This is a genomic window from Actinomyces culturomici, from assembly GCF_900499005.1.
In the GTDB taxonomy this organism is placed as follows: domain Bacteria; phylum Actinomycetota; class Actinomycetes; order Actinomycetales; family Actinomycetaceae; genus Pauljensenia; species Pauljensenia culturomici.
In genome coordinates this window covers 322,493-549,011 of sequence record NZ_LS991317.1, presented here as the reverse complement: position 1 = coordinate 549,011, position 226,519 = coordinate 322,493, and the positions used below count along the sequence as shown (strand labels likewise).

General features: G+C 68.8%; 204 protein-coding genes, 3 tRNA genes, 12 pseudogenes and 1 other annotated feature (2 of these 220 cut by a window edge). Of the genes and pseudogenes, 153 read left to right on the top strand and 66 right to left on the bottom strand.

What is annotated here, in order from left to right; genetic code table 11:
* The 5 genes and pseudogenes from DY157_RS09540 to DY157_RS09520 all read left to right on the top strand — a co-directional run.
* Nucleotides 1–294, top strand: partial view of an ABC transporter ATP-binding protein gene (locus DY157_RS09540; protein WP_115728385.1) — the end only. Its footprint begins 726 nt before the window's first position; only the last 294 of its 1,020 coding nucleotides appear in the window; the start codon falls outside the window, past its left edge; it ends in the stop codon at nucleotides 292–294.
* 61 nt (nucleotides 295–355) lie between these two features.
* Complete coding sequence (locus DY157_RS09535; RefSeq protein WP_115728384.1) at nucleotides 356–1,159, top strand: ABC transporter permease; 804 nt, start codon at nucleotides 356–358, stop codon at nucleotides 1,157–1,159.
* Nucleotides 1,160–1,201: 42 nt separating this feature from the next.
* Nucleotides 1,202–2,404, top strand: a complete 1,203-nt coding sequence (locus DY157_RS09530; protein WP_115728383.1) for a sensor histidine kinase — start codon at nucleotides 1,202–1,204, stop codon at nucleotides 2,402–2,404.
* Complete coding sequence (locus DY157_RS09525; RefSeq protein WP_115728382.1) at nucleotides 2,401–3,141, top strand: response regulator transcription factor; 741 nt, start codon at nucleotides 2,401–2,403, stop codon at nucleotides 3,139–3,141. The genes DY157_RS09530 and DY157_RS09525 overlap by 4 nt, the downstream gene beginning before the upstream one ends.
* 362 nt (nucleotides 3,142–3,503) lie before the next feature.
* Nucleotides 3,504–4,421 (top strand): annotated as a pseudogene (locus DY157_RS09520) (transposase); the annotation flags it as partial.
* A 29-nt stretch (nucleotides 4,422–4,450) separates the two neighbouring features.
* Here the strand turns inward: DY157_RS09520 and DY157_RS09515 are convergent.
* A pseudogene (locus tag DY157_RS09515) lies at nucleotides 4,451–5,739 on the bottom strand (IS3 family transposase).
* Nucleotides 5,335–5,463: a sequence feature (AL1L pseudoknot), on the bottom strand. (Overlaps the previous pseudogene by 129 nt.)
* 63 nt (nucleotides 5,740–5,802) lie before the next feature.
* Here DY157_RS09515 and DY157_RS11425 point away from each other — a divergent pair.
* Nucleotides 5,803–5,973: a hypothetical protein gene (locus tag DY157_RS11425; RefSeq protein ID WP_160159522.1), complete on the top strand. Its 171-nt coding sequence runs from the start codon at nucleotides 5,803–5,805 to the stop codon at nucleotides 5,971–5,973.
* Nucleotides 5,974–6,102: 129 nt separating this feature from the next.
* On the opposite strand, the gene DY157_RS09510 is transcribed toward DY157_RS11425, so the two are convergent.
* A complete protein-coding gene (locus DY157_RS09510) occupies nucleotides 6,103–7,290 on the bottom strand; it encodes a thiolase family protein (protein ID WP_115728381.1) in 1,188 nt (395 codons plus the stop codon).
* A 178-nt stretch (nucleotides 7,291–7,468) separates the two neighbouring features.
* A complete protein-coding gene (locus DY157_RS09505) occupies nucleotides 7,469–8,812 on the bottom strand; it encodes an MFS transporter (RefSeq protein ID WP_115728380.1) in 1,344 nt (447 codons plus the stop codon).
* A gap of 438 nt (nucleotides 8,813–9,250) precedes the next feature.
* Between DY157_RS09505 and DY157_RS09500 the strand changes: the two genes are divergently transcribed.
* From DY157_RS09500 to DY157_RS09485, 4 genes are read left to right on the top strand one after another with little or no spacing between them, the layout of a single operon-like run.
* Nucleotides 9,251–10,306: a LacI family DNA-binding transcriptional regulator gene (locus tag DY157_RS09500; RefSeq protein WP_160159521.1), complete on the top strand. Its 1,056-nt coding sequence runs from the start codon at nucleotides 9,251–9,253 to the stop codon at nucleotides 10,304–10,306.
* Nucleotides 10,299–11,039 carry a 3-oxoacyl-ACP reductase FabG gene (gene fabG, locus DY157_RS09495; RefSeq protein ID WP_115728378.1) on the top strand — a complete coding sequence of 247 codons (741 nt, stop codon included), beginning with the start codon at nucleotides 10,299–10,301 and terminating at the stop codon, nucleotides 11,037–11,039. Before DY157_RS09500 ends, fabG begins: the two co-directional genes overlap by 8 nt.
* The gene (locus DY157_RS09490) at nucleotides 11,036–12,526 is read left to right on the top strand and encodes a CoA-transferase (protein WP_115728377.1); all 1,491 of its coding nucleotides are present in this window, start codon (nucleotides 11,036–11,038) and stop codon (nucleotides 12,524–12,526) included. Before fabG ends, DY157_RS09490 begins: the two co-directional genes overlap by 4 nt.
* 51 nt (nucleotides 12,527–12,577) lie before the next feature.
* Nucleotides 12,578–14,197, top strand: coding sequence for a class I adenylate-forming enzyme family protein (locus tag DY157_RS09485; RefSeq protein WP_115728376.1), 1,620 nt, complete (start codon nucleotides 12,578–12,580; stop codon nucleotides 14,195–14,197).
* A 62-nt stretch (nucleotides 14,198–14,259) separates the two neighbouring features.
* Here the strand turns inward: DY157_RS09485 and DY157_RS09480 are convergent, their stop codons facing one another.
* Together DY157_RS09480 and DY157_RS11420 are read right to left on the bottom strand one after the other, a co-directional pair.
* Nucleotides 14,260–15,396 carry a glycerate kinase gene (locus tag DY157_RS09480; RefSeq protein ID WP_115728375.1) on the bottom strand — a complete coding sequence of 379 codons (1,137 nt, stop codon included), beginning with the start codon at nucleotides 15,394–15,396 and terminating at the stop codon, nucleotides 14,260–14,262.
* A gap of 407 nt (nucleotides 15,397–15,803) precedes the next feature.
* Nucleotides 15,804–15,953 carry a hypothetical protein gene (locus DY157_RS11420; protein ID WP_160159520.1) on the bottom strand — a complete coding sequence of 50 codons (150 nt, stop codon included), beginning with the start codon at nucleotides 15,951–15,953 and terminating at the stop codon, nucleotides 15,804–15,806.
* A 59-nt stretch (nucleotides 15,954–16,012) separates the two neighbouring features.
* On the opposite strand from DY157_RS11420, the gene DY157_RS09475 reads away from it, so the two are divergent.
* Both DY157_RS09475 and DY157_RS09470 read left to right on the top strand, forming a co-directional pair.
* Nucleotides 16,013–17,302 (top strand): ISL3 family transposase, encoded by a 1,290-nt coding sequence (locus DY157_RS09475; RefSeq protein WP_115728374.1) that lies wholly within the window; start codon nucleotides 16,013–16,015, stop codon nucleotides 17,300–17,302.
* 221 nt (nucleotides 17,303–17,523) lie between these two features.
* Nucleotides 17,524–18,459, top strand: a pseudogene (locus DY157_RS09470) (Abi family protein).
* Between the two features lie 382 nt (nucleotides 18,460–18,841).
* Here DY157_RS09470 and DY157_RS09465 read toward each other — a convergent pair.
* The 4 genes and pseudogenes from DY157_RS09465 to DY157_RS09445 form a co-directional block, all read right to left on the bottom strand.
* Entirely contained in the window at nucleotides 18,842–19,585 is a 744-nt protein-coding gene (locus tag DY157_RS09465) for an HNH endonuclease family protein (RefSeq protein WP_115728373.1), read from the bottom strand.
* Between the two features lie 248 nt (nucleotides 19,586–19,833).
* A pseudogene (locus DY157_RS09455) lies at nucleotides 19,834–21,351 on the bottom strand (amino acid permease); the annotation flags it as partial.
* Nucleotides 21,352–22,086 carry an SOS response-associated peptidase gene (locus DY157_RS09450; RefSeq protein ID WP_115728370.1) on the bottom strand — a complete coding sequence of 245 codons (735 nt, stop codon included), beginning with the start codon at nucleotides 22,084–22,086 and terminating at the stop codon, nucleotides 21,352–21,354.
* 3 nt (nucleotides 22,087–22,089) lie between these two features.
* Nucleotides 22,090–22,812 carry a trimeric intracellular cation channel family protein gene (locus DY157_RS09445; protein ID WP_115728369.1) on the bottom strand — a complete coding sequence of 241 codons (723 nt, stop codon included), beginning with the start codon at nucleotides 22,810–22,812 and terminating at the stop codon, nucleotides 22,090–22,092.
* Nucleotides 22,813–23,160: 348 nt separating this feature from the next.
* Here DY157_RS09445 and DY157_RS09440 point away from each other — a divergent pair.
* From DY157_RS09440 to DY157_RS11800, 4 genes and pseudogenes are all read left to right on the top strand, one after another.
* Nucleotides 23,161–24,171: pseudogene (locus DY157_RS09440) on the top strand (ISL3 family transposase); the annotation flags it as partial.
* Between the two features lie 52 nt (nucleotides 24,172–24,223).
* Nucleotides 24,224–25,502 (top strand): annotated as a pseudogene (locus DY157_RS09435) (IS3 family transposase).
* Between the two features lie 30 nt (nucleotides 25,503–25,532).
* Nucleotides 25,533–25,835 (top strand): annotated as a pseudogene (locus tag DY157_RS09430) (ISL3 family transposase); the annotation flags it as partial.
* 147 nt (nucleotides 25,836–25,982) lie between these two features.
* Entirely contained in the window at nucleotides 25,983–26,201 is a 219-nt protein-coding gene (locus DY157_RS11800; protein WP_081083664.1) for a ParB family protein, read from the top strand.
* A gap of 226 nt (nucleotides 26,202–26,427) precedes the next feature.
* Here DY157_RS11800 and DY157_RS11795 read toward each other — a convergent pair.
* The 3 genes and pseudogenes from DY157_RS11795 to melA form a co-directional block, all read right to left on the bottom strand.
* Nucleotides 26,428–26,697, bottom strand: a pseudogene (locus DY157_RS11795) (AzlC family ABC transporter permease); the annotation flags it as partial.
* 426 nt (nucleotides 26,698–27,123) lie between these two features.
* The gene (locus DY157_RS09415) at nucleotides 27,124–28,011 is read right to left on the bottom strand and encodes an endo alpha-1,4 polygalactosaminidase (protein ID WP_115728366.1); all 888 of its coding nucleotides are present in this window, start codon (nucleotides 28,009–28,011) and stop codon (nucleotides 27,124–27,126) included.
* 23 nt (nucleotides 28,012–28,034) lie between these two features.
* Nucleotides 28,035–29,351 (bottom strand): alpha-glucosidase/alpha-galactosidase, encoded by a 1,317-nt coding sequence (gene melA, locus DY157_RS09410; RefSeq protein WP_115728365.1) that lies wholly within the window; start codon nucleotides 29,349–29,351, stop codon nucleotides 28,035–28,037.
* Nucleotides 29,352–29,486: 135 nt separating this feature from the next.
* Between melA and DY157_RS09405 the strand changes: the two genes are divergently transcribed.
* Nucleotides 29,487–30,299 (top strand): DeoR/GlpR family DNA-binding transcription regulator, encoded by an 813-nt coding sequence (locus tag DY157_RS09405; protein ID WP_115728364.1) that lies wholly within the window; start codon nucleotides 29,487–29,489, stop codon nucleotides 30,297–30,299.
* 219 nt (nucleotides 30,300–30,518) lie between these two features.
* Here DY157_RS09405 and DY157_RS09400 read toward each other — a convergent pair whose 3' ends face one another.
* The 4 genes from DY157_RS09400 to DY157_RS09385 are packed head-to-tail and all read right to left on the bottom strand — an operon-like array spanning nucleotide 30,519 to nucleotide 34,685.
* Nucleotides 30,519–31,478: a carbohydrate kinase family protein gene (locus DY157_RS09400; RefSeq protein WP_115728478.1), complete on the bottom strand. Its 960-nt coding sequence runs from the start codon at nucleotides 31,476–31,478 to the stop codon at nucleotides 30,519–30,521.
* A gap of 17 nt (nucleotides 31,479–31,495) precedes the next feature.
* The gene (locus DY157_RS09395; protein ID WP_218938083.1) at nucleotides 31,496–32,443 is read right to left on the bottom strand and encodes a carbohydrate ABC transporter permease; all 948 of its coding nucleotides are present in this window, start codon (nucleotides 32,441–32,443) and stop codon (nucleotides 31,496–31,498) included.
* A complete protein-coding gene (locus DY157_RS09390) occupies nucleotides 32,440–33,360 on the bottom strand; it encodes a carbohydrate ABC transporter permease (protein WP_218938082.1) in 921 nt (306 codons plus the stop codon). The genes DY157_RS09395 and DY157_RS09390 overlap by 4 nt, the downstream gene beginning before the upstream one ends.
* A complete protein-coding gene (locus DY157_RS09385) occupies nucleotides 33,357–34,685 on the bottom strand; it encodes an ABC transporter substrate-binding protein (protein ID WP_115728362.1) in 1,329 nt (442 codons plus the stop codon). Before DY157_RS09385 ends, DY157_RS09390 begins: the two co-directional genes overlap by 4 nt.
* Nucleotides 34,686–34,980: 295 nt before the next feature.
* Between DY157_RS09385 and DY157_RS09380 the strand changes: the two genes are divergently transcribed.
* The 8 genes and pseudogenes from DY157_RS09380 (at nucleotide 34,981) to DY157_RS09345 (ending at nucleotide 41,368) form a co-directional block, all read left to right on the top strand.
* Complete coding sequence (locus tag DY157_RS09380; protein ID WP_218938081.1) at nucleotides 34,981–36,096, top strand: amidohydrolase family protein; 1,116 nt, start codon at nucleotides 34,981–34,983, stop codon at nucleotides 36,094–36,096.
* 48 nt (nucleotides 36,097–36,144) lie between these two features.
* Nucleotides 36,145–37,017, top strand: coding sequence for an SIS domain-containing protein (locus tag DY157_RS09375; protein ID WP_115728360.1), 873 nt, complete (start codon nucleotides 36,145–36,147; stop codon nucleotides 37,015–37,017).
* 97 nt (nucleotides 37,018–37,114) lie between these two features.
* A complete protein-coding gene (locus tag DY157_RS09370; protein WP_115728359.1) occupies nucleotides 37,115–38,128 on the top strand; it encodes a 1-phosphofructokinase family hexose kinase in 1,014 nt (337 codons plus the stop codon).
* Nucleotides 38,118–38,954 carry a class II fructose-bisphosphate aldolase gene (locus DY157_RS09365; protein ID WP_115728358.1) on the top strand — a complete coding sequence of 279 codons (837 nt, stop codon included), beginning with the start codon at nucleotides 38,118–38,120 and terminating at the stop codon, nucleotides 38,952–38,954. The genes DY157_RS09370 and DY157_RS09365 overlap by 11 nt, the downstream gene beginning before the upstream one ends.
* A gap of 64 nt (nucleotides 38,955–39,018) precedes the next feature.
* Nucleotides 39,019–39,819, top strand: a complete 801-nt coding sequence (locus DY157_RS11895) for a chloride channel protein (RefSeq protein ID WP_115728357.1) — start codon at nucleotides 39,019–39,021, stop codon at nucleotides 39,817–39,819.
* Nucleotides 39,771–40,379 (top strand): chloride channel protein, encoded by a 609-nt coding sequence (locus tag DY157_RS11890; protein ID WP_268876499.1) that lies wholly within the window; start codon nucleotides 39,771–39,773, stop codon nucleotides 40,377–40,379. Before DY157_RS11895 ends, DY157_RS11890 begins: the two co-directional genes overlap by 49 nt.
* 16 nt (nucleotides 40,380–40,395) lie before the next feature.
* Nucleotides 40,396–40,837 (top strand): annotated as a pseudogene (locus DY157_RS09350) (ISL3 family transposase); the annotation flags it as partial.
* 39 nt (nucleotides 40,838–40,876) lie between these two features.
* A complete protein-coding gene (locus DY157_RS09345; protein ID WP_115728355.1) occupies nucleotides 40,877–41,368 on the top strand; it encodes a hypothetical protein in 492 nt (163 codons plus the stop codon).
* A 194-nt stretch (nucleotides 41,369–41,562) separates the two neighbouring features.
* On the opposite strand, the gene DY157_RS09340 is transcribed toward DY157_RS09345, so the two are convergent.
* Nucleotides 41,563–42,708 carry a VIT1/CCC1 transporter family protein gene (locus DY157_RS09340; RefSeq protein WP_115728354.1) on the bottom strand — a complete coding sequence of 382 codons (1,146 nt, stop codon included), beginning with the start codon at nucleotides 42,706–42,708 and terminating at the stop codon, nucleotides 41,563–41,565.
* Nucleotides 42,709–42,715: 7 nt separating this feature from the next.
* Nucleotides 42,716–43,012, bottom strand: coding sequence for a YtxH domain-containing protein (locus tag DY157_RS09335; RefSeq protein ID WP_115728353.1), 297 nt, complete (start codon nucleotides 43,010–43,012; stop codon nucleotides 42,716–42,718).
* A 154-nt stretch (nucleotides 43,013–43,166) separates the two neighbouring features.
* Between DY157_RS09335 and DY157_RS09330 the strand changes: the two genes are divergently transcribed.
* The 6 genes from DY157_RS09330 to DY157_RS09305 all read left to right on the top strand — a co-directional run bounded on the left by DY157_RS09330 (nucleotide 43,167) and on the right by DY157_RS09305 (nucleotide 50,784).
* Nucleotides 43,167–43,946: an alpha/beta hydrolase gene (locus DY157_RS09330; protein WP_115728352.1), complete on the top strand. Its 780-nt coding sequence runs from the start codon at nucleotides 43,167–43,169 to the stop codon at nucleotides 43,944–43,946.
* Between the two features lie 225 nt (nucleotides 43,947–44,171).
* Nucleotides 44,172–44,759, top strand: a complete 588-nt coding sequence (locus DY157_RS09325; RefSeq protein WP_115728351.1) for an ECF transporter S component — start codon at nucleotides 44,172–44,174, stop codon at nucleotides 44,757–44,759.
* A complete protein-coding gene (locus DY157_RS09320) occupies nucleotides 44,756–46,492 on the top strand; it encodes an ABC transporter ATP-binding protein (protein WP_160159519.1) in 1,737 nt (578 codons plus the stop codon). The genes DY157_RS09325 and DY157_RS09320 overlap by 4 nt, the downstream gene beginning before the upstream one ends.
* Entirely contained in the window at nucleotides 46,489–47,301 is an 813-nt protein-coding gene (locus DY157_RS09315; protein ID WP_115728349.1) for an energy-coupling factor transporter transmembrane component T, read from the top strand. The genes DY157_RS09320 and DY157_RS09315 overlap by 4 nt, the downstream gene beginning before the upstream one ends.
* 16 nt (nucleotides 47,302–47,317) lie before the next feature.
* Nucleotides 47,318–49,036, top strand: a complete 1,719-nt coding sequence (locus tag DY157_RS09310; RefSeq protein ID WP_160159518.1) for an ABC transporter ATP-binding protein — start codon at nucleotides 47,318–47,320, stop codon at nucleotides 49,034–49,036.
* The gene (locus tag DY157_RS09305; RefSeq protein WP_115728347.1) at nucleotides 49,033–50,784 is read left to right on the top strand and encodes an ABC transporter ATP-binding protein; all 1,752 of its coding nucleotides are present in this window, start codon (nucleotides 49,033–49,035) and stop codon (nucleotides 50,782–50,784) included. The genes DY157_RS09310 and DY157_RS09305 overlap by 4 nt, the downstream gene beginning before the upstream one ends.
* Here the strand turns inward: DY157_RS09305 and DY157_RS09300 are convergent.
* The 4 genes from DY157_RS09300 to DY157_RS09285 all read right to left on the bottom strand — a co-directional run bounded on the left by DY157_RS09300 (nucleotide 50,724) and on the right by DY157_RS09285 (nucleotide 57,695).
* Nucleotides 50,724–51,800 carry a PfkB family carbohydrate kinase gene (locus DY157_RS09300; protein ID WP_115728476.1) on the bottom strand — a complete coding sequence of 359 codons (1,077 nt, stop codon included), beginning with the start codon at nucleotides 51,798–51,800 and terminating at the stop codon, nucleotides 50,724–50,726. The genes DY157_RS09305 and DY157_RS09300 overlap by 61 nt on opposite strands.
* Nucleotides 51,801–52,003: 203 nt before the next feature.
* Nucleotides 52,004–54,211: a BREX system Lon protease-like protein BrxL gene (brxL, locus tag DY157_RS09295; protein ID WP_115728346.1), complete on the bottom strand. Its 2,208-nt coding sequence runs from the start codon at nucleotides 54,209–54,211 to the stop codon at nucleotides 52,004–52,006.
* 8 nt (nucleotides 54,212–54,219) lie between these two features.
* Nucleotides 54,220–56,706: a BREX-1 system phosphatase PglZ type A gene (pglZ, locus tag DY157_RS09290; protein ID WP_115728345.1), complete on the bottom strand. Its 2,487-nt coding sequence runs from the start codon at nucleotides 56,704–56,706 to the stop codon at nucleotides 54,220–54,222.
* Nucleotides 56,703–57,695: a virulence RhuM family protein gene (locus DY157_RS09285; protein WP_218938080.1), complete on the bottom strand. Its 993-nt coding sequence runs from the start codon at nucleotides 57,693–57,695 to the stop codon at nucleotides 56,703–56,705. The genes pglZ and DY157_RS09285 overlap by 4 nt, the downstream gene beginning before the upstream one ends.
* Before the next feature lie 64 nt (nucleotides 57,696–57,759).
* Here DY157_RS09285 and DY157_RS09280 point away from each other — a divergent pair, with 64 nt between their 5' ends.
* Nucleotides 57,760–58,008 carry a helix-turn-helix transcriptional regulator gene (locus DY157_RS09280; protein ID WP_115728344.1) on the top strand — a complete coding sequence of 83 codons (249 nt, stop codon included), beginning with the start codon at nucleotides 57,760–57,762 and terminating at the stop codon, nucleotides 58,006–58,008.
* Nucleotides 57,980–63,136 (top strand): DUF3418 domain-containing protein, encoded by a 5,157-nt coding sequence (locus DY157_RS09270; RefSeq protein WP_407923474.1) that lies wholly within the window; start codon nucleotides 57,980–57,982, stop codon nucleotides 63,134–63,136. The genes DY157_RS09280 and DY157_RS09270 overlap by 29 nt, the downstream gene beginning before the upstream one ends.
* Nucleotides 63,137–63,161: 25 nt before the next feature.
* Here DY157_RS09270 and DY157_RS09265 read toward each other — a convergent pair whose 3' ends face one another.
* Complete coding sequence (locus DY157_RS09265; RefSeq protein ID WP_115728343.1) at nucleotides 63,162–65,081, bottom strand: alpha-galactosidase; 1,920 nt, start codon at nucleotides 65,079–65,081, stop codon at nucleotides 63,162–63,164.
* A gap of 410 nt (nucleotides 65,082–65,491) precedes the next feature.
* Between DY157_RS09265 and DY157_RS09260 the strand changes: the two are divergent.
* The 6 genes and pseudogenes from DY157_RS09260 to DY157_RS09235 all read left to right on the top strand — a co-directional run.
* Nucleotides 65,492–66,382, top strand: a pseudogene (locus tag DY157_RS09260) (IS110 family RNA-guided transposase); the annotation flags it as partial.
* A gap of 55 nt (nucleotides 66,383–66,437) precedes the next feature.
* Nucleotides 66,438–67,767, top strand: a pseudogene (locus DY157_RS09255) (IS256 family transposase).
* Between the two features lie 36 nt (nucleotides 67,768–67,803).
* Nucleotides 67,804–68,118 (top strand): annotated as a pseudogene (locus tag DY157_RS09250) (transposase); the annotation flags it as partial.
* On the top strand, nucleotides 68,115–68,954 hold the full coding sequence (locus tag DY157_RS09245) for a carbohydrate ABC transporter permease (protein WP_115728342.1): 840 nt from the start codon (nucleotides 68,115–68,117) through the stop codon (nucleotides 68,952–68,954). The pseudogene DY157_RS09250 and the gene DY157_RS09245, both read left to right, overlap by 4 nt.
* A gap of 81 nt (nucleotides 68,955–69,035) precedes the next feature.
* On the top strand, nucleotides 69,036–70,067 hold the full coding sequence (locus DY157_RS09240) for a LacI family DNA-binding transcriptional regulator (RefSeq protein WP_268876502.1): 1,032 nt from the start codon (nucleotides 69,036–69,038) through the stop codon (nucleotides 70,065–70,067).
* Nucleotides 70,064–70,573, top strand: a complete 510-nt coding sequence (locus DY157_RS09235; protein ID WP_115728340.1) for a SprT-like domain-containing protein — start codon at nucleotides 70,064–70,066, stop codon at nucleotides 70,571–70,573. The genes DY157_RS09240 and DY157_RS09235 overlap by 4 nt, the downstream gene beginning before the upstream one ends.
* Nucleotides 70,574–70,701: 128 nt before the next feature.
* Here the strand turns inward: DY157_RS09235 and DY157_RS09230 are convergent, their stop codons facing one another.
* Nucleotides 70,702–72,903, bottom strand: coding sequence for an RICIN domain-containing protein (locus DY157_RS09230; protein WP_115728339.1), 2,202 nt, complete (start codon nucleotides 72,901–72,903; stop codon nucleotides 70,702–70,704).
* 137 nt (nucleotides 72,904–73,040) lie between these two features.
* Between DY157_RS09230 and DY157_RS09225 the strand changes: the two genes are divergently transcribed.
* Entirely contained in the window at nucleotides 73,041–74,048 is a 1,008-nt protein-coding gene (locus tag DY157_RS09225) for a LacI family DNA-binding transcriptional regulator (protein WP_115728338.1), read from the top strand.
* Nucleotides 74,049–74,088: 40 nt separating this feature from the next.
* Here DY157_RS09225 and DY157_RS09220 read toward each other — a convergent pair whose 3' ends face one another.
* Both DY157_RS09220 and DY157_RS09215 read right to left on the bottom strand, forming a co-directional pair.
* Nucleotides 74,089–75,327, bottom strand: coding sequence for a family 1 glycosylhydrolase (locus DY157_RS09220; RefSeq protein WP_160159517.1), 1,239 nt, complete (start codon nucleotides 75,325–75,327; stop codon nucleotides 74,089–74,091).
* 66 nt (nucleotides 75,328–75,393) lie between these two features.
* Entirely contained in the window at nucleotides 75,394–76,680 is a 1,287-nt protein-coding gene (locus DY157_RS09215) for an ABC transporter substrate-binding protein (RefSeq protein ID WP_115728336.1), read from the bottom strand.
* A gap of 333 nt (nucleotides 76,681–77,013) precedes the next feature.
* On the opposite strand from DY157_RS09215, the gene DY157_RS09210 reads away from it, so the two are divergent.
* The 12 genes from DY157_RS09210 to DY157_RS09155 all read left to right on the top strand — a co-directional run bounded on the left by DY157_RS09210 (nucleotide 77,014) and on the right by DY157_RS09155 (nucleotide 87,660).
* Nucleotides 77,014–77,808: a carbohydrate ABC transporter permease gene (locus DY157_RS09210; RefSeq protein WP_218938079.1), complete on the top strand. Its 795-nt coding sequence runs from the start codon at nucleotides 77,014–77,016 to the stop codon at nucleotides 77,806–77,808.
* A complete protein-coding gene (locus DY157_RS09205) occupies nucleotides 77,805–78,668 on the top strand; it encodes a carbohydrate ABC transporter permease (RefSeq protein ID WP_115728334.1) in 864 nt (287 codons plus the stop codon). Before DY157_RS09210 ends, DY157_RS09205 begins: the two co-directional genes overlap by 4 nt.
* Nucleotides 78,669–78,691: 23 nt before the next feature.
* Complete coding sequence (gene arfA, locus DY157_RS09200; protein WP_115728333.1) at nucleotides 78,692–80,218, top strand: arabinosylfuranosidase ArfA; 1,527 nt, start codon at nucleotides 78,692–78,694, stop codon at nucleotides 80,216–80,218.
* Nucleotides 80,219–80,358: 140 nt separating this feature from the next.
* Nucleotides 80,359–80,910, top strand: a complete 552-nt coding sequence (locus tag DY157_RS09195) for a phosphoribosyltransferase (protein WP_115728332.1) — start codon at nucleotides 80,359–80,361, stop codon at nucleotides 80,908–80,910.
* A 13-nt stretch (nucleotides 80,911–80,923) separates the two neighbouring features.
* Complete coding sequence (locus DY157_RS09190) at nucleotides 80,924–81,649, top strand: nucleoside/nucleotide kinase family protein (protein WP_115728331.1); 726 nt, start codon at nucleotides 80,924–80,926, stop codon at nucleotides 81,647–81,649.
* 65 nt (nucleotides 81,650–81,714) lie between these two features.
* Nucleotides 81,715–81,888, top strand: coding sequence for a hypothetical protein (locus tag DY157_RS09185; RefSeq protein WP_160159516.1), 174 nt, complete (start codon nucleotides 81,715–81,717; stop codon nucleotides 81,886–81,888).
* Nucleotides 81,889–81,900: 12 nt separating this feature from the next.
* Entirely contained in the window at nucleotides 81,901–82,695 is a 795-nt protein-coding gene (locus DY157_RS09180) for a hypothetical protein (RefSeq protein WP_115728329.1), read from the top strand.
* A gap of 39 nt (nucleotides 82,696–82,734) precedes the next feature.
* Complete coding sequence (locus DY157_RS09175; protein ID WP_115728328.1) at nucleotides 82,735–83,034, top strand: hypothetical protein; 300 nt, start codon at nucleotides 82,735–82,737, stop codon at nucleotides 83,032–83,034.
* Nucleotides 83,035–83,551: 517 nt separating this feature from the next.
* Nucleotides 83,552–84,103: a hypothetical protein gene (locus tag DY157_RS09170; protein WP_115728327.1), complete on the top strand. Its 552-nt coding sequence runs from the start codon at nucleotides 83,552–83,554 to the stop codon at nucleotides 84,101–84,103.
* Nucleotides 84,103–84,861 (top strand): hypothetical protein, encoded by a 759-nt coding sequence (locus tag DY157_RS09165; protein WP_115728326.1) that lies wholly within the window; start codon nucleotides 84,103–84,105, stop codon nucleotides 84,859–84,861. Before DY157_RS09170 ends, DY157_RS09165 begins: the two co-directional genes overlap by 1 nt.
* Nucleotides 84,862–84,912: 51 nt before the next feature.
* A complete protein-coding gene (locus DY157_RS09160) occupies nucleotides 84,913–86,292 on the top strand; it encodes an MFS transporter (protein WP_115728325.1) in 1,380 nt (459 codons plus the stop codon).
* A gap of 9 nt (nucleotides 86,293–86,301) precedes the next feature.
* Nucleotides 86,302–87,660: an MFS transporter gene (locus tag DY157_RS09155; protein WP_115728324.1), complete on the top strand. Its 1,359-nt coding sequence runs from the start codon at nucleotides 86,302–86,304 to the stop codon at nucleotides 87,658–87,660.
* 181 nt (nucleotides 87,661–87,841) lie between these two features.
* Here DY157_RS09155 and DY157_RS09150 read toward each other — a convergent pair whose 3' ends face one another.
* Both DY157_RS09150 and mtnN read right to left on the bottom strand, forming a co-directional pair.
* Nucleotides 87,842–88,315, bottom strand: coding sequence for a low molecular weight protein-tyrosine-phosphatase (locus DY157_RS09150; RefSeq protein ID WP_115728474.1), 474 nt, complete (start codon nucleotides 88,313–88,315; stop codon nucleotides 87,842–87,844).
* A gap of 26 nt (nucleotides 88,316–88,341) precedes the next feature.
* The gene (mtnN, locus tag DY157_RS09145) at nucleotides 88,342–89,076 is read right to left on the bottom strand and encodes a 5'-methylthioadenosine/S-adenosylhomocysteine nucleosidase (protein WP_115728323.1); all 735 of its coding nucleotides are present in this window, start codon (nucleotides 89,074–89,076) and stop codon (nucleotides 88,342–88,344) included.
* A 329-nt stretch (nucleotides 89,077–89,405) separates the two neighbouring features.
* Between mtnN and DY157_RS09140 the strand changes: the two genes are divergently transcribed.
* The 9 genes from DY157_RS09140 to DY157_RS09100 all read left to right on the top strand — a co-directional run bounded on the left by DY157_RS09140 (nucleotide 89,406) and on the right by DY157_RS09100 (nucleotide 101,987).
* Nucleotides 89,406–91,145: an L-serine ammonia-lyase, iron-sulfur-dependent, subunit alpha gene (locus DY157_RS09140; protein ID WP_407923471.1), complete on the top strand. Its 1,740-nt coding sequence runs from the start codon at nucleotides 89,406–89,408 to the stop codon at nucleotides 91,143–91,145.
* Between the two features lie 83 nt (nucleotides 91,146–91,228).
* On the top strand, nucleotides 91,229–92,011 hold the full coding sequence (locus DY157_RS09135) for a uracil-DNA glycosylase (protein ID WP_115728322.1): 783 nt from the start codon (nucleotides 91,229–91,231) through the stop codon (nucleotides 92,009–92,011).
* A gap of 602 nt (nucleotides 92,012–92,613) precedes the next feature.
* Entirely contained in the window at nucleotides 92,614–92,874 is a 261-nt protein-coding gene (gene nrdH, locus DY157_RS09130) for a glutaredoxin-like protein NrdH (RefSeq protein ID WP_115728321.1), read from the top strand.
* 96 nt (nucleotides 92,875–92,970) lie between these two features.
* Nucleotides 92,971–93,387, top strand: a complete 417-nt coding sequence (gene nrdI / locus DY157_RS09125) for a class Ib ribonucleoside-diphosphate reductase assembly flavoprotein NrdI (RefSeq protein ID WP_115728320.1) — start codon at nucleotides 92,971–92,973, stop codon at nucleotides 93,385–93,387.
* Nucleotides 93,357–95,513: a class 1b ribonucleoside-diphosphate reductase subunit alpha gene (gene nrdE, locus DY157_RS09120; protein WP_115728319.1), complete on the top strand. Its 2,157-nt coding sequence runs from the start codon at nucleotides 93,357–93,359 to the stop codon at nucleotides 95,511–95,513. The genes nrdI and nrdE overlap by 31 nt, the downstream gene beginning before the upstream one ends.
* A 292-nt stretch (nucleotides 95,514–95,805) precedes the next feature.
* The gene (locus tag DY157_RS09115) at nucleotides 95,806–96,597 is read left to right on the top strand and encodes a DUF4190 domain-containing protein (protein WP_115728318.1); all 792 of its coding nucleotides are present in this window, start codon (nucleotides 95,806–95,808) and stop codon (nucleotides 96,595–96,597) included.
* Between the two features lie 121 nt (nucleotides 96,598–96,718).
* On the top strand, nucleotides 96,719–98,452 hold the full coding sequence (locus tag DY157_RS09110) for an ABC-ATPase domain-containing protein (protein WP_115728317.1): 1,734 nt from the start codon (nucleotides 96,719–96,721) through the stop codon (nucleotides 98,450–98,452).
* A 224-nt stretch (nucleotides 98,453–98,676) separates the two neighbouring features.
* Nucleotides 98,677–99,420 carry an ABC transporter ATP-binding protein gene (locus tag DY157_RS09105; RefSeq protein ID WP_115728316.1) on the top strand — a complete coding sequence of 248 codons (744 nt, stop codon included), beginning with the start codon at nucleotides 98,677–98,679 and terminating at the stop codon, nucleotides 99,418–99,420.
* Nucleotides 99,417–101,987: an FtsX-like permease family protein gene (locus DY157_RS09100; RefSeq protein ID WP_115728315.1), complete on the top strand. Its 2,571-nt coding sequence runs from the start codon at nucleotides 99,417–99,419 to the stop codon at nucleotides 101,985–101,987. The genes DY157_RS09105 and DY157_RS09100 overlap by 4 nt, the downstream gene beginning before the upstream one ends.
* 89 nt (nucleotides 101,988–102,076) lie before the next feature.
* Here DY157_RS09100 and DY157_RS09095 read toward each other — a convergent pair whose 3' ends face one another.
* Nucleotides 102,077–103,000, bottom strand: a complete 924-nt coding sequence (locus tag DY157_RS09095; RefSeq protein ID WP_235827155.1) for a patatin-like phospholipase family protein — start codon at nucleotides 102,998–103,000, stop codon at nucleotides 102,077–102,079.
* A gap of 87 nt (nucleotides 103,001–103,087) precedes the next feature.
* On the opposite strand from DY157_RS09095, the gene DY157_RS09090 reads away from it, so the two are divergent.
* Nucleotides 103,088–105,547: a S9 family peptidase gene (locus tag DY157_RS09090; protein ID WP_115728314.1), complete on the top strand. Its 2,460-nt coding sequence runs from the start codon at nucleotides 103,088–103,090 to the stop codon at nucleotides 105,545–105,547.
* A gap of 54 nt (nucleotides 105,548–105,601) precedes the next feature.
* On the opposite strand, the gene DY157_RS09085 is transcribed toward DY157_RS09090, so the two are convergent.
* Nucleotides 105,602–106,882, bottom strand: a complete 1,281-nt coding sequence (locus DY157_RS09085) for a Fic family protein (protein WP_235827153.1) — start codon at nucleotides 106,880–106,882, stop codon at nucleotides 105,602–105,604.
* A 72-nt stretch (nucleotides 106,883–106,954) separates the two neighbouring features.
* Here DY157_RS09085 and DY157_RS09080 point away from each other — a divergent pair, with 72 nt between their 5' ends.
* A complete protein-coding gene (locus tag DY157_RS09080) occupies nucleotides 106,955–107,971 on the top strand; it encodes a VOC family protein (RefSeq protein ID WP_115728313.1) in 1,017 nt (338 codons plus the stop codon).
* Between the two features lie 96 nt (nucleotides 107,972–108,067).
* Here DY157_RS09080 and DY157_RS09075 read toward each other — a convergent pair whose 3' ends face one another.
* Nucleotides 108,068–108,385 (bottom strand): acylphosphatase, encoded by a 318-nt coding sequence (locus DY157_RS09075; RefSeq protein WP_115728312.1) that lies wholly within the window; start codon nucleotides 108,383–108,385, stop codon nucleotides 108,068–108,070.
* 83 nt (nucleotides 108,386–108,468) lie between these two features.
* On the opposite strand from DY157_RS09075, the gene DY157_RS11485 reads away from it, so the two are divergent.
* The 16 genes from DY157_RS11485 to pknB all read left to right on the top strand — a co-directional run bounded on the left by DY157_RS11485 (nucleotide 108,469) and on the right by pknB (nucleotide 125,548).
* The gene (locus DY157_RS11485; protein WP_174232150.1) at nucleotides 108,469–108,612 is read left to right on the top strand and encodes a hypothetical protein; all 144 of its coding nucleotides are present in this window, start codon (nucleotides 108,469–108,471) and stop codon (nucleotides 108,610–108,612) included.
* Between the two features lie 11 nt (nucleotides 108,613–108,623).
* Nucleotides 108,624–109,040: an amidohydrolase family protein gene (locus DY157_RS11415; protein ID WP_160159515.1), complete on the top strand. Its 417-nt coding sequence runs from the start codon at nucleotides 108,624–108,626 to the stop codon at nucleotides 109,038–109,040.
* A gap of 196 nt (nucleotides 109,041–109,236) precedes the next feature.
* Entirely contained in the window at nucleotides 109,237–110,229 is a 993-nt protein-coding gene (locus DY157_RS09065; protein WP_115728470.1) for a ribonuclease H family protein, read from the top strand.
* Nucleotides 110,230–110,341: 112 nt separating this feature from the next.
* Nucleotides 110,342–111,169, top strand: a complete 828-nt coding sequence (locus DY157_RS09060) for an AzlC family ABC transporter permease (protein WP_235827152.1) — start codon at nucleotides 110,342–110,344, stop codon at nucleotides 111,167–111,169.
* Nucleotides 111,166–111,495, top strand: coding sequence for a branched-chain amino acid transporter permease (locus DY157_RS09055; RefSeq protein ID WP_174232149.1), 330 nt, complete (start codon nucleotides 111,166–111,168; stop codon nucleotides 111,493–111,495). The genes DY157_RS09060 and DY157_RS09055 overlap by 4 nt, the downstream gene beginning before the upstream one ends.
* A gap of 167 nt (nucleotides 111,496–111,662) precedes the next feature.
* Entirely contained in the window at nucleotides 111,663–112,973 is a 1,311-nt protein-coding gene (locus tag DY157_RS09050; RefSeq protein ID WP_115728310.1) for an alpha/beta fold hydrolase, read from the top strand.
* A 289-nt stretch (nucleotides 112,974–113,262) separates the two neighbouring features.
* Complete coding sequence (gene nrdF / locus DY157_RS09045; RefSeq protein ID WP_115728309.1) at nucleotides 113,263–114,225, top strand: class 1b ribonucleoside-diphosphate reductase subunit beta; 963 nt, start codon at nucleotides 113,263–113,265, stop codon at nucleotides 114,223–114,225.
* On the top strand, nucleotides 114,225–114,542 hold the full coding sequence (locus tag DY157_RS09040) for a YbjQ family protein (RefSeq protein WP_115728308.1): 318 nt from the start codon (nucleotides 114,225–114,227) through the stop codon (nucleotides 114,540–114,542). The genes nrdF and DY157_RS09040 overlap by 1 nt, the downstream gene beginning before the upstream one ends.
* Before the next feature lie 142 nt (nucleotides 114,543–114,684).
* Complete coding sequence (locus tag DY157_RS09035; RefSeq protein WP_115728307.1) at nucleotides 114,685–115,905, top strand: ATP-binding protein; 1,221 nt, start codon at nucleotides 114,685–114,687, stop codon at nucleotides 115,903–115,905.
* A gap of 530 nt (nucleotides 115,906–116,435) precedes the next feature.
* Complete coding sequence (locus DY157_RS09030) at nucleotides 116,436–117,140, top strand: FhaA domain-containing protein (protein ID WP_115728306.1); 705 nt, start codon at nucleotides 116,436–116,438, stop codon at nucleotides 117,138–117,140.
* Nucleotides 117,137–117,634: an FHA domain-containing protein FhaB/FipA gene (locus DY157_RS09025; protein WP_115728305.1), complete on the top strand. Its 498-nt coding sequence runs from the start codon at nucleotides 117,137–117,139 to the stop codon at nucleotides 117,632–117,634. Before DY157_RS09030 ends, DY157_RS09025 begins: the two co-directional genes overlap by 4 nt.
* Nucleotide 117,635: 1 nt before the next feature.
* On the top strand, nucleotides 117,636–118,937 hold the full coding sequence (locus DY157_RS09020; protein WP_115728304.1) for a PP2C family protein-serine/threonine phosphatase: 1,302 nt from the start codon (nucleotides 117,636–117,638) through the stop codon (nucleotides 118,935–118,937).
* Nucleotides 118,937–120,331, top strand: a complete 1,395-nt coding sequence (locus tag DY157_RS09015; RefSeq protein ID WP_115728303.1) for an FtsW/RodA/SpoVE family cell cycle protein — start codon at nucleotides 118,937–118,939, stop codon at nucleotides 120,329–120,331. The genes DY157_RS09020 and DY157_RS09015 overlap by 1 nt, the downstream gene beginning before the upstream one ends.
* Nucleotides 120,328–121,782, top strand: a complete 1,455-nt coding sequence (locus DY157_RS09010; RefSeq protein ID WP_115728302.1) for a peptidoglycan D,D-transpeptidase FtsI family protein — start codon at nucleotides 120,328–120,330, stop codon at nucleotides 121,780–121,782. The genes DY157_RS09015 and DY157_RS09010 overlap by 4 nt, the downstream gene beginning before the upstream one ends.
* Nucleotides 121,779–123,560, top strand: coding sequence for a serine/threonine-protein kinase (locus tag DY157_RS09005; protein ID WP_115728301.1), 1,782 nt, complete (start codon nucleotides 121,779–121,781; stop codon nucleotides 123,558–123,560). Before DY157_RS09010 ends, DY157_RS09005 begins: the two co-directional genes overlap by 4 nt.
* Nucleotides 123,533–125,548: a Stk1 family PASTA domain-containing Ser/Thr kinase gene (gene pknB, locus DY157_RS09000; RefSeq protein ID WP_115728300.1), complete on the top strand. Its 2,016-nt coding sequence runs from the start codon at nucleotides 123,533–123,535 to the stop codon at nucleotides 125,546–125,548. The genes DY157_RS09005 and pknB overlap by 28 nt, the downstream gene beginning before the upstream one ends.
* A 134-nt stretch (nucleotides 125,549–125,682) precedes the next feature.
* Here pknB and DY157_RS08995 read toward each other — a convergent pair whose 3' ends face one another.
* From DY157_RS08995 to DY157_RS08985, 4 genes are read right to left on the bottom strand one after another with little or no spacing between them, the layout of a single operon-like run.
* Entirely contained in the window at nucleotides 125,683–126,321 is a 639-nt protein-coding gene (locus DY157_RS08995; protein WP_115728299.1) for an anthranilate synthase component II, read from the bottom strand.
* 39 nt (nucleotides 126,322–126,360) lie between these two features.
* Nucleotides 126,361–126,513: a hypothetical protein gene (locus DY157_RS11480; protein WP_174232148.1), complete on the bottom strand. Its 153-nt coding sequence runs from the start codon at nucleotides 126,511–126,513 to the stop codon at nucleotides 126,361–126,363.
* Nucleotides 126,514–126,550: 37 nt separating this feature from the next.
* Entirely contained in the window at nucleotides 126,551–127,303 is a 753-nt protein-coding gene (locus tag DY157_RS08990) for a class E sortase (protein ID WP_407923473.1), read from the bottom strand.
* A gap of 13 nt (nucleotides 127,304–127,316) precedes the next feature.
* Complete coding sequence (locus tag DY157_RS08985) at nucleotides 127,317–128,243, bottom strand: DUF881 domain-containing protein (protein WP_407923470.1); 927 nt, start codon at nucleotides 128,241–128,243, stop codon at nucleotides 127,317–127,319.
* Between the two features lie 102 nt (nucleotides 128,244–128,345).
* Here DY157_RS08985 and DY157_RS08980 point away from each other — a divergent pair, with 102 nt between their 5' ends.
* Nucleotides 128,346–128,609 carry a cell division protein CrgA gene (locus DY157_RS08980; RefSeq protein ID WP_115728297.1) on the top strand — a complete coding sequence of 88 codons (264 nt, stop codon included), beginning with the start codon at nucleotides 128,346–128,348 and terminating at the stop codon, nucleotides 128,607–128,609.
* A 315-nt stretch (nucleotides 128,610–128,924) separates the two neighbouring features.
* Here DY157_RS08980 and DY157_RS08975 read toward each other — a convergent pair whose 3' ends face one another.
* Both DY157_RS08975 and DY157_RS08970 read right to left on the bottom strand, forming a co-directional pair.
* Nucleotides 128,925–129,779: a rhomboid family intramembrane serine protease gene (locus DY157_RS08975; protein ID WP_235827149.1), complete on the bottom strand. Its 855-nt coding sequence runs from the start codon at nucleotides 129,777–129,779 to the stop codon at nucleotides 128,925–128,927.
* A gap of 83 nt (nucleotides 129,780–129,862) precedes the next feature.
* The gene (locus DY157_RS08970) at nucleotides 129,863–130,384 is read right to left on the bottom strand and encodes a peptidylprolyl isomerase (RefSeq protein ID WP_115728296.1); all 522 of its coding nucleotides are present in this window, start codon (nucleotides 130,382–130,384) and stop codon (nucleotides 129,863–129,865) included.
* Nucleotides 130,385–130,533: 149 nt separating this feature from the next.
* On the opposite strand from DY157_RS08970, the gene DY157_RS08965 reads away from it, so the two are divergent.
* On the top strand, nucleotides 130,534–131,226 hold the full coding sequence (locus tag DY157_RS08965; RefSeq protein WP_235827148.1) for a hypothetical protein: 693 nt from the start codon (nucleotides 130,534–130,536) through the stop codon (nucleotides 131,224–131,226).
* A gap of 126 nt (nucleotides 131,227–131,352) precedes the next feature.
* Here the strand turns inward: DY157_RS08965 and DY157_RS08960 are convergent, their stop codons facing one another.
* Complete coding sequence (locus DY157_RS08960) at nucleotides 131,353–132,225, bottom strand: Cof-type HAD-IIB family hydrolase (protein WP_115728295.1); 873 nt, start codon at nucleotides 132,223–132,225, stop codon at nucleotides 131,353–131,355.
* 403 nt (nucleotides 132,226–132,628) lie between these two features.
* Here DY157_RS08960 and DY157_RS08955 point away from each other — a divergent pair, with 403 nt between their 5' ends.
* The 6 genes from DY157_RS08955 to DY157_RS08930 all read left to right on the top strand — a co-directional run bounded on the left by DY157_RS08955 (nucleotide 132,629) and on the right by DY157_RS08930 (nucleotide 138,693).
* Complete coding sequence (locus DY157_RS08955) at nucleotides 132,629–134,152, top strand: adenosylhomocysteinase (RefSeq protein ID WP_235827146.1); 1,524 nt, start codon at nucleotides 132,629–132,631, stop codon at nucleotides 134,150–134,152.
* A gap of 28 nt (nucleotides 134,153–134,180) precedes the next feature.
* Nucleotides 134,181–135,482 carry an amidohydrolase family protein gene (locus tag DY157_RS08950; RefSeq protein WP_115728293.1) on the top strand — a complete coding sequence of 434 codons (1,302 nt, stop codon included), beginning with the start codon at nucleotides 134,181–134,183 and terminating at the stop codon, nucleotides 135,480–135,482.
* Nucleotides 135,479–135,991: a cupin domain-containing protein gene (locus DY157_RS08945; protein ID WP_115728292.1), complete on the top strand. Its 513-nt coding sequence runs from the start codon at nucleotides 135,479–135,481 to the stop codon at nucleotides 135,989–135,991. The genes DY157_RS08950 and DY157_RS08945 overlap by 4 nt, the downstream gene beginning before the upstream one ends.
* A 116-nt stretch (nucleotides 135,992–136,107) precedes the next feature.
* Nucleotides 136,108–136,977, top strand: a complete 870-nt coding sequence (locus DY157_RS08940) for an ABC transporter substrate-binding protein (protein ID WP_115728291.1) — start codon at nucleotides 136,108–136,110, stop codon at nucleotides 136,975–136,977.
* A 61-nt stretch (nucleotides 136,978–137,038) separates the two neighbouring features.
* On the top strand, nucleotides 137,039–137,908 hold the full coding sequence (locus DY157_RS08935) for an amino acid ABC transporter permease (RefSeq protein ID WP_115728290.1): 870 nt from the start codon (nucleotides 137,039–137,041) through the stop codon (nucleotides 137,906–137,908).
* Nucleotides 137,908–138,693 carry an amino acid ABC transporter ATP-binding protein gene (locus DY157_RS08930; RefSeq protein WP_115728289.1) on the top strand — a complete coding sequence of 262 codons (786 nt, stop codon included), beginning with the start codon at nucleotides 137,908–137,910 and terminating at the stop codon, nucleotides 138,691–138,693. Before DY157_RS08935 ends, DY157_RS08930 begins: the two co-directional genes overlap by 1 nt.
* Before the next feature lie 141 nt (nucleotides 138,694–138,834).
* Here DY157_RS08930 and DY157_RS08925 read toward each other — a convergent pair whose 3' ends face one another.
* From DY157_RS08925 to DY157_RS11410, 3 genes are all read right to left on the bottom strand, one after another.
* Nucleotides 138,835–140,187 (bottom strand): ABC transporter permease family protein, encoded by a 1,353-nt coding sequence (locus DY157_RS08925; protein ID WP_115728288.1) that lies wholly within the window; start codon nucleotides 140,185–140,187, stop codon nucleotides 138,835–138,837.
* Complete coding sequence (locus DY157_RS08920) at nucleotides 140,184–140,969, bottom strand: ABC transporter ATP-binding protein (protein WP_115728287.1); 786 nt, start codon at nucleotides 140,967–140,969, stop codon at nucleotides 140,184–140,186. Before DY157_RS08920 ends, DY157_RS08925 begins: the two co-directional genes overlap by 4 nt.
* A 332-nt stretch (nucleotides 140,970–141,301) precedes the next feature.
* Complete coding sequence (locus DY157_RS11410) at nucleotides 141,302–141,727, bottom strand: hypothetical protein (RefSeq protein ID WP_160159514.1); 426 nt, start codon at nucleotides 141,725–141,727, stop codon at nucleotides 141,302–141,304.
* A gap of 193 nt (nucleotides 141,728–141,920) precedes the next feature.
* Here DY157_RS11410 and DY157_RS08910 point away from each other — a divergent pair, with 193 nt between their 5' ends.
* Nucleotides 141,921–142,706 carry an NADPH-dependent oxidoreductase gene (locus DY157_RS08910; protein ID WP_235827142.1) on the top strand — a complete coding sequence of 262 codons (786 nt, stop codon included), beginning with the start codon at nucleotides 141,921–141,923 and terminating at the stop codon, nucleotides 142,704–142,706.
* A gap of 34 nt (nucleotides 142,707–142,740) precedes the next feature.
* Nucleotides 142,741–143,382: a hypothetical protein gene (locus DY157_RS08905; RefSeq protein ID WP_115728285.1), complete on the top strand. Its 642-nt coding sequence runs from the start codon at nucleotides 142,741–142,743 to the stop codon at nucleotides 143,380–143,382.
* Nucleotides 143,383–143,433: 51 nt separating this feature from the next.
* On the opposite strand, the gene DY157_RS08900 is transcribed toward DY157_RS08905, so the two are convergent.
* The 3 genes from DY157_RS08900 to DY157_RS08890 are packed head-to-tail and all read right to left on the bottom strand — an operon-like array spanning nucleotide 143,434 to nucleotide 147,381.
* On the bottom strand, nucleotides 143,434–143,904 hold the full coding sequence (locus tag DY157_RS08900; protein WP_115728284.1) for a response regulator: 471 nt from the start codon (nucleotides 143,902–143,904) through the stop codon (nucleotides 143,434–143,436).
* A complete protein-coding gene (locus DY157_RS08895; protein ID WP_115728283.1) occupies nucleotides 143,901–145,976 on the bottom strand; it encodes a sensor histidine kinase in 2,076 nt (691 codons plus the stop codon). Before DY157_RS08895 ends, DY157_RS08900 begins: the two co-directional genes overlap by 4 nt.
* Nucleotide 145,977: 1 nt before the next feature.
* Nucleotides 145,978–147,381, bottom strand: coding sequence for an SLC13 family permease (locus DY157_RS08890; RefSeq protein ID WP_115728464.1), 1,404 nt, complete (start codon nucleotides 147,379–147,381; stop codon nucleotides 145,978–145,980).
* 222 nt (nucleotides 147,382–147,603) lie between these two features.
* Here DY157_RS08890 and DY157_RS08885 point away from each other — a divergent pair, with 222 nt between their 5' ends.
* From DY157_RS08885 to DY157_RS08870, 4 genes are all read left to right on the top strand, one after another.
* The gene (locus DY157_RS08885; RefSeq protein ID WP_115728282.1) at nucleotides 147,604–149,184 is read left to right on the top strand and encodes a DUF2232 domain-containing protein; all 1,581 of its coding nucleotides are present in this window, start codon (nucleotides 147,604–147,606) and stop codon (nucleotides 149,182–149,184) included.
* Nucleotides 149,181–149,954 (top strand): energy-coupling factor transporter transmembrane component T, encoded by a 774-nt coding sequence (locus DY157_RS08880; protein ID WP_115728281.1) that lies wholly within the window; start codon nucleotides 149,181–149,183, stop codon nucleotides 149,952–149,954. The genes DY157_RS08885 and DY157_RS08880 overlap by 4 nt, the downstream gene beginning before the upstream one ends.
* A 180-nt stretch (nucleotides 149,955–150,134) precedes the next feature.
* A tRNA-Leu gene (locus tag DY157_RS08875) sits at nucleotides 150,135–150,221 on the top strand.
* 138 nt (nucleotides 150,222–150,359) lie between these two features.
* Nucleotides 150,360–151,556 carry a tyrosine-type recombinase/integrase gene (locus DY157_RS08870; protein ID WP_160159513.1) on the top strand — a complete coding sequence of 399 codons (1,197 nt, stop codon included), beginning with the start codon at nucleotides 150,360–150,362 and terminating at the stop codon, nucleotides 151,554–151,556.
* Here DY157_RS08870 and DY157_RS08865 read toward each other — a convergent pair.
* Nucleotides 151,553–151,969, bottom strand: coding sequence for an ImmA/IrrE family metallo-endopeptidase (locus DY157_RS08865; RefSeq protein WP_160159512.1), 417 nt, complete (start codon nucleotides 151,967–151,969; stop codon nucleotides 151,553–151,555). The genes DY157_RS08870 and DY157_RS08865 overlap by 4 nt on opposite strands.
* Before the next feature lie 189 nt (nucleotides 151,970–152,158).
* On the opposite strand from DY157_RS08865, the gene DY157_RS08860 reads away from it, so the two are divergent.
* Nucleotides 152,159–153,043 carry a DUF3800 domain-containing protein gene (locus DY157_RS08860; RefSeq protein ID WP_160159511.1) on the top strand — a complete coding sequence of 295 codons (885 nt, stop codon included), beginning with the start codon at nucleotides 152,159–152,161 and terminating at the stop codon, nucleotides 153,041–153,043.
* A gap of 19 nt (nucleotides 153,044–153,062) precedes the next feature.
* On the opposite strand, the gene DY157_RS08855 is transcribed toward DY157_RS08860, so the two are convergent.
* From DY157_RS08855 to DY157_RS08845, 4 genes are read right to left on the bottom strand one after another with little or no spacing between them, the layout of a single operon-like run.
* Nucleotides 153,063–153,932 carry a DNA adenine methylase gene (locus tag DY157_RS08855; protein WP_115728277.1) on the bottom strand — a complete coding sequence of 290 codons (870 nt, stop codon included), beginning with the start codon at nucleotides 153,930–153,932 and terminating at the stop codon, nucleotides 153,063–153,065.
* Nucleotides 153,929–155,368: a hypothetical protein gene (locus DY157_RS11405; RefSeq protein ID WP_160159510.1), complete on the bottom strand. Its 1,440-nt coding sequence runs from the start codon at nucleotides 155,366–155,368 to the stop codon at nucleotides 153,929–153,931. Before DY157_RS11405 ends, DY157_RS08855 begins: the two co-directional genes overlap by 4 nt.
* Before the next feature lie 18 nt (nucleotides 155,369–155,386).
* Complete coding sequence (locus tag DY157_RS08850) at nucleotides 155,387–156,112, bottom strand: hypothetical protein (RefSeq protein WP_115728276.1); 726 nt, start codon at nucleotides 156,110–156,112, stop codon at nucleotides 155,387–155,389.
* A 41-nt stretch (nucleotides 156,113–156,153) separates the two neighbouring features.
* A complete protein-coding gene (locus DY157_RS08845; RefSeq protein ID WP_160159509.1) occupies nucleotides 156,154–156,711 on the bottom strand; it encodes a hypothetical protein in 558 nt (185 codons plus the stop codon).
* Between the two features lie 192 nt (nucleotides 156,712–156,903).
* Between DY157_RS08845 and DY157_RS08840 the strand changes: the two genes are divergently transcribed.
* Complete coding sequence (locus tag DY157_RS08840; protein ID WP_115728274.1) at nucleotides 156,904–157,281, top strand: helix-turn-helix domain-containing protein; 378 nt, start codon at nucleotides 156,904–156,906, stop codon at nucleotides 157,279–157,281.
* Complete coding sequence (locus tag DY157_RS11400; RefSeq protein WP_160159508.1) at nucleotides 157,281–158,264, top strand: hypothetical protein; 984 nt, start codon at nucleotides 157,281–157,283, stop codon at nucleotides 158,262–158,264. Before DY157_RS08840 ends, DY157_RS11400 begins: the two co-directional genes overlap by 1 nt.
* 13 nt (nucleotides 158,265–158,277) lie before the next feature.
* On the opposite strand, the gene DY157_RS08825 is transcribed toward DY157_RS11400, so the two are convergent.
* Entirely contained in the window at nucleotides 158,278–158,796 is a 519-nt protein-coding gene (locus DY157_RS08825) for a hypothetical protein (RefSeq protein ID WP_115728271.1), read from the bottom strand.
* An 84-nt stretch (nucleotides 158,797–158,880) separates the two neighbouring features.
* Here DY157_RS08825 and DY157_RS11520 point away from each other — a divergent pair, with 84 nt between their 5' ends.
* From DY157_RS11520 to rarD, 40 genes are all read left to right on the top strand, one after another.
* The gene (locus tag DY157_RS11520; RefSeq protein WP_175578454.1) at nucleotides 158,881–159,192 is read left to right on the top strand and encodes a helix-turn-helix domain-containing protein; all 312 of its coding nucleotides are present in this window, start codon (nucleotides 158,881–158,883) and stop codon (nucleotides 159,190–159,192) included.
* A gap of 278 nt (nucleotides 159,193–159,470) precedes the next feature.
* Entirely contained in the window at nucleotides 159,471–159,656 is a 186-nt protein-coding gene (locus DY157_RS11395; RefSeq protein WP_160159507.1) for a hypothetical protein, read from the top strand.
* Nucleotides 159,657–159,756: 100 nt separating this feature from the next.
* The gene (locus tag DY157_RS08815; RefSeq protein ID WP_115728270.1) at nucleotides 159,757–160,239 is read left to right on the top strand and encodes a WhiB family transcriptional regulator; all 483 of its coding nucleotides are present in this window, start codon (nucleotides 159,757–159,759) and stop codon (nucleotides 160,237–160,239) included.
* A gap of 223 nt (nucleotides 160,240–160,462) precedes the next feature.
* The gene (locus DY157_RS08810; protein ID WP_115728269.1) at nucleotides 160,463–160,690 is read left to right on the top strand and encodes a hypothetical protein; all 228 of its coding nucleotides are present in this window, start codon (nucleotides 160,463–160,465) and stop codon (nucleotides 160,688–160,690) included.
* The gene (locus DY157_RS08805; RefSeq protein ID WP_235827141.1) at nucleotides 160,687–160,971 is read left to right on the top strand and encodes a glutaredoxin domain-containing protein; all 285 of its coding nucleotides are present in this window, start codon (nucleotides 160,687–160,689) and stop codon (nucleotides 160,969–160,971) included. Before DY157_RS08810 ends, DY157_RS08805 begins: the two co-directional genes overlap by 4 nt.
* Nucleotides 160,968–161,300, top strand: coding sequence for a hypothetical protein (locus DY157_RS08800; protein WP_115728268.1), 333 nt, complete (start codon nucleotides 160,968–160,970; stop codon nucleotides 161,298–161,300). The genes DY157_RS08805 and DY157_RS08800 overlap by 4 nt, the downstream gene beginning before the upstream one ends.
* Nucleotides 161,297–161,692 carry a RusA family crossover junction endodeoxyribonuclease gene (locus DY157_RS08795; protein ID WP_160159506.1) on the top strand — a complete coding sequence of 132 codons (396 nt, stop codon included), beginning with the start codon at nucleotides 161,297–161,299 and terminating at the stop codon, nucleotides 161,690–161,692. Before DY157_RS08800 ends, DY157_RS08795 begins: the two co-directional genes overlap by 4 nt.
* Nucleotides 161,689–162,303: a hypothetical protein gene (locus DY157_RS08790; RefSeq protein WP_115728266.1), complete on the top strand. Its 615-nt coding sequence runs from the start codon at nucleotides 161,689–161,691 to the stop codon at nucleotides 162,301–162,303. Before DY157_RS08795 ends, DY157_RS08790 begins: the two co-directional genes overlap by 4 nt.
* Nucleotides 162,300–162,686, top strand: coding sequence for a hypothetical protein (locus tag DY157_RS08785; RefSeq protein WP_115728265.1), 387 nt, complete (start codon nucleotides 162,300–162,302; stop codon nucleotides 162,684–162,686). Before DY157_RS08790 ends, DY157_RS08785 begins: the two co-directional genes overlap by 4 nt.
* A gap of 298 nt (nucleotides 162,687–162,984) precedes the next feature.
* Nucleotides 162,985–163,224 carry a hypothetical protein gene (locus tag DY157_RS08780; RefSeq protein WP_115728264.1) on the top strand — a complete coding sequence of 80 codons (240 nt, stop codon included), beginning with the start codon at nucleotides 162,985–162,987 and terminating at the stop codon, nucleotides 163,222–163,224.
* Complete coding sequence (locus DY157_RS11595; RefSeq protein WP_235827178.1) at nucleotides 163,224–164,237, top strand: BRO-N domain-containing protein; 1,014 nt, start codon at nucleotides 163,224–163,226, stop codon at nucleotides 164,235–164,237. The genes DY157_RS08780 and DY157_RS11595 overlap by 1 nt, the downstream gene beginning before the upstream one ends.
* Before the next feature lie 72 nt (nucleotides 164,238–164,309).
* Nucleotides 164,310–164,732: a DUF6248 family natural product biosynthesis protein gene (locus DY157_RS08770; protein ID WP_115728263.1), complete on the top strand. Its 423-nt coding sequence runs from the start codon at nucleotides 164,310–164,312 to the stop codon at nucleotides 164,730–164,732.
* Nucleotides 164,733–165,869: 1,137 nt separating this feature from the next.
* The gene (locus tag DY157_RS08760; protein WP_115728261.1) at nucleotides 165,870–166,652 is read left to right on the top strand and encodes a MerR family transcriptional regulator; all 783 of its coding nucleotides are present in this window, start codon (nucleotides 165,870–165,872) and stop codon (nucleotides 166,650–166,652) included.
* A gap of 93 nt (nucleotides 166,653–166,745) precedes the next feature.
* Nucleotides 166,746–167,066, top strand: a complete 321-nt coding sequence (locus DY157_RS11995; protein WP_218938077.1) for an HNH endonuclease — start codon at nucleotides 166,746–166,748, stop codon at nucleotides 167,064–167,066.
* 209 nt (nucleotides 167,067–167,275) lie between these two features.
* On the top strand, nucleotides 167,276–167,599 hold the full coding sequence (locus DY157_RS08750; protein WP_218938076.1) for a hypothetical protein: 324 nt from the start codon (nucleotides 167,276–167,278) through the stop codon (nucleotides 167,597–167,599).
* The gene (locus DY157_RS08745; protein ID WP_115728258.1) at nucleotides 167,553–169,049 is read left to right on the top strand and encodes a terminase; all 1,497 of its coding nucleotides are present in this window, start codon (nucleotides 167,553–167,555) and stop codon (nucleotides 169,047–169,049) included. The genes DY157_RS08750 and DY157_RS08745 overlap by 47 nt, the downstream gene beginning before the upstream one ends.
* The gene (locus DY157_RS08740; protein ID WP_115728257.1) at nucleotides 169,046–170,497 is read left to right on the top strand and encodes a phage portal protein; all 1,452 of its coding nucleotides are present in this window, start codon (nucleotides 169,046–169,048) and stop codon (nucleotides 170,495–170,497) included. The genes DY157_RS08745 and DY157_RS08740 overlap by 4 nt, the downstream gene beginning before the upstream one ends.
* A complete protein-coding gene (locus DY157_RS08735) occupies nucleotides 170,484–171,686 on the top strand; it encodes a VG15 protein (RefSeq protein ID WP_115728256.1) in 1,203 nt (400 codons plus the stop codon). The genes DY157_RS08740 and DY157_RS08735 overlap by 14 nt, the downstream gene beginning before the upstream one ends.
* Nucleotides 171,687–171,696: 10 nt before the next feature.
* A complete protein-coding gene (locus tag DY157_RS08730; protein WP_115728255.1) occupies nucleotides 171,697–171,996 on the top strand; it encodes a hypothetical protein in 300 nt (99 codons plus the stop codon).
* Between the two features lie 158 nt (nucleotides 171,997–172,154).
* Nucleotides 172,155–172,616: a hypothetical protein gene (locus DY157_RS08725; RefSeq protein WP_115728254.1), complete on the top strand. Its 462-nt coding sequence runs from the start codon at nucleotides 172,155–172,157 to the stop codon at nucleotides 172,614–172,616.
* 38 nt (nucleotides 172,617–172,654) lie between these two features.
* A complete protein-coding gene (locus DY157_RS08720) occupies nucleotides 172,655–173,581 on the top strand; it encodes a phage major capsid family protein (protein WP_115728253.1) in 927 nt (308 codons plus the stop codon).
* A complete protein-coding gene (locus DY157_RS08715; protein ID WP_115728252.1) occupies nucleotides 173,581–173,844 on the top strand; it encodes a hypothetical protein in 264 nt (87 codons plus the stop codon). Before DY157_RS08720 ends, DY157_RS08715 begins: the two co-directional genes overlap by 1 nt.
* Nucleotides 173,845–173,865: 21 nt before the next feature.
* On the top strand, nucleotides 173,866–174,276 hold the full coding sequence (locus DY157_RS08710; RefSeq protein ID WP_115728251.1) for a Gp19/Gp15/Gp42 family protein: 411 nt from the start codon (nucleotides 173,866–173,868) through the stop codon (nucleotides 174,274–174,276).
* Nucleotides 174,276–174,599, top strand: coding sequence for a hypothetical protein (locus tag DY157_RS08705; protein ID WP_160159503.1), 324 nt, complete (start codon nucleotides 174,276–174,278; stop codon nucleotides 174,597–174,599). Before DY157_RS08710 ends, DY157_RS08705 begins: the two co-directional genes overlap by 1 nt.
* Complete coding sequence (locus DY157_RS08700) at nucleotides 174,596–174,838, top strand: hypothetical protein (RefSeq protein WP_115728249.1); 243 nt, start codon at nucleotides 174,596–174,598, stop codon at nucleotides 174,836–174,838. Before DY157_RS08705 ends, DY157_RS08700 begins: the two co-directional genes overlap by 4 nt.
* Nucleotides 174,839–174,841: 3 nt before the next feature.
* Entirely contained in the window at nucleotides 174,842–175,216 is a 375-nt protein-coding gene (locus DY157_RS08695; protein WP_115728248.1) for a hypothetical protein, read from the top strand.
* A 14-nt stretch (nucleotides 175,217–175,230) separates the two neighbouring features.
* Complete coding sequence (locus DY157_RS08690) at nucleotides 175,231–175,797, top strand: hypothetical protein (protein ID WP_160159502.1); 567 nt, start codon at nucleotides 175,231–175,233, stop codon at nucleotides 175,795–175,797.
* Nucleotides 175,798–175,912: 115 nt separating this feature from the next.
* The gene (locus tag DY157_RS08685; RefSeq protein ID WP_115728246.1) at nucleotides 175,913–176,290 is read left to right on the top strand and encodes a hypothetical protein; all 378 of its coding nucleotides are present in this window, start codon (nucleotides 175,913–175,915) and stop codon (nucleotides 176,288–176,290) included.
* Nucleotides 176,291–176,346: 56 nt separating this feature from the next.
* A complete protein-coding gene (locus DY157_RS08680; RefSeq protein WP_115728245.1) occupies nucleotides 176,347–176,667 on the top strand; it encodes a hypothetical protein in 321 nt (106 codons plus the stop codon).
* Between the two features lie 27 nt (nucleotides 176,668–176,694).
* A complete protein-coding gene (locus tag DY157_RS08675) occupies nucleotides 176,695–180,006 on the top strand; it encodes a tape measure protein (RefSeq protein ID WP_115728244.1) in 3,312 nt (1,103 codons plus the stop codon).
* Nucleotides 180,007–180,066: 60 nt separating this feature from the next.
* Nucleotides 180,067–182,202: a fibronectin type III domain-containing protein gene (locus tag DY157_RS08670; protein ID WP_160159501.1), complete on the top strand. Its 2,136-nt coding sequence runs from the start codon at nucleotides 180,067–180,069 to the stop codon at nucleotides 182,200–182,202.
* Nucleotides 182,199–183,236: a hypothetical protein gene (locus DY157_RS08665; protein ID WP_115728242.1), complete on the top strand. Its 1,038-nt coding sequence runs from the start codon at nucleotides 182,199–182,201 to the stop codon at nucleotides 183,234–183,236. The genes DY157_RS08670 and DY157_RS08665 overlap by 4 nt, the downstream gene beginning before the upstream one ends.
* Complete coding sequence (locus tag DY157_RS08660; protein WP_115728241.1) at nucleotides 183,233–183,994, top strand: phage tail protein; 762 nt, start codon at nucleotides 183,233–183,235, stop codon at nucleotides 183,992–183,994. The genes DY157_RS08665 and DY157_RS08660 overlap by 4 nt, the downstream gene beginning before the upstream one ends.
* A gap of 14 nt (nucleotides 183,995–184,008) precedes the next feature.
* Nucleotides 184,009–184,317 carry a hypothetical protein gene (locus DY157_RS08655; RefSeq protein WP_115728240.1) on the top strand — a complete coding sequence of 103 codons (309 nt, stop codon included), beginning with the start codon at nucleotides 184,009–184,011 and terminating at the stop codon, nucleotides 184,315–184,317.
* An 81-nt stretch (nucleotides 184,318–184,398) separates the two neighbouring features.
* Nucleotides 184,399–185,307, top strand: a complete 909-nt coding sequence (locus DY157_RS08650) for a peptidoglycan recognition protein family protein (protein ID WP_115728239.1) — start codon at nucleotides 184,399–184,401, stop codon at nucleotides 185,305–185,307.
* On the top strand, nucleotides 185,307–185,534 hold the full coding sequence (locus tag DY157_RS08645) for a holin (protein ID WP_115728238.1): 228 nt from the start codon (nucleotides 185,307–185,309) through the stop codon (nucleotides 185,532–185,534). The genes DY157_RS08650 and DY157_RS08645 overlap by 1 nt, the downstream gene beginning before the upstream one ends.
* Nucleotides 185,534–185,935: a hypothetical protein gene (locus DY157_RS08640; RefSeq protein WP_160159500.1), complete on the top strand. Its 402-nt coding sequence runs from the start codon at nucleotides 185,534–185,536 to the stop codon at nucleotides 185,933–185,935. Before DY157_RS08645 ends, DY157_RS08640 begins: the two co-directional genes overlap by 1 nt.
* A gap of 547 nt (nucleotides 185,936–186,482) precedes the next feature.
* A complete protein-coding gene (locus DY157_RS08635) occupies nucleotides 186,483–186,692 on the top strand; it encodes a cold-shock protein (protein ID WP_115728236.1) in 210 nt (69 codons plus the stop codon).
* A gap of 367 nt (nucleotides 186,693–187,059) precedes the next feature.
* The gene (locus DY157_RS08630) at nucleotides 187,060–187,281 is read left to right on the top strand and encodes a hypothetical protein (RefSeq protein ID WP_115728235.1); all 222 of its coding nucleotides are present in this window, start codon (nucleotides 187,060–187,062) and stop codon (nucleotides 187,279–187,281) included.
* 329 nt (nucleotides 187,282–187,610) lie between these two features.
* Entirely contained in the window at nucleotides 187,611–188,642 is a 1,032-nt protein-coding gene (gene rarD, locus DY157_RS08625) for an EamA family transporter RarD (protein ID WP_115728462.1), read from the top strand.
* Between the two features lie 275 nt (nucleotides 188,643–188,917).
* Here rarD and DY157_RS08620 read toward each other — a convergent pair whose 3' ends face one another.
* Together DY157_RS08620 and DY157_RS08615 are read right to left on the bottom strand one after the other, a co-directional pair.
* Nucleotides 188,918–190,996: a heavy metal translocating P-type ATPase gene (locus DY157_RS08620; protein ID WP_115728234.1), complete on the bottom strand. Its 2,079-nt coding sequence runs from the start codon at nucleotides 190,994–190,996 to the stop codon at nucleotides 188,918–188,920.
* Nucleotides 190,997–191,034: 38 nt separating this feature from the next.
* Nucleotides 191,035–191,313: a heavy-metal-associated domain-containing protein gene (locus tag DY157_RS08615; protein ID WP_115728233.1), complete on the bottom strand. Its 279-nt coding sequence runs from the start codon at nucleotides 191,311–191,313 to the stop codon at nucleotides 191,035–191,037.
* Nucleotides 191,314–191,472: 159 nt separating this feature from the next.
* On the opposite strand from DY157_RS08615, the gene DY157_RS08610 reads away from it, so the two are divergent.
* Nucleotides 191,473–192,234 carry a Crp/Fnr family transcriptional regulator gene (locus DY157_RS08610; protein WP_160159499.1) on the top strand — a complete coding sequence of 254 codons (762 nt, stop codon included), beginning with the start codon at nucleotides 191,473–191,475 and terminating at the stop codon, nucleotides 192,232–192,234.
* A gap of 222 nt (nucleotides 192,235–192,456) precedes the next feature.
* Here the strand turns inward: DY157_RS08610 and dnaB are convergent, their stop codons facing one another.
* A complete protein-coding gene (gene dnaB, locus DY157_RS08605; protein WP_115728231.1) occupies nucleotides 192,457–193,800 on the bottom strand; it encodes a replicative DNA helicase in 1,344 nt (447 codons plus the stop codon).
* A gap of 343 nt (nucleotides 193,801–194,143) precedes the next feature.
* On the opposite strand from dnaB, the gene DY157_RS08600 reads away from it, so the two are divergent.
* The 5 genes from DY157_RS08600 to rplI all read left to right on the top strand — a co-directional run bounded on the left by DY157_RS08600 (nucleotide 194,144) and on the right by rplI (nucleotide 197,553).
* Entirely contained in the window at nucleotides 194,144–195,568 is a 1,425-nt protein-coding gene (locus tag DY157_RS08600) for an MATE family efflux transporter (RefSeq protein WP_115728230.1), read from the top strand.
* A 271-nt stretch (nucleotides 195,569–195,839) separates the two neighbouring features.
* Nucleotides 195,840–196,130 carry a 30S ribosomal protein S6 gene (gene rpsF, locus DY157_RS08595; protein ID WP_115728229.1) on the top strand — a complete coding sequence of 97 codons (291 nt, stop codon included), beginning with the start codon at nucleotides 195,840–195,842 and terminating at the stop codon, nucleotides 196,128–196,130.
* A gap of 46 nt (nucleotides 196,131–196,176) precedes the next feature.
* Nucleotides 196,177–196,749, top strand: coding sequence for a single-stranded DNA-binding protein (locus DY157_RS08590; RefSeq protein ID WP_115728228.1), 573 nt, complete (start codon nucleotides 196,177–196,179; stop codon nucleotides 196,747–196,749).
* Nucleotides 196,750–196,833: 84 nt separating this feature from the next.
* Nucleotides 196,834–197,076, top strand: a complete 243-nt coding sequence (gene rpsR / locus DY157_RS08585) for a 30S ribosomal protein S18 (protein ID WP_006680614.1) — start codon at nucleotides 196,834–196,836, stop codon at nucleotides 197,074–197,076.
* 18 nt (nucleotides 197,077–197,094) lie between these two features.
* Complete coding sequence (rplI, locus tag DY157_RS08580; RefSeq protein ID WP_115728227.1) at nucleotides 197,095–197,553, top strand: 50S ribosomal protein L9; 459 nt, start codon at nucleotides 197,095–197,097, stop codon at nucleotides 197,551–197,553.
* Nucleotides 197,554–198,270: 717 nt separating this feature from the next.
* On the opposite strand, the gene DY157_RS08575 is transcribed toward rplI, so the two are convergent.
* The 3 genes from DY157_RS08575 to DY157_RS08565 all read right to left on the bottom strand — a co-directional run bounded on the left by DY157_RS08575 (nucleotide 198,271) and on the right by DY157_RS08565 (nucleotide 204,082).
* Entirely contained in the window at nucleotides 198,271–200,754 is a 2,484-nt protein-coding gene (locus DY157_RS08575) for a transglycosylase domain-containing protein (protein WP_115728226.1), read from the bottom strand.
* Nucleotides 200,755–200,895: 141 nt separating this feature from the next.
* The gene (gene gndA, locus DY157_RS08570) at nucleotides 200,896–202,353 is read right to left on the bottom strand and encodes an NADP-dependent phosphogluconate dehydrogenase (RefSeq protein WP_115728225.1); all 1,458 of its coding nucleotides are present in this window, start codon (nucleotides 202,351–202,353) and stop codon (nucleotides 200,896–200,898) included.
* A gap of 100 nt (nucleotides 202,354–202,453) precedes the next feature.
* Nucleotides 202,454–204,082, bottom strand: a complete 1,629-nt coding sequence (locus tag DY157_RS08565; protein WP_115728224.1) for a CCA tRNA nucleotidyltransferase — start codon at nucleotides 204,080–204,082, stop codon at nucleotides 202,454–202,456.
* A 219-nt stretch (nucleotides 204,083–204,301) separates the two neighbouring features.
* Here DY157_RS08565 and DY157_RS08560 point away from each other — a divergent pair, with 219 nt between their 5' ends.
* From DY157_RS08560 to trxB, 5 genes are read left to right on the top strand one after another with little or no spacing between them, the layout of a single operon-like run.
* A complete protein-coding gene (locus tag DY157_RS08560) occupies nucleotides 204,302–204,745 on the top strand; it encodes an NUDIX hydrolase (RefSeq protein WP_115728223.1) in 444 nt (147 codons plus the stop codon).
* Nucleotides 204,745–206,949, top strand: coding sequence for a DUF6049 family protein (locus DY157_RS08555; RefSeq protein ID WP_115728222.1), 2,205 nt, complete (start codon nucleotides 204,745–204,747; stop codon nucleotides 206,947–206,949). The genes DY157_RS08560 and DY157_RS08555 overlap by 1 nt, the downstream gene beginning before the upstream one ends.
* Nucleotides 206,950–208,728 carry a murein biosynthesis integral membrane protein MurJ gene (gene murJ / locus DY157_RS08550; protein WP_407923469.1) on the top strand — a complete coding sequence of 593 codons (1,779 nt, stop codon included), beginning with the start codon at nucleotides 206,950–206,952 and terminating at the stop codon, nucleotides 208,726–208,728.
* A complete protein-coding gene (locus DY157_RS11885) occupies nucleotides 208,721–210,145 on the top strand; it encodes a hypothetical protein (protein ID WP_160159498.1) in 1,425 nt (474 codons plus the stop codon). The genes murJ and DY157_RS11885 overlap by 8 nt, the downstream gene beginning before the upstream one ends.
* Nucleotides 210,146–210,188: 43 nt before the next feature.
* A complete protein-coding gene (gene trxB / locus DY157_RS08540) occupies nucleotides 210,189–211,244 on the top strand; it encodes a thioredoxin-disulfide reductase (protein ID WP_115728220.1) in 1,056 nt (351 codons plus the stop codon).
* A 143-nt stretch (nucleotides 211,245–211,387) separates the two neighbouring features.
* On the opposite strand, the gene DY157_RS08535 is transcribed toward trxB, so the two are convergent.
* Nucleotides 211,388–212,569: an IS30 family transposase gene (locus tag DY157_RS08535; RefSeq protein WP_160159497.1), complete on the bottom strand. Its 1,182-nt coding sequence runs from the start codon at nucleotides 212,567–212,569 to the stop codon at nucleotides 211,388–211,390.
* A gap of 196 nt (nucleotides 212,570–212,765) precedes the next feature.
* Here DY157_RS08535 and DY157_RS08530 point away from each other — a divergent pair, with 196 nt between their 5' ends.
* On the top strand, nucleotides 212,766–213,827 hold the full coding sequence (locus DY157_RS08530; protein ID WP_115728218.1) for a YeiH family protein: 1,062 nt from the start codon (nucleotides 212,766–212,768) through the stop codon (nucleotides 213,825–213,827).
* A gap of 192 nt (nucleotides 213,828–214,019) precedes the next feature.
* Entirely contained in the window at nucleotides 214,020–215,087 is a 1,068-nt protein-coding gene (locus DY157_RS08525; RefSeq protein ID WP_115728217.1) for an LLM class flavin-dependent oxidoreductase, read from the top strand.
* Nucleotides 215,088–215,180: 93 nt separating this feature from the next.
* On the opposite strand, the gene DY157_RS08520 is transcribed toward DY157_RS08525, so the two are convergent.
* Entirely contained in the window at nucleotides 215,181–216,059 is an 879-nt protein-coding gene (locus DY157_RS08520; RefSeq protein ID WP_115728216.1) for an SDR family oxidoreductase, read from the bottom strand.
* A gap of 129 nt (nucleotides 216,060–216,188) precedes the next feature.
* Here DY157_RS08520 and DY157_RS08515 point away from each other — a divergent pair, with 129 nt between their 5' ends.
* The 3 genes from DY157_RS08515 to DY157_RS08505 are packed head-to-tail and all read left to right on the top strand — an operon-like array spanning nucleotide 216,189 to nucleotide 217,941.
* Nucleotides 216,189–216,788 (top strand): VanZ family protein, encoded by a 600-nt coding sequence (locus DY157_RS08515; RefSeq protein WP_160159496.1) that lies wholly within the window; start codon nucleotides 216,189–216,191, stop codon nucleotides 216,786–216,788.
* Nucleotides 216,785–217,189 (top strand): YchJ family protein, encoded by a 405-nt coding sequence (locus DY157_RS08510; RefSeq protein WP_115728214.1) that lies wholly within the window; start codon nucleotides 216,785–216,787, stop codon nucleotides 217,187–217,189. The genes DY157_RS08515 and DY157_RS08510 overlap by 4 nt, the downstream gene beginning before the upstream one ends.
* Nucleotides 217,186–217,941, top strand: coding sequence for a phosphatase PAP2 family protein (locus tag DY157_RS08505; protein ID WP_115728213.1), 756 nt, complete (start codon nucleotides 217,186–217,188; stop codon nucleotides 217,939–217,941). The genes DY157_RS08510 and DY157_RS08505 overlap by 4 nt, the downstream gene beginning before the upstream one ends.
* Before the next feature lie 162 nt (nucleotides 217,942–218,103).
* Here DY157_RS08505 and DY157_RS08500 read toward each other — a convergent pair whose 3' ends face one another.
* Complete coding sequence (locus tag DY157_RS08500; RefSeq protein WP_115728212.1) at nucleotides 218,104–218,364, bottom strand: GlsB/YeaQ/YmgE family stress response membrane protein; 261 nt, start codon at nucleotides 218,362–218,364, stop codon at nucleotides 218,104–218,106.
* A 250-nt stretch (nucleotides 218,365–218,614) separates the two neighbouring features.
* Between DY157_RS08500 and DY157_RS08495 the strand changes: the two genes are divergently transcribed.
* Nucleotides 218,615–219,706, top strand: coding sequence for an Mbeg1-like protein (locus tag DY157_RS08495; RefSeq protein ID WP_115728211.1), 1,092 nt, complete (start codon nucleotides 218,615–218,617; stop codon nucleotides 219,704–219,706).
* Nucleotides 219,707–219,905: 199 nt separating this feature from the next.
* On the opposite strand, the gene DY157_RS08490 is transcribed toward DY157_RS08495, so the two are convergent.
* From DY157_RS08490 to gyrB, 7 genes are all read right to left on the bottom strand, one after another.
* On the bottom strand, nucleotides 219,906–221,561 hold the full coding sequence (locus DY157_RS08490) for an ATP-binding cassette domain-containing protein (RefSeq protein ID WP_115728210.1): 1,656 nt from the start codon (nucleotides 221,559–221,561) through the stop codon (nucleotides 219,906–219,908).
* 181 nt (nucleotides 221,562–221,742) lie between these two features.
* Nucleotides 221,743–221,818, bottom strand: a tRNA-Ala gene (locus DY157_RS08485).
* Nucleotides 221,819–221,832: 14 nt separating this feature from the next.
* The gene (locus tag DY157_RS11475) at nucleotides 221,833–221,970 is read right to left on the bottom strand and encodes a DLW-39 family protein (RefSeq protein ID WP_174232145.1); all 138 of its coding nucleotides are present in this window, start codon (nucleotides 221,968–221,970) and stop codon (nucleotides 221,833–221,835) included.
* Between the two features lie 32 nt (nucleotides 221,971–222,002).
* A tRNA-Ile gene (locus DY157_RS08480) sits at nucleotides 222,003–222,079 on the bottom strand.
* Nucleotides 222,080–222,163: 84 nt separating this feature from the next.
* The gene (locus tag DY157_RS08475; RefSeq protein ID WP_115728209.1) at nucleotides 222,164–222,559 is read right to left on the bottom strand and encodes a DUF3566 domain-containing protein; all 396 of its coding nucleotides are present in this window, start codon (nucleotides 222,557–222,559) and stop codon (nucleotides 222,164–222,166) included.
* Nucleotides 222,556–225,180 (bottom strand): DNA gyrase subunit A, encoded by a 2,625-nt coding sequence (gyrA, locus tag DY157_RS08470; protein ID WP_115728208.1) that lies wholly within the window; start codon nucleotides 225,178–225,180, stop codon nucleotides 222,556–222,558. The genes DY157_RS08475 and gyrA overlap by 4 nt, the downstream gene beginning before the upstream one ends.
* A gap of 61 nt (nucleotides 225,181–225,241) precedes the next feature.
* Nucleotides 225,242–226,519, bottom strand: the 3' portion of a protein-coding gene (gyrB, locus tag DY157_RS08465) for a DNA topoisomerase (ATP-hydrolyzing) subunit B (protein ID WP_115728207.1). 750 nt of this gene lie beyond the right edge of the window; the window shows 1,278 of its 2,028 coding nt (coding positions 751–2,028); its start codon lies off the right edge, out of view — the gene reads right to left on this strand; the stop codon is at nucleotides 225,242–225,244.

Sequence of the window (226,519 nt, the reverse complement as noted above, 5' to 3'; positions counted from 1 at the left end):
GCCGACGCGCCGACCGACGAGTTGCGCCGGACCAGCACGACGCGCACACTCCGGATCCTCCTGCCCGACTCGTCGCGCGACCTCGCGCGCCGCGCCCTCGCCGCCCTCCCCGGCGCCGAGGACTTCCGCATCTCCTGGAGCCCCGTCGACGCGGACCCCGGCGTCGCCGCCCTCGAGCTCGTCGGCTCCGACACGGACGCCGCCGCCCGCGCGCTCCTCGCCCTGCGGGGCGCGCACGGCCTCGAGATCGCCTCGGCCTCCCTCGAGGAGACCTTCGCGCGCCTCACCGCGTGACCCTGCGCCTTCCCGAACCCCTCCCCTCGACGGGCCCCGACTTCCCCGAAAGGACACGACGATGACCATCACGACCTCCGCTCCCCGCGCCGACGCGCTCGACGAGCGGCGCCCCTCCAGCGGCTGGAAGGGCTTCGGGCTGCGCGCCTGGTACGCGTTCATCAAGCTCCTCACGAACCCCTACTCCCTCGGATTCGCCCTCGGCCTGCCGATCTTCATGTACCTGATCTTCGGCGCGGGCCAGGAGTACGGGAAGGAATGGGCGGGCCATTCGAACGTCGCCGCCGTCGTCCTCGTCAACATGGCCGTCTACGGGACGATCATGTCCGCCTCGTCGATGGGGTCCGTCGTCGCGCTCGAGCGGACGAGCGGGATCTCCCGCCTCCACGCGCTCACTCCGATGTCCCCGCTCGCGGGCATCCTCGCGCGAATCGCCGCCTCCCTCCTCATCACGATCGTCGTCACCGGGATCGTCTACGCGGCGGGCGCCTTGACGGGCGCCCGCATGGAGGCCTCCGCCTGGATCGAGTCCTACCTCCTCATGGTCGTCGTCTCGATCCTCCCCATCGCCCTCGGGCTCGCGTGCGCCTTCGCCGTCCGCAGCGACGGCGCCTTCGCACTCACGAGCGCGATCACGGTCCTCGGCTCCTTCGCCGCGGGTATGTTCATCCCGCTCGAGCAGATGGGGGACTTCTGGGCGCGGATCGCCCCGTGGACGCCGTTCTACGGATCATCGCGGATCGTCCTCGCTCCGCTCTACGGCTGGGAGGGCTTCTCGGCGTCGTGGGTCGTCGGGCTCCTCGCCTGGACGCTTCTCTTCGGCGCGGTCGCCGTGCGCGCGCAGCGTCGGGACACCGGCCGCTGAGCGGCCTCTCGGGTAGGGTCTCATTCGGACGGAGGAGGGCGAATGCGCGTCGGCGAAGGGATGGGCGACGGCGCCCCGGCGCGCGTCGGAGGGCGCGCGCTCGCGCCTCGCGACCGACTGATCTCGCTCCTATGGGCGCTCCCCTTCCTCATCTTCCTCGCCTACCCGATCCTCGCCGTGGTGAAGGCCGGCATCTCCGACCCGGTCGCCGCCCTCTCGCTCGCCGAATCGCTCGCCCTCGGCGCCGTCTACATCGCGACGTGGCTGATCCTCGATCCCGCGCCCACTGACGCGACGAGGGGACGGCGTTTCCTCATCATGATCGGGCTCCTCGCGGCCCTCCAGATCGCAATGGCCGCGACCGTCATGCCGACCGGTTCCACGGGCATGGTCTTCATGCTCTGCTACGTCGTCTCGCCCATCGCGATCCTCAGTCCTCCGCGCTGGATGCTCCCCGGGCTCGGCCTCGTCTTCACGCTCGCCGCCGTCGAGACCCTCCTCCATCCCGCCGAGGGTCTCTTCCCTCTCCTCATCATCGGCGTCACGACGACGGTCTGCGTCCTCGCGCGACTCTCGATGGACCACGGCCGGCGCAAGGACATCGAGGCCGAGCAGAACCTCGCCCTCTCCGCCGAGCGCGAGCGCACCCGGATCAGCGCCGACCTCCACGACATCCTCGGCCAGACGCTCACCGGCATCACAGTGAAGGCCGACCTCGCCGGGCGACTCCTCGACGCCGGGCGCCTCGAGGACGCCCGCGCCCAGATCGACGACCTCCAGGAGATGTCCCGCTCCGCCCTCGCCGATGTGCGCGGGGTGGTGAGCGCGAACCGCACGCTCCTCCCCGCCACCGAGATCGACGCCGCCCGCGCGATCCTCACGGCCGCGGGCATCCGCCTCGACGTCGTTCGCGAGGGAGAGCCCGCGCCAGGGACCCCCTCGACCCTCGTCGCGCACGCGATCCGCGAGGGCTGCACGAACGCGTACCGACACGCCTCCCCCTCCGTCGTCACGGTGACGCTGCGCGGCGACGGCGTCTCCGTCGTCAACGACGGCGCGAAGCCGCGTCCGCTCTCGCGCCTGCGCCACTACGGCCCGGCTGGAGCCCCCGGCGGGGGCAACGGTCTGGAGGGCCTGCGCGAACGGGTCGGGGATCGCGGGCGTCTCTCCTGGTGCCTCGAGGGCGACGTGTGGACACTCGACCTGCGCCTCGACCAGGTCGGTCGGAACGGAGGCGCGCGATGAGCCCGATCCGCGTCCTCGTCGTCGACGACCAGACGATGGTCCGCGGCGCCCTCGCGACCCTCCTCTCGCTCGAGCCCGACATCGAGGTCGTCGGCCAGGCGGGCGACGGCGCGGAGGCCCTCGCGGCACTCGACGCGCTGGCGGGCGGCACTCCTTCTCCGATCGACGAGGCCGGGGCGGGGCGCCCCAACGGGGGGAACGCGGGGGACGCCGAGTCGACTCGGGCATCCTCCGCCGCCCGGGTCGGCGCACCGGCGCCCGCCGCACGCACCGTCGACGTCGTCCTCCTCGACGTCGAGATGCCCCGCATGGACGGGCTCACGACCTGCGCGGCGATCCACTCCCGCCATCCGGGCGTTCGCGTTCTCATGCTCACGACCTTCGGGCGGCCCGGTTACGTCCAGCGCTCGCTCGACGCGGGCGCGTCCGGGTTCCTCGTCAAGGACGCGCCCTCCGAACAGCTCGCCGACGCGGTCCGGCGGATCGCCCGGGGTCTGCGGGTCATCGATCCGACGCTCGCGGTCGAAACGCTCGAGCGCGGGACGTCGCCGCTCACCGACCGGGAGGTCGACGTCCTGCGCGCCGTCGCCGACGGCGGGACGATCGCGGACATCGCGGCCGCGCTCGACCTCTCGCAGGGGACGGTGCGCAATCACGTGTCCTCGGCGATGCTCAAGACCTCCGCGCGCACCCGGGCCGAGGCCGTGCGCGTCGCGACCGAGAACGGGTGGTTGTAGACGAGCGCGGTTCCTTGGACCGCGGAGTGCGACGATCGCGTCACTCGTCCGAGCGACGATCCGGAAACATCGAAAGTACAGCCGGGAAATCCACCTCCACAACTCCAAACTTTGGCTCTTGTGACTGATCTGTGGGTGGTTGGGCGGGTCTGGACGGGTGCACGCCGTTCTCTCGTCTATGTTCCTGGCTTGTCGAGAGTCAGTAACGAAACAGGGAGAACGGCGTGCAGGAAACCACCCTATGGCGACNTGGCTCTTGTGACTGATCTGTGGGTGGTTGGGCGGGTCTGGACGGGTGCACGCCGTTCTCTCGTCTATGTTCCTGGCTTGTCGAGAGTCAGTAACGAAACAGGGAGAACGGCGTGCAGGAAACCACCCTATGGCGACAGCTGCTGGGAGTCGAGAAGACCACGGTCGTCGAGCAGGTCGAGTATGACGCGGACGAGGGCATCGTGGTCGCGTCGGTGCGTGCGTCGGGGAAGCTGAGGCCTCGGTGCGGGAGGTGCGGCAGACGTGCTGCCCGTTACGACCTCGGTGAGGGGCTGCGGCGGTGGAGTGCGCTGGACCTGGGCCCTGTCCCGGTGTGGCTGGAAGCGGAGGCGCCGCGTGTGAAGTGTACTGAGCATGGGGTGATCGTCGCGCAGGTGCCGTGGGCGCGTCATGGTGCCGGGCACACCAAATTCTTCGATCAGCAGGTCGCGTGGTTGGCGACGGTCACCTCCAAGTCCGCCGTGAGGGAGTTGATGCGCATCGCGTGGCGCACGGTCGGAGCGATCGTTGCCCGCGTGTGGGACGACACCGCCGCCGAGACCGACCTGTTCGCCGGGCTCACCCGCATCGGGATCGATGAGATCAGTTACAAGAAGGGCCACAAGTACCTCACCGTCGTCGTCTGTCACGACACCGGCCGACTCGTGTGGGCCAAGCCCGGGCGGGACAAGAGGACGCTGCGAGCCTTCTTTGCCGAGCTGGAGGCGTCCGGGGCGGGCAGGTGCGCTCGGATCACGCATGTCAGTGCGGACGGGGCAGACTGGATCGGCGACGTCGTCGCCGAGAAGTGCCCGGACGCAGTGCGCTGCGCCGATCCGTTTCACGTTGTCAAATGGGCCACCGACGCCCTCGACGAGGTGCGCCGGCAGGCATGGAACGATGCCCGCAGAGCCGCCAGGAGCGAACCGCGCCGCAACGTCGGCAGACCTCGCAAAGACGCACCCACCAGACCCGCCAGTGACACGGCCCGCAGGTTGAAGAACTCACGCTACGCGCTGTGGAAGAACCCTGTCAAGCCCTGGGTTTTGTGGAGGCTCGTTTATCTGGTTGTGGTGGTCTCGGTAAGGGGCCGGTCAGCGGTATCGAGGTCTTCGATCTCGGCCCCGGTTCGGGCGTGGTAGGCGAGCTCATGTTCGACGGGGGTGAGCATCCCGATCGCGGAGTGAGGTCGCACGGTGTTGTACCAGTGGACCCACTCGGCAGTGGCGACCTCGACGTCGTCGATGGACGTCCAGGGGCCCTTGTTGCGGATGAGCTCGGCCTTGTACAACGAGTTCAGCGCCTCGGCGAGAGCGTTGTCGTAGGAGTCGCCCTTGGACCCCACCGAGGCCACCGCCTGGCAGTCCTCAAGGGCCTGCCCGTAGCGGACGGAGCGGTACTGCACCCCACGATCCGAGTGGTGGACGAGGCCGGCCAGGTCGGCACCGTCCCTGCGGCGCTGCCACACGCCCATGTTCAGGGCGTCCAGCGACAGGTCGGTGTAAAGGCTGGTGGAGGTCTGCCAGCCCACGACCCGACGCGAGTTTACGTCGGTGACGAATGCGACACACCCACCCCGAGAACGTTCGGACGTAGGTGATGTCGGCGACCCACAGCTCATTGGGGCGCAAGGCCGAGAAGTGGCGGTCCACGAGGTCCGCGGGGCACTGCTCACGCGGCGCAGAGCGCGTCGTGTGGGGCGTCCTTGGCCCGCCGGATACCCCGCAGCCCCAGGCAGCGCATGAGGCGCTCGATCGTGCAGCGGGCCACGTGCCCCTGCCCGTGGCGCTCAGCGACCACGGGCCGGTTCAGCATGACGTGCATCTTGCGGGCCCCGAACGCCGAGTAGTTCTCAACATGCACGGCACGGATCTCGTCCTTGAGGACCTCGTCGCGCCTGGCGCGTGGTGAGGGCGGGCGGGTCCTGGCCGCGTAGACGGTGGATGGGGCGATCGTGATGCCGGCGCTAGTCAGCGTCTTGCAGATCGGCTCGACCCCGAACTCGTCCTTCTTGGACTCCACGTAGCGGCAGATCATCGGGATGGGCGGTCGAGCTCCGCCGCGAAAAGAGCTGAGGCGCTCTTCAGGATCGCGTTGGCCCGCCGAAGCTCGCGGACCTCCTTCTCCAGCTCCTTGATCCTCTCGGCCTCCCCCGTGGTGGTGCCGGGGCGGGTGCCCTGGTCCACCTCGGCCTGCCGCACCCACGTACGCAAAGCCTCCGGATGGACCCCCAGCTCGTCGGCGATCCTCTTGACCGCCCCCCTTAGCCCTGGCCGGGTCGGCCAGCGCCTCCAGCGTCATCCTCGTCGCCCGCTCACGAAGCTCCAGCGGGTACTTCCTCTGTCCCATGCGCAGTGATCCTTCCTGTCATCACTGCCTCCATCAAACCCGGGGCGCAACAGGGTGAACTTCATGACTGCGCCCGTCAACGGGACCGGCACCAGTGACGACGGGCAGTCCATCGTGCTGCTCAACGACGACCTGCTGGACGGGCTGATGAAGGCCTGGCGGGAGGACGACGTCGCTGCGTTCCTGGAGGAGCACCCGGAGGTGCAGACCTTGGGGAGCGAAGCGGTGAACTGAGGGCGCAGCCCCTTGTGGTGGCAGGAGGAGTTGTGGGGGTGCCCAGCCTGGCGGCTGGACACCCCCACTGGCTTCGCCGACCCTGATCAGGCCGGACCATCCATTGCAGGCCCGCTACGGTCCGTTGGGTCAGCCGACCGCAGGGTTCGTGAAGTACATGGAAATGCCCTGCCCACCCCCGATGCACATGCTGACCATCGAATCACGCTTTCCGGACCTCGCCAGCTCGTACAGCACCTTGACGGTGAGAACGACACCTGTTGCTCCGATGGGGTGACCGATGGAGATACCGCCCCCGTAGATGTTCACCCGCTTGGGGTCAAGGCCGAGGTCTCGTCGGACAGCGACAGCCTGACTGGCGAATGCCTCATTGATCTCGAACATGTCGATGTCCGTGAGGTTGACGCCCAGTTTCTTGGCCAAGGCCTCTGAGGAGAGCTTCGGGGCGTATCCCATGTACTCCGGTTCGAACCCTTCCACCGAGAAACCTTCCACCCGCAGCTTCGGGATCACCCCCAGTTCCTCGGCCTTCGCGCGGGACATCACGACGACGGCAGCGGCGCCATCGTTGAGGCTGGAGGAGTTGCCGGCCGTGACAGTCCCTCCCTGGACGAAGGCAGGTCGCAGACGCGCAAGGGCTTCCAGCGTTTGTCCCGGACGGGGTCCCTCGTCCGTGTCGAAGACGGTCACATTGCCTTTTCGGTCCTTCAGCTCGACAGGGAGGATCTCATCGACGAACTTCCCTTCCGCGATCGCGGCCGATGCCCTGAGGTGGCTCTCGAGTGCGAACTGGTCCTGTTCCTCGCGGGAGACGCCGTAGCGAGAGGCGACATTCTCTGCGCTTACTCCGTTGTGCTCATTGGTGAGTGGCCATGTCAGGATGTCGATGACCCCGTCCTCGAGAACCCGGTGGCCCATCTTGGTCCCCCAACGTGCGTCCTTGACGTAGTAGGGGAGCCCGGAGAGACTCTCCACCCCCGCTGCGACCACCACATCGGCGGTGCCGGTCCAGATCTCCAGCATCGCGTCGGCAATGGCCTGGAGGCCGGATCCGCACTGGCGGTTCACCGAGTATGCGGTGGTGCCGAGTGGCAGTCCCGCCGAGATGCCAATCGCCCGTGCGATGAATCCGTCCTGGGCAATCTGGCCGACCTGACCGACGATCAGTTCGTCGACATCCTCACCCGGGATCCCGGCCCGTGCCACCGCCTCGCGCACCACCATCGCACCCATGTCGATGGCCGAGAGACCCTTCAACGAGCCGCCGAACGAGGCGACCGGAAGGCGCACCCCGCTGACGATCACGACTTCATCCATGCTGTCCTCACATCCGTTGATTCCGTTACCAGTGCATTCCCGACACAGTGCCCTGTGCGGCTCACAGTGGACCGGGTGACGGCACAGGCCACACGGCGGGAGAGAAGAAGCTGCTCTCCAGGGGTGCCCACGCAGGGCACCCGGTCCACGTCTCGCCCGACAGGGCATGCTCTGAGTGTCACCGAGTGGTGTCCTCGACCACCTCCGGTTGAGTACGTCCCTTGACGCCCCAGGCCAGGAGTCCACCGACGACGGCAAGTGCGACGATGAACCAGAGACCGGCCAGGGAGTTCCCTGTCGATGTCTCCAGACGTCCCATCACCGTGGGGCCGGTGAACCCGCCCAGGAGGCCGACAGTGTTCGTCAGCGCGATCGCGGCTGCGGCTGCCGCACCCGTGAACCGAGCTGCAGGGAAGGTGAACAGGACCGACTGGATGATGAAGAACCAGAAGGCCGCGAGCGCGAAGCCGATCAGGGCGCTGGTCAGTGATGATGAGATCGCAGCGATCGTGAGTCCGGCGGCCACTGCGACGAGGCCCCCGCTGACCATTGCCCTCTGCTTGAACAGTGTCGTCGCATGCCGGGGGAGCAGGACGGATCCGATGGCGGCAGCGATCCAGGGGATGGCGGTGATGAGGCCCACCTGGATGGATCCCATTCCAGGGCTGAAGGAACGGATCATCGACGGCAGGAAGTAGCTCAACGAGTACACGGCGATCTGGTGCGTGAAGTAGACCGCGATGATGAGCCACAGGACCGGATCCTTGACCACGAGCATCAGCGCATGGAGGCTGGACTTCTCCGAGTCGGTTCCGTCGTCCTCGAGTTCGAGCTGCGTACGCAGTGCCTGCTTCTCGTCCGCCGAGAGCCATTTCGCTTCTTCGGGGCGGTCAGGGAGGTAGTTCCACACCACGAATGCGAGGAGAACGGCGGGGGCGCCCTCGAGGAGGAACATCCACTGCCAGCCGGTCAGACCGAGCAAACCGTGCATTTGCAGAAGGAGGCCTCCGAGTGGGGCCCCGATGATGTTCGCCAGCGACACCCCCAGGAGGAAGATGCCGATGGCCTTCGCCCGCGTCTTCCTGGGGAACCAGAACGAGATGAAGTAGATGATCCCCGGGTACAGACCGGCTTCCGATGCGCCCAGGAGTACTCGGATGAGGTAGAAGCTCCACTCGTTTTGGACGAGTGCCATGGCCATGGAGATGACACCCCAGGTGATCATGATCCGGGCGATCCAGAAGCGTGCCCCGAAGCGGTGCATCAACAGGTTGGACGGAATCTCGAGGATGGCGTAGAAGGCGAAGAACAGGCCCGCACCCAGGCCATAGGCCGCTGCGGACAGACCAATGTCGGCTTCGAGTGCTTCCTTCGCCATTCCGATGTTGGTCCGGTCGATGAAGGCGATGACGTAGACCCCAACCAGGAGCGGCATGAGCTTCCGGAAGTTCCGGCTGTTGACCCTGTCGAGCACCTGGTCCGCCTCAGGGCTCGATCTCAGGTCGTTCGTGACGGTGGACATTGATGTTTCCTCCCATGATGAACTAGGTGGTCGACGGCCTCACACCAACGGTCCTTGTTGTCGAGTGGTCGTCTTCAGTCTGGTTCCAGTCCCGCTCAGCCCTGCGTGTCGATGACCCTGCCGAGAGGCAGAGGCACTGGTCGCTCGTCCTTGAGTCGTGAGCCTCTCCGGAACCGTCCGATTGTCAGTCCACCGGCCAGTCCTTAAGCAACGCTAAGTTCGAAGCTCCTCGGCGCGACCCGGGGGACCATTCCGCGAGCACGCGGCGGTGCTTGCCGTGGGGGAGCGCCGACCCGAGGCTGGCGTCTCGAGATCCGTGAGCAGAGTGGTTCCGCCCTGTGCCCGTCGCACTTAACGTTGCTTAAGTACACACCCAGCAGTCCAGAATCCTTCCAGTCAGCGATGGATTCGTGACTCGACGACGAGTGGAGCGTGCTGATGGACCAGATCGTGTTGTCCCGACCGGAGGAGAGAGCCCCGGTCTCTGCTGCCTCCCTGGCGCGCAGGCTGGGCGTGAGCTCGGCTGCGGTGTCATATGCACTCAACGGACGGCCCGGGGTGTCGGAGAACCTGCGTCGCAGGATCCTCGACGAGGCACGGGCTGCGGGCGTCCCCGTCGCGGTGGACGCGCAGGAGAGACAGGGGACTCTCGTGTTCGGCCTGATCCTGGCCGACATCTCGAACCCGTTCTACGCGGAGCTCGCCACGTCGGTCACGGATGTCGGTCGGGCGAGGGGCATCGAGGTCTTCCTCACCAGCGTGCGGGACCATCCTGAGTCCGCCGAGGGCGCGGTGAAGGCGCTCATCCACCACAATGTCGACGGGGTCATCATCACCTCGCTCGATGCGGACAATGCTGCAGTCTGCCGCCCCCTCCGGGCAGCGGGGATCCCGTTCGTGCTCGTGTCCCGGAGGCTCGCGAACATGGAGGCAGACTTCGTCGGCATCAACGACTATGCCGCCGGGAGGGACATCATGGCCCACGTCCTGGCGGACGGACACGACCGCATAGCCATCATTGCCGGGCGGAGGTCCTCCACGGCTTCCCGTCAGCGCCTCGCAGGGTTCCTCGCACAGATGCGGTCCGGTGGTGTCCAACCCCGACACGAGTGGATCATCTCCGGCGGGCTCAACGAGGACAACGGTGCGCGTGCCACGGAGTACCTCCTGGACCTCGGTGACCTGCCCGATGCCATCGTGTGCGGCACCGATGCGATTGCCTTCGGAGTGATCTCGACACTCGCCTCCCGCGGTGTGCGTGTGCCCGAGGACGTCGCAGTCACCGGTTTTGACGGCCTCAGTGCCGCACGCAGCCCGATGCTGGACCTCACCACGATCGTCCAGCCCCGCCAGGAGATGGCGGTCAATGCACTGCGTCTCCTCTCACTTCGACAAGGGGGTGGTGGCGGTGCGCCCCAGGCGATCACCTGCACACACCAGCTCCACGTCGGGACAAGTTGTGGACGTCACCAGAAAGGAAGAACCAATGAATGACACCCGAGGTCTGACCGGCAGGACGGCGATCGTCACCGGAGCGGGGCGAGGCATCGGCCGGGCCATCGCGCTCGAGCTGGCGGCACGCGGCGCCCGCGTCGCAGTCGCGGACGTCAACGGCGACCAGGCGCGCGGGGTTGCCGAGGAGGCCGGCAACGACAGCATCGGCATCCAGTTGGATGTCTCCGACAGAGAGGCGGTCGACGCCGCGGTGGAGCAGGTCGCCACCGAGTTCGGAGGCATCGACATCCTCGTGAACAACGCCGGCATCAACCGGGACGCCATGCTGCACAAGATGGCCGACGACCAATGGGACGCCGTCATCGCAGTGGACCTGAGCGCCGTGTTCTACACGTGCCGCGCCGTCGCGATCCGGATGCGGCAGGCGCGCACCGGCCACATCGTCAACGTCTCCTCGGCCTCGTGGGAGGGCAACATCGGCCAGACCAACTACGCGGCCGCCAAGGCCGGCGTCGTGGGCTTGACACGGTCGATCGCGAAGGAACTGGCCCGCTACCAGATCAACGCCAATGCCGTGTGCCCGGGGTTCATCGAGACCGACATGACGCGAGGCATGCCCGAGAATCTCTTCGATGCGCAACTCGCCAAGATCCCGATGCAACGTGTCGGGCAACCGGATGACGTCGCCAAGGTCATCGCGTTCCTCGCGAGTGACGACGCGTCGTACGTCACCGGTCAGGTCATCGCGATCGGCGGGGGCTACCAGCTGTGAGGGTCGTCGAGATTGCGGACATTCCCGGCCTGGTGCCGGATGGGGCCACAGTCGTCTCCGACGGGATGACGATGATGGGCGTGGCCGACGAGGTCTTCAGCGCCATTGAGTCCTCCTTCCTTGCGGCCGGCCGGCCCCGGGACCTGACCTGGGTGCACGCGGCGGGCCAGTCCGACCGGGTCGCGGGCCTGGCGCGCATGGCCCACCAGGGCCTCGTGAGGCGTGTCATCGGTTCCCACTGGGGGCTCAACCCTCCCATGGCGCGACTCCTGGGTGACGACCTCGCCCAGTGTGTGTGCCTCCCGCAGGGACAGATCTCCACCCTGTACCGGACTGTGGCCGCAGGGCGTCCGGGCCAACTCTCGACCGTGGGGCTCGGTACGTTCGTCGACCCACGCCAGGACGGCGGTCGGATGAACGCCTCCGCGCGCGCGGCGATCCCTCCCGACGAGTACGTGGAGGTCATGACGATCGCCGGACGAGAGTACCTCAGGTACAAACCGATCCACTTCGACGTCGGCATCATCCGCGGTGCCGCCGTCGACACCCTGGGGAACCTGACACATCGGGAGGAGGTCTCCGGTCTCGACGCGCTCGCCATTGCCCAAGCCGTGCACAACTGCGGTGGGCGCGTCATCGCCCAGGTCAAGGAGATCGTGGAGCCGGGTCAGATCCGCGCGCGCGACGTGACCGTCCCTGCTGTCCTCATCGACGACGTCGTCGTCTGCTCGGACCCGGAGACCTATCACCGGCAGTCCCATTCCTTCCCGACCTACGATGACGACCTGGTCTCCGGCTACGTCGCGCCCGAGTCGGTCGGCCGCGCCTTCGAGGCCCAGGCCATGGCCGAGCAGCGGGTGGTGATCGGACAGCGCGGGGTGCAGTTGGTGTCGCCCGGCGACGTCATCAATGTCGGGACCGGCATCCCCGCCGACACGATCGGACGCGCGCTCACGCGTGCCGGTCTCCTGGAAAAGGTTCACCTGACCGTGGAGTCCGGCACCTATGGCGGCATCCCCCTGGGGATCGTCGACTTCGGATGCTGCATCCATCCCCAGGCGATCATCGGACACCCCCAGCAGATGGACTTCTACAACGGAGGCGGGGTCGACATCACCTTCATGGGGGCGGGGCAGTGCGACCCGGTGGGCGACGTCAATGTGTCGTTGCTGGGAGGAAAGGCCATCGGCTGTGGCGGCTTCATGGACATCGTCGACGGGGCCCGCAAGATTTGCTTCCTGATCTCGACAGCGGGGAAGTTCCCCAAGTTCGTCGACACCGTCGACCAGGTGAGCTTCTCCTCCCAGCAGGCCTTCGACAAGGGCCAGGAGGTCTATGTCGCCAGTGAGCACTACCTGTTGCAGTTCACGGAACAGGGATGGCAGCTGCTCGATGTCGATGAGACCCGGGAAGGCCAGGAGGCGCTCGGGGCGATCCGGTTCGCCCTCACTTCCGGGCATCCACGGACCGGGACCGACCACCGGTGAGAGTCGCTGTGGCCCTGTCGATCGGGGACACCCCAATGGAGGGAGATCGCCATGCTCAACGGCACCAGCCTCTGGTCCCGTGAGACCACCGGAGAAATGGTCCATCAGGGGACCCCTTCCGGCATTGTCGAGACCTACGCCAGCACCCCGCGAAGCCTCCATGAGTCGTTGGTGGCATCGGCGGCGCGGAACCCGGGCGCGGTGTGCATCGTGGACGACTCGGGTCGCACCTGGTCCTACCGCGAGGTGCTGGACCGTGTGGACGACCTGGCTGACGCCCTGGTCGCCAGTGCCGGAGTGGTCGTGGGCGACAGGATCGCCCTCCTGCTCGAGAGCAGTGTCGAGTTCTGCACAGCCGTCTACGCGGCCAATGCGCTCGGTGCCGTCGTCGTCCCCGTCCCGACGAAGTTCCACGACCAGGAGATCACCTCCCTGCTGAGGCGCTCGCACGCCACGACGGCAATCGTCGAGGCACGGTTCGAGGACATCGCGCGACACAGTGGGATACGCCAGGTCGTGTGCGTCGATGACAAGTCCTCCTACAGGCTCGAGCGATTCGCGCCCTGGGGTTCTGGGCACCCGCATACACCTGTGCGGGACCTCGGTCGGGACTCGGTGCTCATATACACGTCGGGGACGACCTCACAGAGCAAGGGCGTCCTCCTCACCAACCTCAACGTCGGGCACGCAGTGGAGACCTACCGTCGGGTCCTCGGGATCGTCGCATCCGACAGGTGCCTCCTGCCCGTGCCCATCTACCACGTGACGGGACTGATCGCGGTGATGGGGTTGATGGTCCACGTGGGAGGGACCCTGGTTCTTCATCGGCGCTTCGACGCCCACCGGGTCCTGGAGACCATCCGGGACGGGGCGATCACCTTCCTCCACGCCTCGCCGACGGTCTTCACCCTGCTCCTGCGCGAACGGGAGCAGTTCCCGTTGCTGCCGGCGTGGAGGCTTGCCGCGTGCGGCTCGGCGCACATGCCCGTCGCCCGGATCGAGGAGCTCAGGCACTGGTTGCCGGAACTCTCGTTCCGTCCGATCTACGGCCTGACGGAGTCCAGCTCACCTGCGTTCGTCACGCCCGCCGATCCCGGTGACCACGTGATCACGGGATACTCCGGCCTCGCCATCCCGGGGATGGAGGTCCGCATCCTCGACGAACTCGACCACGAAGTCCCCCTCGGAGAGGTCGGGCGGATCATGCTGCGTGGCGCGAACATCCTCGACCGTTACGACGAGTTGCCCGGGCTGATCCGGGACGGTTGGTTCGAGACGGGCGATCTGGGTCGGCTCGACGAGGACGGGTACCTCTACGTCGCCGACCGAGTGAAGGACATGATCAACAGGGGAGGGGAGAAGGTCTGGTGCATCGACGTGGAGGAGGAACTGCGTCGCCTCCCCGGAGTCGCGGACGCGGCCGTGGTCGGAGTCTGTGACGACCTCTACGGAGAGGTTCCCGCCGCGTTGCTCGTGCCCGATTCCAGCGAGCACCCGTCTGACGTCGACGTCCGCTCCGCGCTCGCGGAACGGCTTCCGCGCTACCAGATCCCCACCCGGGTGTGCTGGAGCGATCATCTCCCTCTGACGTCGAACCTGAAGGTCGACAAGCGTGCGATCAGCGAGCTTCTCCGGGAGGGAGCGGTGGGTACTCCGGCTGCCCACAGCTGAGAGGTTGTCAGCGCGGGGAGGTTCCGACAGGTCTGTCTGACGGGACCTCCCCCGAGGGGACCTCAGGCGTTGGGCTCCAGGAGGCTGCGGAAGAGGCGTTCCGTGGTGGCCGCCATGTTCTGGGGTCCCTCCTTGAGTGCTCGCTCGAGCGGGACCGCAGGATCGCAGATCTCAATGACGCGGTCGAACCCGTCCGGCCCCACGAGCTTCTCCGCACCCCTTCCCCGGTACCCACACAGCGCAATCGTGCGCACGCCGGCTGCAGCCGCAGCGAGGCGCACTCCCCACGGTGCCTTCCCGGAGGCTGTCTGGGAGTCCATCCGACCTTCACCGGTCAAGACCAGGTCAGCAGACACGACGGCATCGTGGAAACCCGTGCAGTCGAGGACCACATCGATTCCTGACCGGCTCTCCGCCCCGACCACCGCGATCAGGGCCGCTCCCATTCCACCGGCAGCGCCGGCACCGGGCAGATCACGCACGGGCGTGTTCGACGCGTGCTCGAGCAGGTCGGCCCAGTGCGTCAGGATGGCGTCCAGCTGGGTGACCTGTTCCCTGGAGGCTCCCTTCTGAGGAGCGAACACCTCTGAGGCGCCGGTCGGGCCCAGCAGGGGATTCGTCACGTCCCGCGCGAGGATGACGTCGACGTCCGACCAGTCCGCCACACCTGCCAGGTCAAGTGCGGACGCCTCCATGACGTGCACAGGTCCGTCGGGGACCGTCGCTCCGTCTTCATCGAGGAGCCGTCCACCGAGGGCTTGGACGAGGCCTGTTCCTCCGTCATTGGTCACCGACCCCCCGAGCCCGACGATGATCGTGCGGGCGCCCCTCAGACGGGCGTCCTCCAGGATCTCGCCGACACCCCGCGAAGTGGCGTGCATGATGTCCCGCTCGTCGCGGGGGACCAGGTGCACACCGCAGGCCTCAGCCACTTCGACGATGGCGACCCGGGAGTCCTGGCTCCATCCGTAGCTCGCAGTCACCTGTGTCCCCAGGGGCCCGGTCACGGACAGGCTGACCTGCGACGCCCCGAGCGGACGCGAGAGCACGTCGACCAGCCCTTCGCCACCGTCGGAGACCGGGATCGTCACACACTCGATGTCCGGGTCGACGCGGTGGATGCCGGCGGCGGCAGCTGCGGAGGCCACGGACGCATCCATGTTCTCCTTGAACGAGTCCGGGGCGATGATGACGCGCATGTGTTTCCCTCCCAGGAGACCGCGGCACCACGACGTGCCTGCGGTTGCTTGTCCAGACCGGTGAAGGTGGCCCCGGGGCCGGATTGTTCCGGGACCGACTTGTCACGCATCGTAGGCATGCAAGGGTCGCGAGTTCGATCCGTTAAGTGTCGCGACGACGTTGTCCGAGAGACTGGGGAGCACCAGCGGGATCACACGTTTTCGCACTTCAGACACTGGTTCGGCTTGACCGACACCCGTCGGTCCCCCGTGTCCCGGGGGCTTAAGTGCGACTGACCCGCAGTTGCGCACCTGGTTGGTCCTGGGACGGCGGACAGATCTGAAGGGGAGGCACCGTGGGGGTGCACGGCCGCGAGGCCGTGCACCCCCACAACCCTTGACAGGAGTGTCTGGTCCATCTGCAAGGCCTACAGCGAACCGCCTCCCCGCGTCCGCAGCAGGCAGCTGAGTGTGGCGACCTGCGCCGTCTCCTCGACCAGTTCCGCCGCCTCCACGGCAGTTTTCAGGCTCTCCTGACGTTTCTGTGGATGGTGAAGCACGCCGTAGCGTGAAGACACGCCGCTTCCTGTCTAGGTTCTGGTCTTGCGAAGGATCGGAACTGAGAGCAGGAGACGGCGTGCAATCAAGGACTCTATGGCGGGGGCTCCTCGGAGTCGAGAAGACGGTGGTCGAGGATGTCGGAGTCGACGAGCTCGGCGATGTGGTGCGACTGGTCGCTCACGTGCGCCCGACCTCCCGGGCAAGGTCTCGATGCGGTGTGTGTGGCCGCCGGTCAGGACTCTATGACCGGGGCGAGGGACGCCGAAGGTGGCGGGGCCTGGACTTCGGTGAGGTTCAGGTGTTCCTCGAATCCGACGCCCCTCGGGTCCGCTGCCGGGATCACGGCATCGTCGTCGCCCGGGTGCCGTGGGCGCGCCACCGGGCCGGGCATACGTTCGCGTTCGATCAGCAGGTTGCGTGGCTGGCGACGCAGACCTCGAAGACCGCGGCGTGTGAGCTGATGCGGATCGCGTGGCGCACCGTCGGAGCGATCATCACCCGCTACTGGGCCGACACCGCCGCCGCGGTCGATCAGTTCGCCGGGCTGCGGAAGATCGGCATCGACGAGATCTCCTACAAGAAGGGCCACAAGTACCTCACCGTCGTCGTCGACCACGACACCGGGCGCCTGGTGTGCGCCGCGCCCGGTCGCGACAAGGCCACCCTGAACGGCTTCTTCGACGCGCTGGCAGCATCCGGTGAACACGCCGGCGAGGATCGGTGCGGGATGATCACCCATGTCAGCGCCGACGGCGCCGAATGGATCGCTGCGGTCGTTACGAGACGCTGCCCGAACGCGGTGCGGTGCGCCGACCCGTTCCACGTCGTGAAGTGGGCCACCGACGCGCTCGACGAGGTTCGCCGTGACGTGTGGAACACGGTTCGCGGCGCCGTCACCCAGCACCGTGCCGGCAGATCGACCGGAGAAGCCAAGCAGGTGAAGAACGCCCGCTGGGCGCTGTGGAAGAACCCCGAAGATCTCACCGAGAAGCAGACCGTGCAACTGAGATGGATCGCGAAGACGAGCCCGCGCCTCTACCGCGCCTACCTCCTCAAAGAAGGCCTGCGCGCCGTGTTCAAACTGCCGCTCCAGGAAGCAACCGAGGCGCTGGAGAAGTGGCTGTCCTGGGCGCGCCGCTGCCGGATCTCCGCGTTCGTGAAGCTCGCAAGGAGCATCCGGGCGCACCTGCCCGCGATCCTCGCCGCGATCGAGCACGGCCTCTCCAACGGGCGCATCGAGTCCGTCAACACCAAGATCCGACTCATCACCCGCATCGCGTTCGGCTTCCGCTCACCCCAAGCGCTCATCGCCCTGGCCATGCTCAACCTCGGCGGCCACCGCCCCACCCTCCCCGGCCGACCATGACCCACGGAACAGTCAGGAGAGCCCAAACTTTGCAGCCATGCTTGGAAGCTGATTTTTTTCCCGTGCAGTTCGCCTGACCGACTGACCCCGAGCGCCGACGGGTCGTGCCGAAACCTCTGGAATCCGGCGCATATCCCTGTTACGCTGAGCGTAATCGTTCAGCCCGCCTCGACCTCGGTCGAGAGTGGGCTGGATCTCTTTCCGGGCCAAGGAGCCGACGCATGCCCAGACCGCTCAAGTCGGCGACGACCATCGACCAACAGATCCTTATCCTGCGCTCTCGCGGCATGCAGATTGACGACGATCTCGCACGCCAGTGGTTGGCGAACGTGTCGTACTACCGGCTCTCGGCCTACTGGTATCCGGCACGGGCGTTCGATGCGAACCATGAGCGCATCGACGACTTCATTCCCGGTACTTCCTTTGCCGACGTCATCGCGTTGTATGAGGCAGATCGAAAACTGCGGACGCTCGTCCACGACGGCATGGAGCGCGTCGAGATCACGCTCCGCACGCGCATCGGCGAAACGCTGTGTCATCCAGACCCACTCGCATACACGGACTCCTCGGTGTTTCGGTAGTCGTTCAACCACTCCGCATGGCTGACAAGGGCTCGGAAGCGGATCGACCGTGCTGGAAAGAACAATGAGGCGATCCAGCACTACCGAGACGACTACGACGGGCAGTACCCGTTCTGGGTCCTCGCTGAAGTCCTCGACTTCTCCGACGTCTCCCGACTATTCCAGGGCCTCGGCACGAAGAAGCAACGCACCATCGCTGAAGACCTCGGTTTCATCATCGACTTGGACGCGCTCTCCAAGCGCCAGCAGGAGAAGGTCAAGACGCAGTCGCCACTGGCGAGTTGGTTGGAGCAGTTGACGATTATCCGTAACACCTGCGCCCACCACGGTCGGCTGTGGAACAAGTCCTTCGCCCCGGCGCCTACCGCGGCGCTCAAGACACTGCCCGCGCTCAGCCCGCTTCCCGACGTGCAAAGCGAACGAATACACGGCGCACTGTTGGTCATGGCTCAGATTCTGCGTGTTGCCTCACCAGGAACGACATGGCCTCACAAGGTTCGCAGCCTCCTATCCGACGAGTTCGTCACCAATCCCCTCGTCTCTCGCGCCGCGCTCGGCTTGCCACCGGTGATCTGATCGTCTGCCGCTGCCCACCACTCGCAGTTGAGGCGCCGACCAGGGCCGAGCTCCGACGGGCCCGTGGCGAACGCGACCGCGCAGGGCCCGGCGGCAGTCGGATCGGCAGTTCAGGGTGTGCCGATGCGTGCCCGTTCGGAACATGTTTCGTTGCGCCGGGTCCGGGCTCCCGGAACGTCCGAGCTCGCAGCTATGGAGCACGTGACTTCTCAGACCATCCGCAATGCACTTCGGGACCTTCTCGACAGTGGACGGGTTGTCGCCTCTGCCCCGGGCACCAGTCCGCGCATCAAGTACCGGTTGTGTGAACGCACAGAAGTCGATCAAACGAGAAAGACCGCCACAACATGACGTCCCAGCACATTCCCTGTTGAAAGAGACCCTAATCGGGGCAGGCCCTGAGCACCTCTGCCATCGCGTCGCGCTCGGCGGCCGTCACGGAGAGGCCCCACGTCGTCTTCACGCTGATCTGCGTCTTCACGTAGTCGCAGCGGAAGTCCTCATTCGGGGGCAGCCACTCGTCCGCCGAAGCCGAGGACTTGTCCTCATTCGCCCGCCCGTCGACGGCGAGGAGGTTCGACTGGTCGTTCGCGAACTTCTGCCGGGCCGCCGCGTCCCACTGCCACGCGCCCGACCGCCATGCGTCGGCGAGGGCGACGACGTGGTCGATCTGGACGAGCGCCGAGGTGTCCTGGCCGCGCTGGAACTCGATGACGGACCCGGTGTAGGGCTCGGCGAGCGTCCCTGTGAGGACGACGCAGTCGCGGGTGCCCGCCTTGAAGGTCGGTCGCGCGAGGTCGCGGGCGAGCACATCGTTGCGGGTGTCGCAGCCGTTGTGGTCCTCGTCCGCCCACGCCTGCCCGAAGGCGGCGCGCGAATACTCGGGGGCGCCGCCGTTCACGCTGTCGCGCACGGGCAGGGCCTTGAGTTCGGCGGCCGCCTGCGTCTCCGGCAGCGAGTCGATCGACGAGGACGCGCCCGGCGCCCACTGGGCGGAGGCCCGCTTCCACGCGGCGTCGGCCCATGCCCGCGCGGAGGGGATGAACGCCCAGGCGAGGACCGCGGCGACGAGGAGCGCGACGATCCAATCGCCGATCGTGATCCTCTTGCGCCTGCGCCGACTCACCGGTCCTCCTTCACCTCCGTGCGCCCGATCGGGCGCACGGTCATTGTCCGCCCTCCCACCGGCGTCTTCGTCCCGCCCTCGTCGATCTGTGGACGGAGGGACGGCGATCGCCGGACGGACCCCGGACTGCCCCCGGGCCGGGCGGCGGCCACGACCCTTCGCGACGTCATGCGCTGCATCCCCTCGACGGACGAAGGTGATGCTTTCGGCGCGCGAAGGTAATGCTCTCGGTGAAGGGGGCGGAGGGGCTAGCGGCGGGGGCGGAGGGACTCCTTGAGGAAGAAGAGGCCGATGATGATGAGGGTGAGGACCGTCATCGCGATGAGCTGACCGCGCGCGACCGGATTCCACGCCATGAGACCGGCGACGCCGACGAGGGAGGCGAGGACGACCCACGGGAGCCACGGCCAGCCGGGCGCGCGAAGGGCGATCGCGCCCTCCGCTTCGAGGACGGGGTGGAGGCGCACCTGGGCGACGAGGATGAACACCCAGATGATGAGGAGCACCATCCCGATCGCGTTGATGAGGATGCCGAGGAGGGTCTCGGGGAGCAGCCAGTTGAGCGCGACCGAGACGAGGGCGAAGCCGATCGACACCCACACGGCGCGCTTCGGCGTGCGGCCGAGCGCGATGTCGCCGCCCGCGCCCTCGCCCGCGACGAGGTCGAGCAGATCCTCGCCCCCGCCGACAGCTCCGCCGAGCCCGGCCACCGACCCGGCTGACCCGGCCGACCCGGATTCACCCGTAGCGACCCCGTGCGCGCCCGGCGCGACGGCCCCCGCCTCGACGACGTCGCCGAGGGAGCCCGCGTCGCGCCCGAGGAGCCAGCGCAGCCCCATGCCGCGCGCGGACAGCGAGTAGGCCATGCGGCTCGACGCGTAGATGTTCGCCGAGAAGGCCGAGACGAGCGCGATGAAGACGACCGCCTCCATGATCCTGGCGACCGCGGGGATCCCCGCCATCTCGAGGACCGCGGCGAAGGGGTTCGTCGCCATCTCCTTCGAGTCCCACTGGAGGAGGCAGATGAGGAGGACCACCGACCCGACGTAGAAGACGAGGATCCGCCCGATGACGGAGCGTATCGCCGCCGCCATGGCCGACTGGGCGTCCTCGGCCTCGGCCGCCGCGATCGTCACGATCTCGATGCCGCCGAAGGAGGTGATGATCGCGAGGAGGCCGACCGCGATGCCGGAGAAGCCGTTCGGCGCGAAACCGCCGTGCCCGAGGACCGTGGAGGCCACCGACTCGGTCCGCCCGGGGACGAGGCCCGTCACGAGGCCGATCCCGATGAGGAGGAACGCGACGATCGCCGTCACCTTGATGCCGGCGAGCCACGCCTCGACCTCGCCGAAGTCGCGGGCCGCGAGGAGGTTGACGCCGCCGAGAACGACGACGATGACGAGGGCGACGACCCACTGCGGAACCGAGGGGAACCAGAGGACGAAGATGCCGGCGGCGCCCGTGATCTCCATGCCGAGGACCATGATGAGCATCGCCCAGTAGAGCCACCCGGAGGTGAAGCCCGCCCAGCGGCCGATGCCGACCTCGGCGTAGGTGGAGAAGGACCCGGTCGACGGGAGGGCCGAGGCGAGCTCGGAGAGGGCGAACATCACCGACACCGCGATGAGGGCCGCGAGCGCGTAGGAGACGAGGACGGCGGGCCCGGCCTCGTGGATCGCGACGCCCGTCCCGAGGAAGAAGCCCGCGCCGATCGCGCTGCCGAGCGCCCGAGAGAAGGCGCTCGGCCCGGTCGTCGGGAGGGACGCCTACGAGGGGATCTCCTCGATGAGCGTCGGATCATCAGTGCGCACATTACCCACTCGGGGGGACACGATTCTAGGGCGCAGGTCCGGCGCGGGGATCGCGTCGACGAGGGCGCGCACCTCCGCCTTGTCGATGAGGGCGGGGTCGAGCCAGTCGCCGCGCAGGTCGGGCGGCACGACGACAGGGGTCCGGTCGTGGATGACGCCGAGCGCGTCGGGCGCGGAGCGCGTGAGGATCGCGAAGGTGAGAAGCCACGCACCGGCCGGATCGTCCTCGGGAACTGCGGGATCGCGCCACGCCTCGTAGACGCCGGCGAAGGACATGAGGGGGTCGCCCTCGCCCGCGGAGAGGAACCACGGGGTCTTGCGGCCGGTCTCGGAGGTCTGCCACTCGTAGTAGCCGTTCGCGGGCACGAGGCACCGGCGCCGCAGCGCCGCGGCGCGGAACATCGGCTTGGCCGTCACGGTCTCGGCGCGCGCGTTGATCATCGGCCGCTTCGCGTCCTTCGCCCAACTCGGGACGAGGCCCCACTTCAGGTAGCGGCCCTTGCGGACGACCCGGCTCCGCAGCACGCCATCCGCGTCCGGCTGCTCGACTACCCGCTCGAGGACGACGCGCGCGTCCTGACTCGGGGCGAGGTTGTAGCGCGGCCCCGAGTTCTCCCCCTCGAGGAGGTCGAGGTCGAAGGCCGAGACGAGCTCGTCGTCTCCCGCGAAGAGGGAGAATCGTCCGCACATCGGCTACTCCGTTTCCGTTCGGTCGGGTTTCGCGGCCCCGGCCGACCAATCGGCGAAGAGACGGCGGAGCTGCGAGGACGTGACGGTGAGCGTCCAGTCGCCCGCCTGCGGGAGCTGCCAGCGGCGCCAGTGGGAGACGACGGTGAAGCCCGAGCCGACGATCGTCGCGACGAGCATTCCGATCGTCGAGAGGTCGAACGCGTGGAAGGCCACCATGATCGCCGCCGACACGAGCGCCGGCGTCGCGTAGAGATTGTTCCCGCCGAAGACCTGCGGGACGTTGCCCGCCGAGATGTCGCGGATCGCGCCGCCGCCGACCGCCGTGATGATGCCGAGCATGATCGCGGGCAGGACCCCGAACCCGGCGGCGAGCGTCTTGAGCGCCCCGGTTGCCGCCCAACAGCCGAGGACGGTGCCGTCGGCGACGACCAGGGCGATCCGCCAGGGCCGCGACTCGAGCTTCCACAGCATCGCGATCCCCGCCCCGACGAGGGCGGTCCCCAGGTAGTACGGGTCGGTGAGGGCGGCCGGCGGGCCCGATTGGAGGAGGACGTCTCTCAACATTCCCCCGGCCAGCGCCGACATGATCGCGAGGACGGCGAAGCCGACCGCGTCGAAGCGCTTGGTGCGGGCGAGTCGACCTCCGATGATCCCGTTGAGGAGCACGCCGATGAGGTCGATCGCCCGGAACAGGTCCGGGAGCGCGTGGTTGAGGGCGTCGAGCACGCACCTATTGTCGGGCACGCCGGGCGCCCAGCGCACCTCGCCCCAACACGCGTTTGGCGGCTTTCTGGGTGTTTGGCGGGTCAAAACGCCCTGATTTGCGGCTCTTGTGACTGATCTGTGGGTGGTTGGGCGGGTCTGGACGGGTGCACGCCGTTCTCTCGTCTATGTTCCTGGCTTGTCGAGAGTCAGTAACGAAACAGGGAGAACGGCGTGCAGGAAACCACCCNTCCAAACTTTGGCTCTTGTGACTGATCTGTGGGTGGTTGGGCGGGTCTGGACGGGTGCACGCCGTTCTCTCGTCTATGTTCCTGGCTTGTCGAGAGTCAGTAACGAAACAGGGAGAACGGCGTGCAGGAAACCACCCTATGGCGACAGCTGCTGGGAGTCGAGAAGACCACGGTCGTCGAGCAGGTCGAGTATGACGCGGACGAGGGCATCGTGGTCGCGTCGGTGCGTGCGTCGGGGAAGCTGAGGCCTCGGTGCGGGAGGTGCGGCAGACGTGCTGCCCGTTACGACCTCGGTGAGGGGCTGCGGCGGTGGAGTGCGCTGGACCTGGGCCCTGTCCCGGTGTGGCTGGAAGCGGAGGCGCCGCGTGTGAAGTGTACTGAGCATGGGGTGATCGTCGCGCAGGTGCCGTGGGCGCGTCATGGTGCCGGGCACACCAAATTCTTCGATCAGCAGGTCGCGTGGTTGGCGACGGTCACCTCCAAGTCCGCCGTGAGGGAGTTGATGCGCATCGCGTGGCGCACGGTCGGAGCGATCGTTGCCCGCGTGTGGGACGACACCGCCGCCGAGACCGACCTGTTCGCCGGGCTCACCCGCATCGGGATCGATGAGATCAGTTACAAGAAGGGCCACAAGTACCTCACCGTCGTCGTCTGTCACGACACCGGCCGACTCGTGTGGGCCAAGCCCGGGCGGGACAAGAGGACGCTGCGAGCCTTCTTTGACGAGCTGGAGGCGTCCGGGGCGGGCAGGTGCGCTCGGATCACGCATGTCAGTGCGGACGGGGCAGACTGGATCGGCGACGTCGTCGCCGAGAAGTGCCCGGACGCAGTGCGCTGCGCCGATCCGTTTCACGTTGTCAAATGGGCCACCGACGCCCTCGACGAGGTGCGCCGGCAGGCATGGAACGATGCCCGCAGAGCCGCCAGGAGCGAACCGCGCCGCAACGTCGGCAGACCTCGCAAAGACGCACCCACCAGACCCGCCAGTGACACGGCCCGCAGGTTGAAGAACTCACGCTACGCGCTGTGGAAGAACCCCGAGGATCTCACCGAGAGACAGACCGCGAAGCTCGCCTGGATCGCGCAGACCGACCCTCGGTTGCACCGCGCCTACCTCCTCAAAGAAGGACTATGTTGCGTCCCGGGTTTGATGGAGGCAGTGATGACAGGAAGGATCACTGCGCATGGGACAGAGGAGGTACCCGCTGGAGCTTCGTGAGCGGGCGACGAGGATGACGCTGGAGGCGCTCCAGGGCTAAGGGGGGCGGTCAAGAGGATCGCCGACGAGCTGGGGGTCCATCCGGAGGCTTTGCGTACGTGGGTGCGGCAGGCCGAGGTGGACCAGGGCACCCGCCCCGGCACCACCACGGCGGAGGCCGAGAGGATCAAGGAGCTGGAGAAGGAGGTCCGCGAGCTTCGGCGGGCCAACGCGATCCTGAAGAGCGCCTCAGCTTCTTTCGCGGCGGAGCCAGGCCGCCCATCCCGATGATCTGCCGCTACGTGGAGTCCAAGAAGGACGAGTTCGGGGCCCGTGCCGATCTGCAAGACGCTGACTAGCGCCGGCATCACGATCGCCCCATCCACCGTCTACGCGGCCAGGACCCGCCCGCCCTCACCACGCGCCAGGCGCGACGAGGTCCTCAAGGACGAGATCCGTGCCGTGCATGCTGAGAACTACTCGGCGTTCGGGGCCCGCAAGATGCACGTCATGCTGAACCGGCCCGTGGTCGCTGAGCGCCACGGGCAGGGGCACGTGGCCCGCTGCACGATCGAGCGCCTCATGCGCTGCCTGGGGCTGCGGGGTATCCGGCGGGCCAAGGACGCCCCACACGACGCGCTCTGCGCCGCGTGAGCAGTGCCCCGCGGACCTCGTGGACCGCCACTTCTCGGCCTTGCGCCCCAATGAGCTGTGGGTCGCCGACATCACCTACGTCCGAACGTTCTCGGGGTGGGTGTGTCGCATTCGTCACCGACGTAAACTCGCGTCGGATCGTGGGCTGGCAGACCTCCACCAGCCTTTACACCGACCTGGCGCTGGGCGCCCTGAACATGGGCGTGTGGCAGCGCCGCAGGGACGGTGCCGACCTGGCCGGCCTCGTCCACCACTCGGATCGTGGGGTGCAGTACCGCTCCGTCCGCTACGGGCAGGCCCTTGAGGACTGCCAGGCGGTGGCCTCGGTGGGGTCCAAGGGCGACTCCTACGACAACGCTCTCGCCGAGGCGCTGAACTCGTTGTACAAGGCCGAGCTCATCCGCAACAAGGGCCCCTGGACGTCCATCGACGACGTCGAGGTCGCCACTGCCGAGTGGGTCCACTGGTACAACACCGTGCGACCTCACTCCGCGATCGGGATGCTCACCCCCGTCGAACATGAGCTCGCCTACCACGCCCGAACCGGGGCCGAGATCGAAGACCTCGATACCGCTGACCGGCCCCTTACCGAGACCACCACAACCAGATAAACGAGCCTCCACAAAACCCAGGGCTTGACACTACGGGTCGTGTTCAAGCTGCCCTACGAGCAAGCCATCGACGCACTGGACCGGTGGATCTCCTGGGCCAGGCGATGTCGTATCCCCGCCTTCGTGAAACTCCAACGCTCGATCGTGAAACACCACGACCGGATCCTCGCCGCGATCGAGCACGGCCTCTCCAACGGACGTATCGAGTCCGTCAACACCAAGATCCCACTCATCACCCGCGTCGCGTTCGGGTTCCGGTCCCCACAAGCCCTCATAGCCCTGGCCATGCTCAACCTCGGCGGCCACCGCCCCACCCTCCCCGGCCGACCATGACCCACGGAAGAGTCAGGAGCGCCGACAATCGAGACGAAGCCGACACCGGCCGCTACGCCGGCGGCGGCCGCCAAGCCCGCGGCCGCGCCCGTCACGCGCAAGACCGAGGAGCCGTCGACGAGCGGCAAGAAGAAGTGGCGGCACAAGGTGTCGTTCTACCAGGACCCGGCCGACACAGACCGGGTGCGCGGGGCGATCCTCTACACGATGACGACCGAGGGCAACCGGAACCTGAGCCAGTTCGTCAACGATGCCGTCATGGCCAAAGTCGAGGAGCTGGAAGCCAAGTACAACCACGGCGAGCCCTTCCCCGCCGTGGGAGCCCGAGAGCTGCCCCAGGGCGGCGCGGCCGCCGCCGGCGAGTAAGACAACACCCATGAAGGGGCGCACCATCGCCACAGTGGCCCTGCTGGGCCTGCTGGCCGGATGCGCACCGAGCACGCCGGCCACCTCGACGGCGACCGTCACCGTCGGCACCCACCAGTTCCAGGTGCAGGTCGCAGACACCGCGGACGACCAACGAGCCGGACTCAGCCCAATAGCACTGGAACGCGATCTGGACCGTGAGCAGGCGCGGCGCCGTCCAGCCGTCGGGATGGGCGGCGGCGGTGGCGAAGGACTCGTCGGTGAGCGCATAGGTCGAGTACAGGCGGGCCCATCGCCCGGTGATCACCTGGCGGGGGAAGGAGAAGGCGTAGAACACGTGCCGGAAGTTCACCAGCAGGACGGTCAGGGCGACCGTGGCCAGCGGCGTCGCGGTGGCGATCAAGCTCGCCAGCAGCAGCTCCACCGATCCGGCGTACACCGAGATCGACAGCGCGGGCGCCACCCACCACTCCAGGCCGTCCTGGATGACCAGCATCCCGAACGCCACGCCCAATGGGAACAGGCCCAGCCCCGCAGGGAGGGAGAGACGCAGTCCCCGGGCGATCTCGTGACGGCGGTCCACGATCCGATCGTGCCACCCTCGCCGTCGGGCGCGCCGCCCGCGTCCGCTGGGCGGGAGGCGGCAAGAGGGGCGCACACGACTCGGACCGCCAGTGGCGCCGCGCCCCTTCTGGAGCCGACTTCGGTTCTCTTCCGTCGCGAGTTCGGTTCCCACTCTGGTTGACGAGGGCGGCGCCCCGCGCGGACCTGCCGTCCCGTGCGCGGGGCCGCCCTCGTCGAGGGGGACTCCGCGACGGGCACGAAACCGACGGCCGGGAGCCGTCGGAGACGCGGCCCCGGGAAGGTCCGCGGGACCCCGAAGACCGCCGTCCGGGGCTTTGCGAAGGCGCCGGACCGGCGATCAGCACCAGTCGAAGACGTGGCCCTCCGCGCCCGGCGGAACCAGATCCCGGTCGCGCAGGAGGGTCAGCGGAGCCCGGTCGCTCGACGCGCAGACGTCTGCGAACGTCATTCCCGCATCGGCGAGCTCCTCCGGATACTCGATGTCGAGGACGTGATCGCCGTACACGTCGCCGTAGCCGCCGCACTCGCCCCAGACCGCGCAGGACTCCGCGATCGCGAAATCGAACCCGATGAGGTCGCGCCCGTCGGTGCCCAGTTCCGCCGTGTTCTTCTGGGCCGCGGCCAGGCCCACCCGGTGCGCCCGGTCCACATACGCCTGCGCCAGCTCGAGGGCCCCCGCGCGGTCCACCCCGTCGAATCTGGTCCAGCTGTCCAGATTGTCGAACTCGACGGCCTGGAATCCCGCGGACGCGCAGGCGTCGATCCACGGGCCGACGACGGCCAAGATGCCCTCGCGCTGCCGGGGGGTCGTGGGATCCAAGACGAATTCGTCGGGCCAGTCCGGGTCGGCGGCCGGTGTGGCGCCCTCATCCCGCAGGAGCAAGTCAGGATGCTCGGTCCGCCAGTGCTCCGCCGCGTCCGGCTGCGTCTGGAAGCCGTTCAGGTAGCAGATGCTGTACGCGCCCTCCAGGGGAGGCGCCGTCGAATCGCGGACCACGACGTCGGGGCGCACCGGCTCTCCGTCGACGTCGACGGCATCGGACGCGCCTCCCAGCTGGTAGTCGAAGACGCCGGAGACCGGCGGCAGGTCGGGCGTCGCCCCGGACGTCGGCGGTACGGCGCTCCGCTGCTGCCCGCAGGCGGACAGGGATGCGGCCGCGAGGACCCCGAGGAGGAGCGCGGCCGCGGACAGACCCGCGAACCGCGATGTCGGTGCGCTCACCATGCCGCTCCTCCTCGGGGTGTCCGTCAGAGCCTGTCCGGCGAGATCTGGGCCCGCAGGGGCGCGGGGAGCAGATCGCCGTGGGCGGCGACCATCTCGTTGCACAGCTGCCAGATCTGGCGGGGCGTCAGCGTCGAATTCGCGTTGGCGTCCATCAGGACGGCCTGCCTGATCAACTGCGGGTTCCCGGTGCGCGCCGCCTCCACTGTGAGCCGGTTGACCGACAGATACGGCTGGTTGAGGGCGGCGCACTGCACCGGCAGGCACCCCATCGCGATCGGATGGACCCCATGCGCGTCGACGCGGGCGGGGACCTCGACGACGGCGCCCTGGGGCAGGTTGTCGATGAGGCCCCTGTTGGGGACGTTGACGTGGATCTCGCGCTCGGCCCCCGTGACCAGGGAGTGGATGATCTGGGGGGCGTACTCGCTGGCGCTGTCGTCGAGCTCCAGGTCGCCGCCCGCGTCAAGGATCCGCTCGGTCTGCTCGAACTCCGCCACATTGTCGCGGCTGATCTGCGCGTACTCCAGCGGGGTCAGGCGATAGCGCTCGATCTGCTCATCGGAGCGGAGGAACCACGGCAGGTACTCCGAGGAGTGCTCGCTGGTCTCCGTCGGGTAGTAGCCGATGCGGCGGAAGATCTCGACGCGCACGCGGCGCTCCATCCCGGGGTCCTCGCGGATCCTGTCCCGCAGCAGCGGGTAGAGGCTCTCGCCGTTCCGCTTCCATTCCAGAAGCCAGGCCTGATGGTTGACGCCGGCCGCGCGATAGGTGGTCTCCTCGACGGGGACGCCGATCAGCTCGCCCAGATCGTGGGCGGTCCAGTACACGCTGTGGCACAGGCCGACGGTCTTGAGCTCCGGGGCGACCACGGACGTCCACCACACGTTCATCGCCATGGGATTCGTGTAGTTGAGGAACCAGGCGTCCGGGCAGATCTCCATCATGTCGCGCGCGATGTCGGTCAGCACCGGGAACGTGCGCAGGGCGCGGAAGACCCCGCCCACGCCGGTCGTGTCGCCGATCGTCTGGCGCAGACCGAATCGGGCCGGGATCTCCAGGTCCTTCAGGGTGGCGTCGATGCCTCCGACCTGGATCATGTCGACGACGAAGTCCGCTCCCGCGAGCGCCTCGCGGCGGTCCAGCGTGGCCACCACCTGGGCCGCGGCGCCGAGCTGCCTGCTCACCTGCTCGACGGTCCGAGCCGCGACCGACAGCCGCTCGGGATCGATGTCGTACAGGGCGAAGCGCACATCGGACAGCTCCGGGTAGCGCAGGATGTCGGTGGCGAGCTCGCGGGTGAAGACGACGCTTCCCGCGCCGATGAATGCAATGGTGACCATGCCCTCATCATGGACACGATGATCGATGTGTGCAAGACTATGCTCGTATTCTTCACGAATCGCTCACCTTTGGTGAGCGACCAATGCGCTCCCCGGCGCCGGGCCGTCGGGGTGGCGGCCTTCCGGAGGACCTCGATGACATCGTCGCAGACAGCAGTCGATCAGACCCGCACCGGTTCCGCCAAACGCACCGACCGGATGTCCCGGTTGCTCGACGCCGTCAACACCCGCGGCGAGGTGCACCTCGCCGCACTGGTCCGCGATCTGGGAGTCTCCCCCGCCACCGTGCGACGCGACCTCACGGCCCTCGAGGACCGCGGCCTCATCGTGCGCACGCACGGAGGGGCCTGCGCCCTGGACTACATGAACGAGGTCTCCGTCCTTCTGCGCGACGCCCAGTTCCATGACGAGAAGATGCGCATCGCCCAGCACGCCGCACGGCTCATCCCCGACGGACGCTACTCGGTGGCCATCGGCGGAGGCACCACCGCCGCCGCCGTCGCCCGGGCGCTCGCCCAACGGCCGGGGCTGGCCATCGTCACCAACTCGCTGACCACGGCCACCGAGCTGGCCACCCATGGCACCGTCACGGTCATCATGACGGGCGGAGCCGTCCGGTCCAGCTCCCTGGAGGCCGTCGGAGCGATCTCGGAGGCGACCTTCAACAACATCAACTTCGGAACGGCCTTCCTGGGCACCGACGGGATCAGCGTGCGCGGCGGGGCCACCACCTACGACGAGACCGAGGCCCGAACGAACCACGCCATGGTGGCCCGCGCGGAACGCGTCGTCGTCGTGGCCGACGGATCGAAGGTCGGGCGCGCCACGCTGGCGAAGGTGGCCGATCTAGACGAGGTCGACGTGCTGGTGACGGACGAGTCCGCCGATCCGGCCGAGATCGCCGCGATCCAGGCGGCCGGCGTCGACGTCCAGTTCGCCCGGGCGTGATCCGGCGCCGTGCCGCCAGGTCCCGCGACCGCAGCCCATTGACGAGGGCGATCCCGCTCACGGGACGAGGGGTCCGCGCAGGGGCGTCGCCCTCGTCGATCCCGACTGCGGAACGGCTCCGTCGGCACGGGTGAGGGCCGCCGACCCTGGTCGGCACGAAGCCCGATCGGGTGCCTGGTGAGAGACGGGCCGGAACCGGCACCGGCCTCACCGGTCGGGTCAGCCCGCCAGGAGCCGGAGGAGTTCCTCCTGCGTCGCCTGGCGATCGCTGCCGCCCGTCCCGCGCGTGGACAGCGATCCGGCTCCCACCGCCCACCGCAGCCGCGTGCGCTCATCGAGGACCCCATGGGCGCAGGCCGCCAGATAGCCCGCGTCGAAGCTGTCCCCGGCCCCCGTCGTGTCGACCACTTCGACATCGAACGCGGCCACGCGGACCGTCACGCCGTCCGGGCCGACGGACCAGGCGCCCTCGGCGCCGTCCTTGACCACCACCGTCGGGCCGAACGCCGCGATCCACGCCGCCATGCCGGCGTCGTCCCGCGGGGAGGGGCCCCCGAGCGCGCCGCCGATCGCCCGCAGCTCGTTCCGGTTGGGCAACAGGACATCGACACCTCCCAGCACGGCGTCGACGCCCTCCCACTGCTCCGACGGGTCCCAGTTCGTGTCCAGGCTGGTCGTCCACCCCTTTTCGCGCGCGCGGGCGAGAATCTGCGGAAGACCCCTCGCCAGCGCCGGCTGCAGGAAGAAGGAGGCGACGTGCAGGTGCCCCGGCTCGGGAAGCGCCTCCAGCGCGCGCTCCACGTCCGCCGGGTCGAGCAGGGGGATCGTCCCGGGCACCGTCAGGATGGCGCGGTCCTCCAGCCTCGACAAGACGACGGACAGGCCCGTCGGCACGTCGGGATCCACGCCGAGGTGCCTGAGATCGACGCCGCGCTCCCGGAGCCCGTCGCTCACCAGGCCGCCGAAGACATCCGCGCCGACCCGTGAGATCAACGAGGTCGGCACGCCCAGCCGCGCCAGGCCCATCGCCACGATCGCGGCCGACCCTCCCACCGCGAGATCCGCCGAGTCGGCGAGCACCTCCGCCTGGCCGAAGCGCGGGACGACGTCCCCGCGGACCACGAGGTCCGGATTCGCATCGCCGACGACGACGACCGGGCGCGCCTCGGCGCTCCCCATCCCCGGCACCTCCCTCCTCATCCCTTCACTCCCGAGGACGTCATGGTGGCCAGGAACTGTTTCTGCGCCACGGTGAAGAACAGCATGAGCGGCAACGTGGCGACCACGTTCGCGCACATCAGGAGCGCCCAATCCGTCCGGCGCCCTCCCTGGAAGTTGGCGATCCCCAACTGGATCGTGTACCAGGAGTCGTCGTTGATCGCGATGAGCGGCCACACCAGATCGTTCCACGAATCGAGCAGCGCGAAGATCGCCAGCGTCGCCAGCGCGGGCCGCGCCAGAGGAAGGATCACGTGCCAGAAGGTCCGCAGGCGCGAACAGCCGTCGAGCCGGGCGGCCTCCTCCATCTCCTGGGGGATCGAGAGGAAGAACTGCCTCATGAGGAAGATCCCGAACGACGACGCCAGCCAGGGCACGATCGCCGCGCCGAGCGTGTCGACCAGGCCCACCCGCGCGTACATCACGTACATCGGGACCATCAGCAGCTGGGTGGGGATCATGATCGTTCCCATGATCCCCAGGAACCCCAGCGTGCGGCCCGGGAACTTCAGGCGCGCGAACCCGTAGCCGGCCAGGGAGCACAGCACGACCTGCGAGATCACCGAGGTCGTGGACACGATCAACGAGTTGCCCAGCCAGTGCAGGATGTCGGTGGTCCCGAAGAGCTTCTCGTATCCGGCGAACGTGAAGGACGAGGGGATGAAGCTGCGGGGGAAGCGGTTGAGCTCCGACTCCGGTGTCAGCGACGTCAGGAACATGTCGACGAACGGGATCGAGAAGACCAGCGCCGTGGGGGCCAGCACCAGGTGCCAGCGCCACTCCGTGCTGCGGCGCCTCCTCCGCGGGGCCGCGCCACCGGGGCGGGCGTCTCGCGGGCCGTCCGCCCCGGTGGCGCGGAGCACGTCCACGGCGGGGGCCGTCTGATTGCCGGCATCCATTGAGGGAGCCTCCCTGGTGATCGTCACAGCCCGCCCACATCCTTCTTCCGGGAATACACCGCGACCGCGACGGTCAGCGCCAGCGTCACGAAGAACAGCCCGTAGGCGACCGCCGAGGCGTAGCCGAAGTCGAGTTCGGTGAACGCCTTCTTCCACAGGTAGTAGACGACGGTCTGGGTGGACTTCAGGGGCCCGCCGCGCGTCGTCGTGTAGACGACGTCGAACAACTGGATCGCCCCGATCGTCTGCCAGATGGCGACGAACACCGTGATGGGCGCCAACTGCGGGAACGTGACGTGCCAGAAGGCCTGCCACTTCGTGGCGCCGTCCACGCGCGCCGCCTCGGTGAGCTCGGCCGGGATGTCCTGGAGCGCGGCCAGGTAGATGACCGTCGTGAAGGCGGCCTGGCCCCACAGCGACATAATCGCGATGACGAGCATCGCCTGATGCGGGTTCTCCAGCCAGCCCTGCGGCGGCAGGCCGACCGCTCTCAGGACGTTGTTGACCAGCCCGTACTGCGGATTGAACAGATAGGTCGTCAGGATGCCCGTCGCCGAGGCCGACACGACGAAGGGCACGAAGATCAGCGTCCGGTAGATCCCGATGAAGCGGATCTTCCGGTTGAGCGCCACCGCGAGGACCAGGCCCAGCAGGACCGACGCCGGGACGAAGAGGGCCGTGTACACCAGGGTGTGGCCGACGGCGGACCTCAGTTCCGCATCGGTGAGCATCCCCTGGTAGTTCGCGACCCCCACGCCCTCGGCCTGGGAGAACCCGTTCCACTTCTGGAACGAGAGCACGAGGGCCCAGATCGCGGGGAAGATGGACAGCCCCAGGACGATGAGCGTGGCCGGGGCCGTGAACCCCCAGCCCGCCAGCGTCTCGCCGAGATGGCGCCGGCTCAGCGCGCGATCGCTCGGCGCTTTCGGCTGTGCGATGGTCACTGGGACAACGCCTCCGTCGATTCCGTCGCGGCCTCATGGAGCTTCTCCGTGGGATCGCCCTGGCCCTGAAGGACCTCCGAGATCGCCGTTCCGACCGCCTCCGAGAGCCTGACGTACCCGGGGACCGTCGGACGCGGGATCGTCGCGTTCTGGCTGTTCTTCGCCATGACGTCCAGGCCCGGCATGGCGGCGACCTGCTCCTGGAACTCGGGCGAGTCGATCTCCGATTCGCGCAGCGGGAGGTTGCCATAGGCGACGTTCCATCGGACGTCCTGGGCCGGGTCGGTCAGCCACTTCGTGAACTCGTAGGCCCAGTGGGAGCGATTGGCGTCCTGGTGGTCGAAGAGGACCCACAGGTCGGCGCCGGAGATGGTGGTGTGGCGGCCGTCCGTTCCGGGCAGCTGGGTGACGCCGTAACTCGTTCCCGCCTTCTGCAGGTCGTAGAGCATCCACGGCCCGGACGTCATCATGCCGATCTGATCGCTGGCGAAGATCTGGCCGAACTTCGTGTCGGTCTGGTCCAGGTACACGGACTGGTCCTCGACGGCCATGTCCCGCAGGAAGGTCAGAGCCTGGACGCCGACCGGGGAGTCGAACGTGGCCGTCGTGCCGGCCTCGTCCAGGATCTGCCCGCCGTTCTGCCACAGGTGCGGCCAGAACTGCCACGTCGTCTCCTCGGAGCCCGAGACCGAGTAGGCGTAGCCGTAGGTCGTCGTGGAGGGGTCCGTGAGCTCCTGCGCCGCCGTCCTGAAGTCGTCCCAGGTCCAGTCGTCGGTGGGGTAGGCGACACCGGCCCGATCGAAGACCGTCTTGTTGTAGATCAAGGAGATGTTGTCGACGACCGAGGGGAACCCGATGACCGCCTCGCCGGTGGGCTGGGCGGTGGCGGTGGCGGCCTGGGAGAACTGGTCCCATCCGACGGCCGGGTTGGAGACCTTGTCGGAGATGTCCAGCGTCCGCCCGGACCCCGCCAGCTCGCTGGCCCAGGATCCGAACGCATAGGAGATGTCCGGGTAGGTTCCCCCGACGAACGAGGAGGAGAGCTTCTGGAGCAGGTCCTCGGTCGAGGACGCGCCCGAGGAGACCTTGATGGTGACGTTGGGGTGGTCCTGGTGGAACTCCTCGGCGAGTCCCTCGAGGATCGTCTCCGCCTGGTCGTTCTGCCCGGTCCACCACGTCAACGTGACGTCGGCGTCGGGATCCAGCGCGGCGGAGCCCTGGTCCTGCGAGGAGCAGGCCGACAGCCCCACGGTCCCCGCGAGCAGGGCGGCGGCAGTGACCATGGAGGAGGCCCACCGGCGTCCTGGTCGTGTGCTGTGGTTCATGACGATCTCCCCTTTGATTGGACCATCAATTCTTCGCCTGTCCCGGCCGGCCGCAGCCCGTCTCTGCCCGGCGCAACCAGGCCGTGATGTGGGGCGAGGAGGCCCGCTTCCCCTCATAGTGTGACGGCGCTCAACGTCGCCGTCATCCAATCTGGTCATATCGCTCGTTTTGTTGAGCGATTTGATCTATTTGATGAACGGACGGGTCAGAGCTTGTCATGCTTGGCGGTGCGAGCAGCTCCCGGACGAGCCTCGCCGGCCGCCTCACACCCACGCTGTCCTGTCAGGAGTCTCGATGTCCGTCGCTTCCACGCCTCCCGGCCATGAGGGGCGCTCCATGCCCGCCGCCGCCCCGGAGACGCCGGATCTCAGGCTCGTCGAATGGACCCCCCGATCCCAGCTGGTGGCCTCCCGCTCTCCGGTGGCGCAGGCGAGCGTTCCCGCGATCGACGTCCACAACCACCTCGGACGCTGGCTCACGCCGGATTGGTGCGCGCCGGACGTCGGGGCGCTCCTCGACCTCATGGACCAGACGAACGTCCAGACCATGGTCAATCTGGACGGCCTGTGGGGCGCGGAGCTCACGGCGAACCTGGAGCGATACGATCTGGCGCACCCGGGGCGTTTCCTCACCTTCTGCCAGGCCGACTGGGACCTGCTGTCCGAGCCGGACGGCCTGCGGACCCTCTCCTCGCAACTGCACGAGTCCGCCGACCGCGGCGCCCGGGGCCTCAAGGTCTGGAAGAACCTCGGCCTCGAGGTTGTGGACGGCGCCGGGACGCTCGTGATGCCCGACGATCCGGCGGTGGTCGAGATCCTCACGCTCGCCGGAGAGCTCGGCCTCCCCGTCCTCGTCCACATCGCCGATCCCAAGGCCTTCTTCGACCCGATCGACGCGCGCAACGAGCGCTTCGACGAACTCGCCTCGGTGCCCGAGTGGTCGCGGGCCGACCGGACCCGCTATCCGTCCTTCGACCGCCTGCTGGACGCCTTCGAGGCCCTGCTCGCCGCCATTCCCGGCACGCGGGTCATCGGCGCGCACGTCGGCTGCGCCGCCGAGGACCTCGACCGCGTCGACCGGCTCCTGGCCGCCGCCCCGAACCTCGTCGTCGACATCGCCGGCCGGCTGGCCGAACTGGGACGGCAGCCCCGACGATTCAGCCGGCTCGTCCGCGACCATCCCGACCGCGTCCTGTTCGGCACCGACGCCTATCCCGTGGACCACCGCTCGCTGGAGACCTACTTCCGCTTCCTCGAGACGGCGGACGAGTCCTTCGAGTACTCGCCCGACGACGAGATCCCTCCGCAGGGCCGGTGGGCGATCTCCGGCGCCGACCTCGATCCCGCGCTTCTTCCCGGACTCTACGCGGGCAACGCCCGCCGCGTCCTCGGTCTGGCGGATCCCCGCTGACCGCCGCCGCCCCCATCCACCGATCCACCCAACAGAAGGACCTCTGCCATGTCTGCCACCCTCGACGAGATCTTCAGCCAGCCGGCGACCTGGCGTCGAGCCGCCGCCCTGCCGACCACGGGGCTGCCCGCTGTCGGCGAGCCGGCGGCGGTCGTCGGATGCGGAACCTCGTGGTTCATGGCCCAGTCCTACGCCGCCGCGCGCGAGCGCGCCGGGCTGGGGACCACCGACGCCTTCACGGCCACCGAGTTCCCGGCGGACCGCCGTTACGACAGGGTCGTCCTCCTGTCCCGCTCGGGCACGACGACCGAGATCGTGGACCTCGCGCGGGCGCTCCGCAGCGCCGGAACGCCCGCCCTGCTGATCACCGCCGTCGGCGACGGCCCCGCCACGCCGTTCGTCGACGCCGAGGTCGTCCTCGACTTCGCCGATGAGGCGTCGGTCGTCCAGACCCGGTTCGCCACCACCGCCCTGGCGTGGATGCTGTCCTCGCTCGGGCACGACGTCGAGGCCGCCGCCCGCGAGGCGGAGGCCGCGCTGACCCGCGAGATCCCCGCGTCATGGATCGAGGCGGACCAGATCACGTTCCTCGGCACGGGATGGACCATCGGCCTGGCCAACGAGGCCGCCCTCAAACTGCGCGAGGCCTCGCAGTCCTGGACCGAGGCCTATCCGGCCATGGAATGGCGGCACGGCCCGATGGCGATCGCCCAGCCGGGGCGCCTGGTCTGGATCTTCGGCGAGGCCCCCGACGGCGTCGCGGAGAAGGTCGCGGCGTTCGGCGCCGAGCTGGTCCCGACCCTGGGCGATCCCCTCGCCCACCTCGTCCTGGCTCAACGCATGGCCGTCGCGCGGGCCGAGGCTCGCGGCCTGGATCCCGACGCCCCTCGGCATCTCACCCGGTCCGTGATCCTCGGCTGAGTCGCCGTCCCGCACTCCCCCACCCCGCCGATCCGGAGGTCCGCCACCGCGGGCCTCCAGTCGGGCGCGCCCTGCCGCCCTCGTTCCAGGAGCCCCCATGATCTGGACCATCACCCCGAATCCGGCACTCGACCTCACCTGGCGCGTGCCCGCCTGGCAGCGGGGCCGTTCCCACCGGGTGGCCGACGTCGCCGAACGCCCCGGCGGCAAGGGGCTCAACGTGGCGCGGGTCCTCGACCAGATGGGCGTGCCCGTCTCCGCTGCGGGCTTCCTGGGCGGGGGGACGGGAGCGCGTGTCCGGGATCTGCTCGCCCAGGCCTCCCCCCGGATCCGCTCGACTTGGATCGAGGCGCCCGGGGAGACCCGCCGGTCCGTGGCGATCATCGACGGCGACGCTACCGTCTTCAACGAGGCGGGCGCCCCCGTTCCCGCGAGCGCCTGGGCGGACCTCACCCGGCTGGTGGCCGACTGCGCGCGCCCCGGCGATGTCGTGGCGCTCAGCGGCTCCCTGCCTCCGGGCACGGACGCCGAGAGCCTGAGCGTCCTCCTGGCCGCCGCGCGCGAGGCCGGCGCCCGCACCCTGGCGGACACCTCCGGGCCGCTCCTGCTCGTCGCCGCCGCCCACGCCGACGTGGTCAAACCCAACGAGGAGGAGCTCCTCTCCGCGACCGCCCCGATGGGGGCCCGGACCATCGACGAGGGCGCCCGCGCGCTCCTGGCGCGCGGGACCCGCTGCGTCGTCGTGTCCCTCGGAGCGCGCGGCATGGAGAGGCACACGCTGGGCGGCGTGCTGCGCGCCCGGCTGCCCCGAGCGCTCGAGGGCAACCCGACGGGCGCGGGCGACGCGGCGGTCGCCGCGCTCGCCCGGCACCTGGCCGGCGCATCCACGTCCGCCGACGGGGAGTCCGGCGCTCCCGAGACGGGGGACGCCCTCGTCAGGGCCGACGCCCACAGGGCGTGGGACGCCCTCGACTGGGAGGACGCGCTGCGCGACGCGGTCGCCACCTCCGCAGCCGCCGTCGTCCGCCCCGTCGCCGGAGAGATCGACCCGGCCGTCCGCGCGGCCCTCCTCCCCCAGATCGTCATCGAAAGGATGTCCCATGCTCGCTGACACGGCCCGACTGGCCCGCGAATGCGCCCGGAGGGGGCGCGGACTGGGCGCCTTCAACGTGGTCCTCCTCGACCACGGAGAGGCATTCGCCGACGCCGCCCAGGACGTGGGCCTGCCCGTCGTCCTCCAGCTGTCGCAGAACGCGGTGGCCTACCACGGCGGGCGCCTGCGCCCGCTGGGCCGCGCGCTGCTCGAGTTGGCCGACGCCTGCTCCGTGCCCGTCGGCGTCCACCTGGACCACGCCGAGGACGCCGACCTGTGCCGCGAGGCCATCGACCTGGGGTTCACGTCGATCATGTACGACGGGTCGAAGCTCCCCGACGAGCGCAACCGCGCGACGACCGCGGCGATCACGCGCCTCGCCCATGAGGCGGGCGTCTCCGTGGAGGCCGAGCTGGGCGAGGTCGGAGGCAAGAACGGCGTCCACGACCCGTCGGCGCGCACCTCGCCCGAGGACGCCGCGCGGTTCGTCGCCGACACCGGCGTCGACCTGCTGGCGGTGGCGGTGGGGTCCTCCCACGCGATGGCCACCCGCGACGCCGTGCTCGACACGGACCTCATCGCGCGGATCCGCTCGGCCGTCCCCGTCCCCCTGGTCCTCCACGGCTCCTCGGGCGTCCCCGACGACGGCATGAGGGCGGCGATCCGGGCGGGAATGACGAAGATCAATGTCTCCACCCATCTCAACGTCGTCTTCACGCGCTCCGTCCGGCAGACGCTGGCGACGGAGCCCGGGCTGGTCGATCCCCGCCGGTACATCGGCCCGGGCACGGACGCGGTCCGCGCCGAGGTCGCTCGCCTCCTCCGCCTCTACGACGAGTGCTGAGCCTCTCCCGTCATCACCGTCCAGGAGATCCGGACGAGGCCCCGACCCCGTGCACAATGGAGGCATGGCAAGCGGATGGCGCTCTCTGGTGGAACGAGTCCGCTCTCTCTTCTCCTCGCGACGATGGCGCATCGCCCGCAACGGCCTGGTGGCCGGTCTGGCGGCCGGATCTGTGAGCGTCGCGTACCGCGCGGCGATCGCCCGCGGCACGGGACTCGCGCATGCGGCCGATGAGACGATCGCCCACCACCCCCTCTGGCTGCTCGTCTGGCTCGTCGCCGCCCTCGCCGTCGCCACCGTCGCCTGGCGCCTGGTCGCATGGGAGCCCACGGCGTCCGGTTCCGGCATCCCCCAGGTCGCCGGCAGGCTGACGGGCCGCGTTCCGTTGCGGCCCGTCCGCGTCCTGGCCGCCCGATTCGTCGGCGGGACCGGAGCATCCCTCTTCGGTCTCTCGCTGGGGCGCGAAGGCCCTTCGATCCATCTGGGCGCGGCCGTCGGACAGCTGCTCGCCCGGCCGCTGGGCGCCAGCGAGGAGGAGACCGATCACCTCATCACCAGCGGTGCCGCCGCCGGCCTGTCCGCGGCCTTCAACGCTCCCGTCTCCGGCATGCTGTTCGCCATGGAGGGCCTCCACCGCTCCTTCTCGCCCCTGATCATCGCCTCGGCGGCCACCGGCGCCCTGGCTGCGGACGTCGCGTCCACCCTCGTCTTCGGGTCGCGCCCGCTCCTCCAGTTCAGCGCCCCCGGGGACGGATCCAGTGAGATCCCCCTCTCTCTCTGCTCTGGGTCGTTCTCCCGCTGGGGGTCCTCACCGGGTTGGTCGGAGCGCTGGTCAACCGATCGCTCCTGGCCTGCCAGTCGATGACCCGGCTTCCCGGCCCGCTGCCCGTCCTGATCGCCATGCTCGCCGCGCTGGCCTGCGGGCTTCTCGCCCCCCGGGTTCTCGGTGGGGGCGAGGAGCTCATCCACTGGGCCCAGATCGGCTCCGTCGGGCTGGGATCCGTCCTCGCGCTGCTCCTTCTCAAGTTCGTCCTGACCGGCGTGAGCTTCGGGTCGGGGATTCCCGGCGGCATCTTCATGCCGATCCTCGCGATCGGCACACTGACCGGCGTCGGCTATGCGTTGGTCGCCCACGATCTCGGGTTGTCGGCGGACCTCCGGGTCGCGCTGGCCGTCTGCGGGATGGCAGGCGTCCTCGCCGCCAGCGTGCGCACCCCGCTCACCTCGATCCTGCTCACCGCGGAGATGACGGGATCGCTCGGCCATCTGCTGCCCGTCGCCACCGTGGTCCTCCTCGCGATCTTCACCGCCGACGCCCTGCGCGTCCCACCCATCTACCAGGCGCTGCTCGAGCGCTCGCTCGGACCGGACGCCGCCGCCCTCGTCCCCGGCGCCTCCTCCCCAGCCGGCGGAGACCGCCCATGACCGCCCGGCGCCCCCCGGCGCGGCCCGCAGGTTGAAGAACTCACGCTACGCGCTGTGGAAGAACCCCGAGGATCTCACCGAGAGACAGACCGCGAAGCTCGCCTGGATCGCGCAGACCGACCCTCGGTTGCACCGCGCCTACCTCCTCAAAGAAGGACTACGTCGTGTTCAAGCTGCCCTACGAGCAAGCCATCGACGCACTGGACCGGTGGATCTCCTGGGCCAGGCGATGTCGTATCCCCGCCTTCGTGAAACTCCAACGCTCGATCGTGAAACACCACGACCGGATCCTCGCCGCGATCGAGCACGGCCTCTCCAACGGACGTATCAAGTCCGTCAACACCAAGATCCGACTCATCACCCGCGTCGCGTTCGGGTTCCGGTCCCCACAAGCCCTCATAGCCCTGGCCATGCTCACCCTCGGCGGCCACCGCCCCACCCTCCCCGGCCGACCATGACCCACGGAAGAGTCAGGAGCACCCGATTTCTATCGGCGGGTGACGGGCGCGGAGCTCGCCGACGTCCTCGAGACGATCCGCCGGATCGGCGCGCGCGGGCGAACGTGGATGGAACTCACGACCCTCCTCATCCCGGGGCACAACGATTCGGAGGAGATGCTGCGCGGGGAGGCCGAGTGGATCCTCGGCGAGCTCGGCCCCGACGTCCCCCTCCACCTCACGGCCTTCCATCCCGCGCACCGGCTGCTCGACGCGCCGCCGACCCCGGCGGCGACGCTCACACGGGCGCGCGAGATCGCCCTCGAGGTCGGACTCCACCACGTCTACACCGGCAACGTCCGCGACCCCGCGGGGTCGACGACGCGGTGCACCGCGTGCGGCACTGCGCTGATCCGTCGCGACTGGTTCGAGGTGAGCGACTACCGGCTCACCTCGTCGGGGGCGTGCCCGACGTGCGGGTCAGCGCTCGCCGGGCGTTTCGGGACGGGGGCAGGAGGGGCCTCGGCGAGGCCATACCCCGTCCGGTTGTAGGCCTTGGGCGTTGGCCTTCTTCACGAGGTCGTGCGCCCTCGGCCGCGAGGCGGCGCGTCGTCCGGCACGGAATCATGCGCCTTGAGCCGCGTCCTTCAGGAGAAGAACGGTCCTCCCGCATCCCCTCGACGCGCGAAGGTGATGCTTTCGACGCGCAGAAGTAATGCTCTCGGTGAGTGGGGCAGAGGGCGGGGTCAGCCGGCGGTCGAGGTGCCGAAGAGGAGGCCGAGGCCGTAGGTGAGGCCCGCCGCCCCGTAGCCGATGAGGAGCTGGCGCAGCGCGCGCGGCGCCGGCGACTGGCCCGACAGGATCCCGACGACGCCGCCCGTGCACAGGAGCGCGACGCCGACGACGCCCGCCGCGACCGCGATCGCGGTGACGCCCGTGAGGCCGAGCAGGTACGGGACGAGAGGGAAGAACGCGCCGATCGCGAAGAAGCAGAAGGAGGAGGCCGCGGCGTGCCACGGCGTCCCGACCTGCTCGGTCGCGCCGTTGACCGGGGGCATCCCGCCCTCGAGGGCCGCGCGCACCGCGATGACGCCGGACTCGGTGCCCGCCGGGCGGGCGATCTGCGAGAAGACGCGGGCCGCGTGCTCGTCGGCCGCCTCGGGCGACTCGCCGCGGGCACGGAAGACGAGGGCGAGCTCGTTCGCGTCGACGTCGAGCGCGGGAACGGCCTGATGGGCCTCCGGGTCGGGGATCGACGCGTCGAGGAGCTCGCGCTGGGAGCGGACCGACACCCACTCGCCGGCCGCCATCGAGAGGGCGCCTGCAAGCAGTCCGGAGACGCCGGTCGCGAGGACGAGGCTGGGCCTCATGCCGGTTGCGGCGACGCCGAGGACGAGGGCGAGGTTCGAGACGAGTCCGTCGTTCGCGCCGAAGACCGCGGCGCGGAACGTGCCGGCGAGCGCCTCGCGCGAGCGCGCGGTGAGGCCGCGAATGACCTCGCCGTGGATGTGCTCGTCGGCGGCCATCTGAGCGGGGGCGTCCTCGTCGGCGTCGTAGGTCGTGCGCTGCTCGGCGCGCTGGGCCATCGCGAGGATGAAGATCGTCCCGAACATCTGGGCGAGCCAGGCGCTGATGCGGACGCGCAGGCGCGGCTGCGGGGCGGGCAGGGCGCGGTCGCCGAGGAGGGCGAGCCAGTACTCCTCGTGGCGGCGCTCGGCGTCGGCGAGCTGGAGGAGGACCTCGCGCTCCCAGCCGGTGCGGCGCTCCGCGAGGGAACGGTATGTGCGCGCCTCCATGCGCTCCTCGGCGAGGTGGCGGCGCCAGCGGCGGATCTGAGCGCGGGTCGGCTCGGGCCGATCCTTCGGGACGTCGATCGGGGTGAAGGTCGACATCTTCCGGTCAGCGGGCAGAGGAGGAAGGCGTATCGGACTCGGCGTCGACGACCTTCGGGGTGGCGGGGGCTCCGAAGAGGCGTTCCTTGACGGCGTCGGCGACCTTGTCGGTGACGCGCTCGCCCTGAGCGCGGACCATGTCGGAAACGCGCTCGCCGGCGCGGTCGAGGGGCTTGGCGACGACGGGGAGTCGACGGACCTTCGTGGCGGTCTCGCGGATCTTCTCGTACTGCTCGCGGCCGGCGCGAGTGCCGAGGACGTATCCGGCTCCGAGGCCGAGCAGAATGCCGATCCTGGTCCCCATGGGCCCTCCTTCATCGGGGGCGGCGCACCGCCCGTTCAGGGGTCCAGCCTACCGGTCGCGGATGCGACCGCCCGAGCCGGACCGGGAAGTTCACACACGTGCACCCAGTGAGAAAGCACTCGCACGACGAGGGCGGGGCGGATACCGTGAACGCGTGGTGGAAACGAGGATCCCGACCCCCCGCGGCGTGACGCTGGCGGGGACATTCGTCAACCCCGTGGACTCGGGCGACGCGGCGGTCCTCTTCTCCCATTCCTTCCTCGCCGACCGTCACTCGGCGGAGCACTTCGACCGACTCGGGCGCCTCTACCGGGCGGCGGGCTACGCGACCCTCGAGTTCGACTACTCGGGTCACGGGGCGTCCGGCGACGAGATCATCACGCTCGACGCCGAGGTCGAGGATCTGCGCGCGGCCTCCGGCTGGCTCGCCGATCAGGGATTCGGGCGCCAGCTCGTCCACGCGCACTCCTTCGGCGCGACGGTCGCCCTCACGGCCCGTCCGACGGCGGTCCTCGCCTACGTCCTCTCCTCACCGACGATCGGCCCGATGTCGATCGACTGGACCCAGATCTTCTCCGACGACCAGCTCGGGGACCTCGAGCAGATCGGCGCGACCTCGATCCCCGACGACTCGGGCTCGATGCGCCGCCAGTTCACGATCTCGAAGCAGACGCTCGTCGATTTGTCGCTCGGCGACGCGCACAAGCTCCTCGACGGGCTCGAGCAGCCGACGCTCATCATCCACGACTCGGTCGACGAGGAGCTCGGCCTCGTCGCCGCTACTCAGGAGGCCTTCCACCTCCTGCCGGACGGCTCGCGCGTCGAGATCGTGTCGAATGCCCGCTTCGGCGCGGGCGAGAGGGTCGAGGCGCTCGACGCGCCCTCCCTCGAGTGGGCCCACCGCTGGGTCCCGGTCGTGCGCCCGCAGCGCTGAGGCGCGGGGCATTCCTCACCCGTCGTCGTGAGTTCCGCACGAACGACGTCAGATCCCGCGGTAACCGGGCCGAGGGGGTTCGGCTCCGCCCCGGCATTCCGTCGACCGGATTCGCGTCTCCCCTCACACGAGGCTGGACTTTACCGCACAGCCTTCATTAGCATCGTGCCACCCTCATTTTAGTTAGGGCTACCTAATTTTCTCTACGAACCTGCCGGAGTCGTCATGCCAGAAGCGATCACCGAAATCCACACCTCGAAGCGCAGCGGACTGCGAGACTCCGCCCTCGGCACCCGCAATCTCATGACCATCGCGGCCCTCGCAGTCGTCGGCTCACTCATCGTCGTTCCACTGTCGATCCTCACCCCGGCCTTCGCCACGACCCCGAAAGCCATTCTCATCATGTGCGCCACCATGGGCGCCTGGTACATCGCCTACCTCCTCCCCGGGCTGCTCGTTCCCAAACCGGGCGCATTCCTGATCGCCGGTCTGATCATGGGGATCATCTGCACCTTCACCACCCCGCTCGGCCCCACCGCCATCATCGGGAACGTCATCGGCGCGCTCTTCCTCGAGATCCCGATGGCCCTTCTCCTCTACAAGAAGTGGACCTGGTGGGCCCACGCCATCGGCGCAACAGTCTTCGGAGGCCTCAACGCCGCCATGTACGGCGGCGCCTACGGGATCGTTCAAACCCCCGTCCAGTACGTCGCGGGAATCCTGCTCGCAGTCGTCTCCTGCTTCATCGTCCTCTTCCTGAGCCTCCTCCTGCGCCGGACCCTCCAACGCGCGGGCGTCGGTGTTCAACGGTGAGCATCTCGCCCCTCGCCAGCCTGACGAGCGTTCAGATCCGCTATCACGGAAGCGGCGAGTGGGTGCCGGAAGCCCCACTCACCCTGGACCTGCGCACAGGCGGCATGACGCTCCTCATCGGCCCTTCCGGATGCGGAAAATCAACAATCGGCCTCACCATCGACGGACTCATTCCCCATTCCATCCCCTCTGTCTACAAGGGCTCGATCCTCGTCAACGGTACGGAAGTCGCCGATAGCGACATCGCCCCCCTCGCCCAATTCGTCGGACTCGTCATGCAGGACCCCGATTCGCAGATCGTGCGCCGCACCGTCTGGGACGAGGTCTGCTACGCCCTCGAGAATCTCTGCCTGGCTCGGAGCGAGATCGATGCGCGAGCCGAGGCCGCCCTACGACTCCTCAAGATCGTCGACCTCGCACCCCGCGACCCGTGGACGCTTTCGGGGGGCCAGCGCCAACGCGTCGTCCTCGCCTGCGCCATCGCACAGCGCCCGAGAATCCTCGTCCTCGACGAGCCGACCGCGAACCTCGACCCCGTGGCGGCCCACGACCTCCACGTCGCGATCGCGGCGTTGAAGAACGAGGGCACGTCCCTGCTCGTCGTCGAGCACAACCTCGACGACCTCGCGCACCTCGCGGACCGAGTCATCGCCCTCGACGGGGACGGACGGCTCCTCGCCGACGGCGATCCCCGCACCGTCTTCGGCGACGGGGCCCCCCGTCTCATCGGCGCGGGAATCCGGGTTCCCACCTCAGTCGACCTCGGCCTGCGCCTCGGACTCACCCCTCCTCCGATCGGCCCCGAGGCGACCACGCGCGCTCTCCTCGACCTCTTCGGTCCGACGTCGCCGATCGAACCCGCGGCTCCGCCGCCCGACGAGCCGGACGCCGCGCACAGGTCGGGCACGGATCCGTCGAACGGCACTCCCGCAGTCCTCGAAGCGCGCGCACTCGGCGTCAGCCATCGCGGAATCCCCCTGCTCAGCGACATCGATCTCGACATCCGTTCCAATGAGATGATCGCGCTGATCGGAAGCAACGGATCGGGAAAGAGCACGCTCCTTCGCACTCTCGTCGGTCTTCAGCGTCCCTCATCGGGGCGCGTCATCTCCCACGCCGAACGAGGACGAGGACGAGGACGCTTCGCGGAATCCCGCACGCTCGTGACTCAGAACCCCGAGCACCAGTTCGTCACCGGCTCTGTGCGCGACGAACTCAGCCACTCCCTTCGGCTCGCCGGACGCCCGCAGGAGGAGATCGACGCGCGAGTCGCCCGAATGCTCGACGACTACGCGCTCGCCGCTCTGGCCGACCGCAATCCCTTCACGCTCTCCGGCGGGCAGAAGCGCAGACTCTCCGTAGCCGCTGCACTCACGGTCCCCCGGGAGCTCGTCCTCCTCGACGAACCGACCTTCGGCCAGGACGAACGACATGTGCACGTCCTCATGAATCACATGCGCGCATTCGCCGATTCGAGCGGCTCAGTAGTCTTCGCCACCCACGACCTCGCGCTCGCAGCGGCCTACGCCCGCCGGGTCGTTCTGATCGCCGACGGGCGGATCCTCGCGGACGGACCCGCCCGGACGATCCTCGCCGACAACGAGCTCCTCACCTCAGCGGGCCTACGACCCACGCCCATGGCGATCCTCGCCGAACGGGCGCGCGCCCGAGGCGCGAATGTCCCGCCGTGGCTCCTCCCGGAAGATGCCGAACTCCACAGGGCGGCGTCATGAGCGGCCCCTTCATCCCCCCGCCCCCTCCTCAGCGCGACGGACTCGCAGGAGTGCTGCGCCTCGACCCGCTCGCGCCGATGGCGGCCGTCATTGCGCCACTCGCGGCGATCGCCACCTCCCACACATGGGAGGTGGGGGCACTCGTCATGTTCGCGACGATTCCGCTCCTCATCGTCATTCAGCCCCGACGCGGGAGCGCATCGGCCCTCGGACTCCTCATCTTCACGACGGCCCTCACCCTCGGCTTCGCGTCAACCACCGACATCGGCCATGACCGGACCGCCCTCCTTCATCACCTCCCCTACTTCAGCGTCACCCAGTGGGACGGGGCGCTGAACTTCACCGCACGAGTCGGCGGGATCCTCGCCCTCCTCCTCAGCGCGGGACTCCTCTCAGATCCCGAGGACACGGTTCGGGCCCTCGTCGTCCATCTCAAAATGCCGAATCGGATCGGGCAGGCGGGCATCGCCGCCCTCGGCTTCCCCCGCGCCCTCCGTCGGGAGCAACGCCACATCATCGAAGCGCACCTGCTACGGGGGGCATCCCTCGACCTCCCCGTTCTCGGCCGGATCACTCGCTGGCTCCGCTCCACCCCCGCCCTCGTCGCGGCGGCGGTACGCCATGCAGAGAGGATCTCCATGTCGATGGACGCCCGCGCCTTCGGCGCTCACGCGACCCGCACCGAACGCACCGAATTCTCATGGCGAAAACGCGATACGGCCGTCCTTCTCGTCTCCCTCGCCGCAACAGCCCTCCTCGTCCACGCTTTCTGGTACGCGGGATTCTCCATCCAGCACGACCTCGCATGAAAGAGCTCGCATTCCAATGACGCTGTCCGAAGTTCTCCGACCCGTCTCCCGCATGATGGCGATGGTATTCATCGTCGGCCTCATCGCATCGGGATTCACCCTCCTGCCGCCCATCGCGGTCACCGAACTCTCCCGGCAGGCCCTCGACGGGAGGCTCACCGCGCGTACCGCAATGCTCTGGCTCGGCGCGATCGCCCTGGGATTCGCCGTTTCCCACATCCTCGTCCACGGGGCCACCGGGTACGCCCACATCGCCGAGTCGAGATTCCGGCACGACCTCCGCGCGCGCATCGCCCACCACCTGGGGCGCCTGCCCTTGGGGTGGCGAACCGTCGAGTCGTCCGGTCGCGTGCGCACCTTGATCTCCGAAGACGTCACGAAGATCCATACGATCATCGCCCACTCGGGAACCGATCTCGGGCACGCGACGGGGACGTTCCTCCTCGGATCCGCCCTTCTGTTCGTCCTGTCGTGGCCCTACGCCCTCGTCCTCGTCGGTTGGCTCGTCCTCCTCCTCACTCTCTTCGCCCTTTCGATGCTCGCCAGCCCTCGCTCATCGATAGAAGTTTTCAATGAGGCGGAGAAGGACCTCGCCTCGTCGACGATCGAACTCGCCGACGGCATCGCCACCGTCAAGGCATTCGGTCTCTCGGGGACCTTGTTCCACCGCTTCTCCGACGCCCTCGACCGGTACACGAACGCCTCGTACGAGTGGATGAGAGGACCGGGCAGACCCATGGCCGTCATGCACGCCCTCATCTCGCCCGCGGGCATGCTTATCCCGATCATCGGCGGCGCTTGGCTGCTCACCGATGCGGGGCTCATCGAACCGATTCTCATCGTCCCCTTCCTCCTCGTCGGAGTCACGCTTCCATCGGGCTTGAATAATGTCATCCCGTTATTCCATCTTCTCCAGAAGGGAAAGGACGCCGCCGAACGGATCGGTGCTCTTCTCGAGGAGGCCCCCCTGGCCGAAGCGGAGACTCCACTGGAGATCCCGGCCGGGGCAGAACCCGATGTCGTCTTCGAGAACGTCTCCTTCAGGTACGCGCCCAGCGCCCCCTGGGCGTTGCGCGAAATCTGCGCGCGCTTCCCCGCGGGTAAGGTGACGGCGGTCGTCGGCCCGTCCGGCTCGGGGAAGTCGACTCTCGTCAAACTCATCGCCCGCTTCTGGGATGTCGACGAAGGACGCATCCTGCTGGCCGGCACGCCGATCACGGGCCTCGCCTCTTCGGATCTGCTCTCCCGGCTGGCGATCGTCCTCCAGGATGGTGGCCTGCTGACGGACACGGTCAAGGCGAACATCCGCCTCGGCCGGCCCTCGGCGACGGACCAGGAGATCATGGCGGCCGCCCGCAACGCCCGCATCCACGACCGCATCCTCGAGCTGCCGCAGGGCTACGAGTCCGTCGTCGGCACCGAGGGCGTCCACTTCTCCGGAGGCGAGGCCCAGAGGATCGCCCTCGCACGAGCGTTTCTCGCGAAGTCCCAGGTGCTGCTCCTCGACGAGGCGACCGCGCAGGCAGATCCGCACTCCGAACGTCGCATCCAGGAGGCCCTCGGAACTCTCGCGCAGGGGCGCACGACCATCGTGATCGCCCACCGTCTCGCGACGATCGTCGACGCCGACCAGATCCTCGTCCTCGACGGCGGGCGCATCGTCGAAACCGGAACGCACGCCGAGCTCCTCGCGAATCGGGGCGTATACGCCAACATGTGGGAGGCCCAACGATGATCCGCCAACTCTTCACCCTCCTCGACACAACGCGGCCCCTCAAGGCCCTGCTCGTCGCCCACTTCATCGGTGGGGTGTTCCAGGGCGTCGCCCTGATCCTCCTCATCCCGTTCCTCGAGGGCTTCCTCACGGGATCACCCGATCCGCGCTGCTTCTCGGCCCTCGTCGTCGCCATCGGCATTGCCGTCGGCGCTTCGATCACCGGCTCACTCATCGCGTTCAAGGTCTCGGCCTTCGACTTGTGCGGGACTCTGATCCGCAAGGTCGGCGCCAGGCTGCAGGAGCTTCCGCTCGGGTGGTTCCAGGCGGAGTCCACCGGGCGGATCACGACAGCGACCTCGACGAGCATCTCCCTCCTCTCCCATCTGCCTTCGATCGTCCTGCCGCAACTCGCATCGATGTCGGGCACTGCGGCCTCGCTCCTCATCGCGACGCTGATCTACGACTGGAAAATGGGGGCGAGTCTGCTGCTCGCACTTCCAGTCGCCGCATACGCGCTCCGTCTCCTCGGGCGCACGACGGTGGAGAAGCACCGCGCCGAGGAGAAGGCCATGGAGGTTCTCTCCTCGAGGATCATCGAGTTCGTCCACCTGCAGCCGGTACTGCGCGCCACCGATTCCGTTGCGGGCGGTTGGGCGCCCCTCGAGGCCGCCCTCGACCGCGAGCACGAGACGACCGATTCGGCCGGGCTGTCGAAGGGCCCCGCGGGAGCCGTATTCCACGCAGGCGTCGAGATCGCCCTCGTCCTCGCTCTCGGGATCGGCGCATTCGATCTGCTCGGAGGCGACCTGTCTCCGACGACGTTCATCGCGCTGGCGCTCATGTCGGTTCGTTTCGCGGAACCCGTCGGAATGCTCGCCCTCTACGTCGACCCCCTCCATGAAGCAAGGACCGCCCTCGACCTCATCTCGTCGATCATCTTCACGAAGACCCTTCCTGAGCCCGAGGCGCCGCACGCGGGAGTCCCGCGGGCGCCGTTCAGCGCGCGCTTCGCGGATGTCGACTTCTCCTATTCGGAGGGGCATCCCGTGATCCGCGACATGCGTCTCGACATCACCGAGGGATGTGTAACGGCCCTCGTCGGACCGTCCGGATCTGGGAAGTCGACACTCCTTCGGCTGATCGCGCGATTCTGGGATGTTGACGAGGGCACGATCAGCCTCGGGGGAACAGACGTGCGGGACACGCGTATCCACGACCTCATGGGAAGCATTTCGATGGTCTTCCAGGACGTCTACCTCTTCGATTCGTCGATCGAAGAGAACGTGAGGATCGGACGCCCGGACGCCACCGATGCCGAGGTCGCGCTCGCGGCGGATCGGGCGGGACTCACCGAAGTCGTCGACCGCCTGCCGCAGGGCTGGAACGCGCTTGTCGGCGAAGGGGGGTCGGCTTTGTCGGGAGGCGAGCGTCAACGGGTCGCACTCGCCCGAGCGTTCCTCAAGGATTCCCCTGTGCTGCTGCTCGACGAGGTCACGAGCGCTTTGGACGGCATCAACGAGGCTTCGGTGACATCCGCCTTGGAGGCCCTGTCCAGAGGCCGCACCGTCCTCGTCATCGCGCATCGTCTGTCGACGATCCGGCGTGCCGACCGGATCGCCGTGCTGCGCGATGGCCACATCGAGGCGCTGGGCACCCACGATGATCTCTACGCCGCGGGCGGAACGTACCGGGAATTCTGGGACGATCAGTCATGCGTCGAGCGCTGGCGCCTCTCCGCCGCGTCGGACGCGCCGAATCCCGCCTGATCATCGGCGAGAAACTCCGCCACGGCGTCCGCGATCCGCGGATCCGCCCGCCACGAGCGCGTCCCGAAGAGCGTCGTCGAGACTCCCGCGATGCGCGAGGCGAAGCGGATGAGGGACTCGGGCGAAGCGGGAAGCGGCCGCCCCACTTCGTGCAGGACGCCGAGCGCCCACGCGAACGCCCCGTGGAAGACGTCTCCGGCCCCCAGGGTCGAGGCGGCCTCGACCTCGTCGACGGGGGTTTCCCCCGCCGCGCCGCCCCACCACCACTGGACGGGCTCGGGGCCGCGGGTGCGCAGTGTGCGGGTGATGCCGAAGCCGCGGAGGAAGTCGGCGATGCCCTCGCCCTCGGCGCGCTCGAGGAGCGGAGGGCGGAAGTCCGCGGAGACGACGGCGACGTCGACGAACGGGAGGAGCGGCGCGAACCACGGCTTCCACGACCCGCCGTCGAGGACGCGCGCGTACGAGGGCCGCGCCTCGAGCCGGGCGAAGGGGTCGTCGTCGGGGCCGGCGTCGGGCAGTCCGAGGGAGAGGGCGAGCGAGGCGAGGGCGGGGTTGTGCCCGTCGACGAGGACGACGTCGGGCGAACCGTTGCGCTCGAGGGCGGCGCCCAGGAGCGCCTCCCCCAGCGAGGCGTCCACCTCGATCCGCGCGTTCGTCGAGGCGACCATGCGGCCCTTCGGATGCTCGACGATCGAGGAGATCGCGGGCTCGCGCACGGGCGAGTCGGCCGCGGTCGCGTCGAGCGCGCTCACCCCGCACTCCTCAAGGTCGGCGGCGACGACGCTCGCGATCGTCCCCTCGCCGATCGCGGTGAGCAGGTCGATCGACGAGGCCGGGGCTCCGGGCCGGGTGGGCCGGAGGGATTCGAGCGCCGCGATCGTGACGGCCGCGTTCGTCGCTGGACCCCCGGCGGTCATCGCGTGGTCGATCGAGGTCGTCTTCGTCGTCGTGTCCGGCTCGTGGTCGAGGGCGTGGAGGACGTCGAGGGTCGTGAGTCCGGCGAGGAGCGCGTGCATGGGGTCATTGTCGCCCGCGCGGCGACCGACGCGCAGGAGGGGCTCGAGCGGGCGGCCGGAATGCGCGGCGCGGCGCGACCCGGGAGGGCCGCGCGCGGGCTGGGCGATGCGCATTCAGGATCGCGCACAAGCAGGCGACGTTGCTCCGCCGAAAGCATTACCTTTCGGCGTCGAGAGCATCACCTTGCTCCGTCGAGGGGATCTCAGCCCTTCGCGATTCGCACGTAGTGCACGCTGAACGACGAGCCGACGAGCCGGAACCTCTGATGCTGGTGCGCGAAGTCGTAGGGGTTGTCGCTCGGCTTCTGCCAGATGTCGAGTCCCTTGCCCAGATCGATGCGCCAACCGCGATCCGTCTCGATGCGCCGGTCGTGGATCGCATCCGCAAAGCGCACTGCAAGGCGCACGCCGACGGCGCTCGCGGCCTCGTGAATGTCGCGCAGCATCTGGATCTGCGTGCGCTTGTACTCGTCCTTCGGTTCCTGCACGGTGATGAGCTCGACGTCGATCTCGTCGGCGTCGTCCTTCGCCTCGGCGAGCAGACTGAGCAAGTCGGCGAGGTTGCGCCCCTGGTGCCTGAGTCGGATGTACGGGTCGATGATCCTGATCCGCGTCGCCCCGCGTAGGTACGGCAGGAGGAGATCCTCGTACGTGACTCCCCTCTGCCCGGCGGTGAAGTCGCGATGCCCTTCGACGAGAGCCGCTTCCTCGACGGCCGCGGGCCCAGCCGTCGCGTTCGACTGCGCTTCGCTCGCGGCCTCCTCCCCCGCCGTCCCGGTTCCGATTTCCGAGGGCGCAGCTCCGCCCTGGAGAGCGGCGACTTCAGATGCGGTATCGTATCCGTCCACCTCGACGACGGACCAGTCGCGCCCGTACAGATGCGGGTACTGAGTTTCCTCCAGACAGGAGACCTCGTGCCACGCGCCCGCCCGGTCGGCGTAGCGGAATCGGACGGGGGTATCGCGCATCGTCGCGTCGATCCTGAGGATCGAGTCCTTGACGCGCTTGCGCCCTTCGATGGCGTATTCGAGGAGGGGGCGGATCTCCTCCTCGGAGGCGACCCCAGTCGGGTGGATGAGCTTCATGAGCCCGGAGAAGGTCTTGCGGATCCCGTCCTGGTCGCGCGTCGAGATCGAGGGGTCGAGCGTGAAGTAGTCGGCGTACTTCTCGGAGTAGTCGTCGCCGCGCTTGGCGCGGAGGATCTCGGCGAGGTAGTCGACGACGAATCCGTAGCCGGAGGAGAACACCTCCGCGCGAATCGGCGCGACCTCCCAGCCGGGGATGTAGTGGTGGATGCGGTCGAGCCACGCGGGGTCGCGGTAGGAGTTGGGGAGCTCGTCGAAGAGGTCGGAGTTCTTCAGCATGTACGGAACGGTGTGCGTCGTGTTGCCGATGAACGCCATGGAGGCCTCGGCGCCGTAGATGCTCGTGCCGCGGGAGAAGGACTTGTTGGCGAGGTAGTTCTTCATGACGTTGACGAGGTTCTGGTCGGTCCGCTTGTTGGCGGCGAACTCGTCGAAGGCGACGCAGTCCCAGTAGCCGACGAGGCCGATGCGGCCGCTCGCGTTGTTGACGAAGAGCTTCGCGACGGTGACCTCACCGCCGGAGATGAGGATGCCGTTCGGGGAGAATTCGCTGAAGGTGTGGGACTTTCCGGTGCCCTTCGGCCCGAGTTCGACGAGGTTGTAGTTCCGCTCGACGAAGGGGATGAGTCGCGTGAGGGCGATGAGCTTACCGCGGTCGGTGAATTGCTCGGGGTTGAGGCCGATCGACTGCATGAGCAGGTCGATCCATTCGGGGGTGGTGAAGGCCGAACGCGCCTCGTAGAACTGGTCGATGTCGACGCCGGCGACCTGGATCGGCTTGAGGGAGGCGAGGATCCACGGCACGGCCTTCGCGTCCTCTGAGTGGAAGTACTCGATGTCGCAGATGCACCAGACTCCGCCGACGAGGAGCTTCGGGTTCCTCTTGACGGTGGCGTCGTCGATGATGACGCCTTTGATCTGGAGGTTCTCGAACTCGGCCTCGTGAACGTCGTTCTTCTCGTTGAGGGTGACGGTGACCTTGTCGATAACGCGGTGGCGGCCCTTCCGGCGGATCTCCGACTTGGCGAGCATGTGCTCGTTCCGGTTGACGTAGTGGGTCGCGAGGATCTTCCGGACGGAGTCGATGCCCGCGCGAATCGTCGATTCGTCGTCGGAGGTGGCGTACTGACCGAGGAGGTATTCGAGGACGTAGGAGGGGACAACGGCGTTGCCTCGGACGGCCTTGACGAGGTCCTTTCGGACGACCGAGCCGGCGAACTGCGCGTTGATCTTCTCATCGAGGGCGGACTTCACGGGCGTCTCGGCCGATTGCGGTGTCGGGTCGGGGGCGTTCATCGTGTCGAGTGCGTCGTCGAGGGTGCTCATCGCGTCTCCTAGAAGTCGAAGTCGGTCGTGAACGATCGCCGCAGCGTGTAATTCGCGGTCGAGAAGGTCCGCCATTGCGTGGTGTTGGGGATCGGCTCCTCAAGCCGGAGTTCGACGGCGCGGCGGTTGTACTCGTCAGCGTCCTGGGTGAGGTAGAGGACGGCGTTCTGGTACCGGTCGTGCTGGTTCTCGGAGGTCGAGTCGAAGGTGAGGATCGGCCGGTCGGAGATGAGGACGTCGCCGACGTAGAGGCCGAGGCGCACTCGCAGCGGCTGGATCTTATCGGTCACCGCCTCGCGTTGGACGAGTTTGACGGTGAGCTGCCCCGTCGTGATCTTGTCGGTCTCCGGCATGAGGTCGACGGCGACGGTGCGGACGTCGCTCTTTCGCTTCTTGTTCACCGCGATGACGGGCACGACGATCTCCTGGAGGGAGGCACCGCCGTGGACGTAGCGCGTCCCCTTCCCGGGCTGCGGAATCCGGTGGATGGACTTGGGGATCTGAATGTCGAGGTCCCCGGCGAGCCCCGCCTGCGCGGCGGTGAAGGTCATGAAGGACGAGGACGGGCGCAGCTTCTTGCCGAGGACGAAGCGACGGGTCGAGTGGCTCACTTCGTCGCCCTGGGGCTTCTCGGAGAGGAAGTAGGACTGCTCGAGCGGGATGTCCTGGTAGAGGAATCCATGGTCGGCGGTGATGAGGATGTTCGTCGCGTTGGCGTTGGTCCACCGCTTGAGGAGTTGGATGATCTCATTCATCGCCTTGCCGGCGGCCTCGAAGACCCCCTGTTCGGTCGTCCCGTCGTCGCCGGTCGCGTCGATGGCGTTGTGGTAGACGTAGACGACCTGGTGGGCCTTGTAGAGCTCGCGCAGCTCCTCGATCGGCATGTTGATCACGTCCTGGGCGCCGATCGCGGTTCCCTTGACGGCCTGAAGGATCTTCGCCCGGTTCGCCGTTCCGTCGGTGCGGCGCCCGTCCGCGTAGACGGGCATGCTGCTCGAATCGATCTCGAGGCTCGAATGCGGGAGGAGGGCGGCCATCCCGAGCTGCGTGTAGCTGGGGAGGGACCCGAGGACAGCGGTGAGTTCCGCGTCGTAGCGATCTTCGGAACGGATCCTCGAGGCGAGCTCTTCGGCGATCTCATAGCGAAGGGCGTCGGAGATGATGACGACGGCCTTCGAACGACCGCCGCTGAGGATCGGCGCGACGTGCTCGTCGTAGAAGCGGCGCTGAGGCGACAGGGCAGGCGTCTTCCACTCGTCGAGGGCGTCGAGGGCTGTCTGCCAGGCGCTTCCAAGGGCGTAGAGATACCGATTCGCGTACTGCTTGTCGATCTCGGCCTTGAGGGCGATGAGCGGCTTCTGGTACTCGGCGGATTTCCCTGCGACGATGAAGTGGCGGTAGTGCTGGTCGATCCGGAACCATTTGGACTGGTACTTCGTCAGTCCGTCGGCGACCGAGTCGATGGTGTCGGGGAGTGCGGCGATCGCGGCGAGCAACTCGGAGGCGCTCTGAAGCGCGGTGTAGAGCGACTCGTACTTCTCGTACCAGAGGCCGTCGCGCCGATGCCGGACGAGGGCGGCGACGTCGCGCGGACCCATCGTTCGTTCGGCGACCGCCGCCGCAACGTCGGCAACGATCTTCTGCTCGATCTCCTCGAAAGTCGTCTGGTCCTTGAGGTCGTCAAGGCTCCGATTCTCGATCTTGGAGGCGACGCCGAGGTCTTGGGCAGCTCGCGTCGCGAGCGTCTTCATAGCCTCGCGCGTACGCACGTCGTAGATGAGGCTCCGGTAGTCGTTACGGATGTTCCGGTAGGCGTCGGGGGTGTCCGAGGAGAAGTCGTCCATCGCTCGGGCGAAGATCCACAGGACGAAGTCGTCGACGGTCGGCGCATCGCTCTGGTAACCGTAGATGTCGCGCAGGCCCGTCCAGAAGAACTCGTCGAGGCCGTAGGCGGTGAGCTCGTCGATCTTCGCCTGGCCGCCGTCTGCGGCCTCGAGGAGGATCTCCCGCGTGACGTCGGAGAGCCGATGGCTCGGGGACTTGAGGAGGACCTGGCACATCTTCGCCCGCAAGAGCGCGGGATCGTCGCCGTCGACGAGGAGCTTCTCGAGGGCCTGCTTGCGGGAGGCCGCCGCGAAGAACTTCGGGTGGGCCTCAATGACGGGGAGGAGAAGCGGGTTCTCGATACCGAGCTCCTGCTGGATGATCGCGGTCCTGTCGGCGACGAAGACGCCGTGGGCGAGCTCCTGATCGAGCAGCCAGTCTCCGGTCCCCGTGGGGATCTCGCCGCTGCGATAGACGAGATACTTGCTCTCCTGGTCGGTCAGCAGGCGGTGCTTGATGCCGAACTCGTCACCATGCACGCGCAGGAGCACGACGTCCTCGGGAACGAGATCCTCCGCGCTGTCGGCGTAGTCGCCCGCGGCGTCGTGCCAGAAGAGGATTCGCTGCGTTTCGAAGCGCTGGCGCAGGTGCCGCGTGATCTGGTCGCTCATTCGCGGTTCTCCATCTTCTGTTCGAGCTCGCGGAGGATTCGGCTGTCGTCTTCGTCGGCGGCGATCGCCTGCCGGTGTCGTCGTTCGGCATCGAATGCGTCGTACCGTTCTTCAGCGAGCGCCTTGGCGACCTTCGCGCGCACCTTGCCGGAGTGAGTGAGGAGTTCGCGCTCGTTGAAGCTGAGGAAGGCGTCGAGGCGCTCCTCCCAATCGTGCATCGTCATCGTCTGTCGGCGCTTCGCCTGGTCCTCTGCATAGTCCAGGTACATGGTGACGATGCGGTCGAGCTCTGAGATCTCAGCCGTCTGGAGGTAGTTCTTGGCGGTCGTAACGTCGTGCTTGCGCACGACGGTTCCGCTCCACGAGGTGAGGCCCATGTTCGTGACCGCGGGGTCGGAGCGCAGGGAGATGATCTCCGCGGCGATGTGCCCGGTCACGGCCCAGAGCATCTTGTTCTGGACCTTTGCGAAGAAGGCTTTCGCGGCATCGCTCGACGGGTCGTAGTCGATCGCCGTCGCATAGAGATCGCGGACTTTCTGGTAGAAGCGCTTCTCCGAGGCGCGGATGTCCCGGATCCGCTCCAACCACTCGTCGAAGTAGTCCCAACCATCGGCGCCTTTGAGCTTCGCATCGTCCATGGCGAAGCCCTTGACGAGATACTCGCGCAGCACGCTCGTCGCCCATTGACGGAACCGCGTGGCTCGCGAACTCGTGACGCGGTAGCCGACGGCGAGAATCATGTCGAGGTTGTAGACCTTGAGCTGCCGACGGACGTCCCGATCGCCTTCTCGATGAACCATTAACTCTGAGTTAATAGTTGCCTCGGTCACTTCTCCGTCTTCAAGAACACGTCGGATGATCTGAGCGACGTTGGGAATCGAGGTTCCGTAGAGCTCCGCAATTTCAGCTTGGGTGAAAAACAACATCCGATCTGGCAAATCGGAGTGAGCGGCGACCCCAGCGAGATCGACGTCATCGATCGTTGACACTCCCTTCCATGTCGTCGATCATTGACATCAAGCAACATGTCACCGATCGACGACAGGGGGATGGGTGTTCGCGACGAAGATTAAGGAGATCGGCGCCGCGATCGCCCAGGCCCGTCTCGATAGAGGCTGGACACAACAGGAGCTCGCGGATCGGGTCGGGGTGTCGCGCCAGTGGATCAACGCCGTCGAAGCGGGCTCGCCCAACGCCCGGCTCGGCCTCGTCCTCAGGACCCTGCTGACCCTCGACCTCACGATCGACCTCGTCGAGGGGGTACACTCGGCCGATCTCGCCTTCCTCACCGGCGAAGGCTGACCCCCTGCCCCTTCGGGCGCGAGTCGCCGCGGCCATCCGCGACCACCAGGTCGTCATCGTCTCGGGCGAGACCGGCTCGGGCAAGACGACGCAGCTCCCGAAGATCTGCATGCAGCTCGGGCGCGGCGTCACCGGCATGATCGGGCACACCCAGCCCCGCCGCATCGCCGCACGCTCGGTCGCCGACCGCATCGCCGAGGAGCTCGGCCAGCGGGTCGGCCGCGAGGAGGGCCAGGTCGTCGGCTACCAGGTGCGCTTCACCGACGAGGTCGGGCCCACGACCCTCGTCAAGCTCATGACCGACGGCATCCTCCTCGCCGAGATCCAGTCCGACCCGCTCCTGCGCCGCTACGACACGCTGATCATCGACGAGGCCCACGAGCGCAGCCTCAACATCGACTTCATCCTCGGCTATCTCGCGCGCCTCCTGCCGGCGCGGCCCGACCTCAAGCTCATCATCACCTCGGCGACGATCGACTCGGCGCGCTTCGCCGCGCACTTCGGCCGGTGGGACGGGGCGCCGGGACGCGGCACCCTCATCGAGCCTGCACCCGTCATCGAGGTCTCGGGGCGCACCTACCCCGTCGAGATCCGCTACCGGCCGCTCGCGCCCGACGTCGTCTCGTCCTACTCGACGTCGACGCCGGGAGGCGTCGGTTCCGGCGTCGACTCCGCCTCGGCCGCGGGGCTCCCGGCCCGCCCGCTCGCCTCGGATCCTTCGGATCGAGGCTCGAAGCCCGGCCAGGCCCTGCCGGGAGCCCCCGCGGCCGACGATCCAATCGGGCGGGGCGGAAGCCCGCGAGGCGCAGATCCGTCCAACGCGAGCGCGTCAGCCTCCGACCCGTCCGACGCGGGCCCCGCCCTCGTCGATCGTCTCGGAGCCGAGCAGCTCGTCCTCGAGGACCCCGACGAGGACCTCCCGAGCCTCGGCTACGGGCTCGGCGAGGAGATCGACATCGAGACCGCGATCTGCGCCGCCGTCGACGAGCTGTGCGCCGAGGGAGAGGGGGACATCCTCGTCTTCCTGCCCGGCGAGCGCGACATCCGCGACGTCGAGCAGGCGCTCCTCGACCACCTCGGCCCCCGCGGCGTTAGCGCCGGCGAGACGAAGGACGCGCTGCCCGGCGCGATCGAGATCCTCCCCCTCTTCGCGCGCCTATCGGCCGCCGAGCAGCACCGCGTCTTCGAACCGCACCGGCTGCGCCGCGTCGTCCTCGCGACGAACGTCGCCGAGACCTCACTCACCGTCCCCGGCATCCGCTACGTCGTCGACCCCGGGCTCGCGCGCATCTCGCGCTATTCGAACCGGACGAAGGTGCAGCGCCTCCCCATCGAACCGGTCTCGCAGGCGAGCGCCAACCAGAGGGCCGGCCGATGCGGCCGCGTCGCCGACGGCATCGCGATCCGCCTCTACTCCCAGCGCGACTACGAGACCCGGCCGCGGTTCACCGAGCCGGAGATCCTGCGGACCTCGCTCGCCTCGGTGATCCTCCAGATGGCCGCCCTCGGGCTCGGGTCCGTCGCCGACTTCCCCTTCCTCGACCCGCCGGAGCGGCGGGCCGTCCGCGACGGCGTCGCCGCCCTCGTCGAGATCGGCGCGCTCGCGGAGGAGGCGCCCACGGCGCCCGCCGCGCAGGACGGCTCCGGGGCGCCCGCCGCCCGCGGCCGCGCGACGAGCCACCGGCTGACTCCCATCGGTCACGACCTCGCGCGCCTGCCGATCGACCCGCGACTCGGCCGGATCCTCCTCGAGGGCGACGCGAATGGCTGCGCCTCCGAGATCCTCGTCATCGTCGCGGCCCTCTCGATCCAGGACGTCCGCGAGCGCCCCCTCGATCACCAGCAGGCCGCCGACGTCGCGCACGCGCGCTTCGCCGACCCGCACTCGGACTTCGTCACCTACCTCAACCTCTGGCGCTACCTCGAGGTTCAGAGCCGCGACCTCTCCGGCTCGGCCTTCCGCCGGATGTGCCGGGCCGAATTCCTCCACTACCTGCGCTATCGCGAATGGAGGGACGTCGTCGTCCAGCTCCGCCAGATGGCCCGCCCTCTCGACCTCGACGTGCGGCCCCTCGACCTGCCGAGCGCGGGCGACGTCGTCGAAGCCGCCCAGTACGGGGGCGTCCAAGACGCGGCGGCCCGCGCGGTCGTCGCCTACACGGCCGGGTCGAAGACGGTCGACGCCGACGAGATCCACCGCTCGATGCTCGTCGGCCTCCTCTCGAACCTCGGCTCCTGGGACGAGGCGAAGCGCGAGTACCAGGGCGCCCGCGGCACCCGCTTCACGATCTGGCCGGGCTCGGGCCTCGCCCGCTCGCACCCGGCGTGGGTGATGACCGCCGAGCTCGTCGAGACCTCGCGTCTCTTCGCCCGCACGGTCGCCCGCATCGACCCCGCGTGGATCGAGCCGGTCGCCGGCCCGCTCCTCAAGCGCGTCTACTCCGAGCCGTTCTGGTCCTCGGCCAAGGGCGCCGCCATGGTGAAGGAGAAGGTCCTCCTCTACGGCCTCACGCTCGTCGCCGACCGGCCGGTCCTCCTCGGCCGCCTCGGGGATCTCGTCATCGACGAGGGCGATGCCGCGCGCTCCGCGGGCGTCGTGACGGCCGGGACCCTCGCCGGGATCGCCCAGGGCCTCGTCGGGTCCGGCGCCTCCGGCGACGACGAGCGGCGCGGACGCCAGATCGGCTCGGTCGGCAGGGACTTCCTCGCGATGGCCCTGGCCGCGGGCCTCGCTTCCGACGGCTCCACGGGCTCTCCCTCCGGCACCGGAGCGGCCACCGCCGATTCCCCCGCTTCACCTGTTCCTTCCGCACAAACGCACACAGTTTCGGGCGGCGCCCCTGCGGCCACGGACGACGCACCGGCTCCCACCAGGGAAAACGTCTTCGACACTTCCGCCAGCGGCGCCGACGAAGCGGAAACTGTGTGCGTTTCTGCGGGTCGGACGACTGAACCGATGCCGGAGCCGTCGATCGCCGAGCGCCTCGCCGACGAGATGTCCACCCGGCTCACCGCCCGAGAACTCGCCCGCGACATGTTCATCCGCCACGCCCTCGTCAACGGCGAATGGCGCGAACGGCACCGCTTCCAGGCCCGCAACGCCGAGCTCCTCGAGCAGGCCCGGGAGGTCGAGCGCCGTTCGCGCACGCACGGGCTCGTCGCCGACGAGGAGGCGCGCTTGCGCTTCTTCGACGACGTCCTCCCCGAGGGCATCGTCTCCGCCGCCCATTTCAACCGCTGGTGGAAACGCGAACGCGAGCAGCGCCCGGAGCTCCTCACCTACACCGAACGCCTCCTCCTGCCGCGCGGAATCGGCGAGGACGCCGCCGGGTTCCCCGACACCTGGCGCTCCGGCGACCTCGAACTCGGCCTCTCCTACGCCTTCACCCCCGGATCGGAGCGCGACGGCGTCACCCTCACGATCCCGATCGAAGTCCTCGCCCGCGTGAGCGATGAGGGGGCCGATTGGCTGGTGCCCGGCATGCGCGAAGAGCTCATCACCGAGACGATCCGCGCCCTGCCGAAGGCGAAGCGCCGACTCCTCGCTCCCGCGCCCGAGGTCGCTCACCGGGCGAACGAGTGGATGGACAGGGCGATCGCCGGCGCGCTCGACCCCTCCGAGTCCGCTTCCGCCGCCCCCCGCCCCACTGAGGACGAGGCGCCCGACCCGACGAGCCTCTCGGCGGCGATGGACCGCCTCGCCCGCTGGGGGGCCTCGACCGGCGTCGCGACGCGCAAGGCCCCCGGCTCGGCCTCCACGCCCCCCTCAGTACCCTCCGGGCCTTCTCCGGCCCCGCCCTCGTCGACCGCCGGAGCACCCGCCGCCGCGATCGACTGGTCGACCAAGAGGCCGCCCTTCTCCAGGGCCTTCGCCGATGCGATGCGGATCCTGCGCGGCGTCGAGCTCAGCGAGGCAGACCTCGCGCACGCGCACGCCCGACTGCCCGCCCACCTCCTCATGACCTTCAGCGTCGTCGACTCCGCCGGGAAGGAGCTCGGAGCGGGCACCGACCTCGTCCACCTCCAGCACAGGCTCGCCAAGTCCGCCGACGCGGCCGTGCGCAAGGCCGTTCGCGGGGCGGTCGCCGAAGCGATGATCGACGCCGCGACGGCCGGGGGCCGAGGGCGGGGCCGCACTTGCGATCCGGCCGGGAAGAGGGGCGGCGAGCGCCCCGAGAAGGCTCGGCGCGACCAGAAGCGGAGCGCCCCCGAGGGCCTTCACCTCGACGCCCTCGCCGTCTTCCCCGCCGCGCCGCTCCCCCGCTCGGTCGATTCGCCGGGCGAGTCGATGACCCTGCGCGCCTTCCCCGCGCTCGTCGCCCAGGGGTCGGCGGCTGAGCCTGCGGCGGGCGTGCGCGTCATGGCGAACGCCCAGGAGGCCGATCGTCATCATCGCGAGGGCCTCGCCCGGCTCCTCCTCCTGCGCGTGAGGCTCCCGCGGGCGAGGGTCACGACCCGGTGGACCGGCCGTCAGGCCCTCATGCTCGCCGCCTCGCCCTATCCGGACACGCCCGCCCTCGTCGATGACGCCCAGCTCGCCTCCGCCCTCGCCCTCGTCGATGAGCTCTGCGCAGAGCGCGGACCCGGGTCGATCCGCGACGCCGAATCCTTCGAGGTGCTCGTCGCGCGCGCCCGCGATCTCCACGAGGACAGGGTCCACGCCCTCCTCGGGCACGTGGTGCGCGCATTGGAGGCCCAGTCCGAGGTCGCCGACCGGCTCGCCTCTCATGCGGAGAAATCGATGCGCGAGGTCGTCGGCGATGTCCGCCGCACCGTCGACGCCCTGCTCGCACCCGGTTTCATGTCGGGCACTCCCGCCTACGCGCTGCCGCATCTGGCTCGCTACCTGCGCGCGGGCGCGATCCGCATCGACCGGGCCTCCGCTTCGCCGGGCGCGCTCGATCGCGACCTCGCCGACATGGACCGCATTCACGGGCTCCTCGAGCGGATCGCCGCCGCGCGCGCCGAGTTCGATCGCCGCCCCTACGATGCGCGCGCCGACGCGGAGCTCACCCGAGCGCGCTGGCTCGTCGAGGAGCTCCGGGTCTCCTGCTTCGCCCAGACGCTCGGCACGCCGAACAAGGTGTCCTTCAAGCGGGTCGCCTCACTCATCGAGCAGGCGTCGTAGCCGAACTCCCCCGCCGCCCGCGCCCCTACGGCTGCTCGTCGCCGAGCTTTTCAACCTCGATGAGCACCGCCGAACCGGGGAGGAGGTGCGGGGGCCGGATCCCCCACTGGGCGAGAACGCCGCCGGGGAGGCGGATGCCCTCCTCGTTCCACCATTCGAGGGGCCCGAGCGCGGACGGGTTCATGAGCCGGGCGTACATTTCGGGCCGGCCGTGGGGGCGGACGCGGTACAGCCCGCGCGGGTCGAGGCCGGGGAGGCGGATGAGCTCGTAGGGGTAGTGCTGCGAGGTCGTCAGGGCCGCGAAGCACCAGAGGGAGCGCCTGCCGCCCGGGAGGAGGAGTCCCGTGACGCGCACCGCCGGATCCGCGCAATCGACGTGGACGAGTTCGCATCCGTTCGGGCGCGCGTCCTTGTACAGGCTCACCCATGCGCGAAGCTGTTCGAGGTCGGCGGGGTCGGCGTCGAGGAGGTTCCACTCGACTCCCAGGTGCCCGGTCAGGGCCGCTGCGGCCCGCGTCGCGAGCGCGGTGGTGCGCCCCGTCATGTGCGAGGGCGATTGGGCGATGTGCGCGCCGATCATCTCGGGCGGGACGAAGAGCGAAGTGCCGCGCTGGATGTCGATCCTCTCCAGAGGATCGGTGCAGTCCGAGGCCCACACCCGGTCGGTGCGCGCGAGGATCCCCAGGTCGATGCGTCCCCCGTCTGAGGCGCAGGATTCGATTTCCAGCCCGGGGCGGCGTTCTTTCAGCTCGTCGAGGAGCCGGTAGAGGGCCGCGGTTTGCGAGTGGACGGCGGGCCGTCCACTCGCAGGGGAGATCGCTTCGAGGACGAAGCGGTTGTGGTCCCATTTCAGGTAGTCGATCCCCTCGTCGGCGACGAGGGCGGACAGGGTTTCGACGAGGTGGTCGAATGTCTCCGGGTTCGTCAGATCGAGCACCTGCTGGTGGCGGCCTTCGAGGGGGAGGCGGGCGGCGTTCGGGCGCAGGATCCAATCGGGGTGCGCCTCGGCGAGCAGGGAGCGCGGGCTGATCATCTCGGGCTCCACCCACAGCCCGAACTCCATGCCGAGGGCGTGGACGAGGTCGGAGAGGGGGCGCAGGCCCTCGGGCCACACTCCGGTGTCGACGCTCCAGTCGCCCAGGGCGCTCGTGTCGTCGCGTCGGCCGGTGAACCAGCCGTCGTCCACGACGAAGCGTTCGACGCCGATCTGGGCGCCGAGGCGGGCCAGGCGCATCATCTTGTCGATGTCGTGGTCGTAGTAGAGGGCCTCCCAGGTGTTGAGGGTGACGGGCCGCGGGCGCTGGGAGAACCCGGGGTGGAGCTCACGCAGGCGCGCGTGGAAACGGGAGGCGAGCGCGTTCGTCCCCTCGCCCCAGGAGGCGAAGAGCTCCGGCGTCTCGTAGCTCTGCTCGGGGCCCAGGCGGACTTCGCCTCCCAGGAGGAGTTCTCCTGCGCCGATGAATCCCCGCGTCGCGGGGGTGCGCACTGCGAAGTGCACCCCGTTGCCGCTCCAGGCGAGGTGGACGGCGCGTTGGGCGCCCGTCTCCCAGCCCGCTCCGCTTCGCGCGGCGATCAGCGCGCTCGTCGAGTCGAAGTCCGGTCGGCCGACCCAGGTCTCCTTCGCGAAGAGGCCGTCGACGAAAGCATGCGTTTGCATCGAGCGTTCCCGCAGGTGATGACCTGTTTGAGAGAGGATCTCATCGTGGTCTGCGGGCACGAGCACGCCGAGCCACAGCCGTTCCACCTCCAGCTCGACATCGCAGCGGCTCGTGATCGTCGCCCGCAGGCAGACCAGGCCCGAGGCTTCGACTCCGATCCGGAAGGCGAGGGAGAGCCCCGCCTCGGAGTCCTCGGCCTCGATGAGGCACGAGGACCCTTCGGCGAGGGTCTTCCGGAGCAGGAATTTCGGGAAGATTTCGATGCCCCGGCGCCGCAGGGAGAGCATCGGAGTCCCCGCTCATCCCTCCGACTGCGTGGGGAGGATGCTCGGCGATTCGGAGGCGTCAACGCCGGCGGACATGATCTGAGCGCCGACCGCGGCCAGGATGTCCCGGCCCGGGTCGCCCCCTTCGCCTCCCGTCTCCTGCGCGTCGCCGAGGTCCGCCCGTTACCTTGTTGGTGGTCGCTGGCGGGGAAGTGTTGGCGGCTGGGCCAGCGGTGGTCGGCATGATGTCTTGCCCCTGTCTACTCAATGATCCGGGGGTGTTGTCACCGACCATCCGCGCGGCTGGTGGTGACCGCTGATCAGGGGAACGCCCCGAAGACGTGACTGTCGAGGTCTTTCGTAACGTGGGTGCGGGGCGACCAGCTCAAGGGACGCTGGCCGTCCACCCCTACGACGGACGGGATGACGACATGGTCACCGACGACATCGACGTGTTCATCGGCATCGACGTGGGCAAGTCCGACCACTGGGCGACCGCCTTGACCCGAGACGGGAAGAAGCTCTTTGATCGGGCTCTCCCTAACGACGAGGCCCGCCTGCGTGATCTTTACGACCGTCTCGGCTCCCATGGGCGGGTGCTGGTGGTGGTGGACCAGCCCGCCACCATCGGCGCCCTGGCCGTCGCTGTCGCCCAGGACGAGGGCTTGGCGGTGGGCTACCTGCCGGGCCTGTCCATGCGCAGGATCGCCGACCTGACTCCGGGCAATGCCAAGACCGACGCGAGGGACGCCGCGGTCATCGCCGAGGCGGCCCGCACCATGCCCCATACCTTGCGAGCGATCAGCTCCTCGGACGAGGACGCCGCGGCCTTGGGTATGCTCACGGGCTTCGACCTGGACCTGGCCCGTCAGGTCAACCAGATCTCTAACCGGATCCGGGGCCTGTACACCCAGATCCACCCCGCCCTGGAGAAGGTCCTGGGGCCCTGGCTCGAGCACGACGCCGTCCTGGAGGTCATCGCCTCCTGGCCCACCCCCGCCGCCCTGCGCAAGGCCGGACGAGGCAGCGTGGACGCCAAGCTCGAGGCCCACGGCGCCAGACGCCACACCACCTGGGCGAACGCCATCATCGACGCCCTGGACTCCCAGAGCGTGGTGGTCGTCGGCACCGCCGCCGCTGGCGTGGTGCTCCCGCACCTGGCGCGCCAGCTCGCAGCCCTGCACGCCCAGAGGGCGGACGTCGCCGCGAAGGTTGAGGCCCTGGTGGAGGCCCACCCTCTTTACGAGGTCCTGACCTCCATGCCCGGCATCGGGGTCAGGACCGCCGCCGTCTTCATCGCCGAGACCCTCGGGCGCACCTTCGAAACCGAGCCTGTTCAATGGTTTGTGTAAGCCCTCCTTTGGAAGGTCTGTTGCATTGAGTGTTGATTCTGGTTTGTCGGGCCGTGTGGTCGCGAGTGAGTTGGTGTCGTCGGGGGCTTTGGACGAGGTGTTCGCCAAGGTTGATTCGGGCGAGATCGAGCTGACGGGTTCTGATGGCCTGCTTCCCGCATTGTTGAAAGAAGCTCTTGAGCGGGGGTTGCGCGCCGAGCTGACCGACCACTTGGGCTACGAGAAGGGCGAGCCTGCGCCGGTAGCGCGCGGCAACGCCCGAAACGGCACCTCGACCAAGGTGATCGACTCGCAGGTCGGCAGCTTCGAGATCGAGGTCCCCCGCGACCGTGCCGGCACGTTCACGCCTCGCCTGGTGCGTAAGGGCCAGCGGCGCATGGACGGCCTGGACGGCATGATTATCAGCTTGTACGCCGGTGGGATGACGGTGCGCGAGATCCGCCACCACTTGGAGTCCACGCTGGGGGTGGAGCTGTCGGCCGGGACGATCAGCACGATTACCGACGCCGTGTGCGATGCCGTCCTGGAGTGGCAGCAGCGCCCCCTGGACGAGTTCTATCCGATCATCTACCTGGATGCGATCCGCGTGAAGATCCGCGACCAGGGGAGGGTGTCGAACCGGGCGGCCCACTTGGCGGTCGGGGTCGACATGGACGGCGTCAAGCACGTGCTGGGGATCTGGATCCAGTCCGAAGAGGGAGCTTCCTTCTGGGCGCACGTGTGCGCCGAGCTCGCCAACCGGGGAGTCAGGGACGTCCTGTTCGTGTGCTGCGACGGGCTGGCAGGCCTTCCTGAGGCGGTGGAGGCGACCTGGCCCGACTCGATGGTCCAGACCTGCGTCGTCCACCTGATCCGCTCCTCGATGAGGTTCGTCGCCTACCAGGATCGCAAGGAAGGTCGCCGCCGCCCTCAAACCCGTCTACACCGCGGTCAACGAGGACGCCGCCTTGGACGCCCTCGCCGAGTTCGCCGCCGGATGGGCGGACAAGTACCCTGACGCCCTGAGCACCTGGCAGCGCGCCTGGGAACGGTTCACGCCCTTCCTCGCCTTCCCGCCCATGCTCCGGCGCGTCTTGTACACGACCAACGCCATCGAATCCTTGAACTACCAGCTGCGCAAAGTCACCAAGAACCGGGGCCACTTCCCCTCCGACGCGGCGGCCGTGAAGCTGCTGTGGCTGGCGATCTGCAACATCGAAGACCGCAGAGCCGCCGAACGCGCCACAACCCCCACCAGCAAACCCTCCCGGCGCGCGACCAACCGGCTCGTCGAAGGCCGCCTCACCACCAACTGGAAACAAGCCCTCGCCCAACTCGCCGCCGCCTACCCCGAACGCATCACCCCCTATCTCTAACCACCGCTTACACAAAACAATTGACAAGCTCTCGAAACCGGAGCCCACCTGGCCTCCTACGCAGGCCTCACACCAGTCACCCGCAGATCAGGATCCTCCATCCGAGGCGAATACGTTTCCCACGCAGGCAACAAACGACTCAAACGAGCAATGTTCCTGTCCGCCTTCGCATCCCTACGCTCAGACCCCACCTCAAGGGCCTACTACGACCGCAAGATCACCCAAGGCAAACGCCACAACCAAGCCCTCATCGCCCTCGCCCACCGACGCATCCTCACACTCCACGCCATGATCCGAGACGGAGCCCTCTACACCCCCAACCCGACAACACACCTGCCAACAGCCGCTTGACACACCACATAGGGGGCACCCCCCTCGGCGGAGCCCTCCACGCGCTTCTCGTCCTCGCCGTCATCATCGGCTTCCTCGGCGTCCCCCTGTGGGTCGCGGTCGTCACCGTGGGGAAGAACCAATCCGAAGCGGTCATCCCGGGGATGTCCCTGCCCACCCAGTGGCATCTCCTCGAGAACTTCCAGACCGTCATCACCCAGGGGCGGATGGGGCCGGCCCTCATCGGCAGCCTCATCGTCACCGCTCCCTCGGCGTTCCTCGCCCTCCTCTTCGGGGCGATGGCCTCCTGGATCCTCGCGCGCCGGACCTCCAGATCAATGGCCCTCGTCTACGCGGTTTTCATCTCCGGCGTCATCCTCCCGCCCTCGATCATCACGATCATGATGCTCCTGAGGATGACCGGCCTCGCGGAGAGCGCGATCGGAATGATCTGCGTCTACGTCGGCATCTATTTGTCGATCGTCATCTTCTTCATCACCGGGTTCATCAGGACCATCCCCGTTTCCCTTGAGGAATCCGCCCGGATCGACGGCGCGGGCCCCGCGAGGATCTTCTTCACGATCATCCTGCCGCTCCTGAAGCCGACCCTCGCCTCGGCGACGATCCTCATCGTCTTGTACATCTGGAATGACGTCTTCTGCGCCCCCTTCATCCTCTCGGGCAAGATGAACACCCTTCCGTTGAACTTGTACACTGTCGCCAGTGAGGACCTGTACCTGAACAACTGGCACCTGATCTTCTCGTACATCCTCCTCATGACCCTCCCCCTCCTCATCCTGTTCATCGTCGGGCAGCGGAAGATCATCTCGGGGATCACCGGCGGCGCGGTGAAATGAGCATCGCCGACCCGATCGACGAACGCGCGCCAGAAGGAAACGAGCCATGAGCCCCAAGAGAGAGAACGGCGCACACCGGTCATCTCGGACGTCGCCGCCTGCGCGGGCGTTTCGGTCTCAACGGTGTCCCGCTACCTCAACAACTCCTCGCACCTGTCCGAGGATTCGTCGAAGAGGATCGCCCGCGCCATCGAGATCCTCGGCTATCGGCCGAGCTCGATCGCCCGGGGGCTCAAGGGCTCGACGATGAAGCTCATCGCCGTCCTTTCGACGAACACCACCCTGTTCGGCTCCGCGACGACCATTCAAGGCATCGAGGACGAGGCGCGCACCCGAGGTCACTCGGTGATGATCTCCAAGCTCGACGACGCGGATTCGACCACGCTCCCCGAGACGCTCGACGCCGTCCTCGACTTCAATCCGAGCGGCATCGTCGTTCTGCGATACGACGAGATCGCCGAAAAGGCGCTCGCCTCCCTCCCCCGTTCCATGCCCGTCGTCGTGATCGGCGGTCGGCCCGGCGAGGAGTACGACCAGGTCTCCCTCTGCGAGAAGGACGGCGGCCGGGCCCTCACCGATTACCTCCTCAGCCTCGGGCACGGCACGGTCCACCACATTCAGGTCCCCACGTGCACGGACGGGACGAGCCGCTCCGACGGTTGGGCGGCCTCCTTGAGGAACCACGGAGTCGTCGCACCCGACCCCTTGCAGTGCGGTTGGGAAGCGGGTTCCGCCAGGCGACTGGGCCGCGAACTCGCCGGGCATCCCGGCATCACCGCGATCTTCGCGGGCAACGACGAACTCGCCATGGGCCTGATCCGCGGTCTCGAGGAAGAGGGGCGCGCCGTGCCCGACGCCATCAGTGTCGTCGGCTTCGACGATCACCCCATCGCCGACATCTGGAACCCCGGCCTGACCACGTACCGCCAGGATTTCTCCCGCGCCGGACGCGCGGCCGTCGAGCTCCTCCTCGAAAGGATCGACGCCGAGCGCGCCAGCAGGGCCCTGCCCGCCCGGAAGGTCGACGTGCCCGGAGAGATCGTCATCCGGGAATCCGCAACCGGCCTCGGCGCTGCGAGGAGCCGAAGCCCCGCGGGGTCGAATCGCGGATGAAACGCGAACTCGCGCGCGCCCAGGCCCGCGCGCTCATGGAGGCCTCGGGCCTGGGCGACTGGCGCTTCCGTTTCGACACGGCGCGGCGCCGAGCGGGATCGTGCATCCATTCGACGAGGACGATCACCCTGTCAGGCCCTTTGACCGAGCTTTATGACGCCGACACCGTGCGCGGGGTGATCCTTCACGAGATCGCGCACGCCCTGGTCGGCGCGAGCCATCGTCACGATGCCGTGTGGAAGAAGCAGGCGCGCGCACTCGGGGCGCCGGATTCCGCACGGCTTCCCGCTTCGCTCCCCCGTCCCGAAGAGCCCTGGGTGGGGACCTGCCCGAAGTGCGGGGCTCAGAGGCGCCTCTTCCGCGCGCCCCGTCGCGTCACCTCCTGCGGGGTCTGCGCGAGGGTTTTCGACCCCGAGCGGATCCTTTGGTGGGCGCGAGACGGCGAGCCGGTCGAGCCCGGCGGGCCCTACGCGAGGGAGCTGGCGAGGATGCGTCAAAGGTCTTGATGATCGGCTCCAGCGCCGGACCCGCGACGGCATCGCCCGATCCCGAGCCTTCTCGAATGCTGCACCTCTCCCTTCGGGCGGGAGGCCGCTGGGGCGGCGGGGACTCGCCTCCGCCGCCCCATCAGAACCTACTGGATCCCTTCTTTGAGGAAGCGCCACTCTTGACATGGGGCTCCGGTCGGCCCCCACTGCTGCGCATCAGCACCATCGGCCGATGAACAGGACCCGATCTCCAAGAGCTTCCCGGAATTGGCGTTGTAGAGCTTCCGGTACCCTTCCTGCGTGATTTCGCTTCGCCACTCTTGAGTCGGATGCCCGGTCGGATCCCACTGCACGGCTTTGGCTCCATCCGTCATGAGAGCGTTCGGAATCTCCAGGAGCTTCCCCGAGTTCTTGTTGGTGAAGGTCATCGCCGCCCCGTTGGAGACCACGCGCCAGATTTGCGCCGCATGACCAGTCGGACCCCATTGAGCGATCGCCGCTCCGTTCGCGGTGGAAGCCGATTTCACTTCAAGGAGTTTGCCGCTCGAGCGATTGATGATGCGGAACTCCGGATCGGATGCTCCCGTTGTCGGCCGGACGAGAATCTGGTCGATCTCCGCGTAGCCCGACTCATAAGCGAATCGAACGGTGTTGTCACCCGCACGGAGAGGAATCGTGATCTTCGCCCATGCGAAGCGCCCCCAATCCACGGTCGGCGAGTACGCGACGGATGTCGAAACGCCTGAGTCCGTCGTCACGCGGTGCTTCGATACACGCCCGCTGCCGTTGTCGTACCTGATGCCGAACTCGTGCTCGCCCGCTTGCGGGGCGCGGATCTTGAATTCCACATAGCTGTCCGCGTAGTTGATATCGCCGATCTTGGCTCCGTTCGAAGCGTCACCGTGAGTAACGAGACGAACATTGTGGAACGCGGCGTTCTCCGCTTCGTGCGCTACGGCGTCGAGATGAATGGAGCCCACTCGGATGTCGTTATAGGGCTCGGTCACTCCGGAGAATTGCTTGTAATTCTCGACGTTCGTCGCTTGGAAGAGGGTCTTCCCGTCGGGCGAGTAGTCCAAGCCCTGGGCGAAACCCGTGATCGATGTCGCCCCGTCGAAAGTGACGGCGAAGGGGAGGCGCTCCCACGGCCCCTCGCCCAGGTTGTAGTTAACGAAGAAGTTCTGCCCTTGATCGAGATTCCCTCGCGAATCGAGGCCCCACTTCGAAGCAACGACGACCATTCCATCCGGACCGCCACTGGGCACCCATTTGACGAATGGCGACGAGCCGATTCCGCGCCCGTCGGCCAGTTCTACCGGTGTGCCCAGATCCTCCGGGTCCCCCCAATTCAGACCGTCCTCAGAGATCTTGAAATATACGGGGGAGGCATTCGAATGGGCGTACCCTTTCGCGTTGACAACCTCGTAGGTCGCGATGAAGCGCCCGTCCCCCATTCGATCGACGGTGATCATGCCCGGACGATGATGCCGATCGGAAGGAGCGGCAACGTTCTGAACCGGCCCCCAGGTTCGACCACCATCGGTCGAGCGCCTCAGGGACACCGCCTGAAGGACTCCGTTGGCCTTCTGCCGCTCGTCTGAGAAGTAGGCGACGAGCTCCCCGTAGCGATCGATCGCGAGGGAGGGCTCCCAAACGGTCGTCGTCGACGACGATGACGAAGGGTCGTAGACCGCGGGGCCGCCCGTGTCTATCGTCGCATGATAGGACCATGTCAGGCCTTGGTCGAAGCTCTTGTAGATGACGAGTTTCGACACTGCCGCGGGATCGTTTCGCGACTCTGACCGGATCTGACCGCTGAGAAGCAGTGTTCCCTTGGGCAGATCCGCAACGGGCCGATCCAACTCGAAGAGGAAGGGTTGCGCTGTGCGGCTCAGTCGATTCGGGTCGCCGAGAGAGGCCCCCGGGAAAGCCTCGGCCGGATTGATATGCGAGACCTTCCTCCATGTGCCGCCCTGGTCATCGGATATGAAGATCGACCATTCTTGATGGCATGCGAGAGTCGAGTCCCCGAGACATGCGCGCGTCTCGAGGACAGGGTCGCCCGTATCGCCACTGTCACGGATCAGACGCGCATCGTCAAAGGTCGAGACGAGTCTGCCCTTCGCTTGCTCAGAGGCTTTGAGGGAGAGCACTTTGGCGTAGGCCGTGCCGGTCGCCTCACCGCCTTCATCATTGAAGGACGAACCGGCAGGCGGGGAGTAGACGAGGACTCCGTTCGCCTCTGCTGAGGCAGCGGCAGCACCCGTTCCCCCGAGGCAAAGCATCGGGGCCAGGACGAGGCTCCCGACGAATACCCCGCTGAGAGCCCGTCGAGTACGTGATCGCATAGGTCCTCCTGAGGATCCATCAGAACTACAACGTTGTAGCGAATCAATATTACCGCTCCGCACTCAGCTCCCCAAGCCGTTTATTCGAGAGTTCGAATGGGCTAATCTTGCAGACATCGCACACACGAAGGAGAAGCATGTCAGTCACCCTCCGAGAGGTCGCAGCACTCGCGCAGGTGTCCATCAAGACGGTCTCTAACGTTGTAAATAGCAGCGCCAACGTGCGCCCCGAGACGAGGGAGAAAGTCGAGAGGGCCATTCGGACCCTCGGATACCGGCCCAACTTATCGGCGAGGAGCCTGAGATCCGGCAAGAGTCATGTCATCAGCCTTGTCGTACCGGAGATCGGACTCAACTATTTCGCCCAGCTCGCCGAACACATCACCGAGTCCGCAGCGAAGGCGGGCTATAGCGTTCAACTCGAGCAGACCGGTGGCGATCGCTCCAAGGAGATCGCCATGCTGTCCAGCCCTCAACGGATGCTCGCAGACGGCCTGATCTTCTCCCCCCTGGGGATGAGCCAAGATGATGAGGAGCTCCTCCGCGTCGAATACCCGATGGTCCTGCTCGGCGAACGGATATTCAACGGCCCAGTCGACCACGTGACGATGCGGAACGTCGACGCCGCCGCCGCCGCGACGCACCACCTCATCGCAGCGGGACGGCGGCGCATCGCCGTGATCGGCGCGCACGCGAATGAGAAACTCGGTTCAGCCGCCCTGCGTTTCAAGGGATACAAGTCGGCCCTGAACGAAGCGGGGATCCCCTACGATCCGCGCCTCGTCGGCTACACCGACCTGTGGCATTCGCGCAATGGCGCCCATGCGATGCGCGAGCTCGTCTCATCGGGCATCGACTTCGACGCCGTATTCGCGATGAACGACGCTCTGGGCATCGGCGTCATTCGCGCCCTTAACGAGGTCCGGCGCCGGATCCCTGACGAAGTGGCCGTCATCGGTTTCGACAACGTGACCGAGGGCGAGTTCTCAATGCCCTCATTGTCAAGCGTTGACCCGGGCCGGGCGGAGATCGCCGAGGTCACCCTCTCCTTCCTCCTCGAGCGGATCGAGAATGGGCAGTCCGCTCCTCAAAACCCGCGCGAGCACCTCGTCGATTTCAAGCTCGTCCCGCGCGAATCCGCTTAGGCGGATTCGCGCGGGACTTCAGATGAGAGCTCGTCGCCTTTCAGCCGACGCGGCCCCTGATGCCCGCGAAGGTATCCGCCGCACGATTGCGCACTCGGCGCAGCCGCTTGTCCCGGTCCTCTTCGAGGCTCCACAGACCCATCTCGAGGAGGTAGTCCATCCTCGGAGCATCGCCGTAGCGATAGCTCCACTCGAACATGTCGGTCAGCGACCACCAGGTATAGCCGACGATGTCCATTCCCTCTCGACGCAATCTCACGATTTCATCGAAGGAACGCTCGAGCCACGCCACGCGTTCGTCAACTGTTCCCGTGAAGCCGGTTTCACTGAGGAACACGGGTCTGCCATAGCGCTGAGCGAACAGCGTGAGCACGTCCCGCAGCCCCTTCTCCCATTCGTTGCGCCGCGGCCGCAATTCACCCGGGCCGCCACCGAGAACCCGATTCGCTTCGAAGACCTCGGTGGAGTGCTGCGGATAGTAGTTGACACCCATGACATCGGGCAGAGCCAGGTGCTCCCCGGCCCATTGCAGGTCGGCGTCGGAAAAGCCGTTCTCCTCGAGGAATTCGAGGAGCGGATGGGCGTCATCCACTCGACCGGTCACGAGGTCTTCGATGAGGAATCGTCGATGTTTGAGGAATTCCACGGTCCCAGAATGCGCAGCAAGATCTCCTGTGAACCTGAATGAAGCTTCGACATGGACGAAATCGGCGGCCGAGTCGGCCTGGGCGACCGCCTCCTGGATTCCGACGATCCCCCGCGACACGGCCTTGACCATGGCAACGAATCCGGGATCACCTTCGAGATGAGGCGGCCAATGAGCGAACTCCCCGCAGTACATGGCCGTCAGCAGAGGCTCATTCGTCGGCGTGTAGTGCGCGATCCTGCCTCTGTAGCGCTGCGCCACCTCGAACGCGTATTCCGCGACGTACTTCGGGTAGTCGGGGTTGGAGAACTCCCCTTCACACCACAGAGGGGTTCCGTAATGCACGAGATCCGCGATGAGATCGATCCCCTGGGCTTCAAGCCGATCAATCGCGCGGTCGACGAAGTCCCAGTGCCACACGCCCGGCTCAGGATTGATCCGATGCCAGGGAATCCCCCAACGCACCATGTCAGCACGAGCTTCTCCGAGGAGCCGAAGATCCTCTTCCAGATTCTCGTAGTGATCCATGAGCTCGTATTCGTCGAGCGCACGTTCACGCGGCGAACTCTGCGGGACGAATGTGTCCTCAATGCCGATCGCAAGTCGCAGTCGACCGTCTTCGAACCACCGCATGGGGCGGCCTCCCTTCACGATGACGGGCCGGTGGATCACGATGCTTGATCCACCGGCCCGAATTGGTCATTCGGACAGCTTGTCGCTCATCGCTTTCTGCGCATCCTTGAGCAGATCAGCCGGGGCTCCTCCAGCGAGCGTCTTCTGGGTGACGATGTCGAGCTCCTTGAGGACATCCGCTTGAGGGATGACTCCGGGCAGCAGGGCTACGCCGTACTGCGACTGAGCCGCCAGCGCCGCAACCACTTGATTCTCAGCCACATCCTCGGGAGTGACTTCGGACGTGAGAGGGGGCCAGCCGGAGGCAAGCGACCACTTGATCATGTTGCCCCGCTCGTAGAACCAGCTGAAGAACTCCAGGGCCGCGGCCCGTTCCTTCTCCTCCGCTCGAGCCGTGATGCTCATGTCGACCGCGAGCGCGGAAGCCTTGATACCCGCAGGGCCCGCCGGAAGCGTCGCAATCCCGTAATCGATTCCGGCTTCTTGAGCGACTGTCGCAAGCCAAGGACCACCCAGAGTCATCGCGACCTTGCCGGACTTGAAGAGCTCATCACCATTGACACCCGTGAGGCCGGTCGGGGAGATCTTGTCTTCCACGACAGCCCTGGACCAGTACTCGAGAGTCGCAAGATTCTCCGGGGAATCCACCACGACCTTTCCCTGAGGATCGACAACGTCTCCTCCTCCGCTCTTGAGAAGGGACATCCACACTCCGTTGCCCACCGTGGCATTGTCCTGCAAAGCCAGTCCGTAGATTTCAGGCTTCCCATCACCATCCTCATCGACGGTGAGGCGCTTCGCCGCATCCACCCATTCATCCCACGTCGTCGGCACTGCGACTCCGGCGGCATCGAACATCGCCTTGTTGTAGAACATCGTGAGCGGAGTGAAGCTCAGGGGCGCGCCGTAGCGCTTCCCATCGGCGTCGCCCGTGGCGATCGCCTGCTCATTCAGTCGCGAAACCCCTCCTTCGGTCGAGGAGTACCACTCATCGAGGGGGACGAGAGCACCCTTGGACGCGTAGGTCGGAATGTTCTCCGGCGGAAGCGCCATGATGTGGGGGCCTTCGCCTGCGGTGAGTGCCGGGAGTGCGGTATCGAGGAGAGTGCCCCACGGTTTCGTCACCGGCGTGATGGTGACGCCCGGATGGGACGCATTGAACTCCTCAACGAGCGAATCCAGCACCTTTCCGTCCGCTTCCGTGTAACCGTGCCAGAACTCAAGGGAGACGACCCCTGCGGATGACCCGCTCTCCTGAGCACCGCTCTCCTGAGCGGTGCCGCCTTGAGCGCATCCCGCAAGCACGAAGGAGAACGCAGCCCCCACTCCCGCAACTTTCACAAACATCTTCATCGCGTTTTCTCCACTTCTGATGACATCACCAACGAACAACCGATGAACACGCAAGTACAACGATGTAACTGCGTCGAAACCAGTATCAGCTTCTCACGCACACAATGTCAAGAAGTCGCATAACCAGTTGTCGCGGGGCTTGACAGGAGGCGCGGTGTTAGATACAACGTTGTACACCATTCGTAGTGATCACAGTCGATCCCGAGAGGGGGGAACATGAGCGGACGCGCACATCATCGAGAACGAACGACGCGCGGTCGATCACAATTCGGAGTCGCTCTTCCATTCCTGCTGCCTGCGGCGGGCATCCTCGGAGTTTTCGTCTTCTGGCCGATGACGAAAGCCCTCCTCACCTCACTGCACTCAAACACCGCATTCGGCCGTCCTGAGTTCGTCGGGATCGCGAACTACGCCGAGCTCCTCCAAGACCCGGAGATCTTGGATTCACTCATCAATACCGCCCTCTACTGCGCGATCTTCACACCCGTTTCCGTCATCCTCTCCCTCGCCCTCGCCCTCCTCCTCAATCATCCCCTCCTCCCTTTGAGGGGACTCTTCCGAACCTGGCTATTCCTCCCCTTCATCGTCTCCCTCTCGGTCACCGCCTTCGCCTGGCAGTACCTGCTCGATCCTCAACTCGGCCTTCTGAGCTACTGGCTTTCCCGCTTCGGCATCGAATTCGGCAACGTCTTCCAAGACGAGAGCCTCGCCATGCCGGCAGTCGCCTTGATCGCCGTTTGGAAGAACGTCCCCTTCTACATGACGGTATTCCTCGCAGGCCTCCAGGACATCCCCACTTCGCTCTACGAGGCGGCGAGAGTCGACGGCGCGAACGCGATCAAGCGCTTCCGACACATCACCCTCCCCCTCCTCGGGAACACCACCGGATTCGTGCTCGTGGTCTCAACCATCGCAGCCCTCCAAGCTTTTGATCAGATCTACGTCCTCACCGGAGGAGGACCGTACCGATCGACGCAGACGATCGTCATGCAGATCTACGAATCCGGATTCCGCGACCTCGAACTCGGATCCGCTTCAGCGCTTTCCTATCTTCTCCTCCTCATGACGCTTCTCCTCGGAGTCGCACAATTCTTCTTCTCCTCCCGGAAAGCGAGGCAAGCGTCATGACGCCGAATCCCGGCACCTCACGGGGCCTGAGCACCACCGTTGCCCGCCGTCTTGAGAAAACGCTCCTCCTCGCCACGGCAACGGCAATCACCCTCGTCGTATTCCTCCCCATCGCCATCATCGTTTTTACGGCCTTCAAAGCGAACGGCGAGATCAACGTCTTCCCGCCGACCCTCATCCCGGACGGGTGGACCCTCGACAACTTCAAGAGGATCTTCACCGACCTTCCTTTCGCCAGGCTCGTCGCCAACTCCTTCGCATTCGCAGGCGGAGTCACGGTCTTCTCATTGGTGTTCGACTCGCTTGCGGCTTACGCCCTCGCACGCTTCGATTTCAGGGGCCGCAAGCCTCTTCTCATCCTCATCATCGCCTCGTTGATGATCCCCTTCCAGGCCCTCCTCATCCCCGTCTACCAGATCATTTCTGAGCTCGGCTGGATCAACTCCTATCTCGGGCTCATCGCACCCAGGGCGGCCGACGCCTTCGGCATCTTCTTCCTCCGTCAGTTCTTCCTCGCCTTCCCCAAAGAGCTCGAAGACGCAGCACGGATCGACGGAGCCAACGAATGGAAGATCTTCACGTCGATCGCCATTCCGAACGCCGTGGCCCCCCTCCTGACGCTCGGCGTTTACAACTTCGTCAATAACTGGAACGACCTCCTCTGGCCCCTCGTCCTCACGACCCGAGAAGACATGGCCACCGTCACTTCGGGCTTGACCATGCTCACCGGCCCCGGCGGGATCATCCCCTATGGAGTCATGATGGCCGGATCCTTCGTCGCCCTCATTCCCCTGACCCTGGTCTTCATGCTGGTGCAACGCCAGTTCATCGCCTCGGTCGCCACCACAGGCCTCAAGTAGGCCCCTCAACTCGAAGGAGAGTCATGCTCACGGCACGCCTCGCACTCAACTCCAGCACTCCGATCGGCGGCATCAGCCGTGATCTCTTCGGAGGATTCGTCGAGCATCTCGGCCGCCACATCTACACCGGCATCTTCGAACCAACCCATCCCCTCGCAGATGAGGATGGATTCCGCACGGATGTCATCGAACTCGTGAAGGAGCTCGGCGTTTCCACGATCAGGTACCCCGGAGGCAACTTCGTCTCCGGATTCCGCTGGGAAGACTCGGTCGGCCCGATCGAGAAGCGCCCAACGCGGCTCGACCTCGCCTGGCATTCGAAAGAGCCGAACCGGATCGGTCTGCATGAGTTCTCACAGTGGCTCGAAAGAGTCGACTCGGATCTCATGCTCGCGGTCAACCTCGGCACCCGGGGGACAGCCGAAGCCCTCGACCTCCTCGAATACGCGAATATTCGGAGCGGCACCGAATGGTCCGATGCCCGGATCCGCAACGGCCGCAGCGAGCCCTTCGGCGTCCGGATGTGGTGCCTGGGCAATGAAATGGACGGCCCCTGGCAGATCGGTCATCGAAGCGCCGAGGAATACGGTCGTCTAGCAGCGCGGACCGCCCACGCGATGAAACTCATCGATCCCGATATCCGCCTCGTCGTATGCGGCTCCTCCAGCGCATCAATGCCGACCTTCGGGACGTGGGAGCGAACGGTCCTCGAACACACCTACGACTTCGTCGATTTCATCTCGTGCCACGCCTACTACGAGGAGATCGACGGTGATCGAGCGAGCTTCCTCGCCTCTTCGGTGAATATGGATCACTTCATCGAAACCGTCATCGCAACCGCCGACCACGTCGGCGCGGCGAAGAAGTCCTCGAAGCGCATTGATATCTCCTTCGATGAATGGAACATCTGGTACAACACCCGCTTCGAACAAGTCGACAAGATCGAGGGGATCAGCAATTGGCCGATCGCCCCTCGCCTCCTGGAAGACGTTTACACGGTGACCGATGCCGTCGTCTTCGGGTCCCTCATCATCTCCCTCCTCAAGCATGCCGATCGCGTCCGAAGCGCCTCACTCGCGCAACTCGTGAACGTCATCGCGCCGATCATGACTGAGCCGGGCGGCCCCGCATGGCGTCAAACCACCTTCCATCCCTTCGCCCTCGCCTCGGCTCTCGCCCGAGGAGAAGCGCTCCCCGTTACCATCGACTCCCCGAAGATGACAACCGCCCTTCACGGTTCAGTTCCCCTCCTCGATGCCGTCGCCACCCACGACTCGGATTCGGGAACAGCCGCGCTCTTCCTCGTGAACCGATCTCCCGACGAGAACATCGAGGCACGAATCGACACCTCTTCATTCGCAAAGCTCGAACTCCTCGAAGTGCTCACACTCTCGGATCCCGATCCTGATGCGACGAACACAATGAACGACCCTGATCGCGTCCGACCGCGTCGGAACTCCGCGTGGAGGCGGCAGGGCTGCGATCTCACGCTCGATCTCCCGCCGATCTCCTGGACCTGCGTGAAATTCGCGAAATCACAAGACGAATGAGATTCAGCGGGATCTTGAGCGCGACAGGCCGAGGGCCCCGGGAATGCGACGGCATCCCCGCTCCCGGAGGCTAATCTGGAGACCTGAGGATCGGAGCGCCGGTCCGAGGAGCACCCGCAGGCGACGACGACAGGAGTGACATGAGCGAGCAGTCCGCGACCCGACTGGCGACGAGCAAGGACGCATCGGACGCCCCCGAGCGCGAGGTCCTCACCTGGGAGCTCTTCGGCACCGCCTCGCGCGAGCTGACGACCCAGATCGTCGAGTCCGGCTGGATCCCCGACCTCATCGTCGCGATCGCCCGCGGAGGCCTCATCCCCGCCGGCGCGATCTCCTACGCGATGGAGGTCAAGGCCTGCGGCACGATGAACGTCGAGTTCTACACGGGCGTCGGCGAGACCCTCGAGGAGCCGGTCCTTCTCCCGCCGCTCATGGACGTCTCCGCGATGGACGGCAAGCGCGTCCTCGTCGTCGACGACGTCGCCGATTCCGGTAAGACGCTGAAGATGGTGATGGACCTCATCGACGAGCACGGCCTCTCCCTCGACGGCGAGACCCAGGTGAAGGTCGACGCCCGCTGCGCGGTCATCTACAAGAAGCCCGTGTCGATCATCGAACCCGACTACGTGTGGCGCCGCACCGACAAGTGGATCAACTTCCCCTGGTCGACGCTCCCCGTCATCACCGCCTGAGCCGCTCCCTCCCATGAGCATCGACGAGGACGAGGGCGTCCCCGCATTCGACGAGACGGAGGTCGAGGCGCCGCGCGCCCACTCGGGCGAACGCGCCTCCGCCTCGCTCTCGGTCGCCCAGCAGGTCGCCGACCTCGTCCTCCACCGGCTCGCCCGCGGCGAGGAGATCCGGGTCCTCGGGATCACAGGCCCGCCCGGGACCGGGAAGACGACCGTCGCCGCCCTCATCGCCGAGATCCTCGAGGGCGCGGCCGACGTCGAGGTCGCGGGCCTCGCCCCGATGGACGGCTTCCACCTGTCGAACGCGGTGCTCGACGACCTCGACCGGCACGACCGCAAGGGCGCGCCCGACACCTTCGACGTCTGGGGCTTCGCCGCCCTCCTCGAGCGGGTCCAGAGGGCCGATCGCCCCGTCCTCGCCCCCGATTACCGACGCGACCTGCACGAGCCCGTCGCCGCGTCGATCCTTCTGCCGGAGACGGGGATCGTCATCACGGAGGGGAACTACCTCGGTCTCGACGCTCCCGGCTGGCGCGATGCGCGCGTGTTCATCGACCTGCTCGTCCACGTCGACACCCCCGTCGAGGACGTCTACCGGCGCCTCATCGCCCGCCACGAGGCCTTCGGGCGCAACCGCGCCGACGCCGCCCACTGGGTCCGCACGGTCGACGCGCCGAACATCGAGCTCGTCGCCGCGTGCCGCGACCGGGCCGACGCGATCGTCGCCGCCGAGATCTGAGCCCTCCTCGGGAGGCCGCGACCGGCGATGCCGTGGAGGGCTCCCCGGCACCCCGGCCGGTGGACGTGGAACGCTCCACGGGTCCTCTGTCTCAAGTCCTCGTCGAACTCGACCACCGGGCGAAGACTCTGGCGAGGGCGCTCCGCGCCTTCTCGACGAACCTGACGTTGACCGCGGAGGACTTCGAGTCGCACGAAGAGGGGATCGTCGGGCACCTCCGCTCGGCGCCGATCCTCTGAAAGACCGTGCCCATGACATCGATCAACGTCGCGATCCTCACCGAGCCCTCGGTCCCCGAGGGGCTGGCCTCTCAGCTCGAGGCGTACAGGAACGCTTTCGATGAGGCGCGCACGGACGTCGAGCGGACACGGCGGGAAATCGACGAAGACTCCGACGGGGAGACGTCCGAGGCGATTGTCCGCAACGCCGGAAGGCTCATGCGGACGGCTGAAGATCTGAGAAACGACGTCGATGCTCTGATCAGTGCGCTCAAGGCCCTCGGAGGACGCCTCTACTCCGTGAAGCTCCGCCTCGAGGCGGAGAGAACTCGCGCTTCTCTCGCCGGGCTGACCGCGACGGTCAATGACATCCATCCTCCGAGCGACCCGGACAGCGACGCTTATCCCTTCCGGGTTGAGGTGTTCAACAGCATTGACGAATCCGTCTACCGCATCCGCATGGACGAGGCCGATGCGCATGAGGACTTCGAAGACGCGTGCACCGCGATTCGCGGAATCGCCGGAAAGCTCGACGACAGTCTCGGGTTCCACGGCGAGCCTCGCGATGTCCCGACCGCATCCGACTGGGCCGAGCGGCTCGCGATCGCGGGAACGTGGACGCTAAAGCGGCTGACCAAGTCGCGATTCGCGCCGCGCTTCCCGGCAGGCGCACTGGTCGACGGAGTCAATGTCGGTGGGCGCTTCCGGAGCCTTTCGAGCCTCGGGCGCCTGGAGAAGCTCGTTCTCATGACGAAGGCGGAGAACTGGACGGCCGCCCCCGGTCGCGCCACGGCCTTGACGCGCACTCTCAGCAAGGGCCTGTCCTAAGCCGGCGGCGTTCTGGAGAAAGTCGGGCGGGGAGCGGCGGTGCTCCAAGGAGGGCTCGCCGCGTACGAGCAGTGGAAGAAGGACTCGGCGAACCCCTCCATGGGAACCGGGGAGAAGGCGGCCCGAGCGGCGACGCATGGGCTTCTCGAGGGCGCGGCTGGATACGGGGGTGCCTGGGCGGGCGCCCAGATTGGAGCGACGATCGGCACGCTGGGCGGGCCGGTCGGCATCGCCGTCGGCGGTATCATCGGCGGAATCGTCGGCGGAATGGCCGCAAGCGAGGGAGGCAGACTCCTTGCCGATGGCGCGAGCAAGCTCATATCGAAGCTGTTCCATTAGGGGATGACTGATGAGACTTTTCTGGGCCTATGTCTTCCTCGTGTGGTCCCTATTGACGTGGATCCTCTGGGCGCTTGCCATGTTCACCGACACTCGACTCGGGCGCGCCTTCCGAGAGGGGCCGTCGATTACTAAGCGACGGCCCGATCTCGTCGCATTCCATCCAACCTGGGCACTCCTTCTCGTCCTCGTCGGTGTCACCACGATTGTCGAAGAGAACAGCGGACCCGAGATTCTTACTGACACTCTGACCGCTGTTTCACTGCTCGTCATCCTGGTGGCCCTCGTCGTGTACTGGCTCCCGATCCGCCTGCCGAATTGGACGGACCCCTACTGGCACGAACGCCGACGCGCAGCCCGACGCACACAGATGGCGGCCGATATTCCAACACCCGAAGGAGCCTTGGCGCCCGCCTCATGCGCTGGGCGCGCTCGCGACACCACGGGCCCAACGGCAAGGAAGGCGAAAGGCGCGCACTCCTCATCGGACGCACGCGATCTCAAGGAGGATCACTCGATGACCGCCACACGCACCCGCCGATTCCGGGGCGCCATTCTGGAGCTCGACGCACCGAACGACGCCCTCCTCATCCAATCGGCCGCCGGCACGACGACCGACGAGCAGGAGACGCGAGCTTCTCAGCCCCTCCCACTCCCGTCACCGCCCTTCGGCTCGTCCATCGACCTCGCCCTCGCCCTGCCGCGAGCCGACGCGGACCCCGGCTGGACCGACACCCTCGTCATCACCGTCGAAGAACTCCCGGAGAGCACTCTCGACGAGGAATGGCAGTCGGCGCTCACAACACGAACGCTCGAAGCGATACCCGGCTTCCAGATCATCGACATCGGCCGCTGGAACGGCCTGTCGGATGCGACGCTCGTGCGCACCGGCCTGTGTGTCATCGACGAGCGCTCGCTCACGACCCTCCAATGGACCTGGACCATCCCCCACCCCGATCGCCCCGGCGCCCGACTCGGCCTTTCCGCGACCTTCACCTGCCCGACGCGCGATTTCGACGACCGCTACGAGGGCTTCATCGACATTCTCAACACCGCGGAGGCGATCTGATGGCATCGATCGACAGGAAGGGCAGCGCCCCGGTCCTCGTCCTCGACGAGGCCGAATACACGATCCTCACCGCCGTCTGCCAGGGCGCGCTTCCCGCCGCGCATCGGCGCGCGCGCCCCTTGCGGAAGGCGGGAATGCTCGACGAGGACGGCCCAACCCCCGAGTGCGCGCCCATCCTCGAAGGCCTCTCGACCGCACGACGCCGTTTCGCGGGCGCCGTCATGCACGCCGGTGGCGGGCGGCAGACGGAGTCGTGGATCGGGGAGGAACGCGTCACCGGCGTCCTCATCGAGGGCGATGCCTTCCGCCTCCACGAGGTCGACCCCTGCGACACGCCCTCGTTGACGCTGCCACTGCTCGATCTTCGACCCCGCGAGTCCATCGACTTCGGCCATCTCATACTGCCGGGAGAGGTCGTCGAACTCATCGACCGAGGCGATGTCGATCGCCTCGAGAGCGTCCTCGCCCGCATCGCCGCAGACACCGATCGCGGCGGCGCACCCGGCGCGCCCGACGGGCCCTCTCCCCTCACGCTCTCCTTCGCGCAACGCACGTGGGTGGTATCGGTCCTCCAGTGCATTGATCGTGCGGATGAGGACTGGGAGATGAGCGACATCGTCGCGACCCTGTCCGTCCCCGAGTGCCTCTACGAACTCGCCTACGACGACACGCGGGGCGAGGCGATCACGCGCCTGGCGCCGATCTCCTCCCTCGCCGTGTGGACCCGCATCTCCTCGTGGTTCTTCCCACGGCGCTAAGAACGACGTCGCGTCGCGCCCCATCCCGGGCGGCGTTGCTACCGTGACCCCATGAGCGAGCACCCCGCCCCGCCCTCGTCGATCGACGAACCGCCGAACGGCCCGCGGACGCCGGACGGACCGGCGGCCCCGGACCCGGCGACCCCGGACCCCGGGGCGCCCGACCCCGATTGGAAGCGGCGCGTCGGCCTGTTCCTCGGGGCGCAGGCGATCTCCCTCTTCGGCTCGAGCATCGTCCAGTTCGCGATAATGTGGCACCTCACCCTCGTCCTCAAGGCGGGGTGGGTGATCATGCTCTACTCGCTCGTCGCCTTCGTCCCGCAGGCGCTCGTCTCCCTGTTCGGCGGGGCGCTCGCCGACCGGATGAACCGGCGGACCGTCATCGTCGTCTCCGACACGGCGATCGCCCTCGTCACTCTGGGGCTCGCGCTCGCAATGACCTTCGGGGACGCGTCGCTCTGGCTCATCCTCGTCGCCGTCGCCGCCCGCTCGATCGGGCAGGGCTTCCAGCAGCCGGCCGTCGCGGCGCTCCTCCCCCAGCTCGCGCCCGCCGACGCCCTCATGCGCGTCAACGGGATCAACCAGACGATCAACTCGGCGATGGCGCTCCTCTCCCCCGTCGTCGCGGGCGCCGTCTACGCGTGGGGCGGGCTCGTCCCCACCTTCGGCATCGACGTCGTCACCGCCCTCATCGGCGTCGGCATCGTCCTCACGATCCCCGTCGCGACCGTGCGCAGCGGCGACGCGACCGGCACCTCCCTCACCCGCGACCTCGTCGACGGGCTCCGCTACGTCCTCGGGCACCGGACCATCGCGTGGCTCATGGTCCTCTACACGGTGATCTTCACGCTCGTCGTCGCCCCGAGCTTCCTCATCCCCCTCTTCATCGCCCGCACCTTCTCCGACGCCGTCTGGCCGCTCTCGATCTCCGAGGCCGCCTTCTCCGCGGGCATGCTCGTCGGCGGCGCACTCATCGCGACCGTCGCCGTGAAGGGGAACCAGTCGCGGATGCTCCTGTGGTCGTGCCTGAGCTTCGGTCTCGTCTCCGCGGCCTTCGGCCTCACGCCGCTGCTCGGCCGGACCGGAGGGCTGTGGGCGACCTTCGCCCTCTCCTTCGGCGTCGCCGTCGCGATCCCCTTCTTCTCCGCGCCCGTCATGACGCTCCTCCAGACGAGCGTCGAGCCCGAATTCATGGGCCGTGTCTTCTCCGTGACGAACATCGTCGCCGTCCTCGGGATGCCCGCCGGCATGGTCGTCCTCGGGCCGCTCGCCGACCGAGTGCCCTTCGAGGCGATCTTCATCGTCACCGGGCTCGCGGCCTTCGCGTTCACCGTCGCCTCGTTCCTCGCCGAGCCCGGCCGGGAAGTCCTCGCGATGCGCGCCGTCTCTCCATACGAGTCCGCATCGAGCGAGCCCGAGCCGATGCCATAAGGTGCCCATATGGTCACCGCAGCGCGCAATCGGCGCCTCGACACCCTTCCCTTCAACACCGCGCACCGCCGACTCGTCATCGGGTCCGGCATCGGATGGGCCCTCGACGCGATGGACGTCGGCCTCATCTCCTTCGTCATCGCCGCCCTCGCCAAGGAGTGGGAGCTGACCCCCGGCCAGTCCGGGCTCATCGCCTCGACCGGCATGGCGGGCATGGCCCTCGGCGCGACCTTCGGCGGACTCATCGCCGACCGTCTCGGCCGCAAGCAGGTCTTCGCCCTCTCGCTCCTCTTCTTCGGCGTCGCGACGGGGGCGTCCGCCCTGTCGACCTCGCTGGGGATCCTCCTCCTCTTCCGCTTCATCGTCGGGCTCGGCCTCGGGTCCGAGCTGCCCGTCGCCTCGACCCTCGTCTCCGAGTTCGCGCCCGCCGCGATCCGCGGGCGGATCATCGTCCTCCTTGAGGCGTTCTGGGCCCTCGGCTGGCTCCTCGCCGCCCTCATCGGCTACTTCGTCGTCCCCTCAGCGGGCGGCTGGCGCTGGGCCCTCGCGCTCGGCGCCCTCCCCGCGCTCTACGCCCTCTACGTCCGCCGCTCGATCCCCGAGTCCGTCCGCTTCCTCGAGGAGAAGGGGCGCGAGGCCGAGGCCGAGGCCGCCGTCGCCGTCTTCGAGGCGGGCCGCCCGCTCGGACGAGCCGCCACCGCGTCCGACGGGCCACTCCCCGACGCCGGGCCACTCCCCGACGCCGGGCGCGCCGAGGCCGAGCTCGCGGTCGCCGATACGGGCGTCGCCGCCCTCTTCCACCCGGTCTTCCTTGCGCGGACGATCGGCCTGTGGGGCGTGTGGTTCTTCCTCAACTTCGCCTACTACGGGGCGTTCATCTGGCTGCCCGGACTCCTCGTCAAGGACGGCATCGACCTGCCGAAGTCCTTCGGGTACACGCTCATCATCACGCTCGCGCAGATCCCCGGGTACCTCGTCGCCGCCTGGCTCATCGAGGTCTGGGGACGCCGTCGGACGCTCGTCGTCTTCCTCGCGGGCGCGGCCCTCGGCGCCTTCTGGTTCTCCGAGGTCTCGAGCCCGGCCGGCATCATCGCCGCCGGATGCGTCCTCTCCTTCTTCGCGCTCGGCGCCTGGGGCGCGGTCTACGCCGTCACCCCGGAGGTCTACCCGACCGCGATCCGCGCGACCGGCTCGGGCTGGGCCGCCGGATTCGGGCGCCTCGCCTCGATCGCGGCGCCGCTCGCGGTGCCGGCCCTCCTCGCGCACGTCTCGACCGGCGTCGTCTTCTGGGTGTTCGCCGGGTCCTTCCTCATCGCGGCGGCCTCCGGCCTCCTGCTGCGGGAGACGAGGGCGACGGCGCTCGTCTGAGCGTCCCGACCCATCGGATGCGTACGGAAGCTTCGAAAACCCGCAAGAACGCACACAGTTTCGACTCTCTCGGAGCCCGTACCGACGACCATGCCGACGAATGACCTGGTCAGGAGGATTCGCCTCGAGGGGCGGGTGCGAAACTGTGTGCGTTTCTGCAGGAGCGGTCCGGACTCTCGGGTCAGAGCTCCCGGGCGCGGGCGAGGACGGACGGCGTCGACCGCTCGATGACCTCGAGCGCGTCGAGGAAGTCCTGATGGCCCCCGTACCAGGGGTCGGGAAGATCCGTGTCCCCGGGCCCGGCCTGGGGGTCGAAGTCGCGGAAGAGCCGGATCTCCGGCCCCTCGCCCTCGCTCAGCCCCGCCCGGTCGCGCAGGCGCCGCAGCGCCGCGAGATGCCGGGCCGTCATCGCGAGGACGAGGTCCCAGTCCGCCAATTCGGACGCTCGGACCTGGCGCGCCCGATGATCGGGGACGCCGTGCCCGGCGTCGCGCAGGACGCGCGCGGCGCGGACGTCGATGGGGTTGCCCTCCTCCTCGTCGGAGACCCCCGCCGAGTCGACCTCGATCTCGTCGGCGAGGCCCGCCTCGCGGACGGCCTCGTCGAGGAGTTGATGGGCCATCGTCGACCGGCAGATGTTGCCGGTGCACACCATGAGGACTCGCGTCACGCCCGCCCCTCTCAGAGCGCGAGGAACGCGCGGACGGCGAGGGCCGAGTGGGCGGCGGCCTCGTCGGAGTCCATGTGGAAGTCCTGATCGGCGGCCGGCCCGCAGAGGTCCGAGACGGCCCGCAGGCTCACCCAGTCGACGCCGGAGGACCACGCGACCTGCGCCATCGCGCAGGTCTCCATGTCCGCGGCGATCGCGTCGGGGAAGCGTTCGCGCATCGGTTCGGCGAGCGGCGCGGTGATGAAGGAGTCCGAGGACACGACCCGCCCTGCCTTCACCGGATACTCGATCCCGTCCGCGAGCGCCGCGAGCTTCGCGATGACCGCATCCGAGGACCGGTAGTCGACGGGCATGCGCGGCACCTGCCCCATCGCGTACCCGAAGGCCGTCGCGTCGGCCGCGCCGTAGATCGTCGCGATGCCCGCGCCGATCTCCCCGACCTCGATGTCGCGCGCGAGCCCGCCGGTCGTCCCCGCGGCGATGACGAGGGGCGCATCGACGAGGGCGAGCGCCCGCGCCGTCGCGGACGCGGAGTTCGCGAGTCCGATCCCGGAGGTGACGACGAGGACGTCGCGCCCGTCGATCGACCCGAGGACGAAGGACTGCTCCCAGGCGTCACCGATGCGGACCTCCGCGGAGGACGGCGAGGAGAGGAGAGCGAGGACGGGCGCCGCCTCCTCGGCCATCGCGCACTGGATGACGGCGTCGACGCGGGGACGGACGGGAAGCTGAAGAGTCGCGGTCATAGCGGCAGTCTACGGGGGCATCCCCGACGCGCCGGGTGCGACCACTTCGCAGGCGCCCGCCCGCACCCACCCGGTCGGCTCCCGCGCCCGCCCATCCGGCGCTCGGACCCGTCCCCTCCCCGGGCCGCCGCGCGGCCCGGGGAGGGGACGGGTCCGAGCGCCGGATGGGCGGGCGCGGGGGCCGACCGGGTGGGGGGGGGGCCGTGTCGTATACACAGCTACGAGCCCACGAGACTAAGGNGCTCGGACCCGTCCCCTCCCCGGGCCGCCGCGCGGCCCGCGAGCGCACCGCCCCGACCTCGTCGAACGAGAGCCCGCGACCGGGCACAATGGTCCCCATGACTTCCGACCTCTCGGCCCTCGATCGGGCGACCCCCGACCGCTACGACCCGGGCGCGCCCACCCCCGCGGCGCTCGTGTCGGGCGAGGTGCCCGCCTCGGCCGCGCCGCACCCGCTCTCCGTCTTCGACATGTTCCGCATCGGGATCGGCCCATCGTCCTCGCACACGGTCGGCCCGATGCGCGCCGGCCTCGACTTCACGGGTGAACTCGCGACCCTGCCCGCGCCCGCGCGCCTCGAGATCGACCTCTTCGGCTCGCTCGGCGCGACCGGCCGCGGGCACGACACCGACCGGGCGGTCCTCCTCGGGCTCGCCGGCTACGCGCCCGAAACCGTCACCATCGCCGAGGTCGAGGGCCTCCTCCCGACGATCGCCGGCACCGGCGCCCTCCCGCTGCCCGGCGGCCGCTCGGTCCCCCTCGACGTCGCGCGCGACATCCGCTTCCTCCCGCGCACGGTCCTCCCCTACCACGTCAACGCGCTCACGCTCACCGCCCGCGGTCCGATCGACGAGGCCGGGGCGCCCGGATCCGCCGGGTCGGAGGCGGCCGGGCCCGTGATCCTCACGCGCACCTACTACTCGGTCGGCGGCGGGTTCGTCATGGTCCAGACGAACGACGACCCCGATCACCCGGAGGTCGCCTCGCTTGCGACCGGGAGGTCCGGCGACGCGCACGACGTGCCCGCGCCGCACCCCTTCGCGTCGGGCGCGCAGCTCCTCGAGGAGTGCCGGCGCAGCGGACTCGGCGTCTCCGCGCTCGTCCGCCGCAACGAGGAGTCCGTCCGCGCGCCCGCCGAGGTCGACGCCTACCTCGACGCCATCGCCGACACGATGTTCGACTGCATCGACGCCGGCACGTCCGCGACCGGGATCCTCCCCGGGGGCCTCGATGTGCCGAGGCGTGCCCGCGCCCTCGCCCTCAAGCTCGCCGAGCGCGCCGCCTCCGGCGGCACGCCTGCGCCCGGGTCCGCCTGGGCCTCCACGCCTGAGGACCCGATGCGGGCGATGGACTGGGTGAACCTCTTCGCCCTCGCCGTCAACGAGGAGAACGCCGCCGGCCACCGCATCGTCACCGCCCCGACCAACGGGGCGGCGGGCGTCGTCCCCGCGGTCCTCGGCTACCTCGTCTCCTACTGCCCGGAGGCCGGCGCCTCCATCGGCGCGGCCTCCGGGCCCTGCGAGGCGAGCAGGGCGGAGGCCCCGCTCGCCCGGATCCGACTCGCCGCCCCGCCCTCGTCGATCGGCGCGGGGGATCGGGCCGCCCACGGTGAGGCCCGCGAGCGCCGCCGCCGCGCCGTCCACGACTTCCTCCTCGCGGCGACCGCCATCGGGGCGCTCATCAAGACGAACGCGTCGATCGCCGGCGCCGAGGTCGGCTGCCAGGGCGAGGTCGGATCGGCCTCCGCGATGGCGGCGGCGGGACTCGCCGAGGCGCTCGGCGGAACCCCGGAGCAGGTGGAGAACGCGGCCGAGATCGCGATGGAGCACTCCCTCGGGCTCACCTGCGACCCGGTCGCCGGGCTCGTCCAGATCCCCTGCATCGAGCGCAACGCGATCGCCGCCGTGAAGGCGATCAACGCGGCGCGCATGGCCCTCTGGTCGGACGGGCGCCACCAGGTGTCCTTCGACGCGGTCATCGAGACCATGCGCCAGACCGGCAACGACATGCTCTCGAAGTACAAGGAGACCTCGGCGGGCGGGCTCGCCGTCAACGTCGTCGAGTGCTGAGGGGGCGCGGAGGCGGAGCGACCGTCCCGAGCCTCGGGCGTCGTCGGGGCCTGCCCGACCGCCCCCGCTCCTAGACTGCGGGCATGGCCGCTCCTTTCCCGCCGTTCGTCGTCCCCGCGCCCGGATCCCCCGAGGATCGGGCCGCCCGGACCGCGCCCTCGAGAGCCGCCCAGGCGCGCGACCTCGAGGAGCTCGACGCACTCATGGTGTCGTGCCGGGCGTGCCCGCGGCTCGTCGACTGGCGCGAGGGCGGGGCGGTCCGACTCCACGGGGACCTCGCGCCCGAAGACTTCTGGCGGCGCCCCGTCCCGCCGAACGGCCCGGCGGACGCGCGCATCGTCCTCGTTGGTCTCGCGCCCGGCGCGAACGGGTCGAACCGGACGGGCCGGATGTTCACCGGCGATCCTTCGGGGGACTTCCTCCACGCCGGCCTGCATCGCGCGGGCCTCGCCAATCAGGCGGCGTCGACGGGGTACGGCGACGGGCTCGAGCTCCTCGGCGCCCGACTCACGTGCCCGGTGCGCTGCGTCCCGCCGGCGAACAAGCCGAGCGGCGAGGAGAAGCGCGCCTGCGCCCCGTTCTTCGCGCGCGAACTCGCCCTGCTGGAGCAGGCGCGGGTCCTCATCATGCTCGGGGGCTTCGCGTGGAACGCGACCCTGGCGGCCCTCGCCGAGCAGGGGTTCGCGATCCCGACCCCGCGCCCGAAGTTCGCCCACGGCGCCGAGGTCGAGATCATCGACGAGGACGGCCGCGTCCTGCGGATCCTCGGCCTCTACCACCCGAGCCCGCAGAACACGTACACGGGCAAGCTCACGCCCGCGATGCTCGACGAGGTGCTCGCCCGGGCGATCGTCCTCGCCGGCTAGCCGCAGCGCTGCTCGGGGCGCTCACGAGGCCGGGGCGGCGCGTCGGACGAGGGGAGGAGATCCCCTCGGCGGAGCAAGGTGATGCTTTCGACGCGCGAAGGTAATGCTCTCGGCGAGGGGGACTCCGGATGTAGGGGACGGGGCACTGAATATGGGGGGCAGGCGGGTGCGACACGCCGAGTTCGTCGGCGATTTCGGAGCGTCGTCCACACCCCTTATCCACAGTTATCCACAGGGTTGTGCACCGTTGTGAGTATTCACTGTGCACACCTGTGGACGGAACCGGGGAGAATCACACGCGTGTAGTTTTCCGCGGAATCTGGCCGCGCACGACGACCCCGCGGACCCACATGCCCACGGTCCGAGAGACCCTGAAGGCGTCCGTCCACACCCGTTCCACACCCCGTCCCCACCGCCCGCCGACCCCTATCCACAGCCCCGTCACCACGGGACGAGAAACACAACATCTTGTGTCCGTGGCCCCCGATCGCCACGAGGTGTAGTGTTGATTCATCTTCGGAGGAGAGCTCCGAAACGCGACTTCCCGACGGGATCCCGACTCGAAAAGCCGGATCCCCCGCACCCTCACACAGGAGAGCCCGATGACGATCACCGTCTACTCCAAGCCCCGCTGCCCCCAGTGCGACGCGACCTACCGCGCCCTCGACAAGCAGGGCCTCGACTACCGGAAGATCGACGTCACCGAGGACGCCGAGGCCCTCGACTTCATCAAGGGCCTCGGATACCAGCAGGCCCCCGTCGTCATGGCCGGCGCCGACCACTGGTCCGGCTTCCGCCCCGACCGCATCAAGGCCGCGGCCGCCGCCGCTGCCGCGGCGCCCCTCGCCGTCGGCCAGGCCTGATCCCCTCCCCGTCCCGGCCGCCGCCAGGCGACCGGGACGACTCACGTCCGAGACCTCCCGGCCTCGTCGATCGACAGACAAACGAAGGGGACACCCATGCCGAAGGTCGTCTACTTCTCATCGGCGACGAACAACACGACGCGCTTCGTCGACAAGCTCGGCCTGCCCGCCGAGCGGATCCCCCTGCGCAAGTCCGGCCCCGCCCTCCACGTCGACGAGCCGTACGTCCTCATCACCCCGACCTACGGCGGCGGCAACCTCAAGGGAGCGGTCCCCAAGCAGGTGATCGCCTTCCTCAACGACCCGGAGAACCGGCGCCACTGCGTGGGCGTCATCTCGTCGGGCAACACGAACTTCGGCACGGCATACTGCCTTGCAGGCGATATCGTTTCAGCGAAGCTGGGCGTCCCCCACATGTACAAGTTCGAGCTCCTCGGCACGCCCGAGGACGTCTCCCGAGTTCGTAAAGGACTGGAAGAGTTTTGGCAGAGAATCTCACCGACACGGGCGTAGAGGACATCAGCGACCCCGAGCTCGACTACCACTCGCTCAACGCCCAGCTCAACCTCTACGACGCCGAGGGCCGCATCCAGTTCGACGCCGACCGCAAGGCCGCGCGCCAGTACTTCCTCCAGCACGTCAACCAGAACACGGTCTTCTTCCACGACCTCGAGGAGAAGCTCGAATACCTCGTCACCGAGGGGTACTACGAGAAGAACGTCCTCGAGCAGTACGACTTCGCCGACGTCAAAGCCCTCTTCAAGCAGGCCTACGCCCACAAGTTCCGCTTCCCCACCTTCCTCGGCGCGTTCAAGTACTACACCTCGTACACGCTGAAGACCTTCGACGGGAAGCGCTACCTCGAGCGCTTCGAGGACCGCGTCACCATGGTCGCCCTCTACCTCGCGCGCGGCGACGTGCAGCTCGCGAGCAACCTCGTCGACGAGATGATGACCGGCCGCTTCCAGCCGGCCACCCCCACCTTCCTCAACGCCGGCAAGCAGGCGCGGGGCGAACTCGTCTCCTGCTTCCTCCTGCGCATCGAGGACAACATGGAGTCGATCGCCCGCGGCATCAACTCCGCCCTCCAGCTCTCCAAGCGCGGCGGCGGCGTCGCCCTCTCGCTGACGAACCTCCGCGAGGCCGGCGCCCCCATCAAGAAGATCCAGAACCAGTCGAGCGGCGTCGTCCCCGTGATGAAGCTCCTCGAGGACTCCTTCTCCTACGCGAACCAGCTCGGCGCGCGCCAGGGCGCGGGCGCCGTCTACCTCAACGCCCACCACCCCGACATCCTCAGCTTCCTCGACACGAAGCGCGAGAACGCCGACGAGAAGATCCGCATCAAGACCCTCTCCCTCGGCGTCGTCGTCCCCGACATCACCTTCGAGCTCGCCCGCAACAACGAGGACATGTACCTCTTCAGCCCCTACGACGTGCAGCGCGTCTACGGGGTGCCCTTCTCGGAGATCTCCGTGACCGAGAAGTACCGCGAGATGGTCGACGACGGGCGCATCCACAAGAAGAAGATCAACGCCCGCCGCTTCTTCCAGACGCTCGCCGAGATCCAGTTCGAGTCCGGCTACCCGTACATCGTCTTCGAGGACACCGTCAACCGCGCGAACCCCATCAAGGGCCGCATCACGATGTCGAACCTCTGCTCCGAGATCCTCCAGGTGTCCGAGGCGTCGACCTACAACGACGATCTCTCCTACGACCACGTCGGCAAGGACATCTCCTGCAACCTCGGGTCGCTCAACATCGCGAAGACGATGGACTCCGAGGACTTCTCGAAGACGATCGAGACCGCGATCCGCGGCCTCACCGCCGTCTCCGACCTCTCCGACATCCAGGCCGTCCCGTCGATCGCCCGCGGCAACGCGATGAGCCACGCGATCGGCCTCGGCCAGATGAACCTCCACGGCTACCTCGCCCGCGAGCACGTGATGTACGGGTCCGAGGAGGCCCTCGACTTCACGAACATCTACTTCCTCACCGTCGCCTACGAGGCGATCAAGGCGTCCTGCCTCATCGCGAAGGAGCGCGGCGTCCGCTTCGAGGGCTTCGAGGACTCGAAGTACGCGAGCGGCGAGTACTTCACGAAGTACATCGAGGGCGACTGGACCCCGAAGACCGAGAAGTGCCGCGAACTCCTCGCGAAGTCCTCGATCCGCGTCCCCACCCCCGAGGATTGGAAGGCGCTCGCCGCCGACGTCGCGACCTACGGCATGTACAACCAGAACCTCCAGGCGATCCCGCCGACCGGTTCGATCTCGTACATCAACAACTCGACCTCGTCGATCCACCCGATCGTCTCCAAGATCGAGATCCGCAAGGAGGGGAAGATCGGGCGCGTCTACTACCCGGCCCCCTTCATGACGAACGAGAACCTCGAGTACTACGTCGACGCCTACGAGGTCGGCCCCGAGAAGATCATCGACACCTACGCGGTCGCGACCCAGCACGTCGACCAGGGCCTGTCGCTCACGCTCTTCTACCCCGACACCGTGACGACGCGCGACATCAACAAGTCGTACATCTACGCGTGGCGCAAGGGCATCAAGACGCTCTACTACATGCGCCTGCGCCAGATGGCCCTCGAGGGCACCGAGGTCGCCGGCTGCGTCTCCTGCATGCTCTGACCCGTCCCTCCCGTTCCGCGGGCCCGGCCCCGTCCTCGTCGATGCGCACGAGGGCGGGGCCGGGCGCTTTCCGGGCGGGCGGGAACGGGCGTCTCGGTTGAGGCAGTGCTCCGAGCGCTTGCTTCACGGGGGTTTTCGACGCTCTCGGCTTCGAAAGTGCCCGTGAGGCAAGCAGTGGGAGCACTCACGGTTCCGGGTCCGATCAGGGGACTCCCCACTGTCGGCCCAAGCGGTGCCCGCATACGATCGAATCGTCCGACTTCTCCGATCCGCTCGAGCGAAAGGCCGCATCATGAGCACCGACGAGACGACCCCCCTCCCCGCGAACGACTCCGTGCCGCCCGCGCCCGAGTCGCCGATCGAGGAGACCACCGCCTACCCGGCGGCCGCCGACTCCGCCGAGGCGCACGCGCAAACCACCGCCTCCCCGGTCCAGGAGGCCCCGACGACGCCGCTCCCGACCTCCGAGGAGCCCGCCTCCTCGGCGCCCTACGGGCAATCCGGATACGGCAGCGCCCCCTACGCGAGCGCCCCGGCCGATCAGACTCCCCCGCAGCCGAGCTACGCGCAGCGCCCGACCGAGGAGGCCCCCTCCGACGCCCCCCAGACGGGCCAGTCCCCGTACGGGCAGGCGTACACGGCCCCGACCCCGGGCGCCCAGCAGAGCCCCTACGCCTCCCCCGCCCAGGGCGCCTCCGAGCAGCCCTACGGTCAGAGCCCCTACGGACAGGCCCCGTACTCGCAGCCCTACGGGGCGGCCCCCGCGTCCTACGGCTACGGCTACTCGCAGCCGAACGCGCTCGCCGACAGGCTCCGCTCGAACTCGACGATCTGCCTCGTCCTCGGCATCCTCGGGCTCATCGTCTTCCCGCTCGTCACCTCGATCCCCGCGTGGATCTGGGGCAATTCGCTCCTCAACGAGGCGCGCGCCAACGGCCTCCCCGAGGACCTCGTCGCGAACGCGAAGCTCGGCAAGCTCCTCGGCATCATCGGAACCGCGATCTGGGGGATCGGCGCGATCCTCCTCGTCCTCTTCCTCGGCTTCGTCATCGTCCTCGCCATGACCGCCGGCGGAATGGGCTGACCGAACGCACCGCAGCCCTCGGGGGCCGGCCGGAGGGCCGGCCCCCGAGCCGCGTCCGGCGCGACCGATCCCTCACCCCCGCCCGGCGGGATGCGCCGCCGCGCCCGCTAGGGTGGAATCCATGACGCCCCGCCACGACTCCTCCGACGCACCGCGCCGCCGCACCGGATCCGACGCCGATCTCCTCTCCGATCTTCAGCGGCTCGACGGCCGCAACTACGGGTCCTACAAGTCCGTCATCGGCGACTGGGACTACGGGGACTTCTCGCTCGCGATCGACCGGGTCCAATCCGACCCGTACGCCCCGCCCTCGGCGATCCGCGCGATCGCCACCCCGAAGGCGATGGGCCTGCCCGCCGAGGCGCTCGCCGACGGACGCGCGCGGCTCGCCGCCGCCGACTTCCTCGCCCGCTCGCTCGAGGCCGCGATCAAGAACCGCGTCCGCGGCGGCGTCGTCCGCATCGCCCACCCGGGCCAGGAGATCCTCCAGCGCTCCTCGGCGACCGTCCTGCCCGACCGGGTCGAGGTCCGCCTCCAGGTGCAGATGCCCGCGCGCGGGCGGACGATCCTCGGGCGCGAGGCCGCTCGAATCTTCGACGTCGACGTCCCGAATGTCGTCATGGACGCCTTCGACTACGTCTCCGACGACGCCGAGACCTCGAGCAAGCGGGCCGCCCTCCTCGCCCATATCGCCGCGTACGAGGACCACTGCGCCCTCGTCGACGCGCTCGAGGAGAACGGCTGGGTCGCCTTCGTCGCCGACGGCGCGATCCTCGCCCGCCGGTCCGGGATCTCGCAGTTCCCGATGGAGGGCGCCGTCCCCTTCTCCTCACCCGAGACCCTGCGCGCCTCCGTCGACCTCCCCCACGCGGGAACCGTCTCCGGCATGGCGATCGGGCCGGGCGTCACCCTCATCGTCGGCGGCGGCTACCACGGCAAGTCGACGCTCCTGTCCGCCCTCCAGCGCGGCGTCTACGCGCACGTGCCCGGCGATGGGCGCGAACTCGTCGCCGCCCTGCCCGACGCGATGAAGATCCGCGCGGCCGACGGGCGGGCCGTCACCGGCGTCGACCTCTCCCCCTTCATCGCGCACCTGCCGACGGGCGCCGACACGACAGTCTTCTCCACCGAGAACGCCTCGGGGTCGACCTCTCAGGCCGCCGCCCTCATGGAGGCCGTCGAACTGGGATCGCGCCTCGTCCTCGTCGACGAGGACACCTCCGCGACGAACCTCCTCATCCGCGACGAGCGCATGCGCGCCCTCGTCGCCGCCGAGAAGGAGCCGATCACCCCGCTCGTCGACCGGATCGGCGCGCTCGCCGCCGCCGACGTCTCGACGATCATGGTGATGGGCGGCTCGGGCGACTACCTCGACGTCGCCGATCGGGTCCTCATGCTCGACGCCTACCGCTGCCTCGACGTCACCGACAGGGCTCACGAGGTCGTGGCGGCGAAGCCCCGCGAGCGCAGCGACGTCGACGCCTTCTCGATTCCCGCGCCCCGCGTTCTCCTTCGGGCGCGGCCCTCCGACTCGCGCACGAAGACGAAGTCCTCCGGGCTCGACGAGATCCTCCTCGACCGGCAGACCATTTCCCTTTCCGACGTCGAGCAGATCGTCGACCCCGGTCAGACCGAGGCGATCGCCTGGGCGATGCGCGCGATCCTCGAGCAGTTCGCCAACGGCTCGGCGTCCCTGCCCGAGCTCCTCGACCGGCTCGAGCGCCAGCTCAACTCGGAGGGCCTCGACGCCGCGGTGAAGTTCGGCGCCCGGGAGTACCCGGCGTTCCTCGCGCGGCCCCGTCGGGTCGATGTGGGCGCGGCGATCAACCGATATCGGGGGCTGCGGCTCGGCTGAGTCCCGGCCCGAGGCCCTTGATCTCGCGAGAGCATGACCCGACCCCCGCCGAGAGCATCACCTTCGCGCGTCGAGAGCATCACGTTCCTCCATCGAGGGGATCTCCCCCGGCCCTCTCCGGGAAGTCGCCGGGGTGGAACCACGAGCTCGGCCGGGGTCGGATGGGGGCTCGACCAGGCCGTTCCCCAATACCGCCGCGGCGAGCGCCCCGGCAGCCTGGTCGCATGAGCATTCCCGCACCCGCCGCAGTCCCGTCCGATCCCGTCGTCCGCCTCGAGAGCGTCTCGAAGATCTACGGCGAGGGGGAGACCCGCGTCGCCGCCCTCGACTCCGTGAGCTGCGACTTCACCGCAGGAGCCTTCACCGCGATCATGGGCCCGTCCGGGTCCGGCAAGTCGACGATGCTCCACGTCCTCGCCGGCCTCGACACCCCGACCGACGGCGAGGTCCGCATCGAGGGGACGCGCCTGTCGACCCTCGACGACGACTCCCTCACGCGCCTGCGCCGCGACCGCATCGGCTTCGTCTTCCAGGCCTTCAACCTCGTCCCCACCCTCGACGCGCGGGCGAACATCGAGCTCCCCCTGCGCCTCGCCGGGCGAGAACCGGATCGTCGCTGGCTCTCCACGATCGTCGACGCGCTCGGCCTCGGCTCGCGACTCACGCACCTCCCGCGCGAACTCTCCGGCGGCCAGCAGCAGCGCGTCGCCATCGCCCGCGCACTCGCCTCCAAGCCCGCCGTCATCGTCGCCGACGAGCCGACCGGCAACCTCGACTCCGCCGCCTCCGCCGAGGTCCTCGAACTCCTCCGCGAGGCCGTCGACCGGCTCGGCCAGAGCGTCGTCATGGTCACCCACGACGCCGACGCCGCGCTCATCGCCGACCGCGTCCTCGTCGTCCGCGACGGCCGGATCCACGCCGACCTCGCGAGCCCCACAGCCGCCGCCCTCGCGGAGGTCGCGCGATGAACCGGCTCCTCACCGCGAACTTGCGCGCCCACGCGCGCCGCTACCTGGCGACCGGCCTGGCGGTCATGATCTCGACCGCCTTCGTCATGGCGTTCCTCGCCCTCGGAAACGGGATGAACGCGGCCCTCACCGGGCAGACCCGCGCCGAATTCGCGGGCGCGGCGGCCGTTCTCACCCCCGTCGGCTCCTCCGTTTCCTCCGCGGACTCCGGCGCCGCGTCCGAGTCCGAGCCCGTCGACCTCGGGGCCCTCGCGCCGGCCGTCGAGGAGATCGACGGCGTCGCCGCCGTCGCCCCGACGACGACCGCCTTCCTCTCCCTCACCCATGACGGCGCCCGGGCGATGCGCATGGTCTCCCGACTGCGCCCCGTCCCCTTCTCCACGCCGATCCCCTCGCGCGGGGTCCTCCCGAGGGCGAACGACGAGATCCTCCTCGACGCTTCCGCCGCGAAGGAGCTCGGCGTCGACGTCGGCGACGAGGTCGAGGCGGCGCCCGCGTTCAGCGAATCCGGCGCGCCCGTCGCGCTCTCGATCTCCGGGATCGTCGACACCGGCTCGCTCGGCCGGGGGACCGCCGTCATGACGGGCGACGGACTCGCCCGTGCGGGGACCGGGTCGACCTTCACGACCTCGCTCCTCGTCGCCGGGGCCTCCGACGCGCCCTCGTCCGCCGAGCAGAAGGCGCTCGTCGCGAAGCTCGCCGCCGCTCTCGGGGCGAACGCCGGGGTGGATATCACGACCGCCGACGCCGCCCGCGAGGCCGCGCAGAAGGAGATGGGCGCCGGATCCTCGACGATCACCGCCGTCCTCCTCATCTTCCCGGTGATCTCGGTGATCGTCGCGATGATCGTCGTCTCCTCGACCTTCCGCGTGCTGATGACGCAGCGCCGCCGCGAGCTCGCGCTCCTGCGCGCGGTCGGGGCGACGGGGTCGCAGATCCGCTCGCTCGTCCTGCGCGAGGCGCTCCTCGTCGGGGCGGCCTCCTCCGCGCTCGGGGCGGTTCTCGGCGCGCTGCTCGGCGCGCTGCTGCTCGCCGTCCTCAAGGTCCTCCCGCCGTTCGAGGCCCTCGCCGCCGCGGCCTCGCCGCTTCTCATCGGCTCGGCGTTCCTCGTCGGCCTCGTCATGACCCTCGTGTCGGGGATCCGCCCCGCCCTCGCGATGGGACGCCTCTCCGCGATCGAGGCCCTCTCGAACGCCGACGCCGAGACCGCGCCCGGCCGCTCGCACCGCCAACTCGTCGCGGTCTCGCTCGTCGTCGCGCTCCTCGCGTGCGCGGGGATGGGCGTCGGCCTCGTCCAGCGGGGCACGACCACCGGTTTCCTCGTCGCCTTCCTCTCGGGCGCGGTCTGCCTCATCGCGATGATGATCGCCGGCCTCGGGATCGTCCCCGCGCTCGCCGGCGCCTGGGGGCGACTCGGCCGCGGCTCCCTCGCGCGCCTCGCCCGCGAGAACGCCTTGCGCAATCCGGGCCGCACCGCTTCGACCGGCGTCGCGATCGCCATCGGCGTCGCTCTCATCGCGATGATGAGCGTCGGCGCGGGCTCCGTGAAGGCGACCCTCGAGACCGAGGTCTACTCCCGTTATCCCTTCGACCTCGCCGTCTCCTCCTCCGGCGCCATCGACAAGGACGGTCTCGCGCGCATCCGCTCCGTGGAAGGGGTCGAGGCCGCCGTCCCGGTTCGAGGCGCCCCCGGGACCGTTTCCGCCACTGTCGGCGACGCCGATGAGACCGGCGCGGGCTCCGCGGGATCGACCTCAGGGCCCGCTGCGGGCGCGGGCTCCTCTGATGCCGGCGCCATCATGCTCCAGGGAGTCCCCGATCTCTCCTCCGTCGTCCACTCCCCCGTCGACGCCGTCGACGACTCGACCGTTCGCGTCGGGAAGGGCGCGGCGAAGGACGGCGCCCCGGTCGAAGTGTGCGCCGCCGACGGCTCGTGCGCGACGCTCACCGCCCGGGTGGACGAGGACATCGATCCGGGTCGGGCGGAGGTCTCGGCCGCCGCCCTCGAGAGGATCTCGCCGAAGGCGCCGATCGTCCTCGTCCCCGTGAAGATCGACGAGGACGCGGGGGCAACCGCCGTCCAGACGCGGCTCCTCTCCCTGGATTCCGCGTACTCGGTCTCCGGGCCCGCGATCGAACGGGCAACCTATTCGAAGATGATCGACACGGTCCTCTCCGTCGTCATCGCGATGCTCGCCGTCTCGGTTCTCGTCGCCCTCGTCGGCGTGACGAACACGCTCGGACTCTCGGTCGCCGAGCGGACGCGGGAGAACGGCCTGCTGCGCGCGCTCGGCATGACGAAGCGGTCGATCCGTTCGATGCTCGCGATCGAGGCGGCGATCATCGCCCTCGCGGGGGCGAGCCTCGGGCTTGTTCTCGGAATCGCGTTCGGAATCGTCGGAGCCTACGCGCTGCCGCTCGAGCTCGCGCGCACGGTCATCGAGATCCCGTGGGGCGTGCTCGGCCTCGTCGTCGCCGGGTCCGTCGGAGCGGCCCTCGTCGCGTCGTGGTGGCCGGGCCGCCGGGCGGCGCGCACGAGCCCTGTCGAGGCGCTCGCGACCGAGTGACGCCAAGTGGAGGGGTTGACGACACGAGGTAGGGGCTACAAGCCCTCCACTCGTCGTCAACCCCTCCACTCAGCGGGAGAGGGCCGGGCTCAGAGGCCGAGGAACTCCTTGATCGCCGGCATCTCCCGGCGGATCTGGGACTGGCCCGCCCGGTAGGCGGCCTCGAGCCGGGGCTTGCGCATCTCCGTGTTGGAGATCGCCATCGCCTCCGGGAAGAAGAGGTAGGCGCGTCCGGCCGCCTCGAGCTCGAAGAGCTTGTCGCGCGTCGCGTTGTACCTGGCCGGGCGCCTGGCCACGCCCTCGTACACGGAGGGCAGATCGCGGAAGCGGGCGCGCAGGGCCGCGCCGATCGCCGGGCGGAGCGGCCCCTTGACGTAGTGGCGCGGGCGGGTCGCGATGACGAGGAAACGGCGGTAGCCGTCGCGCATCGGCGCGTCGAGCGGGATGCCGCCCGAGGGGCCGAGCGCCCCGTCGACGTAGGTCTCGCCGTCGATGACGACCGGCGGCATGAGGATCGGGAGCGTCGAGGAGGCGCGCACCGCGGCGCCGAGCTCCGCCATCGTCGACATGTCCTTCTTCGAAAACCAGCGCATCCGGCCCCGCGTCGCGTTGAACGCGCCGATCCGTGTCGTCGCCGGATTCGCGAGGAAGGTGTCGAGGTCGAAGGGCATCGCGCCGTCGGGGTAGCAGATCCGCTCGTAGATGTACTCGGCGTTGAAGAGGCCCTCGCCGCGGCGGAAGTGCCCGAGGCCCCCGAACTCCGGGTCGTCGACGAGGTCGACGAAGGTGCCGTACGAGCGGGCGGGGTCGCGCGACACGTAGTTGCACGTGTGCGAGGAGCCCGCCGAGATCCCCGAGACGTGGTCGAAGAAGAGGCCCTCGGCGAGGAGCTCGTCGACGACGGCGGCCGTGTAGGCGTTGCGCATTCCGCCGCCCTCGAACACGAGGGCGGTATCGGTGACGGTGGAGACGAGGTCGGCCGGAGAGCTGGTCGAAGGGCTGGTGACGGGCACGATTCCGAGGGTAGGCCGCTCGGAGCGTGAGCGCTCGCCGGGTCACCCTTCGGCGGCGGGCGCGTCACCTCCCTGTAAGGTCGCCGCATGAGCGAAGTCATCTCCGATCCGTCGAACGTCCCGGCCGATTCCGCGGGGAAGGCCGTCCCCGGAGGCGCCGCGCCGGCACTCGAAGCCACGGGAGAGGCCGCGCCGGCGCGCGAGACCGCGGATGGCGCTGCCCCGGCGAGCGCGGCCGCGAGCGCCGGGGCCCTCCCGCCCGTCGCCCCCAAGCGCTTCGGCTACCGCGTCCGCGACATCCACGGCGAGCACGTCGACGACGGATGGGACTGGCTGCGCGACGAGGAGAACCCCGAGGTCATCGCCCACCTCGACGCCGAGAACGCCTGGGCCGACGCCGTCTGCGCGCCCACCCGCCCGCTCGCCGAGAGAATCGCCGCCGAGGTCAAGGGGCACGCCGCACTCGACGACGTCACCGTCCCGACGCGCGACGGCGACTTCTGGTACTTCCGCCGATGGCGGGCCGGATCCGACTACGCGACCCACCACCGCGTCCCCGCGAATCCCGGGCTCCTCGGCCCCGCGGACCTCCCGCCGACCCCGCGCATCGACGAGGCCCTGCCCGGCGAGCAACTCACCCTCGACGAGAACGCCGAAGCCGCAGGCCGCGAGTTCTTCCGCGCTGTCGACCTCGTCCCCAGCCCCGACGGGCGCCTCATCGCGTGGGCGCGCGACGTCTCCGGCGACGAGCGCTACCAGTGGATCGTCCGCGACGCCGCGACCGGCGCCACCGTCGACGAGGCCGTCGTCGACGCCGGATACGGCTTCGCGTGGGCCGCCGACTCGGCCTCCTTCCTCTACGTCGGCATGGACGAGGCCTGGCGCTCCTGCGAGATCTGGCACCACCGCCTCGGAGAGTCGAGGGACGAGGACCGCCTGCTCCTCGTCGAGCCCGACGAGCGCTTCTCCCTGTGGATCACCGAGGGCGCCGACCCCGGCCTCGTCGTCATCGCCTCCGCGTCGACGACCTCCGGGCGCGCCTGGGCGTGGCTCCCCTCGGCCCCGGCCGCGCGCCCCGTCCCCCTCGTCGCCGCGCGCCCCGACGTCCAGGTCTCCGTCGAGTCGGCCGCCGACCACCTCCTCCTCGTCCACACCGCCACCACCCGCGAGGGCGCGCTCGCCGCCGCCCCGCTCCCCGCCGACCTCGACACCCGATTCCACGAGGTCGGAGCCGAGTTCTCCCGCGCGAACCTCGGGCGAAGGGCCGCGGGATCGGCCCTCGAAGGGGTGCCCGAGGAGGCGGAGATCGCCCCGCCTCAGACATGGATCCCCGTCCGCGAGCCGGGCGAAGGCGAGCGCATCCTCGACGTCGAGGCGAACGCCGGATTCTGCGTCCTCACGATGCGTTCGGGCGCCCTCACCCAGGTCGAGTACCGGACCCGGTCCCTCCCACTCGACAGCGCGCGGCCCCGACCTCGTCCCCTCGAAGCCGAGGAACTCCGCGGACTGTGGGGGCCCGGCCGCTTCGTCGAGTCCGACTCGCCCGTGCGGACCCTCGCGACCGCGCCCGGACCCCGCTTCGAGGACGGATTCTTCCGCGTCTCCGTCCAATCGCAGATCACCCCCGCCTCCGTCCTCCAAGTCGACCCCGCAAGCGGCGCGACGACCCTCCTCAAGATCGAGGACGCGCCCGGCTGGGATCCCGCCGACTTCGTCGAGGAGCGCGTGTGGGTCGACTCGCGCGACGGGAAGACCCGGATCCCCGTCACGCTCGTCCACCGCCGCGGCCTCGTCCCCGACGGGACGAACGCCGGCTGGCAGATCGGCTACGGCTCCTACGAGATCTCCTACGACCCCGAGTTCGAGATCCTCCGCCTCCCCCTCCTCGAGCGCGGCGTCGTCCTCGCGATCGCGCACGTCCGCGGCGGCGGCGAACTCGGGCGCGCCTGGTACGAGGATGGGAAGATGCTCGTCAAGCTGCGCACCTTCGAGGACTTCGTCGACGTCGCCGACTGGCTCGTCGACTCCGGATGGGTCGCGCCCGATCGACTCATCGCCGAGGGGCGCAGCGCGGGCGGGCTCCTCATGGGCGCCGTCCTCAACATGGCGCCCTCCCGATTCCGCGTCGTCGTCGCCGGCGTCCCCTTCGTCGACGCGCTGACGACGATCCTCGACCCGTCCCTCCCCCTCACCGTCGGCGAATGGGAGGAGTGGGGCAACCCCATCGAGGACCCCGCGGTCTACGCGGCGATGCGCGCCTACACCCCCTACGAGAACGTGCCCGAGGGGGTCGAACTCCCGGCCGTCATGGCGACCACATCGGTCAACGACACGCGCGTCGAGTTCGTCGAGCCGACGAAGTGGGTCCAGCGCCTCCGCGAGGCCTCCGGCGCCTCGACCGACGCCGACCTCGCGCGCGCCCGCCCGATCGTCCTGCGCACCCAGATGGTCGCGGGTCACGCCGGCCCCTCGGGCCGCGAGGGGCGGTGGGCCGCGCGCGCCGAGGAATTCGCCTTCGCGCTCGGGCAGGTGGGGATCGCGGAGTAGAAGGCGCAGATCGCGCTGGGACGAGCGGATGCCCGGGCCGGGTCCGATCCCGGCCTAGGAGAGGAGGACCTTCAAGACATCCGGGGCGAAGAAGACTCGGGGTTGATGATCGGGATCGAGAACCTCGAGAATCCCGAGTTCGACGAATTGCCCGACGAGGCCATTCGCCCGTCCGTACGACAGACCCGTCTCCGCCTCGACGCGTCGCACGGTGAACGAGGGATTCGCGACCGCGATATCGACGAGCGCGAGCGCCTTGGCCGATCGCAGTCTGGAATCACGGACTCTCTCCTTGAGCTCGTTCTGCACCTTCGCGAGCGCGAGCATCTGCTCGCGCGTAGACCGCGCCGACGCTTCGAGGCCACGTGCGAAGAAAGACAGGAACCCATCCCAATCGCCAGCGGTTGAGACGGCGAGCAGAGCGTCGTAGTACTCGCTTCTTCGCTCTTCGAACCACGGCGAGACTGTAAGCGTCGGCTCTGAAAGCACTCCCGATGAGAGCAGCGAGAGCACGATGAGGTACCTGCCGAGCCGCCCGTTTCCATCCCGGAATGGATGAAGGGTTTCGAACTGATAGTGGGCCATTCCCGCTTCAATGACCGGATCGATCCTGCCCGCGTGCCCCTGTCGGATCCATCCGAGAAGCGACTCCACCCCTGAACGCAGCCGGTCCCCCGGCGGGCAGGGGACGAACCGCGCGGCGACGATCGCAGGGGTGCCGGGCTCCGGATCACCGCGGCGCCCGATGATGACCTGACCCGCGCGAAGACGCCCCGATTCTCCTTCCAGAGCAGTCCCCTTCATGAGAATCCCCTGAAGTTCCTCAAGCAGCCCGAGCGTGACGGGTCTGCCCTCGCCGACCCACGTGAATCCATAGTTCGCCATTGCGACGTAGTTGAGGATCTCCCGCATCTCAATCGTTGACGGGTGATCCTCGAATGCCGTGAGCACCTCGGCGAGCGGCGCGTAGGTGCCCTCGAGGGCGGAGGTCGACTGCGCCTCGCGCCTCAAGGAAGGGGTGCGAAGAAGGTATGGATTGGGGAGCTGGGCGGCCGTTGCGTCGAGGGCGGCGAGTTCCCTTCCCGCTGCCGCCACCGCGCGGTAGGAAGCCCCCGAGAGCCGCGGTTCGTCATCTCCGAGCGGGGCGGCGATGAAGGCACAGTGCGACCAAGCCCCGAGGAGGGGATCGGATCCGGAGACCTCCACCAGTTCGCCCATCGACGAATTCACGAACATCTCGAGCTCCATGATGCTCATCATCGTTGCTATGCCGAACATGTGCAATGCCAACTTTTCACACAATCGCCTCTTGTGTGAAAAGTTGTTGAGCAACATTGCACTTTTCGGGCATGCACGAGTGCTCCCGGACGTGACGCGGGCATCACCATCCGGGACTACGCTCGCGCCATGACTCAGCGCATCGTCCCCGCCCTCTGGTTCGACCACTGCGCGCTCGAGGGCGCGCGCTTCCACGTCGACGCCTTCGCCTCCGCCCTCGGCGACCTCGCCGGGGACGAGGCCGCGACCGGCGTCGTCCTCGTCTCCCACTACCCGACCGAGGGACTGCCCGACTTCCAGAAGGACTTCGCCGGCGAGGTCCTCGAGGTCCGCTACCGCGTCTGCGGCTTCGAGCTCTCCGGGATCAACTCCGACTCGACCTTCTCGATGGACCCGTCGATCTCCCTCTCGGTGGTCCTCGACCCCGCCCTCGTCCCCGACGCCGAGGACCGCCTGCGCGCCCTCCACGCCGCCCTCCTCTCCGACGGCGGCTCCGAGCTCATGCCGCTCGGCGCCTACCCGTTCTCCCCGCTCTACGCGTGGGTCGCCGACACGTACGGGATGACCTGGCAGCTCTCGGTCTCCTCGGGGGACGAGGTCGCGACGGCGAGCGAGATCGCGGAGGCCGATGAGGTCGCCTCCGGCGCGGCGCTCCCGCCCGCCCCGATCCGGATCGCGCCGAGCCTCCTCTTCGCCGGAGAGGAGGCGCCCGCCGCGAGGGCTCTCGCCGCCTGGGTCGAGGTCTTCGATCGCGCCTTCGCTTCTGAGCCCTCGCAGCTCGGGCCGCTCGTCCTCTACCGGCGCGAGGGGCGCGAGGAGGCGGACGCCCTCCTCCACGGCACGGCGATCCTCGCGGGGACGCCCGTCTTCGCGATGGACAACGGCGGACCGCAGGACTTCGGGTTCTCCTGCGGGCTCTCCTTCTCCGTCCAGTGCGACACTCAGGAGCAGATCGACGCCGTGTGGGAGGGCTTGTCGGCCGTGCCCGAGGCGGAGATCTGCGGGTGGCTCCAGGACCGCTTCGGCGTGTCCTGGCAGGTCGGGCCGACGAACATGGGCGAGTACATCGAGCTGCCGGGCGCCTACGCGCTCATGGCCTCGATGAAGAAGCCCGAGATCGCGGCCTACGAGGCGCTGCGGGGCTGAGGCGGCTCCGGGCGCCTTCGGCGGGGGCTCACGTCAGCGGGCCGCGCGGGCCGCGCGTCGGCGGTCGGGCGCCTCGCGTGGGGCCGCGCGAGCCCGTCAGCCGACGACGCGGAAATCCTTGAGGCGCAGCGCCCCGGGCGCGAGGTTCTCGACTTGGACGTCCTCGACCTCGGACCAGCGCGGCCCCTGGTAGAGCCACACGATGAGTCGGGCGACGTCGTCGGCCGGGCCCTGCGCGAGGACTTCGACCGCGCCGTCGCGCGTGTTGCGGACCTCCCCGACCAGGCCGAGGCTCTCGGCCAGGCGCAGGCACGACCATCGAAAGCCCACGCCCTGCACGTACCCGCGAACGAGGGCACGGATCGTCCTCGTCCGTCCGCTCCCCCTCGCCGGCCCCGCGTCTTTTCGCTCCATGTCGCCATTCTCCCCGTCCTCGGCGCGTTCCGCCCTGCGCGATCCGGATATCGCGCTCACCGGAAGAAGCGCACACTCGTCTCATGCTCACGCCCGATGGAGTCCGCGCGACCCGCGCGGAGCTCCAGGAGAACTACCGCCGCCTCTCTTCGAAGCGCGAGGACGTCCTCGCCGACCATTCGGCCAACCGCTGGTTCCCCTACGACACCCCGTGGCGCGACGCCTGAAGGAGACGACCGTGACGGATATCGATCTCACCGGCTCCCGCCCGACACGCGTCGTCGCCGTCGAGGAGCACTTCATCGACCCCGAGGTCAACGCCCGCTACGACGAGATCTTCGAGGCCGCCGACCACACGCCGGCCGAGCGAGGCAAGGCCGCCTTCATCACCCAGTTCATCTCCCAGGGCGAGATCATGGACCTCGCCGACTACCTCCACGAGCGCTTCTGGTACACGCCCTCGGCGATGTACGACGAGCGGACCGCGCGCTTCTGCGTCGAGGAGTTCGGCGCCGACCACGTCATGTGGGCGACCGACTACCCGTACCGGCATCCCGGCGATGCGAAGGAGTTCATCTGGCGCCTGGGACTCACCGAGGAGGAGGCCGAGAAGGTCGGCCACCTCAACGCCGACCGCCTCTTCCGCCTGGTCTGACGGGAGGGGAGATCCCCTCGACGCGCGAAGGTGATGCTTTCGGCGGTGGCTGGGTAATGCTCTCGGCGGGGGGGCGTGGGGCGGGGGGAGCAGTGCTCCCGCTGCTTGCTTCGCGGCGGTTTTCGCACTCGTCGACGTCGAGAAGGCCGATGAAGCAAGCCCTGGGAGCACTCGGCGGCTGGGTACCATGTCCGGCATGACGATCACCGCGGCCGTCGACGGCTCCTCCCTCGGCAATCCGGGCCCCGCCGGGTGGGCCTGGGTCGTCGACGACGACCACTGGGACGCGGGCGGCTGGCCCGAGGGGACGAACAACCTCGGCGAGCTCACGGCCGTCCTCGAACTCCTCAAAGCCACCGAGGCCGCGGGCCTCGGCGCCGAGAAGCTGAGGATCCTCGCCGACTCCCAGTACGCGATCAACGTCGTCGCGAAGTGGCGCCACGGCTGGAAGAAGCGCGGCTGGGCGAAGACCGACAAGAAGCCGATCAAGAACCTCGAGCTCATCCAGGAGATCGACCGCGTCATCGAGGGCCGCGACGTCGAATTCGAGTGGGTGAAGGGCCACGCCGGCCACGCGATGAACGAGCGCGCCGACGACCTCGCGCGCGGCTGCGCCGAGGCCTATCAGGCGGGCCGCACCCCCGCCCCCGGTCCCGCCTTCGGGGCGTCCTCCTCCGTCTCCTCCTCGATCGACGAGGCCGGGGCGCACGCGCCCGACGGAGGGGAGACGGGGAGTCGCGCAGCGGGACTCGCCGACCACGACGTCCGGGACGGCCGGAGCGGAGCGGGCGCGCCCGCGAGCAGCATTGATCCGCGAGCCTCGGCCGGGCGAACCGGCGCCGACGGGCGATCCGCCGCCGGATCCGAGGCCGCCGATCCGTCGATCCTCGACCTCGAGAAGCGCTTCATCCGCGCGTGGGCGGGCGGGGACACGGAGACCCTCGCGGAGCTCGGCGCCCCCGATGCCGTCCGCGTCTGGCCCGACGGTCACTCGGACCGGGGGCTCGGCGGGCCCGTCCCGCCGGGCCTCGCGGTGAGCCGACTCGAAGCGACCGAGGCCGGAACTGCCACCCTCGTCCGCTACGGCCTGCGCTGGGAGGGCGGGGCGAGCGCCGAGCTCTCCGTCTGGTCCCCCGATCCGACGCGCGGCCCCGTCCTCGTCCATCACCAGTCGACCCCGATCCTCTGAGCCGGAGGGCGCGGCGCACGGACTGCGCGAGCGCGCCGACTCGCCCTCGTCACGCGGGTCCGCACTGCGGCCGGGGCCGCGAGCGGTAGGCCGGGCCTGCGAGGATGTCGCGATGACCGCCCTGCCCCCGCCCCCCGAAGCCCGGGAGATGCCCGCGCGCTCGACGCGGGCGGAAGTCCTCGAGGGCCTGCGGATCACGGCGCCCGCGGCCCTCGGATACGTGCCGCTCGGGCTCGCCTACGGGCTGCTCGTCGCGCAGTCGAACCTCCCGTGGTGGATGGCCCCGGCGCTCTCGGTCTCCGCGTACTCCGGGTCGGCCGAGCTCCTCATGGTGTCGCTCGCCTCGGCGGGAGCGCCGCTCGCGACGCTCGCGATCACGACGTTCCTCGTCAATTCGCGCCACCTCTTCTACGCGTTCTCCTTCCCCCTGTCCGTCGTCGAGGGACGGTTCGCGAAGTTCTACTCCGTGTACGCGCTCGTCGACGAGGCCTACGCCCTCACGGTCGCGCGCCCGCAGGGGTGGACGAAGCCGCGGATCCTCGCGATGCAGGTCCTCTTCCAGTCGACGTGGGTCGCCTCCGGCCTCGTCGGGGTCGGGCTCGGGTCGCTCCTACCCGGGACGATCCCCGGGCTCGACTTCGCGCTCTGTGCCATGTTCCTCACCCTCGCGCTCGACGCGGCGCGCACCCGCGCCGAGGTCCCCTCCCTCTTCCTCGCGGGCCTCGCCATGCTCCTCGCATGGTTCGCGGCGCCCGGGCAGTGGCTCATCGTCTCGCTCCTCCTCTTCGTCGCCCTCCTCGTCGCTCGATACGTGTGGGCGAAGTCGACAGGGCGGCTGCCCTCGGACGCGCGCGAGGACGGGGCCGGCGCCCGCTCACCCGGAGATCGAACGGGAGTCGAGGAATCCCCCGACGATCCCGCGAAGGGGGTCGATGCATGATCCCGCCGCTCCTCTACCTCCTCGCCGTCCTCGCGATCGTGTTCCTCATCGACCTCGCGCTGCGCGGCGTGCCCTTCCTCATCCTCCAGCCCCTGCGCGAGTCCCTCTTCGTCCGCACGATGGGCGAGTGGATGCCCGCGGGGATCCTCTTCGTCCTCGCCGCCGTCACCCTCCACTCCCACTACGTCGAGATTCCGGGCAAGGGCTGGGCCGCCGCCGTCGCGAGCGCGATCACGGTCGGCGCCCACCTCCTCGGAGGGCGCCGGATGATGCTCTCGATCGCGGCGGGCACGCTCTCCTACGTCGCGCTCCTCGCCCTCGTCTGAGCGCCACCGCCCCGTCCGAGCCCCGCCCCGCAACACGCGTTTGGCGGCTTTGTCGGTGTTTGGCGGCTTTGTCGGTGTTTGGCGGCGCAAATCGGGGCATTTTGACCCGCCAAACGTCAGGAAACACGCCAAACGCGTGTTGGGCGGGGCGGCGATAGGCTTCCCCCATGCGCACCTCGGCCTACGTCCAGCACTCCTGCACCGTCCACGAGTACCGGATCGACGTCCCCCTCGACCACTTCCGCGCGCCCGGCCCGGACAACCCGACGATCGAGGTGTTCGCCCGCGAGATCGTCCGGCGCGGCGGTGAGGATCTCCCGCGCCTCGTCTTCCTCCAGGGCGGCCCGGGCGGGAAGGGCCCGCGCCAGGGCGACTTCCGCGACGGCTGGATCGGGAAGGCCCTCGAAGACTTCCGCGTGATCCTCCTCGACCAGCGCGGCACCGGCCAGTCCACCCGCATGGACGCCCAGGCGCTCGCCGACCTCCCCTCCGACGAGGTCCGCGCCGATCGGCTCATGCTCTTCCGCCAGGACCAGATCGTCGCCGACGCCGAGGCGCTGCGCGCCGAGCTCGGGGTCACGAAGTGGACGACCCTCGGCCAGTCCTACGGCGGCTTCCTCACGCTCGCCTACCTGTCGACGGCGCCGGAGTCCATCGAAGCCTCCCTCATCACGGGCGGTCTTCCCGGCCTCGTCCACGTCGACGACATCTACCGCCTGACCTACGCGAAGACGGCCGCCCGCAACCGCTTCTACTTCGAGCGCCACCCCGACGACGAGCGCACCGTCCGCGAGATCGCCGCCCACCTGCGCGGCTCCGAGGAATACCTCCCGACCGGGGAGCGGCTCTCGACCGAGCGCTTCCGCATGATCGGCATGGGCCTCGGGATGCAGACGCGCACCGATCTCCTCCACTACCTCCTCGAGGGACCGTGGACGACCGTGCGCGGCGAGCGGCGCCTGAACGCCGAATTCCTCGAGAGCGTCGCCGCCGAGGTCGCCATGGCCCCGATGTACGGCGTCCTCCAGGAGGCGATCTACGCGTGCGCGACCCCGGCCCTCGCCGGCACCGCGACCGCCTGGTCCGCCGACCGGCTCGCCGAGGAGATCCCCGGCTTCGCGAAGGACGCCGACCCGCTCGACCTCTCCGAGCCCTACTACCTCACCGGCGAGCACATGATGCGCCGCATCTTCGACGAGGACCCGGGCCTCGCCCCGCTCGCCGCCACGACCGACCTACTCGCCGCGCGCACCGACTGGAGCGCCGTCTACGACCCCGAGCGCCTCGCGGAGAACACCGTGCCCGTCGCGGCCGCCGTCTACTACGACGACATGTTCGTCCCCCGCGAGCTCTCGCTCGCCACCGCCGAGGCCGTGCGCGGCACCCGCACCTGGGTGACGAACGAGTACCAGCACGACGGCGTCCGCGCCTCCGCCGGCAAGGTCTTCTCCCACCTCCTCGCCCTCGTCCGCGACTGACCGCCTCGCGCGCGCCTCTCCCTCGCCCCGCTCCCGATCGACGAGGGCGGGGCGGCGCGTCCCGCACGGGGAGATCCGTCGGGCGCTGCGCCCGATTCGCCTCCCCGGGCCGCGGCGCCGCCGCGGCCCGACCGGCGCCCGGCCCCGACCTCGTCGATCGATCGCCACCGGGGGCGCCCCGCGCGGACGGTCGCGCGCCTCACGCGGCTCCCCCTCGTCGCCGGGCGGGAGCGCCGGTACGCTGAGCGGGTACGCCGCCGGAGGGGCGGCCCACTGTCAGGAGGACGCGTTGAGCACCGAACCGATCTTCGAGGCCATCAACTGGAACCGCATCGAGGACGAGAAGGACCTCGAGGTCTGGGACCGCCTCACCGGCAATTTCTGGCTGCCCGAGAAGATCCCGCTCTCCAACGACATCCAGTCGTGGAAGACCCTCCACCCGGACGAGCAGCTCATGACGAACCGCGTGTTCACGGGCCTCACGCTCCTCGACACGCTCCAGGGCACGATCGGCGCGGTCTCCCTCATCCCCGACGCGCGCACCCCGCACGAGGAAGCCGTCCTCACGAACATCGCGTTCATGGAATCGGTCCACGCGAAGTCGTACTCCTCGATCTTCTCGACCCTCCTGTCGACCGAGGAGATCAACGAGTCCTTCCGCTGGTCGGAGGAGAACGAGGCGCTCCAGAACAAGGCCCGCATCGTGAAGTCGTACTACGAGGGCGACGACCCGGAGAAGCGGAAGGTCGCCTCGACGATGCTCGAGTCCTTCCTCTTCTACTCCGGCTTCTACGCCCCCATGTACTGGTCGGCGCACGCCAAGCTCACGAACACCGCCGACCTCATCCGCCTCATCATCCGCGACGAGGCCGTCCACGGCTACTACATCGGCTACAAGTACCAGGTCGCCTGCGCCGAGGCCTCCCAGGAGCGCCGCGACGAGCTCAAGGACTACACGTACTCCCTCCTCTACGAGCTCTACGAGAACGAGGAGCAGTACACCGAGGACCTCTACGACCCGCTCGGCCTCACCGAGGACGTCAAGAAGTTCCTCCGCTACAACGCGAACAAGGCCCTCATGAACCTCGGGTACGAGGCGCTCTTCCCGCACGACGAGACGAACGTCAACCCCGCGATCCTCGCGGCCCTTTCTCCGAACGCCGACGAGAACCACGACTTCTTCTCCGGTTCGGGCTCCTCCTACGTCATCGGCGAGATCGTCGACACCGAGGACGAGGACTGGGACTTCTGATGCTCGTCGTCACCACCCCCACCCTCGAGGGCCGACCGATCCAGCAGTACATCGGCATGGTCTCCGGGGAGACGATCACCGGCGTCAACCTCTTCAAGGACTTCGGGGCGGGCCTGCGCAACCTCGTCGGCGGGCGCTCGACGTCGTACGAGCAGGAGATCCAGCAGGCCGCGCAGACCGCGGTCGCCGAGATGTGCCAGCGCGCCGAGTCCCTCGGCGCGAACGCGATCGTCGGCTGCTCGATCGACTACTTCACGGCGGGCGCCGACAACGGCATGCTCGCGGCGATGGCGACGGGCACGGCGGTCGTCCTCTGAGGCTCGGGCGCGCCGCTCACTCGCTTGGGGGGAGCTCACCGATCGGTGAGCTCCCCCCGGGTCTTCTTCCCCGGACGATTACAAGCTTTAGGAGAGTTTTTCTATCGTCGATAAACTCTCCTAAAGCTTGTAAACTCGCTCCATGGACCCCTTGCGCAATCCGTATACGCCGAATGCCGGAGCCGCTCCCGAGGTTGTCGTCGGGCGCACGGACCAGCTCGCAGCATTCGACCTTCTCCTCGCTCGGCTGAAGAGGGGCAGAAGCGAACAATCGATGCTCATCACCGGCCTGCGCGGCGTCGGGAAGACCGTCCTGCTCGGACAATTTCGGAAGAAGGCCCTCTCCTCTCAGTGGGTTGTCATCGAGCTCGAAGTTTCCAAACACGACGACACCGCGTTCCGTCGCGAGATCGCAGCGAGAGTACGCACGGCGCTTCTCGAGCTGTCACCTCGGGCGAAGTGGAATGACCGCTTGCGACATGCCGCTGCCGTGCTCAAGAGCTTCCATCTCACGATGGATCCGGAGGGGAATCTCACCGCCGGGCTCGACATTGATGCAGCTGAAGGATACGGAGACCACGGCGACATTGCGATGGACCTCACCGACCTCCTCACCGCGCTCGGCGAGGCCGCCGCAGATCGCGAACGTGGGGTCGTCCTGCTGTTCGACGAAGTGCAGTTCCTCGACCGTGGGCAACTCGAGGCTCTCATCACGGCCCTTCACAAGATCGTTCAACGCGAGCTGCCCGTCACCCTCGTCGGTGCTGGATTGCCGCAGCTCGCTGAACTTGCCGGTGACGCCAAGTCCTACGCCGAGCGTCTTTTCACCTTCCCCAGTATCGGCAACCTCTCCGAAGGTGATGCTCGGGATGCCCTGCGGCTTCCCGCAGAAGCAGAGGACGCCGGTTTCACGAATGAAGCACTGGATCGCGCGGTCGACATCACCGGCGGATACCCCTATTTCCTTCAGGAGCTCGGATACGCGGTGTGGCCCTTGGCCGAGGGACCGATTATCGGATTGAGCGACATCGACGACGCACTCCCCGGCTATCAGGAGAAGCTCGATCAGTCCTTCTTCCGGGTCCGCCTCGATCGGACGACGGAGCTCCAATCCGCATATCTGCGGGCGATGGCCGAGCTCGGTCCGGGACCGCAACGTTCCCAGGACGTCGCCCATCTCCTCGGCAGAACCTCTCCGCAGATCGCCCCGACTCGTGCCGAGCTCATCAACATGGGCCTCCTCTACACTCCCGAGCACGGTAGCGCGGCATTCACCGTCCCTCACTTCGACGAGTACATGCGACGCGCATTCCCCGAGCTTCGGGTTCCCCCCCTGCGTTCACGGAAGAAGTCCGCCTCTTGACAGGCGATTCATAGACCCGTCCCACGGTTCTTCCAGGCGCGGCCCCTACCTTGATGTCATCACAAGGGAATACGGCTCCGGATCCGCCGCGGATCCCGTTGAAAGAGCCACGAGCGCTACAAGGAGACCATTCGGACGAACTCGCACTGTGTTGATGGGATGTCGTGAGGGGCCGGCCCGCAAGGGTCGGCCCCTCACGGCGTCCGGGGCGTCCTGCGCGGGCAGGGCGGGCAGGGCGCGGCCGGCTCCGAACGAGGCCGAAGCGGGGCGCAGGCGGGGCGCGAACGCCCGAAGCGACGGGCGGGAAGATCCCCTCGATGGAGCAAGGTGATGCTCTCGGCGGGCAAAGGTGATGCTTTCGGCGGAGGGAGAGGCCGGGGGAGGCGCGGTGGGGCCCGGGGAAATCCTCGAAAGAGGAGAAAAGGGCGAATCTAGAATCCCTCGAGCTCGACTCGACCGTTAGACTGGCCCGGTCGAGTGCTCCGCGTACCCGACCACCGACTATGCCCATCGGGCTGAGGAGAACAGACATGAGCATCTTCGACCGCTTCGAGAACGCCGTCGAGCGAGGCGTCAACGGCGCCTTCTCGCGCGTGTTCCGGTCGGGGATCAAGGCCGTCGACGTCAACTCCGCGATCCGCCGCGCGATGGACGACTCCGCGCAGGCGCTCTCCTCCGAGCGGACGATCGCCGCCAACCACTTCACCGTCCATGCCTCGCAGGCGGACTTCGACTCCCTCGAGGCCGACCTCGAGGTCCTCGCCGACGAGTTCTCCCAGCAGGCGACCGAGCACGCCTCCGCCTCCGGCTTCGCGCTCCTCGGACCCGTCGACGTCGAGTTCGTCGTCGATTCGGCCGAGCAGACCGGCCAGCTGCGCGTCGAGTCCTCGAACCGTCGGGGCGCCGCGGCCCCCGCGACCGCGTCCTCGCCCTCGCCCGAGCACCCGATCATCGACGTCGACGGGGAGAAGTGGCTGCTCACCGAGCCCGTCACCGTCATCGGCCGCGGCACCGAGGCCGACATCGTCGTCAACGACACCGGTGTCTCGCGCCGCCACCTCGAACTGCGGATCACGCCGACCGGCGTCATCGCCACCGACCTCGGCTCGACGAACGGCACCTTCGTCGAGGGCCACCGCATCGACGCCGCGACCCTCCTCGACGGCAACCAGATCGTCATCGGCCGCACCCGCATCTACTTCTGGACCCACCCCGAAACGGACGGCGATCGATGACGACGGACCTCGCCTTCACCGTCTTCCGCCTCGGGTTCCTCGTCCTCCTCTGGCTCCTCGTCCTCGGCGCGGTCAACACGCTGCGCCGCGACGTCTTCGGCACGGTCGTCACCCCGCGCGGCAAGGGCCGCAGGGAGGCCGACCAGCGCCGACGCGAATCCCGCCGGGGGCGCAAGGCCGAGGCCGCGGGCGGCGCCTCCGAGGCACCGCGCAACGTGCTCCTCACCGGCGGCCCGCTCGTCGGCACCGTGCTCCCCCTCGGATCGACCGCCATCGTCATCGGCCGCTCCCCCGCGTCGACCCTCGTCCTCGAGGACGAGTACGCGTCGAGCCGCCACGCCCGCCTCCAGCCGTCCGCAGAGGGCTGGTGGATCGAGGATCTCGGCTCGCGCAACGGCACCTACGTCGACGACGAGCGGCTCACCGAGCCCCGCCTCCTCCGCGCCGGCGACGTCGTCCGCATCGGCCAGACGACCCTCGAACTGGTGAGGTGATATGGCCTCCCAGCCCGTCGAATTCCACTTCGCCGCCCGATCCGACGTCGGGCTCGTGAGGAGCAACAACCAGGACTCCGGATACGCCGGGGCGAACCTCCTCGTACTCGCGGACGGAATGGGCGGACCGGCCGGCGGCGATATCGCCTCCTCGGTCGCCCTCGCGCACCTCGTGCCCCTCGACACCGACTCCCACCCGGCCGAATCGATGCTCCCGCTCCTGCGCGAGGCCCTCATGGACGCGCACGACGAGCTCTCCGACCGGTCGAAGCGCGACAAGGATCTCGAGGGCCTGGGGACGACGTGCATCGCCGTCATGCGCTCGGGCAACAAGCTCGCGATGGTCCACATCGGCGACTCGCGCGCCTACATGCTCCGCGGCGAGGCCCTCACGCAGGTGACGACCGACCACTCCTTCGTCCAGTACCTCGTCGAAACCGGCCAGATCACGCCGGAGGAGGCCGAGCACCACCCGAACCGCAACGTCGTCCTGCGCATCCTCGGCGACGCGCAGGCCGACGTCACCCCCGACGAGACGATGCGCGAGGCGATCCTCGGCGACCGCTGGCTCCTCTGCTCCGACGGCCTCTCCGGCGTCGTCTCCCCCGAGACGATCGGCTCGATTCTCGCGACGATCGAGGATCCGGGCGAATGCGCCGAGGAGCTCATCCGACTCGCCCTGCGCGCCGGCGGACCCGACAACATCACCTGCGTCGTCGCCGATATCGTCGCCCCCGGCTCCTTCCCGCCCGCGACCCCGCAGATCGTCGGCGCCGCCGCCATCGACCGCCACGCCGCCTCTCGCGGCGGAAGCGGAGCGGCCGCCCGAGCCGCGGCTCTGCGCCGCAATCGAGCCGTCGACCTCGACGAGGACGACGATCTCGACGAGGCCCCGCGCCGCCGCTGGCTCGCCCCGCTCCTCGCGCTCCTCGCCTCCGCGCTCGTCATCGGCGCCGGATGGCTCGGGTGGGCGTGGACGCAGACGCAGTACTACGTCATCGGTCAGGAGGGCTACGTCGTCATCCACCAGGGCATCCCCCAGTCGATCGGGGCCTGGGACCTCTCCCACGCGGTCGAGGTCACCGACATCGCCCTCGCCGATCTGTCGAGCGTCGACCGGCAGCGCCTCGAGACACCAGTCCTGCGCTCCTCGCGCGAGGCGATCGACGCCTACATCGAGCAGCTCCGTCAGTCCGTCGCGCGCTCGAAGCAGGCGAACGAGGCCGGGGCCGACGCCCAATCGGGCGCCCAGTCCGGCGCCGCTCAATCGGGCGCGCAGTCCGGCGCGACGGGGGTGAGCTGATGGCGACCGTCACCATCGCGCCCGCGCGCCCGAGGCGCGCCCTCGAGATCCTCCTCATGCTCCTCGCCCTCGCGGTCGGCGTCGGCGGCTACGCCCTCACGAGCATCAACCGGACCGGGCAGCTGCCCGCGAACCTCCTCATGCACCTGGGGATCCTCCTCGCCCTCGCGATCGTCGCCGAGGTCGGCGTCCACTGGCTCGCCCCCTACGCGGACCCCGTGATCCTCCCGATCGCCGTCGCCCTCACGGGCCTCGGGCTCGCGATGATCTACCGGCTCGACCTGTCGTACACCGCGCTCGACATGGCGACCGTGGGGCTCCGTCAGCTCCTCTTCGTCGGCGTCGCGATCGGCCTGGCCGCCCTCGTCCTCGTCGCCCTCAAGGATCATCGGACGCTGCGGCGCTACACCTACACCTTCGGCGTCCTCTCGCTTCTCCTCCTGCTCCTCCCGATGGTCCCGGGCCTCGGCTACGAGACCTACGGGGCGCGCGTGTGGATCCGCATCGCGGGGATGTCCTTCCAGCCGGGCGAGCTCGTGAAGATCACGCTCGCGATCTTCTTCGCCGGGTACCTCGTGACGAATCGCGACAACCTCGCGATCGGCGGGACCAAGTTCCTCGGGATGCGCCTGCCGCGCGCCCGCGACCTCGGGCCGATCCTCGTCGTCTGGCTCATCGGCGTCGCGATCCTCGTCCTCCAGCGCGACCTCGGGACCTCGCTCCTCTTCTTCGGTCTCTTCGTCGCGACCCTCTACGTCGCGACGAACAGGGTGTCCTGGCTCGTCATCGGCTTCCTCATGTTCGTTCCCGCGGTCTTCCTCGCGATCACAGCGTTCCCGCACGTCGCGAACCGCTTCTCCGTGTGGCTCCACGCCCTCGACACGGACGTCTACTCGCAGGCCGGCGGCTCCTACCAGCTCGTCCAGTCGCTCTTCGGACAGGCGTCCGGCGGGCTCATGGGCACCGGCTGGGGGCGCGGCTACCCGCAGCTCGTCCCGCTCGCGAACTCCGACTTCATCCTCTCCTCGCTCGCCGAGGAGCTCGGTCTCACCGGCCTCATGGCGATCCTCGTCCTCTACCTCGTCCTCATCGAGCGGGGGATGCGCGCGGCGATCTCCGTGCGCGACGGCTTCGGGAAGCTCCTCGCGACGGGCCTTTCCTTCTCCCTTGCGATTCAGCTCTTCGTCGTCCTCGGCGGCATCACCAGGCTCATCCCGCTCACCGGGCTCACAGCGCCCTTCCTCGCGGCCGGCGGCTCCTCGATGGTGTCCTCGTGGCTGACGGTGGCCCTCCTCATCCGCGTCTCCGACGCGGCCCGACGCCCGGCCGCCTCGCCGGCCCCGTGGAACTCCGGAATTCACCCCTCCCTCGCCGAAGGGGAGGCGCGCGCATGAATCACCAGATCCGACGCCTCTTCATCCTCGTCCTCGCGATGTTCGCCCTCCTCGGCATGGCCGCGACGAACAACCAGTTCTTCCAAGCACCCTCGCTCAACGCCGACTCGCGCAACGAGCGGACGATCCTCCACGCCGCGGAGACCGACCGCGGCCCGATCATCGTCGACGGCACCGCGATCGCCTCCTCCCAGCGGGTCGAGGGCTCCAAGCGATTCCAGCGAACCTACTCGCAGGGCCCCCTCTACGCCTCGGTGACGGGCTTCTTCTCCGCCGCGTTCTCGCAGGCCACCGGCCTCGAAGCGGCCGCCGAGTCGACCCTCGACGGCCAATCGCAGGCCCTCCTCGGCCAGCGGCTCCACAACCTCTTCACCGGCGCGAACCGGCAGGGCGGCGGCGTCGTCCTCACCCTCGACCCCGCGCTCCAGCAGATCGCCGCCGAGCAGCTCGGGAACCGCAAGGGCGCGGTCGTCGCCCTCGACGCGAAGACGGGCGCGATCCTCGCCCTCTACTCCTCTCCCTCCTACGACCCCAACGCGCTCGCCGCCTTCGACTCGGCCGCCGTCGACGGGGCGCACACGAAGCTCCTCGACGACCCCTCGAAGCCGCTCGTCAACCGCGCGATCGCCGGGGACCGCTACGCACCGGGCTCGACTTTCAAGATCCTCACCTCGATCGCCCTCATCGAGAACGGCATCGCGACCCCCGAGACGACGCTCGAGTCCCCCGTCTCGACGGTCCTCCCGGGCACGCAGACGACCGTGTCGAACATCGAGTCCTCGACCTGCGGCGACGGGAACCCCACGCTCGCCGAGGCATTCGCGCGCTCGTGCAACACGACCTTCCTCCTCGCCTCCGAGAAGCTCACGCACGATCAGCTCGCCGGCGTCGCCGCCCGCTTCGGCTTCGGCGACGACCTCTCGATCCCGCTCGCGGTCACGTCCTCGTCCTTCCCGGCCGAGACGGACGCCGCCCAACTCGCGATGTCCGCGATCGGCCAGTTCTCCGTGCAGGCGACGCCGATGGAGATGGCGATGATCGCCCAGGCGATCGCGAACGACGGAACGATGATGAACCCGTACCTCATCGCCCAGGTCGTCGACGTGGACCTCGCGGTCCAGTCGGAGACGACCCCCTCGGTCCGCTCGAACCCCGTGACGCCCGAGGTCGCGAACCAGATCACCGAGATGATGAAGGGCGTCGTCTCCCAGTCCTACGGGACCGGCACGTCCATGGCGATCGACGGCGTGTCCGTCGCCGCGAAGACCGGCACCGCCGAGACCGGCGTCGACGGACGGGCGAACGCCTGGGCCGTCGGATTCGCGCCCGCCGACGACCCGCAGATCGCGTTCGCCGTTCTCGTCGAAGGCGACGACTCCGACCCCGCGCCGCACGGCGGCACGGTCGCCGGCCCCATCGCACGGGCCCTCCTGGAAGCGGGGCTGCGATGACGAAGAACAGCGCCGGACGCGTCCTCGGCGGGCGCTACACGCTCCTCGCCCCCATCGCCCAGGGCGGCATGGGCGAAGTCTGGAAGGCCCGCGACCGGGTCACCGGGCGCCTCGTCGCCGCGAAGATCCTGCGCGCCGAGCTCTCCGGAGAGGAGCTCTCCCTCTCGCGCCTGCGCCTCGAAGCCCGCAACGCGATGAGCGTCCAGCACCCGAACATCGCGAACGTCCAGGACTCCGGCGAGGAGGACGGACGCGGCTGGATCGTCATGGAGCTCGTCGACGGCCTCCCCCTCACCCACTTCCTGCGCGGCGGCGCCCGGATCGGCGCCGAGGATCTCCTCCCCGTCCTCATGCAGGTCGCGATGGCCCTCGGCGCGGCCGCGAGCGCCGGCGTCGTCCACCGCGACATCAAGCCGGCGAACATCCTCGTGAGGCCCGACGGGATGGTGAAGCTCACCGACTTCGGGATCTCGCGGGCGACCGACCAGGTCGACCTCACCGCCGCCGGCATGGTGATGGGCACCGCCCAGTACCTCCCGCCCGAGCAGGCGATGGGCGAGAAGGCGACCTCGATCGGCGACCTCTACGCGCTCGGCGTCATCGCCTACGAGGCGGTCGCGGGCCGTCGCCCCTTCACCGGCGACACCCAGGTCGATATCGCGTTCTCCCACGTCAACGACCCCGTGCCGCCGCTCCCGGCGGACGTGCCCGGCCCGTTCGCCGATGTGATCCTCCATCTCCTCGAGAAGAACCCCGCGAAGCGGCCGGAATCGGGCCTCGCCCTCGTCCGCGAGCTCTCCGCCGCGGCGAAGGCGATGGGCGTTCCCGTCCGCCCGCACCCGCTGCCCGAACCCGCCGACGAGGAGTCGGCCGCCGAAGCCGTGCCGCCCACGCCGCGCGCCCCCTTCCGCCCCGTCGCGCCCGTCCACCACGTCCCCAAGCGGACGCTGCCCGCCGACCTCCTCGTCGCCCCCGCCGCGCTCTCCGCCGACGAGGCCGATCCCGGTTCAACGAGCCCGGGCGACTCGAGCGGCGCCCCGGAGGCCGCCCGCGCCGACGCCCCCGTCGGCCCGGAATCCGCGGACTCCGCCGACCCGCGCCTCGACCTCCCCGCCGCGGCGACCTCGTCGGCGGCCCCCGATTCGAGCGCGCCGCAGACCACCGGGGACCCGGTCGCCGACCGGCGCGCCGCCCTCGCCGCCCGCCTCAAGGAGCGCGCCGAAGCCCGCCGATTCGCCGACGCCGCGCGCGCCGCTGAGAAGGAGAACGAAGCGCGGGAGGCCGCCGAACGCGCCCGGCGCGCGGAGGATGAGCGGACCCGCGCCGCCGCCCGATCCGCGAAGACGCCCGCCCCGAAGGAGGCCGCCGTCGACTCCGCGCGCGATCGCGGAGCGGACGACCGACCCCGTCGCACCGCGCCGTCGCGCGCCCGCGGGACCGGCTCCCGCTCCGCCGAACCGTCCGGATTCCCCCTCCGGGAGCGCCGCGGCCCCGCCCTCGTCACCCGATGGCACTCCCTCGACGCGCGCAACCTGCGCGCCGACGAGTCCGGGCCCGCCGCGCCCACCGCCTACAACCGGTCGAGCGTCGCGCCGCCGGTCCCCCTCGGCCGCCGCATCGCGCGCGCCGTCCTCATCGCCCTCGTCGTTCTCGCGATCGTCGCGATCATCGCCTTCGCGATCCACCACATGCTCGGGTCCCTCACGTCGATCGTCGGCGAGGGACGCCCCGTCCTCGAGGAGGTTCTCACATGGCCGAGTCCATGGGCCGCCGTCTAGCCGGCAGGTACGAAGTGCGCTCGCTCATCGGGCGCGGAGGGATGGCCGAAGTCCACCTGGGCTTCGACACCCGCCTCTCCCGGATCGTCGCGATCAAGATGCTGCGATCCGACCTCGCGCGCGACTCCGTGTTCCAGGCGCGGTTCCGCCGCGAGGCGCAATCCGCGGCCTCCCTCAACCACCCGAACATCGTCGCCGTCTACGACACCGGCGAGGAGATGGTCGCCGGCCCCGACGGGCGCGGCGTCTCCGTCCCCTACATCGTCATGGAGTACGTCGAAGGCCACACGGTGAAGGAGCTCCTCGCCGACGGGACGCCCGTCCCGATCAACGAGGCGGTCTCGATCGTCTCCGGCGTCCTCTCCGCCCTCGAGTACTCGCACTCCCAGCAGCTCGTCCACCGCGACATCAAGCCGGGCAACATCATGCTCACCGGCGACGGCAAGGTGAAGGTGATGGACTTCGGCATCGCCCGCGCCCTCACCGACTCGCAGGCGACGATGACGCAGACGAACGCCGTCGTCGGCACCGCCCAGTACCTCTCCCCCGAGCAGGCGCGCGGCGAGCAGGTCGACGCCCGCTCCGACCTCTACTCGACAGGCGTCGTCCTCTTCGAACTCCTCACCGGCCGCCCGCCCTTCACCGGCGACTCGGCCGTGGCCGTCGCCTACCAGCACGTTCAGCAGCTCGCCCCCACGCCCTCGTCGATCACCCCGGACGTCCCCGAGGCGCTCGACCGCGTCGTCATGAAGGCGCTCGCGAAGGACCGCGAGGACCGCTACTCCTCGGCCGGCTCCATGCTCGCCGACCTCATGCGCGCGACCCGCGGCGGGCGCGTCAACGCACCCTCGGCCGCCGTCTGGGCCGACACCGTCCCCATGGCCGCCGCGGGCGCGCCCACGCAGACGCTCCCCGCCGCGCCCGGCTACGCGCCCGTCTCGACCGCGACCTCGACGATCGCGCCGGTCGCCCCTCAGGAGGAGCCGAAGAAGAAGCGGACCGGCCTCATCGTCAGCCTCGTCCTCGTCGCCCTCCTCCTCGTCGGCGCCGCCTGGTGGGGCCTCACGCAGATGACGAAGTCCCCCGAGATGGTGAACGTCCCCGACAACCTCGTCGGCATGAGCCAGGCCGAGGCGAAGTCCGCCGTCGAGGCCGCCGGCCTCGTCTTCGCGGTCTCCGACCAGACCGTCGCCTCCGACACGATCGAGGAGGGCAAGGTCGCCGAGGTCGACCCCTCGTCCGGCGCCTCCGTCGAGGTCGGCTCGACCGTCACCGCGACGCTCTCCTCCGGCTCCGACTCGGTGACGATCCCCGACAACCTCGTCGGCATGAGCCCCGACGCCGCCCAGCAGGCCGTCGAAGCGCTCGGCCTCGTCTGGTCCCTCTCGAGCGACACCGTCTCGAGCGACACCGTGGAGGCCGGGAAGATCGCGCAGGTGAGCCCCCATGGCGGCAAGCAGGTGAAGAAGGGCTCCACCGTCACCGGCTACGCCTCCTCCGGCGCGAAGACCACGACGGTCCCCAACCTCACCGGCATGACGCAGGACCAGGCGCGCGAGGCCCTCTCGGCCGCCGGCCTCAAGATGGGCAACGTCTCGACCTCCGACGACGCCTCCCAGAAGGAGGGGCTCGTCCTCTTCACGACCCCCGCATCCGGGGAGACCGCGAACAAGGGCGACTCCATCGCCCTCACCGTCGCCTCCGGCAAGGTCGTCATCCCCGACACCCTTGTCGGCTACGAGCAGTCCTCCGTCGTCGCCGCCCTCCAGGCGCTCACCCTCAACGTCACCGTCGTCGAGCAGTACTCCGACACGGTCGACGCCACCGCGGTGATCTCCGTCAAACCGGGCGAGGGCTCCGTCGTCGCGCAGAACTCCTCGGTCACCGTCACGGTCTCCAAGGGCAAGCAGCCGACCTCGAACTCGGCGAACTCGAACTCCTCCACCACCTCGAACAACGGGAACGGGAACTCGTCGAACGGGAACTGAGCGAACGCACGAGGGGGGCGGGCCGGATCACCGGCCCGCCCCCTCCGTTTCAGCGAACGCGCGGCTCCGACCTCGTCGATCCCGAATCGCTCACGAGCGGATCCGCCGACCGAGGACCCCGGGAACCCGAGTGGTCAGAGCGCGGCGCGCGGGGCGACGACGGGCGCGAGGGAGGACGCCCGCGCGGGGGCGCCCTCATCGCCGCACGCCGCGAGCCAGTTCGCGAGCATCCGATGCCCCTGCTCGGTCATCACCGACTCCGGGTGGAACTGGACGCCCTCGAGCGGGGCGGAGCGGTGGCGCACCCCCATGACGATGCCGCTCGCCGTCGCCGCGCTCACCTCGAGGCAGTCGGGGATCGTCTCCGGCTCGATCGCGAGCGAGTGATAGCGGGTTACCGTCAACGGGTTCTTCACCCCCGCGAAGACGCCGCGCCCATCGTGCTCGATGACCGAGGTCTTCCCGTGCATGAGCTCGGGCGCATGGGACACCGTCGCCCCGAAGTACTCGCCGAGCGCCTGATGCCCGAGGCATACGCCGAGCATCGGGATGCCCCTGGCGGCGCACTCGCCGATCGTCTCCAGCGACGCGCCCGCGCCCCTCGGATCGCCCGGCCCCGGGGAGACCAGGACGCCGTCGAAACCGCGCTCGGGCCATCGGGGGTCCACCGCGTCGTTCCGCACGACCTCGACCTGCGCGCCCAGATGACGGAGGTAGCCGACGATCGTCCACACGAACGAGTCGTAGTTGTCGATGCAGAGGATGCGCGCCACGCGGGCCCCCTTCGTATCCCTTCTCGTATCCGGCCCGCCTCAGACCGAGGCTGAACCGAGGTTGAGATAATCCTGCACCCACGGGTAGCCCCAGGTGAACAGCGCCCATACTGCGGCCGCCACGAGGACGAGCGCCTCGATCACTTTCAACCAGATCGGTCCGGGCAGGTGGCGGAAGATCCATGCGTACACGGGATGACCTCCTTCTCGTTCTCGGGGTGCGTCGGAGTCAGGCTGTCGGTTCGTCGACGAGTTCGGCGGGAACACCGCTGCTCTTCGGCGTCCACGACGCGAACTTCAAATGGACGATGTAGCGCTGCGAGTTGCCGTACTCCGGGTGGCAGGTCGTCATCGTCATCCAGCGCTCTGTCGGCGTCTGCGACCACGTGAGGTCGCCGATGACAGGTGCAACGACCCGGATGTTCGTCGGATCATCCGCGTCAACGATCTCGTAGGAGGCAACCTTGTAGACGACGTAGTAGTCGTCGACCTCGACGACGACCGGATCGCCCTCCTTCAGGCGGTCGATCCAGCGGAAGTTGTTGCCGTAGGTGCGGCGGTGCCCGGCGACCGAAAAGTTCCCGATCTCACCGACCTGCGCACTCTCCTCGTAGTGGCCCGCGTATCCGTTGTCGAGGACGAAGGTCGATGTCGTCTCCGCCAAGGGGATGCGCATCCAGTTCCACGAGGGCACGTGGATGAGCCCGTAGATCTCGTTCGCCCCCGGACCCTGCGCGAACGCCGGAGGATCGTCGGTACGGGTCTCCCCCGCCGACTTCGTCACCGGTTCGTGCGCCTGCGCATAGGTCGCGACCGCCTGCGCGCGCGGCCCCTCGACCTTGAAAGACGTCCAGTAGAGCTGCCAGAAGGCAAAGCCCGCGAGCACAAGGGCCGCCGTAATAAGAAGCTCGCCGACAACGCCGAGGATCACGGCGCCGACCGACGGCTTCGCGCGCCTGCGGGCATGGGCCGCCCTGGTCATCGGAACGGTCATGTCAGTCCACCACCTGTGCGTAGGAGTTCGTCGTCTTCGCGGTCGCCGCGGGAATCTCAAGCTTATCGTTCGTCCGCATGTCCCACCCGAGACCGTAGAGGGCGACGTAGGCCTTGTAGTTGACAATACGAGGATTCGCGTCAACCTTCGCGCGCAACTGCGCCGGATCGCCGATCGCCTCGATGACGTAGGGAGGAGAGAAGGACTCCCCGTCAACGAGGATGACGTTCCCGATGCACCGGATGACCGTCCGCCCCGTGACGCGCACGCCCTGAACGGTCATCGCCTCCGCGCCACCGTTCCACAGCGCGTTCATCACGTCCTCGATGTCCTGCTGGTGGATGACGAGGTCGTTCGCGGTCGCCCCATCCGGGATCGTCTCGAGGTTCGCGTCGGTGAGGGTGATCGTCACGCCGGGGCCCGTCACCGGCTGCGTCGCGAGCGCGGGCACCGACGCGGTTGCCTCGGTCGAGGCGGAGGTCCCGTAGGAGTCGACTTCGCGACGCAGCCCCGACACCTGGGAGTCGAGCGCCGACACGTCCTTCTGCGCGGAGCGGACGAGCGAGAGGATCCCCGTGTCCGTCGGCGCCCCGGCGCTCGTCCGGTTCGTCTCCGCGGAGATCGTGAAGAGCATCCCCGACGCGAGGGTGACGACGAGGACGGAGGCGGCGGCCCGGGGGGAGGAGGGGAGGAAGCGCGACCATCCCCTCCGACTCCCCGCGCCGAGTCCGGCGGGGATCCGGTGGGAGGGGGTCGTCCGATCATCGGGGCGCCCCTTCGCCGCAGCGCGCCGACTCCGCTTCGCCTCTCGGGCGGCGGCCTCGTCGGCGCGGGCGCGCCCGGCGCGCGAGCGCGGCGCGGAACTCGGCGGGGGCGTTGAGGGATCGACGCCCGGCCCGCTGCGCGCGCGCTGCGGATCATCCGTCATGTCCACCCCCGTGTCGTGGTTTCGCGTGCCGATACTCGAAGACTACGCTACGAGCAGTGCCCATCCCGCGGCACGCCCGCCCTGTCGTGATTGAGGAGTGACGTGGCCGAGTCGAAGAAGCGCAAGAAGGACGGCAAGGAGGCCTCGGACGACACCGAGCTCCACGCCTGGACCGAGGGCATCCCGCTCAGCCCCCGCTGGTGGGCCCCCGCCTTCGTCACACTGCTGCTCCTGGGCCTCGTGTGGCTGATGGTCTACTACATCTCCTCGGGCGCCTACCCGATCCCGAAGATCACGTGGTGGAACATGGTGATCGGCCTGGGGATCATGATGGTCGGATTCCTCATGACGCTGCGCTGGCGCTGAGCCCGCGGCGTTCTTCCACGGGGAGCCGACTCCCCGTTCGTTTCGACGGCTGCGCCCGTCCGCGTTCGACGCGGGCGGGCGCTTCCGCGTTCCCGGGGTTCGGGCCCGGCAGTTCGCGGCCCTTCGCATTCACGGCCCCGCCCTCGTCGACCACGCCGGGCGAGGACGAAGCCGGGCGTCCGCTCGGACCCAGCGACCGCGGACGCCGGACTTATCCACAGGCGAATGCACACCTGGGGATGAATGACACCGATGTGATTCCCATAGGTGGGGTCGGGCCGAATCATCGGCCCGACCCCACCTATTCAGCGCTTTTCAGCCGAGAACCTCGAAGATCACCCGATAGGTGAGCGCGATGGCCGCGGCCTCTGCGACGAACAATCCACAGGTTATCCACAAGGCGCGACGCTCCTGTGCACGAGCGGTGACCCCGGCGCGCGGACGGGCGACTCGCAGGTAGATCCACGTGACGAGGAGGCCCATGAGTAGACCCCCCACGTGCGCCTGCCACGAGACGCCCGGCGAGATGAATCCGTAGAGAAGGTTGACCGCGAGAAGGGCGATGACCGAGCGCGTGTCCAGCCCGGCCTCGCGCTGGAGGACGAAGATCGCGCCGAAAAGGCCGAACACCGCGCCCGAGGCGCCCACCGTCGCCGTTCCCAGGGTCGAAGGCTGAACGATGCCCCAGGCGAGCACCGCAGCCGACCCGGCGATCGCGGAGAGCGCGTAGAGCGACGCGAAGCGCCAGTGTCCGAGGACCGGCTCGAGCGACCTGCCCACCCAGTAGAGGGCGAGCATGTTGAACGCGAGGTGGAGGAGTCCGCCGTGGAGGAACGCCGTCGTGAGGAAGCGCCACGGCTGGACGTAGCCCGTCCCCGGGGTGAAGAGCATGAGGCGCTCGAGCGAGGGGACGACGTAGCCAGCCGCGAAAACCGCGACGCACACGGCGACGAGGGCGTGGGTGACGATCGGCCCGCGCGCCAGGGTCCGCGCGCGCGTCCTCCCGGCGCAGTCGACGCAGATCGAGCGGACTTCGGTGCGGATCGCGCACTCGGGGCACATCGGCCGGTTGCAGCGCTTGCAGTAGTCGACCGATCGGACGCCCGGATGGCGCGGGCATTCAGGCGCCGCATTCGCATTCGAGCGCTGACCGTAGGTCGGCATCGACATGGTGTCCTCCTGGGAAAGGCCGATGGAATGCGGCCGCGGGGCTGGGCCTGCGCCCCGCCCCGCGGTACCGAGTCGGATCCGACTCAGTCGGAGATCTCGACGGACTCGATGACGACGTCCTCGACGGGGCGGTCGTTACGGCCGGTCGCGGCAGTCGCGATGGCGTCGACGACGTCCTTCGAGGCCTGGTCGACGACCTTGCCGAAGATCGTGTGGTTGCCGAGGAGCCACGGCGTCGGCGCGACGGTGATGAAGAACTGCGAGCCGTTCGTGCCCTTGCCCATGCGCTTGCCGGCGTTCGCCATGGCGAGGAGGTAGGGCTCGTTGAAGTTGAGCTCGGGGTGGATCTCGTCGTTGAAGACGTAGCCCGGACCACCGGTGCCCGTGCCGAGCGGATCGCCGCCCTGGATCATGAAGCCGGAGATCACGCGGTGGAAGATCGTGCCGTCGTAGAGGGGGCGTGTCGTCTTCTGGCCGGTCGACGGATCGGTCCACTCGCGCTCGCCGCGGGCGAGGGCGACGAAGTTCTCGACGGTGTGGGGGGCGTGGTGGGGGAACAGTTCGAGGACGATGTCGCCCTTCGAGGTGTGCAGTGTCGCTTCCATGCCCCCATGCTCCCAGATTCGGTGCCTTCCGGCACCGGATGCGCGCTCCACTCCTCCCTCTGTGGGCTGCAGATCACATCGCTTCGTTGCACAATAGGAGGAAGCGGCGCATTCCCGCGCCGCGCCCCACCAGACGATTCGGAGACATCATGGTCAACACGCCGAACTTCGACACGGACAAGCTGCGCACCGAGGCGCTCCAGCTGCGCGATGCCGTCGCCGTGCAGGCCGGCCGGATGGCCGTGCGCGCCGCCGACCTCGCCGAGCAGGGCGTCGACTGGGCCGCGCCGCGCGCCCAGGCCGCCCTCGCCACCGCGATCGAGCGCGCGACCCCCGTGGTCGAGGACGCCGCCGACCGCGCCCAGGCCGCCGTCGATCGCGCCCGCCCGGTCATCGAGCAGGCCCGCACCGACCTCGTCGACGACTATCTCCCGCGCATCAACCGCGCCGTTCAGGAGGGCAGCGCGGCCCTCTCCGGCGAGGGGGCCCTCACCGACCGCGCGCGCCGCGCGTCCGAGGTCGCCCAGGCCGCCCTCGTCACCCCGACCGCGAAGGTGAAGCCGAAGCGCCGCTTCCTCCGCGCGATCGGATGGACCGCGCTCGCCGGCACGATCGCCGGGGCGGGCTACGTCCTGTGGAAGCGGAGCCAGCCGATCGAGGATCCGTGGGCCGAGGAGTACTGGGCCGATCTCGAGACCGACTCCTTCGTCCCCGAGGCCGAGGCGGAGAAGGTCGCCGACGCGGTCCAGGAGAAGGCCGAGGATGTGAAGGACGCCGTCGAGGAGAAGATCGAGGACGTCAAGGACGCGGTCGAGGAGAAGGTCGAGGACCTCGAGGACTGATCGCGTCCCGCGCCGAGCGGCGCGGCGCCGAACGAGCGGGGGAGCCCCGGACGAGCGATCGTCCGGGGCTCCCCCGCGTTCTTCACAGGTGCGCGGTCGGCCCGCTCCCCTGGATTCGTCGGCCTCTCACTCGATGCCGAGGAGCGTCCTCAGGACGGTCCCGACCCCGTCCTCGTTGTTCGAGGGGGCGACGTACGCGGCGGCGGCGACGACGTCGTCGTGGGCGTTCGCCATCGCGAAGGACCAGTCGGCCTCCTCGAGCATCGCGATGTCGTTGTGGAAGTCGCCGAAGGCCGCCGTGCGCTCGCGGCTGACGCCGAGGCTCTTCTGGAGGGCGCGGACGGCCAGCCCCTTGTCGATCCCGCGGATCTGCAGGTCGGCCCAGTGAGCGCCCGAGGGCGCGTAGGCGTGCGTCTCGGCGAAGCGCGCGAGGGTGCGCTCCGCGAGGGGCCCGACCGGGTCGAGGCACATGACGGCCATCTTCACGATGTCGTCGTCGAGTTCCCCGGACTCCATGCGCCGAAGGACCTCGTGCTGATCGTCGACCTTCGCAGTGCGGTGGTAGTAGGGGAGCACCCCGGAGACGAAGGGGTCGTCGTGGCGCTCGACGTAGGCCGACCGCTTGCCGCAGAGGACGAGTCCTCCATCGATCCCGTCGGCGACGGCGGCGCGGACGTAGTCGATCGCCGCATCGATGGTCGCGTGATCGAGAGGACTGGACGAGATCTCCTTCCCGTCCTTCATGACGATCGCGCCGTTCTCTCCGATGACGGTCATGCCGGGCCTGCCGGGGAACATGTCGAGGAGCGTCCAGACCTGTCGCCCGGAGGCGGGCGCGAAGACGACGCCGCGCTCGTCGAGGGCGTCGAGGAGCGCGTCGATGCCCGGCGGGAAGCGCTTCGCGTCGTCGAGGAGCGTGCCGTCCATATCGACCGCGACGAGGCCGAGGTCGGTCGTTCCGGCGTAGGGGGAGAGATCTGTGGGCTGCGCGAGGGTCATGCCCCGATTGTCCCCGATCCGGCGCGCCGATGCGATGGGAGCCGCGCCCCGGGGCCCAGGGAGATCCCCTCGATGGAGCAACGTGATGGGCGGTTTCAGGTGGTGAGTGCAACGCCTTGAGTGTGTGGGGTGGTTGCTGTGGGTTTTCGTTGTTCTGAGGCGGTTCGCCGCCAGGTGTTGGATCTGCTGATTGAGGGGGTGCCGGTTAGGCAGGTGCATNCTTTTATCGCTCTCGTGTTTGCGTTTCTATCCTGCACTCAGCGCGTTCATCGTCTATCTGTTCTTCTTGGTGCCCGCCTCTCCCGTCTTACGCCTTCCTTTTTTTTTTTAATTGCCCGGCCCCCCCCGAGTTCCCCCCCTCTCTATTCGTCGGCAGCGTCAGATGGATATAATCCTCAGCGCCATGCGCGCCCAGGTGGTCCTCCGCGCCTTCGCGGCCGCGACGAACCTCCTCGTCCCCAGGCGCCTCTTCGTCCTCGTCCGCCCCTCCGCCGCCCGGGGGATCGACGAGGACGGGGCGGCGCGCCGACTCGCGGAGGCCCTCGGACGCCTCCTCACGGGCTTCGGCGCCCGCGCCGAGATCCTCGACTCCCGGCCCGAGGCGATCGACGAGGACGCCGTCCTCGTCCTCCTCGACGCCTCGACCGCACCGATGCCGGGACGGATCGCGGTCCTCGCCGACCCGGTCGGCCCCATCCGCGTCCTCGGCCCCGACGGAACGCCGCTCACCGACCCCTACGATCCGGACAACGCCCCCGATTGGGCGGAGCGCCGCCTCGAATGGGCGCGCCGATTCATGCCGGTGACGGCGAGGGGCGTCGGCGACCTCGCCGACTCGGGCCTCCTCACCGGCAGGCGCATCGGCCTCGCCCTCGTCCTCGAGCCGAAGACCGCGGTCCTCGCCCTCCTCCTCGCCGAGGCGGGCGCGCGGGTCGCCGTCTTCGGGCACGCCGAGGAGACGCGCGAGGACGTGGCCGCGGCGCTGCGGGCCCGCAGGCTCGAGGTGTTCGCCGAGGCGGACGCCGACGCCGCGCGCGAGGAGGAGCTCGCGCGCGCGTTCCTCGCGACCTCCCCGGAGTTCCTCCTCGACGACGGCTCGCACCTCATCCGCATGGCCCACGACCCCGAGCGGGCCCCCGGCGCCCTCGACGCGCTCCTCGGGGCGGCGGAGGAGACGACCTCGGGCATCCGGCCCCTGCGCGGCTTCCCCCTGCGCGTCCCCGTCGTCGCCTCGAACGACGCGCGCTCGAAGACCCTCTTCGACAACGCCTACGCGACCGGGCAGTCGTGCCTCCTCACGGTCCTCGACCTCCTCGACCCCGCCCGCGTCGGCTCGCCGATCCTCGAGAAGCGGGTGACGATCATCGGCTACGGGGACGTCGGAACGGGATGCGCGCGCTTCGCCGCCGCGTGCGGCGCGCTCGTCACCGTCGTCGAGATCGACCCCGTGCGCGAACTCCGCGCCCGCCTCGACGGATACGAGACCGCGAACCTCCTCGAGGCCTGCGCGAACGCGGATCTCGTGATGTCGGCGACCGGCGAGCCCGCGACCCTCCCGGTCGAGGCGCTCTCCGCCCTTCCGAACGGGGCCGCCGTCGCCGTCGCGGGCGGCGTCGCCGGCGAAGTCGGCATCGTCGAAGCCCTCGAGAGGGGCTGGACCTGGGAGGAGGCGCCGTCCCGCGCCGTCGGGCTCCTCACCTCGCCCGCCGGGCGGACCCTCCGCATCCTCGACCGGGGCGCCTGCATCAACTGCACCGCCGGGGAGGGCAACCCCATCGAGATCATGGACATGAGCTTCGGGGTCCAGGTCGAGGCCCTGCGCCTCCTCCTCGAGCGCTCGCAGGATCTGCGCCCCGGCCTCGTCCCCCTGCCGAAGGACGCCGACGACCGCGTTGCGCGACGGGCACTGGGCGACCAGGATGACTGAGCGTCGAAGCGAAACGAGGAGGAGCCCCATGTCCGACGTCCAGGTGTGGTCCGCGGGCCTCGTCATCCCCATCACCGCCCCCTCGGTGATGGACGGGGCGGTCGCCGTGCGCGACGGGCGGATCGAGCACGTCGGCGCCCGCGACTGGGTCCTCGAGACCCTCGCCGAGCGCGGACTCGACTTCGAGGAGCGCCGCTTCAAGGGGGTCCTCATGCCCGGCCTCGTCAACGCGCACACCCACCTCCAGTACACGGGAATGGCCGAGGTCGGGGCCCGGAACTACGCGGGCTTCCCCGACTGGATGCGCTCCTTCGACGAGGTCTACGACCGCGGCGGACTCGACTTCCGCGCCCACGCCGCCGCCGGCGCCCGGATGCTCCTCGAGGCGGGGACGACCTCGGCCGCCGACGTCGTCACCGACCCGGAGGCCGCGAGCGCCCTCCACGACGCGGGACTTCACGGCGTCGCCTACTGGGAGGTCATGGGCTGGTCGAACGCCGACTGGCGCGAGCGCGGACCGGCCACCGTCGACGCCGCCCTCGACGCGATGCCGACCCCGCCGGGCGTCGGCGTCTCCCCCCACGCCCCGTACTCGCTCGAGGCCGACCCGCTCCTCGACCTCCCCGACCTCGCGCGCAGGCGCGGGATGCGCCTCCACATCCACCTCGGCGAATCCCACTCGGAGGCCGAATGGTCGGAGGGCCGCACGAGCGAGCTCTCCGACCTGTGGAGGAGCGGCGACTCGTCCTCGTTCACCGCGATGCGGGCGCGCGGCGGCGGATTCTCCGCCACCCAGTTCGTCGACCAGCTCGGCGTCCTCGGCCCCGACTGCCACGTCGCCCACGGCGTCTACATGACCGCCGACGACCGCCGACGCCTGCGCGCGCGCTCGACCGCGGTGGCGCTGTGCCCGAGGTCGAACCGGGTGATCGGGCTCGACGCACCGCCCGTCGCCGCCTACCTGTCCGAGGGCAACCTCATCGCCGTCGGCACGGACTCCCTCTCCTCCTCCCCCTCGCTCGACGTCCTCGAGGACGTCGCCGTCCTCTTCGACCTCGCGCGCGCCCAGGGCTACCGCTCCTCCGACCTCGCGCGCCGGCTCCTCGACGCCGCGACCCTCGGCGGCGCGCACGCGATGGGCCTCGCGACCGGCCCGAACCGGATCGGCCAGCTCCAGGCGGGCGCGGTCGCCGACATGACCGTCATCGACGTCCCCGTCTCCGACGTCGTCGGCACGATCGAGGACGTCGCCCGCCACGGCGCCGGCCGCCAGGTCGAGACCGTCGTGGCCGGCGCCGTCCGGTGGACCGCCGAAGGAGGCCTCGCATGAGCACCCCCTCGACTCCCGCGAGCCCCCGGGCCCTCGACCTGGTCGCCGCCCTCGACCTCGAACCGCATCCCGAGGGCGGCTGGTTCCGCCGCACGTGGACCGCGCCCGCCCGCGTCGACACGGCCAACGGCGAGAGGGCGACGGCCTCGGCGATCCTCTTCCTCCTCGACGAGGACATGGAGGCCGCCTGGCACGTCGTCCGCTCCGACGAACTGTGGCTCTGGCACGGGCCCGGCCGCCTCGAGATCGACCTCGGCGGCACCGGGGACGCGCCCGCCGAGCCGCGGCGCGTCGTCCTCGCCTCCCCCGTCCCCGCGTCTCCGATCGACGAGGGCGCGGCGGGCGCTCGAGGAACGGGGGCGACGGACGCCTCGAATCCCGTGCAGCTCCTCGTCCCCGCGGGCGTCTGGCAGCGGACCGTCGCCCGCGGCGGCCCGGCGCTCGCGACGTGCGTTGTCTCACCCGAGTTCTCCTACGAGGACTGGAAACTCGCGGAAGACGACGCCTGAATCCGTGACGAAGGTCCGGGGTGCGGACGCTCGTTCGCGGTCCGGGAATCCCGCGCCTACGCTGCGAATCGTTCGCGCGACCCGCGATCCACCCCGAATCGACACGGAGGCCCCTGATGCGCCGTTCACTTCGCACCCTTTCCGCCCTCGCGACCGCGGCGGCCGCCGCCCTCGCCCTCGGCGCCTGCTCGAGCTCGACCGGCTCGTCCGCCGACTCCGAGTCCGCCTCGCAGTCCGGCGCCCTTCAGACCGTCACCGAGGGCAAGCTCACCGTCGCGACCTCGGACCCCGCGTACTCGCCGTGGATCCTCGACAACGACCCGACCTCCGGCAAGGGCTACGAGTCCGCCGTCGCCTACGCCGTCGCCGAGAAGCTCGGCTACTCGAAGGACGACGTCGTGTGGACCCGCGCGACCTTCGACTCCTCGATCGCGCCGGGCGCGAAGGACTGGGACATCAACCTCCAGCAGTTCTCCATCACGGACGAGCGCAAGCAGGCCGTCGACTTCTCGAGCCCGTACTACACGACCTCGCAGGCGATCATCGCGTCCGCGAACTCCCCGGCCGTCGGCGCGACCTCGATCGCGGACCTCAAGGACGTCCTCGTCGGCGTCCAGGCGGGCACGACCTCCCAGCAGTTCGTCACCGACACGCTCGCCTCGAAGCTCTCGCAGGCCCCGCAGATCTTCAACTCCTCCGACGACACCGTCCTCGCGCTCCAGACCGGCAAGGTCGACGCGATCGTCGTCGACGTCCCCACCGCCTTCTACATGGTCTCCGCGCAGATCGACAACGGCGTGATCGTCGGTCAGTTCGCCGACACCGAGGGCGGCGACTCCTACGGCATCGTCCTCCCTAAGGGATCCTCGCTCACCGTGTCCGTCTCGAAGGCCGTCGACGAGCTCACCGCGGACGGGACGCTCGCCAAGCTCCAGACGCAGTGGCTCACCGCCTCGGACGGCAAGGAGCTGACGATCCTCAAGTGACCCGGCGCGCGGGCCCGGCATCCGCCGGGCCCGCGCGATTCGAAGGAGGCCCCCGACCCGCATGCGCACCACCACCGATCCCCTGGCCGAGCTCCCCGTCTCCGACGTGGAACTCGGCCGTCGCGCGTATCGGCGCCGCCGCGCCCAGCGCTCGATCCTCGTCTCGATCGCGTCGACGCTCGTCTTCGCCGTCGTCATGTGGCTCGTCGTCACGCACTCGCCCGGGTGGGACACGACGCGCGAGACCTTCTTCTCCGGAAAGCACTTCGTCGCGGCCCTCCCGAAGGTCGCCGAGGGCCTGTGGCTCAATATCCGGATCCTCGTCATCGCGGTCCTCGGGGTCGCGGTCTTCGCGACGCTCCTCGCCGCGGCCCGCACGCTCGGCGGGCCGATCTTCTTCCCGGTCCGCTTCCTCGCGGCCGCCTACACGGACGTCTTCCGGGGCATGCCCTTCCTCGTCGTCCTCTACCTCATCGGCTTCGGCATCCCGGCGCTCAATCCGACGACCCGCATCCCGGTCGCCGTCCTCGGCACGATCGCCCTCGTCCTCACGTACACGTCCTACGTCGCCGAGGTCCTGCGCGCCGGCCTCGAGTCCGTCCACCCCTCCCAGCGCTACGCCGCGCGCTCGCTCGGACTCACCCACGGGCAGACGCTCCGCCGGATCATCGTCCCGCAGGCGATCCGCAAGGTGACGCCCGCCCTCATGAACGATTTCATCTCGATGCAGAAGGACGTCGGCCTCATCTCCGTCCTCGGCGCGGTCGACGCGATCCGCTCGGCGCAGATCTACCAGGCGACGACCTACAACTTCACGTCGTACGTCGTCGCGGGCGTCCTCTTCATCCTCATGTCCTTCCCCTTCATCCGCCTGTCCGACTGGTACACGGCCAGGCTCCGCAAGCGCGAGCAGATGGGAGGCGCCGTCTGATGAGCGATCCCCAGACCCCCACCGCGGCTCCGGCCCCCGGATCCGGTTCGGCCGTCCCCGTCCTCGAGGCGCGCAGGGTCGTCAAGCGCTTCGGCGACAACGTCGTCCTGCGCGGCCTCGACCTCGAGGTCGACCCGCACGAGGTCGTCGTCCTCCTCGGCGCCTCCGGCTCCGGCAAGTCGACCCTCCTGCGCTGCGCGAACCTCCTCGAGCAGGTCGACGACGGGCAGATCCTCCTGTCCGGCGAGGACATCACCGACCCGGCGGTCAACGCGGACAAGGTCCGCGCCCGCATCGGCGTCGTCTTCCAGCACTACAACCTCTTCCCCCACATGTCGGTCCTCGCGAACGTCACGCTCGCCGCCAGGATCGTCCACGGCTGGGAGCCCGAGCGCGCCGAGGCGCGCGGCATGGAGCTCCTCGCGCGCATCGGCCTCGACGCGAAGGCGAAGGAGTACCCGGATCGCCTGTCCGGCGGCCAGCAGCAGCGCGTCGCGATCGTCCGCGCCCTCGCGACGAACCCGGAGCTGCTCCTCCTCGACGAGATCACCTCGGCCCTCGATCCGGTCCTCGTCGGCGAAGTCCTCGACCTCGTCCGCGAGATCAAGGACCAGGGCTCGACGATCCTCATGGCGACCCACGAGATCGGATTCGCCCGCAACGCCGCCGACCGCGTCGTCTTCCTCGAGCACGGCCGCATCGTCGAGCAGGGCGCGCCCTCCCAGGTCATCGACGATCCCCAGGAGCCCTCGACGAGGGACTTCCTCTCGCGGATCCTTCACTGACCACGACCCCGCCCGCAAGAACGCACGCAGTTTCCGGGATTTCGGCGTCCGGCCCCCATCAGCCGTCGACGAATGCGCAGGTCACGACCTCGTCGCACGTGAGCGCCGTGGGAAACTGCGTGCGTTTTCGCGCCCTTCGGGCTACTCCCGCGGAGCCGACTCCTCCGCGAGGAGCCGCGCGCGCATCGGCCGCGTCGCCTCGGAGGCGGCGACGATAACGGCGAGCGACGCCACGAGGAAGATCCCGAGGGCGAGCAGCGCCTTGGCGAGCGCCACCGGCCCGGTGACGGCGAGCCCGACGGGCGCGAGGAACACGAGCCCGACGCAGGTGGAGCCTCCGACGAGGAGGAGGGCCGGGAGGAGGATCTCGCGGCGCCTGGCCTCATCGAGGACGCGCATCGGGGCTCCCGCCTTGACGAGGGAGCGGACCTCGCCGATCGTGTCGACGAGTCGGGACGCCTGAGCGACCGCCGTCGAGACGGCCGCGAGCGCGACCGACATCCCGAGGGTGAGTCCGATGCCCGTGCGCAGGTCGGTCATGAGGAGGGCGTCCTCGGGAGTCGTCGCGCCTGTGGCGAGGGCGCCGGTGATCGGGTAGACGCATCCGGCGATGAATCCGACGAGTGCGACCGCCGCGAACGAGCGCCACACGGACTTCGGGTCGTCGGCGAGGCGGCGCCCTGCGAGGAGCGCGCCGGGACGACGGGCCCGTCGCGCCATGATCCGTCCGAGGAGTCCGACCGACCAGGCGCCGACGGCATTGATCCCGGAGAAGACGACGAAGAGGATGAGGAAGACCATCGCGGTGCCGACGGCCTCGGGAGCCATGCGGAGCAGCGTCCCGCCGAGGAGCCAGAACGCGAAGATCGCTCCGATCGCGGCCGCGGCCTTCGCGGACGCCCTGTTCGCCTCCTGGCGGCGGGCGACGCCGAGCGGGGAGATCGACGCGCGGCGCACGGCGATCCAGGCGCTCGCCGCCCCGAGGAGGACGAGGAGGAGGGACTCCGCCGCGATCCAAGCTGGGCCGAGCACCATCTCGGAGACGCTGAGCGGAAGGCCCTGGAAGGTGAAGAGCGTCCAGATCGGCAGGGCGCAGACGTAGAGGACGACGCCGGCGAGAGCTCCGACCGCCGCGTGGGCGACGGTGTCGAGGACGCAGGCGAGGCGGGCTCCGCCCGCGCTCAGCCCGATGAGGCGGAGGACGGCGAGCCGTTCGGCGCGCCGCGACATGCCGAGGCGCGAGGCGGCCGCACCCATCGTGAGGATCGGAACGACGAGGAGGATCGCGGCGAAGATCGCGAGGCCGACGTAGACGCCTCCGATCTCGGGGCCCACGGGCCCGCCCTCGTCCGCCCGCCCTTGGAAGGCGAGGGCGCCGGCGGTGACGCTGAGGAGCATCGCCTGGGGCACGGCGAAGGAGAGGATCGCGAGGCCGGAGGTCGCGACGTCCCGCGAGCGCAGGAGGGCGCGGGACGCGACGAGCGCGCCGCTCATCGGGCCGACCCGTCGAGCGGGGCGGCACCGAAGGATGCGGCGGCGCCCATCGGAGTCCGGGCGGGCGCCGCGGAGTCGCGCTCGATCCGCCCGTCGCGCATGGCGACCGTGCGGCCGAGGCGCGCGGCGATCGCCGGGTCGTGGGTCACGAGGACGAGGGTGGAGCCGGTCGAGGCGCAGGCGCCCGAGAGAACGCTCATCACCTCGGCTCCGGTGCGCTGGTCGAGGGCGCCGGTCGGTTCGTCGGCGAAGACGACCTCCGGGGCCGCCACGAGGGCGCGGGCGATCGCGACGCGCTGGGCCTGTCCGCCCGAGAGCTGCCCGGGCCGGAACGCGCCGAGCCCATCGCACCCGAGGTGGGCGAGGAGGCCGCGGGCGCGGGAGACGGACTCGGCGCGGGACGCGCCCATGAGCATGAGCGGGAGGGCGACGTTCTCCTCGCAGGGGAGTTCGGGGAGAAGCTGGCCGTCCTGGAAGACGAAGCTGTAGGAGGAGAGGCGCCGCTTCGAGCTCTCCCGATCGGAGAGGGCGGTGACCTCGACGCCGGAGATCGCGATGGATCCGGAGGTCGGCCTGAGGACGCCCGCGAGGCAGTGGAGGAGGGTCGACTTGCCGCAGCCCGAGGGTCCCATGACGGCGACCTGCTCGCCGCCGCGAATGTCGAGGTCGACGCCGGCGAGCGCGGGGACGGAGACTCCCTCGCGCACGTAGGTCTTGACGAGGCCGCGGACGGAGATCGCGCCGCGGGAGGGGGCGTTGGTCGGGGGGATCGTGGAGTTCATGCTCCGATCCTCGGTTCTCGCCGAGGTCGCCCGCCATGAGGGAACGCCCTTCCCCGTCCCGGGTTTCCGTTTCCGGGCATCACCGGGGTCCGCGCGTTCGCTTCTCCGGCGTCCACGCGGGCACCCCTTCGGGGTTCACCCGCAATTTCGCACACAGTTTCCCGGATCTCCCGTGGACTCTCGAAAGGTCACCGAGAGAAAGGCCCGGTCAGAAGGCTGTTCCGCTCGCGCCGATGGAGAAACTGTGTGCGTTTGTGCGGGCCGGAATGAACAGTGAGGGGGCCGCGCCGGATGGGCGCGGCCCCCTCAAGAGGTTGCGGAAGCGCCGGGGCTCAACGGATCCCGGGCGTCACGATGAGGGAGAAGGTCGTCGTCGCGCCGTCGGGAGCGGTGAGCTCGACCGTCGTCTCGCCCTCGGCGAGCGGACGGATCATCGGCTGAGCGGAGTCGGAGCCCGCGACGAACTCGGCGATCGAACCGTCGGCGATGGTCGCGCTCCACTTGTCGACGTCCGCGGAATCCACGTCGAAGATGAGGACTCGCTTGACCGGGAGCGTCACCTGGGCGCCGTCGATGTTCTCGGGCTTCTTCGTGATCGTCAGGGGCGCGGCCGACTGCGCGGTCGAGGCGGCGCTCGCCGCCGAGTCCGCGGTGGACGCGGAGGACGCGGAGGACGCGGCGTTCGAGGAGCAGCCGGAGAGGAGGGCCGCGGCAATGGCGCCGGCGGCGAGGACGGAGGTGAAGGATCGCTTAATCACGGAGAGCATTGTAGGCACGGATTCTGCAGGCTCTCGCCGGCCCCACCGCGAGGCGCCGAGCCCTCTCCATCGAGCGGACGCCCCGCCCCGGCCTCGTGAGCGGCACGCCCGTGAGCGATCCCATCGCCCAAGAGCCGCCCGCGGCGCTCGCGGAGGGGCGCACAATGGGAGGACCCCGAGGAAAGGACCGGACATGACGACGCTCGACGAGCGCGAGACCGCCCCCATCGAGAACCCGACGATCGCCGCCCAGATGGGCCACCGGACGATCCGGGCCTTCACCGAGGAGCCGCTGAACGCCGACGAGCTGACGACCCTCTTCGAGGTCGCCCGGCACACCGCGTCCTCCTCGTTCCTCCAGCAGACGACGATCATCCGCGTCACCGACCCGGAGGTGCGCGAGCAGCTCCACCTCGCCTCCGGACAGCCCTACGTCGGCGGGGACCGCGGCGAACTCCTCGTCTTCGTCGCCGACCAGTACCGCAATTCCCGCATCCGCGCCGAGGCGGGAGTCGACGACGCCCCGCTCCGCACGGCGAACCTCTTCGTCACCGCGGTCCACGACGCGCTCCTCGCCGCGCAGAACGTCGTCGTAGCGGCGGAGTCGATGGGCCTGGGGACCTGCTACCTCGGCTCGATCCTCGCCGATCCGCGCCGCGTCATCGACGCCCTCGCCCTCCCCGAACTCACCTTCCCGATCGTCGGGCTCCTCATCGGACATCCCGCGCAGTCGCCCCAGTACAAGCCGCGTCTTCCGCTCGCCGCCACCGTCGCAGAGAACGCCTACCCGCGCGTCGACTCCTACGCCGAACTCCTCGCCGACTACGACCGGATCGTCACCGAGTACTACGACCTGCGCGACGCCTCGAGGCGCATCGAGTCCTTCACGAACCTCGTCCGCACGAAGATCGGCATCGGGGGCGCCCACGTCTCCCCGATCCTCGAGGTCCTCCACGAACAGGGGCTGGCGCTCTCCTGAGGGCGGCCCGGCCTCGTCCCCCTACGATGGGGGCATGCCCCAGGCCCTCGGCTTCCCCGTCTACGTCTTCATCGAACGGCACAGTGCCAACGCGGCCGTCCTCCACCCCTTCCCCGAGCACGAGATCGGGGCGGTCCGCGACGCCCTCGCGGACGCCGGCTTCGAGATCGCCGTCCTCGGGAAGGGCGAGCCGCCGGTCGGCGAGGGGATCTACTTCGAGGACGAGCCCTTCGGCGACGAGGTCCTCGGGCGCCTCGCCGACGCGCTCACCCTCCGGGGGATCGGCGCCTACGCGTACGCCCTTCTCGAGGACTCCCTCGGCCCCGACTCCGGGTCGATCGCCCTCTTCTCCCGCGTCGGCTCCGCATTCCCGAGGGCGGGGCGGCGCATCGTCCTCACCCACATGCACGTCGGCGTCGTCGCCGGCGCGCGCGTCGCGACGACGTGGATCTTCGGGTCGCCCGACGACCTCGCCGAGGCGGACATCCTCCTCGGCTCGCGCTTCACGACCGAGCCCGTCAACGACCTCGACGGAATGGCCGCGATCGAGATCCGCCACGAGGACGTCGGCGGCGCACTGCCCGGGCCCGCCGAGCTCATGGACGCGATCTTCACGATCCTCGGCGCCTCCGGATTCGAGGGCCCCGCGTTCTGCTTCGACACGAGCGCGCAGTAGCCGCCGGGCCCGCGAGGCGCCCCGAGATCGTGGGGGCGGCCGCGCCCGCGACTAGCGGATCGCCTCCATCACCCGCACGCCGTCGAGAACCGGCAGGTACGGGAGCGGATCGACACCGATCTCGAGGACGTAGTCAGTGAGCTGGTCGCGGACGACCCTGCGCAGGTCGTCCGGATCCCAGGGCTTCGCGATGTAGTGGTCGAGGCCCGCCTCGTTGAGCGCGCGGATCGTGTCGTCCTGACCCGCCTGACCCGTGACGAGGACCGTCCTCGTCGACGAGAAGCGCGGATCCTTGACGAGCTCGACGAGGAAGTCGACGCCCGAGCGGCCGGGGAGCCGGTGGTCGGAGAGGACGAGGGCGAGCTCGTCGCCGTCGGCCGCGATCTCCTCGACCGCGCTCCACGCGTCGTCGGCGTCGTCGGCGACCTCGAGGCGGATCTTCGAGCAGAAGTCGTCGAGGTCCCGCTCAAGGGCCTCGCGGACGTCGGCCTCGTCCTCGAGGGACAGGATCGTCAGCGTCATCGTTTCTCCTTCGGTTCGGGTGCTGCATCGGTGAGCGCGGGGAGGCGGACGGTCATCGTCGTCGCGCCGGGCGCGGAGTCGACGCGCATCTCGCCCCCGTGATCGGCGACGATCGACCGGACGATCGACATGCCCATCCCGAGGCCGAAGCGCACGCGCCCCGCCTTCGTCGTGAAGTGCGGTTCGAAGATCCTCTCGACGAGGTCGGCGGGGATCCCCGGGCCGTTGTCGCGGATCGCGACCACGACCTCGTCGCCCTCGGCGCGGACCTCGAGAACGATCCGGGCGGGCGCGTCCCCGCGAGCGGGCTCGCACTCCTGCCCGTTGCGGCGCCGTTCCTCGACGTCCTCGCGCTCGTCCTCGATCGCCTCGGCGGCGTTGACCAGAAGGTTCGTCCACACCTGTTGGAGCTTGGCGGCGTGCCCGCGGACGGTCGGGACTTCGGACTCGTCGCGGACGATCTCGATCCCGCGCATCCGGTAGCCGGTGAGGCGCAGGACGTCGTCGATGCCGGCGCGCACGTCGACGGCCTGGAGTTCGGCGGCGTCAGGGCGCGCGTAGCCCTTGAGCGAGCGCGTGAGGTCGACGACGCGCTCGGCGGCCGCGAGGACGGAGCGGAGCGACGACCCGATCCGCGCGCCCGACTCGATGCCCTCGACTTCGGACTCGTCGGCATCGCGCAGGCCCGCCGCCCTCGCCGGATCCGTCACTCCCGCGAGGACGAGCCGACGGGCGAACCTGCGGTCGCCGCCGACGGCGGGGAGGAGCTCCTTCGCGAGCTCGCGCTCCTGCGCGGTCGACCGGGGCGGCGCCTCGAGGGCGTCGTGCATCGCGGCGCGGGCGGCGGCAAGACGGTCCGACTGGGCGAGCACCCGGTCGACGTCCTCGCCGAGGTGCTCGGCCGCGCGGGCGAGGGCTGTGACGGGGTTGTTGAGCTCGTGGGCGATCCCGGCGGAGAGTTCGCCGAGCATCGCGAAGCGCGCCTTCTCGACGAGCTCCGCGCGGGTCCTCCGCAGGTCCTCGAGCGCGACCTCGAGCGCCTCGCGCTGGACCTCAAGGTCGGCGGCGAGCATCGCGTTCTCGAGGTGGAGGTCTTCGGCGCGCATGAGCCTGCGGGTGAGCGACTGGATCGCGAGGGCCGCGAGCGGGGCAGCGAGCCCCCTCTCCTCGAGGAGGGCGATCTCGAGCTGCTCGTGGGTGAGGCGGACGACCCTCGCGGTCGAGGTCGTCACCGCGGTGAAGAACGCGTTCTCCCCACGCGCGAGGGAGACGAGGCCGATGAGCGGCCCAGAGGTCGCGTGGTGCGCGAGGACCTCGCCGCGCGCGGAGTCGCGGTGGAGCGACACGTCGCCGGCGAGGACGAGGTGAACCGCGCCGACGGGCCTGCCCTGCACGGCGAGGTCCGTGCCCGCGGGGATGACGATTCGCGGCCTGCGCCCGAGGACCCGTTCGACCCCCTCGAGCAGACGGCGGACGACCTCGTTCTCGGAGAGGTCGAGTCCCTCGAGGAGCGGTCCGCGCACCGCGATCGCGGGGGCCTCCCCGATGAGCCCGCGGATCTCAGCATCGCTGCGACCGTCCTCCTCGAGGTGGCGGACCATCGTCGAGTACGCCTGTCCCGCGAGGAGCGGCACCGACCACGGGACGGTGAGGACCGAGGAGAGGCGACCCGACGAGGTCGCGCGGGCGAGGTCGGAGTGCGTCGACTCGTCGGTGATGACGAGCCAACGGGTCGGCTCGAGGATCGGCCGGTCCTCGGTGAGCGCGAGGGCGGCGTCGATGTCGGGGACCTCCGAGGTGATGATCCCGAGGACGACGTGGTCGGCCGGCCCCAGACTCGAGTCGTAGAGGGCGATGTCGTCGGCCCCGTCGATCCGATCGAGGCAGAGATTGGGGAAGGCGCCCGCCATGTCCTCGGTGAGGGAGCGCGCGAAACCCCGCGAGTCGTCTCCGATGACGAGGACGTGGACGTGCGCGCCGACGCGGTGCCCGCCGTCGCGCACATTCGTCCGCTCCCAGGCGCCCCTCGCGGGCTCGAAGCCGGGGGGCGCGACGCTACGGGGGCCCTCCATCTCAGAACACCCCGAGCGGGCCCCAGGTGAGCGGCGCGACGAAGGCGAGGAGGAGGACGCCGGTGACGCCGACGACCGCGCCGACGATCGCCATCTCCTTCGTCGGAGTCGTCCCCGTCGAGTAGGCGATCGCGTTCGGCGGCGTCGAAATCGGGAGGCACATGCCGAGCGAGCAGCCGAGCGCGAGGACGATCGCGATCTCCGCGGCGGGCGTCGAGATCGTCATCGCGAGGCCCATGCCCATGGGGATGAGGAGGTTCGCGGACGCCGAGTGGGAGATGACGTTCGAGGTCACCCATCCGACGAGGGCGAGAACGAGGATGAGGAGGAGCGTCGGGATCGCGCCCCACTGGATCGACCCGAGGAGCCAGGCGTCGAGCCCGGTCTCGCCGACGCCCGAGCCGAGGGCGATGCCGCCGGCGACGAGCCAGAGGACCGGCCAGTCGAGGGCGCGCAGGTCGTCGCCGCCCATCACCTTCGTCACCATGAGGGCGACGACGGGAAGGAAGCCGACGACGTTCGAGGAGATGCCGTGGAGGGACTCCGTCATCCACAGGAGGATCGTGAGGACGGAGACGACGTAGAAGATCTTCGCGTTGCGCGAGGTGTCGAACGTCGCGGAGGTGTCGATGTCGAACTTCGCGTCCTTGGGGACGTAGCGCCAAGAGATGAAGATCCAGGAGACCGCGAGGACGATGAGCATGAGCGGGACGGCGGCGAGCATCCAGTCGAGGAAGGTCACGGAGATCCCGGCGGTCTGGAGGGCGCCGAGCGCGATGGCGTTCGGCGGGGTGCCGACGGGCGTGCCCATGCCGCCGACGTTCGCGGCGACGGGGATCGACAGGGCGATGCCGGTGCGGGCCCGCCCCTCGGGCAGGGCCATGATCACCGGCATCATCACCGCGAACATCGTCGCCGTCGTCGCCGTGTTCGACATGAACATGCTCATGAGGGCGGTGATGAGCATGACGCCCATGACCGTGAGGCGCGGCTTGCCGAGGAAGGGCTTGAGAAGGACGGCGGAGAGCGCCCGGTCGACCTTGTACTTCGCGGCGCCGTCGGCGAGCATGAATCCGCCGAGGAAGAGGATGATCACCGGATTCGCGAGCGCCCCGAAGAACACCGTGTACTTCGGCGCCTCCTCGGCGACCGGGATCACCGCGTGGTCGGAGATGAAGAGGACCTCGAGGAAGATGACGAGCGCCGCCGTCGCCGACAGGGGGATCGCCTCCGTCACCCACAGGAGGATCGCGGCGAGGAAGATGCCGAACATCCTCGACCCCTCGACCTCGAGTCCGGGGAGCCGGATGAAGAGGAATGCGACGATGGCGACGACCGCGCCGATCTGTCCGAAGAGCTTGACGGGGCTCGGGCCCCTGCGCTCCTTCTTCTGGCGGGTCGTCATATTCTGCGCGGAGCGCGGGTTCACCTGCAGCGGCGAGTGATGGGAGCGGACCATTGATCGAGACCTCGTTGTCTTCCAGCCGACGGTGCTGCCAGCCTATGCCGCGCATCACACGGACCGGGCGGGAATGACGAGGCCGGGGCCGCTCCCGGAGGCGCGGAGCTCGGGGGCCGGGACCTTTCGAAGTGCCGAAGGTCCCAGGCGGGGGGCACACTGGGGACCATGACGCGCCGACGGAGACCGCTCGCGCCCGTCGAGATCGCGACGGCCGGCATCCTTGCCGGCCTCGCCGTCGCGCTCGGGCTGCTCGCCTCCGTCATGCCCGTTCTCAACATCGTCTTCCAGGTCGGCGCCGCCGTCCCCATCGCGATGGTCGCCTCCCGCTTCCGGGCGCGCGCCGGCCTCGGCGCCGCGGCCGTCACGATCCTTATGTCCGCGGCGATTGGCGGGCTGCCGACCGCGTGGACCGTCGCGCAGACCGTCCTCGTCGGCCTCGTCGTCGGAGCGCTGCGCCGCCGCGGGGCCCGCCTCCCCGGGGTCCTCGCCGCCGGCGTCGGCGTCGGACTCCTCGGGGCGGGGCTCTCGTGGGCGCTCCTCGCGCTCCTCCCCGTGCTCCTCATCTCCGACGAGTCGACGGCGATGATCGACCCCGAGGGGCGCCGGGAGCTCCTCGAAGTCCTCGCCTCCCTCCCCTCGCGCGGCACCGCGGTCGTCCACATCACCCACGACGCCTCCGAGGCGGAGGGCGCCGACCGGCTCGTCCGAGTCGACGCCGGGCGCGTCGTATTCGACGGCTCGCCGGACGACGCCACGGCGCGGACGCCCGCCGTCACCGGGGGGCCGGACGAGCGCGGCGCGTCCCGACCGCGCGGCGTCGGCGCTTCCGCGGGCGCCTCCCCCGACTCGACGGATTCCTCCCGGGCGGGCGATCCCGTGCGCTCGGCGCTCCCCCACTCCCCCTCGTCGGACGCGCGGCCCCGACCTCGTGACGGCGCGATGCACGGGCAGGCCGAGGAGCGCGTCGACCCCGCAGTCCATCGCCCCGCCTCCTCCGATCCGGTCGCACGCCCCGCGCCCTGGACGCCCACCGCGAGCGCGCCCGCGTGGAACGGGCCCGTCGAGCACCTGTGGGCCGATCGCGTCGGACACGCCTACGACGCGGGCACGCCCTGGGAGCACGAGGTCCTCTCCGATGCCTCGCTCATCGTCTCGCCCGGGTCGGCGCTCCTCATTACGGGGGCGAACGGGTCGGGCAAGTCGACGCTCGCCCGCATCCTCACCGGGCTCATGACCCCCAGTCGCGGCCGCTGCACGCTCGGAGGGCGCGACATGCGCTTCCGCGTCGGCGACGTCGCCCTCTCCCGCCAATTCGCGAGACTTCAGCTCCAGCGGCCCACCGTCGGCCTCGACATCCTCTCGGCGGCCGGGTACGGGCCCTCGGTGGGCACCGGCCGCGGCCGCAAGGGCCGCGGCCTCGAACCCGGAGCCGCGCAGGCCCTCATCGAGCGAGCGCTCGCCGAGGTCGGGCTCGACGCCTCCCTCTCTCGCCGGGGCGTCGACGAACTCTCCGGCGGCCAGATGCGGCGCGTCGCCCTCGCCGGCCTCCTCGCGTCCGATCCGGTCGCCCTCGTCCTCGACGAGCCGATGGCCGGACTCGACGCCGAGTCGCGGGCCATCCTCGTCGACGTCCTCGCCGCGCGGAAGCGCGCCGGCATCGGCCTCGTCGTCATCTCCCACGACGTCGCCGACCTCGGGCCGCTGTGCGACGAGCGGCTCGCCCTCGCCGACGGGGTCCTCTCATGAGCGCGCGCGGATCCCGATCGCGCCGCTCGATCGGATTCTCCCTCCCGCGGCCCCTCCCCTGGTCGTCAGTGCTCTCGCGCGTCGCGCCCGAGGTCCTCATCGTCGTGTGGACGGTCCTCACGACGCTGCTCCTCGTGTGGCCGTCGTGGTGGACGCTCGGCGTCCTCGGCCTCGTCCTCGCCGGAGCGTCCCTCCTCGCGAAGGTCCCCCCGAGCGCGATCCCCATCCCGGCGCCGTGGTTCTGGGGAGGCGTCGTCGGCGGACTCATCGGCGCCTCGCTCGGCGGAGGATTCTGGTACTTCGTCCGGCTCATGGCCCTCACGACCGTCGTCCTCTGGGGAACGGCGCTCCTCCTGTGGACCTCGTCGACCGCGCGCCTCGCGGGCGCCCTGCGCTCCCTCCTGCGCCCCCTGCGCCGCGTCGGGCTGCCCGTCGACGAGTGGGCGCGGATCATGGGGCTCGCCCTGCGCGCCCTCCCCGTCCTCGGCGACCAGGCGCAGGCCGTCGTCGACACCGCGAAGCTCCGGATGGGCGACGAATGGACGAGGGCGACGCCCGGCACCCTGCTCCGCCTCGCCGTCGACGTCACCACCGCATGCCTCTCCGCCGCCTCGCGGGCCGCCCGCGACACGGGTCGGGCGATGTCGATGCGCGGCGGCCTCGAGCCCCTCGAGGACTCACGGCCGCGCCTCGCCGGCCGGGACCTCGTCGCCGCCCTCGTCGGGATCCTCGCCGCAGGCGCGATCGTCGCGGCGCACGTCCTCCTCTAGGACCGCCGGGCGGGGCTCGGCACTCCTCGATCGCGGTGACGCCGCCGGGCGCCCGCGCGCCTCCGGCCTGTGAGATCGCACGCCCGTCGGCTTCTTCCCCGGGATTCCGCTGAATCGCGCGGATCGCCGATCGGCCCTCATTTGACGCGGCCCGCCGGTCCCCGTAGCCTTTCCACGCACGCGCGAGTGGCGGAATAGGCAGACGCGCACGGTTCAGGTCCGTGTCCCAGTGATGGGGTAGGGGTTCAACTCCCCTCTCGCGCACCAGGTTTTCCCGCAGAATTCTGCGGAAAAGTCGGGGTGCCAAAAGCGCCAAGACTACAGCAAGACTACAGATGGCCAGTGCAAGGGGTCGTCTTGACGGATTGTTGACGGTCTTGGATGGCCTTTGCGAGGCGGTTCACCATGCCCACTCCGTCACCCGTACGCACGAAGGGCGGCGCCGTTCTCTTCCGGGTCCAGTACAGGCTCACCCCCGGTGGCACGCCGACCTCGGACCGTTTCGACACCTACAGGGAGGCGCTCGCCTTCTGCGCCCTCATCGACCGCGTCGGCCCACTCGCGGCGCGCCAGATCCGCGAGGCAACGACGCTCGCGGGCGACGAGGGAGTCCTCACCTGCCGCGACGCCTTCACCCAGTTCGTCGACCACGTCTCCTCCTACGCCGAGGAGGGCACGGTCGCCAAGTACGAGACGACCTGGGCCCTGCACATCGGCCCGACCTTCGACGACTGGCCGATCGGGCAGGTCGGACGGCCGCAGGTCGAGAAGTGGATCGCGTCACTGCGCAAGAAGGAGACCCTCCCCTCCATCCGGCGCCGAAAGCGCGACAAGACCGTCGAGCCGGACTACCTGTCGACGAAGACGATCGCGAACATCCAGGGGCTCTTCTCCTCGGTCCTCTCCCTCCAGGTCGACTCCGGCGCCCTCGCGCGCAATCCGGCCAAGGGCGTCCGCCTGCCGGCCGCTCACCAGAAGCGCAGCCCCGTCTTCCTCACGACGAGGCAGCGCCTCGACCTCCTCAGCGCGACACCAGCCCGGTGGCAAACACTCGTCGCCTTCCTCCTCGCCACGGGCCTGCGCTGGGGCGAAGCGACGGCCCTGTACGCCTCCGACTTCGACTTCGACTCGACACCGCCCACAGTCCGCGTCGAGCGCGCCTGGAAGCGCGGCAAGACCGGCCATCACATCGGACCACCGAAGTCGAAGAAGTCGAAGCGCACGGTCTCACTCCCCCGCTCACTCGTCGACGAGCTCGAGGCGCTCGCGGCCTCGGCGGGCAAGGGGCTCGTCTTCCAGGGGCCGAACGGGGGCAGGCTGCGGCCGGAGTGGTTCTCCGAGAACGTGTGGGCGAAGGCGATCGCGAAGGCGAAGCTCGATCCGCGCCCGAGGATTCACGATCTACGGCACACGCACGCGTCGATGCTCCTGGGTGCCGGGGTCCCGATTCACATCGTCCAGTACAGGATGGGCCACGAGTCGATAGAGACGACCGTCAACGTGTACGGGCACCTCGTCCCCGACGCCGGCAGAATCGCGGCCGACGCGACGGAGATGGCGATGGCGACCGCGCTCCCCCAGTTGCTGCCGGCGGCAGGCTAAGCGTCGCGCGCGTCCCTTCTGGCGAGCGCCGCGTTGATCTCCGTGCGCTCGTCCTCGGTGAGGTGCGTGAGCCTGTCGTCGAGGGTGGCCTCATCGACCCAGAGTTCGTCGGCGAGCTCTTGGGGGCCGCGGGCCCAGAGGCACGCGCGGACGAGGTCGTCGAAGGGGATGAGCCGGCGGGCTGCTTCGACGCGGACCTCGAGTTCGACGGCCGGAGGCTGGCAGCCGGCGTGTCCGCGTTCCACGTGGATGAGCTCGTGGGTGAGCGTGCATCGCCGTTCCGCTTGGAGCTGACGTGGGGTCATCCATATGCGGGTTCCATCAGTGGCGCCCAGGACGTTGCGCGGGAGGTTCTCGGTCCAGATGAGGGCGAGGTCGAGGCGCTCGCGGAGGGCCTTCCAGGGGTGCCACATGCGCGCGAGGATACGCGGGGGCATGGGCATGTGGGGGAACTGCGAGTGCGCAGGAGCTGCCAGGACAGCTTGACGCACTCGCTTGTCGGTCAATAGCATGCGTTGCGGGTAGCAGTTCCTTTGCGGACCACGCGCCAACTCCGGAGGGCAGCCTTGGGCTGCCCTCCGCGCATATCTGGGGGAGGTCACGTGATTGTCGCGTATCTGGATGAGTTCGGGCACGTAGGCCCGTACATCAGCACGGCGCACAAGAAATTCAAGGATCACCCCCTGTTCGGGTATGCGGGGATCGTGTTGCCAGAGGCCGCGATTCGCCCTTTCGGTGCGAAGTTCGAGCAGGTTAAGGCTCGACAGTTCAGGTCGGAGATCGTCAAGACCGGGAAGCATCCTCGACGCTGGGAGAAGAAGGGCGCTGAGATGTTCACGACCGGCGCCTACAGCAAGTATCCGGAGAGGGTCGATTTCATCTCCGATCTCGCGGACTACATGACAAGGCTCGGCGGGAAGATTTTCTTCTACGGCGAAGAGAAACCAGTCGGCACGGAGAAGGAGACAGGGCAGAGTGCGGCTGATCGAACGCGAGCGATCCTGACTGAGTCGGTTCGCCGCTTGTGCCGATATGCGGATCTTCGCGGAGAGAATCTCACGATCTTCCTCGACAAAGGAGGACCCATGCCCCGCGAGGAGGCGATCACGAGTCTCGCGCAATTCATCTACGCCTCCCCCGACCCGTCGATGAAGCGAATCGTCGAGGTGCCGATGGAATTGGAGAGCCACAGGTACGGGGCAGTGCAGTTCGCGGATTGGATGTGCGCGATCGCTTCGCGCGCCACTCACTTCCACTTCTCTGATTCTGACGAATTCTCATGGGCCCCCAGCGTCTTCGGGGCGGTGTTTAACGAGCGAACGCTTGATGAGTCGAGGATCTGGCTCCCCTCGCAGGAAAGGCCTGTCAGCGCCAAGGCGATCAAGCACACGCGCAAATGGAGCACGTCAGAACGCGCTTCCGCTATCCATCACGGGGCACACATGACCCAGAGCATTCGCGACGCCATGATCACTTCATCACGCTGATCGGTCGGATTCTTTCGAGCTAAACCCAGTCGGCGCGGCGCCCGGGCGTGATTTCTTGAGTTCCGGGCACAGTGATAGTGGGGCCGTAGATGATGGTTTCGGATCCGACATGATTGTTCTGGGCGGTGTGGGCGATGCTGAATCGGGCGCAGCGCTCAGCACCGTAGAGGTCTTCCCAGATGACGCGTTCGTCGTCGTAGGTCAGGATCCAGGGATAGAGGGCGTTCAGGAGTTTGTCTGCGAGGGCTCGGTGGTCGTCAGCGCTGAATGCGTGGAGGTAGAGCTTGTTGCCCTGGACGACGTACGGTGGGTCGGCGTAGACGAGGACATCGTCTTCGAAGTGCTCGATAGTCTTGAGAAAGTCGAGGGCGTCGAGTTCGGTGACGGTGATTCGGTCGGCGAGCTCTGCGATTCGGCGGACTCGTGAGATGAGGCCGTCCTTGTTGTATCGCGCGTCGATGAGCCATTTCCCGGTCTGGGCGAGGCCTCCGATGGGGCGGGCGGTCAGGATTCCGGAGCGATTGGTGCGGTTGAGGAAGAAGGTGGCGAAGCCGAACGAAAAGTCGTCGTCGCTGGGCCCACTCTCGAAGATCTCACGCTGCGCGTGCCACTCCTCGATCGTGACGGCGGTCGATCTGATACGGTCGATGAATTCTTCGGGCTGTGTAGTGACGCTTCGCCAGAAGGCTGCGATGCCGGGGTGAATGTCGTTGATGTGGATGTGGGAGACGCGCCCTTCATCGAGGAGGCGTAGGGCCGCGCCAGCACCCCCGGCGAAAGGCTCCGCGTACCGAGTAGGGACGGGCTCCTGGATGGAAAGGAGCCGCGCGAAGAAGGGCGCGAGGCGCACTTTGCCCCCGGGGTAGCGAAGCGGCGATAGGTTCCTCATAGGGTCTGAGTATTGCGCAGATATTCGCTCATGGCCACCAGCAGTGCTGAGAGCTGTTGTGATTCGCGAAGAACTTCACCCGCTGTGACGACGCGCGTGCTGGAGTGAACGAAGTCGTGGAGCCTATCAGCGGCATACCCACGGTCTGCACCATTGCGCCTGTAATCCCGGTAGATGGGGACAAGAGGGTTACCTCGAGCATTCCCTCCCTTTACAGCCTCCGGATCGATCGTTTGAATAACCTTGATGACAGCATCTGCGAAGACCCGCGGACGGCCGATCGAGGTTTGTTTGCAGAATTCATCGACGCACAGTTCAAGGATTACTCGTAGTGCAATGCCGCAGAGGTCCGGTGAGGCCGCTACCCGAAGTCGCTGAGCTTGGATGTGAATATTGTTAATTCGTTGACCGAAGACGGACAGGTCTAAGCCTTCGAGAATCGCAGTCGGCGTTTGGGGGGCGCTACCCGCATTTGCTTGGTTTTGAGTTTTTTCATCGGAAGATATGGACGGTGAAGCGGAGCGAGGATCAACCTCTTCCTTGGCTGCGGGGGCAGAAGAGGTCTTCTCGTCGGGATGGGCAGCCACAGGCTCAGGCTCTGGCTGGGCTTTCTCTTCTTCGGATGGTAGGAGATCCGGGTGGGTTTCGTATACGTAGGTGAGCACGTTCTCCTGGCGGGCTCGTGACCACGGTTGATCGTTGGGCATCTTGCCGGTCAGATCGACAAAGAGTCTCTTAAGGAAGGGGCGCAGTTGTGCGGCGCTGTACTCGACCCTCAGTTTCCCCTCGGCCCATCGAAGCCCAAGACGGTCTCGGATTACTTTCATGAGAAAGCGTTTGAGTGTCGTCAAGTAGCCTTGTTCGATCGTCTCGACAAGCTTGAGCATCTCTTCATCGTCAGCGAATTCGGCTCGACACCAGGCGATGAGCTCAGTGTGAATTGCCCGAGATTTTCCTTGCCGCTCTTGGAATCTCGCGATGTCAGCACTTCGCCAGGGCTTCAATCCGGCGCCTTTGTTCTCGCCGGTGTGGCGCAGGACCAGATATGAGTCATATTCGGATCGCGAATCGAAGCGCACGACCCTCACCGACTGGGAGATCGAGCCCTCCATCGCTATTTTCGAGAACCTACGCTTGATCCTCTCGTTAGGAGCAAGATTGGGCTGCAGGAGAAGTTTGAGAGCCGCAATTCTACGGTTGCCTTCGATAACGACGAGCTCACTGCCTTCTTCTACAACAACAGGAAGCTGAGACGGGTCTAGACCCCCGAGTTTAACTATGGAAGAAGCCAATTCGACAATTTCTCGGATTCTCGCGTCGGTGGAGAGAAGCTCAGCGAAGATTCTCTCCTGTGACGCAATCTCTCCTCCGAGGCGAGGGTTCTGGGAGTCTAGACGCAAGGACGAAACCTTCACCGTACGAGTAGTGCTGCTCATCGGTCACTCCTGAGGGCGTCAATTTTGGTCACGGGCAACTACCCAGTTCGCGAAGGACTCGGCGTCTTCGAAGGTCGAGAAGGCCCAGACGAAGGCTTTGCCGTTCCACCACCTGACGACGACGGGGACTTGGGCGCCGCGGTGGTGGCTGGCGCGGAGTTGGGCGTGCGCGCGGTCCTTCCACTCGAGGGAGAAGTAGGCGACCGGCCGGCCCATGACGTGGGCCTGGATGGCCTTCGAGTCGTAGGTGTTCTTCGGCTCGGGGATGATGTCGGCCCAGGCGACGAGCGCTCCGGATCCGCCGAGGGGCCCGGGCTTGAAGTTCGTCGCAGTCGCGGCGAGCTTCTCGATGGCGGGGAGATGTCGGTCCATGACGTAGAGGGAGATGCGGCCGCGTTCGCCGTACTGGGCGATGAGGCGCTGGAGCTCCGGGGCGCCGCGTCCGGGTGCTGTCGATCGGAGGGCCTTTGGGATGACGACGATCTTCTGCGCCTTCAACGATCGGCCCCACTTGATGAGCCAGAAGGCGACTGCTGCCCAGACGATCAGCGTGACGATCGTCGATCCGATGGAGTCGTGCTTGACGATGGACTGGATGAGGCCGAATGGCCACAGGACGGCGAGGAACCAGCCGAGGCCGGTTCGGTAGGTGCCCTTGTAGCGCGAGCCCTTGGGCGCTTTGGCGAGAGGAGCGAGTTCCGACGGTGGACGGGGCGAGCTTTCGTCTGTTGTCGGCGTTGACATGTCGGTGTCCTATCTCGACGGGGTGTGTCTGGGGTCTGGGTTCAGTCCTGCGGTTCTTCGCCGGCATCGTCGCCGGCGCGTGAGGCGTCCCAGCCGGGTCGCCGAGGCACGGTGCGTGCGGCGAGCCGTTCGAAGTCGGGGGCGTCGTCGCTGGCGCCGTCGACAAGCTCGAGCGGGCGAGCGGGCCGGGCGGCGAGGATCTCCCGCTTCCTCTTGAGCGCCGCGGCGCGAGCCACGGACTCGATCTCGGAGATCTCGTCCTCGTCAAGCACGTCGGCCGACTCTCCGATGAGCAGCTCGGCGAGCACGCCGGCGGACCCTTCGTCGACGAGGACGGAGCCGGGCGCCGCACCAGAGGGGGCAAGAGGGGTCGGTTCCCCGCCGTCGAGGATCGCCTGCGACGAACCTTGCTCCCACTCGAGGGCACTATCGAGAGCGGCTAGCGTCGCCGGACGGAACGAATCCTTATGCCCGTTCTCGATGATGCTCGCCGTCTTCGTCGTGAAGCCGCCGGCGATCGCGAGCTCCTTGACCGTCGTCATGCCGAGCTCGAGGCGACGAGCACGAACACGCTGCGCAAGCACTTCGGCGTTACTCATATGGAAAGAGTGGACGTTACTCGTCGGTAACGTCAAGCAAGAACAACAGGGAGCGAACGCGCGATTTCACGGAGAAACCGAGATGTAAGTACACGCATGTGGTTACAGCGGCACCTGCGCAGTCGCACCACGGAACGATTGGTTATGTGATAGCGCTTGACTCGGTTACGGTCAGTCACTATCGTTACCGCCATGAGCGTCACCGAACAGGAACGAAAGCGAATCGGCGAGACCATTCGCACGCTTCGCGAAGCGCGCGGACTCTCTCAGGAACAGCTCGCGCACGCCATCTTCATCTCACGCCCGTACATCTCCATGATCGAGTCGGGCGCTAAGCAGATCACGCCCATCCTCGTCGCCAAGATCGCCGACGCGCTCGCGGTCCCCCAGATCGCCATCGTCCGCGACGGCTACTTCAACCGCGACGAAGCCGAAGCACTCGCCGAATCCCGCAAGCTCGAACGACGCATCGAAAAGCTCCAGGAGACGGCGAAGGCGCTCGCGGCTGACGTGGCCGGGATTGAGAAGAACCTCGCGGATCTTCTCGCTCGGGCAAAGGCGGTGGCGTGATGAAGTCCCGAAAGGTTGTGCAGTTACGCGCTGGTGCTGAGGCTGCCAAGGCGTTGGCGTTGTCCAAGGAGATTGGCGTCTGGCAGGCGGAGATTGTTCGGCGTGTGCGCTCGTTCTGGCTGTCCGTGGACGGCCTGGACGCCTCGGCCGCTGATGTTAAGCGTGAGCTTGAGGCTGTCGTGGAGGTGACACGTTCTCTGAGGACGTTGACGTTCCAGTTGGACGCGGCTCTGTCAGAGGGTTTCTGTCTCTTCCTCAAGGGTGATGACACCGTCGATCATGCGAACGATGGGCAGGATCTCATGCTTCCGGCAGTCGGTGAGGAACTCGTGGATCTCGTCGTAGAGCGATCCGGACAGGCGGGGGATCTTCGGGTAGGGGGTGTCGCCGTAGATGGCGATCGTGACGGTCGAGTCGTGCTCGATCCATTCGCGGTTGTTTCCGTCGTCGTACCAGCATCCGAAGCCGTCGGCGATCATGCGGGGAATGGCGGGGAGGATCCTGAGGGCTTGGACGCTGGCCTTCATGCGGACGCCGTCGATATCGATCTCAACGCCGTCGAGGACTTCGTAGAGGTCCATGAGTCTTCCTCCTCGGTAGAGCGGGGGTGTTGTGGTGACGGCCACTCTACCGAGGGGGATACCTACGCGGGCGAGCCTGTGGATAGCCCGTTTGCGGACGATGTTGAAGCGTCCTTGTGGGAGCGGATCAGCTGTGCGGAGGATGCGCGAATCCGTGCGGAGCGGGAGCTTGACGAGCGTGAGGAACGGCGGGGCCGGGCGTACGAGACGGTGAACTGGGCGCTCGAGCATGACGTGCCGCGCGAGGTGATCGAGCGCCTGGAGGAGACGGCTCGTCTGTGTGATGCGCAGGCGGATCGAGCTCTCGGCGAGTACGAGGCGTGCATGAGCGAGGAGAACGAGGCTCACCGTGCGCTGATCGACCTGGAAGAGGCCGGCTCTTCCGAGGGAGTTGGTCTCTGATGGAGGAGGCGGCTCAGAACTCAGGGTGTGGCGGGAGTGGGACGACGAGCGGCGTGTCTTCTCCGACGACGTCGAGGACGAGCTCGTCGGGGATGGGCTTGCCCCAGGCGCCGAACGCGTACGCGCGGATGGATCGTCCCGGGTCGAGGGTGAATCGGTCGTCGAGGTCGAGCCGCACGAAGTCACGGCGGTTGCGGACGTATTCGATGGCGAGCGGGGTCGTTTGGATGTTCCGGATTGTGAAGGCGTTCTTCGAGGCCCAGGTGATTTCGACGCGGGGTCGGACGCTTGCCGAGTTGTGGTTCGTCTGTTCGTGGGGCTTGTGCGCGGGGGCGACGTTGAAAGTCGTCTCGGACTGGCTCGTATTCGGGGTCTCTGTTGGCGGCTTCGTGGTCTCTGGCGCGCTTCTCGGGTTGGGCCGCAGCCATGTGAAGACCGCCCAGAAGGAGGACCCGATGAGGGTCAGCGCTGCGAGGACGAATAGGCCCTGTTCTCCTGCGGTCATTGATTCGAACCAGTTGATGACGGCCATGTCTTCCCCCTCGGTGGGTGTCGGCGGTGCTTCCAGCGCGCCGTTGTTCTCCACGTCCGAGCCTACCGAGGGGGTTGTTCTCCGATGAACGGCGTGATCGAGAGGGTGTTGACCTCGAAGGAGGTCGCGGAGCTTGAACGGATTTCGACGCATGCGGTGACGGCGGCGTGCGCGGCCGGCGAGTTCGAGGGCGCGTATCGGGTTGGGGCTCGAGGGCAGTGGCGGATTCCGGAGTCGGCGGTGGTTGAGAGGCGCCGGCGGTTGATGGCGCGGGCCGAGGAGGAGTTGGCGCGGTCTGAGGCGTCGCGGTTGAGGCTGGAGGACTTCGGGGTGTTCACGGGGGCTGTTGCTCCCTTGTCGCCGAGGTCGAGGAAGCGCCGCCGGCTCGGCGCGTGATCTGTGTTCGCGTGCGGCCCCTGTATGGGAGGCACCCCGGGGCCGCGGGCGGGTGGAAAGGGAAATGCCCCTCGGCACCTTGCACGTACCGAGAGGCGAGCGAGTCAGGAAAGGGAGTCCGAACTCATGAAAGAGCTTAGCAAGACGCTCGCGTGGCGGTTGTCGATGCCGTTCGATCCGCCGGGTGGGCAGAAGGAGCGGGTCGTGAAGCGGCTCGACGCGGGGCGGATTCGCGCGAAGGCGCGGGCGGCTTCTGCGGGTAAGCGGAGGGGGTCGAAGTGAACGCGCGTGTGAAGACGGCGTCCGTTCTGCTGGGGGCGGCGATGTTCCTCGCTTTGGCGATGCGGGCTCCGGATAACCCGTTGGGGTGGTCGGAGTGGGTGTGCGTGCCGGCCCTCGTTCTCGCGGCGGTGGCGGCGCGGATGCTCGTCGTCGAGATCCGTGATCCGTGGGATGGGCGGTGATCGGCGTGGGGCCGTGGAGCGTGTTCGTGCAGCTTCTGGTCGCGGTCGTTGTGCCGTGCGTGGTCGGTGTGGCGGTCGTCGTGTGGGACGGGAGCCGGCGATGAGCGTCGAGTGGGTGGATGAGGCTCGGTGCCGTCTTGCGGGTGTGGATCCGGAGTGGTTCTACTCGGAGCGGCCGGCAGACGTGGCCGCCGCGTTGGCGACGTGCCGGAGCTGTCCTGTGGTCGCCGAGTGCATGCAGTGGATTCTGTCGGTGGATGCTCGTAGGGGCGTGACGGAGATCTGGGGCGTGTGCGGTGGGCTGACGCGGGGCCAGCGCCGCGAGGTGCAGGCGAGCGCCGAAGCGAAGGAGAAGGTGCCGGTCGAGCTGGCTGCGGAGTATCCGGATCTTCCGGTGTGCTCGGGCGGGTGCGGGCGGCTCCTGGTGCCGCGGTCGACGTCGGTCGAGGATCGGGCCGTCTTCGCGGCGGAGGCAGCGCGCGGGATGTGCGGCGCCTGCTATAGGCGGGCTCGCCGCACCGAGCGTCGTTCGGCCGGGTCGAGGGCGAAGGCTCTCACCGGTTCGGGGGTGACGGCGGCGTGAGCGCAGACGAGTACTGGTGCGAGGTACACGGGGTCAATCACTCGACACAGGAAGTCCACTGCCTGAGCCATTTCATGCCGGACGGGAACGGCGGGTTCGTTCGTCGTCCGCGCGAGGAGTGGGAGTTCGTGATCGTCAGGGACGACTCCGGTCAGCGGTTCTCGTCGCGACGTGAGGCGTGGGAGACGTATTGCCCTCAGTTCGCGCCGGTGATGGAGCCGTGATGGCGTTGTCGGCGTATCCGGTGGGGTCCTCGCGGTGCGGGGCGGCCAAGACGGTCCTGGTGGTCCCGTGGAAGGACGGGGCCAGGAGGGCGTCGGCGAAGGCGCCGAGGACGGTGTTCTGCGACAAGCCGAACTATCACGTGATCCGCGGTGAGGCGTGGGAGCGCAGGCATTTCGACCAGTCGACGGGGCTGGCGTGGGTTGAGGAGAAGGGAGCGGGCGCATGAGCGTCGAAATGGTGCCGCCGGTGGTGTTCGAGGTGTTCACGAAGCCGCGGTGTGGGCAGTGCGAGGCGACGGTGCGTCTCCTCGATTCTCTGGACGCGGTCGTGGGGATCGTGGATGCGCCGGAGTACATGGAGATGCTGCGGGCCGAGGGGTTCTCGGAGGCGCCGGTGGTGAAGGTGTACCGGCCTTCGCACGAGGGGGTGCTCGATCAGTGGAGCGGGTTCCGGCCTGATCGGATCAAGGCGCATCTCGGGGTGTCTCGGGGGAGGAGGTCGGCGTGAGCGGCGCGGAGGATTTGCACGTCGTGCGGCGCCAGGTGGCCGAGCGGTTGGCGGCGATCGCGTTCGTGGACCGGGCTCAGGTGGGTGCGTCGCATGAGGAGCGTGAGCGCGCGTGGTCGGAGTTCTACCGGACGTGTCCGGATGATCTGGCGTACCTCATCGAGGCGGTGGACGTTCTCGTCTCGTGGATCGTCGCCGCGGCGTCCGTGGCGACCCAGATTCGCGACAAGAAGGAGACGGCGGCGGTCGAGGAGCGGGAGTCCGCGATCGGCGAGCTCGCCAGCTTCCTCGAGGACAAGGCCGCGATCCTCTCGAGGGAGGAGCGGTGATGGAGCAGGTGCTTGAGGTCGATATCCCGGGCAACGAGTGGTTGACGGCGAACGACCGGTTCATGCCGCTTGCGAGGGCGTCTCGTGTCGCGGCGCTGCGTCTTCGTGCGGCCTATCTCGCGCGTTCGCAGGGAATGAAGCCGATGACGGGTCTCGTCCGGATCGTCGCGGTCATTCATCCACGGGTGACGAGGCGGTCGGATCCGGCCAACGCGGCCGACTCGACGAAGCCTCTCGTCGACGGCCTGCGCGACGCCGGCGTTCTCATCGATGACGACTACATGCACGTCGTCGGTCCGGAGCACCTCCAGGGGGAGATGCTGCGCAGCCTGCCGGTGGGCTTTCACCGGATCGTTCTCACACTGACGGAAATCGGAGGAGACCTCTCATGAGCAAGCGACCGGACGTCCCGAACTACGATCACGCGCTCTCCGACGTCGGCCGGAGCCTCGTCAAGACGCTCCTGGGCGTCGACGAGCGGCTCGGCGAGCTCGAGGACCGCCTCGACGCGGTCGTCGAGATGCAGGTGAAGGCGGAGCACAGGATCCTCAAGCTCGAGCTCGAAGAGGTGGCGGCGGCGATCGCCGACGAGGCTGCCCGAGCCGTCGCCGACGATGAGGGCCACGAGGACGAGGACGCGTACGAGGCCGAGGCGGTGGTAGAAGCGCCGGCCGAGCCGGAGGGCGAGTGGGAGCCGCCTGAGGTTGACTGGCCGTCGGCGCCCGGCGACTACTACGTCGTTGCGGTCAAGCAAGCGTTCGTCGTCGACGGGCCTGGACACGTCTACTCCGACGGGATGATCTCTCTACCGGAAGACGCCCCGCACGGTTTGGGAGTACTGGTCAGGGGAACTGGCTGGAAGCTCTTCTCCTGCGATCCGGCGATCAGGCTCCCGCTTCCGCTCATCGCCGACCTCGAGCGGGCGCTGCACGACAACGTCGGGATCGCACTCAAGGTGGCTTCCAGGATCGTCGAGTGCGCGAAGACCCAGGGGAAGCTATGAGCGCCGGCGAGATGACGTTCGTCGAGGTGCTCGAGCTCCTCGGCGACGGGAGAACGAAGGACGAGCTGTCGGAGGAGCTGCGGGCGATCGTCCAGCGCGTCCAGCAGACGGGCCGGCAGGGCCAGCTCACGCTCGCGTTGAAGGTCCAGCTCGCCTCCGACGACACGGTCGAGATCGTCGATCGGATCAGCGTGAGGCTGCCGGAGTTCAAGCGGGATCCGCACGAGTTCCTCGTCGACGACGAGGGGAACCTCCGCGACCTCGGCCGGCAGACGACGATCGGGTTCCGCGTCGTCGGCGCCCAGACGATCCTCACAGAGGACGGGGCGATCGACGCCGCTACCGGGGTCATCGTCGGCGAAGACGCGCGGGGAGAGCGGTGAGTATCGTGCTGGCTGCCTTCTCGTCGCAACGTGACCGTGAATCTTCCACAGTCGCCCTCGCGGCTGCTACCGTAGGTGATGGATCTGAAAAGTCCATCAGTAGCGGATGCCGCCACGAGAGTGCGGCTTCCTTGTCGGCGCTTCATGCGTCGGGAGTCCGTGGGAATACAAGACCCCGCCCAGCGGGGGAATACCCGGGGCCGGCTACTGACGGCTTTTCAGCTCCCGACCCGCGCGCCGCTGAAAACGGTGCAGAGGTCGCACCTATTGGTTCAGTAGACCGAAGGAGCGGCTCATCATGGCCGATTCGCATACCTGTACTCGCACATTCCTCGCGTGCATCCCAGGAGTCCTCCCCGAAGAGTGGGGACCCCAGCCCGCGCCGGTCACCGAGGCGATCTACGCGGAGGGCGACCGCGTCCTCGTCGAGGTCCCCGAGGGGCCGTTCGTCCTCACGCCTTTGGAGGCCCTTCAGCTCGCCAACGGGCTCATCGAGGCCGCCGGCCTCGCCTTCGACTCTTCGGAGGTGGTCTGGTGATGAAGGAGTTCGCCTCTCAGGCGGAGAAGGATCGCATCCTGCTCGCCCTCGACGTCGAGATCGTCGCCGAGCTCGCCAGGGCCGACTTCTTGAGGCAGGCCCGCCTCGAGCGCAACGAGCGCATTCGCGCCGCCTTCTCAGCACAGCACCATCAGTCGAAGGAGGAGCCCTCCATGCATGACCTCACGAAGTTCTACGGGGACTCCCCGGTCCGCGTTCACATCGACGACGAGGGCGAGCCGTGGTTCGTCGCGTCCGACGTCGCCAAGATCCTCGGGTACAGGGCAGCACCGGAGATGACTCGTAGCCTCGATGAGGACGAGAAGGGGTACGCAGAAGTGCGTACCCCTGGAGGAATCCAGAAGATGTCCATCATCTCCGAGGCGGGGCTGTATCAAGCGATCTTCGGGAGCCGTGGAAGGAAGACATCTGACTTCAAGCGGTGGGTGACGCACGAGGTTCTCCCGTCGATCCGCAGGACGGGGTCGTACTCGTTTGGCAGGGCGCCGGCCTCGTCCTCGTCGATGAGCGGGGAGCAGTTGATGGCCGCGGCCCTCGTGGAGGCGAACCGCGTCCTCGAGGAGGCGCGCGGGCAGGTCACGGAGGCGGAGGAGCGGGCGGCGGCCGCGGCGCAGACGGTGAGGGCGATCGAGGCGGCCGACGGGCCGACGTTGACGGAGTTCCACAAGCACTACTTCTCGGAGGTCGGGGCGAAGGCGTTCTTCGAGTTCCTCTACGCGACGGGGCTGCTCATCGATCAGCGGGGCACGCGGGGGCGCGATGCGCGCGGGCACGTGAAGAACGGGCCCCAGCACATGTATCCGACCGCGAAGGGCAAGGAGTTCATCTACTTGCGCGCGTCGATCGATTCGGAGGGCGTGCGCCGGGAGCGGCCGAGGGTGCGGCCAGGGGAGCCGGAGGTGCGGCTCGCGAGGTGGTTGCATCACCGCGGGCTGCGGTTGAACGAGGAGCTCGTCGGGTTCGTGGAGAAGCGGGAGCTGGTGGAGGCGTGATGCGGAGACTCGGAATGCCGCTGGGATTGCACGTCTGCGCGGGCGCCTCGACGAGCGGGGCCCCTTCGAGAAGTGGTCGTGGCGCCGCTCGTGGATGAGGTGACAGCGGAGGCGATACGGGAGAGCGTGTGGACGCCAGCGATGCGCAAGGAGCTCGTCTACCTGCTTCACGAAGGGCGGTTGCATTGCCCGTGCGAGTACGGGCGGTGCGGCTACTGCGCTGGCGGCCGGCACGACTTGTGCCCGTACGAGCGGAGAGACGTTCCTGAAGACTGGAAGACGAAGATGGCGGACTCACCGATCGGTTGGATCGGGTCGGTTCGGGGAACCGCATTCGGGTCTGCGCCCTTCTTCGATGCACGAATCGCGCATGACGAGCGTTGCGCGTGCTGGCGGGCAGGGCACTTCGGCGCGGACCTTCCGGGAGTTCAGCTCGACCTGTTCGATGCGTTCAAGGAGGTGATCGTCTGTGGCGTGGGTGAGGCACGGGGATGAGTCGGACACTCATCCGAAGCTGATGATGGTCTCCGGCCTCTCGGGCGCCGATGAGCGGAGCGTGAACGAGGTCCACGGATTCGTCTCGAGGTGCGCCGCCTACTCGGCGAAGCACATGACGGACTACGTCGTCGATCTCGGCGCGGCTTTCCTCTACGGGGGAGCCCACGCGAAGACGCTGATCGATCTGTGCGTCGGCGCAGGGCTGATGGAGCGCATCGAGGTGGACGGAGTGCAGCGTCTGCGCATCATCGAGGATCCAGAGTACATCCACATTCGCTCGAAGGCGGATGTGGAGTGGAGTCGCCAGAGGGCGAAGGACACGATCGACCCGAACCTCAAGGGGCCGGTCCTCTTGAGGGATGGGGACAACTGCCGCTGGTGCGGCAAGGTGGTGATCTGGCCGGGGAAAGCGTCCAATCGAAAGGCGACCCTGGACCATCTCAATCCGGGAGAGGCGGGAACCGTAGACACGCTGGTCGTCGCCTGCATGTCGTGCAATTCAGCGCGGCAGGACGACGACACGGGCTCCTGGGACCAATACCACCGGCTTCTGCCGGTACCCGATCACCCCGTCTACGGCAGGTGGTCGCAGAAGTACCTCGCCGAGCGCGGATTGCTGCGCTCCGAGGAGTCCTCCCGCGACGGCGACGCCGCGGCTTCGAGTGCCTCGACCTCAGAGGCGCCCTCGGTGGGCGTACTCCCGGGTCTTGACGGAACCGAGCCGGACGAAGCAGGGGCGGGGCAGATGAACGGCCGAGCGACCCGCGTCGATCCCCCGACGGCTGATCACCGTCGGATTGGAGATCCGTCGGATACCGCTCCCGCATCTGCCGGTGAGGATCGCGGTCGAGCGACCCGCGTTGATCCCCCGACGGTCGATCGCCGTCGGATTGGAGATCCGCTGGATACCGCTCCCGCTGCTCCTGCGGCCCATCCGACTGGGGATCGACTGGGGGGCGACTGGGCCAGTGCTGCCCTCCGGACTGGCCAGTCCCCGGGTAGGGACGGGAAGGGGCGGGTCGGGTCGGCTATCGGGTCGGGCTCGGGTGAGGGGTCGGGGCNCACGCGGGACGGGCCGGTGTCCCGCGTGTTGGGGCGCCGGGGTCGGCGGAAGAAGCGGAGGAGGAGTGAGCGATGAGTGAGGTGCATGGGGTGGAGTCTCGGGCGTGTCCGGTGTCGGGTGAGGTGCTCGGTTCCGGGGAGTTCGTGTCGCGGTCGGCGGTGAATCGGGTGGTGACGGCGGTGTCGGATCTGCCGGAGTTGCTCGGTGATCTGGAGTATGCGGCGGCGGGTCTTCGTCGGGGTGAGTCGTCGGCGGGTGGAGTGCCGTCGTCGAAGGAGCCGGTGAACTTGGGGCTGGTTGTCGAGGTGTGGGACTTGAGCGAGGTCTTGTGGGAGTGGGCGCAGGCATTGCTCGTCTTCGTGATGGGCCCGAGGTACTCGGTGCCTCGCGGTGATTGGCGGGGGGTTCGGCGGGTGTTCACCGAGTATCGGGATCGGATCGGCGGGTGGGCGGAGGCGCCTGAGTTGGTCGAGGCGGTGCTGTTTGCGGTGCGTCGGCTGGAGCGGTTGGCGTCGCCGGATGCGAGGCGCTTGATGTTCGCGGGCAGGTGCCCGTCGTGTGGGCTCGAGGTGTTGGCGTCGCCGGATGCGTCGGAGGTGTCGTGTGCGTGCGGCGTAGTGGTCGATGTTGCTGAGGCGCGTGGTCGGCTGCTCGAGGAGGCGGGGCGTCGGGCGTTGCCGAGGCCGAGGGCGCGGGAGGTCGCGGAGTTGATCGCGTTGCGGGTGATCCCTGATGCGACCGTCCGCCAGTGGTGTTCTCGGGGGCGACTGCAGCCTGTGGCGTTCTCGTCGGGTCGGAGGTTGTATCGGCCTGCGGATATCGCGGCGTTGGCGACGGCGCGCTGTGGGGTGTGAGGTGCGGGCGGTCGGGGCTGTCACGGTGTACTGTGCTAGCAGTGGCCACTGGTACGAAGACCGGCGGCCGCTTCGCATTTCTGGGGGTGCGTGATGGCGACCTCCAGGACTGGGACGACGGCGCACATCCAGTGGCGCGACGCGGTCATCGCGAGGGACAGGTCCTTGGGCGTGACTCGGTGTCCGGAGTGCAAGGTCGAGCTCGACTACACGCGGGGCAAGCTCCCGAATTCTGCCGAGGCGGATCACATCACGCCGGTCGCTCTTGGTGGCGGCTACGAGCTCGACAACGGTCGGGTGATTTGCCGCAGGTGCAACCAATCGAGCGGTGGAAGGCTCGGCGCTCCGAAGACGTACACGCGAATTCGAAAGCCGATCAGATTTCGCCGAATCGACAATTCGGGTCGCTGGTGAAGAATTCGCCCGCGAGAATTCGATGTATAAATATGCGTCGAGGGTCGGAGGGGCTGGGGGGATGCCCCTCCCCTCCCCTCCCCGCCCGCACCCCAAACGAGGTCATAGCGAAATATCTCCCCGGGTTTTCCCCAACGGGGCCAATATTCGGGCGGGTGCATATTATGCATGGGTGTGAATTCGGGAATTCTGGCGCGGGAGGTGCGGAAATGGTGAGCGCTTTGAAGGTGATCGATGGAATGGCGGCAAGAAAGGCCGTCGAATTGAATTCTTCGGATAATTCGGAGGATTCTCCGAATTCTGTTTTCGTTGCGGCCCGGTCGGGTGATGATCTTCAGCTCCTCATTGCGACGCGCGATCGCGTCGCCAAGGCGATTGACGATCCGATGACGCCGGCGCGCGACCTGGCGGCTCTGACGAAGCGGATCGTCGACATCACCCAGCAGATCAAGGCGCGCAAGGAGGAGGACGAGGGGGACGAGGACGATGGCGGCGGAGCCGAAGACGAGGAGTTCGACCCCGCGTCTGTCTGAGATCGCCCGCCACGTCAAGATCCCTTCGGGCATCGTCTCGACAGGCTGGACGCCGGTCAAGAACCGCTGTGCGACGTTCGGAATCGGCTTCGACGCCTGGCAGGAGGGCCTCGGCGCCCTCGCGCTCGCGAAGCGGTCCGACGGCATGTACGCCGCAGGCATCGGCGGAGTCGTCCTCTCCATCCCCCGGCAGGTCGGCAAGACCTACCTGATCGGATGGATCGTCTTCGCGCTCTGCACGATCGTCCCGAGCCTCACGGTCATCTGGACCGCGCACAGGACGCGCACGTCCAACGAGACCTTCGAGAAGATGCGCACGATGTCGAGGCGCCCGAAGGTCGCCGGCCACATCCAAGGCGTCAGGGCGACGAACGGTGAGCAGGCGATCAACTTCAAGAACGGGTCCAGGATCCTGTTCGGCGCGCGCGAGGCGGGCTTCGGCCGCGGCTTTGCCGAGGTTGACATCCTCGTTCTCGACGAGGCGCAGATCCTCACGGAGAACGCCATGTCCGACATGGAGCCGGCCACGAACGCCGCGGCGAACGGCCTCGTCATCATGATGGGCACGCCACCGCGCCCGAAGGACCCGGGGGAGGTCTTCGCGCACCGGCGCGCCGAGGCGCTCGCGGGCGACGAGGACACGCTCTATGTCGAGTTCTCCTCGGACGAGGGAGTGAACCCGGCGACGTGGAAGAAGTCGCACGTCGACTGGAAGCAGGTCTCGAAGGCGAACCCCTCGTATCCGCACAGGACGAGTCGCACAGCGATCCTGCGCATGCGTAAGCTCCTCGCCTCCGATGACGCCTTCCGGCGCGAGGCCCTGGGCATCTGGGACAAGGAAGCGAAGCAGGCCGCGGCGATTCCGGCCGACAAGTGGCTCGAGTGCCTCGTCGACGTCGACGTCGACACCTACCCGTCCCAGTGCTTCGCCGTCCGCTTCTCCGTCGACGGGTCGCACGTCGCGCTCGCGGCCGCGTCCAGGGTCGATCGTCGGCGGATTCTGGTCGATGGTGTGCGTGTCGAGGCGGCGGCCGCCGGAGTCGAGTGGGCGATCTCGTTCTTGACGGAGGCTGATCGGCTCGCGAGGACGGCGCAGATCGTCGTCGACGGGAAGGGCGGCACGGGCTATCTGATCGATCAGTTGCGCGCGGCGGGTGTGCCTCAGCGTCTGATTTGGACGCCGTCGACGGACCAGGTGATCACGGCGCACTCGATGTTCCTCGAGGGCGTGAAGACGGGTCGTGTGGCCCATTGGGAGTCGCCGGAGCTTGACCGTGAGGTGGGGTGGGCGACGCTCCGGAAGATCGGCGCGCAGGGCGGCTTCGGTTGGCTGGCGCCGGATGGGCAGACGGTGGCGCTCTTGGACGCGGCGACGCTCGCGCATTGGGCGGTGAGGACGACGAAGAGGCGCCCGAAGGGGACGCAGAGGAAGGCGGTGAGGGTCCTATGATCACGGCTCCGCAGTTCAAGGAGCTCACCTCCGACGAGCAGTCCGCTCTCAACAGCCTGTGGTGGCAGCTCCAGTCCAAGGCGGCGAAGAACAACCTCCTCGCGCAGTACTACGACGGGCATCGCGCATTCCAGGATCTGGGGATCTCGATTCCTCCTCAGATGGCCGGGACGCGCGCTGCTCTCGGGTGGCCGCAGAAGGTCGTTGGCGCGCTCGCGCGCAAGCACGTGTTCGAGGGGATCGCCCTCGATGGCGACCTTGATCCGTTCGGTCTCTCCGAGGTGCTCACGGTCAATGACTTCGGGTCCGAGCTCGCGCAGGCGATCACGAGCGCGTACACGCACTCCTGCGCGTTCCTGACGGTCCTGAAGGGAAACGAGGCGGACGGGGAGCCTCCCGTTGTCATTCGGGCGCGAGACGCGCGCTGGACGACGGCGCTGTGGGATCACCAGGGCCGGCGAATCTACGCGGCGCTCATCGTCACCGAATCGACGCGGGAGTCGTATTCGGATGAGATGGACCGGCTGATCGCGCGGACAATGGTCGTCCCGACGGCAATGACGATGCTCCTGCCGAAGTCCACGATCGTGATGAAGCGTGAGGGCGCCGCGTGGTCGGTCGTTCGGATTCCAAACGAGTGGAACCGGGTCATGGTCGAGCCGATCATCTACGATCCGCAGCTCTCGCGCCCGTTCGGGCGCTCGCGGATCAGCCGCGAGGTCCGGTATCTGACGGATGCTGCGATTCGGACGATGGTGCGCACGGAGACGAGTGCGGAGTTCTTCTCGAGCCCTCAGCGCGCGGTGATCGGAGCGGATGAGGACGCCTTCGATTCGGTCGATCGCTGGTCGGCGATCATGGGGCGTCTCCTCTCGATCGGCCTCAATGAGGAAGGGCAGATGCCCAAGGTCGAGCAGTTCCCTCAGATGACGATGGAGCCGCATCTCGCGATGTACAGGCAGCTCGCGCAGAACCTCTGCTCGGCGACGAACCTGCCGACGTCGGCCGTGGGGATTTTCGCGGACAATCCGGCGTCGGCTGAGGCGATGCAGGCGGCCGAGTACGCGCTCTCGGACGAGGCGGAGTACCAGTGGAGGGTTTTCACTCCGGCGCTCCGTCGGATCGCTGAGGACGTCGTCATGGTCCGCGATGGACTCTCTGAGCCGCCGGCGGAGTCGTGGCGCCTGAACGTCAATTGGACGCCGGCGCGTTACGTCTCTCCGCAGGCGTCGTCGGACTTCATCGTGAAGACGGTCCAGGCGATCCCGAAGGTCGCCGAGACGACCGTCGCTCTGCGTCGAGCGGGCTTCACGCAGGGCGAGATCGATCAGATGAATGCGGAAATCCGGCGCTCATCGGCGTCGGGCGTCCTCGACAGGCTCGCAACGGAGGGCGCGGAGCCGGAGGGAGCTGCCCTGTCGGAGGTGACGTCTGGTGGTGGAGCGTAAGGACGTCAATCGGCTGCTCAACGCGCAGAACGAGGCGGCGCGCTTGGCCGTTCGGGACCTCAAGAAGCTATGGTCGCGCCTCGACGTTTCGAATCCGGCGCAGGTGCGCGACGCACTGCTCGAGCTCGTGCCGGCGCTCGTCAACAGGTACGGCGACGTCGCAGCCGCTGCAGCGGCGGACTGGTACGAGAAGGTGCGCGCGGAGGTGCCGGGGCTTCCGCCGTTCACGACGCTCCTCGCGGATCCGATCCCTGAGGAGCACATCCAGACGACGATTCGACGTCAGGCCGGCGGGCTCTGGGAGGACAAGCCGAACCAGGTTCTCAACGCCGTCGGCGGTGAGATCTCGCGTTGGGTGAAGCAGTCGGCGAAGGACACGATCGCGAAGAACATCAAGCGGGATCCGGCGAAGCCGGGATGGGCGAGGGTTCCGAAGGGAGCGTCGACGTGCGCGTGGTGTTCGATGCTCGCCTCCAGGGGCTTCGCGTACACCGGGGAGCCTGAGGCAGAAGCTGCGAGCCATCGGAACTGCGACTGCCAGATTGTCCCATCGTTCGGCAAGACGCATCCGAAGATCGAGGGATACGACCCTGAGCGGCTGTACGACGAGTATTCGCAGGCGCGTGACGCCGTCGATGCCGATGGCGGGGACCCGTCCGACAAGGAACAGATCCTGAAGGCGATGCGGAAGCTCTTTCCCGATCGCTACAGCGATGGGGTCAAGCCGAAGAAGCCGAGGAACGCTTCCCACGATGGGACGCTTCAGTTGAGCGCCGTTGGTGATATTGCGCGGAAAGCGCGTCTTGATTTGGACGCGCGTGGGTTGGTCGAGGACAAGACTCATCGTCTCGCACCGGAGGAGATAGTAGAGCTGCCGGTAGAGTGGCCAGCCGGCCTTCCGCGTCTTAGAGCGAATGCGTGGTACCACACGCTGTATGGCGACAGAAAGTCTGGGGGACACCTCTACGGCTATGGCTGGCGATTCGGCTCCGACGAATTTCCTGAAGATTGGACGCCGGAGGATATCGCGCGAGCTGGCATTGAAGTACTCAGCAGTAGGCAGCTGCCTGAAACGAATCTAGGAACGGTCGTGGGGAACGTCCGCGGAATCAGCGTTAGAGTCGCCTATAGGAACGACTCCAAGGGGCGAATAGTAAAGTCCATTCACCCATACACAAGAAGCATGTAGGATAGCTCCCGTGAAGGATGAATTCGCTGAATTGGAGCGTGATCGCGAGGGGCAACGGCTCTCGCGCCAGTTCGTGCTCGATACGATTGCAGCGATGAACGAAGTCGGGGATACCGAAGCATCGGAGTATCTCGATTCGATGCTTCGTTTCGACGGTCCTGACTTGGACGGGTGCGTATCGTCTCTAGGCAAGCACGGCCTCGTCACGCAGCAATGGGCTGATCGGCTGACGACGATCAATGACATCTTCGATGACCTTCATGAAGAGCTCGCAGAGCTGAAAGGCTACTTGGCCGAACAGTCGGTCTAGCGCTCGGCCTACCTACGACGAACCCCGAAGCCATGACGGCTCCGGGGTTTTCTCATGCCCGCGGCGCGCGGGCGTTTGGTTTCCCTGACCGCTGGGGTTCAGCGGGGTACATGCGGCCGACGGGCCGGATTCTCACGGAACACAGGAGGGGCATCGTCATGTCCGATTCGACCATCACCGCTGAGGGCGGGGAGCAGACCCAGGGTGCTGGGGAGGCGCCGGCGGCGCAGTTCGAGGCGATCACGACACAGGAGGACCTGGACGCGATCATCGAGAAGCGTCTGGCGCGTGAGCGGCGCAAGTTCGCCGACTACGACGACCTGAAGGCGCGCGCCGAGGGAGCCGAGGATACGGCGAAGGCGCTCGCGGACGCGCAGGCGAAGGTGAAGGCCTTCGAGCACGCGGACGAGGTGCGGGCGTGGCGGGCGAAGGCGTCGAAGGAGGCCGGCGTGCCGGCGGAGCTTCTGCGCGGTGACTCGCTGGAGGAGCTCACGGAGCACGCGGAGCAGCTCAAGGAGTTCGCGAAGGGCCGGGCGCCCGTCGTTGACGGGATCGCGTCGACGCCGAGCGTGTCGCTCTCCTCCGAGCAGGACCTGATTCGGCGCCTGTTCGGGAACTGATTCTCATTCACTGAATCTCTCCGGAAGGGAGAACACCAATGGCCATTTTCGGCACGGAGCAGGCGAAGGTCCTGCTTCCCCGTGAGATCGCGGACGGCATGGTCAAGAAGACCATGTCGACGTCCACGATCGCGAAGCTGTCGGCGTCCGAGCCGATGCGCTTCGGAAAGACGGACATCATCGTCTTCAACGACCTCCCGAAGGCGGAGTTCGTGGAAGAGGGCGGCGACAAGGGGTCGACGACGGGCGGGTTCAGCTCGGTCACCGTCGTCCCGCACAAGGCGCAGGTGACGATGCGCTTCAACCAGGAGGTCAAGTGGGCTGACGAGGACTACCAGCTCGGCGTCCTCAATGAGCTCGCTTCGGCGGGTGCCGACGCGCTCTCGCGCGCCCTCGATCTCGGCGTCTTCCACAGGATCAACCCGCTCACGGGCACGGAGATCTCCACGTGGTCGAACTACGTCGGTGCGACGACGAAGCGCGTCGAGATCGGCGCGGGAACTTCCGAGATCGATGACGACTTCCGCGCTGCGGTCGGCCTCGTCATCAACGATGCGGCGAACCCCGCCCAGGTGACGGGCGCCGCCTTCGACCCGAAGTTCTCCTGGGGCCTGTCGAACCTCAAGACGAAGGACGGGGCGGGCACCACCTCCCAGCTCCGCTACCCGACGCTCGGTTTCGGCACGGCGATGACCGACTTCATGGGCATCCCGGTCGCCGTCGGGTCGACCGTCTCCGGCGTGCCGGAGGCCACCGACACGAAGGTCCGCGCGATCGTCGGCGACTTCCAGGACGGCCTGCGCTGGGGTATCCAGCGCGAGCTCCCGCTCGAGCTCATCACCTACGGCGATCCGGACGGCCAGGGCGACCTGCGGCGCAAGAACCAGATCGCTCTGCGCCTGGAGCTCGTGTACGCCTGGCACGCGTTCGCCGAGCGCTTCGCGATCATCGAGGACAAGTCCTGATGTCGCGCCTGATCAACGTCAACTCCGGGGTGGTCGTCAACGTCGATGAGGCGATGGCGGCCACTCTCGGCGGGCAGTGGGCCACGTTCAAGGGCTCCGTCGAGAAGCTGCCTGTGAAGATCAAGCGCTCGCTCGGGATCGACAAGCGCACCGCCCACACGACGAACGAAGATCCGGTCGAGGAGCTCGAGGGCGACGCGCCCCAGGACGCCGAGGAGCCGGACGCCGAGGACGAGGAGCCAGAGAAGGGCGCGGCGTCCTGACGCGGAAGCGAGGTCGAACTCATGACAGCAGTCGATCCGTCCTCAACCGTGCCGTGGGCGACGCCTGAGGACCTCGAGGCCCGGTGGAGGCTCCTCACCGACGACGAGAAGCAGCGGGCGACCGCGCTGATCGACGACGCGATGAGCCTCATCAAGGACGAATGCCCGAAGTGGCCGAGCGCCCAGCTCGAGTCACTGCGCCGCATCGTCTGCCAGATGGTCCACCGAGCGATGCTCGCCCCTCTCGGCGACGAGGACGCCATCGGCGTCTCCAACGCGTCCATGACGACGGGCCCGTTCTCGCAGGCACTCACCTTCACCAACCCCGGCGGCGACCTCTACCTCACGAAGGCGGAGCGTCGCGCGCTCGCGGGCCGCAGGGGACGCGCCTACGAGGTCGACCTCCTCGCCTCTGGGGAGGTGGCGCCGTGATGGACTCGTGGAAGGTTCCGATCACCCGGGTCCGCGACTCCGAGGCGACCGTGGATCAGTACGGAGAGCCGGTCCCCGGCGCACCGGTTTCTGAGGATCTTCCTCCGGGGCTTTTCGCACCTGGGGGAACCTCGGAGCCGGTCGCCGCGGGAACCGACCCGGTCGTCTCACAGCCGACCGTCTATTGGCGAGGCGAATTCCCGGACGTCGATCCGGCCGACCGCCTCGTGATCGACGGCCGCACCTACGAGGTCGACGGCAAGCCGGGGCGCTGGCCGCTCGGCCTCGTCGTCCAGCTTCGACTCGTGGAGAACGAACGATGAGCGGCCACATCAAGTTCACGAGGAGCAGCAAGGGCTTCAAGGCGATGCTCCGCTCACCGGAGGCGCAGAAGCTCGTCAACGAGGCCGCCGCCAAGGTCGCAGCACGCGCCGGCGACGGCTTCGACGTCGAGCCGAGGACGCTCTCGCGCACGCGCGCCTACGTCAAGCCGACCACGAAAGAAGCTCGAGCCGCGGCGGCACGCCACGCGCTCGAATTCGCAGCGATCAGAGAGGGGTGAACGATGCCGCGCACGCCCGACGTCAAGAAGCTCATCATCGACTACCTCAAGGAACGACTCGACGGCATCCCAGTCGTCTCCAAGCGACCCGACACGGACCCGCCAGAGGAGTTCGTCCGCGTCATCGCCGCCGGCGGGCCGGGCCGCACATCGCGGATCCTCACGCGAGCCTCCCTCATCGTCGACTCCTACTCGGTCTCGACCGGGAAAGCGGCGGCGCTCGCAGGCCGTGTGGACGAAGCGATTCATGCTCTTCCGTCTTCGGCGGTTCCGGTGAACGTCGTCGAGTCGGGGGAGCCCGGGGAGTTTCCCGACCCGGATAGGACCGATCGGCCGAGGTACTCGGCCACCTACACGTTCACGATTCGTCTCATCTGAAAGGGGATACTCCCATGGCAAAACTCAATGCAGCGAACGCGCTGATGTTCGGGTCGGAAAACGATTCGTTCTACCTGGGCGACGGCAAGATCGCCCTCGAATCGATCGTGGATCTCTCGACTCCTGTGCCTTCGGGTCTCGAGGACGTTGGCTGGATCGGCGAGGACGGCATGTCGATCAACCTCAACGATTCGGTCGACAAGCTCCGAGGCCATCAGAATCACGGGGTCGTCAAGACCTACATGTCGGACTCGTCGACGGGGATCGAGGTCGTCGTCCTGGAGTCGAAGCTCAAGCAGTTCCTCGCATTCTTTGACGCGACAGCGAAGAAGGTCGGGGCCATCGCGAGGATCGAGATTCCCGCGGCCCGCAAAGCGCGGACGATGACGGCCGTCATCGATGCGTTCGACACCTCGGACTCCTCGATCCAGTGGCGCGTCCTCCTGCCGAGCCTCCAGCTGGGGGCTCGCGAGGGCGTCCAGTTGAAGATCGGGGAGCTCACCGCCTACAAGTTCAGCTTCGAGATCCTTGGCGGATTCCAGATCCTGACGAATGCGCCGGCGCTCATCCCCGAGGGCTGATCCTGGGCACTGTCTGTCTCCGTTCCCCTGGCTGGAAGTCGGTCCCGGCCAGGGGAACGGTCCATCTCCATCACCTCTCTAGGGCCGACTGACATCCCACGAAAGGGGACCGACAATGACCACGACGACCGAGAAGAAGAACTCTCCGTCTGCGGCGGAGCTGGCGCGCCGCGAGGCCCAGTCCGCCACCGATAAGGGTGAGGCGCAGCCGATCACGGTAGACCTGTGGGGCGTGGAGGTTGAGATCGCGCCCGAGCACCTCAACGACCTGACCTACACGGTGAATCTCGTCCGTATGGACGACTCGTCACTGTCAGATGGGGAGCGGACGAAGGCGGGGATCTCGGTCGCGATGCATATGTGTGGCGACAGATTCGATGAGGTCGTGGCCGCCTACAGGCGTGCGCACGAGGGGGCAGCGCCGGTGTCGGCCGCCGGGGAGATCATCGGTGAATTCTTCCAAGCGATGAACCCGGAATCCCGGGCCTCCTGACGCTCCTGAGAAGGCGTTGGGAGGCCATCGAGGCTGACCTGCTGCGCTTCTACGGGGTGGACCTCCTCAACTTGTTCCGGGGGCGCCTGACCTTGCGCCGGCTCGGGGTGCTCATCAAGGGCTTGCCTCCGGGGTCGGCGACGGGGTACGCCGAGGGCGGGGCGGCGGCCCTGTCGAATGAGGCGGCTCTGATCCGCGACGTCGGCTGGCGCCTGGAGTGCGCGGTCCTCGGCGCTGCGGGGGCGAAGCAGTCGCAGCTGCCGCCCAGGCCGGAGCCGCCCGAGCCGGGGTGGCAGGAGAAGGTCGCGGAGAAGCAGCGTAAGGCGGAGGCGAAGGCACGGGCGTGGCTCGCGCGGCATCCGGAGATTGAGAACTGAACAGCGTGACGAGGCGGGGGTGATCCGATGGCGGGGAATTACGAGCTCGGGACCGCATGGCTGCAGGTCGCGGTCTCCGGTAAGGGGATCGCGAAGGACATCAACAAGGAGCTCGGCGGCGTCGATACCTCGGCGGCGGAGAACAAGATCACCTCCGGGCTCGGTGGGGCCTTCAAATCGGCGGCGAAGATCGGCGCCGTCGCCCTGGGAGGCCTGACGGCAATCGGCGTCGGAGGGTTCCTCACCAACGTCACGAAGCAGGCCTTCGAGGCGTCGGACGCGACGGACAAATTCAAGGCGACCTTGAATTTCGCCGGCATCGACGGCACCCAGATCGACGCGCTGACGGCCTCAGCGAAGAAGTACGCGGACCAGACGGTCTATGACCTCGGCGACATCCAGAACGTCACGGCCCAGCTCGCGGCGAACAACGTCAAGGACTTCGACAAGCTCTCGCAGGCCGCGGGCAACCTCAACGCCGTCGCCGGCGGGAACAAGGACACGTTCAAATCCGTCGGCATGGTCCTCACCCAGACGGCGGGCGCCGGGAAGCTGACGACGGAGAACTGGAACCAGCTCGCGAACGCGATCCCGGGCGCCTCGGGCCAGCTCCAGGACGCCCTCCTCAAGGCCGGCGCCTACACGGGCAACTTCCGTGACGCTATGGCCAAGGGCGAGATCACCGCCGACGAGTTCAACCAGGCGATCCTCGACCTGGGCATGACGGACGTTGCCGAGCAGGCGGCGACCTCGACGGCGACGATGGAGGGTGCCTGGGGAAACTTCGAGGCGGCCATGGTCTCGGGGGTCAAGGAGATCGTCGACGGCGCCAAGCCCATGCTCACCAACGCCCTGTCGGAGATGTCCGACGCCGCGGGGGCGGCGTTCACGTGGATTCAGGAGGACCTCTTCCCCGGCTTGAAGGGCGTGTGGGACGTCCTGGCGAACGGTGACTACTCGGGGCCGATCTTCGGCCTCGAGGAGGACAGCGTCTTCGTCGAGTTCCTCTTCAACGTTCACGAGCTCGGGCAGCAGGCGTGGGACATCCTGACCGGGCATCTCATTCCAGCGGTCCAGGATTTCTTCTCCTCGCTCCAGCAGAATCAGGGGCTGCGCGACTTCGTCTCCGCCATCGGGGAGTTCCTCGCGAAGAAGGGGACGATCCTCGCGGTCGTGGGGACCTTCACGGCCTGGAAGGCGGCGATGGCGGGCATCGCCTTCGCCCAGTTCATCTCGGGACTGTACGGGGCCGCGAAGGGCCTGGCGGTCCACACGGGCGCGCTCGTCGCCGACAATGCTGAGACGCTGATCCTCAAGGGCATGTACGGCGTCGACATGGTGAAGAACCTGGCCGCGTCGGCGCTGGCCTGGGGGAAGAACACCGCGGCGATCGTCGTGTCGAAGGGCGCCCAGCTCGCTGCAACCGCTGCGACGAAGGCCGCCGCGGCGGGCCAGTGGCTCCTCAACGCCGCGATGAACGCGAACCCGATCGGTTTGGTCGTCGCGGGCCTGACGGCACTCGCCGCGGGCCTCGTGTACGCGTGGAATAACTCGGAAACCTTCCGGGCTGGCGTGACGGCCGCCTGGGAGGGCATCAAGGGCGGCGCGATGGTCGTCGTCGACTGGTTCACCGCATATATGCTCCCGACCCTGCAGGGCGTCTGGGAAGGCTTGGAGTTCGGGTTCGAGGTCTTCTCCGACCTCGTGCAGCTCGGCTGGGACCTCATCAAGTACGCCGCCGGCCTGGTCGTCGACTGGTTCACCGCGCACGTCCTGCCCATCCTGCAGGGCGTCTGGGAGGGTATCCAGGCGGGCGCCAAGCTCATGGGCGACCTGGTCACCGCCGCCTGGAATGGGATCAAGGCCGGCGCAGACCTCGTCGTCGGCTGGTTCCAGACCTGGGTCCAGCCCATCATCACCGCCGTATGGGACGGCATCAAGACGGGCGCGCAGATCCTCTGGGACGGCATCACTGTCGTCTGGAATGGGATCAAGGCCGTCATCTCACCAGTGGTCGACTGGATCACCGGCACCGTCCGGGGCAGCATCGACGGCTTCACCAGCGGCGTGAAGTCCGCCTTCGAGACCATGCGCGACGCGATCGGCGCCGTCTGGGCCGGGATCAAGGCCATCACCGCGGTCCCGATCAATTTCGTCATTGACACCGTCTACAACAACGGGATCCGGGCGATGGCGAACTCGCTCGCGGAGAAGATCGGGTCGGATGTGCGCCTGCCGTGGGCGTCCAGGATCTCCGGCTATGCCTCTGGTGGTGTCCTGCCCGGCTACACGCCCGGCCGCGACGTCTACCATTTCGTCTCCCCTGATGGCGGCGGCATGCTCGCCCTGTCGGGCGGTGAGGCGATCATGAGGCCCGAGTGGGTGCGCGCCGTCGGCGGACCCAGTGCGGTCGCAGCGATGAACGCTGCGGCCTCGAGCGGACGCTCTCTCCCGGGTGGGGACCGGGGCCAGGCGTTCGCCTCTGGTGGCATCTGGAACGCCGTGGAAGGCGGGATCTCCGGTGCCCTCGGCTGGCTCCAGTCCTCGGCGCGGGCCCTATCGTCGATCATCACCGACCCGCTCGGCGCGGTCGCGAATCTCGTCCGCAAGCCCATCGACGCGATCATGAGCATGCTCCCCGGCCGGGGCATGTTCGCCGAAGCGGGCCGAAGCCTGCCCTACTCGTGGATAGATTCCTTTGCCTCTTGGCTCCAGGAGTCCACGAAGAACATGTCCGCGTCGAGCCTGGTAGAGCAGGCCAGGCTCGCGATCGGCACGCCCTACGTGTGGGGCGGCGTCAACGTCCCCGGGGGCGTCGACTGCTCCGGCCTCGTCGTCTGGGCACTGCGCGAGCTCGGCATCGACGTCCCACGCCACACCGCCTCCAGCTTCCAGGCCGCCTCCACAGCCGTCCCCAACGGGGCAATCCTGCCCGGCGACCTGTACTTCTGGGGCGGCGCCCCCGGCGCCGGCGGCGCACACCACGTCGCCATCGCATCAGGAAACGGCATGATGGTCGAGGCCCCGACCTTCGGGATGAGCGTCCGCGAGACCGGCGTCTACGGCGGAGCCCACGCCGGCCGCTTCCTCTACGACAACGGCGGACTCCTCCAGCCCGGAATCACCGTCGTCGAAAACCGAACGGGCAAGCCCGAGCCCGTCTTCACCGGCGACCAGTGGAACCGCCTGCTCAACAACCAATCGATCCCTGGCGTCCTCATCGTCAAAGACGCCGACGGCACCCTCATCGGCCGCATGCAGGTCGAAGCCGAGCACGTCTTCGCCGAAGCCGCCGCTCCGGCATCGCGCTCGCGGGCGCGTGAGCTCATGGGAATCTGACGAGGAGAGGGGCTGTCGATAACCATGTGGTCTGCGTCTTCGGGGTACATGTCTATCGGCGTGGACCTGTCGTATTCGGGGAATCCGGCGTCCGGTGTTGTGACGGTGACGGCGTCGATTACCGCCAGGGCGGACGGCTACGGTCATAACTATTCGTCGACGTTCAGGTGGTGGGGGCAGGGCGGTGATGGTTCGGCCGGGTTTTCGTTCTCCTCGCCGTACGGCGGGTGGGCGACGAAGGTGCTGCGCCAGTGGTCGTGGTCTCAGGGGCTCAACTATGGGTCTGGGACGACGGTGGGTGTGGGCGCGTCTCTGGGGCCGATCTGGAACGGCGGGAATCCGTCGGTCGTCGCGTACTTGACGCTTCCGGCGCGCCCGTACAACGCGCCTGCGGCCCCGTCGTCGGTGTCGGTGTCGCGGGTGTCTGCGTCGCAGGCGACGGTGTCGTGGGCGATCGCGTCGACGTCGGACGCGCCTGTGCTTGCTCAGGGTATTGAGCGGTACGACCAGGCGAAGGGCGTGTGGGAGCGGGTCGCGACCGTGGGCGGGTCGGTCCGTTCGTGGACCGATACGTCCCTGCCCGCGAACGATGTTTTCACGTATCGGGTGTGGGGTGATTCCGGGAAGGCTGGGGGGAAGACACAGTCCTCCCAGTGGGTGACGTCGACTGTCAGCGCGCCGACCGGAGTGACGGCTGTCAAGGACTCGTCGGGGAACATTGTCGTCTCGTGGACCAGGGCCTACCCGGGTGCGGGGAAGTTCACGGTCTACGACAACGGCAGGCAGGTCGGGACGGTCGCAGCATCGACGGGCTCCTCTGGGTTCTCGTTCACGCACGCGACGCCCGACGCGCAGACAACGCACTCGTATACGGTCGTCCAGACCGACAACGGCGTGTCCTCGCCCGCTTCGTCTGCGTCGAATACGGTGCAGCTCTTGGCCGCTCCGAACGCTCCGAAGCTGACGGGGCCGACGGGGAACAAGCTCACCGGTTCGATCACTTTCGCGTGGCAGCACAATCCGGTGGATTCGTCTGTGCAGACGGCCGCGAACCTCCGCTACCGGGTGGCGGGCGCGTCCTCGTGGACGACCGTGGCCGTCACGACCAGCCAGTCGTACACGGTGAGCCTTGCGGCCGCCTCCTACGAGTGGCAGGTGCAGACGAAGGGCCTGCACGCCGACTATTCACCGTGGAGCGCGGTCGGGACGTTCACGGTGGCGGACGCCCCCGGCATGTCCATTGTGACGCCAGAACTAGGGCTGAAGGTCAACACGTCCAGGCTGACGGTCTCCTGGACGTACTACCAGGCCCAAAACGCTCCCCAAGCCGAAACGCAAATACAGGTCCTACGCGTATCGGGGCGCAACGAGGAGCCAATCGAGCAAACGACCGTCGTCGGCACCGCGACATCATGGGCCATGCCCACGCCGCTCAAAGACGGCGGCTCCTACATGATTCTCGCCCGCGTCAAGTCCGGGCACGGCCTCTGGTCCCAATGGGCGTACACCAGCTTTACGGTGGCGTTTCCTGTGCCGCCACAGCCGACTGGCGTCGCATCGTGGGATGAGACACTCGGCGTGGCGACGATTTCCATCTCCAACCCGGAACCGGACCAGTCGCTCACTCCCGTCCCACCGGCCGCTGTGTCCAACACGATCGAACGATCAGTGGATGGCGGGGACTCGTGGGAGCTCGTCGCCGACGGCGTCGCCGTATCGGGCTCGATCGTCGACCCAGAATGCCTCTCCAAAGGGACAACCCTCTACCGCCTCACAGCCGTGTCCGACCTGCCGTCGACGGCGTCCGTCGTCGTCGAGCTGGAGACCGCCTCTGACGCGATCTGGCTCTCGGGAGGCAACGGCTTCGCGCTCGCGGTCCCGCTCGAGTGGGATCCGAAGCATTCGACGTCGGTGGGCTTGGTGAACAGGCAGGTTCATCACTTTGCTGGGCGTCGCCTTGGGGTGGAGATGGCGGGCACGCAGCGTCAGCGCAAGGTGAACGTGAATGCGACGCTGCTTGATGAGCGGTTCGATCTCGTCGGGCGGCTCGAGGAGCTCGCCTACCAGCCTGCGCCGTTCCTCTACCGGGATCCGCTGGGCCGGCGGATCTACGGGAGCCTGGACGGTGTCCAGACGGATCGCGCGGTCGGCGGCAAATGGGCGGTGTCGGCCTCTCTGGAGGAGGTGGATCGGTGAGCGCGCATCGGCAGGCGGAGTACGTGGTCCGCCTCCTCGATGAGGACGACCGGGAGATCCGAGTTCTCGATGGCGTGACGGGCGGGTCGGTCTCCCTGTCGGCGTCGACGCGCCTGCGTGCGTCGGGGAGCCTGTCGATCCGGGAGACGGGAGAACCGATCGATTGGCTCTCGCAGAGGGTCCGCATCGACTACGAGCCGGTCGGCGTGGAGGGGTGGCCTTTGGGTGTGTTCCTCTTGTCGACTCCGCAGGACGCGTACTCGGATTCTGGGCGCGCGTGGGATGTGGAGCTGCTCGGGAAGCTCGCGATCCTCGACGGGACGGCCGTCGAGGCGACGACGAGCGTCGAGGCGGGGGAGAATCTCGTGGGCGCGGCGAAGCAGTTCGCGGTCGAGGCGGGGTGGGATCGGATCGCGGTCACGCCGTCGCAGACGGTGGCCGCGTCGCAGATCGTGTGGGAGGCGGGCACGTCACTCCTCACGATCATCAACGACCTGCTCTCGGCGGCAGGCTATTGGGCGGCGTTCGTTGACGGCTACGGGGTCCTCCAGCTACAGCCCTACACGCGCCCCGCCTCGCGAGCCCAGGCGTTCGCGTTCGTCGAGGGCGAGGAGTCGATCCACTCGGCCGAGTGGACGAGGGACCAGGATCTCGCATCCGTGCCGAACCGGGTCGTCCTCGTCGGACAGGGGAGCGGGGACACGCCCGCCCTCGTCGGCGTCGCCACCAACGAGGATCCCGAGTCCCCGTATTCGGTGCAGCGGCGCGGCCGGTGGATCAGCCTGTCGGAGACGGGAGTCGAGGCCGCCGACCAGGCAACGATCGACGCGCTCGCCCACAGGCGCCTCATCGACGCCTCGACCCCACAGGCGACCCTACAAATCTCGCACATGCCAATACCGATCGTCCCCAACGACGCCGGGGTCTTCCGGTCGCAGGGGGTGGACGCGCGGGTCGTCGTCAAATCGGTCGAATACCAGCTCGACCCGACCGCGCTCGCCAAGACGAAACTCCTGGAGGTGATCGACCTGTGACCACGCTCGACTACCTCATGGGGACGGTCGCGCGCCTCAAGGCCCTCGTCGAGCAGGTCCCGTCCTACCGGTGGGCGACTGTCGTCCAGGGCGACCCGCTGCGTATCCTCCTCGACGGCGACACCGAGCCGATGCGCGGCACACCCGAGAACGTCGCGGGCCCGCTCGCCCTCGGCCAGCGCGTCCTCGTCACGGCCTCGCGCCGCCGCGTCTACGTGATCGGAAGATCCGGAGGGATGGGAATCCCGACGGGTGCGATCAGCGCGTTCGGCGGGGCGGCGGCTCCTCCGGGGTGGCTGTTGTGCGACGGGGCGGCATACGCGAAAACAGCATATCCGGCGTTGGCGGCAGTACTCGGCGCGACGGGCGCGGGGACGACGTTCACGGTCCCGGATCTTCGTGGGCGTATCCCGATGGGGGCGGGTGCTCCTGCGGCGAACTCGGACAACTCATGGGGATCGATACAACTGTCCGGCGGGTGGAGTCTCGGCAAGTCGGTCGGTGAGTACAAGCACGGCCTCACTGTCGCGGAAATCCCCTCACACGACCATGACCTCACCGGGCACACCTTCAGCTGGGGCGCCTCAGGGACCGTCCGCATCGCGAACACGACAGCGGTCGCCGCAGCATCCCAGGGCAACGAGCTCTACACATTCCAGGGTGCTGACGGCTGGGGTGACACAAAGGCGACGGGCGGCGGCGGAGCCCACAACAACGTGCAGCCGTCCCTCGTCGTCAACTTCATCATCAAGTACTAGGAGGGGAAACCAACATGGCAGCAGGAACTTCAGCGGCGATCATCGCCGCACGCGACAACAGTGACCTCAAGGACAGGGCCAGGGCGCTGGGCGCGACCCTCGGCATGACGGCCGTCGAGGTCGATGCCGTGTGGGACAGGGTCGTCGTCGCCGACGTCGACAACACGGGCACCTCGTCGATCGCGACCGTGTTCGAGTACGCGAAGCTCACGTACGACCAAGCTGTGGCGGCGCTCCCACCGGAGCCGGGCGTGAATCCTGCGGCGGTGACGGACACGCAGATTCTTCACGCGCTACAAGGTTTCGCGACGCCCGCCGTCTGAGCGTCGTCTCGCGCTTCTTCTCCTTGCCCTCGTGGACACCCGGTCCATGGGGGCTTCTTCATGCCCGGAAAGGGGATATTGATGGACTGGAATGGACTGCACGCCGACGAGAACCGGTGGCTCAACGTCAACTACACACAGGGCCGCGAAGGCCGGACGATCGACAAGATTCTCATCCACCACAACGCTGGGGTCCTCTCGGTCGCCGACTGCTACAACGTCTGGCAGACGAGGCCAGCGTCCGCCCACTACCAGGTCACCACAGACGGGCGGATCGGCCAGCTCGTCCACGACGCTGACACGGCGTGGCACGCGGGCGACTGGGAGACGAACCTCCGCTCCATCGGCGTCGAGCACTCGAACTCGGGCGGGGCCGCGCAGGGGTGGCCGATCTCGGACGCGACCGTCGAAGCGGGCGCGCACCTGGTCGCCGCGCTCTGCCGCTACTACGGGCTCGGGCGACCCACCTGGGGGGTGAACGTCTTCCCGCACCAGCACTTCCAGCAGACCGCGTGCCCCGGACAGCTCGCCGGTGCCCTGCGTGACCGGTACATGCAGCGAGCGGGCGAGTGGTACGACGCGATGGCAGCCGGAATCGACGCGCCCGCGGCGACCACTCCGACTCCCACTCCTGCTCCTGCCGCGTCGGGAAAGCTCGACGAGGACGGCTGGTGGGGTCCTGCGACGACCCGCGCCCTCCAAGCCCGCTTCGGGACGCCCGTCGACGGTGTCGTCTCCTCGCAGGAGCAGTACTGGAGGCCGAGCCTCGCCGCGTGCACCTCCGGGTGGGAGTGGACCTCAAGCCCGCAGGGGTCGCAGCTTATCGCCGCGATGCAGAAGGCGCTCGGGATCGCGGCGGATGGGATCGCCGGGCCCGGCTTCATCAACGCGCTCGAAGCCCACTACGGGTTCACACCGGACGCGCGCCTCGACGGACCGTCCAACACCGTCCGCGCGATGCAGCAGGCGCTCAACGAGGGGAGGTTCTGATGAGTGCGTACACATCGAAGACGTTCTGGCTCGGACTGGCCGAGCGGGCCATCAAGACGTGCGCCCAGGCGTTGCTCGCCGTCCTCACGACGGGCACGGTCATCTGGGGCCTGGACTGGGTCCAGGCGGTCGGGATCGCGCTCACCGCGATGCTCGTCTCCGTCCTCACGTCGATCGCGGATCCGGAGCGCACGGACACGGCGATCGCGACGGGTGGGGGTGAGTGATGCCTATACCGCACTGGCTCGACGACGTGACGGTCATCGTCGCGATCGTCGCCCTCCTCGGGACGATCATCACGCAGGCCGTCGGCGCGCACAACGCGGCGATGGACCGCCGAGATAAGCGGGCCGAGAAGGCCGAGGACAACCGCCTCGCCCAACTCACCCTCACGACCGACACAATGCAGGAGGAGCTCAACCGCCTCACCAGCCGCGTCAAGGACTTGGAGGACAAGGTCGCACGGACAGAGGAGGCGCTGGAGGCGATGCGTCGCCTCTATCGGACGGCGACCGCGTACGCGCGTCAGTTGCTCGCGACGATCGACGACATTCGCAAGCTCGTGCCGATCGGAGTCTCGCTCCCGGCGACTCCTCCAGCGCCGGACGTAATCGCGCAGGACCTCTAAGACCAGCCGCCCCCACTCACTTCCGCCGAGAAGGTGGATGGGTGGGGGCGGTTTCTTGTGTGAGTGAGCAGTCCAAGATCCCAATGGTCCTGTAGTCCGCGCTACGATCAGTTTCCGAAATCGACGTCAAAGAGCTACGCTATCCGCACACCAAGACCGCGACTTTTCGGCGGAATTCCAACGGATGCGCACGATCTGGTGAGAAAACCGAATGCGCGTCTCGAGTTTTCAACTCCCCTCTCGCGCACCAGACTTCCCGCGGGAATCCGCGGAAGGCCGGGTTCGCGCCCGGCGTGCTCACACGGGACCGGTGATCGCCGACGGCGATCGTCGGTCCCGTTCATTTCACCCCGCCGCATCGATGTCGCGGCTCGCCGCCCTGTGAGCGCGCGACCTCGAGGCCGCTCGTGCTGTAGCGTGGACGCCGTAGTAACGCGGTTTCATTGCAGTGCTCGCCAGAGAAGGTTGCAGGAGCTTCGGTCACTATGCCGCGATCCGCTCGGATCCGGCTCATCGCCCCCTGGGGCAAGCAGATTGGAAACACCCCATGACCACTGGTGTCGTGAAATGGTTCAACGACGAGAAGGGCTACGGCTTCGTCACCCCCGATGACGGCTCCGCCGACGTCTTCGCGCACTACTCGAACATCGTCCAGGACTCCGGCCGCCGCACCCTCTTCGAGGGCGAGAAGGTCGAGTTCGAGGTCACGCAGGGTCCGAAGGGCCTCCAGGCGGAGAACATTCACCGCCTCGGCTGACCCTCATCCCGAACGGGAAGAACGGGGGCGCCCACGGCCGATGGCCGTGGGCGCCCCCGCGCGTCCGGCGCACCGCTTTCGAGGCGCGCCACATCGGCCGGAGTCGAGAGCTGAAGGACACTGCGTGATGGTCCGACTGGGAGTCGACGCGGTCAGCCCGTGGGCCCCGATCCGGCGCCTCCCGCCCGCCGTCGAGCGGGCGCACCGCCCCGGCCTCGTGAATCCGTGTGAAATCCCTATCATCACTGGTCCCGAGGGCTGCTCCCCTGCTAACTTAGAGCGTGCTGGAAACGTTTCCGGCACCCTGACACGCTGCTGTGCGAGGCGCGGTCAGTGCCTCGCGAGCACTGACCGAAAGAAGAATCTCATGGAGCACATCGTCAAGCCCGAGCTCGCCACCGCCACCTGGCAGAGGTCCGCCGACGTCGCCGGCGTCGTCGTCGCCGTCGTCGTCCTCTCGATCCTCGGCATCTTCGCCGCCGTCAACGCCTCCTCGACCGTCTCGGTCGTCATCGCCGCCCTCGTCGGCCTCACCGCTCTTCTCTTCGCGCCCGCCGCCTACGCGATCTCGCACACCGAGAAGAACTGAACCGAAGATTCGGGGCGCGCGCCGATGCGCGCCCCAGCATGACGAGCGCGACGCACGAGGCGTCGCGCTCTTTCCTTTCTCCGCGCCCTTCCTCGTTAGACGCCCCCAGTCCCGCCCAGCCCCGTCGTCGCCNTCTGGCTTACGTGCGCGCTTGTGCATCTCTATGTGCCCCTGGCGCCAGATGTTGGGCTTGTTTGTTTGTACGGGACACGGCGCCCACCGGGATCTACCCCTCCCTATTCGCCGGCAGCGTCAGATGTGTAGAGGAGACAGCGACCCGGCGCGACGATGATGTGAACCCGTAACGCCCCGACCGCCCGAAGGTGAAGATGACCGCCGACCCCGCCACCGCCTCCCGCCCGACCTCGGGCAACGACCCGAAGGCGCTCGCCCTCGGCCTCGGCGTCTACATCATCTGGGGCTTCTTCCCCCTCTACTTCCACCTCCTCGCGCCCGCCGGCGCCGTCGAGGTCATCGTCCACCGCGCCTTCTGGGGGCTCGCGTGGTGCGCGCTCGCGATCGGGCTCCTCCACCGACTCCCCGCCCTCAAGGCGGCGATCGCCGACCGGAGGGCACTGTCGCGCCTCTCGATCGCCGGCGTCCTCATCGTCGTCAACTGGTCGACCTACGTCTTCGCGATCCTCACGGGACACACGGTCGACGCGGCGATCGGCTACTTCATCAACCCGCTCGTCACGGTGGCCCTCGGCCTCGTCGTCCTGCGGGAGCGGATCACGCCCCTCCAGACGCTCGCCCTCGCGCTCGGCGCCGTCGCCGTCGTCATCCTCGTCATCGGCGAGGGCCGCGTGCCCGTCATCTCGCTCGCCCTCGCGCTGAGCTTCGGCCTCTACTCCCTCGTGAAGAAGGACGTCGCGGCGAAGGTCGACCCTCTCGCCGGCATGGCGATCGAGACCGCGACCGTCGCCCCGTTCCTCCTCGTCTACTTCGGCTACCTCGCTCTCAACGGGCGCACCTCGCTCCAGCGCCTTGCCGCCCAGGGGTCCTCGGCCCCGATCTCCCCGGCCGCCCACCTCGCGCTCCTCATCGGCGCGGGCCTCATCACGGTCATCCCGCTCATCATGTTCGCGACCGCCGCGAAGGGCCTGACGCTCGGCACCCTCGGGTTCATCCAGTACGTCTCCCCGGGCACGCAGATGCTCATCGGCGTCGCGGTCTTCCACGAGCCGATGGAGCCGATCCGCTGGATCGCCACCGCCGTCGTGTGGCTCGCACTCGGAGCCCTCACCGCCGACCTCCTCGTCGCGGCGCGCCGTCAGCGCCGCCTCCTCCGCTCGCTTCCGATCGACGAGGTCGGGGCCGGCCCCGAGAACGGGGCCGATGCCGAGGACGCGGAGGACTGAGAGCCCGTGGCACCTCTGCGCGGACCCGCGCACAGGCCCCACTCGCGCCCGTTGCGGGCCGCTGCGCATGCCCGTTCGGGCCCGCCCCGCACGTCAGTGGAGGGGTTGGCGACATGCGGAGGGGGTGTATCCCCACCACTTGTCGTCAACCCCTCCACTCATCACGGGTTCGGACTCGACGGGCCATCCGGACCGTCCGCGCCTTCCGGGCGGGTGCGATCGGACGATCTCACCGGGCCTGTTGGGCCCCCATCCGGACGGGCCTACCAGTCGACTCACCCCTTGACGCGCAGCAGCCGGATCGCGTTGAGGATGACGACGAGCACCGAGGCCTCATGGACGAGCATCCCGATCGCCATCGTCACGCCACCGGCGACGACTCCGGCGATGAGGAGCGCGACGACCGCGATGGCGATGACGACATTCGCGCGCATCACCGCGGCCGTGCGCCTCGCCAGGCCGAGGCCCTCGGCGACCGCGCCGATCTCGTCGCGCAGGACCGCGATATCCGCCGCCTCGATCGCGAGATTCGACCCGGACGCGCCCATCGCGATCCCGATGTCGGCGGTCGCGAGCGCCGGGGCGTCGTTGACGCCGTCCCCGATCATCGCGATCCTGGCCCCGTGGGCCCGCAGATCCTCGAGGGCCGCGACCTTGTCCTCCGGGAGGAGCTCGGCGCGCATCTCGTCGACGCCGGTCGCCCGGGCGATCTCCTCGGCGGCGTCCCTCCGGTCACCGGTGAGCATGACGATCCGCTTGACGCCGAGCCTCCGCAGGCCGGCGACCAGGCCGGCGGCATCGGGACGGACTTCATCGGCGATGAGGATCGCGCCCCGGTAGACGCCCTCGACCCCGACGAGGACCGGGGTGGCCGAGCCGATCGCGGCCGGATCGAAGCCGGTGAGGTCGATGCCCTCCTCCGCGAGGAATCGGGCGGTGCCGACGAGGACGCGGCGGCCCCCCACGAGGCCCTTCAGGCCCCGGCCCGTCACCGACTCGACCTCGGTGGCATTCCGGGTCGCCGGATCGATCCCCTTCGCGTGAGCGGCCTCGAGGACCGCCTCGGCGAGCGGGTGCGCCGACGACGCTTCCAGGGCGGCGGCCGATTCGAGAAGGGCGTCCTCGTCGATCGCGAAGGAGGACGGGGAGGAGGCGGACGGGCCGACGGCGGGAGCGGGGAGGACCGCGACGACCGCGGGGCGGCCCTTCGTCAGGGTCCCCGTCTTGTCGAGGGCGACGACGTCGACCTTCGCCGCGGCCTCGAGCTTGTCGCCGCCGCGGATCAGAATGCCGCGCTTCGCGCCCGCCCCGATGCCGGCGACCGTGGCGACGGGGATCGAGATGACGAGGGCGCCCGGGCACGAGATGACGAGGAGCGTGAGAGCGAGCCGGACGTCGCGAGTGAGGATCCCGAGGACGATCGAGGCGACGACGATCGCGGGCGTGTACCAGGCGGAGAAGGACTCCATGAAGGTCTGGACGCGCGCCTTCGCGTTCTGCGCGTCCTCGACGCGGGCGACGATCTTCGCGACCGTCGTGTCCGCTCCGACGCGGGTCGCCTCGAGGAGGAACGCGCCGCGGGCGGTCGTCCCCGCGTGGACGGAATCCCCGACCCCGACCTCGCGCGGGAGGGGCTCGCCGGTGATCCCGGCCTCGTCGACGCTGCCCGCGCCCTCGAGGAGGACCCCGTCGACGGGGATGCGCGCCCCGTCCGCGATGACGACCCGCTCCCCGCGCTCGACGGCCCAGGCGGGGACCTCGACCCTGCGGCCGTCGCGGACGACGAGGGCGGTCGCGGGCACCGACGCGATGAGCTCGTCGAGCGCCGAGCGCGTCGAGGCGAGCGTCGTCTCCTCGAGGGCGTGCCCGACGAGGAAGAGGAAGGTGACGGCGGCCGCCTCCCACACCTCGCCGATCACGAGGGCGCCGACGGTCGCGATGGTGACGAGGACGTCGATCGACATCTGCTTCGCGCGCGCCGCCCGCCACGCCTTTTGCGCGATCGGGACGAGGGCGATGAGGGCGGCGAGGACGAGGGCGCCTTCGGCGATCCAGTCCCCGGCGATCCCGGCCGCGCCGCGCCCGCCGATCGGGGCGAGAACCGCGGGGACGAGGACCTTGCCGAGGAGAATGAGTCCGCCCGCCCACAGGGGCCGGCGCCACCGGGGCGCCGCGAGCGCCCGGCCGAGGCGGCGGAGGCGACCCGGGGTTCCGGGGGCGGCCGCGTCCTCGTCGACGATCGGGGAGGTGGAGGCCGAGGCGGGGGCCTCCGGACGGTTGTTCTGGGCGGGCGTCGTGGGAGCGGTTGCGGGAGTGGCGTCGGCGCCGGCCGGCGCGGCGAGGGTCGTGGTCATCGGTGTCTCCTTCCAGTTCGTCGACCGGTGCCGGGGGATCAGAAGGCGGAGGGGGCGGACTCGTAGCCCGCATCGGCGACGGCACGGACGAGCTCGTCGACACTCACGACCTCCGGGTCGTGGTCGATGACGATCTTCGAGTTCGCGAACTGGACCTCCACCTTGGCGACGCCGTCGAGGGCGCCGACGCGGCCCTCGATCGAGCGGACGCAGGACGGGCAGGAGAAGCCCTTGGCGCGCAGGACCGTGCGGGTGAGGCGCTCGGGGGCGATCTCCGCCTTGGCGGGGGCGGTGGCGGGGAAGAAGCTGAGGGACATGGGGAACTCCTTTTCATCGGGCTCCTGTTCGGGCAATCGGCCGGGGCGGTCGCCCCGATGACCCGTAGACTCCTCCACCCCGGGGACGCTCTCCATGACGGACGTCAATTAATGACTCGACGCCTCGCGGGGCGGCCGAATGCGGTGCATGCTGGGGCCATGAGCGCCCACGAGCACCGCCGTCACTCCCCCGTCGACTCCGGGTGCGAGCACTCGCACGGCTGCTCGACGGCGACGAAGCGCGCGGTCCTCGCGCGCTCGCGCTGGTTCAAAGGCCTCGACGACCACGTCCTCGACGACCTCGTCGAATGCGTCGTCGAGCACTCGTGGAACGCGGGCGAGAACCTCTACCACCAGGGCGATCCCGCCTCCTCGGTGTGGGTGATCGCCGCGGGGGTCGTCGCCCTCACGACGCTCGGGGCCGACGGCGAGGAGTCGATGACCGATCTGCGCAGCCCCGGCGACATGCTCGGCGCGCTCTCGGCCGATCCCGCGGCCGCCCACGAGCAGGGGGCGCGGGCGCTGACGACGACCTGCGCGATCGCCATCGACGACGCGCTGCTGCGCCGCCTCGTCTCCGCTCATCCGGGCGTCGGCCTCTCGCTCCTCGAGGACGTGGGCTCCCAGCTCATCGAAGCGCGCGGACGCGGAGCCCTCCACGCGAGGCGCTCGGTCCCCCAGCGGCTCGCCTCGCTCCTCCTCGGGCTCGCCGAGCGGATCGGAGAGGAGCAGGAGGACGGCTCGCTCCTCCTCCAAGTCCCCCTCGGGCGAGCCGATCTCGCGAAGCTCGCATCGACTTCGACCGAGTCGGTCTCGCGGACGATGTCGGCGTGGCGGAAGTCCGGGATCGTCGAGGCGGGGCGCCGGTGGATCGCCGTCCGCGATCCGGAGGCCCTCGCCGACCTCGTCGAGGGCGCCTGATCCCCCGCGAAGTCATGCGCCCTCGACTGTGAGCTGACCGGATGAGTGGTCCGCCCGCCGCGGGCCGGACCCGCCCGCTTCGGACCGCGTTCCGCGGTCCTGCAGACGCCCGGGGCCTACCCCGCCCGACCCGCGACGCCCGTCCTCGTCGCACTGTCCCGCGGAAACATGCGCCGCATCCCCTCGACGGAGCAAGGTGATGCTCTCGGCGGAGGAGGCGGGTCAGTCCTGGGGCTCTTCGCGGCCGGTGTAGTTGACGAAGCGGGCCATGTGCCCCTGGAAGAGCGCGCGGATCGTGTCCGTCGAGCCGTTGCGGTGCTTGGCGACGATGATGTCCGCCTCGCCGGGACGATCCTCCTTGTCGTAGTACTCGGGCCGATGGAGCAGCATGATGATGTCGGCGTCCTGCTCGAGCGAGCCGGATTCGCGCAGGTCGGACATCATCGGCTTGCGGTCGTTGCGCGACTCGGAGTTTCGGTTGAGCTGAGCGACCGCGACGACAGGGACGTCGATGTCCTTCGCGAGGAGCTTGAGGTTTCGGGACATCGCCGAGACCTCCTGCTGACGCGATTCGACCTGGCGGCCGCTCGTCATGAGCTGAAGGTAGTCGATGACGACGAGGCCGAGGTTGTGCTGCTGCTTGAGCTGGCGGCACTTCGCGCGGATCTCCGTGATCGTCATGTTCGCCGAGTCGTCGACGTAGAGCGGGGCGTCCGCGATCTTCGCCATCGTCGTCGACACGCGCCGCCAGTCCTGGTCGGTCATCGACCCGGACTGCATCTTCGAGAGGAACACCCCGGACTCGGCGGAGAGCATGCGCATCGCGATCTCCTGCTGGCTCATCTCGAGGGAGAAGATCAGCGAGGTGATCCCGTGGCGGATCGACGCCGAGCGGCAGAAGTCGAGGGCGAGGGTCGACTTCCCCATCGCGGGGCGGGCCGCGACGATGATCATCTGGCCGCCGTGGAGGCCCTGCGTGAGGTCGTCGAGGTCCTTGAACCCGGTGGGGACGCCCTGGAGCTTCCCCTGGGAGTCCTGGATGTCCTCGAGCCGTTCGAGCAGGTCGTGGGCCATCGTCTCCATCGAGACGTAGTCCTTCGACGACCGCTCGGAGGACACGGCGTAGATCTCGGACTGGGCCTGCTCGACGATCTCCTCGACCTCGCCGCCGGCGTCGGCGTAGCCGAGCTGGACGATGCGCGTGCCCGCGGTGACGAGTCGGCGCATGATCGCCCGCTCGCGGACGATGCGCGCGTAGTAGCCGGCGTTCGCCGCCGTGGGGACCGAGGCGATGAGCGTGTGGAGGTAGGCGGCGCCGCCGACCCGCTGGAGGGTGCCGTCGCGCTGGAGGCGCCCGGCGACCGTGATCGCGTCGGCGGGCTCGTTCTGGCCGAAGAGGTCGACGATCGCGTCGAAGATGATCTCGTGGTTCGGCATGTAGAAGTCCGCGCCGCGGATCTCCTCCGTCACGGTGACGATCGCGTCGGTCGTCAGCATCATCGACCCCAGGACCGACATTTCGGCGTCGACGTCCTGCGGCGGCGTGCGATCGAAGTCCTCCGCCACGCTCCTCCCGTCCTCCTTCGCGCGCCGCTCCCCGCCCTCGTCGGCAGCGCCTCCGGAGGGGTTTCCGAGGGCGTCCCGGGGCCGTCCCCGGGGTGAACGGGAGGGGGTCGCGCACACGCGAGGGTAGCGCCTGGACGAGGGAATGCCCACTCTCGATGTGCACTCGAATGGGGATAACCTGGGGACGGCGTGTGGATAACTCGGCGAGTCGTCCACACCCCCTGTGGACGCGCCGATCGGGCGGTGAACGCCCCGTGAACATCGGCGGTCGATTTGCCGCGAGTTCCCCGCGCTTCCGATCACAGACTTGTCCACAGTTGTGTACACAGAATGTGGATGAGAAATGGAGAGCCGATCCGTGGACGCGCCCGACTCGACCACCCCCAACCTTCAAGGCGAGGTCGAGGGTTCGCGCAGAGGCACCGGCCCGACAGCCCGGAGGCCCGCGATCGCCCGCGAGATCCTCGCCCTCGCAATCCCCGCGCTCGGCGCCCTCGTCGCCGAACCACTCTTCACGCTCATCGACTCCGCGATGGTCGGCCACCTCGGAACCGCCCAGCTCGCGGGCCTCTCCCTCGCCTCCCAGATCCTCCAGACCGCCGTCGTCCTCTTCGTGTTCCTCGCCTACTCGACGACCTCGCTCACCGCCCGGGCGCTCGGAGCCGGCGACCGGGCCGGCGCCGTCCGCGAGGGCGTCTCCGCCTCGTGGCTCGCGGCGGGCCTCGGCGTCGCGGCCGCCTCCCTCCTCGCGCTCACCGCCCCCGCCCTCGTCGATCCGCTCACCGCCGACGCCGCGGTCGCCCATCAGGCGGTCCTCTACCTGCGGGCGAGCGCGCCCGGCCTCATCGGCATGCTCATCGGATTCTCGACCGTCGGGACGCTGCGCGGACTCCAGGACACGCGCACGCCCCTCGTCGTCACGACGCTCGGAGCGGTCGTCAACGTCGGCCTCAACGCCCTGCTCATGTACGGCCTGAGGATGGGCGTCGCAGGGTCGGGACTCGGCACCTCGATCGTGCAGCTCTTCATGGCGGGCGTCTACCTCGCGATCCTCCGCTCGCAGGCGCGCCTCGAGGGCGTGCCGCTCCGTCCGAGCGCCTCGGGCATCGGCCGTTCGGCCCGCGACGGCGCCCCGCTCGTCGTCCGCGGACTCGCGCTGCGCGCCGCCGGACTCGCGACGATCCTCCCCGTATCGCGGATCGACGAGGCCGCCCTCGCCTCCTACCAGGTCGTCCTCGCGGTCTGGACCCTCACCGCCTTCGTCCTCGACGCCCTCGCGATCGCCGCCCAGTCCCTCGTCGGCCTCGCCCTCGGGCGCGGGAAGCGCGACGAACTGCGCGACCTCCTGAGGGTCCTCACCGTGTGGGGCGCGGGCGCCGGCGTCGTCCTCGGCATCGCCATCGCCGCCGCCTCCCCCTGGCTCCCCGCCCTCTTCGGCTCCGACCCCGCGATCCGCCCGATCGCGACCGCGGGCCTGCTCGCCTCGTGCCTCGGCCTGCCGATCGCGGGGATCGTCTTCATGCTCGACGGGGTCCTCCTCGGCGCGGGCGACAACGTCTTCTTCGCGATCGCGGGACCCCTCCAGCTCCTCGTCCTCGCCCCCGGCCTCGTCCTCGTCGACGCGGCCCGGCGCGCGGGCGCCTCCTCGGCCGCCGTCGTCGCGGGGGCGTGGATCGCCTACGGCCTCGCCTACATGGGGGCGCGCCTCGCGTCGAACGCCTGGCGGACCTGGCGGTCGGCGACCGGGCCCATCCCGGCGCGCGGCTGAGTCCGCCCACGCTCGCCTCCCGGCGCCCGGACGCCGTCCTCCCCTCCGCCGACGCCCGGTCGCGTCCTCGTCGATCGACGAGGACGTGGCGGAGCACTCCCCGGGCGGGGTGGCGAATCGCACGCGCGCCCGACTAAGCTGGATTCTCGGACTGCCGTCGCCTCCGGGCGAGGGCGATCCTGCGCGAGCGCCCCACGGCGTCCGCGCGCGCATGACCCTCCTGTCACGGACCGTCCGTGACCGCGAAGACCATAGGAGGTGGGTACTCAACGTGCGTAATTACGAACTGATGGTGATCCTCGATCCTTCGATCGACGAGCGCACCGTCGCCCCCACGATGGAGAAGTACCTCGCGCCGGTCGCCGCCAACGGCGGCTCGGTCGAGAAGATCGACATCTGGGGCAAGCGTCGCCTCGCCTACGACATCCTCAAGCGCTCCGAGGGGATCTACGTCGTCATCGACATGACGACGACTCCCGATGTCGCGCTCGAGCTCAACCGCCGCATGGGTCTCGACGAGACCATCCTGCGCACCAAGCTCCAGCGCCCCGACGCCCACTGACCGGGCCGAGAACCACCCAGACCCCCACCCGACCGAAGGAGTCGACATGGCCGGAGAAACCGTCATCACGATCATCGGCAACCTCACCGCGGATCCGGAACTGCGCTTCACGCCGTCCGGCGCGTCGGTCGTCGACTTCACGGTCGCCTCGACCCCTCGCACCTACGACCGGAACTCCGGCGAATGGCGCGACGGGGACACCCTGTTCATGCGCTGCTCCGCGTGGCGGGAGCTCGCCGACAACGTCGCCGAGTCCCTCCGCAAGGGCATGCGCGTGATCGTCCAAGGTCGGCTCACCCAGCGGTCCTACGAGGACCGCAACGGGCAGAACCGCACCGTGGTCGAGATGCAGGTCGACGAGGTCGGCCCCAGCCTCCGCCGTGCGAAGGCCCGGGTCGAGCGCGTCCAGTCCCAGGGCGGCTACTCCCAGGGCGGGTACCAGGGTTCGAACCGCGGCTCCTCGCAGGACGGCTTCCAGGGCCAGTCCCGCGGCGGCCAGAGCGGCTACCAGGGCGGTTCTCAGCAGGCCGGTTACGGCGCTCCCGCCGGCGGCACCGTCGACGACCCGTGGCGCACCGCGTCGCAGTCCGACGCCGCCTTCGGCGAACCGCCGTTCTGATCGGCGCCGGCACAGCCGGCCATCGGAACGCGAAGACATCATCTGAATGGGGCGGGGAACCCGCCCGGATCCAAGGAGACCACCATGGCGAAGCCCCAACTTCGCAACAAGCCCATCAAGAAGAAGGCCAACCCGCTGAAGTCGGCCAAGATCGAGTCGATCGACTACAAGGACACCGCGCTCCTGCGCAAGTTCATCTCCGACCGCGGCAAGATCCGCGCGCGTCGCGTCACCGGCGTCTCCGTCCAGGAGCAGCGCCGCATCGCCCGCGCCGTGAAGAACGCGCGCGAGATGGCGCTCCTGCCCTACTCGTCGACCGGCCGCTGATCGGGGAAGGACACAGACATGGCTACCACCAAGCTCATCCTCACCCACGACGTCGCCAACCTCGGCAACGCCGGCGAGGTCGTCGAGGTCAAGTCGGGCTACGCCCGCAACTACCTCGTCCCCCGCGGTTTCGCGACCAAGTGGACCAAGGGCGCCCAGAAGCAGATCGACCAGATCGCCGCCGCCCGTCGCCGCCACGAGATCGCCACGGTCGATGAGGCGCGCGAGCTCCGCGACGCCCTCCAGGCCGCCGCTCCCGTCACCGTCTCCGGCAAGGTCGGCGCCGCCGGCCGCCTCTTCGGCGCCGTCTCGGGCGCTCAGATCGCCGATGCGGTCAAGGAGCAGCTCGGTCAGACGATCGATCGTCGTCGCGTCATCATCGCGACCCCGATCAAGGCCGTCGGCGACTACACCGTCGCCGTCAACCTCCACCCGGAGGTCTCCGCGAACCTCAAGGTCCGCGTCGTCGCCGAGTGATTCGCGTCGGCTCCCGCCGACACCGATTCTCCGGGAGGGCCCCCGATCCGCTGGGATCGGGGGCCCTCCCGCATTCGTAGCGGGGCTCATCGTCCCCCTCCTCCTGCGCGCGCATCCCCTCGACGCCTGAACGTGATGCTCTCGGCGGGAAAGGTAGTGGGGCTCTTCATAGTTCGGGATGTGGTCGGGCGACCTGACGGCTTCGAGCCTCCCGGTGCCGCATCCCTTCAACAGGCTTGTGGCGGCTTTCCGCATGTTCGGCGGCGAGAAGGCACCGGGATTTCGCCGACGAACGCCTCGAAACACCGAGTACGCCGATAGATGCCCGCAAAGCACGCCGAGACGGCGATGCAGGTCATGCGGGTCGCCGATTCCGGACGCGGGGCGACCTGGATCGCACACTCGACGCCCCTCCCGCCCACCGAAGCACGCCGAGACGGCGATCCAAGTCATGCGGGCCACCGATTCCGGGCGCAGAGCCACCCAGATCGCACACTCGACGCCCCTCCCGCCCACCGAAGCACGCCGAGACGGCGATCTAAGTCATGAGGGCCATCGGCAGCCGACCACACCCCCAACTGCGAAGAGCCGCTTCTCGAGCCCTGAGAAGAACGACTCGGGGGGAGGGCGCCATGCGCCCTCCCCCCGAGTACCATCCGATGGTCGGCTGCGACCGGGCCGCCCGCGCGGCCGGGCCGCGGAGCTCCCGGCGGTCGCTCAGCCGGCCGAGCCGGTCGTCCCGTTGCCGTTCGTCCCGCCGGTTCCGCCGGTTCCGCCGGTGGTCCCGCCCGTCGTTCCCCCGGTGTCGGTTCCGCCGGTGGTTCCTCCGGTCGTCCCGCCCGTGTCGGTTCCGCCGGTGGTTCCTCCGGTCGTCCCGCCCGTGTCGGTTCCGCCGGTGGTTCCTCCGGTCGTCCCGCCCGTGTCGGTTCCGCCGGTCGAGCCGTTGCCGTTCGTCGTCCCGTTGCCGGTCGTCCCGGTGGTCGTGCCGTTCGAGGTCGAGCCCTGCTCGTTCTGCCCGTTCGTCGACGGGGTCTGCGTCGAGGGCGACTGCGTCTGCGTCCCTGAGGACTGCGCGGTCTCCTGCGGAGTCGTCGTCTGCGTCTGGGTCGTCGACTTCCGGTTCGTCTCGACGATCCAGTTGAAGTCGGTCTCCGTGAGGCCCTGGACGGCGGTCGTCATGTACGCGTCCCACACGTCGACCGGCCAGTCGCCGCCGTGGAACTCGGAGAGCCCGCCGATGTTCGTCAGCGGAACTGAGTTGCCGTTCTCGTCCGACTGGTACATCGACACGGCGGTGACGAGGTTCGGGACGAAGCCGATGAACTGCGCGGAGAGCTGCTCCTGAGACGTTCCCGTCTTGCCCGCGGTCGTGAAGTCGGGCAGGGCCGAGGCGACCTTCTCGGCCGTGCCGCCGTAGGCGGTGACGGCTTCGAGCGCCGGCATGATCGAGGAGACGTCCGCGACGTCGAAGACCCGTTCGGCGGTCGTCTTCGCCTCGTAGACGGTATTCCCGTGCGAGTCCGACACCGATTTCACGATGTGGGCCGTCACCTTCTCGCCGCCGTTCGCGATTGTCGAGTACGCCGTCGCGAGGTCGATGTTGTGCGGGGAGGCGAAGCCGAGGACGTTGAGGAGCGTCGAGTCGAGGCCGTACGTCGACTCCGGGATTCCCGCGTCGATCGCCGCCTGCATCGTCGAGGCCGGGCCGATGTCCTTGTTGAGGGCGACGAACGCGGTGTTGACCGAGTAGGCGGTCGCCTTCACGAGGTTGATCGTCCCCCAGGAGTAGCCGCCGTCGTTCGACACCGTGGAGGTCAGGCCGTCGAAGCTCTGCGGCGAGTTGCCGTTGTAGCGGTCGTAGACCGAGCCGCCCGCCTTCGCGTTCGCAAGGAGCGCGAAGGGCTTGAAGCTCGAGCCGGCCATCGCGATGTCCTGGGTGACGGCGTTCTGCTGCCGCTTGAGGTAGTCGGCGCCCGCGTATTCGGCGAGGATCTCGCCGGTCGTCGGATCCATCGACGACAGTGCGACGTGCATCGTCGAGGAGTCCCAGCCGTCGACCGCGTCCATCGTCTGAGCGGCGGCGATCGCCGCGTCCTGGCGCGTCTTGTCGATCGTCGAGACGATCTTGAGACCGCCGTTCGCGAGCTGGTCCTCGGTCACCGCGCCGGTGGAGACGAGTTCGGACTTCGCCTGCTCGATGAGGTATCCGGTCGGCCCGGACAGGGAGGCGTTCTGGGTCGTCGACGGGTCGATCGTCTCGGGGAACTGCGCGGCGTCCGCGTCGGACTGGGAGATCCAGCCGTCCTCGACCATGAGGGAGAGGACGCGCTCCCACCGCTGCTTCGCCTTCTCCGAGTCGACGGCCGGGTCCCACGCGGAGGGCGCGGGGATGATGCCGGCGAGCATCGCGGACTCGGAGAGCGTGAGGTCCTTCGCGGCGTGGCCGAAGTAGGCCTGCGAGGCGGCCTCGATGCCGTAGGCGCCGCGCCCGAAGTAGATCGTGTTGAGGTAGTTGCCGAGGATCTCGTCCTTCGACTGCTCGCGGTTGATCTTGATCGCGAGCACCGCCTCCTTCGCCTTCCCGGTGTAGGAGGTCGTCTCGCCGACGTAGTAGCGCTCGACGTACTGCTGGGTGAGGGTCGAGCCGCCCTGTCGCGAACCCGTCGTGATGTTCGTGACGAGGGCGCGGAGGATGCCTTTGAAATCGACGCCGGAGTTCGTGTAGAAGGTCCGGTCTTCGGAGGCGACGACGGCCTTGCCGACGTAGTCGGGCAGGGTCGTCGGGTCGATGATCGTCCGGTTGACGTCGCCGAGCGACCCCATCTCCGTCGTCCCGTCCGCGTAGTAGACGGTCGTCTTCTGGGCGAGCGCGACGTCCTGGGCCTTGGGGACGGCGAGGCTCGCGTACATGAAGAGGAAGGTCGCGAGTCCCGCGATGAAGACCGCGAGGATCGTGAAGACGATGCCGAGGCCGATCCTCCGGCCGATGCCGCCCTTGCGCCGTCCGCCCTTCTTGTCGGCGCGGCGCCGCGAGGCGTCGGCTGCTCTTCTCATCGACGAGGACGAGGCCCGCGATCCGGAGGCGGTGGCCGCTCCGGCGGTGCGCTTGCGGGCGGCGTCGGCGCGCTTGGGCAGGTGTGAGGTCGAAGAGCTCGATCCCATGATCTCGCTCCAGTCCTTCTTCCCGTCGGAATTCGCCACGTTCTCAGCCTTTCAGCAGGGGTCGATCCCACCAGCGTAGGCAAGAAACCTGGGAAACCCACCGATTCGTGACCGGTCCGACGTTTCCGGGGGGCGGGGCTCGGCCCCGTCCCCCGGAGGAGTCGTCACTCGATCAGGGGTTCAGTCCCACTGCTCCTCGGGTCGACCCTCGGCCGCCCACAGGGTGTGGAAGGTGCCCGGACGATCGATCCGCTGGTAGGTGTGGGAGCCGAAGAAGTCGCGCTGGCCCTGAATGAGGGCGGCGGGGAGTCGTTCGGCGCGGATCTGGTCGAAGTAGGAGAGGGATGAGGCGAACACCGGGATCGGCACACCGGCGGAGGCGGCGAGCGCGACGATGCGGCGCAGCGAGGGGACGCACTCCTCGAAGCGCGCGGCGAAGGGCTTCGCTCCGAGGAGGAGCGGCAGGTTCGGGTCGTTCGCGTAGGCGGAGGCGATGTCGTCGAGGAATCCGGCGCGGATGATGCATCCGGCGCGCCAGATCTTCGCGATCGCGCCCTTGTCGATCGTCCAGCCGTTCGCCTCGGCGCCGGCGGTGATCTCGTCGAAGCCCTGGGAGTAGGCGACGATCTTCGACGCGAAGAGGGCCTGGCGGACGTCCTCGATGAACGCGTCGCGATCGGCGATCTCGAGGGGCGCGGCCGAGCCGTCGAGGGCGCGGGCGGCCTCGCGCTGCGGGGTCGAGCAGGAGGCGCCGCGGGCGAAGGTCGCCTCGCCGATGCCGGTGACGGGCACGGCGAGGTCGAGGGCGGTCTGGACCGTCCACTTGCCGGTGCCCTTCTGGGAGGCCCGATCGACGATGAGGTCGACCAGCGGGGTCCCGGTTCCGGCGTCCACCTGGCGGAGGACCTCGGCGGTGATCTCGATGAGGTAGGAGTTGAGTTCTCCCGCGTTCCACTCCGTGAAGACGTCGGCGATCTCGGCGGGGGCGAGGCCGAGTCCCTTGCGGAGGAGGTCGTAGGCCTCGGCGATGACCTGCATGTCGGCGCACTCGATGCCGTTGTGGACCATCTTGACGAAGTGGCCGGCGCCGTCGGCTCCGACGTGGACGCAGCACGGCTCGCCCTCGTAGTGGGCGGAGATCGTCTCGAACATCGGGCCGAGGCGGTCGTAGGACTCGACCGTGCCGCCCGGCATGATCGATGGACCCCACAGGGCGCCCTCCTCGCCGCCGGAGACGCCGGCGCCGACGAAGTGGAGGCCGAGCTCGCGGGCGCGCTTCTCGCGGCGGATCGTGTCGGTGAAGAGGGAGTTGCCGCAGTCGACGATGATGTCGCCGGGCTCCATGCGCGCGGCGAGCTGCTCCATGACGGCGTCGGTGTCCGGGCCGGCCTTCACCATGATGATGGCGACGCGCGGGGTCGCGAGCGAGGCGACGAAGTCGTCGAGTTCGCTCGCGGGGACGAACGCTCCCTCGTCGCCGTGGGCGGCGATGAGGCGCTCGGTGCGCGCGGGCGTCCTGTTGAAGACCGCGGTCCGGTAGCCGTTGCGGGCGAGGTTGCGCGCGAGGTTCGCGCCCATCACGCCCAGTCCGTACACGCCGATGTCGGCCGAAGCGGCCTGCGGGGCGAAGTCAGTCATGCGAAGTCCTCCTCGCGATCGATGAATCGCCTCCAGCCTAGGTCCGGGCCGGAAAGGGCGCAGTGTCTCCCTCGTCATGCGGGCGCCGGCGGCGCGCGGGTCAGTCCGCGGGGGCGTTCGCGGCGCGCTTCGCCTTCGCGGCGGCCTTCTTCGCGCGCTTCGCGGCGGCCATCTCCTCCCAGTGGGCCTGCTGCGCCTCGTACTCGCGGGCGACGTCGCGGACCTCGTCGGAGGCCCACCAGGCGAGGAGCTCCGCCTTCGCCGCCTCGCGCCCCATCGGCCCGTTCTCCATGCGGAGCTCGAGGAGGTGGTCGCGCGCCATCTTCACCGCGCGCGAGGGGCGCAGGCCGAGGATCTCCATGATCTCGTCGCCGTCGAGGTCGGGGCGGATCGCGTCGAGTTCCTCGCGCTCGCGCAGAGCGGCGATCCTCGCCTCGAGATCGTCGTAGGCGGCGGAGAGCATGTGCGCCTTGCGGCGGTTCCGCGTCGTGCAATCGGCGCGGGTGAGGCGGTGGAGGCGCTCGAGGAGATCCCCCGCATCCGCGACGTAGCGGCGCACCGCGGAGTCCGTCCACGCGGTCTCCCCGTAGCCGTGGAAGCGGAGGTGGAGTCCGACGAGCGTCGCGACCGCCTCGGTCGTCGCCTTGTCGAACTTCAGCGCCTTCATCCGCTTGCGCGTGAGCTTCGCGCCGACGATCTCGTGGTGGTGGAAGGAGACGGTGCCGTTGGACTCGAAGCGGCGGGTCGCGGGCTTTCCGACGTCGTGCATGAGCGCGGCGAAGCGCAGGACGAAGTCGGGGGCGGGCACGGCGCCCTCCGGGCCGGTCTCGAGGTCCATCGCCTGCTCGAGGACGGTGAGCGTGTGCTCGTAGACGTCCTTGTGTCGCCGATGCTCGTCGACGGTGGAGACGAGTTCGGCGACCTCGGGGAGGACGATGCTCGCGACGCCGGTGTGGACGAGGAGCTCGAGTCCGCGGCGCGGGTACGGGGAGACGATGAGGCGCTCGAGCTCGGCGCGGATGCGCTCGGCGGAGACGATCTCGAGGCGGTGGGCCATCGTCTCCATCGCCTCCATGACGTCGAGGTCGACGTCGATGCCGAGCTGGGCGGCGAAGCGCGCGGCCCGCATGATGCGCAGCGGGTCGTCGTCGAAGGACTGCTCGGCGGTGACGGGCGTGCGCAGACGCGAGGCCGCGAGGTCCTCGAGCCCGTGGTGCGGGTCGACGAGCGCCATCGCGGGCAGGCGCATCGCCATCGCGTTAACGGTGAAGTCGCGGCGGGTGAGGTCCCCCTCGAGGGTGTCGCCGAAGGCGACCTCGGGCTTGCGGGACCCGACCTCGTAGGAATCGGTGCGGTAGGTCGTCACCTCGACCACGAGGTCGCCGCGGCGCCCTCCGATCGTTCCGAACTCCTTGCCGATGTCCCAGACCGCGCTCCCCCAGGCGGCGAGGAGCTCCTCGGTCCGCTCGGGCCGGGCCGAGGTCGTGAGGTCGAAGTCGTGGGGTTCGACGCCGAGGAACGCGTCGCGGACCGGGCCGCCGACGAGGGCGATCTCCTCGCCCGCCTCCTCGAAGACGCGGCCGAGGTCGAGGATCTCGGCGGGGAGGTTCGCGAAGGCGCGCTGCGCGTTCGCGAGGAGGGAGGGGACGTCGCGCGCGGCGAGGGGCGCGTAGGCGCGGGGTCGCGAGGGCGCGGCCGCCGACTCGGCGGAGGGGGTGTTCGGGCTCATCGCCTTCAGGATGCCACGGCGCAGGGCGCGCGGGCGACGCCCGGGAGGCGCCGGGAGGGTGAGTCGACCCACTGCCGCCCGGCGGCGCGCGACCATCGGTCGGCGACCGCCGACTAGAGTGGACGCATGCCCGCGCGACCGACGGAATTCCGACAGGGGGTCCCCCGACCCCCTCGCCGTCATGCCTCGTCGCGCCCGATCCACGTCCATTCGGCCCATATGCCGATCTCCTCGGAGACCTCCGCGGGCGGCATCGTCGTCGACGTCGTCGACGGCGTCCCCTACGCGGCGCTCATCGCCCGGCGCAACCGCGCGGGACGGATCGAGTGGTGCCTCCCGAAGGGCCACCTCGAGGCCGGGGAGACCGCCGAGCAGGCGGCGCTGCGCGAGGTCGCGGAGGAGACCGGGATCCACGGGCGGATCATCCGGCATCTCGCGAGCATCGACTACTGGTTCTCCGGCACCGACAGGCGCGTCCACAAGGTCGTTCACCACTACCTCATGGGCTACGAGTCCGGTTCGATCACCGTCGAGCACGACCCCGACCACGAGGCCGAGGAGGCGGCGTGGATGCCCCTGAAGGACCTCTCTCACCGCCTCGCCTACCCGAACGAGCGGAGGATCGTCGCGATCGCCCTCGACCTCCTCTACAGGGACGCGTGATGGCGCGCCGGGCCCCCCGTACCCACCGCGCCCTCGGCGCCGCGCTCCTCGCCCTCGGCCTCCTCGCCCCGCTCGGCGCCCCCGCCCGCGCCGACTCCCCCCAGTCGGGGGCAGACGCGTCCTCGTCGAGCGACTCGCGCCCCGCGCTCTTCGCCTCCTCGACGAGCGCCGACGGCCTCTCCGTGTCGATCGACGCCCTCACCCCTCGGATCCTCACCGACGAGGGCGAGCTCGTCGTCTCCGGAACGGTGACGAACACGACCGAACGGACGCTGACGACCCCGGCGATCCTCCTCGCGATGGGCCAGACGACTCCCATCTCCGTCGCCGAACTCGCCGCGGCCCTCGACGGCGAGAACTCCCCCGGGACGACCGTGAGCGCGACGAATCTCGGGGAGGACCTCGACGCGGGCGCGACCGCGAAGTTCGAGTTCCGCGTCCCCGTCGACCAGCTCCCCCTCGGCTCGTCGACGAACTGGGGTCCGAGAACGGTCGCGGTCGGCGCGTTCTCGGACGGGGCGAGCGGGCACGACCGCTCGATCGTCCTGTGGGACTCGGGCGCCGCGGTCGCGCCGACCCGCGTGTCCGCTCTCGTCCCCTGGACCTCGCAGAACTCCACCGGCGACGACGCCGAGCGTCTCGCCGTCTCCGCGATCGCGACGATGAAGGGCGCGACCCTCGCAATGGACGCGGCGGTCCTCCCGACGCCCGTCGAGGCGGATGCGACGGCCGCCGACGCCGAGGCCGCCCAATCGGCCGCCGACGAGGAGAACGCCGCGAGCGCCGCCTTCGTCGCGAACCTCCTCACCCGCACCGGCGAGGTCGTCGCCCTGCCGACCGGGGACGCCGATCTCGGAGCCCTCGCCCTGTCCGGCTCCCGCTCGCTCCTCAGCCGCGCCGAGTCGTCGATCACCGCCTTCCCCTCCTCCCCGGCGGCCGCCGGATGGGGCCCGGACGGCGCCCTCGACGAGGCCGACTCGGCTGGCCAGTCCGCGTCCACCGGATCCGGCGCGCAGTCGGCCGCCGCGTCGGATGCCGAGTCCGCTCAGTCGGGCGCGGCCCCCGCCGCGACGACTTCCGTGCTCACCGACATCGCCTGGCCCTCCGAGGCGACCTTCGGGACGAAGGAGCTCGCCGCCTTCTCCGACCGCGTGACGATCGCGCCCGCGAGCGCCCTCCAGCCCGACGCCGAACTCGGATTCACCTCCCTCGCCGTCGCGGAGGTCGACACTTCGACCGGTGAGACGTCCTCCTCCGGCGCGACCGACTCCACCGCGACCGCCCTCGTGCAGAACGAGCAGATCGCCCAGCTCCTCGACTGGCCGACCTCCACCTCGGCCGACGAGCTCGACGCCGAGCAGGGGCTCGCGGCGATCAGCGCGATCATCACCCGCGAGCGCCCGAACGCCTCGCGCACCGTCTTCGCCGCGACCTCGCGGACCGCATCGCCGACGCCCGGACTCGCCTCCCGCCTCGAGACCCTCCTCACCTCCCGCTGGATCGAACCGACCTCCTTCTCCGCCCTCGCCTCCTCCGAGCCGACCGACGTCGAGCGCGCGCAGGTCGGCGCCGGGCAGCTCGCCGGGGACACCGACGAGGCCGTGTCCACCCTCACCGATGCCCTGGGCGCCCTCGTCCCCCTCGCGACCGCCTCCTCCGCGCCCGACGAGGTCGAGGCGAGCGTCGCCGACGCGCTCCTCCCGTCCGTGTCCGCGGCCGTCGCACCGAACGAGCAGCGCACCCGCGCCTCCCAGTTCTCCGCCCGCGTCTCGGCCCTGCGCGCGAAGGTGAGCGCCGAGCCCTCGGATGCGGTCAACCTCATCAACAAGTCGGCGGACTTCCCGGTCCGCGTCCGCAACGACCTGCCCTGGGACGTCGACGCCGTCGTCACCCTCGTCCCCTCCGATCCCCGCCTCGAGGTGACGAAGCCGGCGACCGTCACCCTCAAGGCGGGGGCCGTCACCTCCGTCAAGGTGCCGGTCTCCGCGATCGGCTCGGGCGACATCGAGGTCGTCTACAAGGTCTCGACGCCCGACGGCTCCGTCCTCGCCGAATCGAGGGCCGTCCTCGTCCGCATGCGCGCGGGCTGGGAGGACGCGATCACGATCGGCGCGGCCGCCGTGTTCGGGCTCCTCTTCGTCGGCGGCCTCGTCCGCACGATCCGTTCCAGGCTGCGCCGCGGGCGCATGGCAGATGGAGAGTAGATGAGCACGCCTCCGATGGGCGCCGACGGCGCAGAGCCCCGCCCCGCAGAGCCCGCCCCCCAGGCGCGAGCCTCGCTCCTGAGGGCGAGCGCGATCATGGCCTCGGGGACGATGGTCTCCCGCATCCTCGGGTTCGTCCGCTCCGCGATGCTCCTCGCGGCGATCGGCGCCGCGGGAGGCGGCGTATCGGCGGCCTTCCAGACCGCGAACACGCTTCCGAACACGGTGTTCAACCTCCTCGCGTCCGGGATCTTCGACGCCGTCCTCGTCCCCCAGATCGTCGGCGCCCTCAAGCGCAAGCACGACGGCGAGACCTACGTCAACAGGCTCCTCACGCTCGCCGGGACGCTGCTCTTCGTCGTGACGATCGTCTCCATGGTCGCCGCCCCGCTCCTCGTCGTCATCACGGCCGCCGGCTACGACTCGCAGATCCGCACGCTCGCCATCCTCTTCGCGCTCCTGTGCCTCCCGCAGCTCTTCTTCTACGGGCTCTACAACCTCCTCGGCGAGCTCCTCAACGCCCGCGGCGTCTTCGGCCCGTACATGTGGGCGCCGGTCGTCAACAACATCGTCGGCATCGCCGGCCTCGCCGCATTCCTCTTCCTCTGGGGCGGCACCGAGGACCGCATCGACGTCGGCGACTTCACGGCCGCCCAGTTCTGGGTGCTCGGCGGATCGGCGACGCTCGGCGTCATCGCGCAGGCCCTCATCCTCTTCATCCCCATGCGCCGCGCCGGCGTGAAGTTCACGCCCGACTTCCACTTCCGCGGCACGCACTTCGGGTCGACCTCGAAGGTCGCGGGCTGGACCTTCGCGACGCTCGGCGTCAGCCAGATCGGCGTCCTCTCGACGAACAATCTCGCCGCCCTCGCCGACGCCTACGCGAAGGCGCACGACGGCGTCATCATCGCCGGCATCAACGCGTACGCGACGGCGTTCATGATCTTCATGGTCCCCCAGTCGCTCATCACCGTGTCCCTGACCACGGCGATCTTCACGCGGATGGCGGAGGCCGTCGCCGACGGCGACGACCGGGGAGTCGCGGCGAACTACACGCTCGGCATCCGCACGATCACCTCGCTCACGCTTCTCGCCGCCGCGATCCTCATGGCGGGCGCCGCCCCGATGATGCAGATGGTCCTCTACTCGAAGACGAACCAGAGCATCGTCATGGCGTACGCGTGGATCCTCGTTGCCCTCATGCCGGGCGTCGCCTCGACCGGCCTCGTCCTCATGAGCCAGCGCGTGTTCTTCGCCTACGAGGACGTCAAACCGGTCTTCCTCATGGGGATCGGCCCGACGATCGTCCAGGTGATCGTCGGCTGGACGATGTACGTCCTCACGGGCGCGGCCTGGTGGGTCGCCGCGGCCGCCCTCGGGGAGACCGCGTGCCGCCTCGTGCAGGGCGTCATCGCCGTCGTGTGGGTGTCGCGCCGCAACCGCTTCGTCGACCGCGCGGGCCTTCTGCGCTCCTACGCGATCTTCCTCGCGAGCGCCGTCATCGCGGGCGCGGTCGCCTTCGGGGCGCTGCGCCTCGTCGGCGTCGAGACGATCGCCGCGACCTCGCTCGTCCGCTTCGGGCTCGCGACCGCGAAGATGGTCCTCGTCTCCGTCGTCGCGTCCCTCGTCTACATGCTCGCGCTGCGGCTGCTCGGTCCCGCGGACTCGGCCCGGACGATCGCCCCGCTCCTCGTCCGCCTCCGCGTCCCCGCCCCACTGCGCGCGCTCCTCGCCGCGCCGCTCCCGGCGAACGGAGACGGCCCGGGCGATAATGACTGAAGACCACGACACGACGGGGGAACCAATGGACGAGGACGAGATCGGCGGGCGTCACGAGACGGACGGGAGCGGCGCCGACGAGGGCCGCGAGCTCGGCTCCGTCTTCCGCGCGAGAGGCTCCGAGGAGCCGGACGCCGAGCGCCCCCGGCCCTCCTTCGACGACATCCTTTCCCAGGGGGAAGAGGACGAGATCGGTGAACCCGAGCCCGAGGAGACGACCGGGCCCTCCCACTCCGACGAGGCCGCCGCCGGCGCCTCCGCCTGGGCCGCCGCCGGCGCCGCGCTGTCCGGCTGGGCCGCGCGCATCCGCAAGGGCGTCAACGGCGCGATCGAGAACGCGCGCAGGCCGGGCGACTCCCCGGCGGGCGCCTCCCTCGACGCACCGACCGCCTCCCCCGATCCCTCCGACGCCGCCGACCCCGACCTCGCCCTTCCGACGACCGGGGAGGTTCCCGTCTACGGCGGAGCGGCCGCCGCGACCGACTTCCCGCCCCCGCCCGAGGACGACGACGCCGAGCCCGCCGATCTTCCGCCGCTGCCTGAGGACGCGGCACCCGCCCCGGAGGATCTCCCCGCCGACCTCCCGCCGGCCCCCGAAGACCACTCGCGCACCGGAATCCCCGCTCCCGTCGAGGCGGCCGCGGGAGCAGCCGCGGGCGCCGGCGTCGCCGCGGCCACAGCGGCCTCCACCGGCTTCGACGCCGCGCTCTCCGAACCCGCGGCCCCCGCCGCGAAGCGCGAACGCCCGAAGAAGCAGCAGCCCGTCTACGGGCGCGACGGCCGTCGCCTCATCGACCCGACGAAGCCGACCCTGATCTTTGCCAGTATCGTCACCGTCGTCGGCGCCGTCTGGGCCGTAAGCACCGCGCTCGCCCCCGTGACGGACTTCGACCTCGCCCAGTCGATCGCGAACGCCAAGCAGTCCGAGCAGTCGGCCGCGCAGTCCGGCGACTCCGGCGCCGAGGCCCCCGCGCAGGACGTCGTCGCCCCGAAGATCTCCGCCGTCTCCGTCCTCTCCTGGTCGAACGACGACGGCGACCACCCCGACACCGCGGTCAACATGATCGACGGCAACCCCGACACCTCCTGGCACTCGCGCTGGTACGACTACAACCAGTTCCAGGACGACTCGAACGTCACGATCGTCATCAAGCTCGAGAAGGAGGCGACCGTCTCAGCGATCACCCTCCAGATGGACCCGAGCACCTCCGGCGGTCAGCTCGTCGTGCGCAACGTCACCGATCCCGCGAACCCGCGCGGCGGAACAGAACTCATGACGACGGCGTTGTCGCCTACGACTGAGATCGCCCTGCCCCAGCCCGTGACGACGAGCTCCATCGCCCTGAGCTTCCGGCAGATGCCGACCTCGGTCGACGGCAACGCGTGGGCCTGGATCTCCGAGCTCTCCGTCAAGTAGCCCTTCGACGATCGGCGCCCCGGCGCCGACGGATTGGATCGCCATGTCCTTCAACCCCCTCCCCGACCTCCTCGTCGTCACGGGCGCGCCCGTGACGCCCGAGCCGAACGTCGAGCGCCTCGCCGACTCCGAGGCCGTCGTCCGGCCCTCGGCCGACGTGCCCGAGGGCGCGACGATTCACGGCGTCCTCGTCGTCGGCTCCGGCCCCGCCGGCTACACCGCCGCGATCTACACGGCGCGCGCCGGCCTGAAGCCGGTCGTCCTCGCCGGAGCCATCACCGCGGGCGGCGCCCTCATGAACACAACCGAGGTCGAGAACTTCCCCGGATTCCCCGAGGGCGTCCAGGGCCCCGACCTCATGGAGAAGATGCGCGAACAGGCCGAGAAGTTCGGCGCCGAGATCCGCTACGACGACGTCACCGCCGTCAACCTCTCCGGCGGGGTGAAGGTCGTCGCCGTCGACGACGAGCTCCTCTACGCGCGCGCCGTCATCCTCGCGACCGGCTCGGAGTACCGCCACATGAACGTCCCCGGCGAGGACCTCCTCTCCGGCCGCGGCGTCTCCTACTGCGCGACCTGCGACGGCTTCTTCTTCAAGGACAAAGAGCTCGCGGTCATCGGCGGCGGCGACTCCGCGATGGAGGAGGCCACCTTCCTCACGAACTTCGCCTCCAAGGTCACCGTCGTCCACCGGCGCGACGAGCTGCGCGCCTCGAAGGTCATGGCCGACCGCGCGAAGAACAATCCGAAGATCGAGTTCGCGTGGAACTCGACCGTCGCCGAGGTGCTCGGCGACGACGCGGTGACGGGCCTGCGCCTCACGTCGACCGTCGACGGCTCCGAGTCGGTCCTCCCGGTCGACGGCGTCTTCGTCGCCATCGGGCACCTCCCGCGCACGGGATTCCTCGCCGAGGACATCGACCTCGACGAGGCCGGCTACATCGTCGTCGACGAGCCGTCGACCCGCACGAGCGTCGAGGGCGTCTTCGCCTGCGGCGATGCCGTCGACCACTCCTACCGTCAGGCAATCACCGCCGCCGGCTCGGGCTGCCGCGCCGCCCTCGACGCCGAGCGCTGGCTGGCCTCGCTCGACGACTGATCCTCCGCACGAGACTGGCGGGCGCCCCGATGCTTCGGCATCGGGGCGCTTCGTCTCACAGAGAGTGCGGAGCCCTCCATCCGCGCCTCCGCACGGCGTAGAAGCTCCGAGATCCCCTCGACGCGGGAACGTGATGGGCGGTTTCAGGCGGTGAGTGCAACGGCGTTGTCGTCGAGTAATTTTTGCATGAGTTCGGCGGGGGGTTTCCAGCCGTGGCGTTTGCGGGGGCGGGGGTTGAGTTGGCGTTCGGCCTCGGCGGATGCTTCTGGGGGGTAGTCGTTCAGGGCGGGGCCTTTAGGGAAGGAGTCGCGCAACAGGCCGTTGGTGTTCTCGTTGGACCCGCGCTGCCAGGGCGAATGCGGGTCGGCGAAATACACCTTCGTTTTGGTCCGGCTGGTCAGGTCTTTCGCGTTCGCCATCTCCCCTCCCTGGTCCCACGTGATCGTCTCGCGAAGCGTGAGCGGGAAAGGGCTGATCATGTCGGCGAGCACGTCGATCACACTTGCCGTGTCGTGGCACGCTGGCAGGGGCCGGACGAGCAGGTAGCCCGTGGTGCGTTCCACCAGGGTGATCGCGGCGCTCTTGTTGTTCGCCCCCACGATCAGATCCCCCTCCCAATGGCCCGGAACCTGGCGTCCTTCCACCTCTTGGGGCCGGTCCACGATCCTGGCGCCCTCCACCCACGACTTCCCCTTCGAGCGCGCCAGAGCCAGCGGCGAACGCGCCAGGCGACGCGTGCGCCCCGACCGCAACGCCTTTTCCACCTTGAGCTCTTGACGCAACGCGCCGCGCCCATGCACATACAGGGCCTGATAGATCGTCTCCGGGCTGATCGTCACCCCCCTATTGTCCCCACACGCCCAGGCCCGCGAGATCTGCTCAGGCGACCAGTGCTCGTTAAGCTTGGCGACCACGAAGGCGCGCAGCCGAGGATCCTCCAGCTTGAACGGCTTGGGACGAGCCCGCCTCCCGGCAGCCTCCTCATGAGCGCGTACCGCCCGATACTGGCCGCCCCCACGATCCAACTCCCGCTTCACCGTCGAGGCCGCCACCCCAAGCTCGCGGGCGATCCCCCGCATGCTCATCCCCTGACCGTGCAAGTACTCGATGAGCTGGCGGCCCCCGATCGTCAACCGGGCCCCATGCCCGACCCCGCTGACCAGCCCCTCCACAGGGTCGGCGGGCGCACTGCCCACCCACCCGCCTCGCGAACCCACACGAAACGTCATGCCCCAATCTTTGGCCCACTTGCGGATCGTGCACACCGCGACACCCACCCGCAAATGCACCTGCCTAACCGGCACACCCTCAATCAGCAGATCCAACACCTGGCGGCGAACCGCCTCAGAACAACGAAAACCCACAGCAACCACCCCACACACTCAAGGCGTTGCACTCACCACCTGAAACCGCCATGCTTTCGGCGCGCGAAGGTGATGCTCTCGGTGGAGGGCCCTTCTCACACGGCGACTTGGGCTCAGGTCCCAGAGCGCGGAGCGCCCGCCCCGTACCGTGGAGGTCATGACGACTCCCGGCGCGACCCCCTCTCCCGCATCGACTCCGACGTCCGCCCGACCCGGATGGACCCGCCTGATCCCCGGCCTGCTCGTCTCCTTCGCGGCGGTCGGGATCGCCCTCGTCGTCAATCACCTCGTCCCCGCGCTCTCCGCGATGCTCGTCGCGATCATCCTCGGAGTCATCGCGCGCAACGCCGCGCCGCTACCCGCCTCGCTCGACCCGGGCCTCGCCTTCGCGGCGAAGCGCCTACTCCGCACGGGCGTCGTGCTCCTCGGCCTCCAGCTCGTCATCGCCGACGTCCTCGCCCTCGGCGCCGGCATGATCGGAGTCGTCGTCGCGGTCGTCGCCCTCGGAATCCTCGCGACCCTCCTCATCGGCCGCGCACTGCGCATCTCGCTCACTCAGACGCTCCTCATCGCCGGCGGCTTCTCCATCTGCGGCGCGGCCGCGGTCGCGGCCGTCGACGGCGTCATCGAGACGGAGGACCGGGAGGAGGTCGTCACCGCGGTCGGCCTCGTCGTGATCTTCGGGACGCTGATGATCCCGATCGTCCCGGCGCTCGGCGCCCTCCTCGGCCTCGACCCACTGACGACCGGCCTGTGGGCGGGCTCCTCCACCCACGAGGTCGCGCAGGTCGTCGCGATCGGCGGCGCGATCTCGGAAACGGCGCTCGCCGGCGCCGTCGTCGTCAAGCTCGCCCGGGTCCTCATGCTCGCCCCAGTCATGGCGGGGATCTCGCTGTGGCGACGGTCGGCGATGCGCGCGGGTCGCCCGCTCCCCGGCATGGGGGACGAGGGCGGGGCACTGCCCCCGATCATGCCGCTCTTCGTCGCCGGCTTCATCGCGATGGTCCTCGTCCGCTGGACGGGCCTCGTGCCCGCGAGCGCCCTCGCGGTCCTCAAGGTCGTCCAGACTGCGCTCCTGGCTGCGGCCATGTTCGCGCTCGGCGCGGGCGTGCGCCTGAGGGACTTCGTCAAGGTCGGACCGAAGCCCTTCCTCCTCGCCGCGGCCTCGACCCTCGTCGTCGCGACGACCGGCTTCATCGGCATCTCCCTCGCCCACTAGCCAACACGCGTTCGGCGGCTTTCCCGACGTTCGGCGGCTTTCCTGACGTTTGGTGGCGCATTTCGGGGCGTTTTGACCCGCCAAACACTCACAAACACGCCAAACGCGTGTTGGGAGGGGGGGACCGGGGAGGGAGGGCGATCACAGGCGCGCCCCCTTGCGCCCACGCCTCACGTAGTTCAATATTCAACTATGAAGTCTTTCGGATTCCTCTCCTTCGGCCACTACTCCCTCACCCCCGGCCGCGGCCCGCTCGTCGACGAAGCCCTCCACGACCAGCTCGAGATCGCCCGCGCCGCCGACGAGCTCGGCGTCAACGGCGCCTACTTCCGCGTCCACCACTTCGCGCCGCAGGGCGCCTCCCCCATGCCGATGCTCGCCGCCATCGCCGCGTCGACGACGCACATCGAGGTCGGCACCGGCGTCATCGACATGCGCTACGAGAACCCCCTCCACTTCGCCGAGGAGGCCGCCGCCCTCGACATCCTCTTGAGCCACCGCATCGCCCTCGGCGTCTCGCGCGGCTCCCCCGAGCCCGCCCAGCGCGGATGGGAGTCCTTCGGCTACACGGCGAACGCGCCCTACGGCGCGGACCTCGCGCGCGAGCACCTCGAGACCTTCCTCGCCGCGATCCGCGGGCACGCGATGGCCGTCGCCGCCCCACTCGAGGAGCAGTACCCGACGATGTACCGCCCGGGCACGCCCCTCCCCGTCTTCCCGCGGGTCGAGGACCTCGACCACCGGATCTGGTACGGCTCGGGCACCCACAAGTCCGCCGAGCAGACCGCCCGCGACGGCCTCAACCTCATGAGCTCGACCCTCGTCTCCGAGGCCGACGGCTCCTCCCTCGGCGAGATCCAGGCCGAGCAGATCGCCCGCTACCGCGCCGCGTGGAAGGAGGCGGGCCACGACTGGACGCCGCGCGTCTCGGTCTCCCGCTCGATCTTCCCGCTCATCACCGCCCAGGATCGCGCGCTCTTCGGCGCCGAGGGCAACAGCCGCGACCAGATCGGCTCGATCGAGGGCGCGACCCGGACGACCTTCGGCCGCTCCTACGCCGCCGAGCCCGACGCGCTCATCGAGATGCTCAAGTCCGACCCGGCGATCGAGGCCGCTGATACGCTCATGCTGACGATCCCCAACACGCTCGGCGTCGACGTCAACGTGTCGATCCTCGAGAACTTCGCCCAGCACGTCGCCCCCGCCCTCGGGTGGATCCCGGCGACCGAGGGCCCGACGACCGGCTACCCGATCGACTGACTCCCGGACCGGACGCTTCGGCGCCCGCTCCGGTCTTCCGGCACCGCCCCTTCGGCCCTCCCCACTCCGGGAGCGCTGCGAAGGGGCGGTTCCCTATGCGCGCCGGTTGCGCAGAACGTCCTCGAGGCCGAGCGGCGCTCGCCCCGTCGCCTCCTCCACGTCCCGAGTGACGAGGGCGAGTTCGCCGTTCCTGATCGCGGTGTAGGTCGAGACCCAGGCGTCGTACTGCCACTGCGGGGCCGGCCAGCGCTTCCGGAATTCATAGGCCTCCTCGACGGTCTCGTCGTGGAAGGAGACCTCCCGGCCCTCGACGCGCGAGATCACCGCCGCGACCTCGTCCATCGTGAGGGCCTCGGGCCCGGTGAGGTCGAGGGTCCGGCCCTCGTAGGCGTCGAGGTCGAGGAGCACCGCGGCGGCGACCCGCGCGACGTCGTCGATCGCGACCGCGCCGCAGCGGCCGTTCCCGGCGGGACCCCGGATCACGCCGTCCTCCCCGACGAGGTCGGCGAAGAAGTCGAGGTAGAAGCTGTCGCGGAGGAAGGTCCACGTCATGCCCGATGCGCGGATCGCCTCCTCGGTCGCCGCGTGCGTGCGGGCGAGCGTGAAGGTCGCATCGGGCGAAGCGCCCTGGAAGGAGAGGTAGACGATCCGCGGGACGCCGACCGCGCGCGCCGCCTCGACGAAGGCGAGGTGCTGGGCGAGCCGCTCCGCCGACTCCGAGGCGGACACCATGAACAGGGCGTCGAGGCCGGACAGGGCCTCGCGCGACGCCGGAGTGTCCTCGTAGGAGCAGGCGCGGACCGTCGCGCCCGGGAGCGCGGGCGCGCGCGACGGAGTCCGCGCGAGGAGGACCTGAGTGGCACCGGCATCGGCGAGGAGGCGGGCGACGCGTCCGCCGATCCGCCCGGTCGAGCCGGTGATGCCGAGGACGGGGGAAGCGCCTGCGGCGCGGGGAGTCTCGAGTGCGCTCATGGGCGCATGATCCCACCCCCGCGCGATCCGCGCAGGGCGCCCCGGTCCCGTCCTCGGCGCATCCCCCGTCCGCGCTGGGCGATGACCGACGAGATCATCGATCACCTCCCCCTTCCTATACTGGCCGCCATGCCGCCCTGGATGACGTCGATGCGACTCGCCCCGATCCTCCTCGGTGTCGCGCTCCTCGTCTTCGGCCTCCCCTCGCTCCTCGTCGACAGGCGCAACCGGACTGGCGCGCTCCTCGCCTCCGTCTACGGCTCGATCGTCCTCGGCTACACGCTCCTCCCCCTCCCGACCGCGGCCGCGGGCGCCGCCGCCTGGTGCGCCGCGCACGTCAAGCGGCGCCAGTTCATCCCCGGCCGGGCGCTCCTCGACATCTGGGACGCCGCCGCGTCCGCCTCCACTCCCCTCGCCGTCCTCTGGTCGCACGCCCTCCTCCAGGTCGTCTTCAACATCCTCCTCTTCGTCCCGCTGGGGATGCTCGTGCGCGGAAGGACGGGGCGCGGCGCCGGCTCCGCGCTCCTCGCGGGCGCCCTTCTCTCGATCGGGATCGAGACCGCGCAGGGCACCGGACTGTTCGGCCTCTACGCCTGCGCCTATCGAATCGTCGACGTCGACGACGTCGCCGCGAACGCGCTCGGCGCCCTACTCGGCGCGCTCCTCATGAGCGCGCTCCTCCGCCGACGCGCGGCCCCGGCCTCGTCCGCGGGTAGTCTGCCGACATGACCGCACCCCATCGCGCTCCGGGAGCCGCCGCCTGCCCCTGCGGGTCGGGCTCCGCCTTCGGCGCGTGCTGCCTCCCGATCCTCGAGGGCGAGCAGGCCACGACCGCCCTCGCCCTCATGCGCTCGCGCTTCACGGCCTTCGCGCTCGGAGACGAGGACCACCTCCTCCGCTCCTGGCATCCGCGCACGCGGCCCGCCCCGCCCTACGTCGATCCCGCGATCACGTGGGAGCGCCTCGAGATCCTCGGGCACGAGGCCGGGGCCGTCGGCGATGCGGAGGGGATCGTCGAGTTCGCCGCGCACTGGAGGGGCGCCTCCGGCGCCCGCGGCGTCATGCGCGAGCTGTCCCGATTCGAGCGGCGCGCGGGCCGGTGGGTCTACGTCGACGGGGAGGTCCGATGAGCGGCCCTCACGCCGACGCGCCCCGGCCGCTCCCCGGGGAGTCCGCGCGCATCGCCAACCTCGCCGACAACCTGGGCGCGTGGCGGATCGTGTCGGGAGTCCTCCTTCTCGTCGGCGCCGTCGTCCTCGGTCTCTTCGTCCGCACGCGGGCGCTCACGGCGCTCGATCAGTCGGTCCTCGCGTGGTTCATCTCCGTGCGCACCCCGGCGCTCACCGCGTTCATGCAGGCGGTGACCTCGGTGTTCGCACCGCGCACCGCGATCCTCGAGACCCTCGTCATCGGAGTCGTCATCGGCGCGGCGACGCGGTCGTGGCGCCTCGGCGTCTACATCCCGGGGACGATGGCGCTCTCGTCCCTCGCGACCGTCGTCGTCAAGCTCGGGATCGAGCGGATCCGACCCGCGATGCCCGAACGGCTCGTCGTCGAGCTCACGGCCTCCTACCCCTCCGGGCACACGACCGCCGCGGCCTCGCTCGCGATGGCGGCCGCCGTCGTCGTCCTCGCGGCCACCGGCTGGCGGACCGTCGCCCTCGACGCGGGGGCGCTCACATGGCGGAGGAATCGGCGCACAGCCGCCGTCTGGGCGATCGCCGCGCTCGTCACGCTCCTCGTCGGAGTCTCGCGCCTCTACCTCGGCGCCCACTGGCTGAGCGACGTCATCGGCGGCGCGATGGTCGGCACCGGCGTCCCGCTCGTCTGCGCGGGGCTCGTCTTCGGCGACGAGGACCCGCTTGAGGCCGACGAGGCCTGAGGTCCGCGCCCGCGGCCCACTCGCCCCGCATGCCGAAAGTTCCCAGTCAGACCAACACGTGGCGTCCTTTGGCCCCGCACCCGCATGGTCGTACACACGCCCCTACGGGAAAGGCGAAACGCCCCGGCCATCCGGCCGGGGCGCTCGCGTCGATTGGGGGGATCAGTTCTTCTTGCCGGTGACGGCGCCCCAGATCGCGAGGACGACGACCGCGCCGAGGATCGAGAGGATCCAGGTCCTGAGATTCCAGAAGGACCCGAGGCCGATGTGGAAGACGAGGTTGCCGAGCCAGCCGCCGACGATCGCGCCGACGACGCCGATGAGGAGGTTGGCGCCCCAACCACCGCCGGCCCGTCCGGGCATGATCGCCTTGGCGATCGCGCCCACGATGAGGCCGAGGATGATGTATCCGAGGATGCCCATGAGTTTCTCCTATTCGTCGACTCCGGGACTCCTCCACCCTGTCACGGATCGGGCGAATCCGCAGAACGAAGCGGTTCAGCCCTCGTAGGGGCCGTAGGTTGCGAGGATGTTCCCCGCCTCGACGAGGGCACGGGTCATGAATGCTCCTCGTGAGGGCGGATGATCGCCCACAATAGGCCCACGGGCGACTCGCCGCGCGACGCCGCGGACCGCGCCCACGTGTCATCGACGAGGACGAAGGGGGTGCGCGATGAGACGACCGGAGACGATCACCGACTACGTCGAGCGCACCCTTGCGTCCTTCGACTCCTCCCCCTTCACTCCGGTCGACAGCCTCGTCCTCTCCTGGGCCTCCTACTTCCGCGTCGTCCCCGACGTCCCGGCCGCGGCGACTCCCTCGGGCGCGCGGATCCGCGACCTCCTCCTCGCCGAGTTCTTCCCCACCTTCTTCTCCACGCAGTGGGATCCGCCGCACTCGAAGGCGCTCCTCCTCGCAATGGGGGCGAGCCCCCGCTACCGCGACGTCGTCCAGTTCGACTCGGTCGACGAGGTCGACCCCGCCGCCCAGATGCAGTTCGCCGCCGCGTCGTATCGGCTGACCGACGACCTCGTCTACGTCGCCTTCCGCGGGACCGACCGGACGCTCGTCGGGTGGAAGGAGGACTTCAACATGACGGTGCGGTGCCCCGTGCCCGCGCAGCGCGCCGCCGCCGACTACCTCGCCCGCATCGCCGAGGAGACCTGCGCGAAGCTCCTCGTCGGGGGACATTCGAAGGGCGGGAACTTCGCGATCTGGGCCGCCGCGGCCAACGCCAAGCGCCTCGGGGACCGTCTCGTCCGCGTCTACTCCCACGACGGCCCGGGCTTCCTCCCGGAGATCCTCGAGCGCCCCGAATTCGCCCTCGTCCGCCCGAAGGTCGCGAAGACCGTCCCGCACTCCTCGGTCGTCGGAATGCTCCTCGATCAGCAGGGCGCCTACGACGTCGTGAAGTCGACGCGAGTGGGCCTCTGGCAGCACGACCCGTTCTCCTGGGTCGTCGAAGGCGACGGCTTCGCCCTCGTCGATCGGATCGCCCCCGAGGCGCGGCGCCTCGACGAGACGCTCACCGCGTGGTTCGAGGCGCACACGGAGGAGGAGCGGGAGGCCTTCATCGATGCGGTCTACGACCTCGTCACCGTGCCGGGCGTCGAGACCGTGTCCGACCTGCTCGACTCCTGGCAGACGAGCCTGCCGCGCATTCGTTCGCGCGCCGCGGCGATGGACCCGCAGACGCGCGCCTTCGTCCGCGACTCCTTCGCGCTCCTCGCGCGCATCGGCCTCGGGCTGGAGCGCGGGCGCTGAGGCCGCGGGGTCGCTGTCGCTGACGTCAATGGGCCAGCCCTGACGCCACGAGGGCGATATCGCTGACACTAATAGGCCAGGCGCCGGCGCCGCGGGCCCGTCTCCGCCGCCGGCGTGCTCCCACTGCTTGCTTCACCGCCCTTTTCGGCCGCCGACGTCCTGAAAACCCCCGTGAAGCAAGCACTGGGAGCACCGAGGGTCAGCGCACCGCCGGCTCGAGCTCCAGCCGCTCCCCCGTCCAGTGATCGAGGAGCCACCGGTCGTGGCTCGCGACGAGGAGCGTCCCGTCCCATTCGGCGAGCGCCCGCTCGAGCGCCTCGATCGAATCGAGGTCGAGGTAATTCGTCGGCTCGTCGACGACGAGGATCTCAGGCGCCGCGGCCACGGCGAGCGCGAGTTGCACGCGGCGCTGATTGCCCGCCGACAGGTCGCCGACGCACCGGTGCCACATCGAGGGGTGGAGGACGCCCGTGCCGATCTCCCCGATCCCCGCCTCCCAGGTCTCCGGGTCGAGCCCGGGATCGCCCGGCTCGGGCAGCCGCTGGGGGACGAGGGCGAGGCGCCCGCCCAGGTCGATCGATCCGGTCGAGTCGGCGGTCGGGGCGTCGCCGCTCGCGATCCACGTGAGCAGCGTCGACTTGCCCACGCCGTTCGGGCCGGTGAGGAGGAGGTGCTCGCCGGCGCGCACGTCGAGCGTGATGGGAGCGAGCCGTCCGGGCACGGCGGCCCCGCGCATCGCGACCGCGACGGAGCCGGTGCCTTCGCCAACGCTCGGCAGATCCATGCGCAGGAGGTACTCGCGCGGCTTGCGGACCTCGCGCGAGGCGAGGGCGTCCATGCGCCGGTCGTCGTTGCGGGTCCTCCGGGTCATCGTCTTCGAGGCGCGGTCGGCGAAGAACTTCTTCTCCTTGCGGGTCGCCTCCTTGAGGCGGACGCCGCCCTCCTTGATGTCCTCGGCGGAGCGCCGGTGCTCGCGGATCGACTTCTTCTCGAGCTGCTGGGCGGCGTGGAGTTCGGCGTGCCCGGCGCGAGCGACGGTCTTCTGCTCGAGGTAGTCGGCGTATCCGCCGGCGCAGCGCTGGACTCCCGGGAGGACGCCCGCGCCCGTCGCAGTGAGGAGCGCCTGCCAGGGGGCGGTGTCGAGGTCGAGGAGGACCGTCGCGGTCTCGTCGATGAAGGCGCGGTCGTGGCTGGCGAAGAGGATCGGCCCGTCGAAGTCCGCGAGCAGGGCGGAGAGGTACCGGGCCGCCTCGGCGTCGAGGTGGTTCGTCGGCTCGTCGAGGACGAGGACGGTCGGGGAGGCGAGGAGGGTCGCGGCGAGTTCGAGGCGCCCGCGCTGGCCGGGAGAGAGGGTCGCGAGGTCGCGGCTTCTCCCCTCCTCGCCGGAGAGGACGGACAGGCCGAGGCCGGCGAGCATCTCCTCGATCCTCGCGTCGAGGCCCCACACATCGACCGTCTCCATGCGCGCGAGGAGGGCGTCGAACTCGCGGACGAGGCGGCGCTCCTCGGCGGCGTTCGGAGAATCGGCGAGGGCCGCGTTCACCTCTTCGAAGCGCTGCTGGAGCGCGCGGATCGACGCGGTCGCCGCATCGAGGTAGTTGCCGACGGTCCCGCGCATCGCGAGGACGTCGGGGGCGGCGCGCAGATCCGCCTCGTCGTCGACGCCGGTGATCGCGGCGTCGCCCGACCGGGGGACGAGGTCGCCGGTGACGAGGCGAAGGAGGGTCGTCTTACCGCAGCCGTTCGGCCCGATAAGGCACGCGCGCTCGCCGTTGACGACGGTGAAGGACACGGACTCGAGCAACGGCTCGGCGGTGTAGGAGAAGGGGAGGGCGGGGAGGGGGATCGCGGGCACGGGCGCTCCTGAACGCATCGATGCGGAAAAGGGGGAACGTGTCGGCTGGGCCGACGGCTTCACGCGATCATGGCGTCACGGTAGCACGAGTGAGGCGCGTCAATGGCTACAGAAATGGCTATACGCCGCGCCACAACGAGAAAGCCCCGCACCTGTTCTCCCAGGTGCGGGGCCTCTTCAGTGGTGGAGCCAGCGGGACTCGAACCCGCAACCCCCTGCTTGCAAAGCAGGTGCGCTACCAATTGCGCCATGGCCCCTCAAGGGGAGGGTATCAGCCCTCGAGCGGCTGATCGGTGACGGACTTCCACAGCTCGACGTTGTCGGAGAGATCCTCAAGGATCTGCCGGATGACGATGCCGACCGCGACTGCCGCTGCGACCGCCGACAATGCTGCGATCCACTTCTTCATGGGGATCTCCGCCTTTCGTCGTGCGGTGCGGATGGTGGGCCTAGGTGGGCTCGAACCACCGACCTCAGTCTTATCAGGACTGCGCTCTAACCTACTGAGCTATAGGCCCATCCGTACCCCGTCGGGCACCGGATCATGGTACACAGTCGCGCGACTCGGAGCCAAATCCGTCCGCGTGACGTGGCGCACCAGGTCATTCATCCATGAGCGAGACCTTGATGCCGCCGACGAGGGACGCGATGACGTTGTAGAGCATCGCGCCCAGGGTGGCCGTCGCAGTCATGAGGACAACGTTCGCGACGGCCGCGATGGTCGCGTAGGAGAGGACCTTCGGGAGGCGGACGTAGTCGAGGAGCGCCGTGAACTTCTGCGCGCCGATCGTCCCGAGGAAGTCCTCGATCGCGGAGAACACGTGCATGCCGTCGACCATGAGCCAGAGGACGGCGGTGCAGATGACCGTCGCGATGCCGAAGGCGACGGAGAGGAGGAAGCTCACCTTCATCACCGTCCAGGCGTCGACGCGAGCGATCGCGAGGTCGACCCTGCGGGGGGCGTCCTCAGCGGTGTACACGTGGGTCTCGTCGCTCATTCGTCGCTGCCTTCCTCAGTGGAATCCTGCTCCGACGCTACAGCCTCTTCGGCCGTTTCGCCGTTGTTCTCGCCGTCGACGGGCGAATCCGATCCCGCCGAGCCGTCCTCATCGGCCGCGTCATCGTCCTCGATCTCCCGCTCGGGGTTCGGGGTGATCGCGATGATGCGGTCATCCTCGTCGGGCCGCGCGAAGATCACGCCCATCGTGTTGCGGGCGGTCGGGCGCACGTCGGAGGCGTTGACCTGGACGAGCTTGCCGGACTCGGTGATCACCATGACATCCTCGTCCGGGGAGACGACGAGGGCGCCGACGAGGCCGCCGCGCTCGTCGACGAGCTTGCCGACGCGGACGCCGAGCGTGCCGCGGCCCTTCGTCGGGTACTCCTCGACGGGGGTGCGCTTCGCGTAGCCGGACTCGGTGACGATGAGGAGGTCGGCGCCCTCGCGCGGGACCTCCATCGAGAGGAGCTCGTCGTCGCCGCGGAACTTCATGCCGCGCACGCCCGACGTCGAGCGGCCCATCGGGCGCAGCTGCTCGTCGGTCGCGGAGAAGCGGACGGCCTGGCCGTCGCGGGACACGAGGATGAGGTCCTGGTCGGCGGTGATGACCTGGGCGGACACGAGCTCGTCGGGTCGCCCGGCCTCGTCCTCGCGCAGGTTGATCGCGATGATGCCGCCCGTGCGCGCGGACTCGTAGAGCTTGAGGGGCGTCTTCTTCACGAGGCCGGACTTCGTCGCGAGGACGAGGTAGTCGGCGACGTCGTAGTCGCGGATCGCGAGGACCTGGGCGATGCGCTCGTCCGGCTGGAACGCGAGGAGGTTCGCGACGTGCTGGCCCTTGGCGTCGCGGCCGCCCTCGGGGATCTCGTAGGCCTTCGCCCGGTAGACGCGCCCGAGGTTGGTGAAGAAGAGGAGCCAGTGGTGGGTCGTCGTGACGAAGAAGTGCTCGACGACGTCGTCGCCGCGCAGCTGGGTGCCGCGCACGCCCTTGCCGCCGCGCTTCTGCGAGCGGTAGTTGTCGGTCCGCGTCCGCTTGGCGAAGCCGTCGCGCGTGATCGTCACGACGACGTCCTCCTCGGGGATGAGGTCCTCCATCGACATCTCCCCGTCGAAGGGGACGATGCGGGTGCGGCGCTCGTCGCCGTACTTCGCGACGATCTCGCCGAGCTCCTCGGAGATGATCGCCCTCTGGCGCTCGGGCTTGTCGAGGATGTCGCGCAGGTCGGTGACGCGGGCGGTGAGCTCGGCGTGCTCGTCCATGATCTTCTGCCGCTCGAGGGCGGCGAGGCGCCGGAGCTGGAGGGCGAGGATCGCGTCGGCCTGGACCTCGTCGACCGCGAGGAGCTCCATGAGGCCGACGCGCGCCTGCTCGACCGTGGGCGAGCGGCGGATGAGGGCGATGACCTCGTCGACCGCGTCGAGAGCCTTGAGGTACCCCTCGAGGATGTGGAGGCGCTCGAGCGCCTTGCGGAGGCGGAAGTTCGTCCTGCGGACGATGACGGAGATCTGGTGGGAGATCCAGTGGCGGACGAACCCGTCGAGGCTGAGCGTGCGCGGCACCCCGTCGACGAGGGCGAGCATATTCGCCGAGAAGTTCTCCTGGAGGGAGGTCCGCTTGTAGAGGTTGTTGAGGACGACCTTCGCGACGGCGTCGCGCTTGAGGACGAGGACGAGGCGCTGGCCCGTACGGCCGGAGGTCTCGTCGCGGATATCGGCGATCCCCTGGATCTGCCCGTCGCGGACGAGCTGGGCGATCTTGTCGGCGAGATTGTCGGGGTTCACCTGGTAGGGCAGCTCGGTGACGACGAGGCACTGGCGCCCGTGGATCTCTTCGACGTTGACGACGGCGCGCTGCGTGATCGAGCCGCGGCCGGTCCGGTAGGCCTCCTCGATGCCCTTGCGGCCGAGGATCGTCGCGCCGGTCGGGAAGTCGGGGCCGGGGATGAGGCGGATGAGCGCCTCGAGGAGCTCCTCGCGGGAGGCCTCGGGGTGCTCGAGCGACCACTGGACGCCGGCCGCGACCTCGCGGAGGTTGTGCGGCGGGATGCGGGTCGCCATGCCGACGGCGATGCCCTCGGAGCCATTGACGAGGAGGTTGGGGAAGCGGGCCGGCAGGATCGTCGGCTCCTGGTTCTTCCCGTCGTAGTTGTCCTGGAAGTCGACGGACTCCTCGTCGATGTCGCGGACCATCTCCATGGCGAGCGGCGCCATCTTGCACTCCGTGTACCGGGGCGCGGCGGGTCCGAGGTTGCCGGGGGTGCCGAAGTTGCCCTGGCCGGCGACGAGCGGGTAGCGGAGCGACCACCACTGGACGAGGCGGGCGAGCGCGTCGTAGATCGCGGCGTCGCCGTGCGGGTGGTAGTTGCCCATGACGTCGCCGACGACGCGGGAGGACTTCGAGAAGGACGAGGTCGGGCGGTAGCCGCCGTCGTACATCGCGTAGAGGACGCGCCGGTGGACGGGCTTGAGGCCGTCGCGGACGTCGGGCAGGGCGCGCCCGACGATGACGCTCATCGCGTAGTCGAGGTAGGACCTCTGCATCTCGACCTGGAGGTCGACCTGCTGGACGCGGTCGTACTCGACCGCCTCTTCGGTCCTGGTGGTTCGCTCGTCGCTCACGTTGGTCCTTCGTTCGGGTGATCATCGAGGACGAGGGCGTCCCCGGTCGATCGGGTGGGAATCAGATGTCGAGGAAGCGGACGTCGGCCGCGTTGCGCTGGATGAAGGAGCGTCGACGGTCGACGTCGTCGCCCATGAGGATCGTGAAGATCTCGTCGGCGTCGGCGGCCTCGTCGAGGGTGACCTGCTTGAGGATCCGGTGGGCCGGGTCCATGGTCGTCTCCCAGAGCTCGTGGTCGTTCATCTCGCCGAGGCCCTTGTAGCGCTGGATGCCGCCCTCCTTGGGGAGGCGGCGATTGGCGGCCTGGCCCGCGGCGAGGAGCTTGTCGCGCTCCTTGTCGGAGTAGGCGAACTCGTGGTCGGCGTTCGTCCACTTGATGCGGTAGAGCGGCGGCATCGCGATGTAGGTGTGCCCGCCCTCGATGAGGGGGCGCATGTAGCGGAAGAGGAGGGTGAGGAGGAGGGTCGCGATGTGCTGGCCGTCGACGTCGGCGTCGGCCATGATGACGATCTTCCCGTAGCGGAGCTTCTCGATGTCGAAGTCCTCGCCGATCCCCGTGCCGAAGGCGGTGATGAGGTTGCGGATCGTGTCGGAGGAGAGAGCGCGGTCGAGGCGGGCCTTCTCGACGTTGAGGATCTTGCCGCGGATCGGCATGATCGCCTGGTGCTCGGGATCGCGCCCGCCGACGGCGGAGCCGCCGGCGGAGTCGCCCTCGACGATGAAGATCTCGCACTCCTCGGCCTTGCGGGAGGAGCAGTCGCGGAGCTTGCCGGGCATGGAGGCGGACTCGAGGACGCCCTTGCGGCGCGTGGCCTCGCGGGCCTTGCGGGCGGCGACGCGGGCGGCCTGGGCCTGCTGGCCCTTGACGATGATCGCCTTCGCGTCGGCGGGGTGGGCGTCGAACCAGTCGGTGAGCTGCGAGTACACCTGCTGGGCGACGAAGGTGCGGGCCTCGGTGTTGCCGAGCTTCGTCTTCGTCTGGCCCTCGAACTGCGGCTCGGTGAGCTTGATGGAGATGACGGCCGTGAGGCCCTCGCGGACGTCGTCGCCCGAGAGGTTGTCGTCCTTCTCCTTGATGATCCCCTTGTCCCGGCCGTAGCGGTTGACGAGGGTGGTGAGGGCCGTGCGGAAGCCCTCCTCATGCATGCCGCCCTCGGTCGTGTTGATCGTGTTCGCGAAGGTGTGGACGGAGGACGAGTAGGCGGTCGTCCATTGCATCGCGATCTCGACGCTCATCGTGCCCTCGTCGTTCTCGGACTCGAAGTCGATGATGTCGGCGTTGATCGTGTCGATCTTCTTCGCGGAGTCGAGGTACTCGACGTAGTCGCGCAGGCCGTG

What these genes read in the sequence shown, in the direction of transcription:
- DY157_RS09480 (WP_115728375.1), bottom strand. Translation starts at nt 15,396, where the DNA reads ATGCGCGTCATCATCGCCCCGGACTCGTTCAAGGAGAACATGGATGCG.
- DY157_RS08495 (WP_115728211.1), top strand. Translation starts at nt 218,615, where the DNA reads ATGAGACGACCGGAGACGATCACCGACTACGTCGAGCGCACCCTTGCG.
- DY157_RS11895 (WP_115728357.1), top strand. Translation starts at nt 39,019, where the DNA reads ATGGCAAGCGGATGGCGCTCTCTGGTGGAACGAGTCCGCTCTCTCTTC.
- DY157_RS08740 (WP_115728257.1), top strand. Translation starts at nt 169,046, where the DNA reads ATGATCACGGCTCCGCAGTTCAAGGAGCTCACCTCCGACGAGCAGTCC.
- DY157_RS09505 (WP_115728380.1), bottom strand. Translation starts at nt 8,812, where the DNA reads ATGTCCACCGTCACGAACGACCTGAGATCGAGCCCTGAGGCGGACCAG.
- melA (WP_115728365.1), bottom strand. Translation starts at nt 29,351, where the DNA reads ATGGTCACCATTGCATTCATCGGCGCGGGAAGCGTCGTCTTCACCCGC.
- DY157_RS11485 (WP_174232150.1), top strand. Translation starts at nt 108,469, where the DNA reads ATGCTCACGCCCGATGGAGTCCGCGCGACCCGCGCGGAGCTCCAGGAG.
- DY157_RS09405 (WP_115728364.1), top strand. Translation starts at nt 29,487, where the DNA reads ATGACATCGTCGCAGACAGCAGTCGATCAGACCCGCACCGGTTCCGCC.
- DY157_RS08890 (WP_115728464.1), bottom strand. Translation starts at nt 147,381, where the DNA reads ATGACGACCCGCCAGAAGAAGGAGCGCAGGGGCCCGAGCCCCGTCAAG.
- gndA (WP_115728225.1), bottom strand. Translation starts at nt 202,353, where the DNA reads ATGACTGACTTCGCCCCGCAGGCCGCTTCGGCCGACATCGGCGTGTAC.
- DY157_RS11475 (WP_174232145.1), bottom strand. Translation starts at nt 221,970, where the DNA reads ATGAAGAAGTGGATCGCAGCATTGTCGGCGGTCGCAGCGGCAGTCGCG.
- DY157_RS11885 (WP_160159498.1), top strand. Translation starts at nt 208,721, where the DNA reads ATGACTGAAGACCACGACACGACGGGGGAACCAATGGACGAGGACGAG.
- DY157_RS09535 (WP_115728384.1), top strand. Translation starts at nt 356, where the DNA reads ATGACCATCACGACCTCCGCTCCCCGCGCCGACGCGCTCGACGAGCGG.
- DY157_RS08515 (WP_160159496.1), top strand. Translation starts at nt 216,189, where the DNA reads ATGCCGCCCTGGATGACGTCGATGCGACTCGCCCCGATCCTCCTCGGT.
- DY157_RS09085 (WP_235827153.1), bottom strand. Translation starts at nt 106,882, where the DNA reads ATGTTGCTCAACAACTTTTCACACAAGAGGCGATTGTGTGAAAAGTTG.
- DY157_RS09225 (WP_115728338.1), top strand. Translation starts at nt 73,041, where the DNA reads ATGTCAGTCACCCTCCGAGAGGTCGCAGCACTCGCGCAGGTGTCCATC.
- DY157_RS08520 (WP_115728216.1), bottom strand. Translation starts at nt 216,059, where the DNA reads ATGAGCGCACTCGAGACTCCCCGCGCCGCAGGCGCTTCCCCCGTCCTC.
- DY157_RS09010 (WP_115728302.1), top strand. Translation starts at nt 120,328, where the DNA reads ATGAATCACCAGATCCGACGCCTCTTCATCCTCGTCCTCGCGATGTTC.
- trxB (WP_115728220.1), top strand. Translation starts at nt 210,189, where the DNA reads ATGTCCTTCAACCCCCTCCCCGACCTCCTCGTCGTCACGGGCGCGCCC.
- DY157_RS08750 (WP_218938076.1), top strand. Translation starts at nt 167,276, where the DNA reads ATGGTGAGCGCTTTGAAGGTGATCGATGGAATGGCGGCAAGAAAGGCC.
- DY157_RS08920 (WP_115728287.1), bottom strand. Translation starts at nt 140,969, where the DNA reads ATGAACTCCACGATCCCCCCGACCAACGCCCCCTCCCGCGGCGCGATC.
- DY157_RS09030 (WP_115728306.1), top strand. Translation starts at nt 116,436, where the DNA reads ATGAGCATCTTCGACCGCTTCGAGAACGCCGTCGAGCGAGGCGTCAAC.
- DY157_RS08500 (WP_115728212.1), bottom strand. Translation starts at nt 218,364, where the DNA reads ATGGGCATCCTCGGATACATCATCCTCGGCCTCATCGTGGGCGCGATC.
- DY157_RS08855 (WP_115728277.1), bottom strand. Translation starts at nt 153,932, where the DNA reads ATGAGGAACCTATCGCCGCTTCGCTACCCCGGGGGCAAAGTGCGCCTC.
- DY157_RS08640 (WP_160159500.1), top strand. Translation starts at nt 185,534, where the DNA reads ATGCCTATACCGCACTGGCTCGACGACGTGACGGTCATCGTCGCGATC.
- DY157_RS09160 (WP_115728325.1), top strand. Translation starts at nt 84,913, where the DNA reads ATGAGCGAGCACCCCGCCCCGCCCTCGTCGATCGACGAACCGCCGAAC.
- DY157_RS08945 (WP_115728292.1), top strand. Translation starts at nt 135,479, where the DNA reads ATGAGCACCCCCTCGACTCCCGCGAGCCCCCGGGCCCTCGACCTGGTC.
- DY157_RS09300 (WP_115728476.1), bottom strand. Translation starts at nt 51,800, where the DNA reads ATGCACGCGCTCCTCGCCGGACTCACGACCCTCGACGTCCTCCACGCC.
- DY157_RS08505 (WP_115728213.1), top strand. Translation starts at nt 217,186, where the DNA reads ATGAGCGGCCCTCACGCCGACGCGCCCCGGCCGCTCCCCGGGGAGTCC.
- DY157_RS09080 (WP_115728313.1), top strand. Translation starts at nt 106,955, where the DNA reads ATGACTCAGCGCATCGTCCCCGCCCTCTGGTTCGACCACTGCGCGCTC.
- DY157_RS08955 (WP_235827146.1), top strand. Translation starts at nt 132,629, where the DNA reads ATGCGCGCCCAGGTGGTCCTCCGCGCCTTCGCGGCCGCGACGAACCTC.
- DY157_RS09140 (WP_407923471.1), top strand. Translation starts at nt 89,406, where the DNA reads ATGGTCCCCATGACTTCCGACCTCTCGGCCCTCGATCGGGCGACCCCC.
- murJ (WP_407923469.1), top strand. Translation starts at nt 206,950, where the DNA reads ATGAGCACGCCTCCGATGGGCGCCGACGGCGCAGAGCCCCGCCCCGCA.
- DY157_RS09380 (WP_218938081.1), top strand. Translation starts at nt 34,981, where the DNA reads ATGTCCGTCGCTTCCACGCCTCCCGGCCATGAGGGGCGCTCCATGCCC.
- DY157_RS08630 (WP_115728235.1), top strand. Translation starts at nt 187,060, where the DNA reads ATGGAGCACATCGTCAAGCCCGAGCTCGCCACCGCCACCTGGCAGAGG.
- DY157_RS09090 (WP_115728314.1), top strand. Translation starts at nt 103,088, where the DNA reads ATGAGCGAAGTCATCTCCGATCCGTCGAACGTCCCGGCCGATTCCGCG.
- DY157_RS09060 (WP_235827152.1), top strand. Translation starts at nt 110,342, where the DNA reads ATGACCGCCCTGCCCCCGCCCCCCGAAGCCCGGGAGATGCCCGCGCGC.
- DY157_RS08675 (WP_115728244.1), top strand. Translation starts at nt 176,695, where the DNA reads ATGGCGGGGAATTACGAGCTCGGGACCGCATGGCTGCAGGTCGCGGTC.
- DY157_RS08590 (WP_115728228.1), top strand. Translation starts at nt 196,177, where the DNA reads ATGGCCGGAGAAACCGTCATCACGATCATCGGCAACCTCACCGCGGAT.
- DY157_RS08960 (WP_115728295.1), bottom strand. Translation starts at nt 132,225, where the DNA reads ATGACCCTCGCGCAGCCCACAGATCTCTCCCCCTACGCCGGAACGACC.
- DY157_RS08560 (WP_115728223.1), top strand. Translation starts at nt 204,302, where the DNA reads ATGCCGATCTCCTCGGAGACCTCCGCGGGCGGCATCGTCGTCGACGTC.
- DY157_RS08525 (WP_115728217.1), top strand. Translation starts at nt 214,020, where the DNA reads ATGAAGTCTTTCGGATTCCTCTCCTTCGGCCACTACTCCCTCACCCCC.
- DY157_RS08930 (WP_115728289.1), top strand. Translation starts at nt 137,908, where the DNA reads ATGAGCGATCCCCAGACCCCCACCGCGGCTCCGGCCCCCGGATCCGGT.
- DY157_RS09195 (WP_115728332.1), top strand. Translation starts at nt 80,359, where the DNA reads ATGAGCGAGCAGTCCGCGACCCGACTGGCGACGAGCAAGGACGCATCG.
- DY157_RS08685 (WP_115728246.1), top strand. Translation starts at nt 175,913, where the DNA reads ATGACCACGACGACCGAGAAGAAGAACTCTCCGTCTGCGGCGGAGCTG.
- DY157_RS09325 (WP_115728351.1), top strand. Translation starts at nt 44,172, where the DNA reads ATGCCAGAAGCGATCACCGAAATCCACACCTCGAAGCGCAGCGGACTG.
- DY157_RS09015 (WP_115728303.1), top strand. Translation starts at nt 118,937, where the DNA reads ATGGCGACCGTCACCATCGCGCCCGCGCGCCCGAGGCGCGCCCTCGAG.
- DY157_RS08965 (WP_235827148.1), top strand. Translation starts at nt 130,534, where the DNA reads ATGGTCAACACGCCGAACTTCGACACGGACAAGCTGCGCACCGAGGCG.
- DY157_RS11405 (WP_160159510.1), bottom strand. Translation starts at nt 155,368, where the DNA reads ATGAGCAGCACTACTCGTACGGTGAAGGTTTCGTCCTTGCGTCTAGAC.
- DY157_RS08840 (WP_115728274.1), top strand. Translation starts at nt 156,904, where the DNA reads ATGAGCGTCACCGAACAGGAACGAAAGCGAATCGGCGAGACCATTCGC.
- DY157_RS08925 (WP_115728288.1), bottom strand. Translation starts at nt 140,187, where the DNA reads ATGAGCGGCGCGCTCGTCGCGTCCCGCGCCCTCCTGCGCTCGCGGGAC.
- DY157_RS08905 (WP_115728285.1), top strand. Translation starts at nt 142,741, where the DNA reads ATGCCCCAGGCCCTCGGCTTCCCCGTCTACGTCTTCATCGAACGGCAC.
- DY157_RS08895 (WP_115728283.1), bottom strand. Translation starts at nt 145,976, where the DNA reads ATGGAGGGCCCCCGTAGCGTCGCGCCCCCCGGCTTCGAGCCCGCGAGG.
- DY157_RS08880 (WP_115728281.1), top strand. Translation starts at nt 149,181, where the DNA reads ATGAGCGCGCGCGGATCCCGATCGCGCCGCTCGATCGGATTCTCCCTC.
- DY157_RS11520 (WP_175578454.1), top strand. Translation starts at nt 158,881, where the DNA reads ATGAACGGCGTGATCGAGAGGGTGTTGACCTCGAAGGAGGTCGCGGAG.
- DY157_RS08555 (WP_115728222.1), top strand. Translation starts at nt 204,745, where the DNA reads ATGGCGCGCCGGGCCCCCCGTACCCACCGCGCCCTCGGCGCCGCGCTC.
- DY157_RS09190 (WP_115728331.1), top strand. Translation starts at nt 80,924, where the DNA reads ATGAGCATCGACGAGGACGAGGGCGTCCCCGCATTCGACGAGACGGAG.
- DY157_RS09415 (WP_115728366.1), bottom strand. Translation starts at nt 28,011, where the DNA reads ATGGTGAGCGCACCGACATCGCGGTTCGCGGGTCTGTCCGCGGCCGCG.
- DY157_RS08910 (WP_235827142.1), top strand. Translation starts at nt 141,921, where the DNA reads ATGACGACGCTCGACGAGCGCGAGACCGCCCCCATCGAGAACCCGACG.
- DY157_RS08700 (WP_115728249.1), top strand. Translation starts at nt 174,596, where the DNA reads ATGAGCGGCCACATCAAGTTCACGAGGAGCAGCAAGGGCTTCAAGGCG.
- DY157_RS08780 (WP_115728264.1), top strand. Translation starts at nt 162,985, where the DNA reads ATGGCCGATTCGCATACCTGTACTCGCACATTCCTCGCGTGCATCCCA.
- DY157_RS08845 (WP_160159509.1), bottom strand. Translation starts at nt 156,711, where the DNA reads ATGAGTAACGCCGAAGTGCTTGCGCAGCGTGTTCGTGCTCGTCGCCTC.
- DY157_RS08715 (WP_115728252.1), top strand. Translation starts at nt 173,581, where the DNA reads ATGTCGCGCCTGATCAACGTCAACTCCGGGGTGGTCGTCAACGTCGAT.
- DY157_RS09005 (WP_115728301.1), top strand. Translation starts at nt 121,779, where the DNA reads ATGACGAAGAACAGCGCCGGACGCGTCCTCGGCGGGCGCTACACGCTC.
- DY157_RS09340 (WP_115728354.1), bottom strand. Translation starts at nt 42,708, where the DNA reads ATGTCGACCTTCACCCCGATCGACGTCCCGAAGGATCGGCCCGAGCCG.
- DY157_RS08695 (WP_115728248.1), top strand. Translation starts at nt 174,842, where the DNA reads ATGCCGCGCACGCCCGACGTCAAGAAGCTCATCATCGACTACCTCAAG.
- DY157_RS08810 (WP_115728269.1), top strand. Translation starts at nt 160,463, where the DNA reads ATGGCGTTGTCGGCGTATCCGGTGGGGTCCTCGCGGTGCGGGGCGGCC.
- DY157_RS08885 (WP_115728282.1), top strand. Translation starts at nt 147,604, where the DNA reads ATGACGCGCCGACGGAGACCGCTCGCGCCCGTCGAGATCGCGACGGCC.
- DY157_RS08635 (WP_115728236.1), top strand. Translation starts at nt 186,483, where the DNA reads ATGACCACTGGTGTCGTGAAATGGTTCAACGACGAGAAGGGCTACGGC.
- DY157_RS08950 (WP_115728293.1), top strand. Translation starts at nt 134,181, where the DNA reads ATGTCCGACGTCCAGGTGTGGTCCGCGGGCCTCGTCATCCCCATCACC.
- DY157_RS08600 (WP_115728230.1), top strand. Translation starts at nt 194,144, where the DNA reads ATGGAGAGCCGATCCGTGGACGCGCCCGACTCGACCACCCCCAACCTT.
- DY157_RS08510 (WP_115728214.1), top strand. Translation starts at nt 216,785, where the DNA reads ATGACCGCACCCCATCGCGCTCCGGGAGCCGCCGCCTGCCCCTGCGGG.
- DY157_RS09180 (WP_115728329.1), top strand. Translation starts at nt 81,901, where the DNA reads ATGACATCGATCAACGTCGCGATCCTCACCGAGCCCTCGGTCCCCGAG.
- pglZ (WP_115728345.1), bottom strand. Translation starts at nt 56,706, where the DNA reads ATGAGCGACCAGATCACGCGGCACCTGCGCCAGCGCTTCGAAACGCAG.
- nrdH (WP_115728321.1), top strand. Translation starts at nt 92,614, where the DNA reads ATGACGATCACCGTCTACTCCAAGCCCCGCTGCCCCCAGTGCGACGCG.
- DY157_RS09165 (WP_115728326.1), top strand. Translation starts at nt 84,103, where the DNA reads ATGGCATCGATCGACAGGAAGGGCAGCGCCCCGGTCCTCGTCCTCGAC.
- mtnN (WP_115728323.1), bottom strand. Translation starts at nt 89,076, where the DNA reads ATGACCGCGACTCTTCAGCTTCCCGTCCGTCCCCGCGTCGACGCCGTC.
- DY157_RS09370 (WP_115728359.1), top strand. Translation starts at nt 37,115, where the DNA reads ATGATCTGGACCATCACCCCGAATCCGGCACTCGACCTCACCTGGCGC.
- DY157_RS09065 (WP_115728470.1), top strand. Translation starts at nt 109,237, where the DNA reads ATGACGATCACCGCGGCCGTCGACGGCTCCTCCCTCGGCAATCCGGGC.
- DY157_RS09510 (WP_115728381.1), bottom strand. Translation starts at nt 7,290, where the DNA reads ATGGATGAAGTCGTGATCGTCAGCGGGGTGCGCCTTCCGGTCGCCTCG.
- DY157_RS08745 (WP_115728258.1), top strand. Translation starts at nt 167,553, where the DNA reads ATGGCGGCGGAGCCGAAGACGAGGAGTTCGACCCCGCGTCTGTCTGAG.
- DY157_RS09135 (WP_115728322.1), top strand. Translation starts at nt 91,229, where the DNA reads ATGGCCGCTCCTTTCCCGCCGTTCGTCGTCCCCGCGCCCGGATCCCCC.
- DY157_RS09050 (WP_115728310.1), top strand. Translation starts at nt 111,663, where the DNA reads ATGCGCACCTCGGCCTACGTCCAGCACTCCTGCACCGTCCACGAGTAC.
- DY157_RS11595 (WP_235827178.1), top strand. Translation starts at nt 163,224, where the DNA reads ATGAAGGAGTTCGCCTCTCAGGCGGAGAAGGATCGCATCCTGCTCGCC.
- DY157_RS08815 (WP_115728270.1), top strand. Translation starts at nt 159,757, where the DNA reads ATGAGCGTCGAGTGGGTGGATGAGGCTCGGTGCCGTCTTGCGGGTGTG.
- DY157_RS09525 (WP_115728382.1), top strand. Translation starts at nt 2,401, where the DNA reads ATGAGCCCGATCCGCGTCCTCGTCGTCGACGACCAGACGATGGTCCGC.
- DY157_RS08720 (WP_115728253.1), top strand. Translation starts at nt 172,655, where the DNA reads ATGGCCATTTTCGGCACGGAGCAGGCGAAGGTCCTGCTTCCCCGTGAG.
- DY157_RS09375 (WP_115728360.1), top strand. Translation starts at nt 36,145, where the DNA reads ATGTCTGCCACCCTCGACGAGATCTTCAGCCAGCCGGCGACCTGGCGT.
- DY157_RS09385 (WP_115728362.1), bottom strand. Translation starts at nt 34,685, where the DNA reads ATGAACCACAGCACACGACCAGGACGCCGGTGGGCCTCCTCCATGGTC.
- DY157_RS09305 (WP_115728347.1), top strand. Translation starts at nt 49,033, where the DNA reads ATGATCCGCCAACTCTTCACCCTCCTCGACACAACGCGGCCCCTCAAG.
- DY157_RS08940 (WP_115728291.1), top strand. Translation starts at nt 136,108, where the DNA reads ATGCGCCGTTCACTTCGCACCCTTTCCGCCCTCGCGACCGCGGCGGCC.
- DY157_RS08790 (WP_115728266.1), top strand. Translation starts at nt 161,689, where the DNA reads ATGAGCAAGCGACCGGACGTCCCGAACTACGATCACGCGCTCTCCGAC.
- rplI (WP_115728227.1), top strand. Translation starts at nt 197,095, where the DNA reads ATGGCTACCACCAAGCTCATCCTCACCCACGACGTCGCCAACCTCGGC.
- DY157_RS08760 (WP_115728261.1), top strand. Translation starts at nt 165,870, where the DNA reads ATGAGTGAGGTGCATGGGGTGGAGTCTCGGGCGTGTCCGGTGTCGGGT.
- DY157_RS08690 (WP_160159502.1), top strand. Translation starts at nt 175,231, where the DNA reads ATGGCAAAACTCAATGCAGCGAACGCGCTGATGTTCGGGTCGGAAAAC.
- DY157_RS09530 (WP_115728383.1), top strand. Translation starts at nt 1,202, where the DNA reads ATGCGCGTCGGCGAAGGGATGGGCGACGGCGCCCCGGCGCGCGTCGGA.
- DY157_RS08530 (WP_115728218.1), top strand. Translation starts at nt 212,766, where the DNA reads ATGACGACTCCCGGCGCGACCCCCTCTCCCGCATCGACTCCGACGTCC.
- DY157_RS09150 (WP_115728474.1), bottom strand. Translation starts at nt 88,315, where the DNA reads ATGGTGTGCACCGGCAACATCTGCCGGTCGACGATGGCCCATCAACTC.
- DY157_RS09235 (WP_115728340.1), top strand. Translation starts at nt 70,064, where the DNA reads ATGAAACGCGAACTCGCGCGCGCCCAGGCCCGCGCGCTCATGGAGGCC.
- DY157_RS09105 (WP_115728316.1), top strand. Translation starts at nt 98,677, where the DNA reads ATGAGCATTCCCGCACCCGCCGCAGTCCCGTCCGATCCCGTCGTCCGC.
- DY157_RS08900 (WP_115728284.1), bottom strand. Translation starts at nt 143,904, where the DNA reads ATGACGCTGACGATCCTGTCCCTCGAGGACGAGGCCGACGTCCGCGAG.
- DY157_RS08620 (WP_115728234.1), bottom strand. Translation starts at nt 190,996, where the DNA reads ATGACCACGACCCTCGCCGCGCCGGCCGGCGCCGACGCCACTCCCGCA.
- DY157_RS08705 (WP_160159503.1), top strand. Translation starts at nt 174,276, where the DNA reads ATGGACTCGTGGAAGGTTCCGATCACCCGGGTCCGCGACTCCGAGGCG.
- DY157_RS09230 (WP_115728339.1), bottom strand. Translation starts at nt 72,903, where the DNA reads ATGCGATCACGTACTCGACGGGCTCTCAGCGGGGTATTCGTCGGGAGC.
- DY157_RS09400 (WP_115728478.1), bottom strand. Translation starts at nt 31,478, where the DNA reads ATGGGGAGCGCCGAGGCGCGCCCGGTCGTCGTCGTCGGCGATGCGAAT.
- nrdI (WP_115728320.1), top strand. Translation starts at nt 92,971, where the DNA reads ATGCCGAAGGTCGTCTACTTCTCATCGGCGACGAACAACACGACGCGC.
- DY157_RS08850 (WP_115728276.1), bottom strand. Translation starts at nt 156,112, where the DNA reads ATGTCAACGCCGACAACAGACGAAAGCTCGCCCCGTCCACCGTCGGAA.
- DY157_RS08615 (WP_115728233.1), bottom strand. Translation starts at nt 191,313, where the DNA reads ATGTCCCTCAGCTTCTTCCCCGCCACCGCCCCCGCCAAGGCGGAGATC.
- DY157_RS08990 (WP_407923473.1), bottom strand. Translation starts at nt 127,303, where the DNA reads ATGACCAGGGCGGCCCATGCCCGCAGGCGCGCGAAGCCGTCGGTCGGC.
- DY157_RS08475 (WP_115728209.1), bottom strand. Translation starts at nt 222,559, where the DNA reads ATGAGCGACGAGACCCACGTGTACACCGCTGAGGACGCCCCCCGCAGG.
- DY157_RS11425 (WP_160159522.1), top strand. Translation starts at nt 5,803, where the DNA reads ATGACTGCGCCCGTCAACGGGACCGGCACCAGTGACGACGGGCAGTCC.
- DY157_RS08985 (WP_407923470.1), bottom strand. Translation starts at nt 128,243, where the DNA reads ATGACGGATGATCCGCAGCGCGCGCGCAGCGGGCCGGGCGTCGATCCC.
- fabG (WP_115728378.1), top strand. Translation starts at nt 10,299, where the DNA reads ATGAATGACACCCGAGGTCTGACCGGCAGGACGGCGATCGTCACCGGA.
- DY157_RS09075 (WP_115728312.1), bottom strand. Translation starts at nt 108,385, where the DNA reads ATGGAGCGAAAAGACGCGGGGCCGGCGAGGGGGAGCGGACGGACGAGG.
- DY157_RS09335 (WP_115728353.1), bottom strand. Translation starts at nt 43,012, where the DNA reads ATGGGGACCAGGATCGGCATTCTGCTCGGCCTCGGAGCCGGATACGTC.
- DY157_RS09450 (WP_115728370.1), bottom strand. Translation starts at nt 22,086, where the DNA reads ATGTGCGGACGATTCTCCCTCTTCGCGGGAGACGACGAGCTCGTCTCG.
- rarD (WP_115728462.1), top strand. Translation starts at nt 187,611, where the DNA reads ATGACCGCCGACCCCGCCACCGCCTCCCGCCCGACCTCGGGCAACGAC.
- arfA (WP_115728333.1), top strand. Translation starts at nt 78,692, where the DNA reads ATGCTCACGGCACGCCTCGCACTCAACTCCAGCACTCCGATCGGCGGC.
- DY157_RS08650 (WP_115728239.1), top strand. Translation starts at nt 184,399, where the DNA reads ATGGACTGGAATGGACTGCACGCCGACGAGAACCGGTGGCTCAACGTC.
- DY157_RS09020 (WP_115728304.1), top strand. Translation starts at nt 117,636, where the DNA reads ATGGCCTCCCAGCCCGTCGAATTCCACTTCGCCGCCCGATCCGACGTC.
- DY157_RS09205 (WP_115728334.1), top strand. Translation starts at nt 77,805, where the DNA reads ATGACGCCGAATCCCGGCACCTCACGGGGCCTGAGCACCACCGTTGCC.
- DY157_RS09100 (WP_115728315.1), top strand. Translation starts at nt 99,417, where the DNA reads ATGAACCGGCTCCTCACCGCGAACTTGCGCGCCCACGCGCGCCGCTAC.
- DY157_RS09315 (WP_115728349.1), top strand. Translation starts at nt 46,489, where the DNA reads ATGAGCGGCCCCTTCATCCCCCCGCCCCCTCCTCAGCGCGACGGACTC.
- pknB (WP_115728300.1), top strand. Translation starts at nt 123,533, where the DNA reads ATGGCCGAGTCCATGGGCCGCCGTCTAGCCGGCAGGTACGAAGTGCGC.
- DY157_RS08975 (WP_235827149.1), bottom strand. Translation starts at nt 129,779, where the DNA reads ATGTCGATGCCGACCTACGGTCAGCGCTCGAATGCGAATGCGGCGCCT.
- DY157_RS08645 (WP_115728238.1), top strand. Translation starts at nt 185,307, where the DNA reads ATGAGTGCGTACACATCGAAGACGTTCTGGCTCGGACTGGCCGAGCGG.
- DY157_RS09035 (WP_115728307.1), top strand. Translation starts at nt 114,685, where the DNA reads ATGGACCCCTTGCGCAATCCGTATACGCCGAATGCCGGAGCCGCTCCC.
- DY157_RS08935 (WP_115728290.1), top strand. Translation starts at nt 137,039, where the DNA reads ATGCGCACCACCACCGATCCCCTGGCCGAGCTCCCCGTCTCCGACGTG.
- DY157_RS08725 (WP_115728254.1), top strand. Translation starts at nt 172,155, where the DNA reads ATGTCCGATTCGACCATCACCGCTGAGGGCGGGGAGCAGACCCAGGGT.
- DY157_RS08805 (WP_235827141.1), top strand. Translation starts at nt 160,687, where the DNA reads ATGAGCGTCGAAATGGTGCCGCCGGTGGTGTTCGAGGTGTTCACGAAG.
- DY157_RS08655 (WP_115728240.1), top strand. Translation starts at nt 184,009, where the DNA reads ATGGCAGCAGGAACTTCAGCGGCGATCATCGCCGCACGCGACAACAGT.
- DY157_RS09265 (WP_115728343.1), bottom strand. Translation starts at nt 65,081, where the DNA reads ATGCTCTCCCTGCGGCGCCGGGGCATCGAAATCTTCCCGAAATTCCTG.
- DY157_RS09055 (WP_174232149.1), top strand. Translation starts at nt 111,166, where the DNA reads ATGATCCCGCCGCTCCTCTACCTCCTCGCCGTCCTCGCGATCGTGTTC.
- DY157_RS09040 (WP_115728308.1), top strand. Translation starts at nt 114,225, where the DNA reads ATGCTCGTCGTCACCACCCCCACCCTCGAGGGCCGACCGATCCAGCAG.
- DY157_RS11400 (WP_160159508.1), top strand. Translation starts at nt 157,281, where the DNA reads ATGAAGTCCCGAAAGGTTGTGCAGTTACGCGCTGGTGCTGAGGCTGCC.
- DY157_RS08785 (WP_115728265.1), top strand. Translation starts at nt 162,300, where the DNA reads ATGAGCGCCGGCGAGATGACGTTCGTCGAGGTGCTCGAGCTCCTCGGC.
- DY157_RS09025 (WP_115728305.1), top strand. Translation starts at nt 117,137, where the DNA reads ATGACGACGGACCTCGCCTTCACCGTCTTCCGCCTCGGGTTCCTCGTC.
- DY157_RS09220 (WP_160159517.1), bottom strand. Translation starts at nt 75,327, where the DNA reads ATGCGGTGGTTCGAAGACGGTCGACTGCGACTTGCGATCGGCATTGAG.
- DY157_RS09365 (WP_115728358.1), top strand. Translation starts at nt 38,118, where the DNA reads ATGCTCGCTGACACGGCCCGACTGGCCCGCGAATGCGCCCGGAGGGGG.
- DY157_RS09485 (WP_115728376.1), top strand. Translation starts at nt 12,578, where the DNA reads ATGCTCAACGGCACCAGCCTCTGGTCCCGTGAGACCACCGGAGAAATG.
- DY157_RS08865 (WP_160159512.1), bottom strand. Translation starts at nt 151,969, where the DNA reads ATGTGGCACCCCTGGAAGGCCCTCCGCGAGCGCCTCGACCTCGCCCTC.
- DY157_RS08565 (WP_115728224.1), bottom strand. Translation starts at nt 204,082, where the DNA reads ATGAGCCCGAACACCCCCTCCGCCGAGTCGGCGGCCGCGCCCTCGCGA.
- DY157_RS08710 (WP_115728251.1), top strand. Translation starts at nt 173,866, where the DNA reads ATGACAGCAGTCGATCCGTCCTCAACCGTGCCGTGGGCGACGCCTGAG.
- DY157_RS08610 (WP_160159499.1), top strand. Translation starts at nt 191,473, where the DNA reads ATGAGCGCCCACGAGCACCGCCGTCACTCCCCCGTCGACTCCGGGTGC.
- DY157_RS08970 (WP_115728296.1), bottom strand. Translation starts at nt 130,384, where the DNA reads ATGGAAGCGACACTGCACACCTCGAAGGGCGACATCGTCCTCGAACTG.
- DY157_RS11995 (WP_218938077.1), top strand. Translation starts at nt 166,746, where the DNA reads ATGGCGACCTCCAGGACTGGGACGACGGCGCACATCCAGTGGCGCGAC.
- DY157_RS09210 (WP_218938079.1), top strand. Translation starts at nt 77,014, where the DNA reads ATGACGAAAGCCCTCCTCACCTCACTGCACTCAAACACCGCATTCGGC.
- brxL (WP_115728346.1), bottom strand. Translation starts at nt 54,211, where the DNA reads ATGAGCACCCTCGACGACGCACTCGACACGATGAACGCCCCCGACCCG.
- DY157_RS09115 (WP_115728318.1), top strand. Translation starts at nt 95,806, where the DNA reads ATGAGCACCGACGAGACGACCCCCCTCCCCGCGAACGACTCCGTGCCG.
- DY157_RS09110 (WP_115728317.1), top strand. Translation starts at nt 96,719, where the DNA reads ATGACGCCCCGCCACGACTCCTCCGACGCACCGCGCCGCCGCACCGGA.
- rpsR (WP_006680614.1), top strand. Translation starts at nt 196,834, where the DNA reads ATGGCGAAGCCCCAACTTCGCAACAAGCCCATCAAGAAGAAGGCCAAC.
- DY157_RS08825 (WP_115728271.1), bottom strand. Translation starts at nt 158,796, where the DNA reads ATGGCCGTCATCAACTGGTTCGAATCAATGACCGCAGGAGAACAGGGC.
- DY157_RS09500 (WP_160159521.1), top strand. Translation starts at nt 9,251, where the DNA reads ATGGACCAGATCGTGTTGTCCCGACCGGAGGAGAGAGCCCCGGTCTCT.
- DY157_RS09155 (WP_115728324.1), top strand. Translation starts at nt 86,302, where the DNA reads ATGGTCACCGCAGCGCGCAATCGGCGCCTCGACACCCTTCCCTTCAAC.
- DY157_RS08870 (WP_160159513.1), top strand. Translation starts at nt 150,360, where the DNA reads ATGCCCACTCCGTCACCCGTACGCACGAAGGGCGGCGCCGTTCTCTTC.
- DY157_RS09215 (WP_115728336.1), bottom strand. Translation starts at nt 76,680, where the DNA reads ATGAAGATGTTTGTGAAAGTTGCGGGAGTGGGGGCTGCGTTCTCCTTC.
- DY157_RS09170 (WP_115728327.1), top strand. Translation starts at nt 83,552, where the DNA reads ATGACCGCCACACGCACCCGCCGATTCCGGGGCGCCATTCTGGAGCTC.
- DY157_RS09310 (WP_160159518.1), top strand. Translation starts at nt 47,318, where the DNA reads ATGACGCTGTCCGAAGTTCTCCGACCCGTCTCCCGCATGATGGCGATG.